The 205,581-nt window shown below is 50.0% G+C and carries 188 protein-coding genes and 8 tRNA genes (1 of these 196 running past the window's edge); 122 read left to right on the top strand and 74 right to left on the bottom strand.

Annotated features, from left to right (window positions below):
• From G535_RS0112320 to G535_RS0112280, 9 genes are all read right to left on the bottom strand, one after another.
• Positions 1-1,085, bottom strand: a 1,085-nt coding sequence (locus G535_RS0112320; RefSeq protein WP_026862331.1) for an IS110 family RNA-guided transposase, incomplete at its 3' end; no start/stop codon positions are given.
• A 378-nt stretch (positions 1,086-1,463) separates the two neighbouring features.
• Positions 1,464-1,540, bottom strand: a tRNA-Val gene (locus G535_RS0112315).
• 128 nt (positions 1,541-1,668) lie between these two features.
• On the bottom strand, positions 1,669-3,159 hold the full coding sequence (locus tag G535_RS0112310) for a class I adenylate-forming enzyme family protein (RefSeq protein ID WP_026862330.1): 1,491 nt from the start codon (positions 3,157-3,159) through the stop codon (positions 1,669-1,671).
• Positions 3,160-3,168: 9 nt separating this feature from the next.
• Positions 3,169-4,827 carry an isovaleryl-CoA dehydrogenase gene (locus tag G535_RS0112305; RefSeq protein WP_026862329.1) on the bottom strand — a complete coding sequence of 553 codons (1,659 nt, stop codon included), beginning with the start codon at positions 4,825-4,827 and terminating at the stop codon, positions 3,169-3,171.
• A complete protein-coding gene (locus G535_RS13660) occupies positions 4,824-5,456 on the bottom strand; it encodes a TetR/AcrR family transcriptional regulator (RefSeq protein WP_034728156.1) in 633 nt (210 codons plus the stop codon). The genes G535_RS0112305 and G535_RS13660 overlap by 4 nt, the downstream gene beginning before the upstream one ends.
• 90 nt (positions 5,457-5,546) lie before the next feature.
• Entirely contained in the window at positions 5,547-6,734 is a 1,188-nt protein-coding gene (locus tag G535_RS0112295) for a vWA domain-containing protein (protein WP_026862328.1), read from the bottom strand.
• Positions 6,734-7,570: an AAA family ATPase gene (locus G535_RS0112290; protein WP_026862327.1), complete on the bottom strand. Its 837-nt coding sequence runs from the start codon at positions 7,568-7,570 to the stop codon at positions 6,734-6,736. Before G535_RS0112290 ends, G535_RS0112295 begins: the two co-directional genes overlap by 1 nt.
• An 8-nt stretch (positions 7,571-7,578) precedes the next feature.
• Positions 7,579-7,962, bottom strand: coding sequence for a DUF6746 family protein (locus G535_RS0112285; protein ID WP_026862326.1), 384 nt, complete (start codon positions 7,960-7,962; stop codon positions 7,579-7,581).
• A gap of 83 nt (positions 7,963-8,045) precedes the next feature.
• Complete coding sequence (locus G535_RS0112280; RefSeq protein ID WP_198678968.1) at positions 8,046-9,104, bottom strand: DUF3080 family protein; 1,059 nt, start codon at positions 9,102-9,104, stop codon at positions 8,046-8,048.
• Position 9,105: 1 nt separating this feature from the next.
• Between G535_RS0112280 and G535_RS0112275 the strand changes: the two genes are divergently transcribed.
• The gene (locus tag G535_RS0112275) at positions 9,106-9,717 is read left to right on the top strand and encodes a riboflavin synthase (protein ID WP_026862324.1); all 612 of its coding nucleotides are present in this window, start codon (positions 9,106-9,108) and stop codon (positions 9,715-9,717) included.
• Here the strand turns inward: G535_RS0112275 and G535_RS0112270 are convergent.
• Positions 9,711-9,920, bottom strand: a complete 210-nt coding sequence (locus G535_RS0112270; RefSeq protein ID WP_026862323.1) for a CPXCG motif-containing cysteine-rich protein — start codon at positions 9,918-9,920, stop codon at positions 9,711-9,713. The genes G535_RS0112275 and G535_RS0112270 overlap by 7 nt on opposite strands.
• A 201-nt stretch (positions 9,921-10,121) precedes the next feature.
• Here G535_RS0112270 and thrS point away from each other — a divergent pair, with 201 nt between their 5' ends.
• The 7 genes from thrS (at position 10,122) to G535_RS0112230 (ending at position 17,032) form a co-directional block, all read left to right on the top strand.
• Positions 10,122-12,038 carry a threonine--tRNA ligase gene (gene thrS / locus G535_RS0112260; RefSeq protein WP_026862322.1) on the top strand — a complete coding sequence of 639 codons (1,917 nt, stop codon included), beginning with the start codon at positions 10,122-10,124 and terminating at the stop codon, positions 12,036-12,038.
• A gap of 19 nt (positions 12,039-12,057) precedes the next feature.
• Entirely contained in the window at positions 12,058-12,600 is a 543-nt protein-coding gene (gene infC, locus G535_RS0112255) for a translation initiation factor IF-3 (RefSeq protein ID WP_084616866.1), read from the top strand.
• 75 nt (positions 12,601-12,675) lie between these two features.
• The gene (rpmI, locus tag G535_RS0112250; RefSeq protein ID WP_026862320.1) at positions 12,676-12,873 is read left to right on the top strand and encodes a 50S ribosomal protein L35; all 198 of its coding nucleotides are present in this window, start codon (positions 12,676-12,678) and stop codon (positions 12,871-12,873) included.
• Positions 12,874-12,889: 16 nt separating this feature from the next.
• A complete protein-coding gene (gene rplT, locus G535_RS0112245) occupies positions 12,890-13,243 on the top strand; it encodes a 50S ribosomal protein L20 (protein ID WP_026862319.1) in 354 nt (117 codons plus the stop codon).
• A 104-nt stretch (positions 13,244-13,347) separates the two neighbouring features.
• Positions 13,348-14,328, top strand: a complete 981-nt coding sequence (gene pheS, locus G535_RS0112240; RefSeq protein WP_026862318.1) for a phenylalanine--tRNA ligase subunit alpha — start codon at positions 13,348-13,350, stop codon at positions 14,326-14,328.
• 13 nt (positions 14,329-14,341) lie between these two features.
• Positions 14,342-16,729 carry a phenylalanine--tRNA ligase subunit beta gene (gene pheT / locus G535_RS0112235; RefSeq protein WP_026862317.1) on the top strand — a complete coding sequence of 796 codons (2,388 nt, stop codon included), beginning with the start codon at positions 14,342-14,344 and terminating at the stop codon, positions 16,727-16,729.
• A gap of 3 nt (positions 16,730-16,732) precedes the next feature.
• Positions 16,733-17,032, top strand: a complete 300-nt coding sequence (locus tag G535_RS0112230; RefSeq protein ID WP_026862316.1) for an integration host factor subunit alpha — start codon at positions 16,733-16,735, stop codon at positions 17,030-17,032.
• A gap of 89 nt (positions 17,033-17,121) precedes the next feature.
• On the opposite strand, the gene G535_RS0112225 is transcribed toward G535_RS0112230, so the two are convergent.
• From G535_RS0112225 to G535_RS0112215, 3 genes are all read right to left on the bottom strand, one after another.
• Positions 17,122-17,796, bottom strand: a complete 675-nt coding sequence (locus tag G535_RS0112225) for a ChrR family anti-sigma-E factor (protein ID WP_026862315.1) — start codon at positions 17,794-17,796, stop codon at positions 17,122-17,124.
• Complete coding sequence (locus G535_RS0112220; protein ID WP_241970433.1) at positions 17,789-18,370, bottom strand: sigma-70 family RNA polymerase sigma factor; 582 nt, start codon at positions 18,368-18,370, stop codon at positions 17,789-17,791. The genes G535_RS0112225 and G535_RS0112220 overlap by 8 nt, the downstream gene beginning before the upstream one ends.
• Positions 18,371-18,485: 115 nt before the next feature.
• Positions 18,486-19,091 (bottom strand): LON peptidase substrate-binding domain-containing protein, encoded by a 606-nt coding sequence (locus G535_RS0112215; protein ID WP_026862313.1) that lies wholly within the window; start codon positions 19,089-19,091, stop codon positions 18,486-18,488.
• A 141-nt stretch (positions 19,092-19,232) separates the two neighbouring features.
• Between G535_RS0112215 and G535_RS0112210 the strand changes: the two genes are divergently transcribed.
• The 10 genes from G535_RS0112210 to G535_RS0112165 are packed head-to-tail and all read left to right on the top strand — an operon-like array spanning position 19,233 to position 27,605.
• Positions 19,233-20,171, top strand: a complete 939-nt coding sequence (locus G535_RS0112210; RefSeq protein ID WP_026862312.1) for a YbgA family protein — start codon at positions 19,233-19,235, stop codon at positions 20,169-20,171.
• Complete coding sequence (gene phrB, locus G535_RS0112205) at positions 20,171-21,574, top strand: deoxyribodipyrimidine photo-lyase (RefSeq protein WP_026862311.1); 1,404 nt, start codon at positions 20,171-20,173, stop codon at positions 21,572-21,574. The genes G535_RS0112210 and phrB overlap by 1 nt, the downstream gene beginning before the upstream one ends.
• A gap of 26 nt (positions 21,575-21,600) precedes the next feature.
• Positions 21,601-22,059 (top strand): nuclear transport factor 2 family protein, encoded by a 459-nt coding sequence (locus G535_RS0112200; RefSeq protein WP_034728148.1) that lies wholly within the window; start codon positions 21,601-21,603, stop codon positions 22,057-22,059.
• The gene (locus G535_RS0112195; RefSeq protein WP_026862309.1) at positions 22,056-22,772 is read left to right on the top strand and encodes an SDR family NAD(P)-dependent oxidoreductase; all 717 of its coding nucleotides are present in this window, start codon (positions 22,056-22,058) and stop codon (positions 22,770-22,772) included. The genes G535_RS0112200 and G535_RS0112195 overlap by 4 nt, the downstream gene beginning before the upstream one ends.
• A 20-nt stretch (positions 22,773-22,792) precedes the next feature.
• Entirely contained in the window at positions 22,793-24,070 is a 1,278-nt protein-coding gene (locus tag G535_RS0112190) for an NAD(P)/FAD-dependent oxidoreductase (RefSeq protein WP_026862308.1), read from the top strand.
• Entirely contained in the window at positions 24,030-24,803 is a 774-nt protein-coding gene (locus G535_RS0112185) for a DUF1365 domain-containing protein (RefSeq protein WP_241970434.1), read from the top strand. The genes G535_RS0112190 and G535_RS0112185 overlap by 41 nt, the downstream gene beginning before the upstream one ends.
• A gap of 13 nt (positions 24,804-24,816) precedes the next feature.
• On the top strand, positions 24,817-26,043 hold the full coding sequence (locus tag G535_RS0112180; protein ID WP_051207221.1) for an SAM-dependent methyltransferase: 1,227 nt from the start codon (positions 24,817-24,819) through the stop codon (positions 26,041-26,043).
• A gap of 8 nt (positions 26,044-26,051) precedes the next feature.
• Positions 26,052-26,579 carry a DUF2878 domain-containing protein gene (locus G535_RS13655; protein ID WP_051207219.1) on the top strand — a complete coding sequence of 176 codons (528 nt, stop codon included), beginning with the start codon at positions 26,052-26,054 and terminating at the stop codon, positions 26,577-26,579.
• Positions 26,572-27,081, top strand: a complete 510-nt coding sequence (locus G535_RS0112170) for a chalcone isomerase family protein (protein ID WP_026862305.1) — start codon at positions 26,572-26,574, stop codon at positions 27,079-27,081. The genes G535_RS13655 and G535_RS0112170 overlap by 8 nt, the downstream gene beginning before the upstream one ends.
• On the top strand, positions 27,078-27,605 hold the full coding sequence (locus tag G535_RS0112165) for a DUF3833 domain-containing protein (RefSeq protein WP_026862304.1): 528 nt from the start codon (positions 27,078-27,080) through the stop codon (positions 27,603-27,605). Before G535_RS0112170 ends, G535_RS0112165 begins: the two co-directional genes overlap by 4 nt.
• 77 nt (positions 27,606-27,682) lie before the next feature.
• Here G535_RS0112165 and G535_RS0112160 read toward each other — a convergent pair whose 3' ends face one another.
• The gene (locus G535_RS0112160) at positions 27,683-28,039 is read right to left on the bottom strand and encodes a hypothetical protein (protein ID WP_026862303.1); all 357 of its coding nucleotides are present in this window, start codon (positions 28,037-28,039) and stop codon (positions 27,683-27,685) included.
• Positions 28,040-28,138: 99 nt separating this feature from the next.
• On the opposite strand from G535_RS0112160, the gene G535_RS0112155 reads away from it, so the two are divergent.
• Genes G535_RS0112155 through G535_RS0112140 form a run of 4 tightly spaced genes read left to right on the top strand, consistent with a single transcriptional unit; the run spans position 28,139 to position 31,452 of the window.
• Positions 28,139-28,900: a Nif3-like dinuclear metal center hexameric protein gene (locus G535_RS0112155; RefSeq protein ID WP_026862302.1), complete on the top strand. Its 762-nt coding sequence runs from the start codon at positions 28,139-28,141 to the stop codon at positions 28,898-28,900.
• On the top strand, positions 28,897-29,676 hold the full coding sequence (locus tag G535_RS0112150; RefSeq protein ID WP_026862301.1) for a methyltransferase domain-containing protein: 780 nt from the start codon (positions 28,897-28,899) through the stop codon (positions 29,674-29,676). Before G535_RS0112155 ends, G535_RS0112150 begins: the two co-directional genes overlap by 4 nt.
• Entirely contained in the window at positions 29,666-30,583 is a 918-nt protein-coding gene (locus tag G535_RS0112145) for a diacylglycerol/lipid kinase family protein (protein ID WP_026862300.1), read from the top strand. Before G535_RS0112150 ends, G535_RS0112145 begins: the two co-directional genes overlap by 11 nt.
• Positions 30,580-31,452, top strand: a complete 873-nt coding sequence (locus tag G535_RS0112140) for an NAD(P)-dependent oxidoreductase (protein ID WP_026862299.1) — start codon at positions 30,580-30,582, stop codon at positions 31,450-31,452. The genes G535_RS0112145 and G535_RS0112140 overlap by 4 nt, the downstream gene beginning before the upstream one ends.
• A gap of 68 nt (positions 31,453-31,520) precedes the next feature.
• Here the strand turns inward: G535_RS0112140 and G535_RS0112135 are convergent, their stop codons facing one another.
• Entirely contained in the window at positions 31,521-32,876 is a 1,356-nt protein-coding gene (locus tag G535_RS0112135; protein ID WP_026862298.1) for a DUF1329 domain-containing protein, read from the bottom strand.
• 216 nt (positions 32,877-33,092) lie between these two features.
• On the opposite strand from G535_RS0112135, the gene G535_RS13650 reads away from it, so the two are divergent.
• A complete protein-coding gene (locus G535_RS13650) occupies positions 33,093-34,247 on the top strand; it encodes a YCF48-related protein (protein ID WP_051207217.1) in 1,155 nt (384 codons plus the stop codon).
• Position 34,248: 1 nt separating this feature from the next.
• Positions 34,249-36,588 carry an efflux RND transporter permease subunit gene (locus G535_RS0112125; RefSeq protein WP_051207214.1) on the top strand — a complete coding sequence of 780 codons (2,340 nt, stop codon included), beginning with the start codon at positions 34,249-34,251 and terminating at the stop codon, positions 36,586-36,588.
• A gap of 15 nt (positions 36,589-36,603) precedes the next feature.
• Here G535_RS0112125 and G535_RS0112120 read toward each other — a convergent pair whose 3' ends face one another.
• The 3 genes from G535_RS0112120 to G535_RS0112110 all read right to left on the bottom strand — a co-directional run bounded on the left by G535_RS0112120 (position 36,604) and on the right by G535_RS0112110 (position 40,396).
• On the bottom strand, positions 36,604-38,208 hold the full coding sequence (locus G535_RS0112120) for a GMC family oxidoreductase (RefSeq protein WP_026862296.1): 1,605 nt from the start codon (positions 38,206-38,208) through the stop codon (positions 36,604-36,606).
• A gap of 2 nt (positions 38,209-38,210) precedes the next feature.
• Positions 38,211-39,683: an exodeoxyribonuclease I gene (gene sbcB / locus G535_RS0112115; protein ID WP_026862295.1), complete on the bottom strand. Its 1,473-nt coding sequence runs from the start codon at positions 39,681-39,683 to the stop codon at positions 38,211-38,213.
• 290 nt (positions 39,684-39,973) lie between these two features.
• Complete coding sequence (locus G535_RS0112110) at positions 39,974-40,396, bottom strand: hypothetical protein (protein ID WP_026862294.1); 423 nt, start codon at positions 40,394-40,396, stop codon at positions 39,974-39,976.
• 264 nt (positions 40,397-40,660) lie between these two features.
• Between G535_RS0112110 and G535_RS0112105 the strand changes: the two genes are divergently transcribed.
• From G535_RS0112105 to hrpA, 3 genes are read left to right on the top strand one after another with little or no spacing between them, the layout of a single operon-like run.
• Positions 40,661-41,704 carry an isoaspartyl peptidase/L-asparaginase family protein gene (locus G535_RS0112105; RefSeq protein ID WP_026862293.1) on the top strand — a complete coding sequence of 348 codons (1,044 nt, stop codon included), beginning with the start codon at positions 40,661-40,663 and terminating at the stop codon, positions 41,702-41,704.
• 33 nt (positions 41,705-41,737) lie between these two features.
• Positions 41,738-42,160 carry a CBS domain-containing protein gene (locus G535_RS0112100; protein WP_026862292.1) on the top strand — a complete coding sequence of 141 codons (423 nt, stop codon included), beginning with the start codon at positions 41,738-41,740 and terminating at the stop codon, positions 42,158-42,160.
• Between the two features lie 58 nt (positions 42,161-42,218).
• A complete protein-coding gene (gene hrpA, locus G535_RS13645) occupies positions 42,219-45,941 on the top strand; it encodes an ATP-dependent RNA helicase HrpA (protein WP_034728144.1) in 3,723 nt (1,240 codons plus the stop codon).
• Here the strand turns inward: hrpA and G535_RS0112090 are convergent.
• The 6 genes from G535_RS0112090 to ubiG all read right to left on the bottom strand — a co-directional run bounded on the left by G535_RS0112090 (position 45,921) and on the right by ubiG (position 51,796).
• On the bottom strand, positions 45,921-46,187 hold the full coding sequence (locus G535_RS0112090; RefSeq protein ID WP_026862291.1) for a GrxA family glutaredoxin: 267 nt from the start codon (positions 46,185-46,187) through the stop codon (positions 45,921-45,923). The two genes, hrpA and G535_RS0112090, sit on opposite strands and share 21 nt — an antisense overlap.
• 105 nt (positions 46,188-46,292) lie before the next feature.
• Positions 46,293-46,553, bottom strand: a complete 261-nt coding sequence (gene yfaE, locus G535_RS0112085; RefSeq protein WP_026862290.1) for a class I ribonucleotide reductase maintenance protein YfaE — start codon at positions 46,551-46,553, stop codon at positions 46,293-46,295.
• 5 nt (positions 46,554-46,558) lie between these two features.
• Positions 46,559-47,689: a class Ia ribonucleoside-diphosphate reductase subunit beta gene (gene nrdB / locus G535_RS0112080; protein ID WP_026862289.1), complete on the bottom strand. Its 1,131-nt coding sequence runs from the start codon at positions 47,687-47,689 to the stop codon at positions 46,559-46,561.
• Between the two features lie 17 nt (positions 47,690-47,706).
• Positions 47,707-50,046 carry a class 1a ribonucleoside-diphosphate reductase subunit alpha gene (gene nrdA / locus G535_RS0112075; protein WP_026862288.1) on the bottom strand — a complete coding sequence of 780 codons (2,340 nt, stop codon included), beginning with the start codon at positions 50,044-50,046 and terminating at the stop codon, positions 47,707-47,709.
• A gap of 359 nt (positions 50,047-50,405) precedes the next feature.
• Positions 50,406-51,077, bottom strand: coding sequence for an HAD family hydrolase (locus G535_RS0112070; RefSeq protein WP_026862287.1), 672 nt, complete (start codon positions 51,075-51,077; stop codon positions 50,406-50,408).
• A complete protein-coding gene (gene ubiG / locus G535_RS0112065) occupies positions 51,074-51,796 on the bottom strand; it encodes a bifunctional 2-polyprenyl-6-hydroxyphenol methylase/3-demethylubiquinol 3-O-methyltransferase UbiG (RefSeq protein WP_026862286.1) in 723 nt (240 codons plus the stop codon). Before ubiG ends, G535_RS0112070 begins: the two co-directional genes overlap by 4 nt.
• A gap of 167 nt (positions 51,797-51,963) precedes the next feature.
• Here ubiG and gyrA point away from each other — a divergent pair, with 167 nt between their 5' ends.
• From gyrA to G535_RS13960, 11 genes are all read left to right on the top strand, one after another.
• On the top strand, positions 51,964-54,594 hold the full coding sequence (gene gyrA / locus G535_RS13640) for a DNA topoisomerase (ATP-hydrolyzing) subunit A (protein ID WP_034728140.1): 2,631 nt from the start codon (positions 51,964-51,966) through the stop codon (positions 54,592-54,594).
• 9 nt (positions 54,595-54,603) lie between these two features.
• On the top strand, positions 54,604-55,692 hold the full coding sequence (gene serC, locus G535_RS0112055; RefSeq protein ID WP_026862285.1) for a 3-phosphoserine/phosphohydroxythreonine transaminase: 1,089 nt from the start codon (positions 54,604-54,606) through the stop codon (positions 55,690-55,692).
• A gap of 45 nt (positions 55,693-55,737) precedes the next feature.
• Positions 55,738-56,841, top strand: a complete 1,104-nt coding sequence (gene hisC, locus G535_RS0112050; protein ID WP_026862284.1) for a histidinol-phosphate transaminase — start codon at positions 55,738-55,740, stop codon at positions 56,839-56,841.
• Between the two features lie 7 nt (positions 56,842-56,848).
• Entirely contained in the window at positions 56,849-58,132 is a 1,284-nt protein-coding gene (gene aroA / locus G535_RS0112045; protein ID WP_169513607.1) for a 3-phosphoshikimate 1-carboxyvinyltransferase, read from the top strand.
• Positions 58,133-58,229: 97 nt separating this feature from the next.
• On the top strand, positions 58,230-58,934 hold the full coding sequence (gene cmk, locus G535_RS0112040; RefSeq protein WP_026862282.1) for a (d)CMP kinase: 705 nt from the start codon (positions 58,230-58,232) through the stop codon (positions 58,932-58,934).
• 113 nt (positions 58,935-59,047) lie between these two features.
• A complete protein-coding gene (rpsA, locus tag G535_RS0112035) occupies positions 59,048-60,724 on the top strand; it encodes a 30S ribosomal protein S1 (protein ID WP_026862281.1) in 1,677 nt (558 codons plus the stop codon).
• Positions 60,725-60,771: 47 nt separating this feature from the next.
• Positions 60,772-61,056 (top strand): integration host factor subunit beta, encoded by a 285-nt coding sequence (gene ihfB, locus G535_RS0112030; protein WP_026862280.1) that lies wholly within the window; start codon positions 60,772-60,774, stop codon positions 61,054-61,056.
• A 101-nt stretch (positions 61,057-61,157) separates the two neighbouring features.
• A complete protein-coding gene (locus tag G535_RS0112025) occupies positions 61,158-61,421 on the top strand; it encodes a LapA family protein (RefSeq protein WP_026862279.1) in 264 nt (87 codons plus the stop codon).
• Positions 61,414-62,571, top strand: coding sequence for a lipopolysaccharide assembly protein LapB (gene lapB, locus G535_RS0112020; RefSeq protein ID WP_026862278.1), 1,158 nt, complete (start codon positions 61,414-61,416; stop codon positions 62,569-62,571). The genes G535_RS0112025 and lapB overlap by 8 nt, the downstream gene beginning before the upstream one ends.
• Positions 62,572-63,270: an orotidine-5'-phosphate decarboxylase gene (gene pyrF, locus G535_RS0112015; protein ID WP_026862277.1), complete on the top strand. Its 699-nt coding sequence runs from the start codon at positions 62,572-62,574 to the stop codon at positions 63,268-63,270. It begins immediately after the preceding gene.
• An 84-nt stretch (positions 63,271-63,354) separates the two neighbouring features.
• On the top strand, positions 63,355-63,672 hold the full coding sequence (locus tag G535_RS13960) for a ComEA family DNA-binding protein (protein ID WP_051207212.1): 318 nt from the start codon (positions 63,355-63,357) through the stop codon (positions 63,670-63,672).
• 15 nt (positions 63,673-63,687) lie between these two features.
• Here G535_RS13960 and rrtA read toward each other — a convergent pair whose 3' ends face one another.
• Entirely contained in the window at positions 63,688-64,293 is a 606-nt protein-coding gene (rrtA, locus tag G535_RS0112005) for a rhombosortase (protein WP_026862276.1), read from the bottom strand.
• A 102-nt stretch (positions 64,294-64,395) separates the two neighbouring features.
• Between rrtA and ggt the strand changes: the two genes are divergently transcribed.
• A complete protein-coding gene (gene ggt, locus G535_RS0112000) occupies positions 64,396-66,162 on the top strand; it encodes a gamma-glutamyltransferase (RefSeq protein ID WP_026862275.1) in 1,767 nt (588 codons plus the stop codon).
• Here the strand turns inward: ggt and msrB are convergent.
• The 5 genes from msrB to metG all read right to left on the bottom strand — a co-directional run bounded on the left by msrB (position 66,159) and on the right by metG (position 71,168).
• Entirely contained in the window at positions 66,159-66,617 is a 459-nt protein-coding gene (gene msrB, locus G535_RS0111995; RefSeq protein WP_034728136.1) for a peptide-methionine (R)-S-oxide reductase MsrB, read from the bottom strand. The genes ggt and msrB overlap by 4 nt on opposite strands.
• Positions 66,618-66,679: 62 nt before the next feature.
• On the bottom strand, positions 66,680-67,417 hold the full coding sequence (locus G535_RS0111990) for a DUF1499 domain-containing protein (protein ID WP_026862273.1): 738 nt from the start codon (positions 67,415-67,417) through the stop codon (positions 66,680-66,682).
• Between the two features lie 104 nt (positions 67,418-67,521).
• Positions 67,522-67,893 carry a histidine triad nucleotide-binding protein gene (locus tag G535_RS0111985; RefSeq protein ID WP_026862272.1) on the bottom strand — a complete coding sequence of 124 codons (372 nt, stop codon included), beginning with the start codon at positions 67,891-67,893 and terminating at the stop codon, positions 67,522-67,524.
• 47 nt (positions 67,894-67,940) lie between these two features.
• Complete coding sequence (locus G535_RS0111980) at positions 67,941-69,131, bottom strand: class I SAM-dependent rRNA methyltransferase (protein ID WP_026862271.1); 1,191 nt, start codon at positions 69,129-69,131, stop codon at positions 67,941-67,943.
• A 3-nt stretch (positions 69,132-69,134) separates the two neighbouring features.
• Positions 69,135-71,168, bottom strand: coding sequence for a methionine--tRNA ligase (gene metG / locus G535_RS0111975; protein WP_026862270.1), 2,034 nt, complete (start codon positions 71,166-71,168; stop codon positions 69,135-69,137).
• A 117-nt stretch (positions 71,169-71,285) separates the two neighbouring features.
• On the opposite strand from metG, the gene apbC reads away from it, so the two are divergent.
• Entirely contained in the window at positions 71,286-72,296 is a 1,011-nt protein-coding gene (apbC, locus tag G535_RS0111970; protein ID WP_034728134.1) for an iron-sulfur cluster carrier protein ApbC, read from the top strand.
• Positions 72,297-72,325: 29 nt separating this feature from the next.
• Positions 72,326-72,919, top strand: coding sequence for a dCTP deaminase (gene dcd, locus G535_RS0111965; RefSeq protein ID WP_026862268.1), 594 nt, complete (start codon positions 72,326-72,328; stop codon positions 72,917-72,919).
• Positions 72,920-72,951: 32 nt separating this feature from the next.
• On the opposite strand, the gene G535_RS0111960 is transcribed toward dcd, so the two are convergent.
• The 3 genes from G535_RS0111960 to G535_RS0111950 form a co-directional block, all read right to left on the bottom strand.
• Entirely contained in the window at positions 72,952-73,545 is a 594-nt protein-coding gene (locus tag G535_RS0111960; protein WP_026862267.1) for an HvfX family Cu-binding RiPP maturation protein, read from the bottom strand.
• Between the two features lie 101 nt (positions 73,546-73,646).
• The gene (locus G535_RS0111955; RefSeq protein WP_026862266.1) at positions 73,647-76,304 is read right to left on the bottom strand and encodes a M14 family metallopeptidase; all 2,658 of its coding nucleotides are present in this window, start codon (positions 76,302-76,304) and stop codon (positions 73,647-73,649) included.
• Between the two features lie 21 nt (positions 76,305-76,325).
• Positions 76,326-77,258, bottom strand: coding sequence for a gluconeogenesis factor YvcK family protein (locus G535_RS0111950; RefSeq protein ID WP_034728131.1), 933 nt, complete (start codon positions 77,256-77,258; stop codon positions 76,326-76,328).
• Positions 77,259-77,546: 288 nt separating this feature from the next.
• Here G535_RS0111950 and G535_RS13630 point away from each other — a divergent pair, with 288 nt between their 5' ends.
• The 5 genes from G535_RS13630 (at position 77,547) to G535_RS13620 (ending at position 81,876) form a co-directional block, all read left to right on the top strand.
• Entirely contained in the window at positions 77,547-78,521 is a 975-nt protein-coding gene (locus G535_RS13630; RefSeq protein ID WP_051207210.1) for a DUF4382 domain-containing protein, read from the top strand.
• A gap of 139 nt (positions 78,522-78,660) precedes the next feature.
• On the top strand, positions 78,661-79,173 hold the full coding sequence (locus G535_RS13625; protein WP_126775131.1) for a DUF192 domain-containing protein: 513 nt from the start codon (positions 78,661-78,663) through the stop codon (positions 79,171-79,173).
• Positions 79,173-80,837 carry a M28 family metallopeptidase gene (locus G535_RS0111935; RefSeq protein ID WP_026862264.1) on the top strand — a complete coding sequence of 555 codons (1,665 nt, stop codon included), beginning with the start codon at positions 79,173-79,175 and terminating at the stop codon, positions 80,835-80,837. Before G535_RS13625 ends, G535_RS0111935 begins: the two co-directional genes overlap by 1 nt.
• A gap of 77 nt (positions 80,838-80,914) precedes the next feature.
• Positions 80,915-81,478, top strand: a complete 564-nt coding sequence (locus G535_RS0111930) for a YgjV family protein (RefSeq protein ID WP_051207206.1) — start codon at positions 80,915-80,917, stop codon at positions 81,476-81,478.
• Positions 81,479-81,534: 56 nt separating this feature from the next.
• Positions 81,535-81,876: a hypothetical protein gene (locus G535_RS13620; RefSeq protein WP_051207204.1), complete on the top strand. Its 342-nt coding sequence runs from the start codon at positions 81,535-81,537 to the stop codon at positions 81,874-81,876.
• Here the strand turns inward: G535_RS13620 and G535_RS0111920 are convergent.
• Genes G535_RS0111920 through G535_RS0111910 form a run of 3 tightly spaced genes read right to left on the bottom strand, consistent with a single transcriptional unit; the run spans position 81,873 to position 86,703 of the window.
• The gene (locus tag G535_RS0111920) at positions 81,873-82,391 is read right to left on the bottom strand and encodes a DUF2937 family protein (protein ID WP_026862262.1); all 519 of its coding nucleotides are present in this window, start codon (positions 82,389-82,391) and stop codon (positions 81,873-81,875) included. The two genes, G535_RS13620 and G535_RS0111920, sit on opposite strands and share 4 nt — an antisense overlap.
• Before the next feature lie 48 nt (positions 82,392-82,439).
• On the bottom strand, positions 82,440-85,547 hold the full coding sequence (locus G535_RS0111915; RefSeq protein WP_026862261.1) for an efflux RND transporter permease subunit: 3,108 nt from the start codon (positions 85,545-85,547) through the stop codon (positions 82,440-82,442).
• 4 nt (positions 85,548-85,551) lie between these two features.
• Positions 85,552-86,703 carry an efflux RND transporter periplasmic adaptor subunit gene (locus G535_RS0111910; RefSeq protein WP_026862260.1) on the bottom strand — a complete coding sequence of 384 codons (1,152 nt, stop codon included), beginning with the start codon at positions 86,701-86,703 and terminating at the stop codon, positions 85,552-85,554.
• A 145-nt stretch (positions 86,704-86,848) separates the two neighbouring features.
• Here G535_RS0111910 and G535_RS0111905 point away from each other — a divergent pair, with 145 nt between their 5' ends.
• Genes G535_RS0111905 through G535_RS0111895 form a run of 3 tightly spaced genes read left to right on the top strand, consistent with a single transcriptional unit; the run spans position 86,849 to position 89,274 of the window.
• Positions 86,849-87,301, top strand: a complete 453-nt coding sequence (locus G535_RS0111905) for a hypothetical protein (protein ID WP_026862259.1) — start codon at positions 86,849-86,851, stop codon at positions 87,299-87,301.
• 9 nt (positions 87,302-87,310) lie between these two features.
• Positions 87,311-88,678, top strand: coding sequence for a M28 family metallopeptidase (locus G535_RS0111900; RefSeq protein WP_026862258.1), 1,368 nt, complete (start codon positions 87,311-87,313; stop codon positions 88,676-88,678).
• Positions 88,675-89,274: a YqaA family protein gene (locus G535_RS0111895; protein ID WP_026862257.1), complete on the top strand. Its 600-nt coding sequence runs from the start codon at positions 88,675-88,677 to the stop codon at positions 89,272-89,274. The genes G535_RS0111900 and G535_RS0111895 overlap by 4 nt, the downstream gene beginning before the upstream one ends.
• Here G535_RS0111895 and G535_RS0111890 read toward each other — a convergent pair.
• From G535_RS0111890 to G535_RS0111880, 3 genes are read right to left on the bottom strand one after another with little or no spacing between them, the layout of a single operon-like run.
• Positions 89,271-90,293, bottom strand: coding sequence for an ArsA family ATPase (locus G535_RS0111890; protein WP_034728128.1), 1,023 nt, complete (start codon positions 90,291-90,293; stop codon positions 89,271-89,273). The genes G535_RS0111895 and G535_RS0111890 overlap by 4 nt on opposite strands.
• Positions 90,293-90,565: a cory-CC-star protein gene (locus G535_RS0111885; protein ID WP_026862255.1), complete on the bottom strand. Its 273-nt coding sequence runs from the start codon at positions 90,563-90,565 to the stop codon at positions 90,293-90,295. The genes G535_RS0111890 and G535_RS0111885 overlap by 1 nt, the downstream gene beginning before the upstream one ends.
• Positions 90,562-92,229, bottom strand: a complete 1,668-nt coding sequence (locus G535_RS0111880; RefSeq protein WP_026862254.1) for a carbon starvation CstA family protein — start codon at positions 92,227-92,229, stop codon at positions 90,562-90,564. The genes G535_RS0111885 and G535_RS0111880 overlap by 4 nt, the downstream gene beginning before the upstream one ends.
• 110 nt (positions 92,230-92,339) lie before the next feature.
• On the opposite strand from G535_RS0111880, the gene G535_RS0111875 reads away from it, so the two are divergent.
• From G535_RS0111875 to G535_RS13610, 7 genes are all read left to right on the top strand, one after another.
• Positions 92,340-94,166: an ABC transporter ATP-binding protein gene (locus tag G535_RS0111875; protein ID WP_026862253.1), complete on the top strand. Its 1,827-nt coding sequence runs from the start codon at positions 92,340-92,342 to the stop codon at positions 94,164-94,166.
• A 117-nt stretch (positions 94,167-94,283) separates the two neighbouring features.
• Positions 94,284-94,781: an RNA polymerase sigma factor gene (locus tag G535_RS13615; protein ID WP_051207202.1), complete on the top strand. Its 498-nt coding sequence runs from the start codon at positions 94,284-94,286 to the stop codon at positions 94,779-94,781.
• The gene (locus G535_RS0111865) at positions 94,778-95,224 is read left to right on the top strand and encodes a zf-HC2 domain-containing protein (protein ID WP_026862252.1); all 447 of its coding nucleotides are present in this window, start codon (positions 94,778-94,780) and stop codon (positions 95,222-95,224) included. The genes G535_RS13615 and G535_RS0111865 overlap by 4 nt, the downstream gene beginning before the upstream one ends.
• A complete protein-coding gene (locus G535_RS0111860) occupies positions 95,221-95,562 on the top strand; it encodes a YbjQ family protein (protein WP_034728125.1) in 342 nt (113 codons plus the stop codon). Before G535_RS0111865 ends, G535_RS0111860 begins: the two co-directional genes overlap by 4 nt.
• 71 nt (positions 95,563-95,633) lie before the next feature.
• A complete protein-coding gene (locus G535_RS0111855; protein ID WP_026862250.1) occupies positions 95,634-95,870 on the top strand; it encodes a hypothetical protein in 237 nt (78 codons plus the stop codon).
• Positions 95,871-95,958: 88 nt separating this feature from the next.
• Positions 95,959-97,236 (top strand): DUF2868 domain-containing protein, encoded by a 1,278-nt coding sequence (locus G535_RS0111850; RefSeq protein ID WP_026862249.1) that lies wholly within the window; start codon positions 95,959-95,961, stop codon positions 97,234-97,236.
• Positions 97,229-98,602 (top strand): GTPase/DUF3482 domain-containing protein, encoded by a 1,374-nt coding sequence (locus G535_RS13610; RefSeq protein ID WP_051207200.1) that lies wholly within the window; start codon positions 97,229-97,231, stop codon positions 98,600-98,602. The genes G535_RS0111850 and G535_RS13610 overlap by 8 nt, the downstream gene beginning before the upstream one ends.
• Positions 98,603-98,741: 139 nt before the next feature.
• Here the strand turns inward: G535_RS13610 and G535_RS0111840 are convergent, their stop codons facing one another.
• The 5 genes from G535_RS0111840 to G535_RS0111820 form a co-directional block, all read right to left on the bottom strand.
• Complete coding sequence (locus tag G535_RS0111840; RefSeq protein WP_026862248.1) at positions 98,742-99,200, bottom strand: hypothetical protein; 459 nt, start codon at positions 99,198-99,200, stop codon at positions 98,742-98,744.
• 622 nt (positions 99,201-99,822) lie between these two features.
• On the bottom strand, positions 99,823-101,337 hold the full coding sequence (locus G535_RS0111835) for a DUF6883 domain-containing protein (protein ID WP_026862247.1): 1,515 nt from the start codon (positions 101,335-101,337) through the stop codon (positions 99,823-99,825).
• Between the two features lie 640 nt (positions 101,338-101,977).
• Positions 101,978-102,054, bottom strand: a tRNA-Pro gene (locus G535_RS0111830).
• Positions 102,055-102,128: 74 nt separating this feature from the next.
• On the bottom strand, positions 102,129-103,733 hold the full coding sequence (locus tag G535_RS13605; protein WP_034728122.1) for a DUF3413 domain-containing protein: 1,605 nt from the start codon (positions 103,731-103,733) through the stop codon (positions 102,129-102,131).
• A gap of 8 nt (positions 103,734-103,741) precedes the next feature.
• Positions 103,742-103,966, bottom strand: a complete 225-nt coding sequence (locus tag G535_RS0111820; RefSeq protein WP_026862246.1) for a YejL family protein — start codon at positions 103,964-103,966, stop codon at positions 103,742-103,744.
• Positions 103,967-104,050: 84 nt separating this feature from the next.
• Between G535_RS0111820 and yejK the strand changes: the two genes are divergently transcribed.
• On the top strand, positions 104,051-105,094 hold the full coding sequence (gene yejK, locus G535_RS0111815; protein WP_026862245.1) for a nucleoid-associated protein YejK: 1,044 nt from the start codon (positions 104,051-104,053) through the stop codon (positions 105,092-105,094).
• Positions 105,095-105,175: 81 nt separating this feature from the next.
• On the opposite strand, the gene cspD is transcribed toward yejK, so the two are convergent.
• Positions 105,176-105,385 (bottom strand): cold shock domain-containing protein CspD, encoded by a 210-nt coding sequence (gene cspD, locus G535_RS0111810; RefSeq protein ID WP_026862244.1) that lies wholly within the window; start codon positions 105,383-105,385, stop codon positions 105,176-105,178.
• 228 nt (positions 105,386-105,613) lie between these two features.
• Between cspD and clpS the strand changes: the two genes are divergently transcribed.
• Together clpS and clpA are read left to right on the top strand one after the other, a co-directional pair.
• Positions 105,614-105,934: an ATP-dependent Clp protease adapter ClpS gene (gene clpS / locus G535_RS0111805; RefSeq protein WP_026862243.1), complete on the top strand. Its 321-nt coding sequence runs from the start codon at positions 105,614-105,616 to the stop codon at positions 105,932-105,934.
• A gap of 37 nt (positions 105,935-105,971) precedes the next feature.
• Positions 105,972-108,245 carry an ATP-dependent Clp protease ATP-binding subunit ClpA gene (clpA, locus tag G535_RS0111800; protein WP_026862242.1) on the top strand — a complete coding sequence of 758 codons (2,274 nt, stop codon included), beginning with the start codon at positions 105,972-105,974 and terminating at the stop codon, positions 108,243-108,245.
• Positions 108,246-108,260: 15 nt separating this feature from the next.
• On the opposite strand, the gene infA is transcribed toward clpA, so the two are convergent.
• From infA to ald, 4 genes are all read right to left on the bottom strand, one after another.
• On the bottom strand, positions 108,261-108,479 hold the full coding sequence (infA, locus tag G535_RS0111795; protein WP_008489926.1) for a translation initiation factor IF-1: 219 nt from the start codon (positions 108,477-108,479) through the stop codon (positions 108,261-108,263).
• 91 nt (positions 108,480-108,570) lie between these two features.
• Positions 108,571-109,305 (bottom strand): leucyl/phenylalanyl-tRNA--protein transferase, encoded by a 735-nt coding sequence (aat, locus tag G535_RS0111790; RefSeq protein ID WP_026862241.1) that lies wholly within the window; start codon positions 109,303-109,305, stop codon positions 108,571-108,573.
• Complete coding sequence (trxB, locus tag G535_RS0111785; RefSeq protein WP_026862240.1) at positions 109,305-110,264, bottom strand: thioredoxin-disulfide reductase; 960 nt, start codon at positions 110,262-110,264, stop codon at positions 109,305-109,307. The genes aat and trxB overlap by 1 nt, the downstream gene beginning before the upstream one ends.
• A 140-nt stretch (positions 110,265-110,404) precedes the next feature.
• Entirely contained in the window at positions 110,405-111,532 is a 1,128-nt protein-coding gene (gene ald, locus G535_RS0111780) for an alanine dehydrogenase (protein ID WP_026862239.1), read from the bottom strand.
• A gap of 144 nt (positions 111,533-111,676) precedes the next feature.
• Here ald and lrp point away from each other — a divergent pair, with 144 nt between their 5' ends.
• The 6 genes from lrp (at position 111,677) to serS (ending at position 118,432) form a co-directional block, all read left to right on the top strand.
• Positions 111,677-112,168, top strand: a complete 492-nt coding sequence (lrp, locus tag G535_RS0111775; protein ID WP_026862238.1) for a leucine-responsive transcriptional regulator Lrp — start codon at positions 111,677-111,679, stop codon at positions 112,166-112,168.
• A gap of 135 nt (positions 112,169-112,303) precedes the next feature.
• A complete protein-coding gene (locus G535_RS0111770) occupies positions 112,304-114,751 on the top strand; it encodes a DNA translocase FtsK (protein WP_026862237.1) in 2,448 nt (815 codons plus the stop codon).
• 10 nt (positions 114,752-114,761) lie between these two features.
• Positions 114,762-115,409 carry an outer membrane lipoprotein periplasmic chaperone LolA gene (lolA, locus tag G535_RS13600; RefSeq protein ID WP_051207198.1) on the top strand — a complete coding sequence of 216 codons (648 nt, stop codon included), beginning with the start codon at positions 114,762-114,764 and terminating at the stop codon, positions 115,407-115,409.
• A 6-nt stretch (positions 115,410-115,415) separates the two neighbouring features.
• Positions 115,416-116,753, top strand: a complete 1,338-nt coding sequence (locus G535_RS0111760) for a replication-associated recombination protein A (protein ID WP_026862236.1) — start codon at positions 115,416-115,418, stop codon at positions 116,751-116,753.
• On the top strand, positions 116,743-117,132 hold the full coding sequence (crcB, locus tag G535_RS0111755) for a fluoride efflux transporter CrcB (protein ID WP_051207196.1): 390 nt from the start codon (positions 116,743-116,745) through the stop codon (positions 117,130-117,132). The genes G535_RS0111760 and crcB overlap by 11 nt, the downstream gene beginning before the upstream one ends.
• Position 117,133: 1 nt before the next feature.
• A complete protein-coding gene (gene serS / locus G535_RS0111750; protein WP_026862234.1) occupies positions 117,134-118,432 on the top strand; it encodes a serine--tRNA ligase in 1,299 nt (432 codons plus the stop codon).
• Here serS and G535_RS0111745 read toward each other — a convergent pair.
• The 5 genes from G535_RS0111745 to G535_RS0111725 are packed head-to-tail and all read right to left on the bottom strand — an operon-like array spanning position 118,419 to position 120,445.
• On the bottom strand, positions 118,419-118,748 hold the full coding sequence (locus G535_RS0111745) for a TusE/DsrC/DsvC family sulfur relay protein (RefSeq protein WP_026862233.1): 330 nt from the start codon (positions 118,746-118,748) through the stop codon (positions 118,419-118,421). The two genes, serS and G535_RS0111745, sit on opposite strands and share 14 nt — an antisense overlap.
• Before the next feature lie 3 nt (positions 118,749-118,751).
• Positions 118,752-119,066 carry a hypothetical protein gene (locus tag G535_RS0111740; RefSeq protein WP_026862232.1) on the bottom strand — a complete coding sequence of 105 codons (315 nt, stop codon included), beginning with the start codon at positions 119,064-119,066 and terminating at the stop codon, positions 118,752-118,754.
• 4 nt (positions 119,067-119,070) lie between these two features.
• Positions 119,071-119,418 (bottom strand): hypothetical protein, encoded by a 348-nt coding sequence (locus G535_RS0111735; protein WP_026862231.1) that lies wholly within the window; start codon positions 119,416-119,418, stop codon positions 119,071-119,073.
• On the bottom strand, positions 119,418-119,765 hold the full coding sequence (locus G535_RS0111730) for a DsrE family protein (RefSeq protein WP_034728116.1): 348 nt from the start codon (positions 119,763-119,765) through the stop codon (positions 119,418-119,420). The genes G535_RS0111735 and G535_RS0111730 overlap by 1 nt, the downstream gene beginning before the upstream one ends.
• Positions 119,766-119,770: 5 nt before the next feature.
• Positions 119,771-120,445, bottom strand: coding sequence for a Bax inhibitor-1/YccA family protein (locus G535_RS0111725; protein WP_026862229.1), 675 nt, complete (start codon positions 120,443-120,445; stop codon positions 119,771-119,773).
• A gap of 195 nt (positions 120,446-120,640) precedes the next feature.
• On the opposite strand from G535_RS0111725, the gene G535_RS0111720 reads away from it, so the two are divergent.
• The 10 genes from G535_RS0111720 (at position 120,641) to G535_RS0111675 (ending at position 126,780) form a co-directional block, all read left to right on the top strand.
• Positions 120,641-120,732 (top strand) — tRNA-Ser (locus tag G535_RS0111720).
• 100 nt (positions 120,733-120,832) lie between these two features.
• On the top strand, positions 120,833-121,624 hold the full coding sequence (locus G535_RS0111715) for a thioesterase family protein (protein WP_034728114.1): 792 nt from the start codon (positions 120,833-120,835) through the stop codon (positions 121,622-121,624).
• Positions 121,625-121,834: 210 nt separating this feature from the next.
• Positions 121,835-122,521 carry a LuxR C-terminal-related transcriptional regulator gene (locus G535_RS13595; RefSeq protein WP_051207194.1) on the top strand — a complete coding sequence of 229 codons (687 nt, stop codon included), beginning with the start codon at positions 121,835-121,837 and terminating at the stop codon, positions 122,519-122,521.
• Positions 122,496-124,367 (top strand): excinuclease ABC subunit UvrC, encoded by a 1,872-nt coding sequence (uvrC, locus tag G535_RS0111705; protein ID WP_026862227.1) that lies wholly within the window; start codon positions 122,496-122,498, stop codon positions 124,365-124,367. Before G535_RS13595 ends, uvrC begins: the two co-directional genes overlap by 26 nt.
• A gap of 17 nt (positions 124,368-124,384) precedes the next feature.
• Positions 124,385-124,933 carry a CDP-diacylglycerol--glycerol-3-phosphate 3-phosphatidyltransferase gene (gene pgsA, locus G535_RS0111700; protein WP_026862226.1) on the top strand — a complete coding sequence of 183 codons (549 nt, stop codon included), beginning with the start codon at positions 124,385-124,387 and terminating at the stop codon, positions 124,931-124,933.
• 79 nt (positions 124,934-125,012) lie between these two features.
• Positions 125,013-125,088, top strand: a tRNA-Gly gene (locus G535_RS0111695).
• A 28-nt stretch (positions 125,089-125,116) separates the two neighbouring features.
• A tRNA-Gly gene (locus G535_RS0111690) sits at positions 125,117-125,192 on the top strand.
• A gap of 9 nt (positions 125,193-125,201) precedes the next feature.
• Positions 125,202-125,275 (top strand) — tRNA-Cys (locus G535_RS0111685).
• A 30-nt stretch (positions 125,276-125,305) separates the two neighbouring features.
• A tRNA-Leu gene (locus G535_RS0111680) sits at positions 125,306-125,392 on the top strand.
• A gap of 26 nt (positions 125,393-125,418) precedes the next feature.
• Entirely contained in the window at positions 125,419-126,780 is a 1,362-nt protein-coding gene (locus tag G535_RS0111675) for a GGDEF domain-containing protein (RefSeq protein WP_051207192.1), read from the top strand.
• A gap of 27 nt (positions 126,781-126,807) precedes the next feature.
• On the opposite strand, the gene G535_RS0111670 is transcribed toward G535_RS0111675, so the two are convergent.
• A complete protein-coding gene (locus tag G535_RS0111670; RefSeq protein WP_026862224.1) occupies positions 126,808-128,196 on the bottom strand; it encodes an amidohydrolase family protein in 1,389 nt (462 codons plus the stop codon).
• 231 nt (positions 128,197-128,427) lie between these two features.
• Between G535_RS0111670 and G535_RS0111660 the strand changes: the two genes are divergently transcribed.
• From G535_RS0111660 to G535_RS0111650, 3 genes are all read left to right on the top strand, one after another.
• Entirely contained in the window at positions 128,428-128,703 is a 276-nt protein-coding gene (locus G535_RS0111660; RefSeq protein WP_026862223.1) for a hypothetical protein, read from the top strand.
• A 47-nt stretch (positions 128,704-128,750) separates the two neighbouring features.
• Entirely contained in the window at positions 128,751-129,338 is a 588-nt protein-coding gene (locus tag G535_RS13590) for a CBS domain-containing protein (protein ID WP_051207190.1), read from the top strand.
• Between the two features lie 78 nt (positions 129,339-129,416).
• A complete protein-coding gene (locus G535_RS0111650) occupies positions 129,417-130,910 on the top strand; it encodes an FMN-binding glutamate synthase family protein (protein WP_241970461.1) in 1,494 nt (497 codons plus the stop codon).
• On the opposite strand, the gene G535_RS13955 is transcribed toward G535_RS0111650, so the two are convergent.
• Entirely contained in the window at positions 130,907-131,803 is an 897-nt protein-coding gene (locus G535_RS13955; protein ID WP_275069077.1) for a LysR family transcriptional regulator, read from the bottom strand. The genes G535_RS0111650 and G535_RS13955 overlap by 4 nt on opposite strands.
• 73 nt (positions 131,804-131,876) lie before the next feature.
• Here G535_RS13955 and G535_RS0111640 point away from each other — a divergent pair, with 73 nt between their 5' ends.
• The 3 genes from G535_RS0111640 to G535_RS0111630 are packed head-to-tail and all read left to right on the top strand — an operon-like array spanning position 131,877 to position 134,282.
• On the top strand, positions 131,877-132,527 hold the full coding sequence (locus G535_RS0111640; protein ID WP_026862220.1) for a LysE family translocator: 651 nt from the start codon (positions 131,877-131,879) through the stop codon (positions 132,525-132,527).
• A 47-nt stretch (positions 132,528-132,574) separates the two neighbouring features.
• Positions 132,575-133,459, top strand: a complete 885-nt coding sequence (locus tag G535_RS0111635; protein WP_026862219.1) for a 6-carboxytetrahydropterin synthase — start codon at positions 132,575-132,577, stop codon at positions 133,457-133,459.
• Positions 133,452-134,282, top strand: coding sequence for a M23 family metallopeptidase (locus tag G535_RS0111630; RefSeq protein WP_026862218.1), 831 nt, complete (start codon positions 133,452-133,454; stop codon positions 134,280-134,282). The genes G535_RS0111635 and G535_RS0111630 overlap by 8 nt, the downstream gene beginning before the upstream one ends.
• On the opposite strand, the gene G535_RS0111625 is transcribed toward G535_RS0111630, so the two are convergent.
• Positions 134,279-136,048 carry a M61 family metallopeptidase gene (locus G535_RS0111625; protein ID WP_241970436.1) on the bottom strand — a complete coding sequence of 590 codons (1,770 nt, stop codon included), beginning with the start codon at positions 136,046-136,048 and terminating at the stop codon, positions 134,279-134,281. The two genes, G535_RS0111630 and G535_RS0111625, sit on opposite strands and share 4 nt — an antisense overlap.
• A 147-nt stretch (positions 136,049-136,195) precedes the next feature.
• Between G535_RS0111625 and G535_RS0111620 the strand changes: the two genes are divergently transcribed.
• The 3 genes from G535_RS0111620 to G535_RS0111610 are packed head-to-tail and all read left to right on the top strand — an operon-like array spanning position 136,196 to position 138,978.
• Complete coding sequence (locus tag G535_RS0111620; protein WP_026862216.1) at positions 136,196-137,278, top strand: sensor histidine kinase; 1,083 nt, start codon at positions 136,196-136,198, stop codon at positions 137,276-137,278.
• Positions 137,278-138,105 (top strand): LytR/AlgR family response regulator transcription factor, encoded by an 828-nt coding sequence (locus G535_RS0111615; RefSeq protein ID WP_026862215.1) that lies wholly within the window; start codon positions 137,278-137,280, stop codon positions 138,103-138,105. The genes G535_RS0111620 and G535_RS0111615 overlap by 1 nt, the downstream gene beginning before the upstream one ends.
• A gap of 27 nt (positions 138,106-138,132) precedes the next feature.
• A complete protein-coding gene (locus tag G535_RS0111610; protein WP_026862214.1) occupies positions 138,133-138,978 on the top strand; it encodes a DUF6279 family lipoprotein in 846 nt (281 codons plus the stop codon).
• Here G535_RS0111610 and pyk read toward each other — a convergent pair.
• Positions 138,971-140,407 (bottom strand): pyruvate kinase, encoded by a 1,437-nt coding sequence (pyk, locus tag G535_RS0111605; protein WP_026862213.1) that lies wholly within the window; start codon positions 140,405-140,407, stop codon positions 138,971-138,973. The two genes, G535_RS0111610 and pyk, sit on opposite strands and share 8 nt — an antisense overlap.
• A gap of 187 nt (positions 140,408-140,594) precedes the next feature.
• Between pyk and G535_RS0111600 the strand changes: the two genes are divergently transcribed.
• From G535_RS0111600 to G535_RS14110, 16 genes are all read left to right on the top strand, one after another.
• Positions 140,595-142,040 (top strand): glyceraldehyde-3-phosphate dehydrogenase, encoded by a 1,446-nt coding sequence (locus tag G535_RS0111600; RefSeq protein ID WP_026862212.1) that lies wholly within the window; start codon positions 140,595-140,597, stop codon positions 142,038-142,040.
• 64 nt (positions 142,041-142,104) lie between these two features.
• Positions 142,105-143,235 (top strand): M14 family metallopeptidase, encoded by a 1,131-nt coding sequence (locus G535_RS0111595; RefSeq protein ID WP_026862211.1) that lies wholly within the window; start codon positions 142,105-142,107, stop codon positions 143,233-143,235.
• A gap of 72 nt (positions 143,236-143,307) precedes the next feature.
• On the top strand, positions 143,308-144,990 hold the full coding sequence (locus tag G535_RS0111590) for an alanine/glycine:cation symporter family protein (protein ID WP_026862210.1): 1,683 nt from the start codon (positions 143,308-143,310) through the stop codon (positions 144,988-144,990).
• 135 nt (positions 144,991-145,125) lie between these two features.
• Positions 145,126-145,452 (top strand): C1 domain-containing protein, encoded by a 327-nt coding sequence (locus tag G535_RS0111585; protein ID WP_026862209.1) that lies wholly within the window; start codon positions 145,126-145,128, stop codon positions 145,450-145,452.
• A complete protein-coding gene (locus tag G535_RS0111580; protein ID WP_026862208.1) occupies positions 145,452-145,742 on the top strand; it encodes a YeaC family protein in 291 nt (96 codons plus the stop codon). The genes G535_RS0111585 and G535_RS0111580 overlap by 1 nt, the downstream gene beginning before the upstream one ends.
• 3 nt (positions 145,743-145,745) lie before the next feature.
• Entirely contained in the window at positions 145,746-146,207 is a 462-nt protein-coding gene (locus G535_RS0111575) for a GAF domain-containing protein (protein WP_026862207.1), read from the top strand.
• A gap of 9 nt (positions 146,208-146,216) precedes the next feature.
• Positions 146,217-146,507, top strand: a complete 291-nt coding sequence (locus G535_RS0111570) for a hypothetical protein (RefSeq protein ID WP_026862206.1) — start codon at positions 146,217-146,219, stop codon at positions 146,505-146,507.
• The gene (proQ, locus tag G535_RS0111565; RefSeq protein ID WP_026862205.1) at positions 146,500-147,138 is read left to right on the top strand and encodes an RNA chaperone ProQ; all 639 of its coding nucleotides are present in this window, start codon (positions 146,500-146,502) and stop codon (positions 147,136-147,138) included. The genes G535_RS0111570 and proQ overlap by 8 nt, the downstream gene beginning before the upstream one ends.
• 4 nt (positions 147,139-147,142) lie before the next feature.
• Entirely contained in the window at positions 147,143-149,206 is a 2,064-nt protein-coding gene (prc, locus tag G535_RS0111560; protein WP_034728105.1) for a carboxy terminal-processing peptidase, read from the top strand.
• Positions 149,207-149,299: 93 nt separating this feature from the next.
• Positions 149,300-150,682, top strand: coding sequence for a sodium-dependent transporter (locus G535_RS0111555; RefSeq protein WP_026862203.1), 1,383 nt, complete (start codon positions 149,300-149,302; stop codon positions 150,680-150,682).
• A gap of 28 nt (positions 150,683-150,710) precedes the next feature.
• Positions 150,711-152,186, top strand: a complete 1,476-nt coding sequence (nhaC, locus tag G535_RS0111550; protein ID WP_026862202.1) for a Na+/H+ antiporter NhaC — start codon at positions 150,711-150,713, stop codon at positions 152,184-152,186.
• A gap of 11 nt (positions 152,187-152,197) precedes the next feature.
• Positions 152,198-154,807 carry an aminopeptidase N gene (pepN, locus tag G535_RS0111545; RefSeq protein ID WP_034728102.1) on the top strand — a complete coding sequence of 870 codons (2,610 nt, stop codon included), beginning with the start codon at positions 152,198-152,200 and terminating at the stop codon, positions 154,805-154,807.
• A 196-nt stretch (positions 154,808-155,003) separates the two neighbouring features.
• The gene (locus G535_RS0111540; protein ID WP_026862200.1) at positions 155,004-159,845 is read left to right on the top strand and encodes an NAD-glutamate dehydrogenase; all 4,842 of its coding nucleotides are present in this window, start codon (positions 155,004-155,006) and stop codon (positions 159,843-159,845) included.
• Positions 159,842-160,855, top strand: coding sequence for a quinone-dependent dihydroorotate dehydrogenase (locus G535_RS0111535; protein ID WP_026862199.1), 1,014 nt, complete (start codon positions 159,842-159,844; stop codon positions 160,853-160,855). Before G535_RS0111540 ends, G535_RS0111535 begins: the two co-directional genes overlap by 4 nt.
• 59 nt (positions 160,856-160,914) lie before the next feature.
• Positions 160,915-161,466, top strand: a complete 552-nt coding sequence (locus tag G535_RS13580) for a cell division protein ZapC domain-containing protein (RefSeq protein WP_051207188.1) — start codon at positions 160,915-160,917, stop codon at positions 161,464-161,466.
• An 86-nt stretch (positions 161,467-161,552) separates the two neighbouring features.
• Positions 161,553-163,277, top strand: a complete 1,725-nt coding sequence (locus G535_RS14110) for a bifunctional 2',3'-cyclic-nucleotide 2'-phosphodiesterase/3'-nucleotidase (RefSeq protein WP_157981183.1) — start codon at positions 161,553-161,555, stop codon at positions 163,275-163,277.
• On the opposite strand, the gene G535_RS0111520 is transcribed toward G535_RS14110, so the two are convergent.
• A tRNA-Met gene (locus G535_RS0111520) sits at positions 163,256-163,332 on the bottom strand. The genes G535_RS14110 and G535_RS0111520 overlap by 22 nt on opposite strands.
• Positions 163,333-163,520: 188 nt before the next feature.
• Here G535_RS0111520 and rlmKL point away from each other — a divergent pair.
• From rlmKL to rmf, 5 genes are all read left to right on the top strand, one after another.
• Positions 163,521-165,656 (top strand): bifunctional 23S rRNA (guanine(2069)-N(7))-methyltransferase RlmK/23S rRNA (guanine(2445)-N(2))-methyltransferase RlmL, encoded by a 2,136-nt coding sequence (gene rlmKL, locus G535_RS0111515; protein WP_026862198.1) that lies wholly within the window; start codon positions 163,521-163,523, stop codon positions 165,654-165,656.
• Positions 165,649-165,885, top strand: coding sequence for a glutaredoxin family protein (locus tag G535_RS0111510; protein WP_026862197.1), 237 nt, complete (start codon positions 165,649-165,651; stop codon positions 165,883-165,885). The genes rlmKL and G535_RS0111510 overlap by 8 nt, the downstream gene beginning before the upstream one ends.
• Positions 165,882-167,789 carry an ATP-binding cassette ATPase Uup gene (uup, locus tag G535_RS0111505; RefSeq protein WP_026862196.1) on the top strand — a complete coding sequence of 636 codons (1,908 nt, stop codon included), beginning with the start codon at positions 165,882-165,884 and terminating at the stop codon, positions 167,787-167,789. Before G535_RS0111510 ends, uup begins: the two co-directional genes overlap by 4 nt.
• A 7-nt stretch (positions 167,790-167,796) precedes the next feature.
• The gene (locus tag G535_RS0111500; protein WP_026862195.1) at positions 167,797-169,566 is read left to right on the top strand and encodes a DUF3466 family protein; all 1,770 of its coding nucleotides are present in this window, start codon (positions 167,797-167,799) and stop codon (positions 169,564-169,566) included.
• Positions 169,567-169,756: 190 nt separating this feature from the next.
• On the top strand, positions 169,757-169,930 hold the full coding sequence (gene rmf / locus G535_RS0111495; RefSeq protein ID WP_026862194.1) for a ribosome modulation factor: 174 nt from the start codon (positions 169,757-169,759) through the stop codon (positions 169,928-169,930).
• 89 nt (positions 169,931-170,019) lie between these two features.
• Here the strand turns inward: rmf and fabA are convergent, their stop codons facing one another.
• The 9 genes from fabA to G535_RS13560 form a co-directional block, all read right to left on the bottom strand.
• Positions 170,020-170,532: a 3-hydroxyacyl-[acyl-carrier-protein] dehydratase FabA gene (fabA, locus tag G535_RS0111490; RefSeq protein ID WP_026862193.1), complete on the bottom strand. Its 513-nt coding sequence runs from the start codon at positions 170,530-170,532 to the stop codon at positions 170,020-170,022.
• Positions 170,533-170,639: 107 nt separating this feature from the next.
• Entirely contained in the window at positions 170,640-172,556 is a 1,917-nt protein-coding gene (locus G535_RS13575; protein WP_051207186.1) for an AAA family ATPase, read from the bottom strand.
• A gap of 15 nt (positions 172,557-172,571) precedes the next feature.
• On the bottom strand, positions 172,572-173,429 hold the full coding sequence (locus G535_RS13570) for a TraB/GumN family protein (RefSeq protein WP_051207184.1): 858 nt from the start codon (positions 173,427-173,429) through the stop codon (positions 172,572-172,574).
• A 528-nt stretch (positions 173,430-173,957) separates the two neighbouring features.
• Positions 173,958-174,410, bottom strand: a complete 453-nt coding sequence (locus G535_RS0111475) for a GyrI-like domain-containing protein (RefSeq protein WP_026862192.1) — start codon at positions 174,408-174,410, stop codon at positions 173,958-173,960.
• Between the two features lie 114 nt (positions 174,411-174,524).
• A complete protein-coding gene (locus G535_RS0111470; protein ID WP_026862191.1) occupies positions 174,525-177,611 on the bottom strand; it encodes an efflux RND transporter permease subunit in 3,087 nt (1,028 codons plus the stop codon).
• Positions 177,608-178,675, bottom strand: a complete 1,068-nt coding sequence (locus G535_RS13565; RefSeq protein ID WP_034728100.1) for an efflux RND transporter periplasmic adaptor subunit — start codon at positions 178,673-178,675, stop codon at positions 177,608-177,610. The genes G535_RS0111470 and G535_RS13565 overlap by 4 nt, the downstream gene beginning before the upstream one ends.
• A 168-nt stretch (positions 178,676-178,843) precedes the next feature.
• Positions 178,844-179,776: an SPFH domain-containing protein gene (locus tag G535_RS0111460; RefSeq protein ID WP_026862190.1), complete on the bottom strand. Its 933-nt coding sequence runs from the start codon at positions 179,774-179,776 to the stop codon at positions 178,844-178,846.
• 29 nt (positions 179,777-179,805) lie between these two features.
• Complete coding sequence (locus G535_RS0111455) at positions 179,806-180,255, bottom strand: NfeD family protein (protein WP_026862189.1); 450 nt, start codon at positions 180,253-180,255, stop codon at positions 179,806-179,808.
• A 99-nt stretch (positions 180,256-180,354) separates the two neighbouring features.
• Positions 180,355-180,642, bottom strand: coding sequence for a hypothetical protein (locus tag G535_RS13560; RefSeq protein ID WP_126775134.1), 288 nt, complete (start codon positions 180,640-180,642; stop codon positions 180,355-180,357).
• A gap of 336 nt (positions 180,643-180,978) precedes the next feature.
• Between G535_RS13560 and ccoN the strand changes: the two genes are divergently transcribed.
• From ccoN to ttcA, 10 genes are all read left to right on the top strand, one after another.
• The gene (gene ccoN, locus G535_RS0111445; protein ID WP_026862188.1) at positions 180,979-182,433 is read left to right on the top strand and encodes a cytochrome-c oxidase, cbb3-type subunit I; all 1,455 of its coding nucleotides are present in this window, start codon (positions 180,979-180,981) and stop codon (positions 182,431-182,433) included.
• 11 nt (positions 182,434-182,444) lie between these two features.
• Positions 182,445-183,065, top strand: coding sequence for a cytochrome-c oxidase, cbb3-type subunit II (gene ccoO, locus G535_RS0111440; protein ID WP_026862187.1), 621 nt, complete (start codon positions 182,445-182,447; stop codon positions 183,063-183,065).
• Positions 183,066-183,067: 2 nt separating this feature from the next.
• The gene (locus G535_RS0111435; RefSeq protein ID WP_026862186.1) at positions 183,068-183,259 is read left to right on the top strand and encodes a CcoQ/FixQ family Cbb3-type cytochrome c oxidase assembly chaperone; all 192 of its coding nucleotides are present in this window, start codon (positions 183,068-183,070) and stop codon (positions 183,257-183,259) included.
• Positions 183,252-184,202, top strand: a complete 951-nt coding sequence (gene ccoP / locus G535_RS0111430; RefSeq protein WP_026862185.1) for a cytochrome-c oxidase, cbb3-type subunit III — start codon at positions 183,252-183,254, stop codon at positions 184,200-184,202. Before G535_RS0111435 ends, ccoP begins: the two co-directional genes overlap by 8 nt.
• 60 nt (positions 184,203-184,262) lie before the next feature.
• A complete protein-coding gene (locus G535_RS0111425; protein ID WP_026862184.1) occupies positions 184,263-184,769 on the top strand; it encodes a FixH family protein in 507 nt (168 codons plus the stop codon).
• A 3-nt stretch (positions 184,770-184,772) separates the two neighbouring features.
• The gene (locus G535_RS0111420) at positions 184,773-187,211 is read left to right on the top strand and encodes a heavy metal translocating P-type ATPase (protein ID WP_051207180.1); all 2,439 of its coding nucleotides are present in this window, start codon (positions 184,773-184,775) and stop codon (positions 187,209-187,211) included.
• A 15-nt stretch (positions 187,212-187,226) separates the two neighbouring features.
• A complete protein-coding gene (ccoS, locus tag G535_RS0111415) occupies positions 187,227-187,400 on the top strand; it encodes a cbb3-type cytochrome oxidase assembly protein CcoS (protein WP_026862182.1) in 174 nt (57 codons plus the stop codon).
• Positions 187,390-188,061, top strand: coding sequence for a sulfite exporter TauE/SafE family protein (locus G535_RS0111410; protein WP_026862181.1), 672 nt, complete (start codon positions 187,390-187,392; stop codon positions 188,059-188,061). Before ccoS ends, G535_RS0111410 begins: the two co-directional genes overlap by 11 nt.
• Before the next feature lie 66 nt (positions 188,062-188,127).
• On the top strand, positions 188,128-189,057 hold the full coding sequence (gene uspE / locus G535_RS0111405; protein WP_026862180.1) for a universal stress protein UspE: 930 nt from the start codon (positions 188,128-188,130) through the stop codon (positions 189,055-189,057).
• Positions 189,058-189,109: 52 nt separating this feature from the next.
• Positions 189,110-190,054 (top strand): tRNA 2-thiocytidine(32) synthetase TtcA, encoded by a 945-nt coding sequence (gene ttcA / locus G535_RS0111400; protein WP_026862179.1) that lies wholly within the window; start codon positions 189,110-189,112, stop codon positions 190,052-190,054.
• On the opposite strand, the gene G535_RS13555 is transcribed toward ttcA, so the two are convergent.
• Positions 190,029-190,922 carry a glucosaminidase domain-containing protein gene (locus G535_RS13555; RefSeq protein WP_051207178.1) on the bottom strand — a complete coding sequence of 298 codons (894 nt, stop codon included), beginning with the start codon at positions 190,920-190,922 and terminating at the stop codon, positions 190,029-190,031. The genes ttcA and G535_RS13555 overlap by 26 nt on opposite strands.
• 9 nt (positions 190,923-190,931) lie before the next feature.
• Positions 190,932-191,744 carry a hypothetical protein gene (locus G535_RS0111390; RefSeq protein ID WP_026862178.1) on the bottom strand — a complete coding sequence of 271 codons (813 nt, stop codon included), beginning with the start codon at positions 191,742-191,744 and terminating at the stop codon, positions 190,932-190,934.
• A gap of 93 nt (positions 191,745-191,837) precedes the next feature.
• Between G535_RS0111390 and G535_RS0111385 the strand changes: the two genes are divergently transcribed.
• The 5 genes from G535_RS0111385 to G535_RS0111365 are packed head-to-tail and all read left to right on the top strand — an operon-like array spanning position 191,838 to position 196,766.
• A complete protein-coding gene (locus G535_RS0111385; RefSeq protein WP_026862177.1) occupies positions 191,838-192,455 on the top strand; it encodes a pseudouridine synthase in 618 nt (205 codons plus the stop codon).
• A 33-nt stretch (positions 192,456-192,488) separates the two neighbouring features.
• A complete protein-coding gene (gene mnmA, locus G535_RS0111380) occupies positions 192,489-193,604 on the top strand; it encodes a tRNA 2-thiouridine(34) synthase MnmA (RefSeq protein WP_034728096.1) in 1,116 nt (371 codons plus the stop codon).
• A complete protein-coding gene (gene hflD / locus G535_RS0111375; RefSeq protein WP_026862175.1) occupies positions 193,601-194,245 on the top strand; it encodes a high frequency lysogenization protein HflD in 645 nt (214 codons plus the stop codon). Before mnmA ends, hflD begins: the two co-directional genes overlap by 4 nt.
• Positions 194,242-195,618, top strand: coding sequence for an adenylosuccinate lyase (purB, locus tag G535_RS0111370; RefSeq protein WP_034728094.1), 1,377 nt, complete (start codon positions 194,242-194,244; stop codon positions 195,616-195,618). Before hflD ends, purB begins: the two co-directional genes overlap by 4 nt.
• Positions 195,618-196,766 (top strand): cupin domain-containing protein, encoded by a 1,149-nt coding sequence (locus G535_RS0111365; protein WP_026862173.1) that lies wholly within the window; start codon positions 195,618-195,620, stop codon positions 196,764-196,766. Before purB ends, G535_RS0111365 begins: the two co-directional genes overlap by 1 nt.
• On the opposite strand, the gene G535_RS0111360 is transcribed toward G535_RS0111365, so the two are convergent.
• Positions 196,763-197,206, bottom strand: coding sequence for a DUF4826 family protein (locus tag G535_RS0111360; RefSeq protein WP_026862172.1), 444 nt, complete (start codon positions 197,204-197,206; stop codon positions 196,763-196,765). The two genes, G535_RS0111365 and G535_RS0111360, sit on opposite strands and share 4 nt — an antisense overlap.
• Before the next feature lie 209 nt (positions 197,207-197,415).
• On the opposite strand from G535_RS0111360, the gene G535_RS0111355 reads away from it, so the two are divergent.
• A complete protein-coding gene (locus tag G535_RS0111355) occupies positions 197,416-198,462 on the top strand; it encodes a Glu/Leu/Phe/Val dehydrogenase dimerization domain-containing protein (protein ID WP_026862171.1) in 1,047 nt (348 codons plus the stop codon).
• Positions 198,463-198,474: 12 nt separating this feature from the next.
• On the opposite strand, the gene ydiJ is transcribed toward G535_RS0111355, so the two are convergent.
• Entirely contained in the window at positions 198,475-201,480 is a 3,006-nt protein-coding gene (ydiJ, locus tag G535_RS0111350) for a D-2-hydroxyglutarate dehydrogenase YdiJ (protein WP_051207259.1), read from the bottom strand.
• 75 nt (positions 201,481-201,555) lie between these two features.
• Positions 201,556-203,943: a phosphoenolpyruvate synthase gene (gene ppsA, locus G535_RS0111345; RefSeq protein ID WP_034728092.1), complete on the bottom strand. Its 2,388-nt coding sequence runs from the start codon at positions 203,941-203,943 to the stop codon at positions 201,556-201,558.
• A gap of 105 nt (positions 203,944-204,048) precedes the next feature.
• On the opposite strand from ppsA, the gene ppsR reads away from it, so the two are divergent.
• A complete protein-coding gene (gene ppsR / locus G535_RS0111340) occupies positions 204,049-204,873 on the top strand; it encodes a posphoenolpyruvate synthetase regulatory kinase/phosphorylase PpsR (RefSeq protein ID WP_026862168.1) in 825 nt (274 codons plus the stop codon).
• Between the two features lie 18 nt (positions 204,874-204,891).
• Here the strand turns inward: ppsR and G535_RS0111335 are convergent, their stop codons facing one another.
• Positions 204,892-205,581: the 3' portion of a DUF1338 domain-containing protein gene (locus G535_RS0111335; RefSeq protein ID WP_026862167.1), read on the bottom strand. Its footprint extends 135 nt past the window's final position; 690 of the gene's 825 nt are visible here — the last part of the coding sequence; its start codon lies off the right edge, out of view — the gene reads right to left on this strand; it ends in the stop codon at positions 204,892-204,894.

Raw genomic sequence — 205,581 nt, 5'->3', positions numbered from 1 at the left:
TGTTGATAATAAAGTCCAGCCCAATAGGATTGATGGACACTTTTAGCAGCCCATTCAACAAAGCTTTGTCTGACAAATTTCGAGCATTGCCAACGCCAATGAACCCAACTTTTTTTACCACTTCTTTCTGTTACGGGAGAGAGCCCGGCAAAATTTTGCAGCTGTTGTGCAGTGCTGAAGCGCTCTCTATCGTCACCGATAGCAGCAAGGAGTCGGGGCGCCAAACAAGGGCCAGTTCCTGGTAAAGAGCTAAAAATAGCTGCATCCGGCATTTGTTCAAACAACGTGCGGATTTCTGAATCGTAAGTTCGGATATTGTCGATGGTAACTTTCAATTGCTTAATGACTGACTGGACAAAGCGTTTGTGAGCTTGAATTACTGCTTCATCATGCGTGAGAGGTACAGCTGCCGCGATAGCTTCAAGGCGCTTTTCTGTAAGCGAAACCGCGTTGCCTCCGCGACTTTTAAAGAACTCCCGTATCGTGTTTTCACGAGAGCGTTTGAGTTCTTGTAGTGACGGCCAACGCAGGAGAAAGTCACAAAACAAATCACTGTCTCTGTGAGAGAACCATTCCAGCGGTTGAGAATAATATTGCTTTAAAGCGTTTATTAATCGATTAACAAATCGCCGCTTATCCTCAACAAGCAAACGACGCTGCTCTACAAGATGAGACAGTACTCTCACTTCGTTATTGCTGGGTTTGAGAGGTTTTACTTTAGATGGATATTTCAACATTAAGTCTAAAGCTATTTCCGCGTCGGTAGGGTCATCTTTTGCGCCGCTAGGAGCAAAAGCTTGTCTATAGCGGGCGAGTGACAACGCATGAATTGGGAACACGGTTATAAACGGATATTTCTGAAGTAGATAAACAATCGGACCTCGTGTCAGTTCAACAGCTACGGCGATATTGCCACCAACCTCACTATGAAGCTCGTTTAACCAGCACTCCAGAAGCTCCGGAGTATTCTTAATCACCTCGAACCTACGCTTTCCGTTTGCACCAACTTGAACGCAAACATCGTGCTTTTGATTAGCCCAATCCTGGCCTATGAATGCAGAGAATTTAGCTGTTTGATCGACCATGACGTCCCCCTAACTTTAAGTTAGCTATGTATCTTTACTCTGCGAAATAAATATAGACAGTCGTGTAAAGCGAGCCCTGAGTATTCGTTGTAGAGTAAAGGTGCTTGCTGCTTCGAAGGAAAAGCGGAGATCATTAAAATGATGCTGGCACATTAGTCGTAAACAGCAAGCACATACCTGAACACTATTGAGTACAAGTGACCAAGGTCGAATGACTATATTTGGCACAAAACGGCCATAAAAGTGCGCAAATAGACGAGGTGGCTCACGAGACAAGAGAGAGTCATGCGCTGCGTTTGAATGTTGATTTTTTGGCGCGCTGGAGCAATGATAACTGGATAAAGGTGCTGGAACTTCGAACGGGAATCTTTGGAGAAGTGGTGCGTCCGAGTAGACTCGAACTACCGACCCCCACCATGTCAAGGTGGTGCTCTAACCAACTGAGCTACGGACGCACATCTTGATTGCTGCGTTCGCGATATGCGAACGGGCGCTATATTAGTCATTCCACTTCGATGGTGCAAGTGCTTTTTGCGGTTTCGCTGCTCGATTGCCGAAGAATCGAGCAGCAAGGGTGGAAAGCTTAGTCGCGCAGGAGGTGTTTAAGCACTTTTCCGTTCGCGTTATGCGGTAATTCCTCCATAAATGCGTAGTGGCGCGGGCGTTTATAATCGGCCAAGCGTTCCTCAACATGTTGTTTTAACGCATCTTCTGCGAGCTCTTCGCGGAGCACCACGTAGGCTTTCACTGACTCGCCCCATTGTTCATGCGGCACCCCAATCACTGCGGCTTCGAGCACGGCTGGATGGCTGGCGAGGGCATCTTCGACTTCGCGTGGGTAGACGTTCACGCCGCCGCTAATTATCAAATCTTTGATGCGGTCTTTCACCCAAATGTAGCCGTCCTCGTCGCGAATTCCGATATCGCCGGTGCGCACCCAACCGTCGTCGGTGAAGCTCTCGGCCGTGGCAACGGCGTTGCGCCAGTATTCGCGCATCAGACCTTCGCCACCGATATGGATCTCACCAGCTTCATTTACGCCAGCTTCTTCGCCGGCGTCATTGATGATGCGAATTTCGGTAAAGGCCGCGGCACGGCGTCCAACGGAACCCGCTTTGTCTGCATGCTCATCGGGTAACAACAAGCTACCGGTAGGACCCGCTTCGGTCAGGCCGTAAACGCAATAGAACTGGGTGCTGCCAAAGGCGTCTTGCACGCGACGGGCGTGATCACCGGCCAGCGGACCACCGCCATAAATCCAGTGGGTCATGCTACTGAGGTCCGTGGTTTGCACGTTAGGGTGTTGCGCGGTGAGTAAGTAGGCTACCGGGGCACCGAAAAAGTGCGTGGTCTGTTCTGTGGCGACCAGCTTGAGCAGTAGCTCTGGGGTAAAGGTTGGCGCGACCACATGTGTACTGCCCATTAAGGTGCCGCCAATCAACGACAAGTTCAATGGTGCCGAGTGGGTAAAGGGCATTAATGAGAGCAAGCGGCTCTCGGGTTTAAACTGCATTTCACTGGCGAACATCATGCCGACAAACAGCAAGGCTTTGTGGTCGAATAACACGCCTTTGGGGCGACCGGTGGTGCCCGAGGTGTAGAGTAGGGTTGCCGCTTGGTCCTGAGCGTGACGACCTAACGCGGCAAAGCTACGGCCTTGGCTGTGGCTTTCGGCATAGGTCGGCATGTCGTTGATCACCAGCGCGGGTAGCTGCAGTTGGGCTGCTGCACTTAGCGCCTGGGCGCTGGTAAGGTCACAGGTGAGCAAGCGCTTGGCATCGGCGTCGCTAAAGATATAGTGCAGCTCGTTGGCGGTGAGTTTCACGTTTACCGGTACTGCGATGGCGCCGAGGCGTTGAATGGCAAACAGCGCCACAATAAAGCTGTAGTTGTTGGGTAATACTAAGCAGACGCGGTCGCCAGCATGGATCTGGTGATCATGGGCAAGGTGCTCAGCAAATTGCTGTACGTGCTGGTCGAGTTGACGCCACGTAATGCGCAGTGCGCCGTCAACCACAGCTTCATGGTCGGGATACTTGCGGGCGTTACGGGCGACGTAAGCTGGAATAATCATCGAATGTCCTTATAGTGCGCGCGCCAAAATGGCGTGCGTGTCAATAGAGTTAGGCAAACAGCCGTAGTTGGCGCAGGTGGTTGCTTGCAGGCGTGCTGCACAAAACGCGTCGGCGACCGGGTGCGGGGCGAACTGCAGCAACAGCGCCGCCTGTAGCGCCAACGCCATTTGGTCGGCAAACGCGCGCGCATGGTACTGCCAATCGCTTTGTGGGGTTTGCTGTAACTGCGCCTTTAGCTGCTGCACAAAACGGTCAAATCGTGCGTCGGTGCCGGCGGCCCGTTGTAATTCAGCAAAGTAAGCTTCGAGCACGCGCGGCTCTTTGGCGACTGCACGAATAATATCGAGACACTGCACATTGCCACTGCCTTCCCAAATCGCGTTCACCGGCGACTCGCGGAACAAACGCGGCATAATGGTGGTTTCCATTACGCCCATACCGCCAATCACTTCCATGGCTTCGTAGGCGTGTTGCGGGGTGCGTTTGCAGATCCAATATTTACCGATAGGGGTGGCAATACGGGCCAGTAGACGTTCGTGTTCTTGGTCCTGCTGGTCCATGGCGCGCGCCATACGCATGGTTAGGGTAAGCGCGGCTTCGCTTTCTAGTGCTAAGTCGGCAAGCAGGTTTTGCATCAAGGGTTGGTCCGCCAGCTTGGCGCCAAAGGCGTGACGGTGGCGGGCATGGTGTATGGCTTGCACGGTGGCTTGGCGCATGCCTGACGAGGAACCAATCATGCAGTCGTAACGGGTCATGGCAACCATTTCGATAATGGTACGAACCCCGCGACCTTCCTCGCCAACCAGCCAACCAAGTGCGCCGCGCAATTCGCATTCGCTGGAAGCGTTGGCAACATTCCCCATTTTGTTTTTCAGTTGCTGGATCTGTAACGGGTTTTTACTGCCGTCGGGACGCCAGCGTGGCACTAGAAAGCAGGACAAGCCAGCGTCCGTTTGAGCGAGCACCAGAAAAGCATCGCACATCGGCGCTGACACAAACCACTTGTGTCCTACCAGCTCATACGCCTGACCTAAACCGTCGTGCCCGATCGGGTAGGCGCGGGTGCTGTTGCTTCGCACGTCGGAGCCACCTTGTTTTTCCGTCATCGCCATGCCAATGGTGAGGCCGTGCTTCATGCTGTCGGGAACATTGCGTGGGTCATAGCTGCTGGCCATGATCTTCGGCGCGAACTGCGCGAATAATTCCGGTTGGTGCTGCAGCGCTGGAATGGCGGCGAAGGTCATCGTAATGGGGCAACCGTGGGCGGCTTCAACTTGCGTGTGTAGGTAATATTTGGCGGCGCGCGCGACATGGGCACCGGCTTTCGGCTCGGCCCATGGGCTGGCATGCAAGCCTTCGGTAATGGCGATGTCCATCAGTTGATGGTAGCTCGGGTGAAAATCGATCTGATCGACACGCTGACCAAAACGATCGTGGGTCACCAGTTGTGGTTTGTTGGCGTTGGCGGCAAAACCCAGTGCAATACGGTCAGCGCGACCACATTCCGCCCCAAAGCGAGTGATATCCTGCGCTGCCCATGCAGCACCTTCGCGTTGTACGGCGTCCTGTAATGCTTGGTCGGCAGCATAAAGGTTGTAGTTCTCCAAGGCCGGAGGTTGGTTTTCAACCTGATGGGTTTGCGCAAAGAAGCGGTCGGGATGGCTCATGATGAACTCCTTGTCATTGAATAAGGCTTGGCGGTAATGGCTTGCAGACAAAACTGGATGCTATGGGCGATCGCTTGCTCTGGAGCAGCACTGCTGTGTTGCGCTAAAGGACCGATCAGCGCTTCGGCGATGGCTCCCACCAATGCCCGTGAACTGAGGTTGCTATCTTGCTCTGGCAAGCTGCCAGCTGCTATTCCATCCGCGATGGCTTGGGCGAAGAGTCCCGCATAACGTTCGCGGTAATGGAGGCGAGCGGCGACAACCTCAGGTGCGACCGGTTCGGCAATCAAAGCCCAGGCTGTGGTGGGAGCTTTGAGGGCACGCGTCGCAAAAGTCGTTAGCGCATTGGCAATCGCCTCGGGAATGTTTTGTTGGGATTCCTGTAACTGTTGCTGAACTTGCGCAACTTCTATCTCGGTGGCGTACTCAAATACCGCCGTGCAAAGCTCTTCCTTTGACGGAAAATAACGGTAAAGAGTACCTGTTGCCACGCCGCTTTGGCGTGCCAATTGCGCCATTTGGAGGCCATTGAAACCACCTTCACTGACCAGCGTAAGGGCGGTGGTAACAATGGTTTCGCGGGTGGCTTGTTTACGTTCACGGACCCGATCTGTTTCGCGATAGGCCATAGCCGATTCATCCTGATATCTGAAAATGAAATGCGTATGGCTAAGAAGTGAATCATGATTCACTTCTTCGATCAACGATTATTTTTGCAGCTATTTTGCGGAGGTAGTGCGTTGCAAAGTGGTGATGGCTTGGCTAATGCCGTCGAGGGTCATGGGGTACATGCGGCCGGCCATAAGTTCGTGCACCATATCGATGGAGTGGTGCCATTGCCAGTGTTCTTGCGGTTGCGGATTAAGCCAAGCTGCTTGGGAAAAGTGATTCAGCAAGCGCTGCATCCAGATGGCGCCTGCTTCTTCGTTCCAATGCTCGACACTGCCGCCCGGGTAGGCAATTTCGTAGGGACCCATAGTGGCATCGCCGACAAAGATCAGTTTGTAATCGCGGCCATACTTATTGATAAGTTCGCGGGTCGGGAGCTTTTCGCTAAAACGTCGTTCGTTGGCCTGCCATACGTGCTCGTACACGCAATTATGAAAGTAGTAAAACTCGAGGTGTTTAAACTCGTTGCGGGCGGCGCCAAACAACTGTTGGCACTCGTAAATGTAGTCATCCATTGAGCCGCCAACGTCAAACAACATCAGTACTTTCACGGCGTTGTGACGTTCTGCTTGCCATTTGAGATCAAGCAAACCAGCCTTTTGTGAGGTGGCGCGAATGGTGGCATCGAGATCCAATTCTTCGGCACTGCCGGTGCGGGCGAATTTACGCAGTTTACGCAGCGCCAATTGCATACTGCGGTTATTCAGTTCGCTGTCGCTATCAAGGTCGCGAAACTCGCGTTTGTCCCACACTTTAACTGCGCGGCGCGCGTTACTACCGTCTTGGCCAATACGAATGCCTTCCGGATGGTAGCCGTAAGCACCAAAGGGCGAGCTACCGCCGGTGCCAATCCACTTATTCCCACCCGCATGGCGCTCTTGCTGTTCTTGCAGGCGTTCCTTGAAGGCTTTCAGGAGTTCATCAAGACCACCAAGGGATTGTAGCTTGGCTTTGTCTTCGTCGCTGAGCTGACGCTGCAAGGAGCGGCGTAACCAATCTTCGGGAATCGCATCGGCTAAATCCACTTGTTCAACGCCTTCAAAATACTCGGCAAAGGCGCGATCAAAGCGGTCAAATTGGCTTTCGTCTTTCACTAACGTCAGGCGCGCCAAATGGTAAAACGCCTCAACGTCAGCAAACACCACCTGCCGCTCGAGCGCGGCAAGTAAGTCCATCAATTCGGTGATACTGGTTTTTAAGCCATGTTTACGCAGGCAAAAGAAAAACGCGATCAGCATTAACTGCCTCGGCGACGCGACATAAAGGCAAGTTTCTCAACCAGTTGCACGTCTTGCTCGTTTTTCAATAGAGCGCCGAACATCGGCATCAGGCCGTCACTCTCTTTCAATTGTTGTGGGCTAATGCTCTCAACTAAGAGCAATTTGAGCCAGTCAATTAACTCCGAGGTTGACGGTTTTTTCTTAAGGTTCGGGAGTTTGCGCACGTCGAAAAACACTTCCAACGCGGTTTGCAGCAGCTCCTTTTGAATGTCAGGGAAGTGCACCCGCACAATCGCACTTAGGGTATCTGCGTCAGGGAAGTTTATGTAGTGGAAAAAACAACGACGCAAAAACGCATCGGGCAGCTCTTTCTCATTGTTTGACGTGATGATCACGATAGGGCGCTGCTTGGCACTGATTTGCTCACCGGTTTCGTAAACGTGAAACTCCATCTGGTCGAGTTCATGCAGCAGGTCGTTCGGGAACTCAATGTCGGCTTTGTCGATTTCGTCAATCAACAACACCGGACGCTCAGCAGCGGTAAAGGCTTGCCAAAGTTTGCCCGGCTTAATGTAATTGCTGATGTCATGCACTTTATCGCTACCGAGCTGGCTGTCACGCAGGCGCGACACTGCATCGTACTCATACAAGCCTTGTTGCGCCTTAGTGGTCGATTTGATTTGCCAACGCAGTAGCGGTACACCGAGGCTTGCCGCCAGTTCTTCGGCAAGTTTCGTTTTACCGGTACCAGGCTCGCCTTTAATCAATAGCGGCTTCTCAAGCGTGACGGCGGCATTCACTGCCAGCGCCAGTTCATCCGCAACGATATAACTCGATGTACTGCTAAATTGCATAAAAATCCTTATTTTTTAACGATTTTGGCGGTAGTTTCGAGGTACAGCTTACCTTGTTTCTTGACCGTATCGTAGTCCAAGCTTTCAGAGGCAAGGTGCACTTCTTCCAACACGTCTTGCAAGGTATCAACTTCGTCGTCTAGTTTCTGCAAGGCGTTTTCGAGGGTGTAACTCAATTGATGAATGGTCGCCATGTCGCTTGGCGTCAGTTCATCTTTAGCCATAATTTCAGCCATTTTGGCATTGTAATTCGCTAAGTTAAATAGGGCTTGTTCTAGGGTTTTTGACGGCTGCCCAGAAAAATGCTGATAGCGGTCGTCGTCAGCAAAACTACTAAAAGAGGCAAGAGCAAGACTTGCGCTAGCAAGGACAAGAGAAACTTTAGCAATCATCTTCGTTACCTTCTGTTTTTGTTAATGAGAATTATTCGCAACAATGATACTCAATTTTTCGGTTGAGGCCAAGCGCTACCGATTTAGGCGCCGGGTTGGTAGCCGCAGGCCGTAAAAAACTGTTGCCAAGGCTGCACGTGCGCTCGGCTTAAGTGTTTTACATCCGCGGCTAATGACCTCAATTGCGCCACATAGTTCTGATAGCCCGGATGCACAATCAGCTGCTGCAGTTGTGCAAGTTGCTCGGCAGCGCGTTCACCTTGGGCAACGCTGATGGCAAGTTGCGCTTGTGCACTTTGGATAAAATACTTCAAAAAGACCGTGTGCAATACCTCTGCGCGCGCGGGACGGCCTTTGCTAAAACAGCCAGCATCGTCGGCAATGTTTGCGACCACGGGGGTAAGCTGTTGCAGGTAGTGTTTTTGCTCCCAGAGGGTTCGCCAGAGCTCAGGAAGGTAAGCACTTTGATGCAGCCTTTGCAGCGCTTGCTCGAGTCGTTCGATGGGCAAAGGCGCACTGTCAGGCTCTTGCGCAACAAAATAAACAACGGTCTCAAGGGCGGCCATTGCGCTGGCGAAACGGTCTTCGTCTAAATTCGCAAGCGAGCGATCGCTAAAATGCAGGGCATGGCGTAGGGCAGGATCGACCCCGAGTGCCTGTTGCCGTTGTTTGCTTAGCGTTGCGCGCTTCGCTTGATAGGCCTGTTGCAACCGCGCTGCAAGTGCTTGGTCGCTGGCCGCGAGTTGCTGTTGGCAAGCTGCTAGCGCATGGGTTAGGGCACGATCATGATGGTAACGTGTCAGACCTGATTGGAGTCGGCCTAAGGCGCTATTGCGTTGGGCAACAAGTTGCCCAAGTGGGCAGGCTTCGATCCGCCAAGCATCGAGCAACGACAAACTCACGCGTGGAATGTCTTGGTCGAGTTCGCGCGGTGCCGGTAGCGTGGGAACCATGACCGGTTGATAGTTTAGCGGCGTTTTGCCAAGGGTATTGGCGACGCGTGTTTGGTACTCAGCAAGGGGGTCAAGTGCTGCGGGAACCTCAGAACATGCCTGAATAAGCACGACGACAGAAGCATAGCCAAGTGCTCGCAGAGCATTTACAATACGACGTCGAACCCATTGTTGAGGAAGTTGTGTCATCATGTTTACCGGTATCGTCCAAACGCAAGCCGAAGTGATTGCCATTGAGCAACGTGAACAGTTTCGCCAGTTAACCCTAAAGGTCGCCCCAGAATTTCTGCAGCGCCTCGAAATTGGCGCCAGTATTGCTATTAACGGATGTTGTCTGACTGTGGTTCAATTTACCACAACCACGGTGACTTTTGATGTTATTGATGAAACGCTGCGCCTCACCAATTTAGGTATGTTAACGCAGGGCAGTCAGGTGAATCTTGAGCGCTCACTTAAAGTCGGCGATGAGATTGGTGGGCATCATGTCTCGGGGCATATTCACTGTACTGGCACCATCGAAACCATTACCTCAACAGCGGATAACACCGCGATGTGGATTGCTTTTCCAGAGGCTTTTACGCCCTATGTCTTCAGTAAAGGATTTATCAGCGTGAACGGGGCAAGTTTGACGGTAGGGCAAGTGCATGAACAGCAGTTTTCGTTGCACCTGATCCCAGAAACCTTACGTTTGACGAACTTGTCGAATGCGCAGCCGGGTGATGCCGTGAATCTTGAGTTTGATCAGCAAACCATGACCATTGTTGAAACGGTCGAACGGGTATTGGCGTCGCGCGCTCAGTAAAAATTTTCGTCGTCACTGCGGATTTTCACGACAATCTTATCGCGTACCGCGTCAATCGAAAGCTCAAGGTGAATGTCATGGCCACAGGCTGGGCATTCATCTTGGTAATCTTGCTCACCTTGTGACGCGTCAATGCTCAAATGAATATGATGCCCGCAGTGCGGACATTCCACCCCAGCGTCATGTAATTTATCGGCATTCATAAGCACCTCTTTATCAATGCATCCATAGTATCAGTATGGATCATTCTGGCGTTTGTGCATGGCCTTTAGCGCGAAAATAACAATGTAATGTCGACCACGGCAATGATTGCGCCGTAAAGGGCTGTGCGGTATAGTTGCGGCTTCGTTGAATCACAAGTGACACGTTGGTAGGTGTCACCACTGTTAAAGGAACAAAAAAGCATGCCTGTAGTAACGCTCCCTGATGGAAGTCAACGCGCTTTCGATAATCCCGTCTCTATTCTAGAAGTTGCTCAAGATATCGGTCCTGGTCTCGCTAAAGCCACTGTTGCTGGCAAAATTAATGGTGAGTTGGTCGATGCCTGTGAATTGATCACCGAAGATGCGACGGTACATATTATTACCCCGAAAGATGATGACGGAATGCATATTATTCGTCACTCTTGCGCACACTTACTTGGGCATGCGTTAAAGCAATTGTTCCCGCAAGCAAAAATGGCCATTGGCCCAGTGATCGACAACGGTTTTTATTACGACGTTGATATCGACAAAGCGCTCACGCAAGACGACTTAGATGCCCTTGAAAAGCGCATGAAAGAGCTTGCCAAGACTGAGTATAACGTGGTGAAAAAGAAAGTAAGCTGGCAAGAAGCCCGTGAAACTTTCGTTGCGCGCCATGAACCGTACAAAGTTGAGATCCTCGATGACGATATCGCGCAAGATGATCGCCCAGGCTTGTATCATCACGAAGAATACATCGACATGTGTCGTGGTCCACACGTACCGAACATGCGCTTTTGTCAGCATTTCAAAGTGATGAAGGTTGCGGGTGCGTACTGGCGTGGTAACTCAGACAACAAAATGTTGCAACGTATCTACGGCACTGCGTGGGCAGACAAGAAACAATTGAAAGCTTACTTGCAGCGTTTGGAAGAGGCAGAAAAGCGTGACCACCGTAAAATCGGTAAAGCGCAAGACTTGTTCCACTGGCAAGAAGAAGCGCCAGGTATGGTGTTCTGGCACCACAATGGCTGGACGATTTTCCAAGAGCTTGAGCAATTTATTCGTGAAAAGTTACGCAACTATCACTATCAAGAAGTGAAAGGTCCGCTGATGATGGATCGCGTGTTGTGGGAAAAATCGGGACACTGGGAGAAATTCTCAGAACTCATGTTCACCACCTCATCGGAAAGTCGTGAGTATGCGGTGAAGCCGATGAACTGTCCGGGCCACGTGCAAATCTTTAACCAAGGTTTAAAATCGTACCGTGATTTGCCATTGCGTATGGCTGAATTCGGTTGCTGTCACCGTAATGAACCTTCTGGTGCGTTGCATGGTTTGATGCGCGTTCGTGGTTTTACCCAAGACGATGCTCACATTTTCTGTACGCCTGAGCAGGTGCAAGAAGAAGTTAGCGGCTGTATCAAGATGGTCTACGAAACTTACAAAACCTTTGGTTTTGAAGACATCGTGGTAAAACTATCGACCCGCCCAGAAAAACGTTTGGGTGATGATGCAACTTGGGATCACGCAGAACAAGCCTTGGCCGATGCCTTAAAAAATAATGGTATCGATTTTGAATACTTGCCAGGCGAGGGCGCATTCTATGGTCCGAAAATTGAGTTTACCCTGCATGACTGTTTAGGTCGTGCGTGGCAGTGTGGTACGGTGCAGCTTGACTTCGCCTTACCAGGTCGCCTAGGTGCAACCTATGTTGGCGAAGATAACGAACGTCATACGCCAGTTATGATTCACCGTGCGATTCTAGGTTCACTAGAACGTTTCATGGGAATTTTGATTGAAGAATACGCTGGTTATTTCCCACTTTGGTTGGCGCCAACCCAAGTTGTGGTGATGAATATTACCGATAATCAGGCCGATTACGTCAAAAATACGGTAAATGAACTGAATAAACTTGGAATTCGTGCCACTGCCGACTTGAGAAATGAGAAGATAGGCTTTAAAATCCGCGAGCACACTTTAAAACGTGTTCCATATATGTTGGTTGTTGGTGATAAAGAAATCGAGAACCACGCGGTTGCGGTACGTACACGTCGCGGCGAAGACCAAGGGGTAAAAGCCCTTGACCAGTTTATCGCTGAGTTACAAGACGAAGTGCGGGCACGCAAAATTAGTTAATTGATTGGAGGAATGACCCATTAAAGGCGGAAAAAGAACTCAGAAAGCTGCAGATAAAAATCGGATCAACGAAGACATTCGCGTCAAAGAAGTACGCTTAATTGGTGTTGAAGGTGATCAGATTGGTGTCGTAGGTATTCAAGAAGCTCTTGGTATGGCCGAAGAGGCCGGTGTTGATCTGGTGGAAATTAGTCCTAACGCAGAACCACCAGTGTGTCGTCTGATGGATTATGGCAAGTTCCTCTACGAGAAAGCTAAGAACGCGAAAGAGCAAAAGAAAAATCAGAAACAAATTCAGGTGAAGGAAGTTAAATTCCGCCCTGGTACAGATGAAGGCGATTATCAGGTAAAACTGCGCAACCTGAGTCGCTTTTTAGAGGGAGGTGACAAAACTAAAGTCACCGTTCGTTTCCGTGGCCGTGAAATGGCGCACCAAGAGCTTGGGATCGAATTGCTAAGTCGCATCCGCGATGATTTGCAAGAGATTTCAACTGTTGAGTCGTTCCCAAGACGGGCTGAGGGTCGCCAGATGATTATGGTTCTGGCCCCTGCTAAGAAGTAACTGTGGTTTTCAAGTAGGCCAACGCGATTGGTCTCACCCTGTTACACTTGTTACTAACAATGCGGAGTAGTTTTCATGCCGAAAATGAAATCGAAAAAGGGCGCGTCAAAGCGCTTCAAAAAAACCGCTTCAGGCGGCTTTAAGTGTAAGCAATCTCATTTGCGTCACATCCTGACCAAAAAGAGTTCAAAGCGGAAGCGTCACCTACGTGCTAAGAGCATGGTGCACGAAGCCGATGTTGGCTTAGTTCAGCGTATGTTACCGTTCGCGTAAGGAAAGGAGATAGCAAATGGCACGAGTAAAACGTGGTGTGATCGCGCGTGCGCGTCACAAGAAAGTCCTGAAGCAGGCGAAAGGTTATTATGGTGCTCGTTCACGTGTTTATCGCGTAGCGAAGCAAGCGGTTATCAAAGCGGGTCAATATGCTTACCGTGACCGCCGTCAGAAGAAACGTCAATTCCGTCAATTGTGGATTGTGCGTATCAATGCTGCGGCACGTCAAAACGGTTTGTCATACAGCCGCTTTATCAACGGCTTGAAAAAAGCATCGGTAGAAATCGATCGTAAAATCTTGGCTGACATCGCAGTTCACGACCAAAATGGTTTTGCTGCGTTGGTAGAGAAAGCGAAAAGCGCTCTGTAAGCCACGAAGAAAGTCGAAAAAGGGAGCTTCTTAGCTCCCTTTTTTTATGGTTTTTCGGTATGATAGCTGCCTAATTATGTATCTATGCATCACCGAGGAACGTCATGGAATTGAATGACATTGTTGCGAAGGCCGAAGCTGCCGTCGCTGCTGCCACGACACCACAAGAACTCGACGCAGTTCGTGTGGAATACATGGGCAAAAAAGGGTTGCTGACCGAGCAACTCAAAGGTTTAGGAAAACTTTCTGCGGAAGAGCGTCCTGCTGCAGGACAAGCCATCAACGTTGCTAAACAGCAAGTGCAACAAGCGATCAACGCGCGTAACGAAGCGTTGAAGCAAGCACAGTTGGCGGAAAAGCTTGCTGCTGAGCGTATTGATGTGACCTTGCCAGGTCGTCAGGCGCAGGTAGGCGGATTCCATCCTGTGACGCAAACCATTCAGCGTATCCAGAACTTTTTCGGTGATTTAGGCTTTCGCGTGGTTGAAGGGCCTGAAGTTGAAGATGACTTCCACAACTTTGACGCCTTGAATATTCCTGCGAACCATCCAGCGCGCGCCGATCACGACACCTTCTATTTTACGCCGAAAACCATGTTACGGACGCAAACGTCCGGCGTGCAGATCCGTACCATGGAACACGAGCAACCGCCGTTGCGGATCATTTCGCCAGGACGTGTGTACCGTAACGATTACGATCAAACGCATACACCAATGTTCCATCAGGTGGAAGGTTTGATGGTCGACACTGATGTCAGCTTCACCCAGCTGAAAGGTATTTTGGAAGACTTCTTGGTGAACTTCTTTGAAGAGTCACTTGAAGTACGTTTCCGTCCGTCGTACTTCCCGTTTACAGAGCCTTCAGCAGAAGTCGACGTGCGTCGTAAAGACGGCCAATGGCTGGAAATCTTAGGTTGTGGCATGGTGCACCCGAAAGTTCTTGAGTCGGTAGGTATTGATAGTGAGAAGTACACCGGTTTTGCTTTCGGTATGGGCGTTGAGCGTTTAACGATGCTCCGCTATGGCGTCAATGACCTGCGTGCGTTCTTCGAGAATGACGTACGTTTCTTGAAACAGTTTAATTAAGTCGGGTGCAGCGATGAAATTTAGTGAAAAGTGGTTACGTAGCTGGGTTAACCCCGCCCTTGATCAAGTTGGTTTAGCTGAACAGCTAAGCATGGCTGGTTTAGAAGTTGACGATGTTACACCAGTCGCCGAGAGCTTTACCCAAGTTGTTATTGGTGAAGTAGTGAAGTGCTGGCAGCATCCAGATGCAGACAAGCTGCAAGTGACCGAAGTGAATGTCGGTGCTGATGAGCCAACCACCATTGTATGTGGTGCGCCAAACTGTCGCCAAGGCTTAAAAGTTGCGGTAGCGACTGTCGGTGCGGTGTTACCTGGCGACTTTAAAATTAAAAAAGCGAAACTGCGCGGACAACCTTCGCACGGAATGCTTTGTTCGAGCTCAGAGCTAGGTTTGAATGATGATCATGACGGCATTATTGAGTTGCCGGCTGATGCACCTATTGGCATGGATTATCGCGAGTACCTGGATTTAGACGACGCGACCTTTGATGTTGATTTAACCGCCAACCGTGCGGACTGCCTTGGCGTGCGTGGTATTGCCCGTGAAGTTGGGGTGTTAAACCGCTTGCCGGTGAATGAACCTGAAGTTGCCGCGGTCGCAGTAAGTCATGACGAGACACGTGCGATTGAGTTACAAGCACCAGCGGCGTGCCCACGTTATCTTGGGCGTGTGGTACGTAACGTGAACGTGAAAGCGCAATCACCACTTTGGCTGACCGAGCGTCTACGTCGCAGTGGTGTGCGTAGCATTGACCCTGTGGTCGATGTGACCAACTATGTATTGCTTGAGTTAGGTCATCCAATGCATGCGTTTGACCATGACAAATTGTCCGGCGCAGTGCAGGTACGTATGGCCAAAGACGGCGAGACGCTGACGTTGTTAGACGGTAAGGAAGTGACCTTACAAGACGACGTACTAGTGATTGCTGATGCGCAACAAGCGCTTGCGTTAGCTGGTATTTTTGGTGGTGAGCACAGCGGTGTTACCACTGACAGTCAAAACATTTTCTTAGAAAGTGCGTTCTTCAGCCCCGCAGCGATTGCCGGTCGTGCACGCCGTTTTGGTCTGCACACCGATGCCTCGCATCGCTATGAGCGCGGCGTTGATCCTGAGTTGCAACGTACTGCCATGGAACGTGCGACGCAGCTTATTCTGGCTATTTGTGGTGGTGAAGCTGGCCCTATCGTTGAAGCCAAAGATGATAGTCAATTGCCGCAGCCGCAACAGGTGGTTTTGCGTCAAGCGCGTCTTGCGAAAGTGTTAGGTATTTCGATTGCCGATGATGATGTCACTGATATTTTGCAACGCCTTGGTTTTACCGTGACCTTTGACGGCGCAAGCTGGGATGTCACAGTACCGACCTTCCGCTTTGACATCAGTATTGAAGAAGATTTGATTGAAGAAGTGGCGCGTGTGTACGGTTACCACCGTATTCAAGCGAGCGCTCCAGCCGCACAGCTGCGGATGGTACAACGTCAGGAAGCGACGTTACCAAGTCAACGTTTTAAAGCTTTGTTGGTGGATCGCGGTTATCAAGAAGCGATTACCTACAGCTTCGTTGATCCTAAACATCAAGCAATGCTCTTTGATGAGGCGGCTGCGTTAACGTTGCCGCACCCAATTAGTGTTGAAATGTCATCGATGCGCGTCAGCTTGTGGCCAGGTTTGCTTGGTGCAGTCGCACACAACCAAAAACGTCAACAACAAAGCTTGGCGTTCTGTGAAACTGGGTTACGTTTCTTACCGAATGAAACAGCGGAAAACGGTGTTGCACAAGAACCTATGATTGCAGGGGTACGTGCGGGTAAAGTGGTGCCTGAGCATTGGTCTGATGAAGATCGTGCGGTCGATTTTTACGATCTGAAAGGTGACGTGGAAGCGTTATTAGCCTTGACCGGTGAAGCCGAGCGTTACACGTTCGTGGCCGATGCACACCCGGCATTACACCCAGGTCAATCGGCAGGTATTTTTAAAGATGGCCGTTGCGTAGGGCACCTTGGTGCGATTCACCCACAGTTTGAGAAAAAATTGGGTTTATCTGGACGTACCTTCGTGTTTGAACTGCAACTTGCCGCCGTACAAGAACGTCGTTTGCCAGAAGCGCAACCGGTTTCGAAGTACCCATCGATTCGTCGCGATTTAGCCATTGTGGTGCCAACCCAGCTTGCCGCAGGTGAGATCCTCAAGGCTATTGAAAATATTGGCGTAAATCATTTGGTTGGCCTAAACTTATTTGACGTTTATGAAGGGACAGGAGTGGCGGACGGATACCGTAGTCTTGCCTTATCGCTAACACTACAACATCCAGAGCGCACTCTTGAAGATCAAGAAATCAACACCGCGGTTGAAAAGGTCGTTGATATGCTGACTAACGAATTTGGGGCAACCCTTAGGGAGTAAGCTATGGCGCTGACCAAGGCCGATATGGCGGAACATTTGTTTGAGAAGTTTGGCATCAATAAACGTGATGCCAAACAGTTGGTTGAAAACTTCTTTGAAGAAATTCGCCGCACCTTAGAGCAAGGCGAGGAAGTGAAACTCTCTGGTTTTGGAAACTTTGAGTTGCGCACTAAGAATCAACGCCCTGGACGTAACCCGAAAACCGGTGAAGACATTCCGATTTCGGCGCGTCGCGTTGTGACCTTTCGCCCAGGTCAAAAACTCAAACAACGTGTAAGTACCGCTAAGCCTGTCGATGAGTAACCTTAATCGGTTATGCTGCCGTAACGACAAAAAAAGAGCCACGTTTTAGTGGCTCTTTTTTGTTGTGCGAGAGGATAGCAGACAGGCGCTTATTTGAAGAACAAGCTGCTGAACGGGTTTAGGAGTCGGCTCAAACCCGAGGTGAACTGAAGCGGTGCATCAAGCGCTGAGATAATGAGGCAGTCATGATCTCGCGTTTGTGGCGTATGTTTCACACTGTCATCAAGCAACATGAAATCACCATCGCGATAATCGCTGGTTTCATCGTTGAATACCCCATTTAAGACTAAGGTTGCTTCACGGCCTTTGTGGGTATGCTCTGGCACCTTGGTGTGCTTGTCCATGTATAACAAGGTCAACACGTCGTCACCACCAACCTGAATTGGGGCGCGCCAGAGTTGTCCGAACATTTTCTGCCAATCACCAATGTGCTGTTGCGTGCGACCAAGGGTGGGGGGCAACTTGAAACGCTGACCTTCCAAAGAAATCTCGTACGACGGCAGGCTCGGACGGGGAGTTGAGCCAGCTTGCGGTGGTTGCGCCATGATTTGTTCAAGCATGTCTAAGTCTGCAGAAGACGTTTCAATCTGCGGTATCGAAGCGAAGAGCACCTTATTGGCTAGTTCGGTTTCGATGTCACGTACATGCTCTTGGCACACCGGACACATGTCCACGTGCGCACCAACCATCATCAACATCGCTGGCGTTAAATCGCCAGTAACGTAGTTGACCAAATGCTGTTCTGTTGGGTGGAATTTAATCATCGCTAATCATCAACTCTTTCAATTTCTGTAAGGCTAGGCGGGTTCTCGATTTGATGGTGCCAAGGGGCACATCAAATGCATCCGCAACCTCTTGTTGAGAACGTCCCTCAATATAAATTGCTCGAATAACATCGCGTTGTGCAGGGGGCAGCTGTTCACAGTAAAGTGCCAACTGTTGCATTAAGACGGTGTCATCCAAGGTTGCTTCATCGTCAGTGACAAAGCTCGCGTCGTCGAGAACAGGCCACAAATCATCAGCACTTAAATCATGTTGGCGGTGCTTGTTCTTACGTAAAAAATCAAAGCGAATGTTACGGGCGATGGTAAAAATCCAAGTCGCCGCCGAGCCTTTTTCAGCATTAAACAAATGCGCTTTGTTCCATACATTTGTCATGGTTTCTTGCACTAAGTCTGACGCGGTTTGATCGTTACCAAATTGGCGCGTGGCATAGGCTTTTAACCGAGGTGCAAAAAATCGAAAGAGTTCGCTGAAAGCTTGACGAGACTGCTCGCTCGCGACCAAAGCTAAAAGCTTGGCTGCGTGCTCTGCGTCATCACACTGGGCAGAGGACATGGGGTTCCGTTTTCTAGTTTCAATCACAGCCTGCATAATAGTACCTGCTGGTCGATGCCTCAAGTTGTTCCATGGTTTCATTCAATCTTTGTTACGTGAGTTCCAGTCAAGTGGATCACTGCGACTGCTCACTGGCTTGCACCAACTCGGATAAATAATGCAGCGCAGGGGTACATGTATCAGTTTGTAGCAACTGCTGTTTTACCTCTGCGTCAATCGGTAAAATCTCAAGCCAACGCAGACAGACCCAGTCGGCGTGCGCAAACCCGCTATCGTCAGTCGACATACCGAGTTCAGGATACTCTTGGTATACGTGGCGCAGGCCGTCGACAAGGTGTTGATGCTCGGGGCTAAGGGCTGCTCTCGGCCAATGCTCAATAGGTACGACCGTACCGCGCCGCAAGCCATCGTCGTCGGTGGTAATGGTATGAAGCTGACACGCTTGCACGCCTTGGACCGTGATCCCAAGTAAACCATCATCACGTTGTTCAAAATCAACAATATTGGCGAGCGTCGCGAGCGGGTGAATGTGCGTGTTGTGGGCTACCTCGCCTTTGTTGTTGAGCATCGCCATGGCGATAAGGCCGCTCGGCTCTTGACCACAAGCCTCGCGTACCATCCGCAAATAGCGGGGTTCGAATATTTTCAAACGCATGCTGCCGCCCGGCAAAACATGACCGGAAAGCGGGAAAAGTGGCACATTGTGCAGTTTCTGAGCCATTGCACGGACCCCTTGTAATGAGCTTCTTGAGTTACTTGTTGATTGTGGTTACGTTTAAGACAGTAGTTCAGATCCCTGTGAATGAACTTTTTTAACGTATTCGCGTAATGCATCAGCAGCAACCTAATAATGAGGAAGAGAATGGTAGCCATTAAAGTTGGAATTAGTGCATGTTTGTTGGGTGAGCAGGTGCGCTATGATGGTGGACACAAACGCTCAGCCTTTTGCACGGATGAGCTTGGGCGGCATGTCGAGTTCGTGCAATTGTGCCCAGAGGTGGGGATCGGAATGCCGGTACCACGCCCAACCATTCGCTTAGAAAAGCATGCGAATGGCACTCGCGCTGTGGTGCCAAAAACCGGTGAGGATGTGACCGACCGCTTGATTGCCTTTGCGGAACGCGCAACACCGCACATCGAAACGATTAGCGGTTACGTTCTTTGCGCCAAGTCGCCGAGTTGCGGTATGGAGCGTGTAAAGCTTTATGATTTAGAAACCGGGCATGCACGTAAGGAGGCGTCGGGCATTTTTGCCGCGCAACTGCAGCAACGTTATCCCGCACTTCCCTTGGAAGAAGATGGTCGCTTAAATGATCCCCTGTTGCGTGAAAACTTTGTCATGCGCGTATTTGTTTATGCTGCTTGGCAAACGCTCCCACAACCGCTGACTAAGGCCGCGCTGCTGCAGTTCCATACCAGCCTTAAGCTGTTGCTATTAGCCCATAATCAACAGCTGTATCGTGATTTAGGGCGCTGGGTTGCTGACCAGCAGGAGATGACCGATGACTTCACGCGTGGCTACATCGAGAAGGTTATGCAAGCACTGGCTGAGCCTGCGACGCGCGCGAATCACACCAATGTGTTACAGCACATTCAAGGCTACTTCTCTGAACAGCTGAGCGCAGCGCAAAAAGCCGAGCTGACGGACAGCATTTTGGCCTATCGTGCCGGTCATGAACCGTTGTTGGTGCCGTTAACGCTATTACGACACTACTTACGAGAGTTCCCCAACGACTATCTTGCAGGTCAGCGGTACCTCAATCCTTATCCGAAAGACTTAAAGTTGAGGTACGGTATCTAATGGCGAAGATGATTTGGTTTCGGAATGATTTACGTCTGCATGATAACCCTGCAGTACAGCACGTGTTGCAGCAGGTTGATGCAAATGAAAAGGTGCACGCCGTTTACCTATACAGCAGCAAGCAATGGCAACGCCATGACTGGGCGCCAATTAAGGTGGATCTGCTGTGGCGACATCTCGAAACACTGCAACGCGACGCCGCCGCGTGGGGGATTGCGCTGCAGCTGGTGGCCATTGACGACTGGCAAGAAGCACCTAAGGTCATACGGCAGCTATGTGCGCAACACGAGATCAGTGAAGTGGTTTGGAATGTTGAGTATCCGCTTGATGAGCAGCGTCGCGATCGCGCAGTGCAAAGCTGGCTAAACGAGCATGACATCGCGGTGCAAAGCTTTCACGGCTTAGTGATTGTGCCGCCGGTGTTGCGTACCCAAGCGGGGGATTATTATAAAAAGTTCACCCCATACTACCGGTCGTGGTTGGCACATATCGCCGCAACCGGGCTTGCCCAGCCGTACCCAAAGCCATCTCGAGCCGCGGTTGAATGCCCAGAATTCCCCCAAACGCTGGACTATGAACGTCGTGACAGCAGTGCTTATGTGGTGGGTGAGGAGGCGTGCTATCAACAGTTGCTCCGCTTTGTCGAGCAACAGGTGGATCGTTATCAGGATGAACGAGATTTGCCTGCACTTGATAGTACCTCGAAGCTATCACCGTATTTTGAGCTTGGCATCCTGTCGCCAGTAACGGCCGCGCGCCAATTGCAACAACGTAACCCTAATTTTCCACAAGGTCTGAACGAAGGCGCGCAAACGTGGCTGAGTGAACTCGCGTGGCGTGAGTTTTATCAACACCTGATGCTGTTTGAACCGCGCTTGAGTTACGGCAAAGCTTTTCAACCTCACACTGATCAATTCGAGTGGCGCAACGATGAAGCGCAATTTGCCGCATGGTGCGAGGGACGTACCGGTTATCCGATTGTCGATGCCGGGATGCGACAGCTGCGTGATGAGGGCTGGATGCACAACCGAGTAAGGATGATCGTGGCGAACTTTTTGGTGAAAGACCTTCATATTGATTGGCGCTGGGGCGAAGCCTTTTTTATGCGCCATCTGATTGACGGAAGTTTTCCTGCCAATAACGGTGGTTGGCAATGGAGCGCTTCAACCGGTACCGACGCTGTACCTTACTTCCGTGTATTTAATCCAACTTCGCAAAGTAAGAAAGTTGATCCGGATGGCAGCTACATTCGTACTTATGTCAAAGAGTTAAGCGAATGCCCAGTAAAGAAAATCCATGAACCTGGTGATTGGGTGCGCGTGATGCAAGTCGATTATCCTCAACCTATTGTGGATCACAGCAAGGCTCGGGAAGATTTTTTACGTAAGTTCAAAGCGCTGTAGCGATGGATTAAATTGGAGGACATAGGATGCGTGATGACAAGGCTTCAAGTTCGGCCAATAACGCTATCATCGAGCGGTTGCGCCGTTTTTACGACAATTTCGACGATGGTGCGATGGCACAACTAGGTGAGCTTTATCACGCCGACGTGACCTTTATTGACCCCGTGCATCAAGTGCAGGGCCTGCAAGCGCTACAAGACTATTTCCGCCACACCATGCAGGGCGTTGACAAGTGTCAGTTTGATTTTAGCATCGAAGCACAACAGGGGCGGCATGCGTTTGTGCAATGGGACATGCGTTTGCAACACCCGAAGCTGGCTGGCGGTCACGAGATTGTGGTGCCAGGCGTGAGTCATCTGGAGTTCGATGATGACAAGATCATCCTGCAACGTGACTACTATGACATGGGCGCGATGGTCTACGAGCATGTGCCGGTGATGCGCTTTTTAACCCGTAAAGTAAAACAACGCTTGGTGCCTGCATGAATATTCTTATTACTGGCGCAACGTCGGGGATTGGTCAGCAGCTCGCTCGGGATTATGCGGCTGCGGGCCACCATGTGGTTGCTTGTGGGCGCAATGAACAGGCTTTGGCGACCTTGCACAACGAATATCCAGAACACATCGCTGGGCAACCCCTAGATATTGCAGACGCTGATGCGACCCAGCGTGCGCTCTCCACCTACACCAATATTGATCTAGTTATCCTTGCTGCGGGGGTATGTGAGTACCTTGATGTCGAGCACTTCGATGCCGCGCTGTTTCAGCGGGTGTTTGATGTGAATGTGATCGGGACCATGCGTTGCGTCGAAGCGTTACTGCCGCAACTGAGCAAGGGCAGCACCTTGGTCTTGGTTGGTAGTACCGCACGATTACTGCCGTTTACTCGCGCTGAAGCCTATGGCGCTTCAAAAGCTGCGGTGCATTACATCGCCGCCAGTTTGCGTATCGACTTAGCCAAGCGGGGGATTGAGGTGCTGCATGTTTCCCCGGGTTTCGTTGAAACCCCGATGACGGCACAAAATGATTTTGAAATGCCCATGCAAGTGTCAGTGGAGACCGCATCGAAAGCGATTCGACGTGGTATTGCAAAAGGCACTTTTGATATTACCTTCCCACGGCTGTTTGGCCTCATTTTGAAATTTGCGTCACGTCTGCCACAACGTTGGCAGCAAGCGTTTTCGCGACGCTTAAGTTAACCTTTACAGAAGGAAGTTGTATGAAGATCGCTATCGTTGGTAGTGGTATTGCAGGGATGACCTGTGCGCATTTACTTGATGACAAGCATGAGGTACACCTGTTTGAAGCCAATGATTATCTTGGTGGCCACACTCACACAGTGGAGGTTGAGGTAGCGGGGCAAAGTTACGCGATCGATACTGGTTTTATTGTTCTCAATGACCGTACTTATCCGAATTTTCGAGCACTGATGAAGAAAGTTGGGGTGCGCTGGCGTGATACTGAGATGAGTTTCAGTGTCCGCGATCCTGTCTCTGGCTTAGAGTACAACGGGCACTCGTTAAACACTTTATTCGCGCAACGGAAGAACCTGTTGCGGCCGTCGTTTTACCGCTTGCTAAACGGCATTGTGGCGTTCAACAAGCGCGCTAAGCAAGCCCATGCGAGTGCGCATTTAAATGGTCAAACACTGGGTGAATTTTTGGCGGTACAAGAGCTTCCTCAGGCTGTGGCTGATTACTATTTACTGCCCATGGTCGCGGCGATTTGGTCGGCGAGCATTGAGGACGCAGCCAAATTCCCGCTGGAATTTTTCTTACGTTTTTTCGAAAACCATGGCTTATTAAATATTGCCGACCGGCCACAATGGGCGACCATCGAAGGCGGTTCTTCAGCCTATATTGCGCCATTGATTGGCCACTTGGGTGAGCGTGTCCACCTCAATAGTGCGATTCGGCAGGTGCATCGTCAGTACCCAGGGCGTCAAGCCGCGGTCACCTTAGAGTTCGCCGATGGGCGCTTGGAAGATTTTGATGAGGTAATTTTAGCCTGCCATAGTGACCAAGCGTTAGCTTTGCTAGCTACGCCGAGCGCCGCAGAGCAACAGGTTTTAGGAGCAATCCCGTACCAAGATAACGAAGTGGTACTGCATACCGATATTCGACTTTTACCACGTGAACGCCGCGCGTGGGCGAGCTGGAACTATCTGCTACATAGCGGTGCTGACGCGCAACAACGTCCGAGTTCAGTCACCTACAACATGAATATTTTGCAAGGAATTGAAGCGCCTGAGACCTTCTGTGTGACCTTGAACAACACCGACGCCATTCAGCCGGAACGCATTTTACGAAAATTCACTTACGCGCATCCTGTGTACAGCGTGGCTTCAATGCACGCACGGGAGCGTCGTGAAGAGATCTGTGGCGTGGGGCATACCCACTTTTGTGGCGCTTATTGGTATAACGGTTTCCACGAGGATGGCGTGCGTAGTGCCATCGATGTCGTGCGTCGCCTCGGCGTGGAGTGGCACCTTGCGTAGCGCTATTTTGCGAGGGCGGGTTTACCATCGGCGCTTGCGGCCGACGCAGCACGCCTTTGATTACGCTACCTCGCAATGGTGGTTCGCACTTGATGAGCTGGAACAGTTGCATCAGCAAAGTCGTTTGCTCTCAACCCGGGGGTTTGCACCGCTTTGGTTCCGCCGTGCCGATTACCTACCCGGTAGTGAGGGGGCTTTAGCCGACGCTGTGCTGGAGAAAATGAGTGCATTGGCCGGCGAGTCTTTGTCTGGAAGGGTCTTTTTTCTCGGTAACCTACGCACCTTTGGGCTTTATTTCAGCCCCATCAACTGCTATTTCTTGGCGCCCGCGGAGGATGGCGACTACAGTCATATGCTCGCAGAAGTAAGTAATACACCGTGGAATGAACGGCACTATTACCTGGTCGATTTAAAGGCGCCGCTGGAGCACGATAAAGCCTTTCATGTGTCGCCCTTTAACCCCATCGATATGCGGTACCGTTGGCAGATTAAAGCACCCCAAGCAACACCGGCACACAACAGTATGATTCAGCTCAGTGCTGAGAAAGAGCAGCGCCATTTTATCGCCACGTTACGGTTGCAGCGACAAGAATTGAACCGACCAGCCATTTGGCGCGTATTACTTAGGTATCCAATCAACACCATAACAACGGTTGGCGCAATTTATTGGCAGGCCTTACGCTTATGGCTGAAGCGCACGCCAATTTACGACCACCCAAATAAAAACCATTAACTTCGGAATCAAGATGAATACAGAATCAGCAGTGATGACGATGCAACAGGCAAGCACGACCGAGCGATGGGCGCGAAAGGCCGTATTACGCTTGCTTGCCGAGCTTAAACAAGGTTTCGTGGTATTAAAAGAACAAGGCCAATTGATCGGAACTTTCGGTAACGAGCATAGTGATTTACGCGCGGAGATTAACGTGTTGAAACCGTCGTTTTATCGTCGGTTATTGCTCGGGGGCAGTATTGCTGCCGGTGAAACCTTCGTTGATGAAGCGTGGGAAACCCCTGATTTAACGCAGGTGATTCGTCTGTTTGCCCGTAACCTGCCGGCCTTAGATGCGTTTGAAGCGCGTTTTAGTTGGATCTTGTTGCCGTGGCAGAAGTTTCAGCACTGGCGCCGTCGCAATCATAAACAACAAGCGAAAGAAAACATTTCTGCCCATTACGATTTGGGTAACGACCTCTATCAAGCGTTTTTAGACCCAGCCATGCAGTACTCGAGCGCGGTCTATCCTGAGCCTGGCGCGGATTTAGCGACCGCACAGCAACACAAGTTAAAGCGCTTGTGCGACAGTCTAGAGCTTAGCCCCGACGATCATTTGCTCGAAATCGGCACCGGCTGGGGCGGGCTTGCTTGTTATGCCGCCAAGCATTACGGCTGTAAAGTCACCACCACCACCATTTCGGACGAGCAATATCGCTATGCTAAAGCCAAAGTTTTGAGCGAAGGGCTTGCGGAGCAAGTGACGGTGCTCAAACAAGACTATCGTGATTTGGAAGGTCAGTACGATAAATTAGTGTCCGTGGAAATGATTGAAGCGGTAGGGCGACAGTTTATGCCGACCTACTTCAAAACCTGCAGTCGGCTGTTAAAGCCCGGAGGCAAGTTTGCGCTACAAGCCATTACCATTGCCGACCAACGCATGAAGAGCTATGCCCGTTCGGTCGACTTTATTCAGCAACATATTTTTCCAGGTGGCTTTTTGCCCTCGCTGACTATGATGACCGAAATGTTTACTCGCCATACGTCGATGGTGGTGCGTAATGTCAGTGATATCGGTCTTGACTACGCGCAAACGCTCGCCGATTGGCGGACCAAGTTTAATGCTGCGCATGAAGGACTGAAATCACACGGCTATGATGCGCAGTTTGGGCGCTTGTGGAATTTCTATCTATGTTATTGCGAAGGCGGCTTCCGTGAGCGTAGCGTATCCGCAGTGCAGCTCGTGGCCACGAAATCTTAGGCGCTTGGATGCTACAGCGACTTATCACGAGCCCACAGATACGCCGACTCACCGGACTGTTTTGGTTTGATTTAGTGTGGTTTGTCGCTGTTGTCGGTCGCGAGCCTTGGCTCGCGCTCGGCTTCTCAGTCGCGTTAGTGCAAGTGCTGTTCAGCGTGCGTAGCCCACAGTTTCGTTGGCAGCACTACACAGTCTTACTGGGGTTAGGCCTGGCGCTGGAAGCTGTGGTGGTCGCCAGCGGCACCCTTGTGTTTGATGGTGCGGGGCTGTTGCCGTGGTGGTTGATTGCGCTTTGGTGTGGTTTCCCGGCAATGGCGATCACCACCTTGGATTGGCTCGCTGGGCGGTATTGGTTGGCTGCACTTATCGGCATAGCGTTTGGGCCCTTAACCTACGCCGCTGGTGTACGACTGGGTGCTGCCGAGTTGTTGACCGAGGAGTGGCGAATGTGGCTGCTATACGGTGTTTTATGGGCGCTCTATATGGTTTTTTTTGCAGGCTTAATGCAGCGTAAAAGGAGAGTGAAACATGCTTAAATCGCTCGTTGTAACAAGCGCTCTGGTGCTTTCAGGCGTAGCTCAGGCCTGTATCCCTGAGCCTATCGAACCTTTGCAGCAAGTCGGTCAAACAAGGCTCAGCGTGTGGTTTTGGGATGTTTATGATGCTGCTTTATATACTGATAGCGGTAATTATGAAACCTATGAACAACGGGCGCTGAAATTGAATTACCTACGCAAAATAAGTGCTGATGATTTGGTCGATACCACCGCCGACGAGTGGCAAAAGCTTGAGATTGAACTGACCGAGGAGCACCAGCAATGGTTGGTTCAATTACGCACCATGTGGCCAGATGTGAGCAATGGCGATTGTTTGATGCTGGTCGAAGATGATGCTGGCGCAAGTGTTTTTTATAACAATCAAGGCGAGCTAGGCCGCATTCCATCGGCGCAGTTTACGGAAGACTTTTTAGCCATTTGGTTAAGTCCGAAATCACGTTTTCGTGAGGAGCGTGACGAGCTTGTAGGAGATGCTTCATGAAATTTTTAAAAAGATTCGTTTGGGTGCCAGTGTTGTTGGTGCTAGCGAGTTGTTCCACCAATCTTGAGAGTTATAAAGCCCAACAGCCCCATCTCAAACTCGAAGAGTTCTTCAACGGTGAGCTCGAAGCCTACGGTATCGTACAAGACTACAGTGACGAAGTGGTGCAACGTTTTAGCGCCGACATCGTGGGTAGCTGGGAAGGCAACGAGGGTGTTTTGGATGAAACGTTCTATTATGCTGACGGTTCAACGCAAAAGCGGGTCTGGCAGTTAACCAAAACCGGGCCTGATCGTTACGAAGGGCGTGCTAGTGATGTTGAGGGCGTTGCCGAAGGTGAGGTGGCCGGTAATGTGCTGAATTGGACTTACGTGCTGACTATTGAGTTAGACGGCGAACCTTTCTCGGTGAAACTCGATGATTGGCTGTATCTCGTTGACGAGGACAATATGATCAATCGGACAACCATGTACAAGTACGGTCTCCCGGTAGGGGAAATAACCCTGTATATAGGCAAAAAGTAACCGCAGAAGTATTGCTCCAGCATAAAAAAAGCAGCTCGATGAGCTGCTTTTTGCGTTCAAGGTAGGTGCTAATGTGCTTAGCTGCCACGTGGCAGACGTGACGAGGTCGCGCCTTGCTCGAGTTTTTGGCGCCACAGTTCACGGGCGGTAAGACCACCACTCGAAGCTTTTTTGCTTGCAGCTTTTTTCTTCGCTGGCTGTTTCGCTTCAGCTTTTTTAGGTGCCGCTTTTTTCTCTGCTTTCGCAGCCGGAGCAGCAGGCGCTCCACCAGCAAGAGCTTCAGCTTCTTCCGCAAGTTGTGCTAAGCGGATATTTTTGCCACCATCAACACTATACCAACCGCTTTTTGCTTCGATGGTTGGCTTTTTACCGTGAGCCTTTTCGTAAGCTGCGGTAAAATCAGCGATGACTTGGTCTTTATCAAGTTTGCTCATGGATAAATCCTTTGCATTCTGGGTAAAAGTTCTACAGTTTTATACCGTTTTTTGCACACTATGTCTAATTTTTGGCGCAATTGTTAAAAAAGAGAGGGAATTGCAGTGGAAAGGAAGCAATTGGAAGGTTATTTGGCCGACGTTTTAGCACTTGAGCGTATTCAGGATTATTGCCCGAATGGCTTACAGGTGGAAGGTCGTGACAGCATTCGCCGTATCGTTACCGGCGTGACCGCCTGCCAAGCCTTGGTTGACCAAGCCATTGCGTTGCAAGCCGATGCCTTATTGGTTCACCATGGCTATTTTTGGAAAGGCGAAGCGCAAGCGATTAAAGGTATGAAAAAACGTCGTTTGCAGGCGCTGTTGGCACATGACCTGAATTTGTTTGCTTTTCATCTCCCTCTCGATGTCCACGCGACCCTTGGTAATAACGCACAGCTGGCGCAGCTAATGGGCTGGCCACAACCCCAAGCGCTCATGGATTGCGCGCCAGAAGGCGTGGTGATGTACAGTGATTTGACCACGCCGATGGGGGCGGACGAGCTTGGGCAACTATTAGAGCAACAATTGCAACGTCCGCTTGTCTGCAGCATTCCCACAGCCCAGCCGATCAAGCGAGTGGCATGGTGTACTGGCGGTGGCCAGAGTTTTATTGATGCCGCTGCGGCCGCAGGTTGTGATGCCTTTATTACCGGCGAGGTCTCAGAGCCTACGGTACACAGCGCCCGTGAGCAAAACATCGCATTTTTTGCCGCGGGACATCACGCCACCGAACGCTATGGTATCAAGGCGCTCGGCGAGCACCTCGCTGAGACCTTCAACCTTGAACATCACTTTATTGATATCGACAGTCCCGCATGAGCAAGAAAGCTAACGACCAGAGTTTTGAAGGGATCACGCAGAAATTTGCGAAGAATATTTACGCGACGCCCAAAGGTCAGTTGCGGCTGGCTGTGTTGGAGCGTGATTTGGCGCCGCTTTTTCAACGCGCGACACCGCTTCGTGTACTTGATGTCGGCGGTGGCATTGGTCAATTCTCTGAAGCCTTTGCTAAGCAAGGACACAACATTGTCCATACTGATATTTCCGCAGAAATGGTAACGACGGCCCAGCGGCGACATCAACAGCACGATCTTGCTGAACAGTACAGTTACCATGTGGCAAGCTTACAGCAATTGCCTGAGCTATTGCGCGGACAGACGTTTGATGTCGTGCTGTGCCATGCGGTGTTGGAATGGTTGGCGCAGCCGGAGCAGGCGATCGCGGTGTTGAAAAGCTTGCTGGCGGCAAAGGGTACTTTGTCACTGATGTTCTATAATCGCGACGCTAAAATTATGGCCAATATGGTGTTTGGTAATTTTGATTATGTCGAGGCTGAACTGGTGGTGAAAAAGCGCGTACGCATGAGCCCGCAGCAGCCGATCGCACCCGCCGCCATGGAGCAATGGCTCGCGGCCGCACAATTGGCTGTGCTGCAGCGGACAGGAGTACGCTGTTTCCATGACTACTTGCGTGATCGCGATGCCGCCAGCGAGCGCTTTGAGCAGTTGTTACGGCTGGAGATGAAGTACAACCAACAAGCACCTTTTGCAGCTTTGGGGCGCTATCAACATTGGCAAATTGTGCATGCAGATTAATGCAGTTCTTATTTATGTAAAGTCGTGCTCGCGCCGTGCCTTACGCTATGCGCACGCCTATCAAGCCTATTGGCAGCAACAATTGCCAAGCGCTGCGATAACACTGCTTGCAAGCTCGCCATGTCGCTACACCGATATCGGTCAGTTACGGGCATGGGTCGCGCAACAGGGGATACCTGCAGCAGCAGAATGCCTCGTCATTGGTGGTGATGGTAGTGTCAATATTGCCGCCCAAGCCTTGGCACATAGTGGCATACCGATGAGTGTTGTACCCTCGGGAACCGGTAATGATTTTACCTCAGCATTAGGCTTAAAGCGTTGGCGTTGGCGCATGTCGGCTGACACCAAAGTTACCGCGCGGGCCATTGGGCAAGTGCAAGGGCACTACTTTGTGAATCATGCCGGCGCCGGCCTGAGCGTTGCCTTGCAACAGTTGCAGTCACAGTTCAGTAAAACCTGGTTACGTCGCTACAGTTACACGCTCGCGTTGCTGCGTTATTTGTGGCGGCGACCAAGTAAGCGTTGCGCAGTTACTGACGCGCAGCAACGCGTGTGGGAGTTTCAGGTCGCCGCGGTAAATACCACCATAGGCGGTGGCATTACCGTGTATCCAACGGCGTTGAGCGCACAGCAACTGGGCATTATTGAAGTACCTAAAGTAGCGCGTTGGCGACAAGTCAACGCGCTGTGGTGGATTTTGCGTAAGCGCCCGCAACAAAGTGCCTTACTGCATTGTTATGAAACCACCCATTATCAACTTGGCGACAGCCACAATACCATTGAAATCGACGGCGATCCGTTAGCAGTAGAAGGTCCGCTCACCGTAACGTTAGTTCCTAACGCCTTGCTGGTGCGCTTGCCCGAGGGTGCTGTCCTTAATCAACAGAACTTGGGAGAAAAGCAATGACAAAGTGTGCATTTATTGGACTTGGCGTAATGGGCTACCCGATGGCGGGCCACTTGCAACGACAAGGCTATGCAACCACGGTCTACAACCGTACAGCTGCAAAGGCCGTGCAGTGGGTCGACCAATATGGTGGTAACGCTGCAAAAACGCCACGTGAGGCTGTTGCCGGTGCTGATGTGGTGATGGTCTGCGTGGGTAATGATGATGATGTTCGTAGCGTATTCTACGGTGACGACGGGTTGCTCGCGAGTTTGGCTGAGAATACCGTTGTGATTGACCATACCACGGCTTCCGCCGAGTTAGCGCGTGAGTTATCTGAGCAAGTGCACCAGCGCGTTGCGTTGTTCCTCGATGCGCCTGTTTCTGGCGGGCAGCAGGGCGCGGAAAACGGCGTATTAACCGCTATGATTGGTGGTGACGAAAAAGCCTTTAATGACGTACAGCCGGTACTTGCGAGTTACTGTAAGACGCAGGAGTTTATGGGGCCTGCGGGGCATGGTCAATTGGCAAAAATGGTCAATCAAATTTGTATCGCTGGTGTCGTACAAGGGTTGGCGGAAGGTTTACAGCTCGCGCGCAAAGTTGGTCTTGATGCCGACACCCTAATTCGCGCGATCAGCCAAGGTGCAGCGGGTTCTTGGCAGATGCAAAATCGTTACCAAAGCATGTGGGATAATCATTATGACCACGGCTTTGCCGTGGACTGGATGCGCAAAGATCTCAAAATTGCCTTACAAGAAGGTGAGCGCAATGGTTTAAGCATGCCGTTAACGGCATTGGTCGATCAGTTCTATGCGGAAGTTCAGCAGATGGGCGGTGCGCGTTGGGACACCTCAAGCTTGTTAGCGCGTTTAGAGCGCAATACCTAAGCGCCTACGGAAAGCTAGCTATAAAAAACCCCGCAAGCGCGGGGTTTTTTGATGCATGACGTAAATGCTTAACGAATACCTTTACGACGTAGAGCAGAGGTACTGAAGTCGCTGCGCTCTGGCTCGATATCGAAGTTCATGTATTCTGACTCTTCGTTCGCAAGGCCTAACATGATGTAACGACCTGAGTTCAAGTCATACAATGCTTCTGCTGCCATCCACGGCGTGTCGTGGTAGTAGAACTGTGAATTGTAGGCTTCAGCTACACGCCATAACTCACCACGGCTATCGTAATGATCGATGACTGTCGCTGTCCAAGTATCTTCGTCGAAGTACATGTGACGCGTTTGATAGATATGACGCTCACCGTCTTTCAAGGTTGCTTTCACTTCCCAAACGCGGTGTTTCTCATAACGAACCAAGTCTTGATCCATGTGGCCTGGGTTAATGATGTCTTCATAGGTCAAGCTTGGGTCCATCAACTTAAAGTTGTTGTATGGAATATACATTTCACGCTTGCCGACCAACTCCCAGTTGTACTTGTTTGGCGCGCCGTTGAACATATCAAGACCGTCAGAGGTACGCAGGCCATCAGAAGCAGTACCTGGGCCGTCATAAGCAACGTTTGGTGCACGACGCACACGGCGCTGACCAGCGTTGTACAACCACGCACGGCGACCTTCTTTTACTTGGTTAATGGTATCGTGAACCAAAAGTACGGTACCGGTTTGACGTGCTGGTGCGAGAACTTCTTGCATGAAGTAGAACAAGATGTTGTCGTCCGCTTCTTCACGACCGCTCTTCAAGTATTCAGGGAAGACCAAAGATTCGCGCAAAAGTACTGGTACGAAGTTACCATCTTCAAGTACCGGGAACTGGTTCACCAAACGCTCAACCGCACCACCACGGTAACGGGTAATGTGGTTCCAAATGACTTCTAAGCCGTTTGCTGGAATAGGGAACGGCACGTGACGGTCAAAGTTTTCAAGACCGTTACCACCGGCAGCAAGCTCGGTATTGACTGCGTTTTTCTTGGCGACGTCGTAGACTTCTTGCGGGTATGCCGCAGTACGGTGCGTCGGGTAGATGTTCATCTTATAGTCAGGATACTTATTGAACATCGCAATTTGGCCCGGCGATAACATGGCTTTGTGCTCATCGAGGTTATCGTGGGTAATGGTAAAGAGAATTTGCTCATCAGCAAAAGGGTCTGCAGGACGCGCAGGAATTTCACCTTCAGCGTCGACACTGTAGCCACCGGTCCAGGCCGGAATTGAACCGTCGGCATTACCTGCCATTTCTGCACCGATAGGGGTGAGGTCGTTGCCTAAGCGCGCCGCCTCTTCCGGGGTTACTTTTGCCATTACGCTGGCTGACACCACTGATAGTGCGAAAACCCCAGCTTTCAGCATCAATTTATTCATGGTTGCTTGTCCTTGTTTGTTCTTAATATTTAGCTCACGCTACAACAAAAAATAATAAACCGAAATACCCAGCTAATACTAGCGTTTACTTGCGTCTCACGGTAAGGTATGAGCTGGTTTGACCTGTCTAAATTGATCCATAGCATGTACGGCTTACGATAATTTTGCAACAGTAAACATAACAATTCTAAGACATACAATACGCACGAGGGTTCCATGGTAAGAGCTACGGTCTGTGCAAGTGCTGCGTTGCTGCTGAGCTTAAGCGCAACGGCACAAGACGCGCAGGTAAAGGACTATGACGTTATCTATGCACCGGCGATGACGGCGCCAAAGGCGACGCAAGCGGTGTTGACCGATATCGCAGCCACCGAAGAGCGCTGGGTCGCAGTAGGTGATTACGGTGTGATAGTCACACGCGAAAAGGCCAGCCAAGAATGGCAACAAGCAGAGGTTCCGACCAGTGTTTTTTTAACCAGCGTAGATTTCGCAACGACGAACATCGGCTGGGCAGTGGGACACCATGGTGTCGTACTTAACACCACTGATGGCGGTTTAACCTGGACCCGCCAACTGGATGGCTTTGGCTATATTGACTTACAAGTCGCCTATTACGAAGAAAAGGTTGCGACACTTGAAGCGCAACTTGACGCACTGACCGAAGATGACGATGCTGCGACCGAAGACGATCTTACCTTTGCTTTAGATGACGCCTTGTTCCAACTTGATAACGCGAACTTTGCGAAAGAAGAGGGCCCGACCAAACCTTTCCTAGATGTTGTTGCCCTGAGTGCCGATGAAGTGTTTGTCAGTGGTGCCTATGGCGCGTTGCTGTATAGCAATGATGGTGGTGCCAGTTGGACCATTCGCGATCAAGCGATTGAGAACCCTGACGGTTATCACTTAAACGCCTTTGAAGCGGCGGGGGATACGCTTTATTTAACCGGTGAGGCGGGTCAGTTGTTCCGCAGCCTTGACCGCGGTGCAAGCTGGGAAACACTCGATTCTCCTTATTATGGCTCGTTGTTCGACGTACATGTCGATGCCGAGCAGCGTTTATGGCTGGTTGGATTACGTGGCAATATTTTTGTCAGTGATGACCAAGGCGCATCCTTTAGTGCAATCTCCCTCGGTGATGCGGTAAATATTAACAGCGTCATTAACGCCCCGACGGGTGGCGTTTATCTTGCCGGCAATGCGGGTGTGGTTGCCTTTATTGATGCCGCAGGACAATTACACAAAGACAGTCACCCAAGTGGTGCGGCCGTGTCAGCCATCGCCGTTACCGACGCAGGCGAGTTAATTTTGGTGGGGCAGCGCGGCGTATTGAGTCTAGCGCAGCCACAGTCAGGGCAGAAGGGTGAGCAATAAGATGTCGCAACAGATTCCTCAAACGATGGATAAAGGCGTTTTTCTGGAGCGCTTGATCTTTAAATTCCGCCCATTTTGGGTGTTGTTATTCGTAATCGTCACTGGTTTCTTAGCTTGGCAGGCTAGCCAAGTACGCCCAGAAGCCAGCTTGGCGAAAATGATCCCAACCAATCACGAGTTCATTCAAAACTATTTTGACTACCGCGATGATCTTGCCAGTTTAGGTAACGTGGTGCGGATTGCCGTTGAGAATACCGAAGGCTCTATTTTTACCGCTGAGTTTCAAAAGACCTTACAAGAAATTACCGATGAGGTGCATGCGATTCCTGGCGTTGACCGTGCGCGTTTGAAGAGTATTTGGACGCCTAACGTCCGTTGGAGTGAAGTGACTGAAGAAGGCTTCGTTGGCGGTCCGGTGATCCCTGACAGCTGGGATGCCTCACAAGCCTCGTTAGACCAGTTACGTGCCAACGTTTTACGTTCTGGTGAAGTGGGCAACTTGGTGGCCAACAACTTCCAATCAGCACTGATTTATGTGCCTTTGATTGAGACCAACCCGGAAACCGGCGCGGCGCTCGATTACAAGAGCTTCTCAGAAGAGCTCGAAACACGCATTCGGGATAAGTATCAATCCGACACGGTGAAAGTCCACATTACTGGCTTTGCCAAAGTCATCGGTGACTTGATTGATGGCGCAATGCAGGTCGGTACCTTCTTCTTACTTGCGATTATCATTACCTTGGTGATGTTGTTTGCGTACAGCCGTTGCTGGCGCAGTTCGTTTGCCGTGCTGTTGTGCTCGATTATCGCGGTGGTGTGGCAGTTAGGTATCATCAACTTGATTGGTAGCGGCATTAACCCTTACTCGATGCTGGTACCTTTCTTAGTCTTTGCCATTGGCGTCAGCCACGGTGTGCAAATCATTAATGCGATGAGCGCGAATCGGGTCGAAGGGCACGACAAAGTCATGTCAGCCCGTTTAGCGTTCCGAGCTTTGTATGTTGCAGGTCTAACTGCGCTGATTTCCGATGCCATCGGTTTTACCACCTTGATGGTTATTGATATTGCCGTGATTCAAGATTTAGCGATTGCTGCCAGTATTGGTGTTGCTGTTGTGGTTTTAACCAACCTCGGTTTGCTGCCAATTTTAATGTCTTATACGGGCATTTCTGAGCGCGGCCGTAAGTACAGTGAGAAGGTTCGCAATCAAGACCATCCAGTACTGACCATGTTTGAGCGCTTCTCAGAGCCGAAGTGGGCATATAGTGCATTGGTCGTTGCTTTGGTTGGTCTGTCGTGGGGCTTGTGGCAAGGTCAGAACATGAAGATTGGTGACCTCGATGCAGGCGCACCAGAGTTACGCCCTGACAGCCGTTACAACCTTGATAACAAATTTATCGTTGATAACTACAGCTCAAGCACCGATATTTTTGTGGTGATGGCAGCGACGGAACCCTCGCAGTGTATTGCTTATGACAACCTCGAGGTGATGGATCGCTTTAGCTGGCATATGCAAAACACTCCGGGTGTTCAAGACGTCAAATCTGTGGTCTACGTCGCGAAGATGGGCGGCTACGGTTTGAATGAAGGTAACCTCAAATGGTTTAGCTTAAACCGTAACCAATACGTATTGAATGCCAATACCAACCGTACACCGCCGGGGCTTATTAACCCTGACTGTTCGATGGCGCCGATCATTATTTACTTGAATGATCACAAAGCTGAAACCTTGAAAACAGTGGTGAATGCGGTCGATAGCTTTAACGCTGAGTTCCAACAAGAAGGGCTTGATTTGCTGATGGCTGCGGGGAACTCAGGTATTGAGGCGGCGACCAACTCGGTGATTGAGAAAGCCCAATACAAAATGTTGCTGTGGGTTTATGGCGTGGTGATTGTGTTGGTGTTTATCACCTTCCGTAGTCTCCGCACTGTTGCCTGTATTGTGCTGCCGCTAGCGCTCACCACGATTATGAGTCAGGGCTTGATGGCCATGCTAGGTATTGGTGTGAAAGTGGCCACCTTACCTGTAATTGCATTGGGTGTTGGTATCGGGGTGGATTACGGTATCTATATCTACGCCAAGATCAAAGAAGGTCTGGACCGTGGTATGCACTTAAACGAGTGCTACAAGTACGCGCTGGATAACACAGGTAAAGCGGTTGGCTTCACCGGCCTTACGTTGGCCATCGGTGTGGCAACCTGGATCTTCTCGCCGATTAAGTTCCAAGCGGATATGGGGATTTTGCTGACCTTTATGTTCCTTTGGAACATGTTAGGTGCCTTGATCTTAATTCCAGCCTTAGCGCGTATGTTTGCGCGCTTTGGTAAGCGTATCCACTAAGCGTTTATGCAGTGATTAGGTGTCGGCAAGAATAAAGTCGGCACCTACATCTGCAATCACCATGGTCGGCGCGTTGGTATTGCCGCTTACGACCGACGGCATAATGGATGCATCAACCACCCGCAAGCCGCTCACTCCTCGCACACGCAAGCGCGCATCAACCACAGCATCATTGTCATTTCCCATCCGACAAGTTGAGGTAGGGTGGTAAATCAACCCGCACTGCTGACGTAATTGCTGCAGTAACGCTTCATCATCGAGGTGTATACCTGGCAACACTTCACCGCCATTGTGTCGCGCTAACGCTGGCTGCTGCATGATGTGACGGATTTGACGTACACCTGACAACAACGCCTGTTGGTCGCTGGTATGGCTCAAAAAGTCATAAGTGAAGCCCGGTTTATCGCGTACATCGGCGCTATGGAGATACAGGCGGCCACGCGCTTCTGGGCGCAACAGGCACACATGACAGGCAAACCCATGTGAGAACGCCGGACGTAAATCGTAACCGCTATCATTAAAACGGGTGGGTACAAAATGCAGCTGCAGATCGGGTGTCTCGATATCAGGTGCACTGCGTAAAAAGCCACCTGCTTCTGCCACCGGGTGTGCAAAGGCACCGCTCCGCTGGCGCCAATAACGCCAACCTTCCAGACCGAGCTGGAGCCAACGACTGGGATGCAAGCTCAGCCCATCTTTTTGCCGATTATGGTGGTGGACCATCACATCAACATGTTCTTGTAAATTAGCGCCCACGGCATCGCGTTCGACGATGGTGGTGATGCCATGTCGGTTGAGCTCGTGGCGAGGACCAATCCCCGACAACATTAGTAACTGCGGGGAGTGGAACGCGCCGGCACTTAAAATAACCTCGCGACTAGCTGCGATAAATTCTTGCTGCTGACCGCGCTGCACCATCACGCCGACCGCGTGCTGTTGTTCGATGCGAACTTTAGCGACGGCGGCATGAGTGATGACATGCAGGTTTGGGCGCGCGAGCGCAGGCTCAAGAAACGCACGGCGGGTGCCAAAGCGTTCACCGTTGTGAATGGTAAACTGGAAGGCGCCGACACCATAAAGGTCAGCACCATTAAAATCGTCGTTATGCGGGTAACCCGCCTCAATTGCGGCGTTAATAAACTGGCGTGTCACCTCATAGTAGGGCGATACATCAGACACTTTTAAGGGACCTTCGGCACCATGAAAGGCGTCACTACCGCGGCTATTGCTTTCAAGTTTACGGAAGCGCGGAAGTATATTCGACCAGCTCCAGTCGGCATGACTTAAACTGGCCCAGTGCTCATAATCACTGGCGGCGCCGCGGGTGTAAATCATCGCATTGATGGCGCTACTGCCACCAAGGCCGCGCCCACGGGGCGTGTAGAGACCTTTGCCGTGATTGAATTGTTGATCTTCACTGCGCAAACGCCAATTGTGGCGCGGGTGGTGCATGAGACCGGCGACACCACCAGGCATCGTAATTAACGGTGAGCGGCCGTTGCCACCAGCCTCAAGTAATGCCACCTGAAAACGACCGCAACGCGACAGCCGCTCAGCCAAGACGCATCCAGCACTGCCGCCGCCAACGATGATGTAATCATATAAGGTTGGCAGCGACATGGTTAGAGGCTCTGTACGTAGCGGAACAAATCGTTGAGCAAGCGTTGCGCGCGTTCATTGTCGGCGTGTTCACTCGCACATTGCTCAAGTTCTTGCATAAAGCTTTCGGCGGACAGTGCGCGCGGCAATGGCTCAAGGAGGCGTTGTTGGCAAAAGTCACGCCAGCGGTGTAACTCGGCGTCGGTGAGCGTGGCGGGGTAGTTGCGCGCTCGGTAACGAAACAGCATTTCAGGAATGCGAACGTCACTGACATTAAGTTCAAGGCCGGCAAGCTGCTCAGGTGCGGTGGCGCGGATAATCGCCATCGCCGAGCGATCTTGATCGCTAAAGAAAGGGCCTGAATAAAGCTGTAATTCAGGGTCTTGCGTTGCGTCGTCAGCGGCAAAGCTATTGCTTGCAACACTCTGTAGCAGGCGTTCCCGCAACTCAGGTTGTTGGGCCAGCCATTGCGCACGTTCGAGTAAGGTTGCCAGAGGCAGTTCCCAACGCTGTTGCACTTGCGTCGTGATGACCGATTTCGGGGCAAGGAACGGGCAGCGGTTTAACATCAACTGTTGCGCGCCATAAAGGTTCCAGCCATTGGCTTCGCGTTGTTCGCGTTTGGCGAAACGGCGCTCGATGAGTTGCTCCACCGACAGATCCATCAGTTCACGTGGGTCTTCACGTAAATTCCAATAGATCACGGCGTTAGGGTTATCGTCGTTGTAGCCAAGCGGCATAATCATCGAGAGATAACCGTTGTCGACCCCATAAAACCCCGCAATATGCGCCAAGGGCGTAAAGTTGATCAAATCAATCAGCGGCTTTAGGGCTTGTTTACGGCGCATGTTAAAGGCGTAATCAAACAGTTTCGGTTGCGCTTGTTTCAGTAATTTCGCCATCGCAATGGTGGCATAGACGTCGGCCATGGCATCGTGGGCTTGGCCGTGGTCAATGCCGTTGGCTTTGGTGAGTAATTCCAGACGCATACTGATGCGGCCATCATCACCTTCGGGCCACTGAATGCCTTCTGGACGTAAGGCGTAGCATGCGCGTACCACATCAATCAAATCCCAACGGGAATTGTTCTGTTGCCAGGTGTGCGCATAAGGATCAATAAAGTTGCGGTAGAACAAGTGGCGCGTTACTTCGTCATCAAAAGAGACCGAGTTGTAACCGATAATGGTGGTCTGTGGCTGACTGAATTGTTGTTCAATTTTGTCGGCAAAGGCCGCTTCGTTCATGCCTTGTTTGAGTGCATGCTGTGGCGTGATACCCGTGACCAATACCGCACGTGGATGCGGCAGGAAATCAGGCGTCGGTTGGCTGTAGATGGTTAATGGGCGACCCACAGGCTCAAAATCGAGGGTAGTACGTAAACCAGCGAATTGCGCCGGACGGTCCACTTGTGGCGAGGCGCCCCAAGTTTCATAGTCGTGCCAGTAAAAGGTTTCTTGCTTCTTTTGTTGTGCGTTATTGTCTGAGTATGGCTGCATGTCTTCTTATACCGCGCGGCTTTAGCTGTGTCTCGCTGGGTCGCTAGTTGTTTATTTTGTCGGTGGTTTTCGTTATAAGTAACGTTCTATTTGCTACAGGCGTGCTACAAAATCACGATGGGTTCGTACCCACTTCTTTCCTTAAAATTAGCTCGAGATGAGGCTACACGATTGTCTGTAGTGCTGCAAGAAGAGGGAGTGGACAGTCTACGTATTAAAAGAGAGGGTGAAAAACAGCCCGACAGTCATGTCGGGCTGTTTATTACGGTCCTAAAACAACCTAATTCAGGTTAGGGCGCTTCACTAGCCGTAAGGGCGTGTTTGTAGCCAGTCAACAGCCAAGCTTCATCAATAAACGTATAGGTCCATGTTCTAGTTCCATCAGATCTAGTCTGAGTTACTGATTGCGTATCATCTTCACCTGAGCATCCTTTCTTCTTAGTTATTACTGTATAAGGTTCATCAAGGATAAATGTGTTCGCACTAATCGCCTCGGACAAGGCATCAAGCATGTCTGGGCTGAGCGTGGGAGAGTTTTCGTCCTTAATCACTTCAGTTGTGCAAACGGTTTTTGCTGAACTCGTCCCAGAAGAGAAAATCGATAAAACGACAAAGAGTGAGACATAAGTGCTTACTTTGAAAATCTCTGACGTCTTCGAACGTACGTGATGGCTTGTCGTCGACAATGCAAGATTATGAATATAGTTACGCATCTTATAAATTCCTTTTATAAATTATCAAGAAGTTAAACCCTGATAATGCAAAGGTTAAAACCAATCTATTCATGCGTTAATAAAATGTCAAATCAATGGGTTGTGTAATGAATGGTTTGACCCTCGTAAGGTCTTCAACATGCTGAAAGCTATCGTTCTTGTGGTACCTATTCTTCTCGGCGTAGCTTTACTCCCGTTGATCGGAAGCGGGTTGCGTCATTCATGGGAATCGGTTTAGATAAAGCGAAATTCGAACAACATTGAATGAGGAAGGTTGTCATGCGTTTATTGCAAAGTTTGTTAGCCGCTGGCGTGAGCTTGGCGCTAAGTCAGGGAGTTGCCTCTGCTGAAGAGCAAGAGAAAGTCTTTGCCATCGCCATTCATGGTGGTGCGGGCACCATTAACAAAGCAAGTCTTACGGACGAGCAGGAGGCCGCCTACAAAGCGAAGCTCAGCGAAGCGATCAGCGCTGGACACAGTATTCTGGCGGCCGGTGGTAGCAGTATGGATGCGGTGGTTGCGGCTGTGCAGGTATTGGAAGATTCACCATTATTTAATGCCGGTCGTGGTGCCGTTTACACCTATGACGGTGAACATGAGCTTGATGCTTCTATCATGAACGGTGCAACCGGTGAAGCTGGTGCGGTGGCTGGCGTTAAAACCGTGAAGAGTCCGATTGAACTCGCGCGTAGCGTGATGGAAAACTCGGTGCATGTCATGTTAAGCGGAGAAGGCGCCGAAGCTTTTGCGGCTGAACAGCAACTGGCGTTGGTGGAAAATAGCTACTTCAACACCGAACGCCGCTACCAACAGCTACAAACCGCCAAGGAAAAGCTTGGCAAGGCAGATAAGCAGGCTTATGTCGAGCTCGACAACAAATACAAGTATGGCACTGTGGGCGCGGTTGCACTTGATCAAGAGGGCAACCTTGCGGCGGCAACCTCAACTGGTGGCATGACGGCGAAACGTTATGGTCGGGTGGGTGACTCGCCAATTATCGGCGCGGGCACGTGGGCTGACAATGCCAGTTGTGCGGTATCGGCGACAGGTCACGGTGAGTATTTTATTCGTTACCATGTAGCGGCTGATATTTGTAGCCGGGTGAAATACTTAGGTGAAAGCGTACAAGAAGCCGGTGATACGGTCATTCATGATGTGCTATTGCCAAAAGGCGGAACTGGCGGCGTGATCATTGTGGATGGCAAGGGCAACGTGCACATGCCGTTTAATACCGAAGGTATGTACCGCGCCAGTCAGGTCGGTAACGGTGAAATTAACGTTGCGATTTATCAGGATGAACTATACTGAAATCAGGTACTAGCAGCCAAATGAGGTGACCCCATGCAATCGATGAAAGTGAGTGTTTTCATGAACCGTCGGCCAGTGGTGTTCACTGAGCAGTTGCCTGTCGAAGCAGCCGTTGAACGGCTGCTGCAATCGCGTCAGCGCGGCGGTCCAGTGGTCGATGCCGCGCAACGTGTGATTGGCTTCTTATCGGAACAAGACTGTTTGGCGGCAATGTTACGTGGCACCTATCATAACGAAATGTCGGCCACGGTAGGTGATTGTATGTATCACGGCGACGTGCTCACAGTATTTGCCGATGACTCGATTGCCGATGTGGCGCAGCGAATGGATGCCAACAAACCGAAAGTCTACCCCGTGCTTGATGATGAAACCAAACAACTGGTCGGCGTGATCACTCGTACTGACGTGTTGGCTGCCATTGACAGCTTCTTTCAAGATTCCTACCGTCAGCGTTAACATACAGCCAGCACGCTGTTAAACTAACGCCTTTCAGATGTTTAAGTCAGGATAGGGCGTGCATTCTACCATCCAATTTCCAAGTGATTTACCGGTCGTTCAGGCCAAAGAAGAGATCCAAAAAGCCATTCGTGAGCACCAAGTGGTGATTGTCGCGGGTGAGACGGGGTCTGGTAAAACCACCCAGTTACCCAAAATGTTGCTTGAACTAGGCTATGGCCGAGCGGAAGAAGGCACCCTGATTGGCCATACGCAACCTCGACGTCTTGCTGCGCGTAGCGTTGCGCAGAGGATTGCCGAAGAATTGCAGACGCCACTTGGCGAAACCGTCGGCTATAAAGTACGTTTCCAAGATCAAACCGCGCCCACCACCGCCATTAAATTGGTCACCGATGGCATGTTGCTGGCGGAGCTGCAGAATGATCGCTTGCTCAAGCAATATGATGCCTTGATTATTGATGAAGCCCATGAGCGCAGCTTAAACATCGATTTCTTACTCGGTGTGTTGGCGAAGATTTTGCCTAAGCGACCTGATTTAAAGCTCATTATTACCTCGGCGACCATTGAAACCGAACGTTTCGCCAAGCACTTTAATAACGCGCCCATTTTGTCTGTCAGCGGCCGGACGTATCCAGTGGAAGTGCGTTACCGTCCACTGGAAGGCGATGATGACAGCGGTGACGTGGTGCAAGGGGTGTGTGAAGCGGTGACCGAGCTGTACCGTGAAGCCAGCGGTGACATCTTAGTGTTTGCTTCAGGTGAACGTGAAATTCGCGATTTCGCGGAAGCGTTAGGTGATCTTGATTTACCCAACACCGAATTGTTGCCGTTGTTTGCACGCTTGTCCTCGGCGGAACAAAACCGTGTGTTTCAGCCGCATGGCATGCGTCGTATCGTGATTGCGACCAACGTTGCCGAAACCTCATTGACGGTGCCGGGCATTCGCTACGTGATTGATCCGGGCACGGCGCGGATCAGCCGTTACAGTTATCGCACCAAAGTGCAGCGTTTGCCGATTGAAAAAGTCTCGCAAGCCAGCGCAAACCAGCGCATGGGGCGTTGTGGTCGGGTCGCTCCTGGTATCTGTATTCGTTTGTACAGCGAAGAAGACTTCTTACAACGTCCGGAGTACACCGAACCGGAGATTTTACGGACCAATTTAGCGGCAGTTATTCTGCAAATGACAGCGGCCAAGCTTGGTGACATTCGCAAATTTCCTTTTATTGACCGTCCTGACGAGCGCTTCATTAAAGACGGCATGAGCTTGTTGCAGGAACTACACGCCCTGAAACTCGGTCGCAGCCGTCGTCGTAATGCGCCGCAAGGCCCACAACTCACGGCCGTGGGGCGCCAGTTGGCCAGTTTGCCGATTGACCCGCGTCTCGCTCGGATGGTGTTGGCCGCAAATGAGTTTGGTTGTATGCAAGAGGTGATGGTCATCACTGCGGCGTTAAGTATTCAAGACCCACGTGAACGCCCGCAGCAAGCGAAACAAAAAGCGGACGAATTGCACCAGCGTTTTCACGATAAAGACTCCGACTTTATGAGTTATTTGAAGCTCTGGGAGTACTTGCGGGAAAAACAACGCGAGTTATCGAAATCACAATTTAGAAAACAACTGAAAAGTGAATTATTGCACTTTATGCGGGTGCGCGAATGGCAGGATGTTTACAGCCAAATTCGGCAAACCGTGCGCGGCTTAGGGTTTCGCATCAATCAAGAGCCTGCCAATTATGAGGCAGTGCATCGCGCGTTATTGACGGGCTTACTCTCCCATCTAGGCACTAAGGAAGAAGGGCATGAGTTCCTTGGTGCGCGTAATCGTAAGTTTTATGTGTTCCCGGGTTCTGGTTTATTTAAAAAGCCACCGAAATGGGTGATGGCAGCGGAGTTGGTTGAAACCAGCCGCTTGTTTGCGCGAGTGAATGCCAAGATTGAACCTGAATGGGTCGAACCTGCTGCCCAGCACTTGGTAAAACGGAACTACTTTGAGCCACATTTCGCGAAGAAGTCTGGCTCGGTCGTCGCCGATGAGCAAGTGACCTTATATGGGCTGATTATCGTCCCTAGACGCCGCGTACAGTATGGGCCAGTGGATCCTGTTTCTGCCCGAGAGATTTTTATTCGCGAAGGCTTGGTGAATGCGCAGCTGACACGCAAACTGCCTTTTATCGCGCACAACCAAGCGTTGATCAGCAGTATTCGTGAGTTGGAAGATAAATCGCGCCGCCGTGATATTTTGGTCGATGATGAGGCGCTGTTTCAAGCTTACGATGCCCATATTCCTGAGGGGATTTACAATCAGCAGTTGCTGGCGGGATGGTGGCATAAAGCGGCGAAGCAGCAACCGCGCTTGTTGTATTTTGAACGTGATGACTTGATGGCACAAAGCGCGGAACACGTCACTGCTGCCGATTATCCTGACACCTGGCAACAGGGCGACTTGCGCTTGCCACTTAGTTACCAATTTGAACCCGGTACCGAAGCGGATGGCGTGAGTGTGCATGTGCCGCTCACGCTCGTGAACCAGCTCAGTGCCGAGGGCTTTGATTGGCAAGTGCCAGCATTGCGTGAAGCACTTGTGGTGCAGTGGATTAAGTCGTTGCCGAAAACCTTACGTCGCCATTTTGTGCCTGCACCTAACTATGCGCAGGCCTTTTTACAGGACAATGGCGCGACGGAAGCCTTGCAACGACCGTTACTCGAAGCTTTGACGGACAAGTTACGACGCATGTCGGGGGTGACTGTGCCTGCTGAGGCATGGGATGCCACGCAAATCAGCACGCATTTGCAGATGCGTTTTGTGATTGAAGATGACAAAGGCAAGGTCGTGGCGCAAGGGCGTGACTTAACCGCGCTGCAGCAGCAACTGCAAGGGCGTGTGCAACACGCATTGCGGCAAGCGGTAGCACAACAACCTAAGGCAAAAGTCGCCGATGATTGGGCGTTTGGGCGTTTGCCAGAAATGCGTGAGCGGCAGCAACGAGGCTATGCAGTAAAAGCGTATCCGGCGCTTGAAGTCGTTAGCGAAGGTGTTCGTGAGACGTTATTCGATAACCCCCAGCAGGCCGCGTTAGCGCACCATCGCGCCGTACGTAAATTGCTGCGCGCGCAGTTGCCGTCACCGGTTCGGTATTTACAGCAAAGCTTGTCGAACAAGGCCAAGTTAGCGCTGTATTACAATCCTTGGGGTAAAGTCGATGCGTTGATTAACGACTGTATTGAGGCAGCGCTCGATGAACTTATTGGTGCCCAGCCAATTCGCGATGAAGCCTCTTTTCGTGCCCTTGCCGAGCTTGCTCGTGGCGAACTCAACGAAAGGGTGACTGCAATTGCGCAACAGGTCGAACCCTGCTTGATGCTCACTCAAGCGATTCGTAAACAGTTGAAGGGCTCGGTGCCGTTGGATCAGATCAAAGCGCACGCCGATATTAAAGCGCAGCTCGATGCTTTGGTGTACCCGGGCTTTGTCAGTGATTGTGGGGCAGAGCGATTAAGCGATATTGGGCGTTATCTGAAAGCTATTGAGCGTCGGTTAGAGAAGCTCCCGGTCGACCCTAATCGTGATCGTTTACATATGCTGACTATGGAAAAGTTGCAGCAGGCCTATCAGCAGGTGTTAACTAAGCAACCGCACAATCAGCCTGTAGCGGAAGAGGTGAAAGCGATTCGTTGGATGTTAGAAGAGTTACGGGTGAGCTTTTTTGCGCAGCAATTAGGAACCCGCTATCCGATTTCCGAAAAGCGGGTTCAACAAGCCTTAAGCAGCGTAAAGACCTAAGTTCTCGCGTGCGTAAGCTTCAAATTCGGTACAACCACCAATGTGTCGCTCATCGATAAAGATTTGCGGCACGGTTTGTACTGGTGCGCCGACGGTTTTTTCTAAGTCCGCTTTGCTTATACCTTCTTCATGCATATCGATGTAACGGTATTCAAAATCATCACGATCTTCGCTAAGTTTTTTGGCAATTTGTTCAGCGCGAACACAGAAAGGGCAGCCAGGGCGGCCAAAAATAACTGTAAACATGCGTACTCCCACATTTGAATGATGCATAACAACGGCGTCTATTTTGCCTGAATCAGGTGCATTTCGCTATGGTTGTTGTTCTATTGGGCGAATCGAAAAAATCGATTAGTGATCAATCTCAAGGTCTGAGGCTGGTACACAACAGCAGGCGAGACAGTCACCTGGACGAACGATGGCGAGCGGTTCATTGATGTAATCGATATCGCCGCTTTTAACTTGCGTACGACAGGCCCCGCAAAAACCATCGCGACAATGATAGCGTGTTTCGATACCCGCACGCTCCATAGCTTCAAGAAGAGAGCCGTCGGATGGATCAACGGTCAGCTCGTGCTGACCGTTGACGCGGACTTTAAAGGTTTTGCTCATCAGGTTTACAGCTCGAAGTCTCCCAAATCAGAGGCACTTACGGCGCTGTCGATTTGACCGACAAGGTAAGAACTGATTTCGGCTTCTTGTGGGGCGACCTGAACGTTGTCAGAGACAAGGTATTTGTTCATCCACGGGAGTGGGTTGCTGCGTTGTTTGAACGGAGCGTCAAAACCAATGGCTTCCATCCGCATGTTGGCGATGTACTCGACATACTGGCACAGGATCTCTTCGTTCAAACCAATCATTGAACCATGACGGAATAGGTAGTGTGCCCATTCTTTTTCTTGCTCAACCGCTTTCATAAAGATCGCCAGCGCTTCGTCACGTAATTCTTCGGCAATTTCTTTCATTTCAGGATCGTCTTTGCCGTATTGCCATAAGTTAAGAATGTTCTGTGTCGATACCAAATGGAGGTTTTCGTCACGGGCAATCAAACGAATGATCTTAGAGTTACCTTCCATCAAATCGCGCTCGGCAAAGGCGAAGGTGCAGGCAAAACTAACGTAGAAACGAATCGCTTCAAGTGCGTTCACCGAGTTAATGCACAAGAACAGCTTCTTCTTCAATTCCCGCATGCTGACATGGTGGACTTCGCCGTGCACTTCAATATCACCTTCACCGTGGGTTTGCCACAACTGGGTGAAGAAGATGAGGTCATCGTAATAGCGCGAAATGTCTTCTGCACGCTTTTGGATCTCTTTGTTGATCACAATGTCTTCAAACACATCGCTTGGGTCGGTAAAGAGGTTACGCAAAATGTGCGTGTACGAACGTGAATGAATGGTTTCAAAAAACGACCAGGTTTCAATCCAGGTTTCTAACTCTGGAATCGACACGATTGGCAGTAGGGCGATGTTTGGGCTACGACCTTGAACAGAATCAAGCAAGGTTTGATACTTCAAGTTGGAAATGAAAATGTGCTTTTCACTGTCCGTTAAGCCTTGAAAATCAACACGGTCACGGCTTACATCAACTTCTTCTGGACGCCAGAAGAAGCTGATTTGTTTCTCGATAAGCTTTTCGAAAATGCTGTGCTTTTGCTGATCGTAACGCGCCACGTTCACCGAGTTACCAAAGAACATAGGTTCGTTAAGCGGGTTGATCTGATTCTTGTTAAAGGTTGAATAACTCATTTGTTCACGCCTTCCAATTAGATTTTACATGCGCCGCCGGCACAATCGTCGTCTTCTTCGACAACTGCCACGGTCGCTTGACTGTTCTCTTCTTCACGCTGCTTCGCTTCGACTTTGTCACGTAAGTCGACTTGATTGTCCGAAGCACCATCACGCGTGTTGTGGTAATACAAGGTCTTCACGCCCAACTTGTATGCGTAGAGTAAGTCTTGCAGCAATTGCTTCATCGAGACTTTGCCGCCTTCGAACTTGCTTGGGTCATAGTTGGTGTTGGCAGAAATCGTTTGGTCAACAAACTTCTGCATAATGCCGACCAATTCCAAATAACCTTTGTTGTTTGGCAACGTCCATAATAATTCGTAGGCGTCTTTTAGCGTTTCGTACTCCGGCACGACTTGTTTGGTGACACCGTCTTTCGACGCTTTAATACTGATATGGCCGCGCGGTGGTTCAATACCATTGGTTGCGTTAGAGATCTGCGACGAGGTCTCTGACGGCATCAAGGCTGAGAGCGTTGAGTTACGCATACCATACTGTTGAATGTCTTTACGTAGTTGATCCCAGTCCAGTTGCAGCGGTTCGTTGCAAACAGCGTCCAAGTCTTTCTTGTACGTATCAATCGGCATCAGACCTTGCGCATAGGTCGTCTCATTAAACTTCGGACAAGCGCCGAGCTCTTTTGCTAAGTTCATTGAAGCTTTCATCAGATAGTACTGGATGGCTTCAAAAGTGCGATGCACAAGACCATTGGCTGAACCGTCTGAGTAACGGACACCGTTTTTCGCTAGGTAATAGGCGAAGTTGATCACGCCAATCCCTAACGTACGACGGCCCATGGTGGCGTTGTAGGCAGCCGGAACTGGGTACTCTTGGTAATCGAGCAAGCTATCAAGGGCACGTACGGCCAATTCAGCCATTTCTTCAAGTTCATCCAGTGAGTTGATGGCACCTAGGTTAAACGCCGACAACGTACAAAGGGCGATTTCGCCTTCTTCGTCGTTGACGTGCTTCAGTGGCTTGGTTGGCAAGGCAATTTCCAAGCACAGGTTACTCTGGCGGATCGGTGCGACCTTCGCATCAAACGGGCTGTGCGTGTTGCAGTGGTCAACGTTTTGCAAATAAATACGACCGGTACTGGCACGCTCTTGCATGAACAGACTAAACAGCTCAATGGCTTTAATACGCTTCTTACGAATCGATTCGTCGTTTTCGTATTGTACGTACAAACGCTCAAACTCAGCTTGGTCGGCGAAAAACGCGTCGTATAAACCGGGTACGTCCGATGGGCTAAATAAGGTAATGAAGTCATCTTTGACTAAGCGCTGATACATCAGACGGTTAAACTGCACACCGTAGTCAAGGTGACGCACACGGTTTTCTTCAACGCCGCGGTTGTTCTTTAATACCAACAGGCTCTCAACCTCGAGGTGCCATAATGGGTAGAAAAGGGTGGCTGCACCACCACGTACACCGCCTTGCGAACAGCTTTTCACTGCTGTTTGGAAGTATTTGTAGAACGGAATACAACCTGTGTGGAAGGCTTCTCCGCCACGAATTGGGCTACCAAGTGCACGAATACGACCGGCGTTAATACCGATACCGGCACGTTGCGAGACATATTTGACGATGGCGCTTGCTGTTGCGTTGATCGAATCGAGGCTGTCGCCAGCTTCAATCAAGACACATGAGCTAAATTGACGCGTTGGGGTACGTACGCCAGCCATAATTGGCGTTGGCAATGAAATTTTGAACTGTGACGCGGCATCGTAAAAACGTTTCACGTAATCAAGGCGCGTATCTTTTGGATAGTTGGCAAACAAACAGGCTGCCACCAAAATATAAAGGAACTGAGCGCTCTCGAAAATTTCGCCCGTAACGCGGTTCTGAACGAGGTACTTGCCTTCAAGTTGCTTCACGGCAGCGTAAGAGAAGTTCAAGTCGCGGCCGTGATCGATGAAGTTGTTCATCAATTCAAACTCGGCAGCGTCGTAATCATTAAGTAGGTGCTTATCGTAACGACCACTGTTGACCATGGTTTTGACATGGTCATAAAGGTGGGGTGGTTCAAACTCACCGTAGGCCAGTTTGCGCAGATGGAAAACAGCTAAGCGGGCAGCTAAGTATTGGTAATCGGGTGCATCTTCAGAGATTAAGTCTGCTGCAGCTTTGATGATGGTTTCGTGGATGTCTTCGGTTTTGATGCCGTCATAAAATTGAATTCGTGAGCGAATTTCAACTTCGGAGACAGAAACATTTTCAAGACCTTCGGAAGCCCAACTGATGACACGATGAATTTTATCGAGATCAAGAGGTTCACGTTCACCACTGCGTTTAGTTACGAAAAGCTGTTGATTCATGCGGCGCACCCACCAAGTTTGTCGTTATGATTTTATGTTGGTACCACAAGATATAGGTGTAAAGCAGGTTTCTGTGTGAATATTACACAATATCTTGGGGTGAAAGATTAGTTGTATGCTAGCACTTATTAGCGGTTGATCAAGATTGAAAAACGTAAATAGTTATGCCTTTCGGCGAGGGGATTTTTGCAGCTCCTTGAAAAGGCTTGTCGTTCTTGCACTTGAGGAATTTCAAGCCTAAAAAAAATAAATTTTTGCGACATCTTGATGACGCAAAAGTCGCCAACGCTGTGATGAACAAATGCGCAGAAAACCCCAATATCTAGTGGTTGTAAAAGAAAGCTTCCACTAAATAGCCCTTAACGAAGTAACTGCAGCAAATCGTTTGGGGCACGTAAAATCCAGTCAGCTCCCCAGGTTTCGAGCGCTGCGTTTGGTGCGCAATATCCGTAGCTTGCAAGCGCTGTGCGCATGCCCGCTGTGCGGCCAGCGATGATGTCGGTTTCGGCGTCACCCACATACCAACAGTTTTCAGCCGCGATGCCGAGTTGATCGGCGGCCAACAGCAGCGGCTCCGGATGCGGTTTAGCAACCGCTAGGATATCGCCCGCAACCCGTACGCTGATGTGATGGAGTTCGGGGAAATACGGTACCAATTGCTCGGTCAAAGCCCCTGGCTTATTGGTGACAATAGCGGTAGGTATTTCGGCCTGTTGCAAATGCGCGAGCACCTCGGTGATGCCTTGGTAATAGCAAGTATGTACCGCGATAGCCTGCTGATAAGCGGTTAAAAAAGCTTGTCGTAATTGCTGACGACGGGCGGCATCGGTGTCGCCAAAAGCATAGTCAAGCAGACTGCGGGAACCGTGGGTAGCTTGTAAACGCGCGGTGACAAGATCTAATGCGGGTCGACCTTCAGCGTGCAGCACGGTGTTCAGTGCTGCACACAAATCGGGCGCGGTATCCAACAAGGTGCCGTCGAGATCAAATAAGACGGCGCTGGGGCGTCGGTCAGGCGCTGCTAATGTCATGCCGCAGCCGACTCAGGCCGCTTCAGGGCAACAAGGTAATTGACGTCGACATTACTATCATCAAGATAGAAGCCACGCCACGGCGTATAATGGATGCCGGTCATCGCAGTCGCCTGTAAGCCAACCTTGTCGGTCATCGCTAACAGTTCAGCTGGTTGAATAAATTTCGCATGTTCATGTGTGCCTTTTGGCACCCATTTCAACACGTACTCCGCGGCAACAATGCCAAGGAGCCACGATTTAACGTTCCGATTCAGTGTTGAAAACACTAAGGTGCCACCCGGCTTTACTAATTGAGCCGCCGCAGCAACAATCTTTTCTGGCTCAGGAACATGTTCAAGCATTTCTAAACAGGTAACTAAATCAAATTGGCCAGCGTGTTCTGCCGCGAAGGTCTCTGCAGCTATACATTGATAGTCCACCTTGACCTGACTTTCCAAGGCATGCAGCTTGGCCACTTGCAAGGATTGCTCAGCAAGGTCGATACCCGTGACCCTAGCCCCGGCTTTCGCCAGCGTCTCTGCAACCAAACCGCCACCACAGCCGATATCGACCACGCGTTTACCAAACACACCGTCGCACTGGCGTTGGATAAAATCGACCCGCAACGGGTTAATTTGGTGCAATGGCTTAAATTCACCCTCAGGATCCCACCAACGTGAGGCAAGGGCGCTAAACTTTTCAATTTCTTTAGGATCAACGTTGTCAGTTTGCTGCATAGTACTTCTGCTTCGTGGAAAAACTAGGTACAGTGTACTGAAGCTACCGACGTAAAAAAAGCATAAGCCTGCTTGGTTCGGGAAAAAGGATGCGAGGGCGCGCCGCTAAGGGTATAATGGCGGGCCTTGAAAATTATAAAAAGACAGAGTCGTTTAGGGATATAACTATGAGTGATCTCGCCAGAGAAGTCGTTCCGGTCAATATCGAAGATGAACTGAAAAGTTCGTACCTCGACTATGCAATGAGCGTCATTGTCGGCCGAGCGCTACCGGATGTGCGCGATGGTTTGAAGCCGGTGCATCGCCGGGTGTTGTTCGCAATGAACGAATTGCGCAACGATTTTAATAAGCCTTATAAAAAGTCAGCACGTATCGTTGGTGACGTCATCGGTAAGTATCACCCGCATGGTGACAGTGCTGTGTACGATACCATCGTCCGTATGGCGCAGCCGTTCTCGTTGCGTTACATGCTGGTTGATGGTCAAGGTAACTTCGGTTCTGTTGATGGCGACTCCGCTGCAGCAATGCGTTATACCGAAATTCGGATGGCGAAAATTGCTAGCGAATTGCTTTCCGACCTTGATAAAGAAACCGTTGATTTTGTACCGAACTACGACGGTACCGAACATATTCCTGATGTGTTGCCAACCCGAGTACCGAACCTTTTGGTGAACGGTTCTTCAGGGATTGCCGTTGGTATGGCGACCAACATTCCGCCGCACAACTTGACCGAAGTGGTCAATGGCTGTTTGGCGATGATCGATCAACCTGACATTACTGTCGATGAGTTGATGGAATACATTCCTGGCCCTGACTTCCCAACTGCTGCGACCATTTCGGGGCGTGCCGGTATTGTGGAAGCTTATAAAACGGGCCGTGGCCGTATTCATTTACGTGCTAAAGCTGAAATTGAAACCGATAGCAATGGTCGTGAAACGATTATTGTGAACGAAATCCCTTATCAGGTGAACAAAGCGAAGCTGATTGAAAAAATCGCTGAGCTGGTGAAAGAAAAACGCTTGGAAGGCATCAGTGGCTTACGCGACGAGTCAGATAAAGACGGTATGCGTATCGTTATCGAGCTGAAACGTGGTGAAGTCGGTGAAGTGGTGCTGAATCATTTGTATGCCAACACGCAAATGCAAGTGGTGTTCGGTATCAACATGGTCGCCCTTGATAAGAATCAGCCGCGCTTGTTTAACCTGCGCGATATGCTCGATTGCTTTATCTTGCACCGTCGCGAAGTGGTGACACGTCGCTCGGTCTATGAATTGCGTAAAGCACGTGAGCGCGCGCACATCCTTGAAGGTCTTGCGATTGCCTTGGCCAACATTGATGATGTGATTGAACTGATTCGTCGCTCGCAAACCGCAGCAGAAGCAAAAGCTGCATTGATCAGCCGCGCTTGGGTGCTAGGTGATGTTGCGACCATGCTTGAACGTGCTGGCGTTGACGCTGCACGTCCGGATCATCTTGATCCGCAATACGGCATCCGTGACGGTCAGTACTATTTGACCGAAGAACAAGCGCAAGCGATTCTCGATTTACGCTTACACAAATTGACTGGGCTTGAGCACGAGAAGATCCTCGATGAATACAAAGCCTTGCTCGCGCAAATTGAAGAACTCTTGCATATTCTCAACAGCTCAGAACGCTTGATGGAAGTTATCCGTGAAGAGCTTGAGAAAATCAAAGCCGATTATGGTGACGAACGCCGTACCGATATTACTGCGGCAGCCCATGACATCTCGATGGAAGACCTCATCAACGAAGAAGATGTTGTGTTGACGCTGTCACACCATGGTTACGTGAAGTACCAGCCGTTGACGGAGTACGAAGCGCAGCGCCGTGGTGGTAAGGGTAAAGCCGCGACGAAGATGAAAGATGAAGACTTCATTGAGCGTCTTTGGGTGGCGAACACCCACGATACCATCCTTTGTTTCTCGACCCGCGGTCGTATTTATTGGATGAAGGTGTATCAGTTGCCATTGGCGAGTCGCGCGGCGCGCGGTCGTCCAATCGTTAACTTATTGCCGCTTGAGGCTGACGAGCGCATTACCGCGATCTTGCCGACCCGTGACTACCCTGAAGATAAGTTCATCTTGATGGCCACCCGTAACGGTACTGTGAAGAAGACTCCTATGGTCGATTACTCACGTCCACGTAACGGCGGTATCATTGCCTTGAACTTGAATGACGGCGATGAATTGATCGGCGTGGCGATGACCTCGGCAGGTGACGAAGTGATGCTGTTCTCTGACGCCGGTAAAGTGGTGCGCTTCAGTGAAGAGCAAGTACGCTCAATGGGCCGTACTGCGACGGGTGTACGTGGTATTCGTCTGGAAGAAGGGCAAAAAGTGGTGTCGCTGATCGTCCCGCAAACCATTGAAGACGAGATGCCAGCGATTCTTACGGTTACCGAAAATGGCTATGGTAAACGTACGCCAATCACGGATTACCCAGCCAAGAGCCGGGCAACCAAAGGTGTGGTCTCCATTAAAGTGAGTGAGCGTAACGGTGCTGTGGTTGGCGCGATGGAAGTGTTGGATAACAACCAAATCATGCTGATCAGTAACAAAGGTACCTTGGTGCGCACCCGCGTGAATGAGGTCTCAACCGTAGGTCGTAACACCCAAGGTGTCCGTCTGATTCGTACTGCTGATGACGAGCAAGTGGTCGGCCTGCAGCGGATCGACGAAATCGACGAAGACGAATTACCTGAAGAAATGCTAGAAGCTGATGTCGAAAATGTCACTGACGAAGACACAGCAACCCCAACTGACGATAGCGAGGAGTAATAGAAGCTCATGACAACCCCGTTTAATTTCTCTGCAGGTCCAGCGATGTTACCGCGCGCGGTTCTGGAACGCGCTCAAGAAGAGTTACGAAGTTGGCGGGGTTCGGGAATATCGGTGATGGAAATCAGTCACCGTGACCCAGCCTTTATGGCTATGGCCGCCAAAGCGGAACAAGATTTGCGCGATCTCATGACAATTCCTGAGAACTACCAAGTGTTGTTTATGCATGGCGGTGGTCGTGGGCAATTTTCTGCAGTCCCGCAGAATATTGCAGGCCCAGATGCCACAGTCGATTACCTTAACTGTGGTATTTGGTCTGACTTTGCGATTCGTGAAGCACAAAAATATGTTGCCAAGGTTAATGTTGTTGGTGGTGTGGTGGATACTGAGCAAGGGCGTGCGATTGCAGCGCCTGAGCAGTGGCAGGTTAGCGAGAATGCCGCTTACTTCCATTATTGTCCGAACGAAACCGTAGACGGCATTGCCTTGCATACTATTCCTGATCATCTCAGCGCACCTTTGGTGGCTGATATGTCGTCATCCATCTTGTCAGAGCCATTAACGGTCGAGAAATTTGGCGTCATTTACGCTGGAGCGCAGAAGAACATTGGTCCATCGGGTTTCGCCATTGCTATTGTCCGTGATGACCTGCTTGGTCATGCGCAACAAAATACCTCAACCATTATGGATTACACCGTACAGGCGCAAGACCGGTCAATGTACAACACGCCGAACACGTGGGCGTGGTACTTGTCGGGTTTGGTGTTTGAGTGGCTAAAAGAGCAAGGTGGCGTGGAAGCGATTGGGGCGATTAACCAGTTGAAAGCCGACACTTTGTATCAGTATATTGACAGCTCAAGCTTCTACAGCAACCCGGTGCATCCTGACTTTCGTTCAAAAATGAACGTACCATTCCTGTTGGCCGATCCGGCACGTGATGGTGATTTCTTGAAGCAAGCTGAACAGCAAGGTCTGTTAGGCTTAAAAGGACACCGTTTTGTCGGCGGTATGCGTGCCAGTATCTACAACGCGATGCCATTGGCAGGTGTCGAGGCGCTGGTCGCATTCATGCGTGAGTTTGAACAAAAACATAGCTAAAACAAACTCATTAATTTACTGAACAACAGTTGAAAGAACTTAATTATGACCCAGTTTGATGCAAAGCAACTCGCCAATGTTGGCGTGCGAAACTTATCGCCTTATCAGGCAGGCAAACCTATTGAAGAGCTCGAACGCGAGCTAGGAATTCGTGACATTGTGAAACTTGCCTCTAACGAAAACCCCTTAGGTATCAGCCCGTTGGTGAAAGCTGCGTTACAAGATACCTTGGCCGGTTTGGCCCGTTATCCTGATGCAAACGGTTTTTATTTAAAGTCGAAACTGGCGAAAAAGTTTGCCGTCGATACGGCCCAGATTACGTTGGGCAACGGTTCAAATGATGTGTTGGAATTATTGGCGCGAACCTTTGTTAACGATCAACATGAAGTCATTTTTGCGCAACACGCGTTTGTTGTTTATCCACTAGTCACGCAAGCAATTGGTGCGAAAGGTATCGCGGTACCGGCAAAAGACTATGGCCATGATTTGCCGGCGATGTTAGCCGCAATTACGCCGAAAACGCGCATGATCTTCATTGCTAACCCGAACAATCCAACGGGTACTTTCTTGACCAGTGAAGCCTTGCATGACTTCATTCGTCAGGTGCCGGCAAATGTGTTGGTAGTATTGGATGAAGCCTACTACGAGTATGTTCCAGAAGCGGAACGCGCGCCGTCGTTAGAGTGGATTGCCAGCTTCCCGAACTTGGTGGTGAGTCGTACCTTTTCAAAAGCCTATGGCTTAGCTGGATTACGCGCTGGTTATATGGTGTCGCATCCAGACGTAGCTGATTTAATGAATCGTGCCCGTCAGCCATTTAACATGAACAGCTTGAGTTTGAAGGCCGCCGAAGTCGCCCTCGACGATGATGACTATTTGCATAAGTCGATCGCGGTCAATGCGGCGGGAATGCAACAGTTGGTTGATTTCTGTGAGCGTCAGGGGCTGAATTACATTCCATCTTACGGTAACTTTCTCACCATCGAGGTGGGCGAAAAGGCCGGTGAGCTATACCAGCAATTGCTGCAAGAAGGCGTCATCGTTCGTCCTGTAGCGGGTTACGAGCTGCCACGTCATTTGCGGGTCAGTATTGGCCTACCTGAAGAGAATGAAACCTTCATTCGCGCGTTAACCAAGTTGTTAGGATAACCTTTTCGTGCTGGACACCATTACCTTACAAGGCCTCTCGCAATGCCGTGGAGAGGTCGATTTACCTGGGTCAAAAAGTATCGCTAATCGTGCGCTCTTAATGGCAGCCTTGTGTGCCTCTGGAACGGTCACTGAGTTACGTCATATGCTGCGCAGCGATGATACCGAGCGTATGTTAGAAGCGCTTGCGGCGCTTGGCGTGGGTGTTACAGAGGTGACCCCGACAACATTGCGTGTGCAAGGTTGTGGTGGGCAGTGGCCAGCGCAACCGGAACAACTGTACTTGGGCAATGCCGGGACCGCCATGCGCCCCCTTACCGCGGTATTGGCAGCAACCCAGACGTCACCCGTGGTCCTCACCGGTGACGCACGGATGCAAGAACGCCCGATTGCGGACTTGGTCGATGCGTTACGTGAAGGTGGCGCGCAGATCAGCTATCAAAATAACGCTGGTTATCCGCCACTTCAGCTTAGCGGTGCCATGAAAGGTGGGACTGTTCATGTCAATGGCAGCGCGTCCAGCCAATACATTTCAGCCTTATTGATGGCGTTGCCACTGCTACCTGAGCCATCAACGCTTATTTTGACCGGTACCGTGGTGTCTTGGCCGTATATCGAGCTCACGCTCGCGATGTTGCGCGATTTTGGCATTGTCATTGAACAGGTCGGTGCGCAGCAATTTCAAATTGCCGGCAAGCAAGAGTATCGCTCACCTGAGCAGTACTGGATTGAAGGTGATGCGAGTGCGGCAAGCTATTGGTTGGCTGCTGGCGTATTAGGTGGTGGACCTTTGACTATTCATGGTATTGGCAAAAAGAGTATTCAAGGTGATATTCAATTCATCGATTACCTTCGTCAAATGGGTGGTGAGGTAGCGTTGCATGATGAATACGCTGTGGTTAGTGGCGGTAAATTACGGGCGATTGATGTTGATCTCAATGCCATTCCAGATGCAGCCATGACCTTTGCAACCTTGGCCTTATTCGCTGAGGGAACCACCTGCATTCGTAATGTTGCCAACTGGCGCATCAAAGAAACCGACCGGTTACATGCCATGGCGACCGAGCTGGCGAAAACCGGCGCAACCGTGGAAGAGGGCGACGATTACCTTTGTGTGACGCCGCCCGCGCGTCTGCAGCCTAGCCAAATTGCGACCTATGATGACCACCGCATGGCCATGTGTTTTTCGCTGTTAGGCTTTTCCGAGGCCGGTGTTACCATTGCAGATCCTGCCTGCAGTGCGAAGACCTATCCGCTTTATTTTCAAGAGTTTCAGCGGCTCTGTCGCTGATTCGTCACTAAGGCTTCCTCAAAGCTTCATCCAATAAAGATGCAATTTTTTCACAAACCCGTATAATTGCGGCGCTTTTATATTGCTAGAGGATGCTATGAGCGATTCGATACCAGTTATTACGATAGACGGTCCGGGTGGGGCAGGCAAAGGCACAGTAAGCCGCATTTTAGCGGAAAATCTGGGCTGGCACTTGCTTGACAGTGGTGCTATCTATCGAGTTCTTGCACTGGCCGCGCTGCATCACGATTTTGCGCCGGATGACGAAGAAAGCCTTGTCGCCTTAGCCGGCAGTTTAGATGTGAAATTTGAAGTCGAGAATGAACGTGAGCTTACCCACATCATTCTTGAAGGTGAAGATGTGACGCTTGCGATTCGGACTGAGGAAGTCGGTGGCATGGCGTCGAAAATAGCTGCATTACCACGGGTTCGTGAAGCTTTGTTACGCCGTCAACGCGCGTTTCGTGAGCTGCCAGGTCTGATTGCAGATGGTCGTGACATGGGGACCGTCGTGTTCCCAAATGCTGCCGCGAAAATCTTTCTTACCGCGAGCGCTGAAGAACGCGCGGAGCGCCGCTACAAACAATTGCTAGAGAAAGGTTTTACTGCTAAAATCGACCAATTAATCGCCGAAATACGTGAGCGCGATGAACGCGATGCAAATCGCGCCGTGGCGCCAATGCGAGCAGCTGATGATGCGCTGTATGTTGACTCAACAACGTTGAGCATCGATGAAGTGGTCGATACCATTTTACGCTTCGCGCATGAGAAGCTAACTAATACTGAGAAAGCAACCTCGTAAATTAACGTTGCTAACTTAGGGATCTGCAGCAAGGAATGCCAGCAGATGAATTTTAACAACCCCATCTCACTGGATTGTTTGGTGGATGTACTTAACTGAAGTAGTTAACTCATATGTCAGAAAATTTTGCACAGCTGTTTGAAGAAAGCCTCAAAGAGGTTGAAACTCGCCCAGGTTCTATCGTTAAAGGTACTGTTGTAGCGATCAATCGCGACGTAGTTCTTGTCGATGCAGGCCTGAAATCTGAAAGTGCTATTCCTGTTGAACAATTCCGTAACTCAGACGGTGAAGTTGACGTAAACATCGGCGACCAAGTTGATGTAGCGTTAGACGCTGTTGAAGATGGTTTCGGTGAGACTTTGTTGTCGCGTGAGAAAGCGAAGCGTCACGAAGCATGGTTGCAACTTGAGAAAGCCTACGAAGATCAAGAAACTGTTACCGGTATCATCAGCGGTAAAGTTAAAGGCGGTTTCACAGTTGATTTAGGTGGCGTACGTGCGTTCTTGCCAGGTTCTTTGGTAGACGTTCGTCCAGTTCGTGAAACGACTCACCTAGAAAACAAAGATTTAGAGTTCAAAGTAATCAAGCTTGACCAGAAGCGTAACAACGTTGTTGTTTCTCGTCGTGCTGTTATCGAAACTGAAAACAGTGCAGAGCGCGAAGAGTTGCTTGAAAGCTTGCAAGAAGGCCAAGAAGTTAAGGGTATCGTTAAGAACCTTACAGACTACGGTGCGTTCGTTGACTTGGGCGGCGTAGACGGCTTGTTGCACATCACTGATATGGCTTGGAAACGCGTTAAGCACCCAAGCGAAGTTGTCAATGTTGGCGACGAAATCAACGTGAAAGTATTGAAGTTTGACCGTGAGCGCACGCGCGTATCACTTGGCCTGAAGCAGTTGGGCGAAGATCCATGGTCAGATATCGCTGCACGCTACCCAGAAGGTCACCGTCTTGAAGGTCGCGTAACCAACTTGACTGACTACGGCTGCTTCGTTGAAATCGAAGAAGGCGTTGAAGGTTTGGTTCACGTATCTGAAATGGACTGGACCAACAAGAACGTTCACCCATCTAAAGTTGTTAACTTGGATGACGTTGTTGAAGTTATGGTTCTTGAGATCGACGAAGAACGTCGCCGTATCTCACTTGGCCTGAAACAGTGCAAGCCTAACCCTTGGGAAGAGTTCGCGAAGAACTTCAACAAAGGTGAAAAAGTTAGCGGTAAGATCAAGTCAATCACTGACTTCGGTATCTTCATCGGTCTTGACGGCGGCATCGACGGTCTTGTTCACTTGTCAGACATCAGCTGGAACGCTCCAGGTGAAGAAGCTGTACGTGAATTCAAGAAAGGCGAAGAAGTTACCGCTGTGGTCCTTCAAGTTGACGCAGAGCGTGAGCGTATCTCTCTAGGTATCAAGCAACTAGAAGAAGACCCGTTCAACAATTATCTGGCAGCCAACAAAAAAGGTGCTATCGTTACAGGTAAGATCATCGAAGTTGATGCTAAAGGCGCTAAAGTCGAATTAGCAGACAGCGTTGAAGGTTACATCCGTGTAGCTGACATCTCACGTGACCGTATCGAAGATGCGACCACTGAGTTGAAAGTTGGTGACGACGTTGAAGCACGCTTTATGGGTGTTGACCGTAAGAACCGTACTTTGAGCCTGTCAATCAAAGCGAAAGACGAAGCGGAAGAGAAAGAAGCTCTCGAGTCTGTGAACAAGCAGCAAGACGAAGGCGACTTCACTAACGCTATGGCTGAAGCTTTCAAAGCAGCGAAAAGCGACGACTAAGAACCCATGCGCGATTAGCATTGACGCACTAAAAGAGGAAACTTTAGATGACAAAATCGGAGCTGATTCAACAGTTAACGAAATTGTATCCCGAGCTTTCTCCGCGTCAGGTTGAAGATGCGGTGAAAGAGATTATCGAACAGATGGCACAGCAACTTGCTGGTGGCGATCGCATCGAAATTCGAGGATTCGGTAGTTTTTCACTGCATTATCGCGCACCGCGGACAGGGCGTAATCCGAAAACCGGCGCCAAGGTTGAACTTGAAGGCAAATATGTCCCTCACTTTAAACCTGGAAAAGAGCTACGGGAACGCGTAGACAACGTTGGTTAATCGGTCGCTATTTTCGCGTCGAGTTCAGCAAAACGGCATGCTATAGTATGGCATGCCGTTTTTTTATAGGTCGGTTTTAACGCTTCGTTTTGGGATACGTCATGTTACGATTTCTCTTTATTGGCTTACCGTTACTCGTTTTATTTCTACTTGCGGTGGGCTTAGGTGCACTCAATAAGCAAGCCATTCCGTTCGATTTTATGTTCGGTACGGTGCAGTTACCCGTTGCGGTACTGGCCGGCCTGTTTGTCGGGTTTGGCTTCTTGGTAGGCTTAGCGAGCATGTTTGCGAAACAGGTCGCGCTGCGCAACGAGAACAGAAAATTACGTAAACAACTGGTCGCGCGAGATAACGCCGATGCTTGAGTTGTTATTCCTGCTACTTCCGGTCGCCGCCGCCTACGGTTGGTTTATGGGGCGGAACAGCGTACGTAATGAAGAACGTCGCGAGCAGGAAGAATTCTCTAAGCAATATGTCACCGGGTTAAATCTACTTCTCTCGGATCAACCTGATAAAGCAGTCGATTTATTTATCGAGCTGCTTGATGTCGACTCCGATACCCTTGAGACGCACTGGACGCTGGGCAAACTTTTTCGCCGGCGCGGTGAAGTTGATCGGGCCATCAAAATTCACCAGAACCTTACTTCACGTCCAAATATTACGGAGACCCAACGTCGCCATGCGATGTTTGAGTTAGGCTTAGACTATTTAGCCGCCGGTATTTTTGATCGCGCCGAGGAAATGCTGCTGGCGATGCAGAATGACAAAGCGTTCGCCGCGCAATGCCAGCGTCACTTGCTGGAACTCTACGAATCGACCCACGAATGGGATAAAGCCATTAAAGTTGCGTTGAAACTCGCGCGCAACGATGCCAGCGCTGAGCCTTTAGTCGCACAACTGTACTGTGAGCTGGCCAGTAAGCAAGACGATCCTAAGCTGGCCGAGAAGTACTATCAGAAAGCCCGCAAGCATGACCCCGATAGCGCCAGAGCGGCGTTGTCATTGGGCCGAATGTGGTACGAGCAAGGTGAAATCAGTAAAGCCCAGCGGATCTTAATGAGCATTTTGGATGCTGATCCTGCCTTTATTTCGGAAGCCTTACCCGTGTTACAGGCGTGTTTCCGCAGTGAAAATGACGAGGCAGGCTTTGTTCGTTTTTTACATCAATGCGTGCGTGATGCGAACTCGACCACTGCTGCAATCTTATTATCTGAAGCTATCGCTAGTAATAGCAGCATTGAGGAAGCAGAGCAGTTTATGCAATCGGCTTTACTACGCAATCCGACCATGAAAGGCTTCCATCAACTAATGGACTTTCATATTCGCGCGGCTGATGTGGGTAAAGCACGGAACAGTTTAGAAGTGTTGCAAAAATTAGTGCAACAGCAGATGCAGCAACGTCCCAAGTACCGTTGTCGTCATTGTGGGTTCTCTGGCAGTACCTTGTACTGGCATTGTCCTTCGTGTCGCGCTTGGGGTGAGATTAAACCAATCACCGGATTAGATGGAGATTAAATGAGTACCTCGTCGAGAATTTTTGTCGCGCTGGATTACGCCGATGCTAAACAAGCCTTAGCTTTGGTGGATCAACTGAATCCACAACTCTGTGGTCTCAAAGTGGGGAAAGAACTTTTTACCGCCGCAGGCCCAGAGTTTGTAAAGGAACTCGTCGCACGCGATTTTGATGTATTTCTCGATTTGAAGTTTCACGATATTCCGAACACTGTTGCGAAGGCAGTGAAGGCTGCGGCTGAACTTGGCGTATGGATGGTGAATGTGCACGCAGTTGGTGGTCGCCGTATGTTGGAAGCTGCCAAGGCTGCGCTTGCGGACTACCCGAAGCCGCCGTTATTGATTGCAGTGACGGTATTGACCAGTATGACAGATGACGATCTCCATGAGACTGGCATTGAGGTTAATGCGGCGGAACAAGTGTTACGTTTGGCAGATTTAGCAAAGCAAGCAGGGTTAGATGGCGTGGTTTGTTCGGCGCAAGAGGCGAACATGTTACAACAGGCTTGCGGACAGGATTTTGTTTTGGTGACCCCAGGCATTCGTCCACAAGGGAGCGACCAAGGTGACCAACGTCGCGTTATGACCCCAGAGCAAGCAGCACAGCAGGGCATTCAAGTGTTAGTGATTGGGCGCCCAATTACCCAAGCAGAACAGCCTGCTGCGGCGTTAAAAGCAATACACGTATCTCTCACAGCCTAATCCGCGTTTGTAAGTGGCAGTCCAGTCTCGGGCTGCCTAAGCTACTTCTACTGCATAAGCAGTTTGAATCTGAAGGAGCTTATTATGTTATGGAAAACCACTTTAATGGCCTTGTGCGTCGGTGTTGGTATGAGCAATGCTGCCTACGCGGGGCCCATTTCACCTGAGGGCGCAATGGTGGTAGCAAGCACCACCCAAGCGCAAGCAAGCAAAGTAAACCTGAACAAAGCATCGGCCGCGGAGCTCGCGCAAGCATTGACTGGCGTTGGCCAGCGCCGTGCTGAAGCTATTGTCGCGTTGCGCGAACAGCTCGGCGGCTTTACTGAGCTCAATCAACTCATGCAAATCAAAGGGATTGGGCCGCGCTTGTTAGAGCTCAATAAGCAACGTATGGAGTTATAGTTGCTACGATAACTGCTACTTTAGTTGGGCAAGTTTTGCTAGATGGCGTTCGTGGAGCCACCAGGCAAGGACGCCCGCAAGGATGCCGGCACCATGCAACTGCCATGTATCACGATCTTGCCCAACCTCTAACGCAGTTGGCCACCAACCGAGGAGTTCAAACAGCAGCTTACCGATGATGGCGAACAGAATAAATGCCACGAGTTGACGTTGCTTCGGATGCTTTGCAGCGCCCATTTCGAGTAACAAGCACATGACCAACAAGCCATGGTTAAGTCCAGAGAGTCCGACAAAGCGTCCTTCATACCCTAATGCCAACAGTAGTAGCGAACTGCCCAAACCAATTACGATAAGCGCATTTAAATAGCTTCTCACCGAAAAGTAGCGGGCAAACAGCACGCAGATCAGCGCAAAACTAACGACGTTGAGCACCCAATGCATTGTTGAGAGATGTAAAAAGTGTGCTGTAAACAGCCGCCACGGCGCCTCCCAAATCACCTCAGCATGGTAGTCATACTGCGCCATGAGCGCGGGAGCCTCGAGGGCAATGTAATAGTACAGCCAAATGACAATGGCGCAGATTAATAGACTAACAAGGGTTACTTGATGGCGTTCCGTCATGGTTTTTCAATCACTTTCATGCGTTGTGGTAAAGCAATAAGCGTTCTATGATAGGAGGCTCTCTTGACTCTGTAAACAGGAACTTAAAGGCGAAAAACAACTATGAAACGTAACGCATTGGCAGTTTTACTGTTCACTTCATTTGTTATTACGGGCTGCGGAAACGATGTTTCTGAACCCGCCGAGCGCGATAAGCGCGAGCCAGAAGCCGCAACAGGGGTCGTTGCCAAGCAAGCGGTTGTTAGCGAAAACTATATGGTTGCCGCTGCAACACCACAAGCATCTGCCGCTGGACAGGCATTGCTTGCAGAAGGGGCGAATGCAATTGACGCTGCAGTTGCCGTACAAACCATGTTGACGCTCACTGAGCCACAATCGTCGGGGATTGGCGGTGGTGCCTTTATCTTGTACTGGGATAACAAAGCGAAGCAGTTGTACACCATCGATGCCCGCGAAAAAGCACCGGCCAGTGCTGGACCTGATTTGTTCCTTGATGAAAATGGTCAGCCACCTGAGAACTTTTGGGATGCTGTGGTTGGGGGACGCTCGGTCGGAGCACCTGGCGTATTAAAAGGCCTAGAGCTTGCGCACCAACGTTGGGGTAAAAAGTCTTGGGAAAGCCTGTTTACCAGTACCATTAACGCAGCAGAGCAGGGCTTTGAAGTCTCACCGCGTTTGCAGTTGTTGCTAGAGATGGAGCTTAATCCTGGGTTAACCAAACTTGAACCGGGTAAATCTTATTTCTATCCGAATGGTCAAGCCTTGCAGGCGGGAACCTTAAAGAAAAACCCAGAACTTGCGTGGGCGTTACGTCAGGTCGCAACACAAGGTACCGAAGCATTCTATCGTGGGCCGATTGCTGAAAAGATTGTCGAGGCGGTCAATACCAGTCAACAGTCACCGGGGTTATTGACCTTAGAAGATATGGCGAACTATGAGGCTGTGGTACGTGAACCTGTATGTAGCGCGTATCGCGCTTATCAAGTTTGCGGTATGGGGCCGCCAAGTTCTGGTGGTTTAACCGTATTGCAGATTTTAGGTATTTTGGAAAACTATCCGGTCGCCGATTGGCAGCCGAATAGCGTTACGACGGCACATCATTTTAGCCAAGCATCACGCTTAGCTTTTGCGGATCGGAATCGTTATATCGCCGATAGCGACTTTGTGAATGTACCTGTCACGCGTTTGCTGGATAAAAGTTACCTTGCGCAACGTTCGCGCTTGATTGGTAACCGTGACTTAAAAGAAGCGCTCCCTGGCACGTTCGCGAACTTTGTTTATGCCGATGACCAATCACCTGAGTTTCCGAACACCAGTCATATCTCGATTGTCGATGCTGAAGGGAATGCGGTCTCAATGACGACCAGTATTGAGATGGGCTTTGGCTCAGCGGTAATGGCCAGCGGCTTTTTGCTGAACAACCAGCTCACCGACTTTTCGTTGGTGCCTGAAGTCGACGGCGTGCCTGTGGCAAACCGCGTGCAGGGCAGTAAGCGCCCGCGTAGCTCAATGTCTCCAACCATGGTGTTTGACACCGAGGGTGACGATTTGATCCATGTGATCGGTTCGCCAGGTGGTGCACGCATTATCAACTATGTCGCACAAACCCTGTTGGGCGTGTTGGATTGGGATCTCAATATGCAAGAAGCAATTGATTTGCCGCATCTGACCAACCTGAACAATTACACAGCGCTTGAGAAAGGTACCGAAATGGCAGAGTTGCTTGAGGCGCTGAAGAAGAAAGGCCACGACGCGCGCGTGACCGATCTCAACAGTGGTCTGCATGGTATTACGATCAAAGAGAACGGCCAGCTCATTGGTGGTGCCGATCCTCGTCGTGAAGGCGTGGTATTAGGTGAGCGTCCTTAATCAGGGCGTTTCACCTGCGGAATATAGTCCGCATAACCTTCGGTTGCCATGTCTTCGAGTGGAATGAAGCGCAAGGCCGCCGAATTGATACAAAACCGGCGCCCATCGGGTGCCGGTCCATCATTAAAAACATGCCCAAGATGAGAGTCGGCATAACGACTTCTGACTTCGGTGCGCACCATCAGCCACGAACGATCGGTATGGTTGGTGATATTCTCTTCCGCGAGCGGCTTGGTAAAACTCGGCCAGCCACAGCTCGAATCAAACTTGTCTGCCGATGAAAACAATGGTTCGCCGCTAACAATGTCGACATATAACCCTGGCCGTTGTTCATCCCAATAACGGTTTTCAAACGGTCGCTCGGTAGCGTCCTCTTGGGTCACGGCGTACTGTTCCTCGGTAAGACGCTGTCGTAAAGTTGCTGCGTCAGGCTTTTGATAAGGCGCGTTACTCATACTACTTTCCTGCTTCTGATAGCACATCAACGTTCTAAGTTTCTCTTTGTACGGGAACGCTGTCAACGCCGGTTCAAGGTCTGTTGTAATTGCGCCATAAAGGTTGTGATGTGTGTGGCGTTGCGGCCTAGATCTGAGCTGCCAGCGCGTGCACTGCCGCGCATATCAATACGAATACGATCGGTCTGGTCGTCAAGCGGGTACATTTGAATCACCAGATCGTCAGTAAAGCCAAACCACACAGTGGTTGCAGTGACCTCAATACGGCCATTTGGCAAGTCGCTTTGGACCAACTGCCAACCTAGGTCGTTAATGACGATAAGGGCAGCTTCAAAGGTTCTTAGGAAGGGGTGTTCAATTACTAACGGCTGCACATTGGGGTAGTATTTGCGCTGCAACTGACGAAAGTCCTGCGGATAATTGTCTGCCGCTGGGCGGTCGTTCCGCAGCGGTTGTAATACCGAAAATTCAGGAGGGTGGTTCAGGTTGGTGGTGACTTCAAACAAATCCGGCGCTTGCGCAGTTTGTTGAAGTTGCTGAATCGCTACGGTAAAACTTGCTACGCTGAGCCCTGCGGCGCAAATCAATAGTGCTAAGTGTAACCCTTGTGGTCGGCGCCAGATGATCCAAAGTGCGATGGCCAGTACCACGGCCCCGCCAAAATATGCGATCCAAGTTAACCATGACATGGCGGTGGTTAGAGCCATCCATTGCCAACGATAAAGTGGACCAGCGATCAAGACCAAAAAGCCCACTAAAACGCTAACTGCCACCAGAAAAGAGCCTAGTCGATAAAACATAGGGCACCCCGGTGAGTCTGTTAAAAGCTACGGAATTACTTTAGTCCAAGCACCGAAAAACGCTAGTTTCAATGAAAAAAAAGCGGCACATCGGCCGCTTTCAATTAAGCTTGTTTTGGCTTGTTATTGGCGTAGGGCGGCCATCCCATGGTTTGGCCTGCCAACAGATGCAAGTGAATGTGGTAAACCGATTGACCACCATCGGCGTTGCAGTTCATCACCACACGGTAGCCATCTTCGGCAAAGCCGTGTTCGGCGGCAATCTTACGCGCCACCACGAATAGGTGCCCAACCAGTTCACGGTCGTCTTCCTTGATGTCGTTGATGGTCGCAATCTGCTGTTTCGGAATGATCAGAACGTGCAGCGGCGCCTGCGGTTGAATGTCTTTGAAGGCCAAGCTGAGCTCGTCTTCATAGACAATTTCTGCGGGAATTTCGCGATTGATGATCTTATCGAAAATGGTTTCACTACTCATACAGCACCTCATCCTTAATAACGCTCGATTGGGTCATACTAGACAACTCACCCGCGCAGTACCAGACCTTTTAAGTACAGCGATTCAGGGAAGTTGGTACGAACCGGGTGATCGGCACCTTGAAACAAACGTTCAATGATGTGTAACGGACGCTTGGCATCAAGCGCTGCGTCAGCGACAACTTTCTGGAACAACTCAGTACTCAACAAACCTGAACAGGAGAAGGTCAGTAAGGTGCCACCCGGGCGCAATAATTTACAGGCCATCATGTTGATGTCTTTATAGCCGCGACAGGCACTGACTAAGTTGGCTTTACTATCGACGAATTTAGGTGGATCAAGAACGATCGTATCGAAGCGCTCACCGCTGTGATGGAAATCACGCAAAGCTTGGAACACATCCTCTTGACGATTGTTCAGTTGCGCGGCGTCAAAGTGATTGCGAGTATGATTTGCAGCAGCTTGCGCTAACGCAGGGGCGGATACATCGAGATTGACCACCTCAGTAGCACCTGCGGCGGCGGCGAACAAACCAAAACCACCGGTATAGCTGAAGGCGTTCAGAACGCGTTTACCGGCGCTGTAGCGGCCGACGGCTGCGCGACTGTCACGCTGGTCAAGGTAGTAGCCTGTCTTATGTCCATTGACCAGATCAACGCCGAGTGAAAGCTCGTTTTCTGTGATCCAGAGGGTCGTGGGGGGCGCGCTGCCGTCAGCGCTATAAAGCACGCCAGTGGTGAGCGGCAGACCTTCCTTTTTGCGCACGTCAACATCGGAACGTTCATAAATATTGCAATCAGGGAACAGGCTACGGAGTGCGGCAACAATCGCCTCGCGCCAGCGCTCAGCGCCTGCGCTTAACAGCTGACAAACCAACCAGTTGTCGTACTTATCAATGGTCACGCCCGGCAGCTCATCCGCTTCTGCGGCAACTAAACGCCACGCATTGCTGTTGATCGCAAGTCCCTGACGAAGTTCGTAAGCCGCCGCGATACGACGGGCAAAGAAGGCGGCATCAATGCTGTCACCTTGATGAAAGCTCCACACACGTGCGCGAATTTGCGATTGTGGTGACCAAGCGGCGTAGCCAAGCCAGTCGCCTTCGGCGCTGTGAATGCTGACGGTGTCACCGCTATTGGGGTTGCCTTTTACTTTGGCAATAGCACCGCTAAACACCCAAGGGTGTAAGCGGCGCAACGATTTACATTTCTGTGGTTTTAAGTGGACAGTTGCAGTCATAAATTACATGACTCGCTGGCCTGGCTTAGCGCCTTCGTGTGGGTTCAAGATAAAGATCTCTTTACCGCCAGGGCCAGCTGCCAGCACCATGCCTTCTGACATACCAAAGCGCATTTTTCGCGGTGCAAGGTTCGCTACCATCACCGTTAGTTGGCCAATCAACTCGGCCGGGTCATAAGCTGACTTAATGCCAGAGAACACTTGACGGGTCTCACCACCGAGATCAAGCGTAAGCTTCAACAGTTTTTCAGCCCCTTCAACGTGCTCGGCGTTGGCAATTAAAGCAACGCGTAAATCGACTTTAGCGAAATCATCAAAGTTGATTTCAGCTGCAATAGGATCGTTTTCTAATTCTCCATTTGAGGTGCTTGGTGCGCTGGCTTGTGCATTCGCTGCTTTTGAATCTTCAATCACTTTTTCAACTTGCTCCATTTCGATACGTTGCAATAAAGCTTTAAATGGGGTGATGGCATGGTTGGTCAACAACTGATCATGACTGTCCCAGGTAAAATCTTCTTGCAAGAACTCCTGCACTCGTTTGGCCAGCTCTGGCACCACAGGTGTAAGGTAAATCATCAACAAGCGGAACAAGTTGATGCCGATAGAGCAAATCTCGTGCACACGAGCAGCATTGGCTGGGTCTTTGATTAATTGCCACGGTTCTTGTTCGGCAATGTAGAAGTTCGCCTTATCGGCAAGCGCCATAATGTCGCGCGTCGCGCGGGCAAACTCACGCTTTTCATACGCGTCAGCGATGCTGTCACCGGCAGCTTGGAATTCATCTAACAAGCTGGTGTCAGTAAATTCACTGCAGAGCTTACCGTCAAACTTTTTCTGGATAAAACCTGCACAACGGCTGGCGATATTCACCACTTTGCCGACCAAGTCACTGTTCACGCGTTGGGCAAAGTCGGTCAAGTTTAGATCGAGGTCGTCAATACGCGACGTCAGCTTAGCGGCGAAGTAGTAACGTAGATAATCTGGGTCAAGGTGATCCAAGTAGGTACGCGCCATAATGAAAGTACCTTTGGACTTTGACATCTTGGTACCGTTTACGGTGATAAAGCCGTGCGCCCAAACGTTGGTCGGTTGACGGAAGTCGGCTCCAGCAAGCATGGCTGGCCAGAACAAGCTGTGGAAGTAAATGATGTCTTTCCCAATGAAATGATATAGCTCAGCATTACTGTCTTTTTGCCAGTAACTGTCGAAATCAGCTTTGCCTGTGGTTTCGCAATAATGCTTAAAGCTGCCCATGTAGCCAATCGGCGCATCAAGCCACACATAGAAGTATTTGCCCGGTGCATCAGGAATTTCAAAGCCGAAATAAGGTGCGTCACGACTGATGTCCCAGCGTTGCAAGCCGGCTTCGAACCACTCGTTAAGTTTATTGGCCATCTCGTCTTGTAGCGACCCTGAGCGCGTCCAGGCCTTGAGCATGTCAGCAAAGGCCGGCAGGTCAAAAAAGTAATGCTCTGAGTCACGTAGTTCAGGGGTGGCACCAGACACTGCTGAAGTAGGGTTCTTTAACTCAGTTGGGGCGTAGGTAGCACCGCAAACATCACAGTTGTCACCGTACTGATCGTGCGCACCACATTTTGGACAATCGCCTTTAACAAAGCGGTCCGGCAAAAACATTTCTTTGCTTGGATCATAAAGCTGTGAAATGGTTTTGGTCTTAATATGGCCTGCATCGCGCAAGCGCGTGTAAATCAATTCGGCCAGCTCACGATTTTCTGGGCTATGGGTCGAATAGTAATGGTCAAAGGCAACGTGAAAATCAGCAAAATCCGCTTGGTGCGCTTGATTCATCTCGGCAATCATTTGCTCAGGTTCAATACCTAATTGTTGAGCTTTAAGCATGATTGGCGTGCCGTGCGCATCATCGGCACACACGTAGTGACATTCGTGGCCACGCATCTTCTGAAAACGTACCCAAATATCGGCCTGAATATAACCTAACATATGGCCAATATGGATAGGGCCATTTGCATACGGAAGCGCATTCGTAACGAGGATTTTACGCGGTGCTGTTGTCATGTATTTCGTCCGTTAACCTACAAATTTGTGAAAGCCTGAAGTGTACCCCAAACAGCACTGGCAATCCACCTAGAGTCACCGTATTATGCGGGTTTTAACGCCATCAAGGAGTGTTGTATGGTCGCGCAAGAATTACAGCAACGACTGAACGAATTCCGCTTGCCAAGTTGGTCGCAGCCAGTCCCCGAAACATGGTGGACTATCGACGGGCAAGACATCACCTTAACCTTACCCTTTGCGGCAACCGCCCATGTATTTTCGACCTTGCAGCAAGAACCTTGTTGGCGTGGCTATCACTTTCATTTGCGCTGTAACGTGCAAAAGCTGCCTAACTCACAACCCGAACTGCCATTGATCTATGGCAATGTCATTGTGGTTTCCTCAGGCAAGGGCGGCGTTGGGAAATCATCCGTCGCTGTGCAATTGGCATTGGCATTGGCGGCAAGTGGCGCTAAGGTTGGCTTACTTGATGCCGATATCTATGGCCCATCGCTTCCTACCATGCTTGGCGGCGCCGATGAAAAACTCGCGATCAACGCACAAAACAAGATGGAACCGCATTTGCGCCACGGCGTTTATGTCAGTTCGTTGGGGTATTTAGCCGACAGTAAAGACGCGGCGATTTGGCGCGGACCTATGGCGAGCGCGGCGTTGCAACAACTGTTGCGCGACACCAAATGGCCACGCCTTGATTACCTTGTCGTCGATATGCCGCCGGGCACTGGTGACATTCAACTGACGTTGGCACAGAAAGTGCCGGTCACCGGCGCTGTGGTGGTGACCACGCCCCAGAACGTTGCCCTTGCTGATGCGCAAAAGGGGATTGCGATGTTTCGTAAGGTTGGGATTCCATTGACTGGTTTAGTGGAAAATATGAGTTATTTTCGCTGTCCGTCGTGCGGTCATGAAGAGCATGTCTTTGGCTGTGAGGGGGGCGCTCGTGTTGCGCAAGAGTATGCTGTGCCGTTATTGGCACAATTGCCATTGGCCACGCCAGTGCGTGAGAGTCTAGACGCTGGACTACCTTTGCTTGCGCGTGAGCCAGAGCACCCGTTGAATCGACCCATTTATGAAATGGCGACAGCAATCGCTGGTCAGCTCTATCTTCAAGCCCAAAAACAGGTATAGTGAACGCAATCTAGTTAGTGGAGAACCCCATGCGATTAACCGATGCGCAGATTGAAGCCCATTTAGATGCGGGCATCATTGCCATTGAACCACGTCCAATCAGCGCCGATATTAGTGGTGTGACCGTGGATATTCACCTTGGTAATGAGTTTCGTGTGCTACAAGATCACGCGGCGCCGTTTATTGATATTAGCGGCCCACGGGAAGACATCGACCGTGCCATTCAGCAGGTCATGAGCGATCCGATTCAATTGACCGAAGAACAAGCCTTTTTTATTCATCCGGGCGAATTTGCCTTGGCGGTGACCCATGAAAGCGTGACCTTACCTGATGATATGGTGGGGTGGCTCGATGGTCGTTCATCGTTAGCACGACTGGGCCTCATGGTGCATGTAACTGCGCACCGCATTGATCCGGGTTGGTCGGGGCAGGTGGTCTTGGAATTCTTTAACAGCGGTAAGCTGCCGTTAGCGTTGCGACCTTTAATGAAAATTGGAGCTTTGAGCTTTGAAAAGTTAGAGGAGCCTTGCGCGCGTCCTTACAGCAAGCGCAAAGACGCGAAATACAAAGACCAGCGTGGCGCTGTCGCCTCTCGGATAAGCGCTGACACCGACGAAAACTAAACGGGCAGTGGTAGCGCCATGGCTTGTCTTAGCTATTGGCGACTACCGAAAGCCTTAATGATCCAATAATCAAAACTCACAAAACGTCCGGCACCTGTGGTCATCAAAATGAGGAGCATGACAAAATAGGTGGCAGCGAACTCAATACCATTTTTTAAAATTGTTACAGGGCCTGCCTCAGTGAGCCATGCATAGTTACCATGTTCCCGCAGGATGTCACGGATCACTTCTTTACGCGTTGCGGCCTCGGCAATCAGATCGGTGCGCCATTCCCATGGCACTGTCAGCGTCGCTTCCGGCAGTGCATGCCAGCCATATTGCCAGTGTGCCGTCGCCGCAGCCACAACCATAGTGACCATTAATGGAATAGCCATCCAACGTAATGCCAAGCCTAGCAATAACGCGATACCACCAATGAACTCGGTTGCTCCAGCTAGCACAGCCATCGCAAAAGGTGCAGGTAGACCTAAGTAGTCACCAAAATAGCTTGCCGTTGCTTCAAGGGCTGTCAGTTTGTGCCAACCCGCCAAAATGAAAATGGGGGCGAGATAAAGGCGGACGGCTAAAGGACCAAGAAAATCGAATTTGCGCAGCTGCGCGCTTATGGAAGCTCGTGAGATGAACATAAGTGCTCCTTATGATTCGGTTCCAAGAGGCACTACAAGCATAGTCGCAAGATGATAATTCGCAAAAAAAGCCCCCGCACATGGCGAGGGCTCTGCTGGGCTTAACGTAAGGGGCTGGCGTGTGAGGCGCCGCCAAAAATGGCATTTAGTAAGGTAATATTCAGACCATCTAAGTAGGCCCGATAGGTTGGCTCCTGCGTAAAGCTAATCACCATGCCACGCCCATGAGGTTGCCACATTAAATAAGGCTTATGGGCGAGTTGTTGTTGGTTCTCCTCCCACAAGTAGCCACTGACGAGCAGTTCATCAGCGCTTGGGTAGTACATGAGATTACGCCCGTTATTAATGGTTAACGGGCGATAGATCTGATTGCCTACCGTAAGGCTGTTGACCGTTTTCGGCACGCCTGCAGTGAGCCAATGTTCTTGATCGACCTGCAACTGCGTGAGTACGCCAGAGGTCCAATAGGGATCGGCCTCAGCACCATTAATGTAGTTGTGCAGGTGCGTTTGAGTGGGCAACAGCATGCCTTCAACACGCGGTTGCTGATGCACAGCCACCTTGTTGTCTTGAACTTCTGTCTCCAGCGCGCTGGCGAGTATCTTGGCATCGACCGCCCATTGGGTTGCATTACCAAGGGTGATCAAAACCCCGCCACGTTCCACCCATTGGCGCAGGTTGTTTTGCGCAGTGTCACCGAGGACATGCTGCAAAGAACCGTAACTGGCAGGCAGGATCAGCACCTGATAATGACTGAGATCGGCGCGCTGGAGTTTATCAGCGCGTAGGGCGGTAACCGGATAGTTAAATTGCTGTTCGATCACGAAACGGGTATGCCCGGCATTAAGGCTGCTGAAAGGCTCATCCCAAGCTAAGGCAATACGCGGAGCATGTACTTTTTGCACGTTACCAGAGCCAAAGTTTGGACCGTCGATCACCCAACTGCTATCGGTGCCATATAAGATCGCACCCGTTTGTACGGCGAGTTCGGAGAGCTTCAGATGCAGCGCCTCAGGGTTCTCTGCGCGCGTGAAAATAAGGCTACCGGCAGGATAACGATCGCCATTTTTTAATGTGAAAGGCAGATCACTTTGTTTAACCTGCAAACCTGCCCGCAAAGCAGCGGTTAAGAGGCGACCGCTATTCATGTCACCCCATTTTGCTAAAAAGGCCACCTTGGCTTCGGGATGGTGGAGTTCACCAGGTGATATCAAGCGTTCATCAACGGTCGATAACGCCACTTTCGGTAGACGTTTACAGCGCTGCTGCTCAAGATTGAACATCAAGGCCAAAGACCAAGCTGTGACATCATAAATTTGATCAGGCAAATTGTTGTCGCGGCGCCGTTCTTGCTCAGCCAGAAAGTCTTCGGCCATCGCAATATCATCATCGAGTAAGGTGCGGATCATATAATGCGCAGGCTGTGCGGTATCGATCACATAGCTGCCCGCGCTTAGCTCAGTGCCACAGGCTTCAACGGCTGCATCGGTTTGTTGCACCTTGATGCCATGACGGGTTAATAAACCCGCGAGACGGCGCGTGGCTGCCGCGTCTTGGGCTTGGTCGATGACAATGAAACGCTCGGCGCTAGCACGGCCGTCGGCAATGCCTTGTTTCCGATAGTTCCAAAAGTCGCCAAGTAAGCGTTGACGCTCCACACTGGCGGTTTCGATGGTTGCGAGTGAGGCAACAAAATGACGCTGCACACCATCACCGTAAGTCAAAATAGTGCCGTCTTTTGTACGAAATTTATGGCCTCGTGCTGACGCCATTTCATACGTCATCGCTAAGGTGCCGTGATAAAGCGGCCAGCTTGCACCATAGCCTGGATAGAAGGCGTCAAAGATTTCGCGGGTGAAGTAATCAAAGCCGTGCGCGTCAAACCACTTACCGTTATTTTCACCAATGGTCCACAGCGCGTCACGTTGGCTTTTGGCGATAAGTGGGTTATAGGGGCGGGCTTCGGGAGTGAAGTAATAGCTTTGGTCGCCATACATTTCGTGCAAATCGACAAAAATCAGCGGCATATGCTCTAACAACGCATCGACTTGCCCAGCCACTTCCGGTTGGGTTAACGCAATCCAGTCGCGGTTTAAGTCAAATAGGTAATGATTGCTACGACCACTCGGCCAAGGTTCGTTATGTTCGGCTGCTAAGCGATCGGCACTGTGCTCAAGTCCTGCGGTCATATAGTAACGACTGACAAAACGACTACGGCCATCGGGGTTTTGTACCGGGTCGATATGCACCACTGTGTTTGCCAGCCAATTGCGGGCCTGATCGTCTTGCGCCGCGAGAAGGTGCCAAGCGGTTAATACTGCAGCTTCAGGAGATGATATTTCGTTACCGTGTACGCCATAAGAGAGCCAAATACTACTGGGTAGCTGTTCTATCAGCTGTTTCGCTTCGGTCTCGGAGGTTTGCTCAGGGTGCGCAAGGGCTTGCATACCTTGGGTGATGGTCGCTAGGTTCGCCATGTTTTCAGCGCTGGAGAGGGTGACATAATAGAGCGGGCGACCTTCCCAGGTTTTGCCGTAGTAGCTAAGTTTGACTTGATCGGGATAGTGTTCTGCGAGGGCTTTAAAGTAATCATGAATCGCTTCGGGCGATGAGATGCGACTACCCATTGGATAGCCCGCGGTGGCATTAAGCGTTGGCGCGCTAGTATCGTAGGTAACCGACAAGCCTAGTTCGTTCGCATGGGAGACCATACTTGCGCCCGCGAGCGCGAGTGCAGCGAGTAGATACGAAGGTTTCATGGTGGCAGATCCTCATTGTTCTTATTGTTTGCCTCCGCGTAATTGACGCAGGGCATTGTTCAAGGCGTGCTGCAGACTTTGTTGATCGTGCCGCTGGGGTGAATAAGCGTCGGCTTGAATACTATTCACGTGCGGTATCTCGAGATGCGCATCAGCGTGATTGGTGATGACAAAATCAATGATTGGGGTACCGACCTGTGTTGTTAACCATGCCAAGCGCTGGCTTAACGTCAATTGTCCTGCAGGACTTTGCTCTGGGAGTAGATTATCAATAAAGATCACTGGTGCAGAGCTTCTCGCGATAGTCTCGACAATTCCATCGACCAATAACGGCGGCATGATAGAGGTGAGGAAGCTACCGGGACCAATAATAATCAAATCGCTACGGCGCAACTGCCGCAATGCTTCGGGCGTCGCACTGACGCTGGTCGACAAGCGCAAATGCGCTGGCATCTGATGCATTTGATCGACGAGCAATTCGCCAAAACACTCAAAGCCATCCTGTGTTTCTGCCACCAAATCAACCGGAGCCTCCGACATTGGCAACAAGCGGGTGTCAACGTTCAATAAACGGCTGAGCAGGGCGATGCCATCAATGGGGCGAGCGCTTAGCTCATCTAAGGTATGCAGCAACAAGTTGCCAAAGTTGTGTCCATTTAAGCTGGAGTCTTGTTGAAAGCGGTAATTCAAGACATCACGTGCCAAGGGTTGCTCGACCAGTTGTGACAAGCAGTTACGAATGTCGCCCCAAGCGATGGTTTGGTGAGAACGACGTAATAGACCGCTGGCGCCACCATTGTCGGTGGTTGCGACAATGCCTACTAAACGGCGTTGTAAAAATTTTAAACTTGCTAACACACGACCCAAACCGTGGCCACCGCCGATAGCAGTGACACAGTTGAGCTGTTCAATAAGACAGTGGGGCGCTGTCGCTTGCGTAGAGGGTTGGGCCATGCCACCTCGTTCCTGTTAAAACGCGCGAAAAGTAATAAACACATTACTTTATGACAATTGGGTGCATATTAGCAATTTATACCTGCACTTTACGACGGTTGAAGTTCCTACTGCATTGTAAATAGCGTGCAAAAGTGCTGAGAAATCGCTGTGAATTGGCTTAGCTTTTATAGCTTACCGTGAAAGTTTCACGCTGTAACGTAAATGCAATGTAAATTTATCGCCACTACTTGAATTGATGACATGGGTTCGGTATAAGTGGCAATATATATCAAGGGGTATAATCATATGTTAAATAAAGGTTTATTTCGTGGTTTGGCTGTTAGTGGTGTTACGCTCGCGTTAGTCGCTTGCGGCGGCTCTTCAGAAGATGCAACACAAAATGAGACGGCACGATTTAGTCTTGCGTTTAGCGATGCCCCGGTCGACAACGCTGATGAGGTTATGATTTGCTTCAAAGGCGTTGAAATGGTCGGTAATGGCGTGGGTAAACAGACCTTTATTATCGGTGACGCGATGAACACCTTGGCTGAAAATGATGTCTGTAAAAACCCTGCCGGTGAGACCATTCCTAACACCTATGGTATGGATTTATTGAGTTACACCGGCTCTGATGCACTGAACGTGCTTGATGGTGTAACGGTGCCAGCGGGAACATACGGTCAATTGCGCTTAATCATGACCGAAGGCTCTTATGTCAAAGTGGGCGATGAAAAACTACCGCTGCGGGTACCGTCAAATCAGTTGAAATTTGATGGTGTCACGCTCGACCTACAAGGCAATGTGGCCTACACCGTTGAGTTCGATTTGCGACAGGCATTGGTCGACCCCGTCGGACAAGATGGTTATTTCTTGAAGCCGCGCGGTGTGCGTTTGGTCGACAACATGTCTGTTGGACACATTGAAGGTAGCCTTGCGGAAGCCTTGTTGATTACAAATTCCTGCACGGTCGCGCCAAGCGATCTGTCAGAACCAGTAGCTGTGGTCTACTTCTATGAAGGAAGTAATTTAGAAGAGGCCACCCTAGCCGATGTAGGTGGGGCAGAGGAACATTCACCGTATACCGTTGCAGCGGTTTACTATGATGGTGCCTCTGCCTACACCTTCTCTGCTAGTTACGTTGCGGAGAGTGATTACTCTGTAGCGTGGACCTGTCAGACGGATGACGATCCTGAGGCAGATGACGATCTAACATTTAATGGATTACTAAATGTTAGCGTTGATGGGGATGAGGCGGTGACGACTGTCGATATCTCCGGATAAACGCGCTAACCCCCTAGTTAGTGCATGTTTATCACATTGTTCTCCAATTTAAAGCCCCGCAAGGGGCTTTTTTGGCTTTTTTTTCTGTCCCAATCAGGCCATACTGAGCGTCATTTGCTAGCAAATAGGGTAACGTTTCGTGACCGTACGCACTTCGCTCAAATTTAGTTTAGCTCTTTTCGCTTTATCTTTACCGACAGCTTCTTTCGCACAGCAATGCACCACGGAGCCGGATGGGCAGTGTTCCTACACCGTGGCTCAGTTGTGTTTGGCGGACTCAGCGGCGACGCCGCTCACCCTTGAAGTTGCTGATACCTTTGGTAAACGTGCTCGTGGTTTAATGTATCGCACCGAGTTGGCAGATCATCATGGCATGTGGTTTGTTTATGATGAGCAACGCCCCGGCTACTCGGGCTTTTGGATGCACAACACCAAAATTGCGCTCGACATTGCCTACCTTGATGCGCAAATGAAAGTGGTGAAGCAATTCACCATGCAGCCGTGTACCAGCGTGAATCCGCGCAACTGCCCAACTTACAATCCCGGTGTAGCTTACTATAGTGCCGTAGAAATGCCCGCGGGCTATTTTAAACAACATGGTATTACGCTGGGCACCCAGTTCAAACAATGTAATAACGAGGAGACCCCCTAATGAAAAAACTTTCGGTACTTGCCGCAAGCATGCTGGTGGTTGCATGTTCGCCAGCAAGTGAACCTGAATCAACTGCAGCGCCGCATGTCGACGTTGACCCTTATAGTTTCAATGAGAACTACCGAGACTATTTGCAAACCTTAAGTTCAGATGAATTTGAAGGGCGCGCACCGGCCAGTAAAGGCGAACAGTTGACGGTCGAATATGTGGAAGAGAAATTCCGCAGCTGGGGGCTCAAGTCGTTTAATCCAGAGGGTACTGATTATCAGCAACAAGTACCGCTGGTTAAAATGACGCCGTATAGCGTATCGAACTTTAGCTTTAGTAACAGCGACCTGAGTGAGTTTGTTTATAAGCAAGACATGATGGCCTGGTCACCGCGCGTGCAAGAAGAGGTAAACCTTGAAGCAAGCGAGTTAGTCTTTGCGGGCTACGGTATTGTCGCTCCAGAATTTGGTTGGAATGACTACGAAGGGCTTGATGTCGAAGGTAAAACCGTGGTGGTCTTGGTGAATGACCCGGGCTACGACTCAGGTGATCCGGAAGTCTTCAACGGTAAAGCAATGACGTATTACGGTCGTTGGACCTACAAATTTGAAGAAGCCTCGCGTCAGGGCGCCGCTGGTGTCTTGGTGATTCATGACACCGGTCCTGCGGGTTATGGTTGGGGCGTTGTTGCCGGTGGCTCTCCGGTACGCTTTGATTTAGCGCGCGAAAATAAAAACATGGATCGTACGCAAATTGAAGGTTGGATCAGCAGTGATGCGGCAGACAAACTCTTTGCGCGCGTAGGTTCATCGTACCAAGCGATGCGTGAGCAAGCACAACAACCTGACTTCAAAGCGGTGCCGCTTGAAACCGCAATGTCAGTTAACGTGAAAACCGATTTCGAGTACCTTAACTCACCGAACTTGATTGCTTATATTGAAGGCAGCAAAGCGCCGGAAGAACATGTTATCTATATGGCGCACTGGGATCACTTAGGCATGAATCCAATTGCTTCTGACGACCCGATTTATAACGGTGCGCAAGACAACGCTACAGGTACTGCAGGCGTGTTGGCATTAGCTGAGTTCTTCGCCAGCCAACCGCAGCCAGAGCGCTCCATTGTATTTGTGTTGGTTACTGCCGAAGAGCGTGGCTTACTCGGTTCTCAATGGTATGCGAACAACCCATTGTTACCGCTTGGTAAAGCTGTTGCAGGCATTAACATGGACGTGTTGAACGTTTATGGCCCAATGCAGGACATGGTTGTGGTAGGTCACGGAAACTCTGAGCTTGAAGAGTACCTTACTAAATACGTTGAACAACAAGATCGCTATGTTGCTCCTGAACCAACGCCTGAAGCCGGTTCATTCTATCGTTCAGATCACTTTAACTTGGCTAAGAAAGGTGTACCTATGTTGTATGCCAAAGGTGGCGTCGATCACTTTGAAAAGGGTAAAGCCTATGGTCAGCAACAGCGTGCGCAGTACGTACAAGTTGCCTATCACAAGCCAGCGGATGAGTTTGATCCAAGCTGGGACTTGCGTGGTGTGCAGCAAGACTTGTGGTTGTTTTACTGGGTCGGTAATGAGCTAGCGAACTCTAGCGATTGGCCAAACTGGTACAACGGCAACGAGTTCCGTGGCATTCGCGATGAGAGTGCTGCAGAACGTCAGTAATTGACGTGTGATTTGCGAAAAGGCGGTAACTGCGGTTACCGCCTTTTTTGTCACTAACAAATCCTAAGAGGATAGGGGTGTTGCTTTCATTTGCTGAATGGTTTGGCGTGGTCGCGCTGATCACTAATTTTATTGCTTATCGTCAACCCACCGCGGATCGCTACCGGGTGGTTTCGGCACTCGCTTTGGGCGCGCTGTCGGTACACTTTTTTATGTTAGATGCCATTGCAGGTGGGGTCGTCACCGCCATGGCAGTATTACGTAACTTTATCGCCTTACGTTGGCAGGGCCCGGTGGTGTTGTGGGGCTTTGTGCTGCTCAATGTTTTGTGTTTAGTGGTGGAATGGTTGTTTCCTATTGCTGCCTTGCAATGGGGCGCAACGGGGCTAGAAGTCGTGTTCTCTGAACAGCCCAGTCATTGGGCCATTTGGGTTGCCTATAGCTCGTCGATTATTTTCACTGTGGGCTCAATCAAACTGAATGACCCGAGCCGCATTCGGCGGTGGTTTTTATTGGCTGAAGTCTTAGGTTTGAGTTACGCCATTTTAGTCGGGAGTATTTCTGGAACCATCTTCAATATTGTTAATCTAAGTAGCATCATTCTTAAATTGTTACAGGATCGCCGCGCGCAGCGCTTGTAATTTCACGATTTGACCTCAATATTCCTAAGAGGTCATCGACAATAATGTAGGACACTATGCTTATATACATTCGCCAATGGCAGGAAAAAATCAAACCGCAAGCTGGCGCAAACCCGTTCATGATCGTCTTGAGCTGGCTTCTGTTCGGATTGTTTTTAGTGGTCGCGCTAGGATTGGGGCTGATCTTTTTGTTAGTCGGTTGGATTTTATTATTGCCTGTGTTATGGCGTAAACGTCGTCAAATTAAACAAATGTGGCAATTCAACAAAGCCGCACAACAAGCGCAGCGTGACGCCAAACAGCGTTACCAGCAGCAGCGTCAGCAAGCGAGCGATCGTGCTGACGACTCCGTTATTGATGCTGAATACACCGTCAAAAACGACGATACCTCGCGTTAATGCTTCAACGTCTTAGGATGACGTTTATAACGTCGTCCTAAGCGTTTACACCCGCCGACCAAAACATCACTCAACAGCGCAAACGCCAGTGCTACTAACGCCCCTGTGGCCAACGCAGTTTGCGTCAGCGGCACATTAAAACTGTACTGTTCGAGCGTGCCTTGCAATAACTCTTCATCATGTTGCCAAACTAACGCCCAAAGTTGCGCCGGGTAACTTTGTTGCTGTAATTGTTGTTGGCGCTCGAATGCGGTAATGCGTTGGACGAGTTTACGAATAATCGCTGCTTCGTCGCGAAAGGCGGGCTCGTTACTGTTTTCATGGGCTGCGATTAAAGCGTCAAGCTCACCCTCGAAATACCGATCGGCAATCACTTGATAGTCGTCATAGTAAACTTTGGCTTCGGCATACTGCGCTGCGAGCCGCTGTTGGTATTGGGTCAAAAGGTTAGGGGCTTGGATGCCCAATAAGAGTGCACACGCGGTAAGGGTAAGAACAAAGTAACGGTAAATCATGAGAAAGGTTACCTCCCGGGACGAGAGGTAACCTTAGCATGGGCAAGTTTAGTCTTCTAGACGCTGCTTCGGTGGGAAGGTGCGTCGCACGATGTAGAACAACAATGGTACGAAGAATACGGCCAATAAGGTACCGCCAACCATACCACCAATAACACCGGTACCGATGGCTTGACGACTGACCGCACCAGCACCTGTCGAGAGCGCTAATGGTAAGACACCAAAGGTGAATGCCAAAGAGGTCATCAAGATTGGGCGCAGACGTAGACGTACTGCTTCCAAGGTCGCTTGCAACAGTTCTTTACCTTGGGCTTGTAAATCTTTGGCAAATTCCACAATCAAGATGGCGTTCCGCGCTGAAACCCCCACGGTGGTCAACAGACCTACTTGGAAGTAAACATCGTTTTCAAGGCCACGCATGGTTGCGGCAATCACCGCACCGAAGATACCAAGGGGTACCACTAACATGACCGAGAACGGAATCGACCAGCTCTCATACAACGCCGATAGACACAAGAACACGATTAACAGTGAAAGGGCATAGAGCATCGGTGCTTGGTCGCCGGATACTTTTTCTTCTAGCGAGATACCCGTCCACTCGTAACCAATACCTGTTGGTAGTTGCGCGATGAGTTCTTCCATGGCCAGCATGGCGTCACCTGATGAGTAGCCTGGTGCTGCCTCACCTTGTAAGTTCATCGCTGGAACACCGTTGTAACGCTCAAGACGTTGTGGACCGAAGTCCCAACCGGTGGTAGCAAAGGCTGAGAATGGCACCATCTCACCAACGTTGTTCCGCACGTACCATTGACCAAGGTCTTCTGGTTTCATCCGTGCTTCAGCAACACCTTGTACGTATACGCGCTTGACCCGACCACGGTCGATAAAGTCGTTCACGTAGGTGGAGCCAAAGGCCGAACTTAAGGTGCCGTTGATGGCATCAATCGACAAGCCGAGCGCTTTGGCTTTTTGGAAGTCGACGTCAATTCGGAATTGCGACGTATCTTCCAGACCATTTGGACGAACACCAACCAAACGCTCGTCTTGGGCTGCCATGCCCAACAACTGGTTACGAGCGTTGAGGAGGGCGTCATGGCCTAAACCTGCGCGGTCTTGTAGGTATAAGTTAAAACCACTCGCTGTACCTAGTTCAGGAATTGACGGGAGGTTAAAGGCAAACACCATAGCTTCACGTAGCGTACTCAAATAGCCCATCGCACGACCAATAATGGCATCGATTTGCAACTCTGGCGTGGTACGTTCTTCCCAATCGGTCATACGTACGAAGGCTAAGCCTGAGTTCTGGCCTTGACCGCTGAAACTAAAGCCAACTACCGTGAAGATCGAGCGGATGCCGTCAGCTTCATCAAGGAAGTAGTCTTCAATTTTCTTCATGGTCTCCAGCGATTGCTCTTGCGTAGCCCCTGCAGGTAGCTGCATTTGCGTTAGGAAGACACCACGGTCTTCGTTTGGAATAAACGAGCTCGGCATACGCGCAAATAAGAAACCAAGTACAACCACCAAACCAAGGTAAATCAAGACGAAGCGCACGCTGCGCTTAATGATGCTTTGTACCGAGTCGGTGTAACGCGCCGTCAGGCGGTTGAGGCCGCGGTTAAAGGCACCTAAAGGACCTTTTTTCGGAGCATTGTGGTCAATCGGCTTCAAGATGGTCGCACAGAGCGCCGGGCTGAAGATAATCGCCACCAATACTGACAGTGCCATCGCTGAGATGATAGTGATCGAGAACTGACGGTAAACCGCACCCGTGGAGCCACCGAAGAAGGCCATCGGCACGAATACCGCAGCCATGACCAAACCGATAGCAACGAGGGCGCCGGTGATCTGGGTCATTGATTTGATGGTTGCTTGACGTGGCGATAAACCTTCTTCGCTCATCAAACGCTCAACGTTCTCAACAACAACGATCGCATCGTCCACCAACAAGCCGATGGCGAGGACCAAACCAAACATGGTCAGGGTGTTGATACTAAACCCGAACACCGACATGATGCCAAAGGTACCCAGCAATACGACCGGAATCGCAAGCGCTGGAATAACGGTGGCACGTAGGTTCTGCAAGAACAAGAACATCAATAAGAAGACCAACACAACCGCTTCAAACAAGATCTTGACCACTTCAGTGATCGAGATCTCGACGAATGGGGTGGTGTCGTATGGAATGACCAGTTCAACCCCTTCTGGGAAGTACTGCTCGAGTTCGGCGACAGTCTCTTTTACGGCCGCAGCGGTATCCAACGCGTTCGCACCGGTCGCCAAGGTAATGGCTAGGCCTGACGCTGCTTGACGATTGTAACGACCGACAGTGGCATAGTTCTCACCGCCCAACTCAACGTGGGCAACGTCAGCGATGGTGACAGAAGAGCCGTCTTGGTTCACTTTCAAAAGGATGTCTTCAAACTCATCAATCGTTTCCAAACGGGTTTGGGCGATAATTGACGAGGTTAAACGTTGTCCTTCAAGTGCTGGGGTACCCCCAATTTGACCTGCGGCCACTTGGTTGTTTTGCTCACGTAACGCCAGTACAACGTCTTGCGTGGTCAGGTTATAACGCGTCAGTTTTTGCGGGTCTAACCAAATGCGCATGGCATAAGGTGAACCGAACTGACGCACGTTGCCCACACCAGGTGTACGTGCGATCGGGTCTTTCAAGTTACTGGCAATGTAGTCACCCAAGTCAATCTGGTTCACTTCTGGGTTGCTGGAGATCAAACCAATAACCATTAAGAACGAGTTGTTGGCTTTCGCAACGACCAAGCCTTGATCCTGCACAGCTTGTGGCAGTAACGGCACCACTAATTGCAGTTTGTTTTGCACTTGCACCTGAGCAATATCCGGGTCAGTGCCAGAGGCAAAGGTCAGGGTGATACTGGCATTACCCGCTGAATCACTGGTCGAAGAAAAGTACTGTAAGTTATCGATACCATTAAGGTTTTGCTCGATAACTTGGGTAACGTTCTGTTCCAATGTTTCGGCGGTTGCACCTGGGTAGGTTGCATTAATTTGAACGGTAGGTGGTGCAATTTCCGGGTACTGCTCAACCGGCAGTTGCGTTACCGCAAGACCACCCGCAAGCATAATGATAATTGCAATCACCCATGAAAAAATGGGACGATCGATGAAAAATTTTGCCATAGTTTTACTTCACTTCTTCCGTTTTCACTGGCATTCCAGGTCGAACTTTCTGCAACCCTTCGACAATTACTTGGTCACCGGCGTTAAGCCCTGAGCGCACGATCCAGTCGCTACCTGAGGTGCCGCTGACTTCGATGTAACGGGTTTCGACTTGGCCTTCTTTGTTAACCACCAGCGCCATCGCGCGACCGCGTGGGTCACGACTGACGCCTGCTTGTGGCGCAAGAAGGGCATTGGTCAAGGTACCTGTGGCAACTTCAGCGTTAACGTACATGCCCGGCAAAATGTTGCGATCCGCATTTTCAAACTGGGCGCGCAGGGTAATAGCGCTCGTGCTTGGTTGTACGGTGACCTCGTTGAACAGTAACTTGCCTTCTGCGAGTACCTGCTGTGAGCCGTTGGCGTAAAGTTTTACCGCTGCGTGGTTATTCTCGTCAGTAACGATATGACCTTGTGCAATCGCTTGTTGCAGTTTCAAGTAGTCTTCGCTGCTTTGTTGAATGTCGACATAAATCGGGTCAAGCTGATGAATGGTGGTCATCGCCTGGGCTTGGCCAACGCTCACTAAAGCACCTTCGGTAAGCAACGAGCGACCAATACGGCCACTGATCGGTGCTTCTACTTTGGTGTATTCTAGGTTCAAGCGCGCCCGCTGTTGCTCAGCTTGAGCAACTTTTAACGCCGCTTCAGCTTGCAAATAAGACGCTTCCGCTTCATCGTATTCTTGTTGGCTGATGGCGTTGTCGGTCAACAGTTCTTTGAAACGATTAAACCGGGCACCGGTCGATTTCACGCTTGCTTTTGCTTGCGCGACCGCAGCTTCGGTCGCAGCTAACGCTGCTTCGTACGTGGCTGGGTCAATTTGATACAAAGGTTCGCCAGCTTTTACTTCGCTGCCTTCGGTAAAAAACTGTTGTTGCAAGATGCCACTTACTTGCGGGCGAACTTCAGCGGTACGAAATGCTGTTGCCCGGCCTGGCAAGTTGACTTGTAAGTCGACTTCGCGTGGCGTAAGGGTGACCACACCAACGGTCATTTGCTGCTGCATTTGTGCTTGCTGCGGGCCTTGAGCTTGCTCACCTTCACTGCAACCAGCGACGAAGAGCGCGCCAGTTAGGACAGCGACTGCGATCGGTGATAGGGTACGTTGACGCATGAATAACTACCTCATAATTATATTGTTTAGCATTGCGTGCTAGTGACATTATTTTTCTTCAACGCGATTATACATACATACATGAATGTTTGTAAGCGCGTAGAGTCAATTTCTTGGGACTACGTTTGGTAATTGGTAACAGATTATGTCGAAACCTTTTAAGTTAAGTTTCATTGTTGGGCTCGTTGTGTTGGGTCTGGGCATTCTAGCCATACAAGTTTGGCATAGTTCAAACGATAAGCTTAGCTCAAGTGCGCGAAATGCGCTGTATACCGAGTTACTTGAGATGTCTGGACAACTCAACCGAGATCTACCGCGTCTGCTTGATCGCAACACGCGTTTTGAACGCGCCGAAGCCGCTAATTACGGCATGCGCTTCTATTATAGTTTGATTAAAATTGACCGTTACAGCCACGATATTGAAGACATCCAAGCGCAAATTGAACCGCAGATGCTTGCGGCTTATTGCCAAGGCGATGCCTTAGCTTTTTATCGTGAAGAAGCCGATTTTGTGGAATTTCAGTACCTTGATCAAAGCGGTCAAAAATTGTTTCGTTTGCGCTATACCGCAGAGGCATGTGCGCCAGCATCAATGTAGGAGATTAACATGACAGCTTTAAGACGTTCAGGCATTGCCATTGGCGTAGGTTTTGTCGTTACCGCATTCGCGCCAGCACAAGCAAATGACCAACACTTGCACGACATTGCGAAAGCTGTTTCTGCTGAACGCATTGAGCGTGATATTACCCAGTTGGTCAATTTCGGCACCCGACATACTTTGTCCGAAACAGCTTCGGAAACACGGGGCATTGGTGCGGCACGACGTTGGATAAAAGCCGAGTTTGAGCGTATCTCAGAGGATTGCGGTGGCTGTTTGGAGGTTTATTTTCAAAGTGACGTCATTGCAGACGAGCCACGCATTCCCGACGCAACAGAAGTGGTCAGTGTTATTGCGGTACAACGCGGCACGATTGATCCAAGCCGTTATGTGATTATGTCTGGCGATATCGATTCACGGGTTTCGGATGTCATGGACGCTACTGCAGATGCGCCCGGTGCCAATGACAACGCATCTGGTGTGGCGGGAACGCTCGAGGCTGCGCGGGTGCTCAGTCAGTATCAGTTCGCGGGGACCATTGTTTACGCTGCGTTAGCCGGTGAAGAGCAGGGGCTCTTCGGGGGTAAAATTATGGCCGCGCAGGCGCAACGGGACGGATGGCGTATTAAAGCGGTATTGAACAACGATATGATCGGCAATGTCGAAGGTATTAATGGCGTTATCGATAATACGTCCGCCCGTATTTTTGCCGAAGGCACGCGGATGACGGAAACCGAAGATGAGGCGCGACGCCGTCGTTTTACTGGAGGCGAAGTGGACTCGCCGAGTCGCAACTTAGCGCGCTACATTGACACTATGGCCGATCGTTATATTCCGAACCTCGACACTATGGTGGTGTACCGGTTAGATCGTTTTGGTCGTGGCGGCCACCATCGGCCGTTTAATGACTTGGGGTACCCGGGCGTGCGGATCATGGAAACCAACGAGAACTACCATCGCCAGCACCAAGACCTTCGCGAAGAGAATGGGATCACTTATGGTGATACGCTTGATGGTGTTGATTTCGACTACGCCGCCAAACTTACCGCACTCAACGCTGTAAGTTTAGCGGCAATGTCCTGGGCTCCGAGCCCTCCGGCTGGGGTCAGTATCGAGGGCGCCGTTCGTCCAAGTACAACGTTACGTTGGCAAGCCGCAAGCGCCGCGGAACAAGCGCATGTGGCAGGCTATAAAATTTATTGGCGGCACACCGACGCGCCGAATTGGGAATACAGTCGCGAGGTGGGTAAGGTAACAGAGTACACCCTTGAAAACATTGTGATTGATAACTATTTCTTCGGTGTGGCCAGTGTCAGCCACGATGGTATGGAGAGTCCAGTGGTCTTTCCTGGAGCTGCGGGTGCGTTTGGCGAATGACAACAGAAGTAAAAAGTAATAATGCGAAGGCCAACCGTTGGCTGGAACGCATTCTAGCGTCTAACCACGTGCTGTGGATGATTTTCGTATTGTCGATGCTCGAGTCGATAATTATCCCAGTGCCGTTGGAGCTGGTGTTGATCCCCTTACTTATTCACGAGCGCAAGCGCTGGTTCGCGATCGCTACAGCAACCTTAGCGGGCTGCTTAGTGGGTGCAACCATTGGCTACAGCGTCGGGATGTTCTTATTCGATACCGCGGGACAGTGGGTCTTGGCCTTCTTTGGGTATGAACAAGCCTTTGAGAACTTCCAGCAGGAGTTTAGTGAAAATGGCTTCATTACCTTGTTGTTGGTTGGCATTACCCCGATTCCGTTTCAAGTGGGCATGTTAACCGCGGGCAGCACAGATTATCCCTACGTGCTGTTTATGCTAGCCTCGTTGATCGCCCGTGGCATTCGCTATTACGGTTTAGCCTTGCTGGTCAATTGGCTTGGCGAGCGCATTTTGCATTGGTGGGAAAATTACCAAACCCGACTTGGCATTGGTGCGTTGCTTGCCGGTATCGCAATCTTCCTCTTGGTGGTGCTGGTTTAGCACCACTTTGCCTGTTGTAACGCTGTCGCCAAGCGTTGTAACCCTGCCAAGCCTTGTAAGTCCGTCTCGAACAAGGGCAAAAATGTTTTCGGTAACGCCGCAAACAACGTTTTGATTTGCTGTTGATACTGCTCTTCTTGCTGCCGCCGTTGTTGCAGGAACACGCCATCGGCATGCGCCGGCAGGTTGCGGTTGATAATTAACGCTGCGATAGGCAGTTTCGCCTGTTGCAGCTGTGTCACAGCGCGTTCGGTTTCTAACATCGACAGTTTCTCTGGGGTGAGCACAAAAGCAATCGCAGTTTGCTTGCTATCCTTAATCCGTTCGCGCGCCCGTTGGAACAACTGTTGGCGTTGTCGTAAGCGCGCGGCAATCTGTTGCTGGCGTTCACTCAGATCTTGGGTGCCATGCTGTTGGGGCTCGGCGAGTGGGTGCCGCGGGCTGTGTTGACGGGAGGCACTTAGATGATCCACCACTCCCTGCAATCGTGTCGCGCTTTCGCTGTGCTTTAATAACCCCTGGGTCCATGCTGCCATGGCTTCGGGTAGGATCAGCAAACGTAAGGTATGGCCGGTCGGTGCGGTATCAAAGATCACATGGTCATAGCCTGCGTGTTGAAAGTTGTCGAGCCAGGTTGCCATGGCTTCAAGTAGGGCGGCTTCTTGGGTTCCAGGTGATTGTGCCGACAATTTGAGTTGACGCTCAATCTGTGGGTACATCGATGGCTTGGTTAAATCTTTCATCGCCGCAAGCACCTCACTAATGTGAGCTTCAACTTGTTGCTCGGGGTCCAATTCCATCGCATCTAAGTTTGTTGCTATGGCGGTTGGGGATGCGCCGATCGGCTGGGCAAAGGCATCAGCTAGACTATGGGCCGGATCGGTGGAGATAAGTAACACCCGCCGACCGGCTTGACTGAGAATAAGCGCAAGAGCGCTACTGACCGAGGTTTTGCCAACACCGCCTTTACCGCCGAGGAACAGGATCGGCGGCAGATCGTTAGGCCAAGAAAATGTCATTAACAGCACCTAAACTCGTCAAAGGGGGAATGCTCCATGCCCATCCGCAGATGCCAGTCATGGAATTGCTCCAATAATAGCGGCTGCAACTCAAGCGTGTAGTAACTTGCGGGGTTTGGTATGCCCATGAGTTCGCTATACACATAGAGCATAAACAGATCGTCTTGCTCCCGCTTGGCGCGTGCCACCGCCGCGCGGTAGGGCGCATTGTAATAGTGGTTGGCGAGCTCACTAGCGTTCGCCAGCCATGCACGAATGGCTTTTATTTTCACGGTTGTTGCTCCTTTCTGGCGCGGTTTAAAGCGCCCGCGGCCTCAAGGGCAATCCAAATCGCGGCAATAAGCACTAATAGATCTAAACTGAAGAGGAACCAATCACTGGCATCATAGAAGCCTTTGAGTTGGATCAGTAAGGCAAAAATGGTCATCACCAAGAGGAAAATCAACGGCAGTAAGGTGACATACATAGGCCGTTTTAAGCGTACCAGCATCACGGTGATCACCAACAAAGTTAACCCTGCGAGCAATTGGTTGGTGGTGCCAAAGAGCGGCCAAATGGCTAAGCCGCCGGAACCGTCCGCGCCACCGGCACCAAAGGCAAGAATCAAACAGGAGGCAACGGCGAGGAGGGTGGCCGGTGCGGCTTTTTCCATCCACTTGATGTTATAAATCGCGCCCCATTCTTGGAAAATGTAACGTTGTAGCCGTAGCCCGGTATCCATAGTGGTGCCGGCGAACAGAACGGCCATCACGGTGAGCAAGGTCTCGGAGATCTCGACATCAAGGCTTAAACCTTCTTGCAAAATACGCGCGCCACCGCTGACAAATGCCGACACCCCACCTTGGCCAAAGCTATGGTATACCGCCTGCCAATCGGCCAAGGTTGCGAAACCCGCCGTTACAGCGATAATCGTAGCCAAGGACAATGAGCCTTCACCCAGAGCACCAAAATAGCCGACAAAGCGTGCATCGGTCTCTTTGTCCAATTGCTTCGAGGTCGTGCCTGATGCGACTAAGCCGTGAAAGCCTGAAATCGCACCACAGGCGATGGTGACAAACAACAAGGGCACGATGGATGGCGTGCCTTCCGGGGTAGCGGTGTTAAAGGCTGGCGCCACCAGCTCGGGACCACTGAGCAGAACCGCACCGTAGAGTAAAAATAGGCCAATAAAGAGTTGCAAACCGTTGATATAATCCCGCGGTTGCAACAGCATCCAGACGGGCAGTAATGAGGCAATAGCTGCGTAAAGGAACAGAATCAGGATCCAGGTGGCATTATCAGAAACACCCATTACGGTTTCGGGTAGGCTCAGCGGCACTTCTGGTCCGGCGATGATTAGGGCATACAAGGCGATCACGCCGATCACAGAGACGGTGCCGAGGTTTAACCATTTACGGAAGATAAACTGGCCAATAATTAAAGCGACGAATATCGCTCCCCATACCGGTACTACTGAGCTTGGGAAGTTAATCAACAACCCGGAAATAGCAGTAGCAAACACCGCGTTCACCATCAATAACACCAAAAAGATGACGATCATGAAGAGCGATTGCGAGCGTTTGCCGACCACATCGCCGGTTAAGGCGCCAATCGAGCGCGCGCGGTTGCGGTTTGACGCCCAAATCGCCCCAGCATCGTGCACGCCAGCGAAAAAGATGGTTCCCAGCACCACCCATAAAAAAGCAGGTACCCAGCCCCAAATAACGGCAATGGCAGGGCCGATAATAGGTGCGGCACCGGCGACCGAGGTAAAATGGTGTCCCCAGAGCACATATTTATTGGTGGGCACAAAGTCCACCCCATCTTCAAATTCATGGGCTGGGGTTCGAAAGTTTGGATCGAGTTTATAGATTTTTTCCGCCACAAACTTTGAGTAGAACAGGTACCCCAGCAGCATGCCGCCTAAGCCCAAGAGCATCAGTAAAATAGCGTTCATAAAACACCTTTTTTGTATATGATGAGATGGAATTTCAATTTCGAGGCCTATACTACGGCATCTCACTACTGCACAAACATTCGACAAAAGTATAGCTTGTAAGGGGCATTATGTTTCGTTGGTTTGAAAATCGTTTAAACGCCTTTCCTGAGCCCTGTTACGAGCAGCCGCCACGGAAGTTCCTCGCCTTTTGTTTGTATTACACGCGTGGCGCTTGGCCCTATATCGCGCTGACGGGACTGCTTATGACCGGCATCGCGTTAACAGAAGTGTGGCTGTTTAGCTTTATTGGCAATATTGTTGACTGGTTGACCGAGCAATCGCGCGAAACCTTTCTTGCCGATCAACAGTTATGGCTTATCGGTATGGGCGTTGTGGTGCTCTTAGTGTTGCCACTGTTAGTGGTGGGGCATTCGCTGGTGACCTATCAAACCTTGCTGGGGAATTACCCCATGCGTATTCGTTGGCTGGTTCACAACTATTTGCTACGCCAGTCGCTGACCTTTTATCAAGATGAATTTGCCGGTCGCATCGCGACAAAAATGATGCAAACCGCGTTAGCGGTGCGTGAGTGTGTGATTAAGTTGGTGGATGTCATCAACTACGTCAGTGTGTATTTCATTGGTACCTTGATCATCGTTGCCGCGGCTGACTGGCGCTTAATGCTGCCATTGTTAGGTTGGTTGGCCTGTTACTTGGTGCTGTTGCGCTATTTTGTGCCGCGTTTAGGCAAGGTCGCAGCCCAGCAAGCCGACGCCCGTTCAGTGATGACCGGGCGTATTGTCGATAGCTATACCAATATCCAAACGGTAAAGCTGTTCTCGCACGCCCAACGCGAAAGTGCCTATGCCAAAGAAGGAATGAGCAACTTTTTAGGCACAGTGCACAAACAAATGCGGTTAGTGACGAAACTTTACGTGTGTTTGTATGCGCTCAACTCATTGTTGTTGTTTAGTACCGCGGCGTTGGCGATATCCTTGTGGTTAGATGAGCTGTTATCTGTTGGCGCCATTGCTGTGGCTTTGAGTTTAGTGATGCGGTTGTGGGGCATGAGCCAATGGATCATGTGGGAAGTGTCGGCGCTGTTTGAAAACATCGGTACCGTGCAAGACGGCATCCAAAGTATCTCCGTGCCGCAAGTGATTCAAGACGCTCCTGACGCCGAGCCGCTGGCGTGTTCTGCTGGCGCGGTAACCTTTGATCATGTGGACTTTCATTACTCCGATGACAAACCAGTGTTGCGTGATTTACATCTCGCCATTGAGGCCGGGGAAAAGATTGGTGTGGTTGGGCGCTCTGGCGCGGGTAAGTCAACTTTAGTCAATTTGCTGCTGCGCTTTTACGATGTCACCAGTGGCAGTATTCGCATTGACGGACAAGCCATCGACCAAGTGACACAAGACAGTTTACGGCAACATATTGGTATGGTCACACAAGACACTTCGCTGTTGCATCGGTCGGTGCGTGACAACATCGCTTATGGTCGTCCCGATGCCAGTGACGCCATGATTGAGGCTGCAGCGGCACGGGCTGAGGCGACCGACTTTATTGCCGATCTTGAGGACAGTCAGGGCCGTCGTGGTTATGACGCGCATGTGGGCGAGCGTGGGGTGAAACTGTCGGGCGGACAGCGGCAACGTATCGCCATAGCGCGGGTGATGTTAAAAGACGCACCTATTCTTATTCTCGATGAGGCCACCTCGGCCTTGGACTCGGAAGTGGAAGCCGCGATTCAAGAGAACCTTTACCGTTTGATGGAAGGTAAAACGGTGATTGCCATTGCCCACCGCTTGTCGACCATCGCCGCCATGGACCGCTTAGTGGTGATGGATGAGGGCCGTATTATCGAGCAGGGCACCCATCAAGAGTTGTTAGCCAACAATGGGCTATACGCCAGCCTTTGGCAGCGCCAATCGGGTGGCTTTATCGCCGAATAATGGCAAAGTGAAAAATAAATGGAATAAACCCAAGGGCTCATACGTTTTATAACTACCCTATGGCGAAGCAGCTACCATTGTTTGTTCGGCAGGTGCAACTACACGAAGATTGACGGAATGCAAAAACGGCATCAACAACGCTTTCAACAACTACAGCCCCATCTTGCTGGCGCACAGGTGCTTGCGGAATCCTATTTTCGTTGTCAACAGCGTGCCGCTGATGTGCTGCAAGATAGTTTAGAGGCAGCGCTGACCACGGAGCAGTTTCCCAGCGCTGAACATTGTCGCGCGTGGTTGTTCCAAGTGGTGCGCAATCGTTGTATCGACAGCCTGCGTAAGCAACGCAAGTTAAGCAACGATGATAGCTTTGATTTTACTTCAGCAACGGCGGAATCAACGGCCACCGAAGAAGGGTACAGCGAAGTGCATCAGGCGTTGGCCGCATTGCCATTTGAGCAGCGCGATATTCTCGTGTTACGCGAGTTCAGTGATTGCAGTTACGCTGCGATCGCAGACATTTTAGGGGTGGCTGAAGGTACCGTGATGTCCCGCTTACACCGGGCGCGTCTGGCACTTTCAAAAGAACTTCAACGACGTATGGGAGAGTCTCAATGAGTGACGATACCTATGACCCGAACTGCGAAGCGATCGCTCCGCTCATTAGTGGGGCATTAGATAATGAGCTCACACAACAGCAACACCAGCAATTGCATCTGCATTTGGCGGCGTGTGCAAAGTGCAGCAAAGTGTATCAAGAGTTGAGCGCGTTACGCGGCACCTTAAAGGCTGATTTCACGCACCGTCAACAGCAACAGCTGGTGACAGAATCGAGCGGCGCGCAACGGGTGAATCTTATCGCTTGGTGGGTATTGCTGATCTGTGGCCTCATTTTAGCCGTGGCTGGTGTCGTGAGCTTTTGGTTCGGCTCCGACAGTCCTGTGTGGCTGAAGGTAGTGATGAGTCTGGTTGGCTTTAGCTTGCTGGCGCTCTTTTTAAACGTGCTTAAACAACGGTTGCAACACGCAAAATCAGACCCTTACACTAAGGTAAAACTATGAAACATATTCCAGTATTAACGACAGAAACCGTCGCTGGCGCGACCATCAGTGCAGATTTAGGACTGGTGCGTGGGAATACCATTCGCGCGCGGCATTTAGGACGTGATATTTTGGCCGGATTTCGTAACGTGGTGGGCGGTGAAATTACTGATTACACCAAACTGATGGCCGAAAGCCGTGAGCAAGCGTTAGATCGTATGGTTGCCGAAGCGCGTATGCTCGATGCCGATGCGATTGTTGGGGTACGTTTTACCACCTCAATGTTGGCACAAGGCGCAGCAGAGTTGTTGGTGTATGGCACTGCGGTAAAACTCGCCAAGGCCGACGAACTCGACTAAACTCATTCATCGGCGTCGCGCTACAGGCCTCGTGGCGCCGGTGGCTTTGGTTTGAAAGGGGGAGAGATTACATGCGTAAATTGCTGATCCTAGCTATTTTTGCGGCAGCGCTTTACCACTATTACTACGGTTTTGGCTCACATTTGTTGCCCGACGTCGATCTTGGCAATGTTGCCGGTGATCTGAAACGCAACGCGAAAAATAAAAAAGATCCAACCGAGCTCTCCTTCAAATGTCCGCATGGCTATTATGTTGCCGTGGCGCCCGACTTACAGTCGGCCACGTGTGCACAGCGCACGCAGTTGTAATGGGCCGTAAGGGGCGTAAACGTCTTTACCTTGCCGCCACCCTCCAGTATCGTTACCAAGATCTCGTTAAGGTAAGGGTAGGATTACGTTGAAATTATCTCATTTTGATCGGTTTTGGCTGGCGGAGCATCAACGGCAGCGTGACGTTGCGCAGGTGCATCCGACCGATCTGGATCAGCCCCTTAATGCAGAACACTCCCTTGAACAACAGGTGTTGCAGCGCGCTGAGCGGTGCGCCATACAACGTAATGAACTTACCTATGTGCAGCGTTGGCATCAGTCGCGGCGGCTCTTGACTCTAGTGTTAGGTGTGCTGGCTTCATTGTTGGGCATCGGCACAACCCAAGCCTTACTCAGCCAAGCACAACCCATTTCGCTATTGTTTGCGGTGGGGGTGCTGGTACTACCGAACCTCATGATGCTTTTGCTGTGGGCGCTGTTTGCGCTGCGGCGCAGCAAACCACGCGGTATTACCGCCTTTGGTCTGCAACTGATGTATTGGCTCCAACGTCAACCTGAACAAGCCGCGCTTGCGGCCTCATGGGTCGAGCATTGCCAACGCCAGCGTTTGTTAACGCCATTGATGGCCATCGTCACCCACGGCTTTTGGTTGGTGATTGCCACCTTCAGCGCGGCCACCTTAGTGCTGTATTTAAGCTTTAACGACTATGCCTTTCGGTGGGCCACAACCATTCTAGAGCAACCGCAGCTGATGCAATGGGCGCAGCTCATCGGTTGGCTGCCTGAAGTGTTATTCGGTGTTGCTGTGCCGGAGCAAGGTGGTACCACCTCGACCGCTGATTTCTCTGCCATTGCTGGCCGTTGGTTAACCCTCTGTGTTTTAACCTATGCACTGTTGCCGCGCATGCTCTGTTTGCTTGGCGCCATGTTGGTTTGGGCGTATCGATTGACGCAACTAGGGTTAGATTTGTCTGAGCCCGGTTATTATCGCGTCAGCCAAGCGTTACAAGCGCAGCAACGTGGCGCGCAAGTGGTGGATGCCGACGCCGGCGATGCGGCGGAGCAGTTGGTGTTTCATTATGCGCGTCACGGCGAGGGCGAGCTTATTGCCAGCCTTGATTATGAGGCGGACCCAAGCTGGAACGCAGCGGTGAGCTATTGGGGCGTGGTGGCGAGTTATACGCAAAAACAAGCACTCCTAAAGCAGCTACAGGCACAGCCCGTGGCTCACTTAACCTTACGGGTCGCCAGCAGTTTGACCCCAGATCGCAGTAGCATGCGCTACTTGGCCTCGTTGGCGCCGTATACGCAAGCTCTTAAGGTAGTACTGATCGATGCCGCAGGGGATACCTATCGGGCCCAATGGCAGCAACTGTTACAGCGCTATGAGGTGAACTATGACTGAGCAAACGAGTGCGATCGTGCAGTTGGCCGTGGTTGGCCATACCAATGCTGGTAAAACCTCGTTGTTACGCACCTTACTCTATACCCGCGAATTCGGTGAAGTGGCTACCCGACCGAGCACCACGCGCTCGGTGGTTGCGCAGGGTGTTTGGGTGGAAGGGCGCCAATTATTCAGCTTTTATGACACGCCAGGGCTGGAGTCAGGCTCGGAGTTATTTGCCGAACTAGAACAGCAGCAAGAACAGTATCGCCATGACGGACCGGCACAAATTCGTGCCTTCCTGCAAAGCCCTGCGGCCGATGCCTATTATGCACAAGAAGCCAAGGTATTACGGCAGTTGTTGCAGTCAGATGCAGCGTTTTATGTGATTGACAGTCGCGATCCAGTATTGCCGAAATATCAAGATGAGTTGCATATACTTGCACGTTGCGGGCGGCCGTTATTACCTGTATTAAATTTTACCGCGAGCGCCAATAACCGCGTTGAAGAATGGCGCAGCGCCTTAGCTAAGCTCGGCTTGCACGTGGTGGTGGCGTTTGATTCCGTAGCACCACCTGAAGGTGGCGAGCGTTATTTGTTGCAAAGTTTGGCAACGGTTTTGCCAAGTGCCGAACGCGAAATTCAACAGCTCATATCCCAACGCGAACAGGAACGCCAGCAACGCGTGGCGCAAAGCCTAACGGTGATCGCAGAATTACTGATGGATGTCGCTGCGCAGCATGCCAGCATCGCGTCGGATGCCAGTGAGGCGCAACAGTGTCGTGCTGTGGAGACCTTCCAGCAACAGATCCGCGCACGAGAGCAACACGCAACCCATGCAATTTTGGCACGCTTTGCATTTTTGCCGGAAGACGCTTTGTTCGATCACCTTGATGCCGCTGCTGGGCGCTGGCAAGACGATTTGTTTGACCAAGCCACGTTAAAAGCTTGGGGCAAAGACACTGGATTTGGTGTTGGTGCAGGCGCTGCAGCCGGCGCTGGCGTCGACGTACTGGTTGGGGGCTTAAGTCTTGGCCTTGGCACCGCACTGGGCGCCGCTGCCGGAGGCTTGTACCAAAGTTGGCGGCACTTAGGCCGTAAACTACAAGAACGCATTCAAGGTCAGCGCGTGTTACACATCGATGCGGTGGCGCTGGTGACCATCGCCGCCCGCCAGCTGTACTTAGTGCAGCAGCTAAGCCAACGTGGCCATGCGGCCACCACCGCGGTGAACATCAGCGAACAACACCGCTTTAGTAAAGCCCAAGCGCAACAGCTTGAGAAACACCTACAGCCGTTGCTGACGCGCGCACCCGACCCAGATCGCAACGCCATCCGCCGCGATCTAGAGCACCTGCTCACACAATTGCTCGCAGCGCCTGCGTAGCGCAGCACTATTCAAGTTTGCTGTGCAGTGTTTTCACGCAGGATGTGTTGTTTTTAATTTAAGGCAATTATCCTTCGAAGGATTCGGCCAAAAAAATAACTTATAGGTTAGTGGGGGAGATATTTAATAAAGGCCTGAGTTAATGAGCTCTCCATTTATTTTTAATATAGTCGTGGATCATCGATAAGAAGCACGCATCGATTAAGGCTATAACTCCATACAAAAAGAAAACAGCGCCTGATGAGTCAAATGTATCAATGTCGTAAATTAGCCACAGTATAGGGAATCCAATTAGAACACCGGCGCCGACACGGATTATAGTTAGAGTCGAGTTTCCAACCTCTTCAAAAATAGCGCAAGCGCCTGATACGAACTTTCTTTGGTTGTCTTTTTTAAAATATATATAATGGTTTAAAAATTTGGCTATAAAAAAAATTGAAGACAATATAACAGCATGAATCATTGAAAAATCTTGGGCTAAAAGCATGCTTACGATTGTGTTCAGTTGGTCAATTCCACCTAACCAATACGCAGTGAATAAGGGTAGAAATCCTACCATAAAAACAACAATCAACTCTTTAATAATCGTTGATAACATATACAAACCTTTTCCAATTGCAGCTGTGTAAACTTATAATAGCGACAAATGTTATTGTATTTTTATACTATGTTTAATGTCTAATAAAATATTTATATCCTTGTTAATTAATCCCTCTGTCTCTATGTTGTAATGTCAGAATTGAATGGGGGTTACCTTATAAGATCCATTCAACATAAACATTTGGTTGACGCGATAACTAGAGCGTAGAGGACTTACCAACCGCTAGGTCAGTGCATTGGAATTAATATGAGTTGACTAGATTAGGCAAGATAGATATTTATGGACGTAATCGTACTAGTGCTGGGTAAATTGTTAATTGTCGGGGCTCATTCGAGCCTAACACAGTCCGGTACCATAAGCAGGATGTGCGTCCAGAATATGACTTGCATTGTTGGTTTTTCTGCCCATCTGGCGGTTTTATTATTGACCTGATTTTAGTCCTCCAGACATTAAAATTAAAACTGATTCAATGATCTTTTTATTCCTGGGGGGCTAGGTATAGCTTGCTTAGCAATTAGAGAACTTGTATATCTCAGTGTTATCAGCTCAAGCTGCTTATGACTGGATACTTGTGTATTTTGTAGCCGAAATTAGAGTGCAAAATTCATTCAAAACAGGTTCAGTCAATCCTTTCATGGACTTCGCAAGCGATCTCGTTCTTTCTTAAGACGTTTGCGAAAGCTCTGGCGTAGGCGCGTTTAGGTTCTAGAGATTGTAAGTCCCAAGTAACGTCATCGCTTGGAACGGGATCTGCATCCACTCTCCAACCTCCCTTGTAACTCTTAACTCCAATATGTTTATCTTTCAGCCACTTAGCAAATCCTTTTCGTATATCTGGAATAGTGACCCATGCAAAGCCACATACGCCCTCAAAAATAGTAGAGTGACCGCAGAGTCTCATTGGTACTGGGACGCACTCAAGAGCTGCTTCCTCACCTGCTTTATGAGCCTGATTATAAATATACTCCCACCTTTCCTTACCTATAAGGTATGGAGGGCATATATGCTGGGGAGGAGACCGATAATCTGACTGTTTCTCGCTTTTTTCTGGATACGCGGTAATGAATCGTGCTGAACCGTCTGGATTCATTTGCCAAACTGAACGAATTATTACTGTTTTACCATTGCGTCCAGTTATCTGACTAAAGACAGTATGTTTTATACCGTAACCACTTAATTCAACGCTAACAATTAACCCATGCTTTAAGGATGAACTAATCTGGTCAGCAAGATATTGCCAGTCGTTTGATTCTATACCTAATATTTCGATAAAGAATTTTGCCTTTGGACCTCCTTCTTCGTGCTCTAGATTTAGGAGGTAGCGCGTAAACTTGGCGTTATCCCAGACGAATTGCTTCGCGCTTGTAATCGAGGTATCAAATGAAATAATTGCATTAGGGTTATTCTTAGCGAATTCTAGCAGGGCATGTGCCAGCTTTTGATTATGAGTAAGCTGACTTTTGCCTTTGATTCTATTAACGCTCAGCACTCCTCTATATGAGGTTTTTGTTGGTTGTAAAGGCTGAGGAGACAGTTTATCAAAGAGCAAATCGTTTATTATATTCACCGTAATTTTTGAGGGAAGTTTGTCCCGAAGAAGTGAAGCTGAGTCACTTTCAAGAGCATAAACTCGGGCGCTCTGTACGAACACTCCGCCAACAAGGTCAAAAAGCCTTATTTGTAAGGGGTTGCCAGTATCTATTGTGGCCGCACCAATATAAGGAGCAAATGATTGAAGCTTTGAGTCAATCGTCTTGGCTGCTTGAGGAGAGATAGTAGGCAGAACAATAGTCCAAACTCGCTTGAAGCCCAAAATATAAGGAAAAGTTAAAGTGTTTAGTGTGTTCCACTCTCCCGAGAATGAATCGCTTAAATCGCACAGTATCAGCTGATGAAGTTCGTCGTTTCCTGAGTAAGTTTGAGAGACTCCACCTTTACTTGATGGGTCGGTTGACACACTTGATATTTGATAAGCCAAAGAGTGAGGTAGAAGGTCGCCTCTTAGAACATGGGTATTAGCATTGGAGTCAGCTTCAATTAACGAATTGATTACTTTTGAAGTGCACGGCGGCCCATAAAAGCAATCTAGCTCTGAGTGCTCAGCGTCGAAAAAGAAAGCGTAGCCTTTGTCCAAGAGTCAACTCCATAGCATCATGTAAGAGGGTTAAATTAAACATGATTATTCACTTTATGCAACGGAGCACGTAATACCGTTTGAGCCGATACTAACGGGTGGGGTAGTCTGAGAGAGTTTCAATTAGCCTAACAGCAATACAACCAATAAGTTACAGAACTAAATAGTTCGTTAAGAAATCGAAACGTCAGTTATAAGGCTTCATCACGATAAGTCGATTGTAACCTGCACCCCACAGGGGGCTACGGGATTGTTCTGCATTGAGAACCCCACAGGTTTTTTGACTAGAAGAACTTGGACTTGTCCGTGTTTTCTTGCTTAGCGTGATCTAGCTCCATCTCAATATCAGCGTTTACCTTATCGCGATTGATGATAGCTTCATGATGGCTGTGAGTGTGCAGCGTGTACTGTATGTACGCTGAGTTGTACTTGTCTAGGGGGGCGCCTGCAGAGCCACAAGCCAGATGATTGACGCTTAAGGTGCTTCTTATCCATTCTTCTACTAATGCTCAATTTAGATGCGTACGAGGCTCGTAGTGACCTGAAAGGTGACCCTACGGTGCTCTACTAGCTGTTTAGAATGGACGCATTTTTAATGCTTAAAGGCTTGTAAGTCAATAGTGGAGAGGGTTGAGAGAATTGGTCGGCGTGACTGGATTTGAACCAGCGACCCCTGACACCCCATGACAGTGCGCTACCAAGCTGCGCTACACGCCGACCGAGGGCGTTATATTACTGCTTTTGATGAATTAAACAAGCATTGGGGCAGGATTGCCCCGTTAACTGCTGAATTATTCGTCAGATTTTTTGTTAAAGCGCTGCAGGTGCTTCAAACCATCGACCAAGACCGGGGTGGCTGGCGAGCTACTTGGACGCTCAGCGAAGGTCGTGTTGTCAAAACTCTGCATATGGCCATCGGTACCTATCACCGTCGTGTTGTCGCGGTCATAAACCACCAAGGTACGATTGAAGCTGGTCATGATCGGGAAGTGCCGTTCATGTGCTTGCAGCATGTTTTTACCGGTCGCGAAGGCTTGCACACCATCGGAACAGTTCATGTAGTACGACACCACCGTCGGCATTAGGTCGGTAAGTAAAATAAGCTCTTGTTCGGCAAGCTTCATCGCGCTGCTGGAATACAGCGGTACCTGCATTTTGCTCACGGCATAGCTTTCAATGCCGGCGCCGAGGGTATGGCTGGGCGTTAACGCGGTGATGAGCACACGCTTGTGACTTGCGAGTGCGGCCGTGATTTCGGCGCGTAATGCTTCGTCTAAGCTGGTGCTTAAGCGTACTGAGATGGTATCGCGGTAGGCAATCTCAGCTTGTTGCTGTAAGTATTCAGGTAAGGCAAAAGCTGCAAAGTCACCTTCAAGTTGCACTTGAATCTGATAATCATTGAGTTGCTGCCAGAAAGTCGGTAGGCGCTGCTCTTTAAAGATTTGATTAGCGTAAATATCGGCGAGGCCATACAGCACTTCAAACGCACCACCCAGTGGTGAGAGTTGTCCAACCACAGGAGTTTGCGACAAGTTCAGCTGTGGGAATTCACGGGCAATCTGTTGTTGTTGGGCATCGGTAAGCTGATTAAAGACCACCACCAGGGTGTCGTCGGTGTGCGGCTGTCGCGCACACATCAGCGGACGCGGTGGATAGTTTAGGTTCACCTGTGCGGCTTCTTTTAACAAGCGATCGGTCGCCTGCAGGCGCTCTTCAACCAGCCAGCCTTGTTTGCTCATTAGCGTACGGGCGGTGGTTGGGTAACTGACTGGGAATAAGTCATCTTGCTTGGTAATGGGGGCATAAAACACCGCATCGGCCCAAATATGCAAGCTGTGACTGGTCAGGAAGCACAGCACAAATACCGCCGCGGCTGAGGGCCCCCAACGCTTTTCGCGCAGGGTATCGAGGCGTTTCCAGACCACGTTGGCAACGCCAAGCTCGAGCACCAGCAAGACCACAAAAATACCGAGTAAACCGAGCAATAATAAGAAGCTTGCGCCGGTAAAGTTCGATTCAGCATCGAGTGCGAGCTGTGAAAGTGAATAGGTATTAAAGTGGTATCCGTATTGGCGGAAAAACAACGCGTCGGCGACAAGTGCAACCAAACCAAAGGCGGCGACCAGGGTGGCAATGCCCTTTAAGATTTTGGAAAAGGGCACAATCAAGCAAAACGGGAAAATAAGCAGGATAAAGACAACAAAGGGCAAAAAGGCAAAGTGCCCCAGCCAGCTGATCAGCATGTAAAAGCCGCCCAAAAACGAGGCGGGCGTTTCAGCTGCTTCGATGTACAACGTACCGATGGCTAGCGCGAGCAGGATATTAAAGAAGGTAAACCAATGGCCCCAACTGATCAGTCGCGCTATTTTGTCGCGGCGCTGTTTACGTTGTCTCATAAATTGCCTTAATTTGCCGATTTCTTCATCGATTGTAGCAGTACTTTACCAAATTGTTCAGCTACTTGCTGCGCTTGGGCAGGACTGTAATGTTCCGACAAGATATGAGTGACCGCATTGCCAAGGGTCATTAGCGCTAAATCAACCGGAACTTCGGCGGTGATAAGGGTGTCAAGAACGTCGTTAAGGAGTTGCTCCTGACGGGCTGCATCATATTTTGACACTATGGGCATTGAAAATTTTCCTTACATGGTAGAATGGCGGCAATCTTATCACAGGCGCTCTCAATTGCAGTAGGAAAGGATACGAATCGCATCATGCAAGCAGATATTCAGCACAGTATTATTCATCAGTTCTACACCAACGACGGCCAAGTGGGATTGCGGGTTGCACCTGATACGCTGGCCATTAGCGACGAAGTGAATGCGCTTTTGGCGGAGTTGACCGAGGTGTACCAGGCGAAGCCGAGCAAAGGTTACGCGCGCTTTTTGCGTGAAGATGACGAACATGAGGCAACCCTTGCCAGTAACTTTCCTGAGTTACTGGAACAGTGGCATCGTCAGCAGCTGCCGTTTGTCGAATTTTCTCAAGAAAGCGCAAAGTTACTGCACCAACAATTGCAGCACTACGGCATTCTTGAGGCCGGGTTCTTGGTCGTTTCGAGCTACCGTGAACGGGGGCAAGATTTCTTGGTAGTGGCGTTTTTGCCAAGCCAAGATGGCGTCACCATTGCGCCTGATTTAAGTGTGGACCGTTCGTCACAGCTGGCCATCAGTAAAGTGCAGTTGGCGGCATCGATCAATTTGACGGAATGGCATGAAGAGCCGGAGTCGACAACCTATATCTCGTTCATTAAAGGCCGTGCAGGGCGAAAAGTATCGGATTTCTTTTTGGACTTTTTGGGTTGCGCGGAAGGTTTGAACCCGAAGAAGCAATCACAGCAATTGATTGAAAGCGTGACGCGTTACGCCCAAGAAGAAAACCTTGAGAGTGAGCAAGCACGGCAATTACGGAAATCGGTGTACGACATTTGCGACAATCAATGGCAACAAGGTGAGCCGGTGCGGGTTCAGGATTTGTCTGAGCAACTTCGTGAGTCAGTACCTGTAGAGCGCAGTTTTGCTGACTTTAACCAAGCACAAGCCGAGCGGGCCTTGATCGAAGAGTTTCCAACCGACCGTACCACCTTGCGTAAGCTGGTGAAATTCCAGGGCCAAGGCGGTGGGTTGAGCGTGGCCTTTGATCAAGACTTACTTGGTGAGCGCGTGCAGTACGACCCTGATACAGATACCTTGACGGTGCGTGGTACGCCACCGAACTTACGGGATCAGCTTCGTCGGTATTTTGGTATAGATAGTTAAGGGTATCGATAGTTAAGTGATCGGTAACAAAAAACGCCAGTTCGATGAACTGGCGTTTTGTTGTCAGCCTATGGTCGCTGCTTATTTTGGAACTGGAGTAATATTCGTGGCGTGGAGACCTTTAGGGCCTTCTTCTAGCTCGAATTCAACATCCTGTCCGGCTTTTAGGGTACGATAACCTTCCATTTCAATCGTTGAGTAGTGTGCGAAGATATCACCTTCACGGTCTTCTGCTTCAATAAACCCAAAACCTTTAGAGTTGTTGAACCATTTCACTTTACCGGTTGCCATACTTCTACTTCCTTTAATTCTGCAGTTACTATTTATTTATTGTTAGAATGGTGCTTGCCTCTTTAAACGGGCAATTGTTAACACCATGTTTTACTCTAGGTGAGTTCTGTTCAGTGTCAAGCCTAATTTTGATTATTTAATGAACGGGTGCAGGGTAAAAAGGGTTTAAATTCTTTGTGCAGTAAGCGAAATCACGTTTTTCTGACTATATATAGGTAAGTAGTAGTTATGAGTGACATGAACCAGCAACACCATGAGGCGGTACGCGATCGCCAAACTGACCGCGAAAAGCTACAGCCGCCACCGACGTATAAAGTCATTCTGAATAATGACGATTACACGCCAATGGACTTTGTTGTGGAAGTTCTCATCAAGTTTTTTCGGATGGATCAAGAGCGAGCCACCGATACAATGCTCGCCATTCATTACAAAGGTCGAGCTGTATGCGGGGTCTATTCTGCAGAAATTGCAGAAACAAAAGTCATGCAGGTGAACCAGTATGCCCGCGAACATGAGCATCCTCTGTTATGCTCTATGGAGAAAGCATAGTGTGGCATTGGGGTCGGATCGTAGTTGAGGAGTACGTATGCTAAATAAAGCGCTAGAAATCACCTTGAATGATGCGTTTCGTATTGCACGTGACCATCGCCATGAATTAATGACGGTTGAACATCTGTTACTCGCTCTACTGGATAATCCCGAAGCCTCGAAAGCCTTGCATGCTTGTGGTCTTGAATTTACCAAGTTGAAGCAAGAGTTGTTGGCCTACATTGAGCGCAGTACACCGAGTTTCGATACCGAGACCGCAGAAAGTGAAACCCAGCCGACGTTGGGCTTTCAGCGCGTGTTGCAACGTGCCGTTTTTCACGTGCAATCGTCAGGCAACAGCGAAGTTACCGGTGCCAATGTGTTGGTAGCGATTTTTAGCGAACAAGAATCGCACGCTGTGTACCTGCTCAACAAGCATGACATTACGCGCCTTGATGTGGTGCATTACTTGTCGCACGGCTTATCGAAAATTGATGATCCTATTATTCCGCCAGACCAAGACGACAGCGAGGTCAGCGACGAGGGTCAAGACGAGCAGCAAAGTTACCTCAAACGCTTCTGTACTAATCTGAATGCACGCGCACGTGATGGAAAGATTGATCCGCTGATTGGCCGTGATCTCGAGCTTGAGCGCTGTATTCAAGTGTTGTGTCGACGTCGCAAGAATAATCCGCTGTTAGTGGGTGAGGCCGGCGTTGGTAAAACCGCGATTGCTGAGGGACTTGCCTACCGCATCGTCAATGACGACGTTCCCGAGGTGATGCGCGATGCAGTGATTTATTCACTCGACATGGGTGGTTTGCTGGCCGGCACCAAATATCGTGGTGACTTTGAAAAGCGTTTCAAGCAACTGCTGAAAGAGTTGACCAAACAGCCTGAAGCGGTGCTTTTTATTGATGAAATTCATACCATTGTCGGGGCCGGTGCGGCCAGTGGTGGTGTGTTGGATGCTTCGAACTTGCTGAAACCATTGCTCAGTAGTGGCGAGCTAAAATGTATTGGCTCCACCACCTACAACGAATACAAAACCATTTTTGAGAAAGACCGCGCCTTGGTGCGTCGGTTCCAGAAGATCGATATTAATGAACCTTCGGTGGACGATACCACGAAAATTTTGATGGGCTTGAAAGACCGTTATGAGGCCCATCATGGTATTCGTTACACGCAACCCGCCATTCGTGCAGCAGCAGAGCTTTCTGCGCGCTATATCAATGAACGGCACTTGCCGGACAAAGCCATTGATGTGATGGACGAAGCGGGCGCTAGCCAGCAATTGTTAGCCCCATCCAAGCGCAAGAAGACAGTCAATGTGACTGATATTGAACAGATTATTGCCAAAATTGCGCGTGTACCTGAACAGAGCGTCTCGCGCTCTGATCAACAAACCTTGAAGCAGCTGGACCGCAACTTGAAGTTGGTAGTGTTTGGTCAAGATCAAGCCATTGAACAATTGACCGCGGCCATTCGTTTGTCGCGCGCAGGTCTTGGTGCGGAGAATAAGCCGGTCGGTTCGTTCTTGTTGGCAGGGCCAACGGGCGTAGGTAAAACCGAAGTAACGCAACAGCTGGCAAAAGTTCTCGGTATTGAGTTTTTACGCTTTGATATGTCCGAGTACATGGAGCGCCATGCGGTGAGTCGTTTAATTGGTGCACCACCAGGCTATGTTGGCTACGAACAAGGGGGCTTGCTGACCGATGCGGTGATCAAGCATCCGCATGCTGTGGTGTTACTCGATGAAATTGAAAAGGCGCATAGTGACTTATTCAATATCTTGTTGCAGGTGATGGATTACGGCATGTTGACCGATAACAATGGTCGCAAAGCTGACTTCCGTAATGTCATTTTAGTGATGACCACCAACGCTGGAGTACAAGAAACGGTGCGTCAATCGATTGGCTTTAAGCAGCAAGACCATGCTACCGACGCCATGTTAGAAATTAACAAGACCTTCAGTCCAGAGTTCCGTAACCGTCTTGATAGCATCGTCTGGTTCAATAACCTGAGTCCTGAGGTCATTGAGCAGGTGGTTGATAAGTTCATCACTGAATTGCAGGCGCAACTTGATCGCAAACATGTCAGCTTGGCGTTGGACGACCAAGCGCGTGCATGGTTAGCGCAGCAGGGCTATGACAAAGCAATGGGCGCGCGGCCAATGGCGCGTGTCATTCAAGAACACTTGAAAAAGCCGCTGGCGAACGAATTGCTCTTTGGTAAGCTAACGCAAGGCGGTGACGTACGTGTCACTGTCAGTGATGATGCTTTGAAACTGCAGATTAAAGAACGTGAAGCCCGTAGTTCAACTACGGGCTAAACGGCAGCGCAGCCATTAACGTGCGCGGAAGACAATACGGCCTTTGGTTAGGTCATAAGGCGTCAATTGCACGGTCACGGTGTCGCCGGTCAGAATGCGGATGTAGTGTTTACGCATTTTTCCTGAGATATGCGCGGTCACCACGTGGCCGTTTTCTAATTCTACGCGGAACATAGTGTTAGGAAGGGTATCAAGTACCGTTCCTTGCATTTCAATACTGTCTTCTTTTGCCATCCAAATCCTCGGTTTTATCTCAAAATAATAACGTCAAGCGTTGTGTGCTCACCGAGCTGTCAGCGAACGCCTGAAAAAAGTGGTCAGAATTCTAGCTGTTTTCGTCGTTAATTGCCACTCGATTTGTTGATAAGCAGCGGGATTGCCAGAATTCCTTAGGGATTGTTCCGCCGTTTTGCTGTTGCCGCTGCAAAAAATGCAAAAATTGCGGGCGCGGCAAGGTCATCATGCCAAGGCGTTCCAAGTGTGGGTTCGGTACTTGTGCGTCGAGCAATTGTCCGCCAGCGGCAAAGAAGTGTTCGGCAAAGACTAAAAAGGCTAATTTTGAGGCGTTGGTACGGGTATGGAACATACTCTCACCACAAAATACTTGGCCCATGCCAATGCCATACATGCCGCCAACTAAGGTCGTGTCGTCCCAGACTTCTATCGAATGAGCATAGCCTAATCGATGCAGCTCAGCATAGGCCTGCGCCATGGCCGGGGTGATCCAAGTACCCTCGCCATGACTGTGAACCTCAGCGCATTTGGCAATCACTTGTGCAAAGTCGTGATTCAGAGTCACGGTGAGTTGCGTCTGCCGTCGAAACCGCCGCATCGAGCGACTTTCATGTAAGCTTTGCGGGGTGAATACCGCGCGTGGATCTGGGCTCCACCAAAGAATGGGGTCACCCTCGGCAAACCAAGGGAAAATACCGTTTCGATAGGCGTTTAGCAGGCGTTCAGGGCGTAAATCACCGCCGACCGCGAGCAGTCCATTGGGTTCTTTAAGCGCAAGCTCAGGAGGCGGGAAGCGCACATCCTGAGCCTGCAAACGAATGACCATTAGGCTTTGGTTAAGCCATCAAGGTAGCGTTCAGCATCAAGTGCTGCCATACAGCCAGTGCCGGCTGAGGTAATGGCTTGGCGATAGGTATGGTCCATAACATCGCCGGCGGCGAAAACGCCAGGCACGCTGGTCGCTGTAGCATTGCCTTGCAGACCTGACTGGACACGAATATAACCGTCATGCATGTCTAACTGACCGTCGAAGATGCCGGTATTAGGCTGGTGACCAATGGCAATGAAACAACCCATTACTTCCAGCTCGTTCAAGCTACCGTCTTGGGTATCTTTCAAACGTACGCCAGTCACACCCATCTGATCACCTAAAACTTCATCCAGAGTTTTGTTGAGGTGCAGGGTCACATTGCCGTTTTCAGCTTTATCCATTAAACGGTCAACCAAGATCTTCTCGGCGCGGAATTCTTCACGACGGTGAATCACATGTACTTCGCTGGCGATGTTTGCCAAGTACAAGGCTTCTTCGACAGCGGTGTTACCACCACCAACCACACATACTTTTTGGTTGCGGTAGAAAAAGCCGTCACAGGTCGCACAAGCAGACACACCTTTGCCCATGAAGGCTTGTTCAGAGTCTAAGCCGAGATATTTGGCTGACGCACCGGTTGAGATAATGACCGCATCGGCGGTGAATTCATGGCTGTCGCCGTAGAGGCGGAAAGGGCGTTGGGTAAAATCGACCTTATTGATGTGATCAAAGACGATTTCAGTATTAAATTTCTCAGCGTGTTGCTGCATGCGAACCATTAAATCAGGGCCGGTTAAACCTTCAGCATCGCCAGGCCAGTTTTCAACATCGGTGGTGGTGGTCAACTGGCCACCTTGTTGCATGCCCGTCACCAAGACCGGGTTAAGGTTGGCACGTGCAGCATAAACCGCAGCAGTATAGCCAGCAGGTCCTGAGCCTAGGATAAGTAAGCGGCAATGTTTGGCTTCAGCCATAATCGTTGTACTCCGTTCTTATAAAGTTAGTCGCAACATGTTTTTGTTATGGGGATCGATTGTAGGTTTTCCAATGGCCGCAAACAAGAGACCCGCAAACTTTGTGCGGGTCTCGATAAGGGCGTGCTGTAAAGATTGCTTTAGCTGCGAATTGCTTCCAGCGGATCTTGGTAATCCAAACCAAGCTTCTCGCCAAGGTCATCATGTACTGCTTTGTAAGTAATCTTACCTTTGTGCATGTTCAAACCGTTGCGCAAGTGCTCGTTGTTTTCCATCGCTTTTAGGCCGTGGTTCGCGAGCGCGATACCGAATGGCAAGGTTGCGTTGTTCAATGCGATGGTAGAAGTACGGGCAACACCACCTGGCATGTTCGCAACACAGTAATGCACGATGTCATCGATCACATAGGTCGGATCTTGGTGCGTGGTCGCACGTGAGGTTTCAAAACAGCCACCTTGGTCGATTGCTACGTCAACCACGACAGAACCAGGTTTCATGTTCTTCAAGTTTTCACGTGATAACAATTTCGGCGCTGCAGCGCCTGGGATCAATACCGCGCCGACCACAACGTCAGCTTCGCGTGAGAATTTGTCGACCGCATCAACAGTAGAGTAAACGGTTTTCACACGACCAGCGAAGATATCGTCGAGTTGACGTAAACGTGGCAATGAACGATCCAAAATAGTGACCTCAGCGCCAAGACCAACAGCCATTTTCGCTGCTTGTGTACCGACGTTACCGCCACCGATGATAAGTACTTTACCTGGCTCAACACCTGGTACACCACCAAGCAATACGCCACTACCGCCATTGGCTTTTTCCAGGTTGTGCGCACCGGCTTGAATTGACATACGACCAGCAACTTCACTCATCGGTGCTAATAGTGGCAAACCGCCATTACGGTCTGTCACTGTCTCATACGCGATCGCGCTCACGCCTGCTTTCGCTAACAGCTCTGTTTGCGTTGGATCTGGCGCAAGGTGCAAATAGGTGTAAAGGATTTGGCCTTCACGTAACTGGACGCACTCATTAGGCTGTGGTTCTTTTACCTTAATGATCATGTCTGCTTTGGCAAAAATCTCTGCCGGATCAGCAACGATGGTAGCACCCGCGAGTTCATAGTCTTCGTTGGTAAAACCAATGGCAGCACCGCCATCATGTTCGACCATCACCGAATGGCCATGCGCAACATACTCACGTACAGAGCCTGGGGTTAGGCCGATACGATACTCGTGGTTTTTAATTTCTTTAGGTACACCAATTAGCATGGATTACGTCCCGTTGTTGTTGTTCAGTGAAACATTCATTTTAAGGCGCCAATTATAGGCGAAATCATTATCGTGTTTCGTACTTTTTTTATGCGTGTTTACCGCATATACTACGGTTAATGCTTTATAATTTGGTGAAATCATATGTTTAATGCCGAAGAGCCCGTACATATCACTATCGATAGAATCGACCGAAAGATCTTGCGCTTATTGCAAGATGAAGGGCGCTTGAGCAATGTTGCCTTAGCGCAGCGGGTAGGGCTTAGTCCATCGGCCTGTAACGAGCGCGTGCGTAAGCTTGAGCACGAAGGTGTGATTGAAAGTTATCATGCGCGTATTAACCCAAGTAAGTTGGGTGCCAACTTGATGGTCTTCGTCGAAATCACCTTAACGCGGACGTCGTCAGACTCCTTCGCTGAGTTTAGTGAAGCGGTGCGTAAAACTCCGGAAATTCTCGAGTGCCACTTGGTGGCCGGCGACTTTGATTTTCTGATTAAAGCACGGGTGCCCGACATGCCGTCCTATCGGAAGTTGCTCGGCGAAACCTTGTTGACCATGCCTGGGGTGAATGAGTCACGCACCTATGTGGTGATGGAAGAAGTGAAAAACGCCAATAAAGTACTGATAAAAGGTTAGCAAAGACCTCGCAAAACAGCTGAATCTATTGCGCTGACGCGCTACACTAGCTGCAGCATTATAAGAAATAGGTAGACAGGGACACGACATGACCAGTAGCAGCATGCAACGACACTCACGACAGGGGAACGAACTATGAGCGGTGCGCAACGCGTTCTCGAAGTCGGCTTGATTCTATGCGGCGCTTTTGCCATTTTCCTTTTCTTGGCGCTGGTAAGCTTTAATCCAGCAGACCCAAGCTGGTCGCAAACCGGCTATCAAGGTTCCATCGAAAATGCCGCAGGCGCGATTGGGGCTTGGTTTGCCGATGCCTTATTGTTTGCCTTCGGTTTTGTCGCTTATGCCATTCCGTTTGGACTCGCAGGGCTTGGCTATGTCATGTTTCGTCAGCCTCATCGCCTGCTTGAGCTAGATTACTTGGCGCTTGGATTGCGCCTCATCGGTCTTATTCTAACTTTGGTCGGGGCGTCTGCGTTGGCGTCGCTGAACTTCTCGGCGTTGTATTCGTTTTCCGCTGGCGGTGTGGTCGGTGATGTGATCAGTAGTTCATTGCTACCGTACTTCAATTTGATCGGCACCACCTTGTTACTGCTAACGTTTTTGTGTACGGGTTTAACGCTAGTTACCGGTATTTCGTGGGTTTGGTTGGCAGATAAGCTGGGCGAAGTCACCATTCAAGGCACCCAGTGGCTGTATGAGCGGGTGTTACGCTTTGTACGGCAAGAACGGCCTGATGGCAAAACTGCACCAGAAACTGCTGTGGCAAGCGCCAGCGAACGCCGTAAAAAACGCCGCAAATTAAAGGTGTTCCCAAGTAAGGACGAACAAGAGCCTGAGGTTGATTTGGACTTGGCTATTAGTGCCGATGATGAACCCGTGGAGCCAGATCTCGGCGTTTTTGCTGAGGTTGAAAGCCGCGATGCGCAGGCGCGCGTCGAGCCTATCTTGTCAGACGACATGCCTGAGCCTGCGCATGAACCTGAAGTTGCCAAGCCTGCCGCACCAGTTGCTTCGGCAACACCTGTAGCTGAGGTACAGGGCCAGGACAGCGACAACAGCGCTATTGATGAAACGCCAGCTGCCCCGATTGACCCGTTGCCATCGATTGCCTTGTTGGATAAGCCGGCGCAAACTGGCAACCCTTTGACCCCTGCAGAACTTGAGCAGATCAGCCAAACCGTTGAGGCGGTGTTGCAAGACTTCGGCGTTGAAGTGAAAGTTGCCAACGTGCAGCCGGGGCCGGTCATCACGCGCTTTGAGCTTGACCTCGCGCCAGGGGTGAAAGTCTCCAAAATTTCGAACCTCGATAAAGATATTGCACGTTCGCTCTCGGCCACCTCAGTCCGGGTCGTGGAAGTTATTCCGGGTAAATCCTACGTGGGTCTAGAGTTACCGAACAAGAGCCGTGAAACCGTGTTCTTTAGCGAAGTGATCAGTTGCGATGCGTTCCAACAAAGTCCTGCGCCGACCACTATGGTGCTGGGTAAAGGTATTTCTGGTCAACCTGTGATCGTTGATTTAGCGAAGATGCCACACTTGCTGGTTGCCGGTACCACTGGTTCAGGGAAATCGGTCGGGGTGAACGTGATGATCCTGAGCTTGCTGTATAAGAGCACGCCAGAAGAAGTTCGCTTGATCATGATTGACCCGAAAATGTTGGAACTGTCCGTGTACGAAGGCATTCCACACTTGTTGACTGAAGTCGTAACCGACATGAAAGATGCCGCCAATGCATTACGTTGGTGTGTTGGTGAGATGGAACGCCGATACAAGCTGATGTCGGCCTTAGGGGTGCGGAACCTTAAAGGTTATAACGCCAAAGTGAGTGACGCGGCGGAGCAGGGTGAACCTTTGCGTGACCCACTGTGGAAACCGGGCGACTCGATGGACGAGATGCCGCCAGTGCTGGAAACCTTACCGAATATTGTGGTGGTCATTGATGAGTTTGCCGACATGATGATGATTGTCGGTAAAAAAGTTGAAGAGTTGATTGCGCGTATTGCGCAAAAAGCGCGTGCTGCGGGAATTCATTTGATTTTGGCAACACAGCGTCCGTCAGTAGATGTGATCACCGGCTTAATTAAAGCCAACATTCCGACCCGAATTGCCTTCCAAGTCCAGTCAAAAATTGACTCACGGACGATTTTGGATCAACCCGGCGCAGATCAGCTCTTAGGCCAAGGTGATATGTTGTACTTACCTCCAGGCAGCGGTGTGCCGACGCGGGTTCATGGTGCTTTTGTGGACGATCATGAAGTGCATGCCGTGGTCGCCGATTGGAAGAAGCGTGGCAAACCGAATTACTTGGATGAAATTTTGAATGGTGACCCGACAGAAGATACCTTACTGCCGGGCGAAACCCTTGAAGGTGACGACGCCGAGAGTGATCCGCTCTATGATGAGGCGGTTGCCTTTGTTACTGAGACCCAGCGCGTTTCAGTATCGAGCGTGCAGCGTAAATTCAGAATTGGTTACAATCGCGCGGCGCGTATCGTGGAACAAATGGAAATGAGCGGTGTCGTTAGTAGTGCAGCGAGCAATGGTCAACGTGACGTGCTTGCGCCACGACCTCCGCGAGATTAAGGAATTTAGTATGAAAGCAATGTTGTTGTCCGGGGTATGTCTAGCAACCGGTATGTTCGCTTCAGCGAGCGCAATGGCTGCGACTACGCCATCAGCGAAACAGGCATTACAAGAACAGTTGGCGCCTATCAGCACCTTACAAGCGCGCTTTGAGCAGCAAGTGGTGGGCGCTGATGGTGAGGTGATTCAAACTCTCGAAGGTGAACTTGCGATGGCGCGGCCAAACAAGTTTTACTGGCAAAGTGAGGCGCCTGATGAACTGACCTTGGTGGCCGATGGGGTTGCGGTGTATTACTTTGATGCCTTTGTCGAACAAGTGACGATTTCGGATCAGCACTCTGCGGCGGGGCAAAGCCCATTTTTACTCTTGCTCGACGCTGAAGCTACTGCGTGGGCCGATTATGAGGTTAGCCAAGACGGGCAAAGTTATACCTTGGCGCCCACCGCGAATGCGGCGCAACAACAGCAGCTGACGCTAACCTTTGGGGCGGAACAAGGCCAGCTTGAGTCAGTCGTCCTGACCGATGGTCAAGGCCAACAAACGCAGATCCAGTTGGCTGAGGTGGCAATGAACTTAGCGCTGCCGTACACCACATTTAGCTATCAAATTCCTGCTGATGCCATGGTGGATGATCAGCGGGCCGAACCACAACTGTAGGTTAACGTGCAAACGCAAAGCTTCGATTTCGCACCTGATTTTCGTCCATTGGCCGCTCGTATGCGGCCTTTGACGTTAGAGGACTACTGGGGACAAGAACATTTGCTAGGTCCGGGCAAGCCGCTGCGTGAAGCCATTTTGGCCGGCCAGCTGCATTCAATGATCCTGTGGGGGCCGCCAGGAACCGGCAAAACCACCTTGGCAGAGATTATTGCCCAGTCCGGTGCTGCGGCATTAGAACGCATTAGCGCGGTGACCTCTGGCGTCAAAGAAATCCGCGCCGCCATCGCGCAAGCCAAAGAAAATCAGCAGCAGGGACGTCGTACCTTGTTGTTTGTTGATGAAGTGCATCGCTTTAATAAAAGCCAACAAGATGCCTTCTTACCCCATATTGAAGATGGCACCGTGATCTTTATTGGTGCGACTACGGAAAACCCCGCCTTTGAACTGAATGGCGCGTTGTTGTCCCGTGCCCGTGTTTACCGTTTACAGGCGCTCGACGATGCGGTGATTCGCCAGCTCCTCGAAAAAGCGATGGCCGATAGCGAGCGCGGGTTAGGGGAACGTCAGTTGAGGTTTGCGGAGGACGCGCTTGAGTATTTGGTTTACGCGGCCGGTGGCGATGCCCGGCGTGCCCTGAATTACCTTGAGATTAGCACCGATGCGATTGCCGACGGGAGTGAACTGACGCGTGATACCGTGGTGGCAGCTATCGGCGGTAAACATGCCGGATATGATAAGCAGGGCGATGTTTATTACGATTTACTGTCAGCGCTGCATAAGTCGGTGCGCGGCTCGTCGCCAGATGGTGCGCTGTATTGGTACGCGCGCATCTTGCATGGCGGCGGGGATGCGTTAATTGTGGCCCGGCGGCTCTTGGCGATTGCCTCTGAAGACATTGGCAATGCTGATCCACGCGCCTTACAACTGGCGTTGAATGCGTGGGATACCTTTCATCGCGTGGGCCCTGCAGAGGGCGAGCGGGCGATCGCGCAAGCGCTGGTCTATTGTGCCTTAGCGGCCAAGAGTAACTCTGTCTATCAAGCCTTTAATGCGGCTAAAAAGTTGGCTGCCGATTACCCTGATGCGCCAGTGCCGCATCATCTTCGCAACGCTCCAACGCAAGTGCACAAGCAAGAAGGTTTTGGCGCTGATTACCGTTACGCCCATGATTATCCGCATGCGGTGGTTGCCGGTGAGCGTTACCTGCCAAGCCAGTTAAGTGCTGTGCAATTGTATCAGCCCAGTGACCGAGGTCTTGAAAAGCAACTGCGCGCCAAGCTTGAGTGGCTGCAGCAGCAAGACGCGAGCAGCGACTGGCAACGAGGTGACGATGCTGATTAACTTCTTGTGGGTTGCCTTAGGTGGCGCTTTGGGAGCAATGGCGCGTTACGCGATGGTGCTTGGCGCGGCAGCAATGTTCGGGAAAACATTTCCTTTCGGCACACTAATCGTTAACATAGTAGGGTCTTTTTTGTTGGCGTTAGTTTTCCTAGGTCAGCAGCAAGGCTCGGTGAATGAAACAACCTGGCTTTTGCTCGGTGTCGGTGTATTAGGTGCATTTACCACCTTTTCGACCTTTTCACTTGAGGTGGTCTTGCTGGTACAAACAGGGGAATTGTTCAAAGCCATCGCTTACGCCAGTTTAAACGTTATTTGCTGTATCGCCGCAGTTGCACTCGCACTGGGGCTGAAATCTTATTTTTTATCGATGTGGAATTAGCATGTTAGACGCCAAGTTATTTCGTAATGAAGTCGCAGAAACCGCAGCTCGTTTAGCCGAGACGCGTGATTTTCAACTGGATGTTGCACAGTTAGAGCAGTTAGAACAACGCCGTAAAGAACTGCAAGTGCGTACCGAGTCGTTGCAGGCCGAACGTAATTCCCGCTCTAAAGCCATCGGTAAGGCCAAGGCGCAAGGCGAAGATATTCAGCCGTTGCTTGCTGCGGTAGACGATTTGGGTAACCAGTTAGAACAAGCCAAAGTTGAGTTGCATGAGGTACAAGAAGAACTGCACGCGATTATTTCGGGCGTGCCGAACTTGCCTGATGCAAGCGTACCTTTAGGTAAAGATGAAGACGACAACCAAGAGATCAGTCGTTGGGGCGAACCACATCAGTTTGACTTTACCCCAGCTGATCATGTGGATGTTGCTCATAAGCTTGCCAACGGTATGGATTTTGAAAAAGGTGCCAAGCTCGCCGGCGCGCGCTTTGTCGTGCTGCAAGGTGCAATCGCTCAGTTACATCGTGCGTTAGCGCAGTTCATGTTGAACTTGCACGTGAACGAGCATCACTACACTGAAGCTTACGTGCCTTACTTGGTCAATCACGATACTTTGTATGGCACGGGTCAGTTACCGAAGTTTGGCGAAGACTTATTTCACGTACAAGGCGCAACTGAGAAGCAGGTGCCTTTATCGTTGATCCCAACCGCAGAAGTGCCACTGACGAACTTGTGGCGCGATGAGATTGCCGATGAAGCACAATTGCCGTTGCAATACGCGGCGCACACACCGTGTTTCCGTAGTGAAGCGGGTTCGCACGGACGTGACACGCGCGGCCTGATCCGTCAGCATCAATTCGATAAAGTCGAGTTAGTGTGGTTGGTGAAGCCTGAACAGTCGATGGAAACCCTTGAAACCCTTACTCAGCATGCTGAGCGTGTCTTGCAGTTATTGGAATTGCCGTATCGAAAAGTATTGTTGTGTACTGGTGACATGGGCTTTGGCGCATGTAAAACCTATGACCTTGAAGTTTGGTTGCCGTCACAAGATACCTATCGTGAAATCAGTTCATGCTCGAATATGTGGGACTTCCAAGCGCGTCGTATGCAAGCGCGCTTCCGCCGTAAAGGAGAGAAGAAGCCTGAATTACTGCATACCTTGAATGGTTCAGGTGTTGCGGTTGGTCGTGCCTTGGTAGCGGTGCTGGAGAACTATCAGCAAGCCGATGGCTCGCTGAAGATCCCAACGGTACTGCAGCCTTATATGGGCGGTAAAACCGAAATTAAATGCATTTAGCCGGTTTCGGTAAGCCGGCAATCCGCGTGGCCTGTTTAGCAGGCCCTTTAGGGAACAGTCGATAGAGATATCGGCTGTTTGCTTTATCTGCGCCAAGGCGCTGCCCAATCGCTTTCACCAGTACCCGCATGGCTGGACTGGTATCAAACTCTTGATAGAAATCACGTACAAAGTGCACCACTTCCCAGTGCGCTTCAGTTAACTCGATACCTTCCAACGCAGCAATGTATACCGCAAGCTCAGGGCTCCAAGCATCGAAGTCGGCAAGGTATTCGTGTTTATCAGTGGCGTACTGACGACCATTCAATTCAAACATAGCTTACGACTGACCTAAAAAAGTTACGGGGCCTGAGGCCAAGGTTAACTCCACCCAACTACTGTCACTCAGCTGCATTACATAGGCGGGCAGTGACGCCGAGGTATGCAAGGCTAACTCGGTTTGCAAGACGTAGCATGGGTAGTCGAGTTCGGCAAACGTATCGGGGTTTGCTAGCATGGCTGACAAAGCGTGCTCACTGACGATCAGCACTACCTCTTGTTGGCTTGCTGTCGCAGCCAACAACGCTTGATCAGCGTGACTTAAAGGCCAGTTTCGGAGCGTAATTAAGGCGCGTTTAATGGTGTGGTCCTGCATGGCGTTAAAACCTCATCACTTTATCGCTAAGCGCGAGACGGGCGGCGATATCAGCGTAGGTGAGTGGGTGATAATCACCAATCCAATCGTCAGCATTACCGGTTTCAGCCGTTAATGGATCGCTTGCAAGTAGGGGGGCCGGGCAATCATACAGCTCAAGAAGACCGTAGCGCTTTTGCAGCGAACGGTTATGGCGCACGACGTCTTTGCTGACGCGCCAATGATCAAGCGCATCACCAAGCAACACCAGTTGTGGATTAAGCTCCAAGGTCGCAAGTGCCAATAGCATGTCCTGACCGTGCCAACTCGATGGGTGTTCAGGCGCATGGGTTTGTACAATATAAATGGTCATTAGAATTGCATGATCTTGTCAGCACGTGCCGCAGCGCTACTAAACTCGGTAAGTCCACCGAGGGTGTAATGGGCTGCCAGTGCGTCTGGGCTAAGTTGATAGTCTTGTTCAACCACGGTCGCGCACAACACCAGCTCAAAGCCATGCTGTGTTGCTAATTGTTGCCATGCTTGGGTTACCCCATGAGGATCAGCAACAGTGCGTTGCCCATGCAGCACGCCAGCTTGGTAGAAAAAGACTTGGGAGATTGAGTGGCCTAATGTAAGCGCAGCCTGCGCGTAGTGATACGCTAACAGGCTGCGTGTTTCGGCCGGTGCGCTATGCACCGAAAGTACGAGCGTCGTCACGGCTATTAATCGTCGCCAGAAAACGCCATCAGCAAGTTCAACAGGCTGACAAAGATGTTGTAGATAGAAACGTACAACGTCACTGTTGCCAAGATGTAGTTGCGTTCACCGCCATGGATGATCGCACTGGTCTGCATCAGGATAGCGCCTGCTGAGAACAGGATAAACAAACCAGATAGTGCTAGACCTAACGCCGGCATGTTGAAGAACAAGTTGGCGATAAAGAGGGCGATAAGGACAACAAAGCCTGCCATCATCATGCCACCTAAGAAGGACATATCTTTCTTAGTGGTCAGTACATAAGCTGATAAAGCAAAGAAAATCAGAGCAGTACCGCCAAGGGCAGTCATGATGATTTCGTTACCTTGCGGACCGATGGCACTGATCATGCCAAGGATAGGACCCAAGGTGTAGCCCATGAAACCAGTTAACGCGAACACAGACACAAGGCCCATGGCACTGTTAGCGGTTTTATGTGTTAAGAACAATAAGCCGTAAAAGCCGACAAGGGTAATAATGAACCCAGGGTGCGGTAAGCCCATGCTGGCGGCCAAAAAGGCGGTGAAGGCACTAAAGGCCAGAGTTAAGCCGAGCAACATATAAGTGTTGCGCAATACTTTGTTGGTCTGTAGTACCGATTCGCTCGATTGCGACGTCGACACGTGAACTTGATGGTTCATTTATTTCTCCGTTGTTAAACAAACACCCTCAGTGTATCCCAAAAATGGGGGTAAGTAGCAATGCTTTCAAGGCTTTTTTAGTGCTATTTGTATAAAATGACAGCAAACGGACCAAGAGATTCAAATTTTTACTTTACAAGCGCATTTAGGGTCTTTATCATTCGCTTCGTCTTGAGGCACACAGCCACAGACAACGGAGAGATGGCAGAGTTCGGCTGAATGCACCTGACTTGAAATCAGGCGTGGGTTCACACCCACCGGGGGTTCGAATCCCTCTCTCTCCGCCACATTTCAAGAAAACCCGCTCCTTGTGAGCGGGTTTTTTTATGCCCTTTACTTCTGGTCGTACCTCCTTATACTGCTTTAATGATCTTATGAGGTACCATCATGCAACCTATTGATACAATTCTAGATTCCATCACACCAGACGCCGTACAAACCATCCTATTACCGACCGGATGGGGGCAGGGACGTGCCCTTTTTGGCGGGCTAACCGCGGCAATTGCTTGGCGCCACGCCGTCGCAGGCGCTGCCGCAGGGCAACAACTAAGAGCCCTGACAGTGTCGTTCGTCGGTCCTGTATTAGCTGGCGAAGCCGTGCTTGAGCGCCGTGTGTTGCGAACTGGTAAAAACGTGACGCAAATTGCCGTTGAGATTCAACAGCAGGGTGAAGTGGTGCTTGCCGCCCTGGTAACCTATGGCCGTGCGCGTGATTCGGTGATTCGTATTACGGATACACCTGAACCACCAAGCGCACCGCCTGCTGAAGGTTTGTCGTTTCCTGAGGTTGCTGGCTTGCCAGAGTTCACCACTGCTTTCGACTACCGCGTTACCCAAGGTGGGTTACCGTTTAGCGGCGTAAAAAGTCGTGAATTCGGTGGCTATATGCGCTATCGCAGCCTTGATGCTGCTATTGATGAAGGCACTTTATTAGGTATGGTTGATGCTTGGCCTCCCGCATTATTGCCGCATTTAACCGAATTGGCACCCGCGAGCTCGTTAACCTGGACCATCGAGTTCCCCGCGCATTTGCCGAACTTTTCGACCCATGATTGGTGGCATTATGTGGCGACCATTGATTACGCTGCCGATGGTTACGGTCACACGCATGCGCATATTTGGGATCCAAGTGGACAATTGGTGGCGATAAGTCGGCAAACGGTCACAGTGTTTGCTTAGTTGGTTTTGATAGTTTGCACGCTCTTTTTGGTTTTATTGATGGGTGTTGCGGTTCATTTGATGGGTGATATGTAAGAAAATTTACGATTTCTTTACATTTTGTTACGTGAATGATTGCCTTTTGCGCAAAAAATAGTCATATGTTGATGTGTACTTAAATGGGTTAAGTACAGCACGACATTACCCCCCCACAGGGATAAGGATATTCATATGACAGAGTTCATCGTGGCAGTCCCATCCGAACTCGTTAGCCAAGGAATGCTAACGATTTTGGCGCAGCAACCCCATTACAAGGTTGCCGCAGTTGTTTTTAATCAGCAGCAATTACGCGATGCTGCGCAAGCGTCACCGTACGCAACCGTGATTCTCGGAAGCCAGTTGTGTGGCGACGGAACCATTGAAATTTGGCGCCGTTTACAGCGTCGTTTTGCCGATTTGCAAGTATTGTTATGGGCGACGCGCTTTCAAGATGTGCTCGATTTTCAATGTAATCTCGAGCGGGTTGAAGGCTATTTGTTGGCAGCTTCGCAGCGCGCCGAGTTCCTTTCTGCCTGTCAGAGCTTGAGTCGTGGTCGCATGTACGTTGCGGCGAGCGTGGCAGAGTATCTCGCCCGTAATCCCGCCCGACAACAACAAATGGATCTACTGGCCAAACTGAGTAAGCGTGAAGTACAAGTGGCGCAAATGATCGCACAAGGGCGTCGGGTTGCGGTCATCGCAAGCTTATTAAATATCAGTACCAAAACAGTAAATACCTTTCGCTATCGGATTTTTGATAAACTAGGCCTCAGCGGTGATGTGGCGTTGACCCATCTTGCCATTCAAACCGGTTTAATTGACTTATCAGCAGAGGCGACGGTAGTAGAGCACGATGACACAAGCGAAGGAGTCCTTTGATCCAAAACAGTTTCTCAGTAACCTGACTCATCAACCGGGTGTGTACCGGATGTACGATGAGTCAGGTGACATTATCTACGTAGGCAAAGCAAAAGATTTACGTAAACGTGTCGGTAGCTACTTCCGCGCCCAAGTAGATAGTCCCAAAACGCAAACCTTAGTAAAACAGATCGCCGCCATTGATGTTACGGTGACCAACACCGAGGCCGAAGCGCTGATCCTCGAGAACAACTTTATTAAAAAGTATCGTCCGCGCTACAACGTGCTATTGCGTGACGATAAATCGTATCCCTATTTACTGGTTAGTGACCATCGCCATCCACGGTTAGCCTTTCATCGTGGCACGCGTCGTGAAAAGGGGAAGTATTACGGACCCTTTCCAAACGGCGTGGCCGTGCGCAACAGTCTGCGGTTACTGCAAAAGCTCTTCCCGGTGCGTCAATGTGATGACACCTATTACCGAGCGCGTAGCCGTCCGTGTCTGCAATATCAGTTGAAACGCTGTTTAGCGCCGTGCGTTGAAGGCTACTGTAGCGATGAGGAATACAGCGAGCAGGTCGACCTTGCCAAAGCTTTTTTAGAAGGGAAAAACCAGCAGGTCATTGATCAGCTGGTGGTGCGCATGGAAGGAGCTAGCGCTGAGCTTGAGTTTGAACGGGCAGCGCGCTTTCGCGATCAAATCGCCGCCTTACGGCAAGTGCAAGAACGTAATGCAGTGACAGGTAACCAACAGTCGTTAGACGTGATCGGCTTTGCGCGTCAGGGTGGTGTCGCCGCGGTGCATATGTTGTTTATCCGTGAAGGCGCAGTGCAGGGCAGTCGGAGCTACTTTCCTAAGGTGCCAGCGAACACTGACGATAATGCGATCTTGCTTGCCTTTATGTTGCAATTCTACTTGAACGATCAAGTTGAACGCCAGTTGCCGCGAGAGATCATCTTGCCAGAACAAAATGGTGCCAAGTTACTTGACCCAGAACATGAGCTGCAAGTGCTTGAACAAGCGTTGGCACAAACCCTAAGAATGACCCACAACGTCCGTGGTGAACGCCGTCAGTATCAAGTTCTAGCTCAAAAAAATGCGCTGAACGCGTTAGATAGCAAGCTTCATCAAGCTAGCACCATGACGCTGCGACTGCAGGCGCTGGAACAGGTGTTGGATCTCGGTCAATCGATTACCCGTATGGAGTGTTTCGACATTAGCCACACCATGGGACAAGAAACCGTGGCGTCATGTGTCGTCTTTGATCGGCAAGGCCCGAAAAAAAGTGACTACCGACGCTATAATATTTCGGGAATTACGCCAGGCGATGATTACGCGGCCATGGCCCAAGCGCTACAACGGCGTTTTGATCCCTTGAAGCACAACACCGCCGACGATGTTCCGATGCCAGATATTTTGTTTATAGATGGCGGCAAAGGGCAACTCTCCCAAGCCGAAGCCTATTTTGCCGATTGGCAAGGGCAGGCGGGTCCCGCTGCGCCTTTATTGATCGGGGTTGCAAAAGGGGAGTCGCGCAAGCCAGGCTTAGAGACGCTTATCTTGGCGGGGAGTCACAGTACCATTCCGCTTAACGCCGATGCACCGGCACTGCACTTAGTGCAACACATCCGTGATGAGTCGCATCGGTTTGCAATTACGGGGCACCGGCAACGACGGGCTAAAGTGCGCCGCACCTCTCGATTAGAGGATATTCCGGGCGTTGGCGCGAAGCGCCGACAGCGCTTATTGCAAAATCTAGGTGGATTACAACAGGTGAAACAGGCTAGTATTGAGCAACTTGCAGGAGTGCCTGGCATCAGCCGCGAACTTGCTGAAACCATCTACCACGCCTTTCGTGATGAATAAAAGGAATAATAAGTCGTATGTGGAATATTCCCAACCTGCTGACAAGTTTTCGGATTTTACTGATTCCTGTATTTCTCGGTATCTACTATTTACCGTGGAGCGAGGCCAACTTTTGGGCCGCCTTTATTTTTGCTTTAGCGGCGATCACCGATGGTCTTGATGGCTATGTGGCACGTCGTTTTAACCAATTCACTCCGTTCGGGGCATTTTTAGATCCCGTGGCTGATAAAGTTATGGTTGCGGCGTCCTTGATTGTGGTGGTTGAGAATTACGCGGTGTGGTGGATCAGTATTCCGGCGTTAGCGATTGTCAGTCGAGAGTTAGTTGTTTCAGCGTTGCGTGAGTGGATGGCACAAATTGGTAAGCACGATCAAGTGAAGGTGTCGAATCTCGGTAAAATTAAGACAACAGCGCAAATGGTGGCCATCGGCAGTTTAATTTGGGAAGCCAATACCTTTGTAATCGTTGTTGCAACCATCTTGTTATACGTCGCTTTTGTGTTATCACTGTGGTCGATGTGGGAATATTTGCGCGCTGCTTGGTCAGATTTAAGCCAAGTGGATTAAAAATAAGCAAACGAACAGCTTAGAGGCAAAAAATCGTTGACCTCGGCGAAATAGCCAGTAGAATGCGTCGGCACTGGATGCGGGAATAGCTCAGCTGGTAGAGCACAACCTTGCCAAGGTTGGGGTCGCGAGTTCGAATCTCGTTTCCCGCTCCAAACTTCAACTTCGAATACCTTTCTTGATGCGGGAATAGCTCAGCTGGTAGAGCACAACCTTGCCAAGGTTGGGGTCGCGAGTTCGAATCTCGTTTCCCGCTCCAAATTCCGACGGCGGGATGGCAGAATGGCTATGCAGCGGATTGCAAATCCGTGGATCTCGGTTCGACTCCGGGTCCCGCCTCCATCGGAGTCTCTGGTACTACATATACAATGTGCCCGGGTGGTGAAATTGGTAGACACAAGGGATTTAAAATCCCTCGCTGGTAACAGCGTGCCGGTTCAAGTCCGGCCCCGGGCACCATCTCTTTTTGTTGCATAGGCAGATCCATGTTGACAGAACACTTGCAAAGTATTCATGCCGACTGGACTCACGCACTGCAAACTTTTCCAGAAACGATTCGTAGCAATGTTGGTGAGCAGGTTCAACTGCATCGCGAACAGCTTGCTGCAAGCTTCTATGAAGCCATGTTGGCGAATACTGAAGCTGCGCGTTATCTGGATAACAAAAGCGTTAAGCAGCGCTTGTCAGGTTCGCTTCAGCGTTGGATGGTTGACCTGTTTCAACTGGAAACTTCGCCTGAACACATCAAAAAGCAAATTCAGCAACAGGTCGAAATCGGCGTGATTCATGCGCGTATCGATATCCCTGTACATTTGGTTTTGCGTGGCGGTCGTATCCTGAAAATCAGTTTTAACGACTGTACCGACTTATCAGAAGACGCGTATCGGTTTTTCCGTACCTTGTTAGACCTCTCCCTAGAGGTTCTGGCCATTGCGTACCATAAAAACGCCGAGCGCAATACCCGTACCGAAGAAGCGTATCGACTGTTTTCGATCTCACAAGATGTCGGTCGTGAAAAAGAAGCCCAGCGCGCCGCGCTGCTCAATTGGGAAAACCATATTCTCTTTAGTCAGGCGACCGGTGATACGTCAGCGGAATCGATGCGCTTAGCGCAGTCCGAATTTGGATTATGGTTCCGCCATAAAGGCTTGCATGCTTTTGAAGGAGCACCTGAGTGCAATCAAATCTTGGCCGAAATCGATCGCCTCGATAGCAGCATTCTGCCACTGATGACCGATAGCAGTGCTGACAAGATTAATGTTATTCACGATATTCGAGCGGCCTTGAAAACCATTTCTTTTTGCTTGGAAAGCTTATTTAAGCGTAGCGAAGAGCTGGAAACCGGTAAGGATGTTCTGACGCGCTTGTTAAACCGTAAGTTTTTACCTGCGGTAATGAGCAAACAATTGACCTTGGCGCGCACTCGCAATGAGCGTTATGGTCTTTTGGTCATCGATATTGATCACTTTAAAGACGTGAACGATACCTATGGTCACGACAATGGTGACTATATATTACAGCAAGTAGCGGTAGTGCTGAGCAATTCGACACGTAGTGGGGACTATTGCTTCCGACTCGGTGGCGAAGAGTTCATGGTCGTGGTGGTTGATGTGAATCAACAGCAAGTGTTAGCCGTGGCTAATAAGCTTCGTGAAACCATTGCTAAAGAGCGTTTTAAGCTAACCAGCGGCAAAGAGTCCTTGCATCTGACCACCAGTATTGGGGTCAGCGTTTACAGCGGTCATCCAGATTACACCTATGATATGAAACACGCAGACCAAGCGCTTTATCAAGCCAAGCAGCAAGGTCGAAATTGCGTGGTCTTGTGGGACGAAACTGCAGACTAAGACGTTGTTAGCCTGCAGTTCGAGCACTTACTGGCGTAATTGTGCGGGTAATATAACCTCATTTACGCGCCCATTCTCTTTATAAACCACGCCTTCTTTCATCACAAAGTCGACGCGCTGCAGCAGGTTGATGTATTTTAAGACATCGCCACGAACGGCGATGATATCGGCGACTTTACCTTCGGTGATCGAGCCATACTGGTCTTCCACGCCCATCATTACTGCCGGCCAATAGGTCGCAGCACGAATGGTTTCCATCGGCGAGAAGCCCATTTCATCAACCCACACCGCCATTTCATGCCAAGTGGTTTGACAATGAAATTTCATCGGAATGCCCACATCAGTGCCCACCAGCATGACCACGCCAGTTTCGCGTAGCTGCTCGATTTTACGTTTCAGGGTTGGCTGACGCAGAGGTACGAGCTGTTTGTAACTGAGCTGCCCCGGCGCAGCCAAAGAAGCTTGAATATCAGCAATGGTGTCGTCTTTAAGGCCGCGATGCCAACAGCTATCATCTAAGTACTCGTGATTTTTGATCGCTTCTTCATAGGTATAAAGGCCTTCAACAGTAGGGGTCCAAAACAGTAAGCCATCAAAGATACCCGTTGCCGTACGTTCACGTAGGGCCGCGAGGACATCTTCAGGGTAACCCGGTGCTGTCGTGAGACCTGTATGTTCAAAGTTATCGACACCCACCTCAACGCCAATACGGATTTCATTCGGCTTGTGGGCATGCGCAACCACTTTCAAGTTACGTTTATGGGCGTGTTGGACAATCGTTTCAACCAATTCTCGCGGCATATCGTCATGGTCGATGAGCTTAACGATATCCATCCCAGCGTCGGCAAGTTGATCAATACGTTTGATTGCTTCAGCTTTGCTCTGGACAGCCCAGCGATAACTACTTTGCCAGTCGTCCACCTGCCATTGAATAAAAGGGCCAGACGCATAAAGGTGCGGGCCGGGTAGGCTACCATCGGCAAGTTGTTGTTTCATCGCAATCGTATCGTCCAGCGGGGCACCTAAGTCACGGACACTAGTCACGCCAGCGAGTAGCAGCTGTACCAGTGCTGCGGGCATGATTTCGCTGACGAAGCGGTCACGGTAATTGGCTTGCCAATGTGGATAGTTCGCGTGTCCGGTCAGTTGCAGGTGGGCGTGATTTTCCCATAAACCTGGCAACACATCGTGGCCTTCGGTTGAAATAACGCGATAACCTTCAGGCACCTCTAAGGTGTCTACTTGCCCCACGGACTCGACTTTACCGTCATTGATGAGCACCACACTATTCTTGAGCGGTAAACTCGCTGTGCCGTCGATCAGACGGCCGCCAACGAGGGCAATTTTTTCAGCTGCGGCACTACAGGAATGCAGCAATGCAAACGCGGAGAGAAGACCAATGGTGAGGTGTTTCATGGGATAACCTTATTGTGTGTTTTAATTGTTTTGATTATTTTCTAAACAGCTTCTAGCAAGTTACTGTTCGCGCTCAGGCTTTGCAATGCTGGGGAGCTTAGTTTCCGCCCAATTAGCGTAAATTTAAGGTCGCCGCCCTTGAGTTTTGTTGGTTCCGCTACCATAGTCATGAGTAGAGTAGGTACAGGTAGGTAAAGCAGCATGCTGGCGAGGTTGTTCCTAGCATTTTTAATGGTGAATAGTATTGGCGCGGAACAACGTGCCGATCGGTTTGCCTGTGCTGCTGATCAACAAGATCACGCCCAGTTACAAAGTTGGGTGGTCGAAACCGTCGCGCAAGATAGCTTAGCGGATACACTCGATACCGACGACGGTCACGTCGCTACTGTGGCCGAAAGCACGCCTTGGCTTGCCCATGCAAACAGTCCTGAGGTGACACCTCGCTGCACCTACTGTAGTTACCAACAACCGCAAGCACGCGCACCGCCAGCTAGTTCTAACGCTTAAATTGATTCATTTTAATTTCAATAATTACGTTAGAAGAGGGCCTTATTATGGCTGGATTTCACGCTTTGCAATGGCATCATGCGACCACCGCTGATGCGACGTTAGAACCATCACAACCCATCGAACAGCTTTCCTGGCACGCTCCCGCTGAGTTGGTGATGGAGTCCTTTCACGATCATGTGACCTTGTTTCCTGAGTCCACACGGCTGCCGGAAGCTGAGCAGCGTTTTGAACGCACCGATACACGTTATGCCGGTGTGTTGAACGCCAATCAGCAGTTATCTGGCATGTTGTTGGCGCGGGAACTGCACAGCCGTCAAAGTGGTGCGTTAAGTACGGCGTTGCAAGTGCCTTGGAGTCAGGTTGAAGTGAAACACCTGATGGAACCTATTGAGCGTTTGCCTGTACTCGACCGTGGCCAATTACGGCAGGCAAAAATTGGCGATATTGCTGCAACAATGCAAGCAGCAGGCAAGAACTTCGTGGTGATTGAAGCCAATGGCGCTATTGTTGGCTTTATCTCTTCGCTGCGCATTTTGGCAGCAACCGGAGAATCGGTGCGTTTATACCCTAAAGCGACCACTTTTGTTGAGGTGTTTACCGCTTTGAAGCACCCGGAAATCACCGATAGCTAAGCTTGTTGATTCCCCAGCAGCACGTTACATTAATCTAAACAAAGAGGTGGAGTTAAAAAAATGGTCGACAACGCATGGATGAATAGTTCGACGCTATTGGTCGTTGCACAATGGCTGCTGGGCTTGTTTGTACTGGTTTTAGTGGCGGTGCTGATAAGCATTGTCGTGATGTATGTGGTTGATAAGACCCAAACCAAACATACGATTCGCCGTAACTTCCCGGTTATCGGGCGGTTTCGGTATATGTTTGAAGATTTAGGCGAGTTTTTCCGGCAATATTTCTTCGCTATGGATCGCGAAGAAATGCCGTTTAACCGGGCGCAGCGTAGTTGGGTTTACCGCGCAGCTAAAAATGCCGATCGTAACCTTGCGTTCGGTTCAACGCGCGATCTGACGGTCAACGGCACGATTATTTTTGCCAATGCGCCTTATCCACGCCAGTCGGAAGAAAAAACCCAACCGGCACCGGTTGAAATTGGTCCTTATTGTGCGCATCCGTACGCACCCGCATCGTTCTTTCATATTTCCGGCATGAGCTATGGTGCGCTATCTCCCGTAGCGGTGCGGGCGTTATCGAAAGGAGCCAAATTAGCAGGGTGTTGGCTCAACACCGGTGAAGGAGGCTTAAGCCCTTATCACTTAGAAGGTGGTGGCGATTTGGTGTTTCAGATCGGTACCGCAAAATATGGTGTGCGTAACGAGGATGGCAGCTTAAACGAGCAACGCTTAAAAGAGTTGAGCGAAATGGAACAAATTAAGATGTTCGAGCTCAAGCTAAGCCAAGGTGCTAAACCGGGTAAAGGCGGTATTCTACCGGGGGTTAAAGTTAACAAAGAAATTGCGCAAATTCGCGGTATTGCCGAAGGGCAAGATTCGATTAGTCCAAACCGTCACCCAGAAATAAAATCTGATGCCGAGTTACTTGATTTCATTGCTCGGATTCGTGGTATTACCGATAAGCCGGTCGGGATTAAATTCGTTATGGGTGATCCAGCTTGGATTGATGAATTTATTGAGGCTATTAAGCAACGCGGGGAAGCCGCCGCGCCAGATTTTATTACCCTTGATAGTGCCGATGGTGGTACGGGTTCTGCACCACAAGCCTTAATGGACTACGTTGGTCTTAAACTCTCTGAAAGTTTACCTATTTTAGTCGACAAGCTTATCGCTGCCGGGTTGAAAGAACGGATTCGGGTGATTGTCTCAGGTAAGATGATTTCGCCTGCTGACGTTGCTTGGGCGCTTGCGGTAGGGGCTGACTTTATTGTTTCCGCGCGAGGTTTCTTGTTCTCGTTAGGCTGTATTCAAGCAATGCAGTGCAATAAAAATACCTGTCCGACAGGTATCACGACCCATCAGAAGTCGTTGCAAAAAGGGCTAGACCCACAAGTGAAGGCGGTGCGTGTCGCCAACTATCACAAGTTTTTAGAGTACGGGGTCAATATTGTCGCGCACTCATGTGGCGTATCCGATCCGCGTCAGCTTAACCGCCGTCATGCCCGGGTAATTACCCATACCGGCGATAGCATTAGTTTGGCTGAGCGTTATCCACCGCAAGCACCACGGGTTTAAACGTGGTGCAGACTTTGTTGAATGCGGTTTTGTAACCACTTGGTAAAGGCTACGACTGCGACGGGGTGACGGGTGCGTTGTTTTAATACACAATGCACCTCATGTTTGCTCGGTGCACAAAGCAGGGCTGAGCGATGCAACGGCTCCAGTTGTGGGTGTTGCAAATACAAACTATCCACCACGCCATGTCCATCGAGACTGCGCAACAGCTCTAACCCTATGGTATTTTTCGCAAAGGGTTGCACCACTGCCGCGTGCAATTGAGTGCTGTGGTGTTTGGTTAACACCTGCCAAGCATCGCTAGCGGGGGCAACAAAATAAGGCGCCGTGTCGGCAGTTTGCGCGGAACTCGAAACCACCTGATACGTAGGACGGTACAGAGGCTCATGTTGTAGGTTGCGATCTTTAATCCGCCCATGCAGCACGGCAAGGTCAATACTGCCATGTTGAATCGCTTGTGCGGTATCACTTAGCAGTGTTTCCTCAGTGCCATCGGCATAGGTATCGAGCTGTAACCGAATGTGTGGGTAAATCGCGTTAAAGTCTGCTAACCGGCTTGCCAACCACCAGCGTAACAGGCTGTCGGCGACAACCACGCGTAAGGTGGTGACTTGCTCGTCACCACAGTCGCGCGCTTGTTGCACACTTTGCTCGATTTGCTGAAATAATTGCAGTAGTTTAGCGGCCAGTACTTCACCGGCAGGGGTAAGCGCATGTACGCGATTATCGCGGCGAAACAGGGGAGCACCAAGTTGTTCTTCCAGCGTCTGAATATGACGCGTAATTGCCGATTGTGATAAGTCCAGCTGCTGCGCTGCTTGTTTAAATGAGGCCGCGTTAGCTGCCACAGCAAATACCCGTAGCGCGTTGAGAGAGTAATTTTTAAGTAACACAGTCAACCCCGAATCGTTTGCGAAATAATTAATTTGTATTGCATAAATTTAAAGATAAGAGAAGCAATAAGCAATGTATTTACAGGAATTTCTTGAAATTGCCATTCTGCATTTTTTGGCCGTAGCCTCGCCAGGCCCAGACTTTGCGGTCACTGCCCGTTATAGCTTAGCCTATGGTCGACGGATTGGCCGTTGGGTGGCTTTAGGTATTGGCACAGGTATTCTGATCCACGTTGCTTATTCGTTACTCGGTGTCACTTTAGTCATTCATCGGTATCAGTGGGTGTATGCGAGTTTGTTACTTATTGGCGCTCTCTACTTGGGCTGGATCGGCTGGCAGGCGATTCAATCTAAGCCAAACACCGCACAGCCAAGTTCGGCCCATGCAGCAGGACAACTCACAGCGGCGAAAGCCTTTCGTGTTGGCTTTTTAACCAATGGTTTAAATGTTAAAGCAACGCTGTTTTTTATGGCGTTATTTACCGCTGTAATCCATCCTGAAACGCCAACCTTAGTGAAGGCGGGCTATGGCCTCTATATGGCACTGGCCACCGCGCTCTGGTTTAGCATCCTGGCAACCTTGCTGACGCTTCCACGCTTTTATCAGCAGATTTGGCGCTATGGCCATTGGTTAGACCGCGTGATGGGAGCGCTGTTGCTGTTGCTTTGTGGCAAGCTCATCTATGACTGGTGGCATGTAATTCAAGTTCTCGTTAGCGCCTGATAGTGCTATCATAACGACCTATTTTTTTATTGGCTTTTGAGTGTCCTATGCAGTTATTCGTAAACGATCTTACCGTCATCGACTTTTCTTACGTGTGCCCAGAGCGGGGCATTGTTGGTGAAAGCTGGATCGTGGACATTATTCTTGATGGTAGCTTGAACGAACAGTCGATGGTGCTTGATTTTGGCCAAGTCAAAAAACAAATCAAACGCATTATCGATGATGCCGTCGATCATAAACTCGCTATTCCAGCCGAGCATCCTTATACGCACGTCACCCACAGTGATGACCAAAATAGTCATTGGGTTGACTTTATGCGGCCGAACCATCGCTCAATTCACTTATTTTGCCCGGCGGAAGCCTTTGCGTACATTGATGCTGATCGGGTGACTAAGGCGAGTGTTATTGCCTACCTGCGTGGCATTATTAAGCGCGAGTTACCGGGCAATGTGGCAGGTTTACAGCTGACATTACGCGAAGAAGTGATTGACGGCGCGTATTATCATTACACCCATGGCTTAAAAAAACACGATGGCAACTGTCAACGCATTGCCCATGGCCATCGCTCGCGCTTACAAATTTTTGTCGATGACACCCGTCAGCCTGAACTTGAAGCTTTATGGGCGGAGCGCTGGCAAGATATTTATCTGGGCTCCACTGAAGATCGTTGTGAGCCAACGGCCTTACAGCGTTCAGTCGCAGCGCAACAACTCACGTCAAGCACGCACGTTGCCTATGCCTACGAAGCGGATCAAGGCCGCTTTGAACTGTTGGTGCCGACGCAGGAAAACTACTGTATTGCGACAGATTCCACTGTCGAGTGTATTGCGGAGTACTTAGCAGCACAGGTTCGCTCGGAACAGAATCCAGCAGGCAAAATTCGTGTGTTAGCGTACGAAGGCGTGGGTAAGGGAGCAATCATGTATGCGTAAAACAATGTTAGCACTGTCACTGCTCCTCGGTTGTACTCGTGCAGTGGCAAGCGAAGGAATTGAGTTAATTGGCGCACCAACTTCAGGTGGGCTGATGATTGGCAAGACCGAAGTCGGAGCAACCGTGCGTTTGAATGACAAAACGTTGACGGTTTCAGAAGCCGGTTATGTGGTCTTCGGGTTCGCACGTGACGCCGCAACTAGCCAGCAGTTAACGGTGACCTTACCGGATGGGCGCGTACACCAACAGCAGCTCACCTTGGCCGATCGCAGCTACAAAATTGACCGTATCGAAGGTGTGCCACAGCGTACCGTGACACCTGATCCGAAACAAATGGAACGCGCCGCGCGCGAAGCCAAAGCGGTGCGCGCAGCACGATCGCAACACAGTCAACGCACTGACTTCCTAACACCTGTTATCGCTCCCGCCAAAGGGCGTATCAGCGGTGTTTATGGGAGTCAGCGGGTTTATAACGGTAAGCCTGGTAATCCTCACTATGGCCAAGACATTGCAGCACCTACGGGCACACCCGTGGCAGTGGTTTGGCCGGGCGAAGTGGTGTTTGCCGATAGCGATTTGTTTTACTCAGGTGGTACTGTCATTGTTGAACATGGTCTTGGCTTAACCACCACCTACATTCATTTAAACAGTGTCGATGTAAAGGTCGGGGAGCGTCTTGAGCAAGGACATCGGATTGGCACCGTGGGAGCGACCGGACGTGCGACGGGACCACATCTGGATTGGCGGGTAAATTGGGGCGATGTCCGCTTAGACCCCGCCCTCGTATTAGAGCATTTCGATAGCATAAGCTTCAGCGATTAAAGCTGAAGCCAGCCCTGCGCGCGCGTCGGGTCAGTAACCTTAAGTAAGAAGTTACTGGCCTTGGGTGCCTGCCAAACTAAGGTTGTGACAAACAACTCGTCACGACGAAAGGCATGAACAGTCACCGTGTCGCCATGACGATACCGTTGCATCAGTTCGCGGAAATTATCACCGGTGATCTGCAAGTGGTCGAAGGCAATGATGCGATCTTGCGCGCTTAACCCCGCCAGTTGAGCGGCTTCATCGGCAAATACCACCTGCAATTCCAAACCATTGGCGTTGCCTTTAAAACGGGCGCCCAAACTGACAGGTAAGGGCTGTTGTGCGGCTCGACCGCCATAGCTATTGTCATCTTGTGCTGCGGCACGTGTGACCTCAACACCAAAATCATGCAGCAACTCCGTCACCGGCAAGGGTTCGGTACTGTCGATTGCACGTGAAATAAAGGCATGCAGGTTCACCTTATAGGTTGCTTGTAGAAAGTCAGCAAAGCTGGTCTCTGTGGTGCCCTCTAAGGTTTTGCCGTAGCGTTGCCAAAAGGCTGACATGACTGTTCCTAAATTTTGTGCCGCGCGGGTTTGGCTGCGGATCAGCAAATCAAGGCACAGTGCAATCAGCGCCCCCTTAGCGTAATAACTTACGATGGCATTCGGGGCATTTTCATCTTGCTTGTAAAATCGCGTCCAAGCATGAAAACTTGAATCAGCAACGGTTTGACGTTCGCCGCCAACACCACGTTGTACCCGGGCGAGGGTATCGCCAATGCGGGCTAAATAGGTGTCGGCATCGATTAAACCAGCCGCGTGCAGCACATAATCGTCAAAATAAGAGGTGACACCTTCGTAAAACCATAGCTGTCGCGTGTACTGTTCTCGGTCAAGTTGATAGGGCAGAAACTCTTTCGGTTTTAGGGTTTTGATGTTCCAGCTGTGAAAATATTCGTGACTGCATAAACTCAAGAAGGTTTGGTAATCTTTCGACGTTGCCAGTTCAACACCCGCATGCGGTAAGTCACGGCGACTGCACATAAGCGCGGTAGAATTACGATGCTCTAAGCCGCCAAAACCTTGGCCGACAACCATGGTCAGGAACAGATATTGGTCAAAAGGTGCCTGCTTATCAAACAGCTCGATTTGATATTCACAGAGGGTCGCCAAATCACCACAAATACGCTCGGCGTCAATCGCGCAACGCCCGGCAGTAACTAACGCATGTTTGCGCCCGCCAGCAATAAATTCATGAATGCCAAGCTTGCCGAGTAAAAAGGGGTAATCCAATAAAGCGTCATAATTTTCTGCACGAAAACGTCCGGCACCAAAGGTCTCGCCGTGTAAACGAGGCATCCCGGTGGCGACGTGCCAATCGGCCAACTGCTCAGGTAACTGAAGGGTTAAATCAATGCAGTGGTGTTCATAGCCTTGTACGGCAAGGCATAAGCTACTGTTATTGAAAAAGCCCCAAAACTGGTCCAAATAAGCACTGCGCACCGATAAGTCAAAGGCATAGACCAAGTAGTTGATGGTAATTGGATGGGCACTCGCTGCAATCTGCCAGCTTTGTTTGTCGATGGCCTTGACCGTTAATGCTTGGCCATTGGCTTCCGCGCGTAAATCGAGAATATTGCGGGCGAAATCACGGATCATATAACTGCCGGGGATCCATGCCGGTAAAGTTAAGGTCAAAGCTTCCGCATGGCGCGGTGTTACCTGCAAGGTTACTGCAAATTGGTGACCATGGGGATCAAGTGGGGTAATTGCGTAATGCACCAAAATACCTCGTTAACGAAGAGCGATGCGGTAAATCCTAGCATGCGCAAGAGGCGCTATGTAGTCTTTTCAATGCGACAAATGAACCGACAGCAGCAGTTGGACAAGGTATAATCGAGGCGTGTTTGTATGAATTAGGTTGGCAGAATGATAACTCTTGGACGCTGGAAAACCCTGCTGGATGACCGCAACCGCTTTTTCTGGGTGTTGCAAGCCGCAGGATGGTCAGGTTACGCGCTGGTGCATTATATCGGCTCGTTAATGCATGAGATGCGATCCATCTACATTCTGATTATTTTGCTCGGTGCTTATGCGGGCTTTCTGCTGACCGTACCTTTGCGTTATTTATACCGCCGTATTTGGGATCAGCCACCTTGGCTTCTCGTTAGCGTGGTGCTCAGTGCTGCTTATCTCAGCGCAAGCGTATGGGCGGTGATTGATAATGCCACTTATTGGGAAATTTATAAGTTTGGCTTTCGTCCAGATAACGAGTGGTTTTACTTTAAGAACGCCTTGGCGAAGTTTTACATTATGTTGAGTTGGAGCGGCTTGTACTTTGGGATCAAGTACTACCAAATGCTCCAAGACGAAAAGCAAAAAGCGTTGATGGCAACCTCGATGGCGCATCAGGCGCAACTTAAAATGCTGCGTTACCAACTGAATCCACACTTTTTGTTTAATACGCTGAATGCGATTTCGACGCTGATCCTGATTAAAGAGAATGATCTTGCCAATAAAATGATGGATAAGCTTAGCTTGTTTCTACGCTTTTCGTTGGATAACGAGCCGATTAAAAAAATTCCACTGGCGCGTGAGATCGACGCGTTGATGTTGTACTTGGATATTGAGAAAGTGCGTTTTGATGAACGTTTGCAGGTCAATATTTCAGTGTCCGATGAAGCCCAGCAAGCGCTGGTGCCGAGTTTGTTTTTGCAGCCGTTGATTGAAAACTCGATCAAGTACGCCATTGCAAAGCTCGAAGAGGGCGGTGAAATTAGTATCTCGGCACAACGGGAAGGTGAAGAATTGGTGGTGGTCATCGCCGATAATGGCCCAGGCTGCAAAAAACCTGTCGAAAACTTAATTGAAACTGGCGGCGTTGGCCTAAGCAATACAAGAGATCGTTTACAGGCCTTGTATGGTAAGCGGTACTCATTTACATTAGCAGAGAATGAACCGCATGGTATGCGCGTTGAATTACGTATTCCTTTCGAACAGGTTGACGCTTGATGAGTAATAAAATTCGTACTTTGATTGTAGACGATGAATCGCTCGCGCGCCGAGGGCTTGCGGTACGGCTACAGGAGTTCCCACAAGTAGAGTTACTGGATGAATGTGCGAACGCGCGCCAAGCGTTAGAGAAAATCACCAGTTTGAATCCAGATCTTATCTTTCTAGATATTCAAATGCCTGGCATGAATGGTTTTGAGTTATTGCGTGAAGTGAAGCAGCAAGGCACAAAGCTGCCGGTCGTCGTGTTTGTTACTGCGTACGATCACTATGCTATCAAAGCCTTTGATGTACGTGCGATTGACTATTTGCTTAAGCCTGTAGATCACGAGCGACTGGCGCAAACCTTAGCTCGCGTTGAAAAAAATCTTGCTCAACGTGAACGAGATCAGCAACAGCAACGTATGCTAAATCTACTGGCCGATGCCACGGGAGAAGATTGCGAAGCCATTTTGCGCCGCCTTGCGGATGACAAAGAGATGGGATCGACGCGGTATCCTGAGCATATTGCCATTAAAGAGAGTGGTGAAATCACGCGGGTCGCGATCAATTCGATTGAATGGATTGATGCGGCGGGTGACTACATGTGTATTCACGCCAGTGACGAAACACATATTTTGCGCCGTACCATGAAAGAGCTGGAAGATGAGTTGAATCCAAATCGCTTTCAACGCATTCACCGCTCGGCCATCGTCAACCTGGATCAGATTGAGAAGCTCTGTAGTCGGCAAAACGGTGAGTACCACATCATTTTGAAAAACGGTAAAGAATTGAAAGTCAGTCGCAGCTACAAAGAGCGTATTAAAAAGCTCATTCTTACCACCTAGCGCGAGTGACATCAGCAGGAGGCAACGATGCAACAACGCAGATGGTTTATCGCGCTACTGACGTTACTCACGATCACCGGTTGTTCGACCTCGTTCTCCTATCGCTTTGCGGATACTTATCTTGAATGGCAACTTGCCAAATATGTGGATCTCTCGGGACAACTCGAAGATGAGGTGTCCGCAAGTATTGATGCGCTACATCAATGGCATGGACAAACGCAAATGCCACGCTATCGCGATTTTTTGGACCGTCTCATTGCAGAGATTGAGAAACCGGAACTTAGCCGCGAAGACCTTTATGTGTACAGCTTTCAAGTGTTTGATTTTTGGCATTCGCTACGCATGCAAATTGAACCTCTCGCACAAGCCTACCTACCAAGACTGTCGCTTGAGCAGCAGGCGATGCTTATCGAGCGGCTCAATGAGCGCCTTGAAGAAAAGCGCGAAGAAAATAAAGAAGCATTGGCGGACCCAGAAGCCCAGTTGGATGAACTCTACGACGCTGCTGAAGAGTGGTTGGGAGCGCTTACCGCGGAGCAGCGAGCATTGTTAAAAGACGCCTATAACGCGGCAGAGCAGGATGATAGTGCCTGGATTGCTTACCAGCAACGCTGGCTGACGGTGTTTACCGAAACCTTGCTGCGACCAAATGCCGCAGATTTCGAAGCCAACGTACAAATGCTCATGACCTCGCCAGAACAACTGCAAAGCGACGCTCTGACACAGCAGCGTGAAGCCAATCGTGAGCGTACCATTAGCTTACTGGTTGCATTACACCAACAACTAACACCTAAGCAAAAGCGGCACTTGCAGCGTAAGCTGCAAGATTACCGAGATACGGTTGCCGCAATTGCGGAAGATTACGTTATTTAACTTCAATAATCTTACAGGTATTGGTCGAGCCGACTGTTTCCATGACGTCACCATGGGTGAGGATAACTAAGTCACCTGGTACCACATGGCCGCGCATTTTGATTTCATGAATTGCATCATAAACCAAGCTCTCTGGTTTACTCCGCGTTGAGTCAAAGGCAATCGGGTAGACGCCGCGATACAATGCGCAACGGTTCCGACTGTCAGGGTGACGCGAAAGCGAAAAAATCGGCAAGAAGGTATGAATACGTGACATCAATTTCGCCGTCGAACCTGACTCAGTTAACGCGAGAATCGCTTTAACCCCGGCCAAATGGGTGGCTGCGTACATTGCCGTAATCGCCGTAGCTTCTTGCGTTGAGGTAAAGGTTTCTTCTAAATCACCTTTATCTAAACGCGCCGTTGGATGTGTTTCAGCACCAAGACAGATTTCCGCCATGGCTTTCACCGTTGCAACAGGGAACTTACCAGCCGCAGTTTCTGCAGAAAGCATGACTGCATCGGTGCCGTCGAGCACGGCGTTCGCGACATCCATCACCTCTGCACGGGTTGGCATTGGATTTTCAATCATCGACTCCATCATTTGGGTCGCTGTGATCACCACTTTATTCAACTGACGTGCGCGTTCGATGATGCGTTTTTGCTTACCGACCAATTGTGCGTCGCCAATTTCGACGCCGAGGTCACCACGGGCAACCATGACAGCTTCAGAGGCGCGGATAATGTCATCAAGTGCCGCGTCACTGGCGACCGCTTCGGCGCGTTCAATTTTGGCACATAACATACCAGTACCATTGGCCGCACGTAATAAGCGACGTGCTTCATGCATGTCTGAACCTGAACGAGGGAAGGAAACGGCGAGATAATCCACGCCAATTTCAGCAGCAAGTTGGATATCGCTATGGTCTTTACTCGTTAATGCTGAAGCGGATAGACCGCCACCAAGCCGGTTAATACCTTTATTATTGGACAGTTTACCGCCAACTAATACGGTCGTTACCACACGCGCACCTTCAACTTTGTCGACGCGTAAGCGCAGGCGCCCATCATCTAAGAGCAAGACATCGCCTGGTTTTACATCTTGCGGCAATTCTTTGTAGTCGATACCTACGGTTTGGCCGTTACCTGCGTCATTGGCAAGTTCACCATCAAGGACAAAAGCATCGCCTTCATCGAGGGTGACTGCACCATGCGCAAACTTGGCAATACGAATCTTCGGACCTTGCAAGTCGCCAAGAATGGCAACGTGCGTACCGAGCTGTTTACAAATGTCACGAACCATAGCCGCACGCTCGCGGTGGTCGTCGGGCTTTCCATGGGAAAAGTTCAATCGTACAACGTTCGCACCCGCTTTAATAAGTGCTTCTAAGGTAGCACGGTTATCGGTAGCAGGACCTAAAGTAGTAACGATTTTGGTACGGCGTAACATGCAAGACTCCTCGGCGGCGCTAAGCCTGACTATGCAGATGAATCGTAAAGAGTTAGAGAAGTGTAAAATTATACCATGCTCACCAACGGGATACAGTGCTTCTGGCAACTATCGACGTATTTAAGTACAATGGCGCCCACTTTTTTGGTTCTTTTCTTTTTCACCGTAACGCAAAGGTAATAATCGCATGAGTGACCAACAGCAGGATTTGACCTTACAAAGCTGGCAGGAGCGCCAGGAATACGCCGAAATGATGCAGCCATTGATTGGCCGTTTGTATCGTAACTACGGCGTGGAGATTTTGGTCTACGGCCGTTCACTGTTGAATGTTGATACCATCAACATCATTAAAGCCCATCGCTTGATCCGTCGCCACGAAGGCGTAAAACTTCGTTTGCGCGAGAGCTTCCCGTTTATCGAAGCGTTAAGCAAAATGCGGTTGGCACCAGCCCGCGTTGATTTGGGTAAATTGGCCTTCAATTACTTGCAAAACGACGCAGGTAAGGGCGTATCTGTTGAAGACTACCTGCACGCAGAGCTCGGCGATATCATCGATAAAGCCGACGAGATTCCAGCACAAGACGTTGTACTTTACGGTTTCGGTCGTATTGGTCGCTTGCTGGCTCGGTTATTGATCGAGCGCAACGGTAGCAATAATAAAATGCGCTTACGCGCGATCGTGGTTCGCGGAGGCCGTGACGGTGACCTTGAAAAGCGTGCAAGCTTGTTGCGTCGTGATTCAGTTCATGGCCCATTCAATGGCTCGATTACCGTTGACCATGAAAACAGTGCAATTAAAGCGAACGGTACCAGCATCAAAGTGATCTACTCTAACGGTCCAGACCAAGTCGATTACACTGAGTACGGCATCAACGATGCTATTGTTATTGATAACACCGGTATCTGGAAAGACGAAGCTGGCCTTGGTTTGCACTTGAAAGCTAAAGGCGTGAAGAAAGTCTTGTTAACTGCGCCATCAAAAGGCGACATCAAGAACATCGTTTATGGCGTAAACCATGACATGATTCAGCCGGAAGATTTGATTGTCAGTGCGGCAAGCTGCACAACAAACGCGATTACACCGGTATTAAAAGTGATGAATGACCATTATGGTATTCGTAACGGTCACGTTGAAACCGTACATTCGTACACCAACGATCAAAACTTGATCGACAACTACCACTCGGCAGAACGTCGTGGTCGTTCAGCGCCACTCAACATGGTGTTGACTTCAACAGGTGCTGCGAAAGCGGTTGCTAAGGCGCTACCAGAGCTGTCAGGTAAATTGACCGGTAACGCGATTCGTGTTCCTACACCGAACGTGTCGATGGCCATTATGAACCTGAACCTTGGTAAAGAGACCAACAAAGACGAGTTGAACAGTTTCTTGCGTGATCAAGCGCTTCATTCAGATTTGCAGGCGCAAATTGATTACACCGCATCAACTGAAATTGTTTCGACCGACTTAGTCGGCTCACGTTACGCTGGCGTGGTTGATTCGCAAGCAACCATCGTTGATGGTGATCGTGCAGTGCTTTATGTCTGGTATGACAATGAGTTTGGCTACAGTTGCCAAGTGATTCGCGTGGCTGAGCAAATGGCTGGCCAGCAATTGATGAACTTGCCAAAGTAACCCGTCTCTCCAACAACAAAAGCGCCAATCGGCGCTTTTGTTTTTAACTACAGGAAGTTTTTATATGTTTATTACTGCAAACTTTGATAGCGGTAACATTGAAGTGATTAACGCAGAAAGCGAAGATGCCATTGAGCTGCAAATTCGTCGGGACAACCAATCTGATTTTTATCAGTGGTTCCACTTTAAACTGTACGGTGAAATTGGCACTGAGCATGTGATGCACATTACCAATGCCAGCACGTCAGCATACCCGGATGGTTGGAAAGACTATTCAGCAGTCGCTTCGTATGACCGCGAGACCTGGTTCCGCGTACCTTGTGAGTATGACGGTAAGACTTTTACCATTCGTCACACCCTAGAGCAAGAAAGCGTTTATTTCGCTTACTTCGCACCTTATTCGTATGAGCGTCATCAAGATTTGATCCACTGGGCCCAGCAATCAAGCTTGGTTGAGCACGTGTTACTTGGTCAAACCCTTGATGGCCGTGACATGAACTTGCTTGTTATCGGCGAGCCGGATGACAGCAAACAGAAAATTTGGGTTACCGCACGGCAACACCCAGGCGAGAGCATGGCTGAGTGGTTCGTTGAAGGCATGTTAGGTCGGTTGCTTGACGACGCAGATGGTGCTGCACGTAAATTATTGCAAAACAATGTGTTCTACGTGGTGCCGAACATGAACCCGGACGGTAGTGTACGTGGTCATTTGCGCACTAACGCGGTAGGTACCAACTTAAACCGTGAGTGGGCTGCGCCGTCGCTTGAGAAGAGCCCTGAAGTCTATTATGTACTCAATGCGATGCAAGAAACCGGCGTTGATTTGTATTTAGATATTCACGGCGACGAAAATCTGCCGTATAACTTTGTAGCAGGCTGTGAAGGCGTGCCGTGCTATGACGAACGTCACGAGCGCTTGGCAACACAGTTTAAAGAAACCTTGTTGGCCATTACGCCTGAATTCCAAGTGGAGCAGGGTTACGAAGTGGATGCCAAAGGCGAAGCGAACCTCACGGTTGCCAGTAATGCCGTGGCAGAACGTTTTGACTGCTTGAGTTTTACCTTAGAAATGCCGTTTAAAGATAATGCGAACTTACCAGATGAAGATTTTGGTTGGTCAGCAAACCGTAGTGCCCAGCTTGGCGCAGACGTGCTTAGTGCCGTTTACGCTGTAGCAAATAACTTGCGCGATTAATTCGCGCAAGTTAGCTTAGAACAACAACAGAATTACAATAAATAACAATAACAAGTTCACAAGGGGGACACCTTGGAAGCCATTAATAACTTCTTGCTGCTGCTCGATACCTATCTCGGGTCAGCAGCGTACTTTCCATATATTCTGCTTGGCGTAGGTATTTTCTTTACGCTTTATCTCGGTTTTCCACAAATACGTTACTTCAAGCATGCCTGGAAAGTCGTCACAGGGAAGTTCGATAAAAAGGATGCGCAGGGTGACACCACGCATTTCCAAGCATTATCAACCGCACTTTCAGGGACGGTAGGCACAGGTAACATCGGTGGTGTTGCGTTGGCGATCTTCTTAGGTGGCCCGGCAGCGTTATTTTGGATGTGGGTTACCGCATTCCTCGGGATGACCACGAAGTTTGTGGAAGTAACCTTATCGCATAAATACCGGGTCAAAACTGAAGACGGCACCATGGCCGGCGGACCTATGTATTACATGGATCGCCGTTTGAACATGAAGTGGTTGGCAGTTATTTTTGCTATCGCCACCATCGTCAGCTCGTTTGGTACCGGTAACATGCCACAAATCAACAACATTGCGCAAAGCATGGAAATGAGCTTTGGCATTGACCCGATGTTGACCGGTGGTATTTTGGCGATTTTATTGGCGATGGTCATCATCGGCGGTATCAAGCGGATTGCTGCCGTGACCTCTAAAATCGTACCTATCATGGGCTTGCTCTATGTTATTGGTGCGTTGAGCGTTATCTTTTACAACCTTGATCAAATTGGTCCGTCATTTGCGGCCATTTTCACTGATGCCTTTAGTGGCTCGGCAGCGACCGGCGGCTTCTTGGGTGCAACCTTTGCTTACGCGTTTAACCGTGGGGTTAACCGTGGTTTGTTCTCAAACGAAGCTGGTCAAGGTTCAGCCCCTATCGCGCACGCCGCGGCTAAAGCCGACGAGCCCGTTTCAGAAGGTTTGGTATCGATCTTGGAGCCTTTCATCGATACCATCATTGTCTGTACCTTAACCGGCTTAGTGATCCTTTCGTCAGGGGTGTGGAGCGAGAAGCATGAAAATACGTTTTCACGTACCGACCTTGAAGTGATTGCAGGGAAATACGATGACACCAATGAAACTGATCGTACTGCGCTATACCATTACTTAAACAACACCGATGAAAATACAGTAGAGAAATTCAACGGTACGATTCAAGTTCGAGATGGTCAGCCAGTATCCAATGGTTACACCATGTTGCATGCGCGTTCAGTCGCGGAAAATGTGCGTTTCATTGTCGCTGGCGAAGATCCTTATACAGGCACCTTACGGATCGAAAATGGGCGCTTGATCAAAGAAGACATTGTGATTGTTGGTGAGAGTTTGGTGCACTCCGCTGCATTGACTTCTATCGCCTTTAGCAACGGCTTCTTGGGTAGCTACGGGGAGTACATTGTACCACTGAGTTTGATGTTGTTTGCTTTCTCGACCGCGATTGCTTGGTCGTACTACGGTGACCGCGCGGTGGTGTACCTGTTTGGTCAAAAAGGTGTGATGCCGTACCGTATTATCTACGTTGCTGGTTTCTTCGTCGCTTCCTTTGCCGATACAACGTTGGTGTGGACCTTGTCCTATGTCACCATAGTACTGATGACCTTGCCTAACTTACTCGGTATTTTCTTGCTACGACGTGAGATGAAAGATACTGTGAAAGCCTATTGGCAAGACTTTGATGCGGAGCAGGCGCAGAAAAACAAAGATTAAACTAACGTTTTTCAAACCTCTGTTAAGAACCCACGTCATCGCGTGGGTTCTTTCGTTTCAGGGCTACAGAAACGCTTGAAATTGGCGCTGAAACCCTTATATTGCTTAGTTTGATGGAGTTAACACGAGGCACTCATGGCACTGATTCAATGCCCCTCATGTAATAAACGTATTTCGAGCAAAGCGGCCAGTTGTCCGCATTGCGATTACACGCTCGCAGGACGCTCGCAAGATGATCTTGAACGCGAACAAGAGCGCGCACGTCAGCGCAAGAAAGAAACGCTGTTAAGCCAATCGCTGTTGGCCTTACTCGCCAGTATTACTGCCTTTGCCTACAGTGTGTGGGTGCAACCGCATCCGGACTCATGGCAAGCTCAGGTAAGTTATGCGGTGATGGGCGGCGGTGTGTTGTGGTTTTTGATTAACCGCGTTCGGTTAATCATGGTGAAACGAGGCCGTTAATGCAGTTTGACGATTTACTTGCCAGTATTACTCCAGAAACCTTTGCACGTTTAGTAACAGCGGTAGAAATTGGGCGCTGGCCGGACGGTGTTGCCCTTAGCGAGGAGCAACGGGCGAACACCATTCAGCTGGTCATGGCGTATCAAGCAAAATACTGCCCATCGGATGAGCCTTTCCGAATTGGTGCGGACGGTTTATTGGTGACCCGCAGTAAAAGCGCGATGCGTGCTGATTTAGCACGAGATGAACAAACCATCGCAAGTTTTCCTTTATCTGATCAAGAGTCTTAATGCATGCACAGCACTGATTATGAACTTTTGCTGGCTCAAGCAGAAGCGATCACCGCCGGTGAAACCGATCTGATTGCCAACCTAAGTAATTTATCTGCCTTAGTTTATGACACTTTAGCTGATGTTAATTGGGTTGGCTTTTACCTCACCAAAGCCCCTGAAACACTAGTCTTGGGGCCTTTCCAAGGCAAGGTCGCATGTTTGCGTATTGCTTTTGGTAAAGGGGTTTGTGGTACCGCTGCAGCGACCCGAACGACGCAGCACGTTATGGATGTGCATGCGTTCCCAGGTCATATCGCTTGCGACAGCGCGTCCAATGCCGAAGTCGTGGTGCCGTTGGTGGTGAACGACCAAGTCGTCGGCGTGTTTGACCTTGATAGTCCAACCGTTGGTCGTTTTACTGAGCAGGATGCCGAAGGCTTAAGTAAACTGGGACGCTTCATCGAAACCTTGGATTGGGCGTGAGCGGAAACCATGTATACCGATTTTGACATCTACGCCTATTTGGTGAGCCATCACGATATGGTATTTTTCGACGACGAGGCCGATGTCGCCGTCGATCAAATGAACGAATTACTACATTACATTCACCAATTCAGTGAAGAAGATGATAGTCTTGGGGTTTTAGAAGAAGTAGTACGCCGTACGCTTTTCGACTGGATCGAAAATTCCGATTTACTCGGACTCGATAGTGACGAAATGCAGGCATACATAATGGAGCAACTAGCTGACGCCCGTCAGCAGGACAGCGATGATGATGAGTGAAGTTAAAAAATTGAGTAACAACAAAGAAGTATTAGCCTATTTAGCGGAAAAATTTCCGGCGTGCTTTTCACTCAATGGGGATGCCAAACCCTTACAAGTTGGTATTTTTGAAGAACTTGCCAAGCGTCTTGCCGACGATGAAGCCGTAAGTAAAACCCGTTTGCGTACTGCGTTGCGTCATTACACCAATTCTTGGCGCTATCTGCGGGCAATGAAAGCAGGTGGCCAGCGTATTGATTTAGACGGCAATGAAGTTGGTGCGGTGGAAGAAGAACACCAGCAGCATGCCGCTGAAGCACTGGCGAAGTCAAAAGCCGAAGTTGCTGAGCGTAAGAAGCAAGCTGAAAAAGCTGCGCGTCCAGAAGCTGCAAAGCCAAGCAAAACACCGGCAAAGAAAAAGGTCAATGTACCTAAGCGCCGTCCTGCGGCGAAAAAGCCTGCAGCACCAAAACTCGAAGCCATTGATGAGTCACAGCTGCACGTTGGCCAAAACGTACAGGTTAAAGCTGGAAAACAGCCAGTGGCTGGACAAATTGTCGAAAAGGATCGTAATGATGTCGTGGTGCAACTTCACAATGGCCTGACGGTCAAAGTGAAAGCAGACGCCATTTTTATAGCAAAGCAGGAGTAGTTGCATGCCAGCTCAAACGATGAAGAAGCTCAGTCTCGCTATCGCACTGCAATTCAGTGTGGTAGGGGGAGCCTTGGCATTACCTCCGGTGCATACCCTCGAAGAGTTACCGGAGTTAAAGCAAGAAGACCAACATAGCGCCGTCAGTCAACGCGTGACGACGTACTTTACCCGATACCACTTTAAAAATATGGAATTGGATAATGCGCTGTCCGAGCAAATTCTTGATCGTTATCTAGAGCTGATGGACTACAACAAGATGTTCTTGTTGCAAGAAGACATCGAACAAGCAGCTGAGTACAAACATCTGTTTGACGACATGATTCATTCCGGCAAATTGGCTTCGGCCTATGCGCTGTTTGAAAAAGGTATCCAACGCAGTTATGAGCGTTATGCGTACGCGTTGAGTTTACTTGATGAAGAAAAACCCTTTGATTTTACCGTTGCCGGCGACCGCTATCACTATGATCGTGAAGACGCGCAGTGGCCAACCAGCACTGCCGAATTAGACGAATTGTGGCGGCAACGGGTGAAGTACGATGCCCTTAACCTCACTATGGCTGGTAAAGAATGGCCAGAAGTGGTCGAAACTTTGGGCAAGCGCTATAACGGCGCGATTAAGCGTTTAACCCAAACCAACAGCGAAGACGTGTTTCAGACCTTGATGAACGCCTTTGCCCGTAGCGTTGAAGCACATACCAGTTACCTCTCACCGAGTAACTCAGAGCGCTTTGAGCAGAACATGAACCTTTCCCTTGAGGGGATTGGTGCAGTGCTCCAAGCCGACTATGATTACACGGTGATTCGTAGCCTTGTGCCAGGTGGCCCGGCCGATAAGAGCGGTGAAATTGCACCCGATGATCGCGTTGTGGCGGTTGCTCAAGGTGAAGACGCCGATGCAGAGTTTGTTGATGTGATCGGCTGGCGGTTAGATGAAGTGGTCGATCTCATTAAAGGTCCGAAAGGCTCAACCGTACAACTGCAAGTGCTGAAAGCGAATCAAGCGGCAGGCGCGAAGCCAAGCACGGTTAAGATTGTCCGTGATGAGGTCAAGCTTGAAGATCGTGCGGCTAAGGTTGACGTGAAAACCATGGAAGAGGGGCCCTACAAAGGTCGCACTATCGGGGTGATCACGGTGCCAAGCTTCTATCACAATGTTAGCGAAGACGTGAAAAAGCTTATTGACGAAGCGACCGCAGCGAATGCTGAAGGCATTGTCATGGACTTGCGTACGAACGGTGGTGGTAGTTTACAAGAAGCGATTCGTTTAACCGGCTTGTTTATTGATTCAGGACCTGTGGTGCAGGTCGCGGATGGTAGTGGACGGCGTGAGGTCAACGGTGATCGTGATGATGAGACCTACTATGGTGGCCCACTGACGGTGATGGTCGATCGCTACAGCGCCTCAGCTTCAGAAATTTTTGCCGCAGCTTTACAAGATTATCAACGCGCGTTGATTGTGGGTGAGAACACCTATGGCAAAGGTACCGTGCAGCAACACCGCGGCCTACAACGTCGCTTCGACTTCTTTGAGGAACCTCTCGGTAGTGTGCAATACACCATTGCTAAGTTCTATCGCATTAATGGCGGTAGTACACAAATGCGTGGCGTGGTGCCAGACATTGTTTTTCCAAGCGTCACAGATACCGAAGAGTTTGGTGAAAGTAGCCTCGAGAACGCGTTACCTTGGGATAAATTAGATAGCGCAAGCTATACGCCTGTGGATGTTGTCGCGGACGAACGCATTCAACAGCTGCAGCAAGTTAGTCAGCAGCATGTGGCGAGCAACCCTGAGTTTGCCTACGTCATTGAGGACGCTGAAACCTATCGCAAAGAGAAAGCGAAAAAGTGGGTGAGCTTAGTTTTAGCTGAGCGTGAAGCGGAACAGCAGGAAAATGAACAGAAGAGTCTTGCGCGTTTGAATGAGCGTCTCACCCGCGCCGGACTTGAACCGGTCGAGAGTTTGGACGATGCGCCGAAAGATTTTGAAGTGCCGGATCCTTACCTCGATGAGACCTTAGTACTAAGCTTTGAGTTGATTGATACGATGAAGATTGCAATGCAATAATCATCGAAACGCAGCTTCATTAAAAGCCGCCCCAGGCGGCTTTTTTGTGGCACCGTAAGTGTAAAAATAATAAGAGCTACGGAACAACAAGTTATGACAACTCCAAAAATCATCGCCAGTCGCTGGTCAAGTCGTATGGCCTTTATTCTGGCTTCGACAGCGGCCGCCGTCGGCCTCGGCAACATCTGGAAGTTTCCTTACATTACCGGCGAGAACGGTGGTGGCGCCTTTGTCTTGGTGTATTTGCTATGTATTGCCGTCATTGGTATTCCGATTATGATGGCCGAGATCATTATTGGTCGCCGTGGACGTCATAGCCCCGGTATTGCTGCACGTGAGGTAGCCGTGGAGTCAGGCCGCAGCAGTGCATGGCAAATCACGGGTTGGGTTGGCATGGCGACAGGTTTCTTGGTGCTGAGTTTCTATGCGGTGATTGCCGGCTGGGCAGCAGCTTATGTTTTTGAAGCGGCAAGTGGCACCTTTCAAAATCAAGATGTCGCCGCCATCAAAGGTGTGTTCGGTAGTTTTGTCAGTTCAGCGGAACGTTTAACCTTCTGGCATGCCTTGGTGCTGGTCGGCGTTGCCCTAGTGGTTGGTAAAGGCTTGAAAGATGGGCTTGAGCGTGCAGTACGCTGGATGCTGCCAATCATGGTCGCGTTGCTCGTTGTTATCGCTATTTATGCTGCTTCGATTGGTGATTTTGCTGCCGCGTTTAATTTTATGTTTGCGCCGAATTTTGCAGACCTGACGATTAACGGCGTACTCTTGGCTTTAGGCCATGCATTTTTTTCGCTGGGACTCGCCTCAGGCGTTGTGATCATGTACGGCGCTTATTTACCTCGCGAGACCTCTGTGGTGCAAACCACCTTGTGGGTCGCGTTAGCTGATACCGGTGTGGCTTTGTTAGCCGGCTTTGCGATTTTCCCGATTGTATTTGGCAGTGCCTTAGCACCAGAAGCAGGACCTGGGTTGATTTTCCAAACCTTGCCAGTGGCCTTTAGCTCGATGCCGGGTGGGGTATGGATTGGTACGTTATTCTTTGTCATGCTCGTTATTGCTGCATTCACCTCTGCGATTGCGATGATCGAATCTGCAGTAGCCTTCTTAGAAGAAAAATTTGAGTGGGGCCGTTGGCGCGCTACCTTTACCGCAGTTGCTACGCTATGGCTGCTCGGACAGGTCACTATTTACTCTTTTGCCGGAGCCGCTTGGACGAAGTTAGATTGGCAAGTGCCAGGCAAGAGCTTAGGCAATTGGTTTGATGTCATTGATTACGCCACGGGCTCTTTGTTGTTGCCGTTGGGAGGCTTACTGCTTGCCGTCTTTAGCGGCTGGGTAATGACACGTTCGGCCAGTCAGGATGAATTGGCCACACGACCAGGGCTGTTCCGCTTGTGGTTGTTCTTAGTACGTTGGCTTGCACCTGTGATTATCATTTTGATTTTCTTGCAGCTTATCGGTGTTATTCAGTTTTAATAATAACTAGAAAATTTGAGATTTTATTATGCGAAACTCGTCACTTTCTGCCTTTAAAGAGCCGACGCTCTGGCAAGCAGCACTGCCGCTGGTCGTGCTCATCATCGCCCTCGGAACTTCGGTCTATTTGTTTGGCGAAGACTCTTCCTATGGTCCGAACCAAATCGCCCTGTGGTGTGCAAGTGGCGTCGCGTTATTGATTGGCTTCGCCAACAATTACCGTTGGGATGATATCGAAGAGGGGATTAAAGAGGGCATTTCGGTCGCCCTGGGTGCATTGTTGATTATTCTTGCGGTGGGCTCGCTGATCGGTACCTGGTTATTGTCAGGTACCGTGCCGACCATGATTTACTATGGTTTAGATCTGCTTAATCCAAGTTGGTTTTATGCTGCTTCAACCATTATTTGCGGCATCATCGCGCTTGCTATTGGTAGTTCATGGACCACGGCCGCGACCATCGGTGTGGCTTTGATGGGCGTCGCGTCTGGTATGGGCTTATCGCCGGCAATCACCGCTGGTGCGGTAGTCTCAGGTGCCTATTTTGGTGACAAAATGTCGCCGCTATCAGACACCACCAACCTAGCGCCGGCTGTTGCAGGTAGTGAGCTGTTCGCGCATATTCGCTACATGGTGTACACCGCGGGTCCAGCCTTTATCGTGTCGATTATCGTGTTCGCTATCTTAGGCTTGAATACCGATGCCGAAGCCAGTGTCTTGCAATTAGAGCGCATGCAGCTCGAGCTTACCAATGCCTATAACATCGGCTGGGAAATGTTGGTGCCATTAGTCATTCTATTGGTGTTAGCAGCAACCCGTAAACCGGCGCTGCCGACAGTATTTTTCGGCGCTTTGCTTGGTGGTGTGTGGGCCGTATTTTTTCAGTCCGAGCTCATCACCGAGCTAGCCAGTGGCGACAGCTCCGCGATTGCTACCTTAAAAGTAGTTTGGTTAGCACTGTCGGACGGTATTACCGTTGAAACTGGCAGCGAGCAACTTGATTCACTGTTAAGTGGCGGTGGTATGTCGAGCATGCTGAACACCGTTTGGTTGATTTTAAGCGCCATGACATTCGGTGCAGTGGTCGAAAAAATCGGTCTGTTACAACGTTTAATTACCGGCCTGTTGAGCTTTGCGAAGTCCACCGGAAGCCTCATCACCAGTACCTTGTTTACCTGCTTCGGTGCCAACATTCTTACTGCCGACCAGTACATGTCAATTGTTTTGCCGGGCCGTATGTTCCGTGAAGAATATGAAGAGCGCGGCCTCGACCCGCGGGTGTTATCACGTAGCCTAGAAGATAGCGCAACCTTAACCTCAGCGCTCATTCCATGGAACACCTGTGGTGCCTTCATGATGGGTACGCTTGCCATTAGTCCATTTGAATATGCGCCGTTTGCGATCTTCAACTGGTTAACACCACTGATTGCCATTTTCTACGGCTATACCGGTATCCGCATTCTCCGTCGTGAGCCGGAACCCGTTTCTCCAACAACCCAATCGTAGAGTTGTCTGTTATGTCTAAGCAAGTCCAATACCGGAGCGCCTATCGCGCTCCGGTTTTTACTATTGATACCGTCGATTTACACCTCAAACTTGATGAGCAAGCCACCGAAGTGACTGCCACCTTAACGGTCCGTCGTTTAGCTGAAGGGCCGCTAGTGCTCGATGGTGAACAGCTGGAGTTGGTGAGTGTGCAGGTCAATGGTGTTGTTTTGAGCCCAGCAGACTATCAGTTGAGTGAACGTCAGTTGCAGCTCAATAACTGTCCAGATGTTGCTGAAGTGGTGATCGTCAACCGTATCAACCCAAGCGCCAATAGTGCACTCGAAGGCTTGTATAAATCGGGTGGGGCATTTTGCACGCAATGCGAAGCCGAAGGTTTCCGTCGAATTACCTATTATCTCGACCGCCCTGATGTACTGGCCGTGTTTACCACGACCATTGAAGCCGATGCCCGTTACACCTCGCTGTTGAGTAACGGTAACCTGGAAGCTGAAGGTGCACTAGACAACGGTCGTCATTTTGCCAAATGGCATGACCCACACCCGAAACCGGCCTATTTATTTGCCTTGGTCGCGGGTGATTTCGACCGACTGGAGGATCATTTCACCACCATGGAAGGTCGCGAAGTGTTGCTTGAGTTGTTTGTCGACAAAGGCAATCTTAGCCGTGCCCATTATGCTATGGGCGCCTTAAAGCGCGCCATGAAATGGGATGAAGAGCGCTTCGGTTTAGCCTACGATCTTGATCGCTATATGATTGTTGCTGTTGACTTTTTTAACATGGGAGCGATGGAGAATAAGGGCTTAAACATCTTCAACTCAAAATATGTTTTAGCCGACCAGCAAAGCGCTACCGACTGGGATTTTATCCATGTTGAGTCGGTCATCGGCCATGAATATTTCCATAACTGGACCGGCAACCGTATCACCTGCCGTGATTGGTTTCAGTTAAGTTTAAAAGAGGGCTTAACGGTGTTCCGCGATCAGGAGTTTAGCGCTGATTTAGGCTCCCGTGCCGTCCATCGTATTGATGCCATTCGGGTGATGCGTAGTCATCAATTTAGTGAAGATGCAAGCCCTATGGCGCATCCGATCCGACCTGATAAAGTTGTTGAAATGAATAACTTTTATACGGTCACAGTGTACAACAAAGGGGCTGAAGTGATTCGCATGTTGCACACCTTGTTGGGTGAGCAGGGGTTTCAAGCCGGCATGCAACTTTATCGCCAACGCCACGATGGTCAAGCGGTGACCTGCGAAGACTTTGTGGTGGCAATGGAAGATGCTAATCAACGTGATCTTACACAGTTTCGCCGTTGGTATAGCCAAGCCGGCACCCCAGAAGTTCGCATTGAGGAACAGTATGATGCTGAACGTCAGGTCTTAAAGCTCAAACTAACACAACAGGTGCCACCGACACCTGAGCAACCCGATAAAGAAGCAATGGTGCTGCCATTGCTCCTCAGCGCTTATAGCGAAACTGGGCAACCTATGACACTCGCCCATGCGGCCATTCAACCGCATGCGGACAGTGGTAGCGCGCTACTTGAATTGACCACGTCTGAGCTAACCCTTGAAATTGAAGGCGTGCGCGAGCGTCCTGTAGTGGCCTGGTTGGAAAACTTCAGTGCACCGGTGAAATTATACCGTACCACCGATGTGCATGATTATGCGGTGCTCCTAGGCCACGCAGCGCAAGAGGTGACGCGTTGGGAGGCTGCACAGCAAATCTACCTCAGTGCACTGCAAACCGCGGTTAAAACAGAACAGGAGGTCACCCTCCCAGAGGTTGCGATCAAAGCGCTGCGACAAGCCTTAGCTGCGCCTTTGGATAATGCGCTCAAAGCACTTATTTTCACCCCACCGAGTGCCGAAGAACTGGCCGAGTATTACCCGGACGCCATTCCATTGGCGGCGATTGAACGCGCAGTGAAGAGCTTGGCAAGCTGCCTAGCGGAAGCTTTACGTGATGATTTTTCGACAGAATTCACAAAACTAGCGCCGGCAGAGGAGGATCTGAGCGGAACAGCGATGGCAGCCCGAGCGCTACAGCAACGCTGCCTCTATTATCTTACGTTAGCCGCTCCGACTCAGTACACGGCGGTCCTGCGCGAACGTGTGCTTACGGCGCAGAATATGACCGTTCAGCAACACGCTTTGGAAACCGCTGTCCACCTTGAAGTACCAGAGGCAAAGGAGCTGTTAGAAGCGTTCGCGCAGCAATGGCAAGCAACGCCATTGGCATTGGACAAGTGGTTTGCCATTCAAGCAACCAGCGTCACTGATCACACGGTGGCGGAGGTCGAACGACTAGCCCAACACGCTTGGTTTGACTTAGGCTACCCGAACCGGGTGTACGCCTTGGTGGCGAGTTTCTGTCGCAACAGCTTACGTTTTCATCAAGCCGATGGGGCGGGGTACCGTTTCGTGCTCACGATCATTAAGCAACTCAACACGGTAAACCCACAAGTTGCGGCACGCTTAGTGACCCCATTTTTGCAGTGGCGTCGCTACGATGCCAAACGACAACAGCTACTCCGGGATTGTTTAGTAGAGTTACGAGGAATTGAGAAGTTGGCGCCTGATTTAGAAGAAAAAATCAGTCATGCGTTGGACCTCTGATCCTAACTTTTACAATAAACATGCAAAAACCTGTCATAAACATGTTCAGGCCACGTTTTTCGTGGTCTGAACACTGATTTTTACATGTAATAATCATTGAATAGCCAAGCTAAATGTCCGACAATAACCGTTGGCATAAAAATTTGTGGCACAAGCCCTGTTATGTTCAACCTCAAAATGGTTAAGGATACTTAGCATGAACTCCGTTGGCGACAGCCAGACACCCGTCATATTGCAAAAAGTGGCCGCGCTCATTCAGCAACGCGCAACCGACCGCGCAGATGTCATTGAAGACTTTGCATTCCGCATGTTCCGTAACGTAGCTCCTGATGAACTCGCACAGCGTAATGATAGTGATCTTTACGGTGCCATCATGGGTCTATGGCATAGTTTCAATGAGTACCAACCCGGCGAAAAAGCACTGATTAAAGTGTATAACCCAGATGTCGCCAGTCACGGTTGGGAATCACCGCACACCATCATTGAAATTATTCAAAGTGACATGCCGTTTATGGTCGACTCGATCCGGATGGCGTTATCACGCTTAGGGATCAATGCGCACTTGCTACTGCATTTGCCGTTAAGTCACGAGCGTGACGCGGAGCAACGCATTACCCAATTACTGAAAGCGGGTACCCGCGGTGACAACGAGGTTGATACTGTCTTCCTCATTGAGGTTGATCGCCAAACCAGTAAAGATGCTATCGCGCAGTTGAAACGCGAAATGGCATCAGTGATGGATGACGTCACCTATTCGGTACAAGATTGGCAAGCCATGCGCGAGCGTATGCAAACCATCGCTGCAGAATTAAGCGATATTAACTATCCTGGTGATGCCAAAGACCTGCAAGAAGCACAGCGCTTCTTAGAATGGTTGGCACAAGATAACTTTACCTTGATGGGCTATCGCCGCTACGACTTGAAAACCGTTGAAGGCGATCATGTGATCCGCCAACAAATCGATTCAAGTCTTGGTTTGATGCGTAAATCAGCCACCAACAAAGAACGTCTCGTGTCGTCATTGCCAGAAGCAGCGCGCGACATGACCTTCGACAATAGTTTATTGCTGGTCACCAAAACCAACTCGAAGTCACGGGTCCATCGCCCAGCATATTGTGACTATATCGGCGTAAAACGCTTCGATAGTGAGGGTAACGTGATCGGTGAAGACCGCTTCATTGGTCTTTATTCAAGTAACTTTTACAACAACAGTGCACGCGATGTGCCATTGGTCGGTGAAAAGATCCGCCGTGTGATGGAACGTTCAGGCTTTGCGCCGAACTCCCACGCTGCTAAAGCTTTGTTGAACATTCTGGAAACCTATCCACGTGATGAAGTGGTACAGGCCCATGAAGAAGACTTGCTTGAAGTCGGTATTGGCGTCTTGCAAATGCAAGAACGCGACATGACGCGCGTCTTCGTGCGCCGTGACATTTTCGGTCGTTTTGCCTCATGCATGGTGTACGTACCTAAAGAGCGTTACAACACCTTATTGCGTCAAAAGACGCAAGCCATTTTAGCGACCACATTGAACAGCAAATACGACGTGGAATTCACCACGTATTTCTCAGAATCATCACTCGCCCGCACCCATTACACTGTGCGCATAGGTGACCATGTACAGGACATCGATGTGAAAGAATTGGAACAAAATCTTATTGAAGCTGCGCGTACTTGGGAAGACAACTTCGAACGTATCCTTCGCAGTACTTTTGGTGAATCTAAAGCCAACGCTTTAAATAAGAAATATGCCAACGCGTTCCCGCGTGCATACAAGGAAGAAGTATTACCATCAGTCGCTCTTGCTGACATTCAGCAGTTAGAGGCGTTAGACAACGATCACAAATTAGGCATGTTGTTCTATCGTTCGCGCGAAGAAAATGCACAAAGTAAACATGTGCGTTTGAAGCTATTCCATAAAGACGAGCCAATCCACTTGTCTGACGTGCTCCCGATGTTAGAAAACTTCGGTTTACGTATTATTGGTGAGAGCCCGTACCACATTAAAGCCACCAATGGCGATATCTATTGGGTGCTTGATTTCCATATGTTGCATAGCAATGCGACCTTGGATCTTGAAGCCAGCCGTGACGTTTTCCAAGATGCGTTTGCCAAGGTCTGGGCTGGCCACTACGAAGATGACGGCTTTAACCGTTTGGTCTTAGCCGGTGACTTGACCGGTCGCCAAGTGGTTATTTTACGTATGTTTGCGAAATACATGCGTCAAATCGGTACCACCTTTAGCCAAAGCTATATTGAAAGTACCTTTGCCAAGTACCCAACCATCGCAACCTTGATCGTTAAGCTGTTCCACAGCAAGTTTGAGCCAGGTGTGAAGAGCCGTTCGAAGAAAATCGAAGCGCTTGAAACCAAGATCACCGGTGAATTGGATAACGTCGCGAACCTCGATGACGACCGTATTATTCGTCGTTACGTTGAGCTTATTGCTGCTGCGCAGCGCACCAACTTCTTCCAGAAAAACGCGGAAGGCAATGATAAGCCGTATATTTCGGTCAAATTCATGCCTGAGCTGGTGCCAGAAATGCCGTTGCCATTACCGAAGTACGAAATCTTTGTGTATTCACCACGCGTTGAAGGTGTTCACTTGCGCGGCGGTAAAGTTGCACGAGGTGGTTTGCGTTGGTCAGACCGTCGCGAAGACTTCCGTACCGAAGTGTTAGGCTTGGTCAAAGCACAGCAGGTGAAGAACACTGTGATTGTACCTGTGGGTGCAAAAGGTGGTTTCTTCTGTAAAGAATTACCAGAAGATCGTGAAGCCTTCTTTGAAGAAGGTAAAGAGTGTTACCGCACCTTTATTCGTGCGTTGTTGGATATCACCGACAACATCATTGAAGGGGAAGTGGTACCGCCAATCGACGTGGTACGTCATGATGAAGATGACACTTATTTAGTTGTGGCAGCCGATAAAGGAACCGCAACCTTCTCCGATATCGCTAACGGTATCTCAGCAGAATACAACTTCTGGTTAGGCGACGCCTTTGCATCTGGTGGTTCTGTTGGTTATGACCATAAGAAGATGGGGATTACTGCGCGCGGTGCATGGGAATCTGTGAAACGCCACTTCCGTGAAATCGGAGTGGACTGCCAAAACGAAGATTTCACTGCAGTCGGTATCGGTGATATGGCGGGCGACGTCTTCGGTAACGGTATGTTGCGTTCAGAGCACACCCGTTTGGTTGCAGCCTTTAACCATATGCACATCTTCATCGACCCTAATCCTGTCGATCCAAAACGCAATTACGCAGAACGTGAGCGTTTGTTTAAATTGCCGCGTTCATCGTGGACGGACTACGATGCCAGCTTGATTTCTGAAGGTGGTGGCGTCTTCCCACGTAGTGCGAAAGCAATTGAACTGACACCAGAAATGAAAAAATTGTTTGGCACGCAGAAGAAGTCTATGGCGCCAAACGATATGATCCGTGCCATTTTGACCTTGCCGGTTGACTTGGTTTGGAACGGTGGTATCGGTACTTATGTGAAGTCGAGCCAAGAAAGCGACAGCGATGTGGGCGACCGCGCAAACGATGCTGTACGTGTGAACGGTAAAGACTTGCGCACCAAGATTGTCGGCGAGGGTGGTAACTTAGGCTTCACCCAATTAGGTCGTATCGAATATGCCCGCAACGGCGGTCGTATCAATACGGATGCGATTGATAACGTGGGCGGTGTTGATTGTTCAGATACCGAAGTTAACATCAAGATCTTGTTGAACAGCGTCGTTGCACAAGGCGAGTTGACGCGCAAACAACGTGATCAGTTGTTGTACGATATGACTGACGAAGTGACACAAATCGTCTTGAAAGACTGTCACCGTCAATCACAGTCCATCTCAGTCACAGCCATTCGCGGCGCAGATCAAGTGAAAGAGCTGCAACGCTTCATTCACCACCTTGAGCGTGAAGGCCAGTTAAATCGCGCGCTAGAATTCTTGCCAGATGATGACGAGTTGGCAGAACGTCAAGCCAGCGGTAAAGGCTTTACTCGCCCAGAGTTAGCGGTGATCACTGCGTATGGCAAGATGGTGTTGAAGGACATGTTGACGGACGATGCTGTTATGGCTGACCCGTTCCATGCACGTTCGTTGATCAACGCATTCCCACAGCCGTTGCAAGAACCTTATGCAGAAGCGATGCAAGCGCACCCATTGCGTGCACAAATCATCGCCACGCGTTTGGCAAACAACATTGTAAACGACATGGGTCCTAACTTCGTGTTCCGTAAAATGGACGCGACAGGCGCAACTGCAGCTGAAGTAGCTTCAGCTTACGTGGTCGCGCGTGAATGCTTCAATTTACGCGGTTTAATGGAGCAAATTGAAGAAGGGAATAACAAGATCCCTGCGGATATTCAAAACCAAATGTTGTTCCAATTGCGCCGTGTAGTGCGTCGTTCAACCCGTTGGTTCTTGCGTCACCGCCGTCCAGAGTTGAATACCATTCAGGAACATTTGGACTTCTATCAAGCGAGCTTCGACGACCTGCGTAAGAATTTGTTGAACTACTTGGTTGATAGCGAGCGTGCCGATCTTGAAAAAGAAATCGAGCGCTTTAAGCAAGCGGGCGTACCAGCGAAGTTAGCGCATCAAGTGGCGATTTTGTCGACCTTGTTCTCAGCGTTGGATATCGCAGATATCGTTCACGATACCGAGCGAAAAGTCGGTCAAGTAGCGATGGCGTACTTCCACCTTGGTGCCAAGGTCTCACTGCATTGGTTCTTGGATCAAATCAACACGCAACCGGTGGATAACCACTGGCAGGCATTGGCTCGTGCAGCTTTCCGTGAAGAGTTGGATTGGCAGCAACGTTCATTGACCGTGAGCATGTTGAAAGGCGCTGAAAGCAAAGCCAGTGGCGATGCTATCTTGGCAGCCTGGTTGGAAGAGAACGACGTTTATGTCGAGCGTTGGTTGCACATGTTGTCAGACTTCCGTACCACGAAGAGCCATGAGTTCGCTAAGTTCTCTGTCGCCTTGCGTGAGTTGATGTTGCTTAGTCAGAACACAGCGGTGAACGGATGAGTCTCTACGGTTTAGCACGCGCTTGGTTGTTTCGACTCGATCCAGAGCAAGCGCACGATCGTTCAATGGGTATGCTAAAGAAGTATGCCCATACACCATTAGCGATGGTCTGGCGTCGAAAAGTAGCAGCTAAACCAGTGAAAGTGATGGGGTTAGATTTTCCTAACCCCATTGGTCTTGCCGCGGGGCTGGATAAAAATGGCGAGTGTGTCGATGCTTTTGCACAAATGGGCTTTGGCTTCATTGAAGTTGGCACTGTCACGCCCAAACCACAACCTGGCAACCCGAAACCCCGGTTATTCCGCATTCCTGAAAAACAAGCAATTATTAATCGCATGGGATTCAATAACCATGGTGTTGATTACTTGCTTGAACAAATTCAGCAAGCGCGTTACCAAGGTATTCTTGGTATCAATATCGGCAAGAACAAAGATACGCCTGAAGAGAATGCTGTCGATGACTATGTGCACTGCATGCGCAAAGTGTACCCACATGCGCACTACATTACAGTAAATATCTCGTCGCCAAACACGCCGGGATTAAGGGCGTTTCAACATGGCGAAGCCTTAGATAAGTTACTCGCTAGTTTGAAAAAAGAACAGGCAGCTCTGACGACGAAACATGCCCGTTATGTTCCTTTGGCAGTAAAGATAGCACCTGATCTTACCGACGAAGAATTGACCGCGATGGCACAAGCCTTCTTAAAACATGAGATTGATGCCGTTATCGCGACCAATACGACCTTGAGTCGTGACGCTGTTGCCGGCTTACCGTTTGCTGATGAAGCAGGGGGCTTAAGTGGTAAAGTGTTATTTGATAGCAGTACCCGTGTGGTACGACAGCTCGCAGCCATCTTTAATGACCGTATTCCGATCATTGCCGTTGGCGGGGTGGACTCGTATGCTGCGGCGCGCGCTAAACTCGCTGCCGGAGCAAGCTTGGTGCAAGTTTACACCGGTTTTATTTACCAAGGACCCGATTTGATTGCTGATATCGTCAATCGCTTGTAATTTGTTCAGTTCTTGGCTATTTTAATGCGCAGATAATAACGATAACGAAGGGAATTACCGTGCACGCATCACAGCATTGGCGATGGGTTTATGACCCTGAAGCAGACCAGCTCCTGGTGGAACTCGATCACGGGTTGGTGCACAAATGTCCCTACAAATCGTCGCGTTTAATCCCTTTGAATCCTATGCATGCGGCCTTCAGTATGGAAGACGCCGCCTGTTTTCAAGAGTTTTACGATATCCTGAGCACCTATGAGCTGTGGGACCCAATGTTGCTAACCCAAGCAGCGCTAAATCGTACCATTCTTGCCCATTTCGGGCGGCCACAGATGCCACAAAGTTGGTATTTTCAAAGCTGCTCTGAAACACCCAATTATCCCCTTGATGTAGGTGCTCTCGTTGAGCTGAATTCCGGCATCGAAACCGGTGTTTTCGTGATCATGGCTATTGATGACGAATTCGCAGAATGCATGTTGATCTCAAGCTCAATGACCCTTTCTGATGTGAAGGTCATGCAGCAATTTGACTCTGTTAAAGTGCTTATTAACCGCTTACAAGCGAGTCACTATCTGCAACTTCACCTCGATGATGACCACTTACGTCACGCCTAACCAATAGGTTGTGTATGTTACAACGTTTCAATTTACTGATGATCGCCACCTGTGGTGGTCTTGCTGTTGCGAGTTGCGGATCGCCTATGTCTGAATCTACCGCTTTAACCACTACGTTACGTATTATGGAAACCAGCGATGTGCATGGCCAGCTGTTGAGCTATGACTACTTCGCGAAAGCACCGAAACACGGCCAAGGCCTCGCGGCGACGGCCGCGCTCATCGCGCAAGCGCGCACCGAACAACCACTCAATATCTTGGTAGAAAACGGCGATTTAATTCAAGGTTCTGCGTTAGCAGACTACGCTGTCGCGGATTTTCCTGTCGCTCAGCAAACACATCCAATCATCGCCATGCTTAACGCGCTTGAGTACGATGTCGCGAATCTAGGCAACCACGAATTCAATTTTGGGCTTGAATACCTTGCCCAAACCTACCGTGACGCGAATTTCCCCGTGTTGAGTAGCAATGTACGTAGCACGGCTGCGACGCCAGTGGCACTTACCGAACGCTTGACGGACATCGCTTGGCTAGAACGCAGCGTGGCTCATCCGCAGCAACCCAACCAAAGCATTCCACTGCGGATCGCGGTCGTTGGCGTGTTGCCACCGCAAATTATGCAATGGGACCACCATCATTTACATGACAAAATTGCCGTCGACGATATGCTAAGCGCCGCAACCGCTGCGGTACAACGCGCGCAGCAACAGGGGGCAGATCTGATTGTTCTAGCCGCGCACACCGGCATGCCGCAAGATACCAGCAAGCCAGAAGATGATGAACAAACCGGTTGGCTGCTTGCAGGAATCAAAGGCGTTGATGCGTTGCTATTAGGGCATCAGCATAAAGTTTTTCCTGGCACTGACGTTTATGATCTATTACCAGAAGTGGATACCGAACGTGGCACCGTTCGCGGCGTACCAACGGTGCAACCTGGGGTATATGGAAGTCACCTTGGTGTCATTGATTTGCAATTACAGTATCAGGACGGCGCTTGGCAAGTGCGTGAGCACAAGGTTGCCACACGCGCTGTGATTGAAACTACCGCAGCAGTTCCCGAACTTGAAGCGCTGGTGGCGCCTGCACACGAAGCAACGCTAGCCTTTATGGAGCGTCCTATTGGCCGCACACAACAACCACTTAGCTACCAGACCGCACGTTGGCAAGCCAGTGGCGCGGTCCAGTTCGTTCAACGGGCGCAATTATGGCAAGCGCAGCAACTGCTTGCTGCGGCAGGGCTTGAGCCGCTCCCGGTATTAAGTGCTGCAGCACCATTTGATGCTGCCTTTAGCGCAGACGATAGCGCGACGGCCGTCGCCGCTGGCACTGTCACCCGTGGCGCGCTGGGTGACCTGTATCGCTACCCGAACACCTTAGACGTTGTGAAAGTGACTGGCGCGCAATTGAAAGCTTGGTTAGAGCAAAGTGCGAAAGGCTTTGTCCAGCATGAACAGGGGACCGACGATTGCTGGGCAGTGGTGAACCCGAACTTCCCACATTACAATTTTGACAGTATTTTGGGACTGAATTATCACATTGATATTCGTTTACCTGAGGGCGAGCGCGTGCAGGCCTTAACCTATCAAGGCCAACCTGTGACGGATGCACAAGCATTTTACGTTGCAACCAATAATTACCGTGCCAACGGTGGGGGCGATTTTCCAGGCTTAGATGGATCACAAACGGTACTGCGCGGTGCAGATACGTTAGGGGATATCTTATTGCGTTATATGGATGCGTTACCAGAGAAAACGTATGAAGAAAAACTAGAAAAACATTGGCAAGTGATTGGTTGCGGGGGCAGGATTTGAACCTACGACCTTCGGGTTATGAGCCCGACGAGCTACCAGACTGCTCCACCCCGCGTCCGATGAAGGGCATACTACCAAGCTTTTCGAAGAACGCAACAGACAAGGGTGTCAACTGCTGATTATTTCAGCAGATCGTGATCAACTGCTGGTTTTTACAGCAGTTCAAACAATACAGCGCGCTGTGCATAACGTATAATAGCGCGCTATAAACATGCGTTTTTATCAACAGGATCAACCAAACTTATGACCGCAACCCTGCAACTCTTTGCCACCTGTGCCAAAGGACTTGAGCCGTTACTTTTTGACGAGCTACAGCAACTTGGCCTCGATACCGTGCAACAAACCGTCGCCGGCTGTCGTTTTAGTGCCGATTTGCAAGGCGCTTATCGGGTTTGTCTATGGAGTCGTTTAGCCAGCCGTGTTTTGCTGCAATTAGGACAATGTGAAGTAGGGCGCGATCTACAACGCGTTACCGCAGCGATTGCGCAAACGCCTTGGCAAAAACACTTCGATGTCGAACAAACATTTGTGGTGAGCTTCACCGGCCAAAACCAGCAAATACGCCACACCCAATTTGGTGCGCAACTGGTGAAAGATGGGGTGGTCGATCATTTCCGTGACGCCGGACTTGGGCGCCCGAGTGTGGATCGCAACGACCCGAATGTGCGCATTCATGCGCATCTGCATCGTGAACAACTGACGTGGTATTACGATTTAAGTGGTGAGGCCTTGCACCGTCGTGGCTACCGCCTTGAGCAGGGCGCGGCACCTGTGCGTGAAACCTTAGCTGCGGCCATTGCCTTACGCGCCGGTGTTAATGGTGCCACCGACGTACTCATGGACCCATTTTGTGGTTCGGGAACCTTGCTGCTTGAAGCGGCGATGATTGTGTTAGACCACGCACCAGGGCTGCGCCGCCAACAGTGGGGGTTTGATGCCTGGTTGTTGCACGATGCAGAAGTTTGGCAGCAATTGGTTGACGAAGCACAACAACGTTTTGCCACCGCGCAAGCGTCGTCAGCGTTACAACTCATCGGTTCTGACAATGACGCACGTTTGGTTGCCATTGCGGATCAGAACGCTGCGCGTTTGGGTCTTACCGAGCGTTGCCAGTGGCAGTGCCTTGACGCGACGAAAGTCACACCACCCGAGCTTGAGGAAGGACAACAACCATTACTGTTGTGTAACCCGCCTTACGGTGAGCGCCTCGGTGAAGAGGTTGAGACCTTGCTTTTATATCGCCGTTTTGGTGCACAATTGCGCCAGCACTTTCAGCAATGGCAGGTGGCGATTTTAGCCGGTGATGAAAGCTTGTTGAAGCGCTTAAAATTGCGTAGTCACAAACGCTATAAGCTCTATAATGGCGCGTTAGACGTTATTTTGGCGCTTTATGATTTGCATAAAGAGCAAGTTGAGTTTACTCAAGAGCAATCAAGCGATCTTGCGAACCGGCTTAAGAAAAATTATCAAAAACTTGAAAAATGGGCGGCAAAAGAAGGCGTTAGCGCATGGCGCCTGTATGATGCAGATCTGCCTGAGTATAACGCTGCGGTAGATGTTTACAATGAACATCTCGTTATTCAGGAATATGCGGCCCCCAAAGACGTACCTGAAGCAGTCGCCAAGGAACGCTTATGGTATTTACTCGATACTTTGGCCGAAACCTTGCCATTTGATGCGGCTAATATGCATTTAAAAGTACGTCAGAAGCAGGCGGGCAAGCAACAATACCAGCGCAAAGAACTCCGTGAAATTACCAGCGTCGTGCACGAATACGGCGTCCAGTTTAAGGTGAATCTTAGTGATTACCTTGATACGGGGTTGTTCCTCGATCATCGTTGGGCGCGCCGCGAACTCGGTAAACTAAGCGCGGGAAAAAGCGTGCTCAACCTTTTTGCCTATACCTGCAGTGCCTCGGTACATGCGGCACTGGCCGGCGCGCGAGATGTTACGTCAGTCGACCTTTCAAAAACTTATTTGAAGTGGGGCGAAGATAATTTCCGTCTCAATGGCATTCCGTTACGACCTCATGCCTTTGTCCAAGCCGACTGCTTGCAATGGTTGCAACAACAGCGGCCACAGCAGCGCTATGACGTGATCTTCCTTGACCCTCCAACCTTCTCGAACTCGAAGCGTATGCTCGATGTACTGGATGTGCAGCGTGATCATGTGCAGTTACTGAAGCTGGCGGCACGACTGTTGAAAGATGATGGTGTGATTTTATTCTCCAACAACAAGCGCAAGTTTAAGTTGGACGAAGAGGGCTTACATGAAGCGTACTTACGCGCGGAAGATTGGACCCAACGCTCCATTAGTACTGACTTTAGCCGCCATAAAGGCATTCACCACCTGTTTAAGGTCACCCTCGCAGATGGCTGATTTTTATTTACTAAGTAAACCCAATTGCGGGCTGTGCGATGAAGCCTTGGCATTGCTGCATCGGCTCGATTTAGAGCAGCCGATGCGCCTGCATTGGGTTGATATTAGTCAACAACCTGAATTATGGGACGAGTATGCGTTGCTCATCCCCGTGTTAGTGCGCGCCAAAGATGACGCTGAGCTGCGCTGGCCCTTTGGGGAACAACTGATGGAATTTGTGACAGCATGACGGTTTTACGTGTACAACAAGCGCAATTGGCGTTCGGTCGCGAGCCGATTTTGGATCATGTGGATCTCGTGATCGAAGCCGGTGAACGCCTGTGTTTAGTCGGTCGTAATGGCGCGGGTAAATCAACCTTACTTAAAGCGATTGCAGGTGATATCCAACTCGATGACGGTGTCATTCAAACGGTTGGTGACACCGTGGTGGCGCGCTTGCCGCAAGATCCACCTCCGAATCTTGAGCAAAGCGTTTATGACTATGTTGCTGAAGCTTTAGCCGGTACTGGTGATGTCTTAAAGAAGTACCATGATGTTTCGCTGCAGTTAACAGCGGCACCGGATGATGGTGCGTTACTGGCACAGTTAGCCAGTTTACAGACACAACTTGAAGCCGTTGACGGTTGGCAATTGCAAACCCGTATCGAGCAAACGTTAACCCGCTTGGGACTGGAAGAGAACACCTCGATGGCAACCTTGTCGGGGGGCTGGTTGCGACGGGTCGCGTTAGCACGTGCGCTGGTGGTTGACCCAGACTTATTGTTGCTTGATGAGCCCACCAACCACCTTGATATCGACATGGTGCGTTGGCTTGAATCGATCTTGTTGGAATTCCGCGGTGCGGTGTTGTTTATCAGCCACGATCGGATGTTCATTCGGCATTTGGCGACCCGCATTATTGATCTTGATCGCGGTCAGTTAGCTTCGTTTCCAGGTGACTACGATAGCTACTTGGTGAAAAAACAAGAGCTTCTCGAGATTGAAGCGAATCAAAACGCCGAGTTCGATAAGAAGCTCGCGCAAGAGGAAACCTGGATCCGCCAAGGCATTAAAGCCCGTCGTACCCGCAACGAAGGCCGCGTGCGGGCATTGCAAGCACTGCGCAAGGAGCGTCAACAACGGCGTGAACAGCAAGGCTCGGCGCGTCTCGCGGTGCAAGAGTCGGGGCGCTCAGGTAAGCTGGTATTTGAAGGCGAACAGGTGTCACTGAGCTTTGCCGAGAAACCTATTCTTGATGACTTTAATTTGACCCTTCAGCGGGGCGATAAGATTGCACTCGTAGGGCCTAACGGTTGTGGCAAAAGTACCTTGATCCGCATCTTGTTAGGACAACAAGCTGTCGATAGCGGCAAGGTAAAGCTCGGTACCAACCTCGAAGTGGCGTATTTTGATCAGCACCGTGCCAAATTAGATCCGGAAAAGTCTGTCGCTGATAACGTCGGCGATGGCAAACAAGATGTCACATTTAATGGGCGTACCCGTCATATTCTAAGTTACTTACAAGATTTCTTGTTTGCACCGCAACAAGCACGTACACCGGTGCATGCATTATCCGGAGGGGAGCGTAACCGGGCACTGCTTGCCAAGCTGTTTCTACAGCCAAGTAATTTGTTGGTGCTGGATGAACCGACCAACGATCTTGATATCGATACCTTGGAGCTGTTAGAGCAAATCGTTACTGACTATCAAGGTACGGTCATTTTAGTAAGTCACGATAGGGAATTCGTGAACAACACGGCAACCAGCATTTTGTTATTTGAAGGTGAAGGGAAGGTCACAGAAATAGTCGGTGACTTTAACGATGTTGAGCATTATTTGTCGCAACAAAAATCAGTGGGAACTAAACCTAGCCCGAAGCAGTCAGAAAAGCCGGTGAATAAGGGTTCAGTCCAACCTAAGAAAAAGTTATCCTACAAGCTTCAACGTGAACTTGATATGCTTCCGGAGCACATTGAAGCATTAGAGACTGAGCAAGAAGAGCTTCAAGCTCAAGTGAGTGATCCCGCGTTTTATAACCGGCCTCATTCTGAAACGGGGCCCGTTTTAGAGCGCTTGTCAGCTATTGAGAACGATCTCATGGTGGCGTTAGAGCGCTGGGATGAGCTCGAAAATTTACAACAAGAGAGCAGTTAAGAATCGTATGAAACATTTTAATTTAGGGGTGCTGGGGGTTGCGATTGCTTCAGCCATGCTCAGCAACACTGCACAAGCAGATGCTTACTCTTTTCAAAAAGTTGAAACACCAGATAGCGTTTTACATTTGTATCCCGCAGCCTTGAACGATAACCGCCACAGCATCGCCTTAGGGCAGTTCCCGTTAGATTTGCAAATCGATCTCACACAACTCTCAGATGCTACGTTGTACGGGATTGGTATTGACCCAGAAGATGAAGACTTAGATCTCACCACATACGAGCTAAGCGACGGTCAGTACAAGACCTTAGTCAATAACTTGCGAGACGCCCGCGCCACGCAAACCAGTAACCCTCGTTTGAGCTACTACTATGCTGGCTTTTACAACGGCCAACAGGTCGACTTTGAGGCCTTTTTTGAAGACCCGAATGCGACCTTGCCACAACAAACTGGGTCAACGGATCATTTCTACTATGGCTTAAACAACAACGACGTTCGCGTCGGCTGGGGTACCGCGCCATATCGCTTTATCGAATACACCTACACCGTAGGTGAGGGCGAGGACGAGAAAGAACTTACCACAACCTTTAGTGAGCGTGACTTTACACGTCAAGCCATTTGGACTGACGGGGTAACCACCCGTACCTATGAAGCGCCAGAGCAGTCTTATTTAGGTGGTGAATCCGTGATGATGGATATCAACGACCATAACGTCGCGGTAGGTTATGTCAGTACTGGACTAAGCCCTCAAGCTGTTGAGTTTGCGGAGAGCTGTCAGACATCAGTGGACGAAGGCACAGCAACGCGCCCAGTAAATATTTGTATGTGGCAACGCTGGCACAACTTGTCCAACGCTGTGGCAACCAACTTGCAGGATTACTACAGTCGTTTGACCATTGGTACTAACCAATCCATTTACGACATGCGGGCTATCGTGTGGCAATTAGATGGCAGTGGTAACGTAATTTCTTCACAGCAGTACGAGCCACTGATGGAGCGTAGCCAAGTTGAAGATCAAGAAGACAGTGCTGATTTCTCAACCTACGCCTATGCGGTGAACAACAATGGCATCGCGGTAGGCCAAAGCTGGACCTACTACGAAGGCGAGCCAGCCCCAAGCCGCCGTATCAAAATGCCAGTGGTATTTATTGACGGTGAAACTCGTGCTATTACCGATAGCAATGAGTACTACTGGGGCTCTGCGACCGACATCAATGACAATAACCAAGTGGTTGGTTTCTTGATCAAACGTATTCAAGGGGTGCAGCGTTACGTTGGCTTCATGTACGACATCGATACCGATACCTTTAATGAATTACCTGGTTTCTTTGTCGGCTCAAGTACGATCCCAACGGCCATCAACAATGCCGGTGAAATTGTCGGTACCGCAGAAATTGAACCAACGCTATCGAATCAACGCCGTCGTGTTGGCTTCTTCTATGCCAGCGCTGAGACTGACGCCAACTTCATTAATCTAAATGACGCTGTCGGCTGTGAAGCTGGGGTATTCATTGCTACCGCTGACGGTATCAACAATAACAGTGAAATTGTTGCGACAAACGTGCAGCCGATTGAGCGCACTGACACCGATGGTACCGTCTACACCGAACAAGTAGGGCAAATGATCGTACTTGATCCTACCGGTGGTGAAATCTCGAACTGTTCTGAAGAAGAAACTCGCGTTGAACGCCAAGGTGCGTCGACCGGTATTGTCGGTATGCTCGGTATGTTCCTGATTGGTGGGCTTATTACACTTCGTCGCCGCTTTAAGGTTTAGTCGAAGAACTTGTTCTAAGTAAAGAACCTCTTAAAATCTAACGCTTTTTCAGTGAGTTAACGACGAAACTGGAAAAGCGTTTTTTTTATCTATTGAACTCCTCGTTAGAACTGTTATCTATTATTACAAGAGTGAAATATTTCGCTCTTACCAAGTTTAGGAACTGTATAACTGGACGAGGATGTGAATGATGAAAAGACAGAAACGCGATCGCCTAGAACGGGCACACGCACAAGGTTTTAAAGCAGGTGTATCAGGTCGTTCAAAAGAACTATGTCCGTATCAAAATCAGGAAATTCGTTCCCAGTGGTTAGGCGGTTGGCGCGACGCGCAAGAAGCGCGAAGTGTAGGATTATATCGTTAATCTGTCCAACACAACCAAGAAGATTAAAAAAGCCCGTGTCATGCACGGGCTTTTATTTTTCAATCGGATCTTTTGTCGAAACCTGGCATTTAGAAGGTTGACGTGTCCGTGAAGAGTCCAACTTTCAAATCTTTCGCGGTATAGATGGTGCGACCATCCACTTCAACACGACCGTCTGCCATGCCCATAAATAATTTGCGTTTAATGACGCGCTTCATATCAATATGGTAGGTGACTTTTTTCGCGGTTGGTAAAATCTGACCGGTGAATTTCACTTCACCCACACCTAGTGCACGACCACGGCCAGGGCCGCCAAGCCATGCTAAGAAGAAGCCAGTTAATTGCCACATCGCATCCAAACCGAGGCAACCAGGCATTACCGGATCGCCTTTAAAGTGACAGCCGAAAAACCATAAATCTGGATTGATATCGAGCTCTGCGTGAATGTAGCCTTTGCCGTATTCACCGCCTTCGTCGCTGATGGTGACAATACGATCCATCATTAACATATTAGGGGCAGGGAGCTGGCTATTACCAGGGCCAAACATTTCGCCTTCTGAACATGCCAAAAGGTCTTCGCGAGTAAAGCTTGATTGGGTCATAAATACCTTGTCCGTTAAGTGCGTGATCATGCAATACGCAGATCGCGTTTTTAAGCGCCGTTAGCTTAGCGAACACTTGTACGCTAAACAAGTCCGACAAGTCAGCTTTACCAGATGCGACGGTACCAAGGTAGTTCAGGTTCACAGTGTTGTAATTCAGCCAAACGCTTTTCAATTCGAGCGTACAGCTGTTGTTGATTCTCACCGGTTAATAATGCCAGAGCTTCAGCAACATCATCGATGGCATGTACATGGTACTTACCCTCAGCAACGGCTTGCATTACATCTTGCCCCAAATTCAGCTGGTTGGCGTTTGCAGCAGGAATAATGACACCTTGCTGGCCATTCAAACCACGTGCTTGGCACAAATGGAAGTGACCTTCAATTTTTTCATTAACCGCCCCAATCGCTTGTACCCGACCAAATTGGTCTACCGCACCAGTGATGGCCAACCCTTGTGCAGCGGGCGCTTCGGCAAGCGCTGACAGCAAGCAACAGAGTTCGGCAAGAGAAGCACTATCGCCATCCACTTCAAAGTAGGACTGCTCAAAGACAATGGTCGCTGAAAGACGCATTTCGTCATTGCGAGCAAACACATTGGCGATGTAGGCCGACAAAATCATCACCCCCTTGGTATGGATGCTACCACTGAGTTCAGATTTGCGATCAATATCGATAATATCGCCATCGCCGTAATGCACGGTCGCAGTAATACGCGTCGGTTCACCAAACTCGCTGCCGCCAATAGTGACCACCGTAAGACCATTCACTTGACCAATAACATCACCTTCAGTTGCAATATAAACTTGCCCCTCAAGTACCTGGCGGCGACTGAGTTCAGAGATGTAGCCGTCGCGCTGCTGACGTTGCTGCAAAACTTGTGCAACTGCGTCATGGTCGATTTCCTGCAATCCTTTTGCCTGCGCCGCAGCACCGGCTTCGCGCAACAACTGCATTAACGCAATGGTATCGAGGGATAATTCCGTCTGATAATCACTCAAGCGTGACGACTCTTTTAAAATCAGTGCAATCGCACTTGCTGCAACAGGCAGTGTTGCAGCCTCACGCTCAACATAAGCAAGATAATTAAAGTAGGGCGCTAATGGCTCATGACTGAGCGGGTAATGTGCCGAAAAGTCTGCCAAATAAGGGAAGAGATTATCGAAGTCACGATCAAGCTCACGCAATTGGCCATAAATACCACGATCACCGAGCAACAGTACTTTTAAATGAATGGGTACCGGCTCCGGTTGATAATACGCGGCGATATTGGCCGTTTCACCGGGTTGTGGCCAATGAAACAAACTGGTACGTAAGACATACTTCAATTTGCGCCATAAGCCCGGCTGACTCAACAATTCTTCCGCATCAATGGCCAACACACCACCGTTCGCTTTTAACAGTGCACCGGGTTGAATCAAGTGCAGTTCAGAGCTGATGGTACCAGCGACCGATTGTAAACGGATACTCCCAAACAAGCTGGCATCGGTGACCCGATCGCACAAGACAAAATCATTGGTTTGCTGGTCAGACTCGACAATCACTGTCGCCAGTTCAGTGCCAGGTAAATCATCGAAGGTCTTGTCTTGCACCTTAGCAAGGTAACGAGCAAAGCGCTCACTCGGGAAGTGCTCGCGCATTTCCTCGGCCCGTGCCGCGCGTTGCTCAGCAGGTGCTTCAAATAGCTCCATCAAGTCACGTAACGCATCACGAGCGCTACCGGCCGGGACATTGACACATAGCGGCTCACTGGCTGAGTCTGGATTGGCCAGATAAAGCCAGTCAAAGCGCTCAAAGTGAACCCATTGATGACGCTCTTGCAACGCTCGCAAAACATCGACCACACGTAAGCCCGGCGTGGTAACCATATAGCCATGGGCATAACGACCACCAATACGCATGGTTTGCTCAATCGCCGCGAGCGCACGTTGTTGACCCACCAAAGGGTCCGCGTGGGGTTGAGCAGGGCGCTGTTGCGCCCATGCTTCGATTGGTGGTTGTAGATGTTCAGCGGTAACGCGCATAGAGTTCCTTCTTATTTAATTTTGGGCAACAGCTTCAACAGTGTAGCCACTTTCTTTCAATAGGTTGATCATACCAGCTTTCCCGCCTAAGTGACCTGCACCAACTGCGATAAATTCACTGCCTGGCGCTTGCAATTGCTGGTCAAGCTTTTGTTGCCAATCATAGTTGCGATTGTCGAGCATCAAGGCTTTATACTCGCTGTAAGCTTCGTATTCAGAGAATAGGTTATACAGCCCCTCAACATCCGCAGCCAAATAGGCGTCAAGCATGCGCTTTAAGTCTTTTTTAGCTTGCTCAGGTTGCTCCAGTGACTCAATCAGCCAACTAACTTGCTCGTCATGAGGGATCTGCTCGAACACACCCATTTGGAAATCGACTGTCTCGAGACCATCCAGTTGCTTTTCTTGTGCCATGGCTTGCTGTACGAAATAACCTTCGTAGGAAACCTGTTGCGCACAACCCATTTGGCTCGACATCACCATAGTAGAGATGATGAAAGGGCGTAAATTATCGACCGCTTGTAAATTCGCACCAATATTACTGGTTAAGAAGTTATCCAACAACGTTTGCTGGTCGTCATCAAGATAGCTTGAGATCTTTTCGCCGCCAGGGCTGAGCACCTTAGATTGCATGCTTTGCATTACCGCAGGGTCATCCATGTCGAGCTCAAGCACAATACGATCCGCTTCGTTGAACGCTGCAGTGGTAGCGTCGTCAACTTTAAAGTCTGACTGACAGATAATATGAATGGTACCGAACAAGTACGAAGGTTCTTCCATACCGTTACCCGATACTTTGTAGAGCATTGAAGCATTTGCAGTGCCAAGACCAAGTGATACAGCGAGTGCTGCTGCAGAGAGTTGTTTCAACATTTTTAGCATTCCTTAAGTTTAAAAACACATTTTGCGAATGCGCTTAGCGTATCGCTGATGTTGCAAAAATGCTACCAAGTTCTAACGGCGATAGCGTTCATGACATGGACAAAATGCCACATCCAAACCAACGATAATCCCAACGTAACGTCGATCGTCGAGGGAAGAACAGCGATGCCGCGATCATCCTTATTTTCACCTATTTTATAATTGCGCATAATATATATTATGTTAAATATGATATGTATAAGTGGTAGTTGCCTAAGTGGGTGTTCACATAATTAGGCGCTTCTACGTGAAATTATGTGGGTAATCCCCCTGCGAATGAATGTTTTTTCACGTAGCGTACGATTTTCAACTAGGCGACACTTTGCCAAGCGTCATGCGCAAAAAGTTACAATTTAGATGGGTGCTTTACTTATGGGATGCCAACGTGACGTGAATTTTGAGTGAGATGTTTGGCCAGTGATCATCGACAACCTTGGGTGGCTGTCGATGAAGTTTACGCTGCTTAGGTTGGATTTCTTTTTACGTGGTTACCGCGATATAAATTGCCACGTCGTTTTCACTTAGATAATGTTCAACATCTGTCATGTAGCTACGTTGATGTGGACAGTCGACATTATTGAAGTAATCCCATACCTCGCCCCAAAGTCGGATCACAGCATCAGGCATTGTCCCACTAGCCGAGAATTTAAGGTAATGACCGGCTGGTATTTCAAATGACTCAAGCGCTGGCGTTACCTTTGGGTTCAGTGGACTTGCGCACGCGACAACATCAAAAGCGCCATTGTGATCTGAAGCATAGTTGGTATACAAGCCATAAACATTCGAACTTTCAGTTAGTTTGGTTGCCAGTTCAGTGGAAAATTGCTGCCAAAGCGTGCCAATTTTAGCGGTGCTAGGCTCAAATTCTGCAGCATTTGTGGTGCGAATGGATTGTCCTTGAACAGGAATCGTCGGCAGGGTCGTTAGAATCATTAGGTGCTCGCTGTGTAGTTAAAGCCCCTACTTTCAGCATCTTAGAGGAAGGAAACGCCAAGGGGCAAAAGGATTACCTGATGATAACCGATTTTCCCCTTGGCACATAAGCTTTTACTGTGCTTCGGCTTGCTCCATTTCACGCTCAAGACGCTGGGTTTCATCAGCGCGAGGTTTAGTGAAACGCGCCAAGGCTAGATAGATGACCGGCGTTAGGTATAAAGTGAAGACAACGGCAAACGCAAGACCGCCAAAGACAACCCAGCCAATGGCATTTCGGGCTTCTGCACCAGCGCCAACAGAAAGGATTAATGGCAAGGCGCCTAACAGTGTCGAAACCAAGGTCATCATGATTGGACGCAGACGGATAATTGCAGCGTGCTCAACCGCATCCCTTACAGACTGGCCCTTGTCGCGGAGTTGGTCTGCAAATTCAACAAGTAAGATTGAGTTTTTAGCAATCAAACCTATGAGCATTACCAACCCAATTTGCGAGAATATGTTGATTGAAGTCCCCGTAATGAACAAGGCGAAGAAGGCTGCAGCGATGCCAAAGGGTACTGTCGCCATCACCACTACTGCGCTGTTCACACTTTCAAATTGCGCCGCTAAAACGAGTAACACAATTAAGAACGCCAAAGCGTAGGTTAACATGACTTCGCGTTCGGTCTCTTCATATGCTTCAGCTTCACCAAGCAACACCATGCCGATCGACTCCGGAAGCGTGTCATTGGCGATGGTGCGTAGTTGCTCAACCGCTTGTTCAATCGGAATGCTGGTCGGCATTTGCATATCGATGGTAATCGCCCGACGTTGCGCACGACGGCCAAGATCTGCAGCAACCCCCTCTTCGCTAATGGTCGCTACACTTGATAGCGGTACCAAGCCACCATCATCAGTGCCAACATAGAGATTGGTTAAATCCATGGGTGAGGTGATAAGACTGCGATTGGCCTGCAACATAATAGGTACCGCTTGGTCACCAATGTTCAAATCCACCAAGTCGTCGCCATTAATCGCCACCCTTAACGTGGTCGAGATATCACTCAGTGACACCCCAAGATCGGACGCCCGGCGCCGATCAATGTTCACTCGCAGTTGTGGCTGCGTGGGCTGGTAACCGATGCGTGGATAGCCCACCTCTGGCATGGCTTCTTGCAACGCAGCACTGAATTTTTGCGCCGCATCATAGATATCGCGATACTCGTCACCGGTGAGCGCAACTTCCAAACCGCCACCTTGACCACGCAAGTTCAAACTATTCGAACCAAAGGCGCGCGCTGGTGCGCCAGGGATACGTGACAACGGCCCGCGTATTTCATCGATGATTTCTTGTTGCGAGCGATCACGCGCTTCCCAATCGGACAGTCGAACGGTAATAAAAACTAGGTTAGGGTCCCACTGACCGACACGGGTATTAATACTCTCGACCGCCCCGCCATTCACATAAGGTAGAAGAATTTCTTCCATTCGTTGGGCTTGACGATCCATAAAGTTGAGGCCAACACCGTCAGGTCCACGGGCAAAAATACGAATTAAGCCGCGATCTTCTGAAGGCATGAGCTCATTATCAACGTTGCTGTAGAAATACACCGCACTGCCGGCAACCGCTGTACAGGCGATGAAAACTACCAACGCGTGATTCAAGACCCAGTGCAACGAACGTTTGTAGCCATTGCTGAAACGCTGACCAATGCGCGATAAGGCATTTTCTTTTGGCGCTTTTAGCGGTAAGCGCGCTGTTAACGCCGGTACCAACGACAAAGCCACAAACGAAGAAATAATCACTGCCGCAGCAAGCACGCCACCAAACTCGCGGAACAAGCGCCCCGCCGTTGAAGGTAAGAAGGCAATAGGTACAAACACAGCGACAAGGACAGCGGTGGTCGCCACCACGGCAAAGAACACTTCACGGGTGCCGATCACTGCTGCGGCGCGCGCGCCATAGCCGAGACTACGGCGACGTTGAATATTCTCTGAGACAACAATGGCATCATCAACAATCAAGCCGGTCGCAAGCACCAACGCCAACAGGGTTAAAATATTGATAGAGAAGCCCATCAACCAAATCACTGCGATCGCACCGATCAAGGCGACGGGAATGGATGCTGCTGGAATGATTGTAGCTCGCCCTGACCCAATAAATAGCCAAAGCGTGGCGACAACCAAGGCAATGGTTAATGCTAACGAGGTAATGACTTCTTCGACGGAGCTACGAATGAACTCGGCGTCATCACTAGTAATACGAATGGTCAGCTCAGGATACTGCTTCTTAATCCGTTCCACCAATCGTAAAACTTCGTCAGAAATCTCTATGGTATTTGAACGGGCTTGACGGATAACGCCGAGACCAAGAACTTGCTGACCATCAAGGCGTGTAATACTGCCCGCGTCAGCCGGACCAAAGTAAACGGTCGCGACATCACCGACGCGCGTGGTACCTCGAATAATGATATCTTCGACATCTTTAGTGGTCACTGAGCTGGCATCAGCGCGAACAATCAATTGTTGATCGGTCGACTTTAAGCTACCCGCAGGTACATCAAAAGGGGCTTGCCTTAGCGCGGCAGCTACTTCCGACACGGTCAGTTGATAACTCGATAAACGCAGCGGTTCAATGACAACCCGCATCACCCGGCGACGATCGCCGGTAAGGCGCACATCGGCGACCCCCGGAATATTTAAAAAGTTTGGCGCCAAATCAGTTTCGACCCGTTCAGTTAATGCAGGCAAATCAAGGGTCTCACTTGAAATTGCCAGCGATACCACCGACTCGGCGTCATTATCGGCTTTAATCACCGCAACGTTTTCAACTTGTTCAGGTAAGCGCCGCTGCACCCGACTGACCGATTCTCGGGTTTCATTCGCAGCATTATCAAGATCAACACCCGGTAAAAACTCAATCACAATCCGCGAGCTACCTTCTTCACTCGATGCTCGAATCGACTTCACCCCACTGACCCGCGCTGCAGCACCTTCAAGCTGACTAGTCACTTCGGTATCTACGGTTTCAGGTGCTGCTCCTGGATAACTTGCGGTTACGGACACAATGGGACGATCAACATCGGGCAGTTCGCGGACTTCAACACCTTGAATGGCGGCAAAGCCAGCAATGATGATCAGTAAATTAAGAACGACAATCAGGATCGGTCGTCGGATCGAGAGTGAGGGTAAATCGTTGAGTTGCGGCGCCCACTTCATGGTTGTTCCGCTCCCTGCACTGTTGCTTCATTGAGGCGCTCAACCGTTTGTCCAAGGCGTAATGTTTGCACGCCTTCAATGATCAGTTCATCGCCAAGTTGTAAAGCACCGTCAACCAATAGACGGCCGGGTAGACGCTGCATAATACTGACATCAATGCGCTGTGCTTTATCCTCTTTCACCACCCAAACGTAAGCACCTTCAGGCCCCCACATCAACGCAGCTTCGGGAATGACCGGATAGCTATCTCCTGATTGTGTTAGCGCGACGCGAAAGCTCATGCCCGGCCGGTAGCGATCGTCTTGGTTGTCGATCAACGCGCGGATCCTTAAGGTTCTACCTTGGGGGTCAACGCGTGAGCCAACTTCAGCGACTTCAGCTTCAATACGTTGTTCCGAACGTAACCACGAGTAGGCATTTAAACGCGCGCCTTGTTGCAGCATTTCTGCCGCTTGTTCAGGGGCATTGAAATCAAGGTAAAGCTGTTCGCGTTGATCCAGAGTGGTAACTATGGTTTGTGGGGTAATACGGTCGCCTTCTTCGACATCAGTAATTCCTACCACGCCCGCAAATGGCGCGATGATTTGTCGATCATCGACTTCAGTTTGTGCCTCGGCGACCGTCACTTTCAACAAGTCTCGGGCAATCACAGCTTCATCCAGCTGACTTTGCGGGATCGCGCCTTGCGCCCTACTTTGTTCGAGACGCTTAACCGTGCGCTCGGCATCTTGTAATTGTAATTTGGCTCGCTGCAACGCCGTTTGTTGGCGGCGATCGTCCAGCTGTACCAGTAGCGCGCCGGCATCAACATGATCACCTGGACTAAAAAAGACCTCGGTCACTTTATCGCCCACGGCAGGATAAAGGTTTACTGATTTTAGTGCTTCAGCGTAGGCAACTGCTTCAACTTGCTGTTGTTTACGCTCAAACCCCAAGGGTTGTGTGACGACTAAGGTCGCTTGCTCGCGATTCCCCCACTGTTGTGCATGTACCGGCAGACTCAAACTGGTCGCGCCGATAGCAACACTAAGTGCCACCGCAGCGAACTTGACAGAAAACTTCATTCAATAAAATCCTTGTTGATGCACGACCAGCGAATACTGGACAGTGTCGTTGTAGGCGCATTCTTATCATTGCACTTTATTATGTAGTTATATTTCAGCAAATCTGATCACAAAAGACCGCACATCTTCGATGAACGGTCTTTTAGATACGCCAGTTTGAACGCGTGTTTAACGTGATTTAGCGGTATTTAACACTTCGGTGAGTCCGGCGACCGCACTACCGATGTCCGCCAGTTGTGCTGGCAAAATTAAGGTGTTCGTTTCTTTCGCCAATTTACCGAACTCGCCGACATACTGTTCAGCAACACGCAAGCTTACTGCATCTTTACCGCCTGGCTCTTGAATCGCCGCAGCAATCTTACGTAAGCCTTCTGAGGTGGCCTGAGCAATCAATTCGATTTCTTGCGCACGACCTTCAGCTTCGTTGATCTGCTTTTGCTTTTCCGCTTCAGACAAGTTGATGACTTCTTGTTTATGACCTTCTGAAACATTGATCATCGATTGGCGTTCACCTTCCGATTTCGCAATGGCAGCACGACGTTCACGTTCAGCGCGCATTTGTTGCTCAAGCGCGTCTTTGATGCTCATCGGCAATTCAATATCAGAGATCTCATAACGCAACACTTTAATGCCCCAAGGTGCTGCAGCTTCGTCCAGGGCTTGAACCACGACTTCGTTGATGCGCGCTCGCTCTTCAAAGGTTTTATCGAGATCCGTTTGACCGATCACTGAACGCATGGTGGTTTGTGCCAACTGTGATGCGGCATAGCGATAGTTATTGATACCGTAACTGGCCTTATGCGCATCAACCACTTGAATGTAAAGCACACCGTTAATGCCCACTTGAATGTTGTCTTTGGTCACACAAGCTTGACGCTCAACATCAATCACTTCTTCTTTTAAGGTATGTTGATACGCGACCTTATCGATAAATGGGATAAGAATATGAAAGCCAGATTCGAGGGTGCGGCTGTAGCGGCCGAGACGTTCCACGACAAAATTGGTTCGTTGCGGCACAATCCGCGCGGTTTTGAAAATAACAATAATGACCGCTAGCGCGAACCCTATCGCTAAGACGGTACCTACATCAAATGGCAACATGTGTGAATACTCCTGAATTTACGTTGTTATTATTGCTGCGGCCGTTGTTGTGCGACCGTCAGTTGAATCCCTTCATTGGCGATAACCCAAGCGGTATCTCCCGCTTTCAGGTCGTCTTCAGAGAAAGCGTCCCATTGCACACCATTGAGCACCACACGACCGGCGCCATGGTTAAAGTCTCGAATCACCTTAACGCGAGCGCCAATGTCGCGTTGAAAGTTCGGTTTTGACTCATCTTCATTTGCGGTATAGCCCATAAACCAGCGCTTAAAACGGCCTCTCGCTAGGATTAACAGAGCCAAGCTAACCACACCAAAAACCGCAAACTGAGTTGCACTTTGCTCAATTAAACCCCAGTGAAGTAACAGCCCAGTTACAATGGCGCCAATGCCCAGAAATACTGCGATAACGCTGGTAAGTAAGAGTTCTGATAACACCAAAGCTACGCCAACGATGATCCAGATCAATGCGACGGTCATGGCCTCTCCTTCGTTGAATAATGTATCTGCCACAGTTGTTAACACACTGTTAGCGACACTATAGCATGACTTCAACCACTAAGATCACAGCAAATTGTTTCAATTTGCTGCGCTGGTAAATAGATAAGAGACACTTTGCGGCACTGTCGCCAACTCATGCCGTAACGGCACCGTTAACCGCCACTCCATTTTCGGATCGGTACAAGCACCGAGATACAACGTCGCCTGCCATTCGGTCGGACTGAGCTGCTGCCACATCAACGGAATTGTCCCCATATACATCGACACCCCTTCGACTTGACTAAGTTCTGGCGTGACGTTTTCTGGCACCTCTAAACGCAGCGTCAAAGCTTGTTCGATGGGCACTGGCTGCTGGGGTAACCACAAAAAAATCTTTTGTTGATGTAGATCAATTTTTGTTAACGGTAGTGGTTGCGTTGATTCTGAGCTGCAAGCGATACTATGCAGCGTCAACAAGAGAAGGAGAAAACCCCTTTTCAACTTAGAAAAATTGATGGATATATGAGCAAATGTATTGTGTTGTTTCATGGCTTGGTTAATTTTTCTTCGAGTTGGCACGACGCTTTAGGTTTTAGTACTTTATCACCTGTATTTTTATGGCTATTCGTCATACACTACAGGGGTTTGTCAAAGTATCCGACAAGCGGTCATCATTGTCACGTTACTCTGCTTTTTAACAGAGCATCAACGCGGAAATAAAAAATGAGTCAAACAAATCCACAACAAATCGAATACAACCTCAAGGTCGTCCGACAGTTTACTGTCATGACCATTGTTTGGGGAATCATCGGTATGGCTCTCGGGGTATGGATTGCCGCTCAGCTAATTTGGCCTGAGCTCAATTTCGACACTCCTTGGCTTACCTATTCACGCTTACGTCCATTACACACCAACGCGGTAATTTTTGCGTTTGGTACCTCTGCGCTAATGGGAACGTCGTTCTATATCGTTCAGAAAACCTGCCGTACCAAGCTGTTTTCTGACAAGTTAGCGTCGTTTGTATTTTGGTCATGGCAAACCATCATCGTTCTTGCTGTTATTACCCTGCCTATGGGTTTGACCAGCTCAAAAGAATACGCCGAACTTGAGTGGCCAATCGACATTCTTATTGCTTTGTCGTGGATCGCTTACGTTATCGTGTTCTTTGGAACGCTTGTTAAACGTAACACCTCGCACATTTATGTTGCGAACTGGTTCTACGGTGCGTTTATCATTGTTATCGCGGTCTTGCACATCGTGAACAGCATGGCCATGCCAGTGTCGTTCACCAAGTCGTACAGTGTCTACGCAGGTGCTGTCGATGCGATGGTGCAATGGTGGTACGGTCATAACGCTGTAGGTTTCCTACTTACCGCTGGCTTCTTGGGCATGATGTACTACTTCGTACCTAAGCAAGCAGAGCGTCCGGTTTACTCATACCGCTTGTCAGTAGTGCACTTCTGGGCTCTGATCGGTCTTTATATCTGGGCTGGTCCTCACCACTTGCACTATACCGCTCTACCTGACTGGACTCAGTCATTAGGTATGGTGATGTCAGTGATTCTATTCGTTCCTTCTTGGGGCGGTATGATCAACGGTATCATGACCTTGTCAGGTGCGTGGCATAAACTCAAAACCGACCCTATCTTACGCTTCTTGATCGTGTCACTGTCGTTCTACGGCATGTCAACGTTCGAAGGCCCGATGATGTCGATCAAGTCAGTTAACGCCTTGTCGCACTACACTGACTGGACGATCGGCCACGTTCACTCTGGTGCGCTTGGTTGGGTTGCGATGATCACTATCGGTGCAATGTACTACTTGATTCCACGTCTTTGGGGTCAAACACAAATACACAGCGTGCGTTGGATCAATATCCACTTCTGGCTGCACACTATCGGTGTTGTTCTTTACATCGTGGCACTGTGGATCTCTGGTGTAATGCAAGGTCTTATGTGGCGTGCAGTGAACGCAGACGACGGTACCCTCACCTACAGCTTCGTAGAAAGCGTATCTGAGTCGTATCCTTTCTGGTTCATCCGTTTTGTCGGTGGCTTATTCATCGTTGCAGGTATGATCCTGATGGCAGTGAACGCGTACCGTACTATTAAAGCGGGTAAACCTACTACTGAAACCATCGATGTCGCGCCTCGTGAAGCGGCAGCGCAATCAGCTTAAGGAGTCTTAGTATGAAAAACATTAAGCACGATTGGGTTGAGAAACGCGTTGGTTGGTTGGCTATTTTCGCTACCCTCGCAATCTCGATTGGTGGTTTGGTAGAAATTACGCCATTGTTATTCCAGAAACAAACCAACGTTCCTGTGGAAGGACTAACGCCTTATACAGCATTGGAATTGGAAGGTCGTGACATCTATATCCGTGAAGGTTGTAACAACTGTCACAGTCAGATGATTCGTCCATTCCGTGCTGAAACCGAACGTTATGGTCACTACTCACTGGCCGGCGAGCACGTTTGGGAACGTCCATTCTTATGGGGTTCTAAGCGTACTGGTCCTGACCTTGCCCGTGTTGGCGGTCGTTACAGTGACGAGTGGCACTACGTTCACTTGATGGATCCACGTGTTGTTGTTCCTGAATCAAACATGCCTGCATTCCCATGGTTAGCGGAAAATACGCTTGATGGTGAATACACTGCGAAGAAGATGGAAGTCTTCCGTCAATTCGGTGTGCCTTACACTGATGAAGACATCGCGGGTGCGCAGGCTGCAGTTGTTGGTAAGACTGAAATGGAAGCATTGATTGCTTACCTACAGTCGCTAGGAACGGCGTTACAACAACAGGCAAACTAGTCATGGATTACATCACCTGGCGTAGTTTATACACAGTTTTAGTTTTCGTATTGTTCATTTGCATTGGTTTGTGGGCATACAGCAAAGGGCGTAAAAAGCGCTTTGATGAGGCCGCCAACTCTATCTTCGAAGAAGATGAGCAACGCAACAACAAGCAAGGCAATACTAAACAGGAGTCGAAGAACAATGAGTAGCTTCTGGAGTGCATGGATTATTGTCCTAACCCTTGCGTTCTTAGTCTTTATCATATGGCTATTACGCTGGAATATGACCAACTTTACCGGAATTAAAGAAGGCGAACTCATGGATCATGAGTACGACGGTATCGTTGAGATTAACAACCCATTACCACGCTGGTGGATGATTCTCTTCTGGGTCACCATTGTGTGGGGTTTCATTTACTTGGCATTATTCCCAGGTTTAGGAAACTTTAAAGGCTTACTTGGCTGGAGTAGTTCTAACCAAGAGGTCTTATCAATCGCAGAATCAAAAGCGGCGACTGAAGCGAATCGTGAAGCTGGACTTATCGTTCAGTATGACCGTGAAGTCAAAGCTGCTGACGATGAGTTCGGTCCATTGTTTGCTGCCCTTTCACAACGCCCTATCGAAGAGCTTGCGAAAGATCCAGAAGCAACGGAGATTGGCCAACGCTTGTTCTTGCAGAACTGTGCACAATGTCACGGTTCAAACGCAATGGGCGGTAAAGGCTTCCCGAACTTAACCGATAGCGACTGGCTCTATGGTGGTTCACCTGAGCATATCAAGAAAACCTTGCTTGACGGTCGTAACGGTGTGATGACACCTTTTGGTAACCAGTTTAACGATCAGCAGATCTCTGAGCTTGCGACTTACGTGTTAAGCTTGAGCGGTCGTAAAGTAGACCCTGAACTCGCTGCAGCAGGTCAAAAGAACTTTGCAGTATGTTCAGCGTGTCACGGAGCTGATGGTAAAGGTAATCAGCAATTGGGCGCACCTAACCTAACCGATAACATCTGGTTATATGGTGGTTCACAAGAAACGATTGAAGAGACCATTCGTAATGGCCGAAATGGCGTTATGCCAGCGTGGAAAGATATCCTCGGAGAGGATAAAATCCATGTCATTAGTGCCTACGTCTACGGGCTTTCAAACGACTAAAATGAAAACCCCGCTTAGGCGGGGTTTTTCTTAGCAAGCGTAAACCTGAGGAGTGTTGTAATGGAGAAGCCGTGGTATAAGCAGTTTTGGCCTTGGTTCTTAATGTGTATTCCGTTCTCGGTCATTATTGCGATGGTGATTACCTTAAGCATTGCCTCGCGCTATAGCGATAACGCTATGGTGGTTGACGACTATTATAAAAAAGGTCGTGGCATTAACGCTGAAGTCGAAAAAGTGAAAGAAGCCCAAGCGCGTGATATTAGCTTGAGTTTGCGTCACGATGCCAAGCAACTGGTGTTGCGTTTCACCTCTGGTCAGCCAAGCCAACTCACCGCCCTAAATGTGAGTTTTCATCACACCACCATCGCCGAGCGTGACTTTAATCTCGTGCTCACCGCTGATGGTAATCAGGAGTTTCGTGGTGAACTCCCAGCGGTCGTGAATGCACATGATGGCAAATGGACCATTACCATCACGCCATTTGATAAGAGCTGGCGTTTGAGCCAACAAGTGCAGCTACCAAGCAAAGAAGAAATTACCTTAAAACCGCTAACGTACGGCGTTTAATCGATGACAAATGTGCTACCGCAACCCCCTGCGGGACATTGCTTTCATTGCTTGCAACCCCTCCCCGATGATGGCGGCTATCAGGTAAAAGTGGCTGAGCAGCAACGTGACGTGTGCTGTTATGGCTGTCAAGCGGTTGCACAAACCATTGATCAACAAGGGTTGCTGCATTTCTATCAGTACCGAGATACCAGTAACCCATTACAAATTCCTCTGCTTCCAGAAGAACTTAAACAGTTGGAAGCTTATGACCAAGACGACTTACAAGCCCAATTTACCCAGCTTGAAGCCAACGGCCTGCGCACCACAACCTTATCGATCGAAGGTATGACCTGCGCGGCCTGTGCTTGGTTGATTGAACAGCAATTAATGCAATTGCAAGGTGTGCATCAAGCACGCGTGAATGCCACAACTGAGCGCGTCACAATCACCTGGCAACCAAAACAGGTGAAGCTGAGTCAGTTACTCAGCCAAATAGCCGGACTCGGCTACCGTGCCTTGCCGTTTCAAGCAGCGACACAAGAACAAGATTTCAAACGACGTCGGCGCTACTTCGTCCGTCGGATTGGCATTGCCGGGCTTGCGACCATGCAAGTAATGATGATCGCCGTGGCACTATATTTTGGGGTCGTCGATGAAGTCGACGGCAATATGCGGCAATTTTTCTGGTGGATCAGTCTCCTTTTTGCCACCCCGGTGCTACTGTACAGCGCCCAACCCTTTTATTTATCCGCGCTGCGCAGTATCCAAGCACGACAACTTAATATGGACGTGCCCGTGAGTCTCGCACTGCTCAGTGCCTATGGTGCAAGCGTCTACGCGACCGTGATCAATGAAGGCGAAGTCTATTTCGAATCGGTCAGTATGTTCACCTTCTTCTTGTTGGCTGGGCGTTATTTTGAATTACTCGCCAAGCAACGCGCCATTGCAACAGCCGCTAACCTCGTCAAGTTGTTGCCAGCCACGGCCGAGCGTGAAACTGCAGACGGCAGCTTGGAAAGTGTCGCCGTGAATCAACTTAGCGCCGGGGACATTGTGCGGGTGTTGCCTGGGCAAACCTTACCAGCAGATGGCGTTCTATTGAGCCAAGAAGCTGATGTGAATGAAAGTATGCTGACTGGCGAAAGTGTGCCTGTGGTGCATCGCCAAGGCGATACCGTGCTCGCTGGCACACTCAATCAAAGTCAGCCGCTACGACTACAAGTAGCAGCGACCCAACAAAGCACGGTGATGGCAAAAATCGCCGCGTTACAGGACCAAGCTCTCGCAAATAAACCTAAACTTGCCGAGCGCGCGGAACGTTTAGCCAATCAGTTCGTGAAACAGTTACTACTACTGGCCGCGGCAACCTTTCTGATTTGGTCCTTTATTGATCCCGCAGAAGCATTTTGGGTAACGCTGGCGGTGCTTGTGGCCACCTGCCCATGTGCCTTAGCGCTGGCAGCACCGACAGCGGTGACTGGTGTCATTCACCAGCTCAATCGCAATGGCATTATTTTACGTAATACCGATACCATTGAGGCGCTGCGTGATGTGAAAACTATCGTGGTTGATAAAACCGGCACCCTTACCAGCGGTCAGTTCGCGTTACACCAGCGCGAGTATCCGAGCCAACAACCGGTGCTTGCGGATGCCCTTGCCTATGCGCTTGAATTACATTCAGAGCATCCACTCGCGCTGCCGTTTAAAAGCCTTCAACCTGAACAGCACGTGCAACTCTCGCAGGTGGTGGTCGACCTCGGTGAAGGCATCCGTGGACAATGGCACGCCAATGATGGCACCCAGCAAGAAATTCGTATGGGCGCGCCGCGCTATCTTGCCCATTGGCACCCAGAGTTAAGCGCGCAAACCTCAGCCAATGTCATCTTAGCGACCGAGCATGAGGTACTTGCCTACTATCATGTCGTAGATCAATTGCGAGACGATGCCGCCTCAACGGTCAAGACGCTCCAGCAGCAGGGCTTTGAAGTGGTCATGCTCACCGGTGATAAACAGAGCAACGCCCGCAAGGTCGCAGAACAGCTTGGTATCACTAAGGTGGTTGCTGAATGCTTGCCGCAGGACAAGCTTGCTTATGTCAAACAACAGCAGCAACAGGGTCCAGTGTTGATGATCGGTGATGGTATCAACGATGGACCGGTGTTAGCGCAAGCCGATGTCTCAATGACCTTCGGTCAAGCTGCCGATCTCGCGCGCCAAGCCGCAGATGTGGTGGCGATGCGCAACGATCTTAGTGCGGTGTTAGCCTTACTTGACGCCACCAAGAAAAGTCGTCGCGTGTTACGACAAAACATTAGTTGGGCACTGCTGTATAATATTGGCATTATCCCAGTTGCGGTGATGGGCTGGGTCACACCTTATATTGCTGCGATTGGGATGTCGCTCAGTTCGTTATTAGTCTTAGCGAACTCGTTGCGCCTGAATCGTCAGCCAAAACGCTAACAAGCAGAGGTAAGTGTGGAAAGTTTATACCTGCTCATTCCTATCGCGATTGTATTTGTGATTATCGCCGTTGTAATTTTCTTTTGGGCGGTACGCAGCGACCAATTCGAAGATCTCGAGCGCCAAGGCATGAACATCCTCTTAGACGAGGACAAACCTAAGCGCGATAAAGACGACGATGGAGCTTGATTTATTCGCCGCCCTACTCATGGGACTGGCCGGTGCGGGCCATTGTCTCGTCATGTGTGGTGGTCTTGCCGGAGCAATGGGCGGTAATGGCCAGCAACGCGCACCATTGAGCGTGCTGTTCAGCTACAATCTGGGCCGACTTGCATCCTACAGTCTTGCTGGTGCTCTGGTCGGCGCCCTCAGTCAAGCCGCATTCGGGCAGTTTGCACCTGCCCTGCTTGCCCTGCGCTTTTTGGCCGCTTTCTTTTTAATTGCATTTGGCTGTTACCTCGGCCAATGGTGGCTCGGCTTACAACGCTTAGAAGCCTTAGGCCGACCGCTGTGGCAAAAACTGGCACCTACTGCTGCAACCTTGCGGCAACAACAATCACTCCCCGCCCGTTTCTTTGCTGGTGTCCTTTGGGGCTGGCTACCCTGTGGTTTAGTGTACAGCGCCTTAAGTTGGGCTGCGTTAAGCGCTACGCCAGCGAGCGGTGCGCTCTACATGCTCGCGTTTGGTCTTGGTACATTACCAGCCATGCTCGCCATTGGCTGGTTCAGTGGCGCTGTGCAAAGCATTCTACGTGGCCAAGGTTTTCGCCAAGCCATGGGCGCTCTGATGATCGTCTATGGGCTTTGGGTCGCCGTTATTGCGCTGCGTCAAGCTTTAGCGATGAGTTAGTTGGCTTCCCTGTCGAATTCTGACTAAACTAGGGATCAATCGTGATAGCCCGTTATGAGGTGTAAGATGTCTTGTGTAAACAATATTTTAGTCGTTCTCGACGCTGACAAACAACAGCAGAAAGCGCTCAACCGCGCCATGCATTTAGCACGCATCAGCCAAGCGTCCATCACCTTGTTGCTGTCCATTTACGATTTTTCTTATGAAATGACCACGATGCTTGCTGCGGAAGAGCGCGATGCGATGCGAGATAGTTTGATCAATGATCGCAAAGCTTGGATCCAAGACCTGTTAGAAGACTACAACACGCGCGATCTTGATATTTCGATGAAGGTAGTCTGGCACCATCGCCCTTATGAGGCCATTATTGAAACAGCGCTGGCTGGTGAACACGACATTATTGTCAAGGCCACTCACCCTCATGAAGGTCTCGCGCACATTTTATTTACGCCTACCGACTGGCATTTACTGCGTAAAGCGCCCTGCTTAGTGTTATTGGTTAAAGAACACCAATGGCCTGAGCACGGTAAAGTCCTTGCTGCAATCCATACCACCGGAGAGCATGAGCATCACGACAGCCTCAATGCCCGTATTACTGAAGCGGCCCAGCGCTTCGCCAATTGCCTGCACAGCGAAGTGCACTTGGTCAACGCCTACCCCGGCGCACCGGTGACGATTGCTGCAGAAATCCCTGAATTTGATACCGCCAATTATCGTGAAGTGATTGCCGATAATCACAAGGTCGCTCTTGCCGAGCATGCGGAACGTTTTGCAATACCGGCAGCGCAGCAACATGTGCGCGAAGGCTTACCAGAGCAAATCATTCCACAACTTGCTGAAGAACTTGATGCTGAGTTGGTCGTGTTAGGCACGATTGGTCGCACCGGCTTTAGCGCCGCGCTCCTTGGCAACACAGCAGAGCATGTGATTGAGCAAATCAATTGTGATTTGCTGGCGGTAAAACCTGCGAGCTTTGAGAGTCCGGTTAAGTTATAATTCGCCTTTTCAGTACAGCAACCATTTAAACTGTTTAGGTGTAATGACGGTAATGAGTGATACGGCAAGTCTCGAGCAAACAAAGAAGCAACGCTATAACTTGAATAAGTTAGAAAAACGCATCCGCCGCTATGTCGGTCGCGCCATCGAAGATTTCAACATGATCGAGGATGGCGACAAGATTATGGTGTGCTTGTCTGGTGGTAAAGACAGTTACACCTTGTTGTCGATGTTACGGCAGTTGCAGCGGATTGCGCCAATTCGGTTCGAGCTCGTTGCCGTCAACTTAGATCAAAAACAGCCTGGCTTCCCTGAACATGTATTGCCGGAATACCTCAGTGCAGAAGGGGTCGACTTCAAAATAGTTGAAGAAGATACCTATAGCATTGTGAAAGAAAAGATCCCGGCAGGCAAAACCACTTGCTCGCTCTGTTCGCGCCTACGTCGTGGTATCTTGTACCGCGTTGCCAAAGAACTTGGCGCAACCAAAATCGCGCTCGGTCATCACCGTGACGATATGCTCGAAACCTTGATGCTGAATATGTTTTATGGCGGCAAAATGAAGTCAATGCCGGCTAAACTGGTCAGTGATAACGGTGAACACGTGGTTATTCGTCCGCTCGCGTATGTCCGTGAAAAAGACATTGTGACGTATGCGGCACAGCAGAACTACCCCATTATTCCGTGCAACCTCTGTGGTTCCCAAGAAAACCTGCAACGTCAGGCGATTAAAGAAATGTTGCGGCAATGGGATCGCCAGTTCCCTGGTCGTATTGAAAGTATGTTCACGGCCATGCAGAACGTCGTGCCTTCGCACCTCGCTGATCCTGAACTCTATGCGTTTAAAACAATTAAAGCAGATGGACAGGAAAATGCTGAAGGTGACACTGCCTTTGATCACAGTGTCCCAACAGATTTTTTAAACTACCAAGATCCGGACGAAACCACCGGCGCAGAAAGCGCCAATGGCGTTATTCAGGTGCGGAATTTGAGCTAGCCGGAAAGTCCGGTTCAGCGACGGGGCCCTCGTGCAAGCGAGGGTCTTCACGCAAGGCATCGAGAATCAACGGGCGATTAACCCGAATCATTGCATTCAACTCTTCAATATAAGCTTCACCACGCTCTGAGTAAGCGGCCAGCCCTGGCGTTAAATCTAGTGCACGAATATCGCGCCCTTTTTGCCGTTGTTGCTCACGTAGTTGACGCAGTTCCACATACGCAGGATGGGTATTCAAGTTGCGTAAATAGCTACGAATGGACGCGTTCACCGATGGAAAGCGTTGCACTTCATGAGTGGCTTGTTCACCTCGTGATTCTGGCACTAGGCCACAACCATCGGTAAAACACCATTGGCCAAACAAGTTCAGTGCTTGTAGCGCAAAACGTGAGGTTCCCCAGCCAGATTCATTCGCAGCCTGCACTAATACTAAGGTTTCTGGTACCACATCAACGCGACGCAACAATAGCTCAAATGCAGTTTCTGCGTTGTTCCGGTAATCGAATTCAACGCGATACTCCTTGGCAATGTTAGCCAACCACTGCACCTGTTGCGGCGTCAGCGAGGTCGGATTAAAGCGCCACTTAGTGTACAAGGTCTGCACCCCCTGACGCTGCTCTTCAATGTAGGCATTCTCGGCGGCAACGAGCGGTGCGAGAAAGCTAAAAAATGCCTGTTTTTTATCCGCCGTCCCGCCGTAAACAGAGAAATCTGGCAGTTGGCGAATTTCCAACTGCGGCGCACGCTTTTCCACCAACGCCACGTCTTGGTATAACCGATGTGGGTTCGCCAAATTAAAATACTGCGGCGCAATAGCGGCCGCAGCGATCGTTAACAATGCAAACATAAAGAATAACGCTCGTAACATGAAGTCCTCTTATTCAGTGGACGACTCAGACTCTAATTGTTCAGTGGCTGAGTCAGCTTGTGGTTCAAGCTGTTCTACTCCAACCAGGCGGTTGTAGATCACGCCAATTACGTTGAAGCTCATCGGAATGGTAAAAAGCAAACCTAACAATAACGGCAAGGCACTGATAAATACGATCACCGATAAAATGAGATAAATACCAAGGATCGGCAGCATACGACTGTTGGTCATCAAGAACGATGCGGTAATCGCGCGTGATACTTTCATGCTGCGTTCTAACACCAACGGGGCTGCCAACAGGAAAGAAAATTGGATATAGATTGCGACTAACACCAACAGCGCCACAAAGGTGCCACCAATATCGAAAAGTAACCCCAAAATAACCGCAGCGATCACCACAACAGTGGTTGAAATTACGCTAATGGCGATGATCTGTGGTGCGCACTGAAACGCACGCCCAAACGCGTTGAGCTTGGCTTTACCATCGCGCGCATTTTGCAATGCCATCACGGTAAGCACCGCCGTAAAAGGCGCTAACACGATAATCCCCAGAATATTTTGGGCAGCAAAGTTACCCATATGATTCTGTAGCTCCATCTCATCGACCGGGAAGAGTGCCTGCCCAAGCGTGCTGACAATAACATTCACAATCATCAGTACCACCAAACCAAGCAACATCATCGGCAAAGCGCGCAAGGTAATGTCCCAACTGCGTTGCAATACATCCCCTACCCGTAACGGCACTTGACCATTAATTGCTGCCTCAAGATTATCCGTCAAGGTCGCTGACTTCTGCGCGTCTTGTGGTTTAGAGTCCTGCATGATGTCTTTTTCCTATATACTAAGTGTTTCGTGCCAATCATTGGCGCATCAAAAACGTTATTCTAACATTATTCAGTGAAGCAACGACAACTTATGCGCGCAAAACGTCCAACAAAACCTCGCTCACGCCGCCCCCAAACAAGCTCTCGGCCGCGTCCAGCCAATCCGAAACTGGTGCTATTTAATAAGCCCTATGGTGTACTTACACAGTTCTCTGGTGCTGAGGACGAGCAAACGCTCAAACCTTACGTGCCGTTTAACGACGTTTACCCGGCGGGCCGCCTCGATAAAGATAGCGAGGGGTTGTTGCTGTTGACCAACGACGGTGACTTGCAGCACAAAATCAGTCATCCCAAGCATAAACTGCCAAAAACCTATTGGGTGCAAGTTGAAGGTATTCCCGATGCCGCGGCATTGAAAGTGCTCCAACAAGGCGTAGAGCTCAATGACGGCATGACCTTGCCAGCCGAGGCCATGTTAATGGACCCACCGCAGGGACTTTGGCCACGCCAGCCCCCTATTCGTGAGCGCCAGTCGGTTCCTGATCAATGGCTCTGCTTAGTCATTAAAGAAGGTCGAAACCGACAGGTGCGCCGCATGACGGCTGCGGTAGGTCATCCTACGTTACGGCTGATCCGTGCCGCTATTGGTCCATGGCGCTTAGCAGGTTTGCAGCCCGGTCAGTGGCGCGAAGTGCCCCCAGTGTGGTAGAATCCGCGCGAAATTTTTAGCATGAAGGTCGTTATGTCAAACGCAGATAAAAAAGTCATCGTTGGTATGTCAGGCGGAGTCGATTCATCGGTTTCTGCTTACCTCTTATTACAGCAAGGTTATCAGGTCGAAGGCCTGTTTATGAAGAACTGGGAAGAGGACGATACCGATGAATACTGCGCGGCGGCAACCGACTTAGCAGACGCAGAAGCGGTTTGTGAGAAGCTCGGTATTGTCTTGCACACGGTGAATTTTGCGGCGGAATACTGGGACAACGTGTTCGAGTACTTCCTGGAAGAATATCGCGCTGGACGCACCCCGAATCCAGACATCATGTGCAACAAAGAGATCAAGTTCAAAGCCTTTTTAGAGTTTGCCGCTGAAGCGCTCGGCGCTGACTTTATTGCCACCGGTCACTATGTCCGACGCCGTGAACATGAAGGCAAATATCAACTGTTGCGTGGGTTGGACAGCAACAAAGATCAAAGCTATTTCCTCTACACGTTGTCGCACGAGCACGTCGCACAAACCCTGTTCCCGGTGGGTGAGCTGGAAAAACCAGAGGTGCGCCGCATCGCGGAAGCACAAGACCTCGTGACCGCTGACAAAAAGGACTCGACGGGCATTTGTTTTATTGGTGAACGCAAGTTCAAAGACTTCTTGCAAACCTACCTCCCCGCGCGTCCTGGTGCCATTGAGTCCGTTGAAGGTGAGGTGTTAGGACAACACGAAGGCTTGATGTACCACACACTAGGACAACGCAAAGGCCTGCATATCGGTGGCCTTGCCAATGCTGGCGACGATCCTTGGTACGTGGTCGATAAAGACGTGGCGCGCAATGTCCTCGTGGTTGTGCAAGGTAAAGATCACCCGCGCCTCTACTCGAAAGGATTAATTGCCGGTCAGTTACATTGGGTCGATCGCGTTGGTCCACAGCAGCCGATGCAATGCGCGGTAAAAACCCGTTATCGCCAAGCCGATATCGCCTGTACCTTGACCCCGCTCGAAGATGGCAATGTGCGGGTCGAATTTGCGGAACCTGTGGCTGCCGTAACCCCTGGTCAATCCGCCGTTTTTTACCAAGACGAGGTTTGCCTCGGTGGTGGGATTATCGAAGCACGTCTCAGCGATCATGAGGTATTGCTGTGAATCCTTGGCAACAACGTGTCATCGCACTCGCCGCCATTGCGCAGTCCATCGCCGCGGTAAAGCAATTGGCGTTGCGCGGACAGGTCGGTAACGAGGTACAGCGTGATGCACTCCTCAACAGTGTGCTCGACCAAACACCGAGTGACGTGGCTTCGATCTACGGCGGCATTGGAAACCTGCAGTTAGGCTTGCAGGTGTTGCTGGCACAAATTGGTACCACCAAAGACAAAGATGTTGATATCACGCGCTACATTATTGCGACGCTCGCCCTCGCCCGACGCTTAGAGCGTAAACCTGAATCATTGCAAGCGCTGGGCCAACGTATCCAGCAATTGGCGCGTCAACAAAACGACTTTCATTTTGACCAAGATACGATTATTACCGGGATGGCCGGTGCCTATAGCGACTTCATTTCGCCACTAAGCCAACCAATCCGCATTCACGGTAAGCCGACGTTACTGCAACAAAAACCTGTCCAGGATCAAATCCGTGCTTTGTTACTTGCGGCCGTTCGCAGCGCTATCCTGTGGCGCCAAGTGGGTGGTCAACGTCGCCAATTTATTTTCTCGCGTCGCCGTATGGTGACCACCTGTCACGATTTATTACGCACTTTAAGCTCACAATCGGAGTCTTCAGCATGACCAATTTATCTGCGCTTACCGCACTTTCTCCCGTCGATGGCCGTTACGGCTCAAAAGCCGCTGCATTACGTCCAATGTTCAGCGAGTTCGGTTTGATCCGTCAACGTGTTACTGTCGAAGTGCGTTGGTTACAACAACTTTCAAAAGTGACTGAAATTGCTGAGGTTCCTGAGTTTTCATCGGACGCGAATGCGTTTTTAGATGCGTTAGTCGCAAACTTCAGCGAAGCAGATGCCGAACGCGTGAAAGCGATCGAAGCGACCACCAATCATGATGTGAAAGCAGTAGAATACTTCTTAAAAGAAGCTGTTGCTAAACATGCTGAACTTCACGCGGTGAGCGAATTTATTCACTTTGCCTGTACCTCTGAAGACATCAACAACTTGTCGCACGCACTCATGTTGCGTGAAGCACTCGAGCAGGTCATGTTGCCAACCATGCAACAGCTGAGCGACGCCATTAAAGGCTTGGCCATTGAGCACAAAACCGTACCGATGATGGCCCGTACCCACGGACAACCTGCAACGCCAACCACCTTGGGCAAAGAGATGGCCAACGTTTACGTGCGTCTTGAACGCCAGTTGCAACAGCTGCAAGCCGTGCCACTATTGGGCAAAATTAACGGTGCAGTCGGCAACTATAACGCGCATTTATCGGCCTACCCTGATGTCAATTGGCATGCTGTGGCTGAACAATTCGTCACCAGCCTTGGACTGACATGGAATGCCTACACCACGCAAATCGAACCGCACGATTACATTGCCGAATTATTTGATGCCGTAGCACGCTTTAACACCATCGTGATTGATTTCAACCGCGACGTTTGGGGTTACATTGCGCTCAATCACTTCAAGCAACGTACCATCGCTGGTGAAGTAGGCTCATCTACCATGCCGCACAAAGTCAACCCGATCGATTTTGAAAACTCAGAAGGCAACCTCGGTTTGGCCAATGCAGTCATGCAACACTTGGCGAGCAAGTTGCCGGTCAGTCGTTGGCAGCGTGATCTTACCGACTCAACGGTATTGCGTAACCTTGGGGTTGGCTTCGCCTACGCCTTGATTGCGTATCAAGCAACCTTGAAAGGTATCAGTAAACTCGAAGTCAATAATGACAACTTGCTCCGTGAATTGGACCAGAATTGGGAGCTGCTCGCTGAGCCAATTCAAACCGTGATGCGTCGCTACGGCATCGAGAAACCGTATGAAAAACTCAAAGAACTGACCCGTGGTAAGCGCGTAAACCAAGCAGCCTTGGCTGACTTTATCGACGGCCTAGCGTTACCTGAAACGGTCAAAGCTGAATTGAAACTGTTAACTCCGGCGTCGTACATTGGTCGGGCCATTCAATTCGTTGACAAGCTGGATGCCTAATGCAATTACACCTCGATACGGCACAGTTTTTACGTGACTATTGGCAACAAAAGCCGCTCCTAATTCGGGGCGGTTTTGCTGAGTTTGCCGATCTTATTGCGCCAGAATTGTTAGCTGGACTCGCCATGGAAGAAGGTGTCGATGCTAGGGTCATTCAACACCAAAACGACCAATGGCAGGTCGAGCATGGCCCGTTTGAAGATTACAGCCGCTTCGGTGAAGAAGGCTGGACCTTACTGGTACAAGCCGTAAACGAGTGGTTCCCAGACGTCCAAGACCTGTTGAGCGCTTTTAGCTTTATTCCAGACTGGCGAGTTGACGATGTGATGGTCAGTTTTGCCACCGAACACGGCGGTGTGGGTGCGCATTTAGATCAATACGATGTGTTTATTATTCAAGGTGGCGGGCGTCGTCATTGGCGCGTTGGAGCAGCCCAACCGAACGCCGAAGAATACTGCCCTCATCCTGATCTTAAGCAACTGAAACATGCAGAGTTTGACGCTGTTATCGATACGGTACTCGAAGCTGGCGATATTCTCTATATTCCAGCAGGTTGTCCGCATCACGGTGTCGCGCTTGAACCAAGCGTAAACTATTCGGTCGGGTTTCGCGCACCGAATACGGCAGAATGGTTGGCACAACTGGCCGATCAACTCCTTGCCACCGACACAACGTTCGCCCGTTACCGTGATCCAAGTTTAAGCACCGATAAGCCCTCTTATCTCGTTGATAATGCGCAGCTTCAGCAATTGCAACAGCTCCTAGTGACGCAACTACAACAGCCGGAAACCTTGCAAGCCTTAGTGCAAGTAATGTCGCAATCCAAACGGCCATTACCGCAAAGTGACACGGCCCTGAGTAGTACCGAGCTTTTAAGCTATGCGGCAACGGACATGATGATTGGTCGTACCCCGGGCGCACGGGTACTCACGAACGACGCCGGTCAGGTCTTCGCCAACGGTGAGCTACTGGAAGGGTTACATGCGACTGAAGCGGCAGTACAAGCGCTGTTAACGCTTAAAGACGAATGCGCGCTAGCGGAATGCAGCACCTTGCTCAATGATACAAAGGTCCGTGACTGTTTGTGTGAGCTCATTCAGCAAGGTGTGTTTTATCTCGTGCAAGACACCGATGAGGCAACAGCTTAGCTGTTGCCCTCTTCTGGTTGAGAATGCCAGAGGTTTTCCTGATCAGATACCGCGTACAGGTTTTCCGCACGGTTCACTAAGTAATTTGCATATTTTTGTTTCTCAACGTCGGTCGCAGTGCTTGGATCGTTGATGATCGCTTGGGCTTTCAACTGCCACTGTAGCGAAAAGTGACGTAATGCGCCACGCGCGTCTTTAGCAACTTGCGCACCGGCAACATCTGTCGGAACGTCGCCATTGACCAACCAAAGCTGCTTTTTGTCACGGGTGCTAAACTTCCAAATGGCCACGTGCGGGATCAAATAACGCGACTCTTTCGTCAACACTTGGTCGCTGATGATGCCGTTTTCTGCAAGGTATTTATTCGCAGCTTGAAACTGCGTACGTACCCAAGTGCTTACTTCTTCTTGGGTCATTTGTGGCTGTTGTGCTTCGGCCATAATTAAATGCTTCCTTTAATTAACTTCTTTATTTTTCTACCTCCTCATACTACCTCGAAAGGCGTTTTCGGCAAAGTCCGAAATCCTGTAAACTTTGCTTGCTAAAGTTAACGTTAACGTAAACGTTTTATTTTTCGCTGTGACTAGCGCAGGTAAAAGTAAAATGATAATGTGCGCCCACTTTTGGGATGAACGAGGAAACATCACTCATGTCTCTATTTGAGCATCAAGAGTTCGACCAACACGAACAAGTCGTCTTTTGTCATGATAAAGAAACCGGCTTAAAAGCCATCATCGCGATTCATGACACTACTTTAGGTCCATCACTCGGTGGCACGCGCATGTGGAACTATGCTTCCTCTGCCGAAGCCTTAACCGACGTATTGCGCCTTTCACGTGGTATGACCTACAAAAGCGCCCTCGCCGGCTTACCTTTAGGTGGCGGTAAAGCGGTCATCATTGGTGATGCAAAAACCATGAAATCACCAGAAATGTTCCGTGCCTATGGTCGCTTTGTCGAGTCATTAAGTGGTCGTTATATCACTGCTGAAGACGTCAACATTCGTACCAGTGATATCGCCATTATTGCCGAAGAAACCAGCCACGTTGCCGGTACTGAAGGCAAAGCTGGTGACCCTTCGCCACATACAGCACTTGGTACCTACCTTGGCTTGAAAGCTGCGGCAAAACACAAGTTCGGTAGCGATGACCTGAATGGTCTGCGTATCGCAGTCCAAGGCTTAGGTGCGGTTGGCTACGACTTCGCGGCCTACTGTGCGAAAGAAGGTGCGCAGCTATTTGTCACCGATATCAACGAAGAAGCATGTCAGCGCGCTGCCAGCGAGTTGAATGCAACTGTGGTTGGTTTGGATGAGATTTACGGTCTTGATGTTGATGTTTATGCGCCTTGTGCATTAGGTGCTACCGTCAATGACGAAACCCTCAAGCAAATTAAAGCGAAAGTGATCGCTGGTAGTGCGAACAACCAGTTGGCAACCCCTGCACATGACCAAAAAGTAATGGACATGGGTATTCTGTACGCACCTGATTATGTGATCAACGCCGGTGGCGTGATCCACGTGTGTAGCGAAGCAGCGAACATGAGCTTGGAAGAAACTGAAAAGCGTGTTCGTGATATCTACAATACCTTGGATACCATCTTCACCCGTTCGACTGCAGAAAAACGCCCAACCGGCGAAATTGCGGATGAACTCGCCCGTGAAGTGATTGCCAAAGCAAAAGCTGCCAAGGCATAAAAAAACCAGCGCCTAGGCGCTGGTCAATTGTTTTGCGAGAAGCTGCAGTGGGTGTTGCACCTGTTGCGGCTTTTCTTTTTGCTGCGGCTGCAAACGTTTCACCTGACAACGACACGAGAAACCGGTGACCAATGGCTGCGCACTTGCCTGCATCGGTTGTTGCCAGCTCATCGCGTAAAGTTTGGTACTGGTCGCGAGGTGCTCACGCTCATGGCCGTAGGTTCCTGCCATACCACAACAACCTGTCGCCACCGGCTTCACAGCAATCGCTGCACGATCAAAGATCTGCTGCCAAAGATTGGCGCTGGTCGGTACTGCGGTTTGCTCGGTACAGTGCAAAAACAGGTCACTCGCCGGCGTTTCACCAGCGCCCTGCATCTCCGGGAAATGCTGCAACTGGGTTGCTAACCACTCTTGCGGCAAGGCCACGTTAAATTGCACAGGAAGGTCCGAAAAATCTTTGTATTCATCACGCATGCAAAGCACTGTCGCTGCATCTACACCAACCATGGGCAGCTCAAGCGCCGCGACTTGGTTCAAACGAGCCGTAACCTGCGTCGCTAACTTACGAAAACGCGCTAAGAAGCCTTTGACATGCAATGCTTTACCATTACCGATAAACTGCAACAAGTAAGGCTGATAACCGAGCTGGCTAATCACCTGCCCGAGCGCTTCGACAACGTCCGCTTGATAAAAACTGGTAAAAGGGTCCTGCACAATCACCACTGCTTTTTCACGCGCGGCGGCGCTCAATTGCTGTAGCTCAGCGACCGTAACCTGCGGCCACTGCCGTTGTTGCCAGCGCTGTTGCAGGCTTGGCACTGAGAGTTTTGGGGTATCCACATAGCCCAAGCCTTTCGCCATCAGCCACTGACTGATTGGATTATGGGTCAGAGCATTGCTAACGCGTGGAAAGCGCGCCATCAACGGGGTTAGTTGTTCGACGTTGGCAACCAGGTAGTCCCGTTGCGGACGACGGTATAACGAGTAATACCACTGCAAAAATTTTGCCCGAAATGAAGGTACATCGACTTTTACTGGACACTGATTCGCACAGGCTTTACACGCTAAACAGGCATCCATCGAATCTTTCACTTGGTGATTAAAATCACGTGAATGACGCTGACGGACTTCCATAAACGGATTAAATCGCCCCTCTTTCGGCGCTTGGCTGACATCGAGACCGACGTCACTATTTAAGCGCAGCCATTCACGGATCAGGGTCGCTCTGCCCTTTGGTGAAAAGCGTCGATCACCAGTGGCTTTATACGACGGACACATCGGCGAGGCGGTATCATAATTAAAGCACAAGCCGTTACCGTTACAGTTCATCGCCTCAGCATAGTGTTCGCGTACCTGCACTGGGATTTGGCGATCGAAGTAACCACGCTTGCGGGCATCAACGGAGACCAAAGTTGCATTAGGGTGACCATATGGCGTCGCGAGTTTGCCCGGATTTAAGCGGTTCTCCGGATCAAAGGCAGCCTTGATCTTTTGTAGTTCAGTGTAGAGTTCCGCGCCAAAGAAGGTCGGCGCATATTCAGAGCGGTAACCTTTCCCATGCTCGCCCCACATTAAGCCACCGTATTTCGCCGTCAATGCAGCCACTTGATCGCTGATGGTACGCAACAGTTGCTCATCAGCTTCGTCTTTCATATCCAGTGCCGGACGCACGTGTAACACACCCGCATCAACGTGACCAAACATACCGTACTTCAAGTGATGCTGGTCGAGTAACTGACGGAACTCAACAATAAAGTCCGCCAACGCCTCCGGTGGTACCGCAGTATCTTCGGCAAACGCAATCGGCTTGCGTTCACCTTTGACGGCTCCCAACAAACCGACGGATTTTTTGCGCATGGCATAGATGGTTTGGATGCTTGTGGCGTCGCGACAAACTTTATAGCCCACCACCCCGTGCGCGCCGTCTGCGGCTTCAAGCTCAGCAAGCAAAGGCGCCAGTTTGGCTTCTAAGGTATCGGCATCGACAGCGGTGTATTCCACCATGTTGATGCCATCCATCGGTTGCCCAGCTTGGCCTTCAGAAAGGTGCTCCCGCACTTGATGCCATATGATGTCGTTGCGTGCCAAATCAAGCACTGTGCTATCAATGGTCTCGACCGAGGTTGCCTGAGCCTTCACCAATACCGGTGCGTGCCGTAACGCTGCATCAAAATCACGGTACGAGATGTTGACCAGCACTTTATGGCGTGGGATTTCGGTTAAGTTAAGCTTGGCTTCGGTAATAAACGCCAAGGTCCCTTCTGAACCTGCCAATAAACGTGACAGATCGAGCGTCTCGAGCACAGGATCGTAACAGTGTTTAAGATCATAGCCGGTTAAAAAACGATTCAGCGGCGGAAACTTAGCTTCGATCGCTTGCCGGTGAGTCACACAGGTCGCTAAGGCTTGCCGATAGAGCGCCGCTTCGAGGCTCTCGCCACGCGCTCTTTGCTCAGCTTCCGCCAACGGCATGGGACCCGTTTCAATCATCTCACCGTTAATCAGCACAGCCTGTAGGGCTAAAATATGATCGCTGGTTTTGCCATACACCAGAGAACCTTGGCCAGAGGCGTCGGTATTAATCATACCGCCAATGGTCGCGCGATTACTGGTGGAAAGATCTGGGGCAAAAAACCACCCATCAGGGCGCACAGCGTCATTCAAAGCATCTTTCACAACACCGGTTTGACAGCGCACCCACCCTTCTTCAGGGGCAATCTCGAGCACTTGCCGAAAATAACGGCTTAAATCAACAATAATGCCCTGACTTAAACTCTGGCCATTAGTGCCAGTGCCGCCACCGCGAGGACTAAAGGTTAATTCTTGGTACTCTTGCTCTTGACCCAGCTGCAAGGCCAATTGTAAATCCGCGCTATGGCGTGGATAAATCACAAGTTGTGGTAACTGTTGATACACACTGTTATCGGTCGCTGCAATCAAGCGACCGGCATAACAATCTTCGATATCTCCGGCGAACCCTGCCACGGATAACGCATAACTATAACGTCGATACATCGGCTCAGGAGGTGGATAAGCACTACGATCCGACAATACCTGTACAGCTTGGTTCGCCAAGAGAGATCTCCTTAATTAGTTACCTTGGGTATGTTTTGCGAGGTACAACCAGGTATCGACCACGGTATCAGGGTTTAATGATACGGAGTCGATGCCCTGTTCCACCAGCCACTGCGCGAAGTCGGCATGATCGGATGGCCCCTGACCACAGATCCCGACGTACTTGCCTTTCCTCTTCGCGGTCTGAATCGCCATCGCTAATAAAGCCTTCACCGCCTCGTCACGCTCATCAAACAGATGTGCAATGACACCTGAATCACGATCGAGGCCAAGGGTCAGCTGGGTTAAGTCATTAGAGCCAATGGAGAAGCCATCGAAAATATCTAGGAATTGATCGGCTAACAGCGCATTGGATGGCAATTCACACATCATGATCACGCGTAAGCCATTTTCGCCGCGTACAAGCCCTTGCTCGGCCAGCAACTCAATAACCTTGCGACCTTCTTCAAGCGTACGTACAAATGGGATCATCACTTCAACGTTGGTGAGGCCCATATCGTCGCGCACGCGCTTGATAGCTTCACATTCCATGGCAAAACAGTCGCGGAACTCTTCTGAGATGTAACGCGACGCACCGCGGAAGCCCAACATTGGGTTCTCTTCATGCGGTTCATACTGGCGCCCACCAAGCAAGTTGGCATATTCGTTCGATTTAAAGTCCGACATGCGCACAATCACACGCTCTGGCGAGAACGCTGCGGCAAGCGTCGCCACACCTTCAGTAAGTTTGCTGACGTAGTATTCACGTGGTGACGCATAGCCGGCCATAAAGTCCTTAATCTGCGCTTGCAACTCTGGCGTTTGCTGATCGAAATTCAACAAGGCTTTTGGATGCACACCGATCATCCGGTTGATCACAAACTCTACCCGCGCCAGACCAACACCGGCGTGAGGTAGACCAGCGAAATCAAAGGCACGATCTGGGTTACCGACGTTCATCATCACTTTCAACGGCAAGTTTGGCATATCGCCAATGTCCGAACGGGTCACGTCAAAATCAAGTTCGCCATCGTAAATGTAACCCGTATCACCTTCTGCGCATGACACTGTTACAGCTTGCCCAGCATGAATCCGATCCGTGGCATCACCACAACCCACGACCGCTGGAATACCCAATTCACGGGCGATGATCGCTGCGTGACAGGTACGGCCACCACGATTCGTAACAATCGCTGCGGCACGCTTCATGATCGGTTCCCAATCAGGGTCAGTCATATCGGTGACCAACACATCACCAGGTTGTACTTGATCCATTTCTGAAATGTCGCTGAGTACGCGTGCCACGCCTTTACCGATGCGCTGACCAATGGCACGGCCACTGGCAACCACGTCACTCTTTTGCGACAGTTTAAAGCGTTCAACCACTTGGCTATTCGCGTTCGACTGTACGGTTTCAGGGCGCGCTTGGACAATGTAAAGCTTGCCATCGATACCGTCTTTGGCCCACTCGATATCCATCGGACGGCCGTAGTGCTGCTCAATGATCACCGCTTGACGTGCTAAGGCTTCAATTTCGCTGTCGGTAATCGAGAACTGTTTGGCTTGGGCATCATCAATCTCAACGATGTCAGTTTGTTTACCATGCGCGACATCGTCAGAGTAAATCATTTGAATTTTCTTGCTGCCGAGGTTGCGCCGCAACACTGCAGGACGCCCCGCTTTAAGGGTTGGTTTGTGCACGTAAAACTCGTCAGGGTTAACTGCCCCCTGCACCACCATTTCACCTAAACCATAGCTAGAGGTAATAAACACCACATCGCTAAAGCCAGACTCGGTATCAATGCTGAACATTACCCCTGATGAGGCAATATCGCTGCGTACCATGCGTTGAATCCCTGCCGACAGGGCAACACCACGATGGTCATAGCCTTGGTGAACACGGTAAGAAATCGCGCGATCGTTAAACAAAGAGGCAAAGACGTGCTTGATGGCTTCCATGATTTGGTCAATGCCACGCACGTTCAAAAAGGTTTCTTGCTGCCCTGCAAAAGAGGCATCAGGCATATCTTCTGCCGTCGCTGAACTACGCACAGCGAAGCTGACTTCGTCATTGCCGCCACTTAAGGTTTGATAAGCATCACGAATGGCTTGATCAAGTTCCGGTTGAAACGGTGTATCGAGGATCCACTGGCGAATGTTGCTGCCAGCTTCTGCAAGTGCTTTCACATCGTCGGTATCGAGCGTGTCGAGCACTTGGTGAATACGTTCGTTCACCCCTGATTGGTCGAGGAATGCATTGAAGGCTTCGGCAGTGGTCGCAAAGCCATTTGGAACTTCAACACCAACACCAGCTAAGTTGCTGATCATTTCTCCGAGCGAGGCGTTTTTACCCCCCACACGTCCTACATCATTCATGCCTAGTTGATCATACCAAAGTACGTAATCAGTTACGTTGTGTTGCACGGCAATTTCCTCATCGTTGGGGCTTAAGGCGATGGCACATCATTTTACACATCTGCACAGGAAAGGTTAACATCCATCAAGCATTTCTAGTACGAGAACCCATTCATGCGAACTATTTTCTATATTTCAGATGGTACCGCGTTGACCGCAGAAGCTTTTGGTCGTGCGATGTTATCGATGTTTCCACTAAAAGTTGAACACAAAACACTGGCCTTTGTTGATTCCGTTAGCAAAGCTGAACAAGCCGTTACCAAAATCAACGCAGCTTATGCTGCCAGTGGTGAGCGCCCGGTTATCTTCCACACCTTCGTGAGCTTAGACATTAAACGGGTGATCACCGCATCGCAAGGGAGTTGTTATGATTTTCTTGAAGATTTTGTCGATCCTCTAAGTCAAGAGCTTGGTATTGATGCCCAACCGAAGACCCACCGTACGCACGGTATTCAAGAAAATGGTGTACGTGACAGCTATGATTCGCGCATTGAGGCCGTCAACTACGCGCTGGCCAATGACGATGGCAGTAATATCTCCGACTACGATGAGGCCGATATCATTATGTTGGGCGTGTCACGTACCGGAAAAACCCCAGTCAGCCTTTATTTAGCGCTGCAATACGGGATTAAGGCTGCCAACTATCCGTTGACCGAAGACGACAATATGGAAAACCTGCAGTTACCGAAGTCGCTGAAACTACAACGCCATAAGCTATTTGGCTTGACCTTAGAAGCGCAACGTCTGCACGAAATTCGCAGTAAACGTCGGGAAGGTTCGCGCTATGCATCGTTGCAACAATGCCGGTTTGAATTGCAAGAAGTGGAGAAAATGTACCGTCGCGAAGCGATCCCTTTCTTAGACTCGACCCGCTTCTCGGTAGAAGAAATTGCCGCTAAGATCCTCGCGGAGACGAATCTTGAGCGGCATCATTACTAACGGCCTAAGACCTTGAGCTTAGTCCTTTTGAGCATCGGCTTGCGCAGCGCGCGCGTCGGTGCTCTCAAAGATTTTGTCCGCAGATGCAGCAACAAAACCTGTGTAGAGTTGGTTTGGCGCCATTTCATAACGCTTCGCGAACTCGTAAAAACAACTTGGGATCACCTTTTCCATATCGCTAAAACGCACGGTAGTGTGATCAGCCATGGTTGATGATTGCTCCAAGAACACCTCAGGTGAACCTTTGATTTCGCCACCTGAAGTGTTCAAACGAAAACCTGCAGTTTTCAATGTTTGATTCACTTGCTCTAACGATTCAAAGTCAGGCAACTCGTTCACGTTGACGGTGAAGTGGTTCGCACGGAAACCGAAGGCAGCCATCCAAGCGGCATATTCGCTTTCTTCCAACAAACGTTCGTAGTCGCTGCTGCTGATCTGCCAATGCGTACCTGAGTACATAAACTCTGGCTGCTGCACGGCGTTCGCGTCAATTTGCGCAACCAACTGCTTTACAATCGCTTGCAACTCGTCCGAGAACTCTTCGACCAGCAATTCGCTGATAAAGATTTTCGGCAAGTTCGGATTGCTGTGCTCAAAATGCTTCGCAACCAAGCGCTTAGCTTCAAATTTATAATCGCCGCATGCCTTGTAACCCATGTTTTCAAAATGCTTGGCAAGGGTTTCTAAACGCACAGGGCTTTGGTTAAA

The sequence above is a fragment of the Pseudidiomarina sediminum DSM 21906 genome, from assembly GCF_000423165.1.
In the GTDB taxonomy this organism is placed as follows: Bacteria; Pseudomonadota; Gammaproteobacteria; order Enterobacterales; family Alteromonadaceae; genus Pseudidiomarina; species Pseudidiomarina sediminum.
This window is presented reverse-complemented; position numbering and strand designations above follow the sequence as displayed.

Excerpts from the sequence above, each read along its gene's own strand:
- G535_RS0112110 (WP_026862294.1), bottom strand. The coding sequence starts at position 40,396 with ATGCGTAACTATATTCATAATCTTGCATTGTCGACGACAAGCCATCAC.
- G535_RS0111555 (WP_026862203.1), top strand. The coding sequence starts at position 149,300 with ATGACAACTCCAAAAATCATCGCCAGTCGCTGGTCAAGTCGTATGGCC.
- clpA (WP_026862242.1), top strand. The coding sequence starts at position 105,972 with ATGCTAAATAAAGCGCTAGAAATCACCTTGAATGATGCGTTTCGTATT.
- uvrC (WP_026862227.1), top strand. The coding sequence starts at position 122,496 with ATGACACAAGCGAAGGAGTCCTTTGATCCAAAACAGTTTCTCAGTAAC.
- G535_RS0111535 (WP_026862199.1), top strand. The coding sequence starts at position 159,842 with ATGAGTCTCTACGGTTTAGCACGCGCTTGGTTGTTTCGACTCGATCCA.
- G535_RS0111735 (WP_026862231.1), bottom strand. The coding sequence starts at position 119,418 with ATGACCATTTATATTGTACAAACCCATGCGCCTGAACACCCATCGAGT.
- pyrF (WP_026862277.1), top strand. The coding sequence starts at position 62,572 with ATGAGTACCTCGTCGAGAATTTTTGTCGCGCTGGATTACGCCGATGCT.
- G535_RS0111675 (WP_051207192.1), top strand. The coding sequence starts at position 125,419 with ATGTTGACAGAACACTTGCAAAGTATTCATGCCGACTGGACTCACGCA.
- G535_RS0112190 (WP_026862308.1), top strand. The coding sequence starts at position 22,793 with ATGAAGATCGCTATCGTTGGTAGTGGTATTGCAGGGATGACCTGTGCG.
- gyrA (WP_034728140.1), top strand. The coding sequence starts at position 51,964 with ATGAGTGATCTCGCCAGAGAAGTCGTTCCGGTCAATATCGAAGATGAA.
- G535_RS0112025 (WP_026862279.1), top strand. The coding sequence starts at position 61,158 with ATGTTACGATTTCTCTTTATTGGCTTACCGTTACTCGTTTTATTTCTA.
- G535_RS14110 (WP_157981183.1), top strand. The coding sequence starts at position 161,553 with ATGTCTGAATCTACCGCTTTAACCACTACGTTACGTATTATGGAAACC.
- G535_RS0111875 (WP_026862253.1), top strand. The coding sequence starts at position 92,340 with ATGTTTCGTTGGTTTGAAAATCGTTTAAACGCCTTTCCTGAGCCCTGT.
- G535_RS0111510 (WP_026862197.1), top strand. The coding sequence starts at position 165,649 with ATGGCTGATTTTTATTTACTAAGTAAACCCAATTGCGGGCTGTGCGAT.
- dcd (WP_026862268.1), top strand. The coding sequence starts at position 72,326 with ATGCGATTAACCGATGCGCAGATTGAAGCCCATTTAGATGCGGGCATC.
- G535_RS13555 (WP_051207178.1), bottom strand. The coding sequence starts at position 190,922 with ATGTTACGAGCGTTATTCTTTATGTTTGCATTGTTAACGATCGCTGCG.
- pheT (WP_026862317.1), top strand. The coding sequence starts at position 14,342 with ATGAAATTTAGTGAAAAGTGGTTACGTAGCTGGGTTAACCCCGCCCTT.
- trxB (WP_026862240.1), bottom strand. The coding sequence starts at position 110,264 with ATGGCTGAAGCCAAACATTGCCGCTTACTTATCCTAGGCTCAGGACCT.
- G535_RS13660 (WP_034728156.1), bottom strand. The coding sequence starts at position 5,456 with ATGGCCTATCGCGAAACAGATCGGGTCCGTGAACGTAAACAAGCCACC.
- G535_RS0111920 (WP_026862262.1), bottom strand. The coding sequence starts at position 82,391 with ATGATTTACCGTTACTTTGTTCTTACCCTTACCGCGTGTGCACTCTTA.
- G535_RS13605 (WP_034728122.1), bottom strand. The coding sequence starts at position 103,733 with ATGAGACAACGTAAACAGCGCCGCGACAAAATAGCGCGACTGATCAGT.
- G535_RS0111910 (WP_026862260.1), bottom strand. The coding sequence starts at position 86,703 with ATGCGTCAACGTACCCTATCACCGATCGCAGTCGCTGTCCTAACTGGC.
- G535_RS0111890 (WP_034728128.1), bottom strand. The coding sequence starts at position 90,293 with ATGACATTTTCTTGGCCTAACGATCTGCCGCCGATCCTGTTCCTCGGC.
- G535_RS0112210 (WP_026862312.1), top strand. The coding sequence starts at position 19,233 with ATGGTAGCCATTAAAGTTGGAATTAGTGCATGTTTGTTGGGTGAGCAG.
- G535_RS0111455 (WP_026862189.1), bottom strand. The coding sequence starts at position 180,255 with ATGACCGTCGCATTGATCTGGATCATCGTTGGCGTAGCTTTGGTGTTA.
- G535_RS0111570 (WP_026862206.1), top strand. The coding sequence starts at position 146,217 with ATGTATACCGATTTTGACATCTACGCCTATTTGGTGAGCCATCACGAT.
- G535_RS0112180 (WP_051207221.1), top strand. The coding sequence starts at position 24,817 with ATGAATACAGAATCAGCAGTGATGACGATGCAACAGGCAAGCACGACC.
- uup (WP_026862196.1), top strand. The coding sequence starts at position 165,882 with ATGACGGTTTTACGTGTACAACAAGCGCAATTGGCGTTCGGTCGCGAG.
- G535_RS0112145 (WP_026862300.1), top strand. The coding sequence starts at position 29,666 with ATGCAGATTAATGCAGTTCTTATTTATGTAAAGTCGTGCTCGCGCCGT.
- aat (WP_026862241.1), bottom strand. The coding sequence starts at position 109,305 with ATGGTCATTCGTTTGCAGGCTCAGGATGTGCGCTTCCCGCCTCCTGAG.
- G535_RS0111460 (WP_026862190.1), bottom strand. The coding sequence starts at position 179,776 with ATGTTGCCATTTGATGTAGGTACCGTCTTAGCGATAGGGTTCGCGCTA.
- cmk (WP_026862282.1), top strand. The coding sequence starts at position 58,230 with ATGAGCGATTCGATACCAGTTATTACGATAGACGGTCCGGGTGGGGCA.
- ubiG (WP_026862286.1), bottom strand. The coding sequence starts at position 51,796 with ATGCAGCAAACTGACAACGTTGATCCTAAAGAAATTGAAAAGTTTAGC.
- G535_RS0112140 (WP_026862299.1), top strand. The coding sequence starts at position 30,580 with ATGACAAAGTGTGCATTTATTGGACTTGGCGTAATGGGCTACCCGATG.
- G535_RS0111660 (WP_026862223.1), top strand. The coding sequence starts at position 128,428 with ATGGTGAATAGTATTGGCGCGGAACAACGTGCCGATCGGTTTGCCTGT.
- ihfB (WP_026862280.1), top strand. The coding sequence starts at position 60,772 with ATGACAAAATCGGAGCTGATTCAACAGTTAACGAAATTGTATCCCGAG.
- G535_RS0111575 (WP_026862207.1), top strand. The coding sequence starts at position 145,746 with ATGCACAGCACTGATTATGAACTTTTGCTGGCTCAAGCAGAAGCGATC.
- G535_RS13570 (WP_051207184.1), bottom strand. The coding sequence starts at position 173,429 with ATGTTGAAACAACTCTCTGCAGCAGCACTCGCTGTATCACTTGGTCTT.
- G535_RS0112090 (WP_026862291.1), bottom strand. The coding sequence starts at position 46,187 with ATGTTTACAGTTATTTTTGGCCGCCCTGGCTGCCCTTTCTGTGTTCGC.
- G535_RS0111990 (WP_026862273.1), bottom strand. The coding sequence starts at position 67,417 with ATGTTTTATCGACTAGGCTCTTTTCTGGTGGCAGTTAGCGTTTTAGTG.
- G535_RS0111500 (WP_026862195.1), top strand. The coding sequence starts at position 167,797 with ATGAAACATTTTAATTTAGGGGTGCTGGGGGTTGCGATTGCTTCAGCC.
- sbcB (WP_026862295.1), bottom strand. The coding sequence starts at position 39,683 with ATGCAGCCATACTCAGACAATAACGCACAACAAAAGAAGCAAGAAACC.
- G535_RS0111895 (WP_026862257.1), top strand. The coding sequence starts at position 88,675 with ATGACAACAGAAGTAAAAAGTAATAATGCGAAGGCCAACCGTTGGCTG.
- G535_RS0111740 (WP_026862232.1), bottom strand. The coding sequence starts at position 119,066 with ATGCAGGACCACACCATTAAACGCGCCTTAATTACGCTCCGAAACTGG.
- serC (WP_026862285.1), top strand. The coding sequence starts at position 54,604 with ATGACAACCCCGTTTAATTTCTCTGCAGGTCCAGCGATGTTACCGCGC.
- G535_RS0111900 (WP_026862258.1), top strand. The coding sequence starts at position 87,311 with ATGACAGCTTTAAGACGTTCAGGCATTGCCATTGGCGTAGGTTTTGTC.
- G535_RS13565 (WP_034728100.1), bottom strand. The coding sequence starts at position 178,675 with ATGAAGTTTTCTGTCAAGTTCGCTGCGGTGGCACTTAGTGTTGCTATC.
- ccoP (WP_026862185.1), top strand. The coding sequence starts at position 183,252 with ATGAGTAGCTTCTGGAGTGCATGGATTATTGTCCTAACCCTTGCGTTC.
- G535_RS0111360 (WP_026862172.1), bottom strand. The coding sequence starts at position 197,206 with ATGGCCGAAGCACAACAGCCACAAATGACCCAAGAAGAAGTAAGCACT.
- G535_RS0112135 (WP_026862298.1), bottom strand. The coding sequence starts at position 32,876 with ATGAATAAATTGATGCTGAAAGCTGGGGTTTTCGCACTATCAGTGGTG.
- G535_RS0111955 (WP_026862266.1), bottom strand. The coding sequence starts at position 76,304 with ATGAAACCTTCGTATCTACTCGCTGCACTCGCGCTCGCGGGCGCAAGT.
- rmf (WP_026862194.1), top strand. The coding sequence starts at position 169,757 with ATGAAAAGACAGAAACGCGATCGCCTAGAACGGGCACACGCACAAGGT.
- rrtA (WP_026862276.1), bottom strand. The coding sequence starts at position 64,293 with ATGACGGAACGCCATCAAGTAACCCTTGTTAGTCTATTAATCTGCGCC.
- G535_RS0111615 (WP_026862215.1), top strand. The coding sequence starts at position 137,278 with ATGAGTAATAAAATTCGTACTTTGATTGTAGACGATGAATCGCTCGCG.
- G535_RS0111580 (WP_026862208.1), top strand. The coding sequence starts at position 145,452 with ATGCAGTTTGACGATTTACTTGCCAGTATTACTCCAGAAACCTTTGCA.
- G535_RS0111630 (WP_026862218.1), top strand. The coding sequence starts at position 133,452 with ATGCGTAAAACAATGTTAGCACTGTCACTGCTCCTCGGTTGTACTCGT.
- G535_RS0111985 (WP_026862272.1), bottom strand. The coding sequence starts at position 67,893 with ATGAGTAGTGAAACCATTTTCGATAAGATCATCAATCGCGAAATTCCC.
- G535_RS0111935 (WP_026862264.1), top strand. The coding sequence starts at position 79,173 with ATGAAAAAACTTTCGGTACTTGCCGCAAGCATGCTGGTGGTTGCATGT.
- ppsR (WP_026862168.1), top strand. The coding sequence starts at position 204,049 with ATGCGAACTATTTTCTATATTTCAGATGGTACCGCGTTGACCGCAGAA.
- G535_RS0112275 (WP_026862324.1), top strand. The coding sequence starts at position 9,106 with ATGTTTACCGGTATCGTCCAAACGCAAGCCGAAGTGATTGCCATTGAG.
- G535_RS0112285 (WP_026862326.1), bottom strand. The coding sequence starts at position 7,962 with ATGATTGCTAAAGTTTCTCTTGTCCTTGCTAGCGCAAGTCTTGCTCTT.
- G535_RS0112105 (WP_026862293.1), top strand. The coding sequence starts at position 40,661 with ATGAGGAAGGTTGTCATGCGTTTATTGCAAAGTTTGTTAGCCGCTGGC.
- G535_RS0111860 (WP_034728125.1), top strand. The coding sequence starts at position 95,221 with ATGAAACATATTCCAGTATTAACGACAGAAACCGTCGCTGGCGCGACC.
- G535_RS0112225 (WP_026862315.1), bottom strand. The coding sequence starts at position 17,796 with ATGATTAAATTCCACCCAACAGAACAGCATTTGGTCAACTACGTTACT.
- G535_RS0112220 (WP_241970433.1), bottom strand. The coding sequence starts at position 18,370 with ATGTCCTCTGCCCAGTGTGATGACGCAGAGCACGCAGCCAAGCTTTTA.
- G535_RS0111390 (WP_026862178.1), bottom strand. The coding sequence starts at position 191,744 with ATGCAGGACTCTAAACCACAAGACGCGCAGAAGTCAGCGACCTTGACG.
- G535_RS0111950 (WP_034728131.1), bottom strand. The coding sequence starts at position 77,258 with ATGGCCCAACCCTCTACGCAAGCGACAGCGCCCCACTGTCTTATTGAA.
- G535_RS0111880 (WP_026862254.1), bottom strand. The coding sequence starts at position 92,229 with ATGAACGCTATTTTACTGATGCTCTTGGGCTTAGGCGGCATGCTGCTG.
- G535_RS13590 (WP_051207190.1), top strand. The coding sequence starts at position 128,751 with ATGGCTGGATTTCACGCTTTGCAATGGCATCATGCGACCACCGCTGAT.
- G535_RS13620 (WP_051207204.1), top strand. The coding sequence starts at position 81,535 with ATGCTTATATACATTCGCCAATGGCAGGAAAAAATCAAACCGCAAGCT.
- G535_RS0112100 (WP_026862292.1), top strand. The coding sequence starts at position 41,738 with ATGCAATCGATGAAAGTGAGTGTTTTCATGAACCGTCGGCCAGTGGTG.
- uspE (WP_026862180.1), top strand. The coding sequence starts at position 188,128 with ATGTCTTGTGTAAACAATATTTTAGTCGTTCTCGACGCTGACAAACAA.
- G535_RS0111410 (WP_026862181.1), top strand. The coding sequence starts at position 187,390 with ATGGAGCTTGATTTATTCGCCGCCCTACTCATGGGACTGGCCGGTGCG.
- G535_RS0111585 (WP_026862209.1), top strand. The coding sequence starts at position 145,126 with ATGGCACTGATTCAATGCCCCTCATGTAATAAACGTATTTCGAGCAAA.
- G535_RS0111435 (WP_026862186.1), top strand. The coding sequence starts at position 183,068 with ATGGATTACATCACCTGGCGTAGTTTATACACAGTTTTAGTTTTCGTA.
- G535_RS0112230 (WP_026862316.1), top strand. The coding sequence starts at position 16,733 with ATGGCGCTGACCAAGGCCGATATGGCGGAACATTTGTTTGAGAAGTTT.
- G535_RS0111960 (WP_026862267.1), bottom strand. The coding sequence starts at position 73,545 with ATGTTCATCTCACGAGCTTCCATAAGCGCGCAGCTGCGCAAATTCGAT.
- fabA (WP_026862193.1), bottom strand. The coding sequence starts at position 170,532 with ATGACCCAATCAAGCTTTACTCGCGAAGACCTTTTGGCATGTTCAGAA.
- G535_RS0111540 (WP_026862200.1), top strand. The coding sequence starts at position 155,004 with ATGAACTCCGTTGGCGACAGCCAGACACCCGTCATATTGCAAAAAGTG.
- nrdB (WP_026862289.1), bottom strand. The coding sequence starts at position 47,689 with ATGAGTTATTCAACCTTTAACAAGAATCAGATCAACCCGCTTAACGAA.
- G535_RS0112185 (WP_241970434.1), top strand. The coding sequence starts at position 24,030 with ATGTCGTGCGTCGCCTCGGCGTGGAGTGGCACCTTGCGTAGCGCTATT.
- G535_RS13595 (WP_051207194.1), top strand. The coding sequence starts at position 121,835 with ATGACAGAGTTCATCGTGGCAGTCCCATCCGAACTCGTTAGCCAAGGA.
- G535_RS0111715 (WP_034728114.1), top strand. The coding sequence starts at position 120,833 with ATGCAACCTATTGATACAATTCTAGATTCCATCACACCAGACGCCGTA.
- G535_RS0111915 (WP_026862261.1), bottom strand. The coding sequence starts at position 85,547 with ATGGCAAAATTTTTCATCGATCGTCCCATTTTTTCATGGGTGATTGCA.
- G535_RS0112200 (WP_034728148.1), top strand. The coding sequence starts at position 21,601 with ATGCGTGATGACAAGGCTTCAAGTTCGGCCAATAACGCTATCATCGAG.
- pepN (WP_034728102.1), top strand. The coding sequence starts at position 152,198 with ATGTCTAAGCAAGTCCAATACCGGAGCGCCTATCGCGCTCCGGTTTTT.
- apbC (WP_034728134.1), top strand. The coding sequence starts at position 71,286 with ATGGTCGCGCAAGAATTACAGCAACGACTGAACGAATTCCGCTTGCCA.
- G535_RS0111365 (WP_026862173.1), top strand. The coding sequence starts at position 195,618 with ATGCAATTACACCTCGATACGGCACAGTTTTTACGTGACTATTGGCAA.
- G535_RS0111670 (WP_026862224.1), bottom strand. The coding sequence starts at position 128,196 with ATGAAACACCTCACCATTGGTCTTCTCTCCGCGTTTGCATTGCTGCAT.
- G535_RS0112295 (WP_026862328.1), bottom strand. The coding sequence starts at position 6,734 with ATGCTGATCGCGTTTTTCTTTTGCCTGCGTAAACATGGCTTAAAAACC.
- G535_RS0111745 (WP_026862233.1), bottom strand. The coding sequence starts at position 118,748 with ATGTTTGAATTGAATGGTCGTCAGTACGCCACTGATAAACACGAATAC.
- G535_RS13960 (WP_051207212.1), top strand. The coding sequence starts at position 63,355 with ATGTTATGGAAAACCACTTTAATGGCCTTGTGCGTCGGTGTTGGTATG.
- G535_RS0112305 (WP_026862329.1), bottom strand. The coding sequence starts at position 4,827 with ATGAGCCATCCCGACCGCTTCTTTGCGCAAACCCATCAGGTTGAAAAC.
- G535_RS0112290 (WP_026862327.1), bottom strand. The coding sequence starts at position 7,570 with ATGCAATTTAGCAGTACATCGAGTTATATCGTTGCGGATGAACTGGCG.
- G535_RS0111470 (WP_026862191.1), bottom strand. The coding sequence starts at position 177,611 with ATGAAGTGGGCGCCGCAACTCAACGATTTACCCTCACTCTCGATCCGA.
- G535_RS0112150 (WP_026862301.1), top strand. The coding sequence starts at position 28,897 with ATGAGCAAGAAAGCTAACGACCAGAGTTTTGAAGGGATCACGCAGAAA.
- msrB (WP_034728136.1), bottom strand. The coding sequence starts at position 66,617 with ATGAGTAACGCGCCTTATCAAAAGCCTGACGCAGCAACTTTACGACAG.
- nhaC (WP_026862202.1), top strand. The coding sequence starts at position 150,711 with ATGCGAAACTCGTCACTTTCTGCCTTTAAAGAGCCGACGCTCTGGCAA.
- G535_RS0111905 (WP_026862259.1), top strand. The coding sequence starts at position 86,849 with ATGTCGAAACCTTTTAAGTTAAGTTTCATTGTTGGGCTCGTTGTGTTG.
- G535_RS0111650 (WP_241970461.1), top strand. The coding sequence starts at position 129,417 with ATGAATAGTTCGACGCTATTGGTCGTTGCACAATGGCTGCTGGGCTTG.
- infA (WP_008489926.1), bottom strand. The coding sequence starts at position 108,479 with ATGGCAAAAGAAGACAGTATTGAAATGCAAGGAACGGTACTTGATACC.
- ccoO (WP_026862187.1), top strand. The coding sequence starts at position 182,445 with ATGAAAAACATTAAGCACGATTGGGTTGAGAAACGCGTTGGTTGGTTG.
- G535_RS0111595 (WP_026862211.1), top strand. The coding sequence starts at position 142,105 with ATGTTTATTACTGCAAACTTTGATAGCGGTAACATTGAAGTGATTAAC.
- G535_RS0111600 (WP_026862212.1), top strand. The coding sequence starts at position 140,595 with ATGAGTGACCAACAGCAGGATTTGACCTTACAAAGCTGGCAGGAGCGC.
- hisC (WP_026862284.1), top strand. The coding sequence starts at position 55,738 with ATGACCCAGTTTGATGCAAAGCAACTCGCCAATGTTGGCGTGCGAAAC.
- ald (WP_026862239.1), bottom strand. The coding sequence starts at position 111,532 with ATGCTAATTGGTGTACCTAAAGAAATTAAAAACCACGAGTATCGTATC.
- G535_RS0111980 (WP_026862271.1), bottom strand. The coding sequence starts at position 69,131 with ATGACTGCAACTGTCCACTTAAAACCACAGAAATGTAAATCGTTGCGC.
- G535_RS0111840 (WP_026862248.1), bottom strand. The coding sequence starts at position 99,200 with ATGTTATCAACGATTATTAAAGAGTTGATTGTTGTTTTTATGGTAGGA.
- G535_RS0111425 (WP_026862184.1), top strand. The coding sequence starts at position 184,263 with ATGGAGAAGCCGTGGTATAAGCAGTTTTGGCCTTGGTTCTTAATGTGT.
- G535_RS0111855 (WP_026862250.1), top strand. The coding sequence starts at position 95,634 with ATGCGTAAATTGCTGATCCTAGCTATTTTTGCGGCAGCGCTTTACCAC.
- lapB (WP_026862278.1), top strand. The coding sequence starts at position 61,414 with ATGCTTGAGTTGTTATTCCTGCTACTTCCGGTCGCCGCCGCCTACGGT.
- pyk (WP_026862213.1), bottom strand. The coding sequence starts at position 140,407 with ATGTTACGCCGTACCAAAATCGTTACTACTTTAGGTCCTGCTACCGAT.
- G535_RS13610 (WP_051207200.1), top strand. The coding sequence starts at position 97,229 with ATGACTGAGCAAACGAGTGCGATCGTGCAGTTGGCCGTGGTTGGCCAT.
- G535_RS0112165 (WP_026862304.1), top strand. The coding sequence starts at position 27,078 with ATGAAATTTTTAAAAAGATTCGTTTGGGTGCCAGTGTTGTTGGTGCTA.
- G535_RS0112195 (WP_026862309.1), top strand. The coding sequence starts at position 22,056 with ATGAATATTCTTATTACTGGCGCAACGTCGGGGATTGGTCAGCAGCTC.
- crcB (WP_051207196.1), top strand. The coding sequence starts at position 116,743 with ATGCTGATTAACTTCTTGTGGGTTGCCTTAGGTGGCGCTTTGGGAGCA.
- G535_RS0111420 (WP_051207180.1), top strand. The coding sequence starts at position 184,773 with ATGACAAATGTGCTACCGCAACCCCCTGCGGGACATTGCTTTCATTGC.
- serS (WP_026862234.1), top strand. The coding sequence starts at position 117,134 with ATGTTAGACGCCAAGTTATTTCGTAATGAAGTCGCAGAAACCGCAGCT.
- G535_RS0111385 (WP_026862177.1), top strand. The coding sequence starts at position 191,838 with ATGCGCGCAAAACGTCCAACAAAACCTCGCTCACGCCGCCCCCAAACA.
- cspD (WP_026862244.1), bottom strand. The coding sequence starts at position 105,385 with ATGGCAACCGGTAAAGTGAAATGGTTCAACAACTCTAAAGGTTTTGGG.
- G535_RS13615 (WP_051207202.1), top strand. The coding sequence starts at position 94,284 with ATGCAAAAACGGCATCAACAACGCTTTCAACAACTACAGCCCCATCTT.
- G535_RS0111865 (WP_026862252.1), top strand. The coding sequence starts at position 94,778 with ATGAGTGACGATACCTATGACCCGAACTGCGAAGCGATCGCTCCGCTC.
- G535_RS13650 (WP_051207217.1), top strand. The coding sequence starts at position 33,093 with ATGGTAAGAGCTACGGTCTGTGCAAGTGCTGCGTTGCTGCTGAGCTTA.
- rplT (WP_026862319.1), top strand. The coding sequence starts at position 12,890 with ATGGCACGAGTAAAACGTGGTGTGATCGCGCGTGCGCGTCACAAGAAA.
- rpsA (WP_026862281.1), top strand. The coding sequence starts at position 59,048 with ATGTCAGAAAATTTTGCACAGCTGTTTGAAGAAAGCCTCAAAGAGGTT.
- G535_RS0112215 (WP_026862313.1), bottom strand. The coding sequence starts at position 19,091 with ATGGCTCAGAAACTGCACAATGTGCCACTTTTCCCGCTTTCCGGTCAT.
- G535_RS13655 (WP_051207219.1), top strand. The coding sequence starts at position 26,052 with ATGCTACAGCGACTTATCACGAGCCCACAGATACGCCGACTCACCGGA.
- G535_RS0112170 (WP_026862305.1), top strand. The coding sequence starts at position 26,572 with ATGCTTAAATCGCTCGTTGTAACAAGCGCTCTGGTGCTTTCAGGCGTA.
- G535_RS0112270 (WP_026862323.1), bottom strand. The coding sequence starts at position 9,920 with ATGAATGCCGATAAATTACATGACGCTGGGGTGGAATGTCCGCACTGC.
- G535_RS0112160 (WP_026862303.1), bottom strand. The coding sequence starts at position 28,039 with ATGAGCAAACTTGATAAAGACCAAGTCATCGCTGATTTTACCGCAGCT.
- G535_RS0112310 (WP_026862330.1), bottom strand. The coding sequence starts at position 3,159 with ATGATTATTCCAGCTTACGTCGCCCGTAACGCCCGCAAGTATCCCGAC.
- prc (WP_034728105.1), top strand. The coding sequence starts at position 147,143 with ATGCCAGCTCAAACGATGAAGAAGCTCAGTCTCGCTATCGCACTGCAA.
- mnmA (WP_034728096.1), top strand. The coding sequence starts at position 192,489 with ATGTCAAACGCAGATAAAAAAGTCATCGTTGGTATGTCAGGCGGAGTC.
- yejK (WP_026862245.1), top strand. The coding sequence starts at position 104,051 with ATGCAAGCAGATATTCAGCACAGTATTATTCATCAGTTCTACACCAAC.
- G535_RS0112120 (WP_026862296.1), bottom strand. The coding sequence starts at position 38,208 with ATGTCGCTGCCAACCTTATATGATTACATCATCGTTGGCGGCGGCAGT.
- G535_RS0112125 (WP_051207214.1), top strand. The coding sequence starts at position 34,249 with ATGTCGCAACAGATTCCTCAAACGATGGATAAAGGCGTTTTTCTGGAG.
- G535_RS0111355 (WP_026862171.1), top strand. The coding sequence starts at position 197,416 with ATGTCTCTATTTGAGCATCAAGAGTTCGACCAACACGAACAAGTCGTC.
- pgsA (WP_026862226.1), top strand. The coding sequence starts at position 124,385 with ATGTGGAATATTCCCAACCTGCTGACAAGTTTTCGGATTTTACTGATT.
- G535_RS13575 (WP_051207186.1), bottom strand. The coding sequence starts at position 172,556 with ATGCGCGTTACCGCTGAACATCTACAACCACCAATCGAAGCATGGGCG.
- ttcA (WP_026862179.1), top strand. The coding sequence starts at position 189,110 with ATGAGTGATACGGCAAGTCTCGAGCAAACAAAGAAGCAACGCTATAAC.
- ccoN (WP_026862188.1), top strand. The coding sequence starts at position 180,979 with ATGAGTCAAACAAATCCACAACAAATCGAATACAACCTCAAGGTCGTC.
- phrB (WP_026862311.1), top strand. The coding sequence starts at position 20,171 with ATGGCGAAGATGATTTGGTTTCGGAATGATTTACGTCTGCATGATAAC.
- thrS (WP_026862322.1), top strand. The coding sequence starts at position 10,122 with ATGCCTGTAGTAACGCTCCCTGATGGAAGTCAACGCGCTTTCGATAAT.
- nrdA (WP_026862288.1), bottom strand. The coding sequence starts at position 50,046 with ATGAATCAACAGCTTTTCGTAACTAAACGCAGTGGTGAACGTGAACCT.
- G535_RS0111635 (WP_026862219.1), top strand. The coding sequence starts at position 132,575 with ATGCAGTTATTCGTAAACGATCTTACCGTCATCGACTTTTCTTACGTG.
- G535_RS0111820 (WP_026862246.1), bottom strand. The coding sequence starts at position 103,966 with ATGCCCATAGTGTCAAAATATGATGCAGCCCGTCAGGAGCAACTCCTT.
- rlmKL (WP_026862198.1), top strand. The coding sequence starts at position 163,521 with ATGACCGCAACCCTGCAACTCTTTGCCACCTGTGCCAAAGGACTTGAG.
- G535_RS0111475 (WP_026862192.1), bottom strand. The coding sequence starts at position 174,410 with ATGATTCTAACGACCCTGCCGACGATTCCTGTTCAAGGACAATCCATT.
- metG (WP_026862270.1), bottom strand. The coding sequence starts at position 71,168 with ATGACAACAGCACCGCGTAAAATCCTCGTTACGAATGCGCTTCCGTAT.
- G535_RS0111725 (WP_026862229.1), bottom strand. The coding sequence starts at position 120,445 with ATGAACCATCAAGTTCACGTGTCGACGTCGCAATCGAGCGAATCGGTA.
- pheS (WP_026862318.1), top strand. The coding sequence starts at position 13,348 with ATGGAATTGAATGACATTGTTGCGAAGGCCGAAGCTGCCGTCGCTGCT.
- ydiJ (WP_051207259.1), bottom strand. The coding sequence starts at position 201,480 with ATGTATCGACGTTATAGTTATGCGTTATCCGTGGCAGGGTTCGCCGGA.
- G535_RS0111620 (WP_026862216.1), top strand. The coding sequence starts at position 136,196 with ATGATAACTCTTGGACGCTGGAAAACCCTGCTGGATGACCGCAACCGC.
- G535_RS0111640 (WP_026862220.1), top strand. The coding sequence starts at position 131,877 with ATGTATTTACAGGAATTTCTTGAAATTGCCATTCTGCATTTTTTGGCC.
- purB (WP_034728094.1), top strand. The coding sequence starts at position 194,242 with ATGACCAATTTATCTGCGCTTACCGCACTTTCTCCCGTCGATGGCCGT.
- proQ (WP_026862205.1), top strand. The coding sequence starts at position 146,500 with ATGAGTGAAGTTAAAAAATTGAGTAACAACAAAGAAGTATTAGCCTAT.
- clpS (WP_026862243.1), top strand. The coding sequence starts at position 105,614 with ATGAGTGACATGAACCAGCAACACCATGAGGCGGTACGCGATCGCCAA.
- G535_RS0112280 (WP_198678968.1), bottom strand. The coding sequence starts at position 9,104 with ATGACACAACTTCCTCAACAATGGGTTCGACGTCGTATTGTAAATGCT.
- G535_RS13630 (WP_051207210.1), top strand. The coding sequence starts at position 77,547 with ATGTTAAATAAAGGTTTATTTCGTGGTTTGGCTGTTAGTGGTGTTACG.
- ggt (WP_026862275.1), top strand. The coding sequence starts at position 64,396 with ATGAAACGTAACGCATTGGCAGTTTTACTGTTCACTTCATTTGTTATT.
- lrp (WP_026862238.1), top strand. The coding sequence starts at position 111,677 with ATGTTTAATGCCGAAGAGCCCGTACATATCACTATCGATAGAATCGAC.
- yfaE (WP_026862290.1), bottom strand. The coding sequence starts at position 46,553 with ATGAGCAAAACCTTTAAAGTCCGCGTCAACGGTCAGCACGAGCTGACC.
- rpmI (WP_026862320.1), top strand. The coding sequence starts at position 12,676 with ATGCCGAAAATGAAATCGAAAAAGGGCGCGTCAAAGCGCTTCAAAAAA.
- lolA (WP_051207198.1), top strand. The coding sequence starts at position 114,762 with ATGAAAGCAATGTTGTTGTCCGGGGTATGTCTAGCAACCGGTATGTTC.
- G535_RS0111770 (WP_026862237.1), top strand. The coding sequence starts at position 112,304 with ATGAGCGGTGCGCAACGCGTTCTCGAAGTCGGCTTGATTCTATGCGGC.
- G535_RS0112070 (WP_026862287.1), bottom strand. The coding sequence starts at position 51,077 with ATGACATTAGCAGCGCCTGACCGACGCCCCAGCGCCGTCTTATTTGAT.
- G535_RS0111610 (WP_026862214.1), top strand. The coding sequence starts at position 138,133 with ATGCAACAACGCAGATGGTTTATCGCGCTACTGACGTTACTCACGATC.